This is a genomic window from Hyphomonas sp. (genome assembly GCF_017792385.1).
GTDB lineage: Bacteria > Pseudomonadota > Alphaproteobacteria > Caulobacterales > Hyphomonadaceae > Hyphomonas.
In genome coordinates this window covers 3528401-3759086 of record NZ_CP051230.1, presented here as the reverse complement: position 1 = coordinate 3759086, position 230686 = coordinate 3528401, and the positions used below count along the sequence as shown (strand labels likewise).

Genomic DNA, 230686 nt, shown 5'->3' with positions numbered 1-230686 from the left:
GCGGATTTGATGGCGCTGCGCGAGGCGGCCCGGCATCCGGACCTGGCGCGGACAGAGGAAAACGTGCTGGGCGGACTGGCGGCGCAGGGCGTGGACCTGTCACTGCTGGAATAGGCGTGCCGGTCAGGGCCCGATGTCGTCGACATAGGCCTGCAGCGTGCTGCCCAGCCGGCTGGCGACGATGTCGATATGTTCCGGATCGAGCGAGGACAGGCCGGCGACGCGGCGCAGCATGTCGAAGCCGATGATTTCCGATGCGATCAGCGCCGCGCGCTGTTGCCGGTTCTCGCCCTCCAGCCAGTCGGCAATCGGTGTCACCACACGGTCTTCGAGCGCCTGTTTGAGGTGCGATCCGACGGTCGGGCTGGCGATCGAACGTACGAAGACCAGGGTCTGGTCCAGCGTATCCGGCGCCAGATCCTTGGTGCCCATATAGCGCGCCATGCGTTCCCCGAAGCCGTCCCGGCCTTCATCCAGCAGATGGGTGACGGTCACCTGTTCGATCACGGCCTCCTCGAACAGGGCTTCCTTGGATCCGAAATAGCGGTTGACGAGCGCGACATTGATGCCGACCTCGCCGGCTATGTCGCGGACGCCGGTGGCGTCGAACCCCTTTTCGGTGAACAGCCGACGGGCTGCGGCCAGAATGTCTTCGCGCGTCGAAGCAGCTTCGCGTTTTCGCGAGGGCGTCTGTGTCATGAGGCGAAAGGCTCCCCGAATTCCGCATCGTTTCATTTGACGGCCCATCCGGTCACGAAGTAAACATGCGTTTACTCGATTTGGTATGTCCCCCCGGACGACCTGTCCGATTTGTTACAGGGATTTGTGTCAGATGAGCAAGACCGCACGGATCACCGGCGCCTGAGGGCATCTGTGCCCGGCCTGCTGGCACCAAATGAAATGATCCGAAATTGCAGGAAATCCGATGCTTACCCCGGCAGCTTGTCCGGATTGCGCATGGCGTAGAGCCAGGCGATGCGGCCGTCTGGATCCGGGGCGAGGGTGAGGACGAGATCGATCTTTCCATTCAGCCTGCGGATCAGGGCGGGTGCGCCATTGGCGAGGGCGGGATCCATCGTCCAGTCTTCGCTGTCGCGGACGGATTTCATCATCACGCCCATCAGCACCTGGACAATGTCGGCCGGGCCGCGCAGGGGACGCAGCGCCGCGCGGGCCTTGCGTCCGCCATCGGTATAGGCGGTGGCCTCCGGTGACAGCAGATCGAGCACGGCGGCGTGGTCCTGTGCCGCGGCGGCGGCCATGAAACGCTGGAGCAAATCCGCCACTTCAGACGGGGCGGCGTCAAAGCGCGGGCCGGTTTCCTGCAGGCGCTTGTGGGCGCGGCTGACCAATTGGCGGCAGGCCGCCTCGGACTTGCCCGTGACGGCGGCGATTTCGTCATAGCCCGCATCAAAGGCTTCGCGCAGGATGAAGGCGGCGCGTTCGGTTTCCGACAGACGCTCCATGGCCCAGAGCAGAGCCAGTTCGCATTCCTGAGCGAGGGCGAAGCGATCCTCGACGGTCAGGCTGGGGGAGTCCACAATGGGCTCCGGCAGCCATGGGCCGGGATAGGTTTCGCGGCGGGCGCGGGCCGAGCGGAGCGCGTCAATGGCGATGCGGGCGGCGGTGCGGCGCAGCCAGGCGCGAGGGTTCTCGATGCGCGTGCGGTCTGTCCGCTGCCAGCGCAGCCAGGTGTCCTGCACGGCGTCTTCCGCGCCGGCCCGCTCGCCCAGCATGCGATAGCACAGGGCCGTCAGGCCGGGGCGTTCGGCCTCGAAGATGGCGGTGTCGGCGCTCATGCGGCGAGTGTCACAATCGTATCGCCAAAGTCCAGCCTCTGGCAGGCTTGCCCGTAGCCCATGCCGCGTTTCAGCACCGGATAGATGCGGCCGGACGCAGCGGCGAAGGCGCAGGACAGGGCGCATGTTTCGCCGAACTCGCTGATGATCTCGCTGCGGAGCTTGTCGGCGACCGGATCAGCCCTGATGGCGGCCTCGGCAAAGCGGAAGCCGAGCCCCATCGCGCCGGCCGTGTCGGCCCGGCCCTGGGCGCACAGGCGCAGGGATTCACGGTCTGCGCCGGCCGCCAGCGCCATGTCGATGACCAGCTGCGCGCACGGCCCGCAATCCCCCTCCAGCGTCGAGGCCAGCAGCGCGCCGGTCCACACCGTCTGGCCCAGCGCCGGGCCGCGATAGCGATAGAAGTCCGGCAGCTTCAGCAGGCGGTAGACCGCGCCGGGCGAGACGGCGCAGATTTCGTGCATGTAGCTGGTGTCATAATTGAAGCGCCGCCCGAACTTGCGGATCTGGGCATTGAGAAAGGAACGGATCATGGACGTGTCTCCTGCAGGGTTCAGAGACAGGACGAGACAGGGGCTGGTTTTGTGACATGGGGCGCGTTGAAGGGCCCTCACCTCCCATCGCCTCAGGCGTGGGAGGTGAGGGTAGTCAGGAGCCTGCTGCTTCCAGTTTTTCCGAGGCGTCCAGCCAGTCCAGTTCGGCGGCTTCGGCGATGTCGGCGTGTTTCGCGCGGTCTTTCAGGAGTTTCTCCAGTTCGTCCGCTGGCGGATTGCCTCCTGCGAGTTTGGCGTCGATTTTCGCGATGGCGGCGTTTGCCTTTTCCAGTCGCTCCTCGGCGTCACGCGCTGTCTTCTTCAGGGCGCTGAGGCGTTTCCTGTCTTCCTGGGAAGGCGCAGGCTTGGGCTCGGTCCTGGCGGGCTTGGCGGCTTTGGTGTCATCGCGGTCAGCCTTCATGACGAGGGCGCGATAGTCGGCCAGGTCGCCCTCATAGGGCGCGGCGCGGCCATTGTTGACGAGCCAGAGCCGGTCGGCGGTGGCTTCGGCCAGATAGACATCGTGGGTGATCAGCAGGACCGCGCCGGGAAAGTCGTTGAGCGCGTAGATCAGTGCTTCGCGGCTGTCGATATCGAGGTGAGAGGTTGGTTCGTCAAGGATCAGGATGTGCGGCGCGGCCGAGGACATCAGGCCGAGCAGGAGGCGCACTTTCTCGCCGCCGGACAGTTTCTCGACATTTGTCTCGACCTTTTCGTGGCTGAATCCCATCGCGGCGGCAGCGGCGCGCACCTTGGCCGGGGGTGTGCCGGGCGGCATGATGCGCTGGACGTGCAGCAGGACGCTGTCGCCTTCGGAGAGTTCATCCAGCTGGTCCTGGGAGAAATAGCCGATGCGTACGGCCTTTGGCACGACACGCTCCCCACCCAGAAGGGAGAGTCGCTCGCCAATGGATTTGACCAGCGTTGTCTTGCCCTGTCCGTTGGCGCCGACAATGGCGATCCGGTCATCCGGGTCCAGACGGAGATTCACCTTGTCGAGGATGACCGCGTCCTCGCCATAGCCGAGCGTCGCATTGCGCAGTTCCAGCATGGGCGGGGCGAGCTTGTCCTTTGGCGGGGCGAAATGGAACGGCGTGGTGCGGTCTTCCACCGGGATGGAGATGTCCTGCATCTTTTCCAGCATCTTGATGCGGGACTGGGCCTGGCGCGCCTTCGAAGCCTTGGCGCGGAACCGGTCGACAAATGCCTGCAGGTGCTGGCGGTCCTTGTCCTGCTTGGCTTTCTGGGATTCGAGTTGGGCAAGTTTGGCGGCGCGCAGTTTCAGCCAGTCATCATAGCCGCCCGGCGTAATGGAGAGCTTGCGGTGCTCCAGCGCCATTGTGTGCGTGACGCAGCGGTTCAGCAATTCCCGATCATGGCTGACAATCAGGACCGTATACGGATACTTCTTGATATAGGATTCCAGCCAGGCGGCGCCTTCAAGGTCCAGATAGTTGGTCGGCTCGTCCAGCAGCAGGAAGTCAGGCTGCGAGAACAGGACGCCCGCAATGGCCGCGCGCATGCGCCAGCCGCCGGAGAATTCCTTTGTTGCGCGGCCAAGGTCTTCGGTGGTGAAGCCGAGCCCGTTGAGCACTTCAGCGGCGCGCGCTTCGGCGGTCCAGGCGTCGATGTCGAGCAGACGCTCATGGATTTCTCCGATCCGGTCCGGGTCGGTCGCGGTCTCGGATTCCTGCATCAGCGCGTGGCGCTCCGTGTCTGCGGCTAGGACCACGTCCAGAATGGTGTCGTCTGTCGCGGCGACTTCCTGCGCCACCCAGCCGAGCCGGGCGCCGGAATTCAGGCGGATGGCGCTGTCTGCGCGGGGATTTTCGACGTCCTCACGGATCAGGCGCAGCAGCGTTGACTTGCCGGTGCCGTTGCGGCCGACCAGGCCGACCTTCCAGCCTGCAGAGATTTGCGCCGTGGCAGATTCGAACAGCGGCCGGGCTTCGATCTGGAAGTCGAGATTTGAAATCGTGAGCATGCGCGGCGGTCTACTAGAGACCACCGCGAACGCAAGGGGGTGGGTGCGCGCTACCGGATGACGATGTGGATCAGGGCGAAATCCGCGCCGTGCGCGTGCCCATGGGGGCGTGCGGTCCGGTGGTAATAGCCGTGATGGCCAACATGAATGGTACGGGGGCCCGTATACACCATCTTGCGCGGCACGCGCTCGCCGCGGCTGGGCACATAGGTCCAGGCCGAGGCGGGACAACTGACCTGGCGCATGTCGCGGATGTCCTCGCGCCGGTCTGCGCGGCCATAATCAACGCGCCGGTCGATCCGGTCTTCACGCAAGTCCGGGCAGCGGGCCGGGTCGAGCCGCCATTCACCCGCTGAGGCGGTGCCGGCTGCGGCGAGGGCCAGGGCGCCCAACAGGGCGATGCGGACGGGAGACAGGGCAGGCATGGTGTTTCTCCTCTGTTGGTCTGTCAGGGGTGAAACGGACGCGGCGCGAAAATCCGTCGGTGTTTCGAAAGTTTCATGCAGCGATTGGTCAGCAGCTGGCAGGTGCGGGCGAGGGTGAAGGCGCACCTTCGAACAGGGCGTAGAGCGAGGCCCCTGCATGGGTGCGGGGCTCGGTGCTGCAGGCGAGGAACTGCTGGAAGGCGGGAGAGAAGGCGACATAGCGGTTCGGCCACCAGCCGTCTTTCACGCCCGGGCTATGGTAGAAGCGCAGGATCGAGCTTTCCCAGCCCTTCCACTGGTCGCCATCCAGCGCGTCGGCCTGATGCTGGTACCAGGCCTGCTCACAGAGCTTGAAGAAGGAAAACAGGAAATAGTGGGCAAGGATGCGCTCGTCCCGGGTGGCGGTGGACCAGTCCCGGCAGGCTGATGCAAGGGCCAGGCCCATGTCGGGCGCGGCCATGCCCGGCACGTTTATCGCGGCAATGGCTGCGGTCAGCGACTGGACCGATGCAGTGCGCTGGGCCCGCGTGTTCTGGCGAATGGAGATGATCACCGCGATCAGCGACAGGATGACGGCGACCGAGGCAATGATCTGGGAGACGAGATAGGCGTCATTCAGGGTCATGAGGGCCCCGCCCGGCCTGCGGGTGGCCGGTGCCCGAAACCATGTGACGGGCTTGACGGACAGAACACGGACAGCCTCGCGCCAAGGGATGACGGCGCAGATTATCATGTCGGCGCAGCGAAGTCTCGCAGATGTTGTGGCGGGGGCGGTCGGGGAGTGCCCGTCATGCCATCAGTAGGGGGGACTGTTGAATGGCATGACGGGCGGTTCGTTGTGTGCCTGGGTTGGGGGGACGGTGCACACAGCGAACGGGTGTCTCTTCGACACCGAGGATGTAGGTATGCAGCGAGCCGGGGCAACGGGCTTCACGCCTTCGTGAAGGATGTCAGATTGGTAATGTGGCTGGGGACGTGGGAGGCACGTGGCGGTGCAGAGACCCTGTTGCTGCCCCAAATGCAGATTCTACCGGGTCTGGTCCTCCGCCCCGGCAAGGTTCTTCAGGATAATCGACCAGTGATCGAGCCCGCCATAGAAGCTCGCGACGGGCAGGCGTTCGTTCAGGCCATGGGCGAATGTGTCGTTCTGTTTCGCAGCGGCCGCCGAAATGCCGACCGTGTCATAGCCGAGATTGCGATAATGCATTCCGTCTGTGCCGCCCGATGACATGTGTGGCAGGATCGGCACATCGACACCACGCTCTGCAAGCGAGGCCTTGATTGCGTTGGTCACGTCTTCGCGCAGAATGGATTCCGGGCTTTCAACAAGGTCGGAGATCAATTTGAACTTCACGCCTTCATTGTCGATGACGTCTTTTAATGTGGCCTCGGTCGCCTCGATGCCGACCCCCGGGAAGATGCGGCAGTTGACGGTGACGGTGGCGGATTGCGGTAGTGCGTTTTCGGCATGTCCACCGCGCAGCATGGTCGCCACGCATGTGGTGCCGATGGTCCCGACGGTTGCCGGGTTGGCGCGCAGAATCGCTATCGCGTCTTCATTGGACGGGTCGTCGGCAAAGTCCCGCATTGCCTGGCCGAGCTTGTCGAGCCGCTGGCGCCCGCCGATGCGGAGCGATGCGCGTGTCAGTTCGCTCGACATGACCGGGAAAGTGTGGTCCCGAATTTTCAGGATCGCTTCGGAAAGCTCATAGATTGCATTGTCCGCGCGCGGAGCAGAGGAGTGGCCTCCCGGATTAGTCACGGTCAGTTCCCAGGTTGCGTAGGTCTTTTCAGCGCCCTGCACACCGTAATAAAGTGGCTGGCCATTTGGTCCGAGCGCCAGACCGCCCGCATCGGCGTTCAGCACGAATTCCGGCTTGATATGCTCATGGACATATTGGGCCTGGCCGCGGGTCGAGACCATGCCAGTCTCTTCGTCACCGGACAGCACCATGACGATGTCACGGTTCGGCTTCCAGCCTTCGTTTTTCAGGCGAATGAAGGTCTGCACAAGATTGGTCACGCCATACTTGTTGTCAGCCGTTCCGCGCCCGAAGAAATAGCCGTCTTCCTCGATCAGTTCATAAGGTGCCCGAACCCAATCCTCGGCCAGCGCGTCGACCACATCCGCATGGGCGAGCAGGACGATGGGCGCCTTCACCGGGTCTTCGGCCCGGTACCAGACCATGAGGCCCTGCGTGGCCTCGCCATTGTTTTCGTAGTCCGTGATCTTCATGTCTTCGTCGGCAAACCCGGCGGCAGACAGTTCGCTCATCAGGTATTCGAAGACTTCCGGCACATTTTCCTGTCCACGGGCAGATCGGATCGAGACGACCTTGGCATAGATCTCGCGCGCTTTCAGCTCGTCTGCAGTACGCTCCTGCGCGGCCGCGACGGGGGTCAGGCAGCTTGCTCCCAGCAGTGCAGAAAGGGCGAAAAGCGATTGTCTCGTGGTCATGGTCACTCCTTGGTGTCGAGGCGCGGGCAGTCCGCGGATTCAGTTTTGTTCGTACCTTAGTCATATGCTGACGGGAGTCAGTAGCGATATCGGGCAATGTCGGGTCAGCATCCGTTCGGATCGGCGTTGGAGGATCATCGCGTTGCCTCCAGATCAGACACCAGCGACGCGGCTTGTCGATCAAGGTAATCAAGAAATGACGGCAGCCAGGCAAGTTTGCTCAGCTGGAAATTCAGCTGCAATCGGAGCGCCTCGGACTCCCGGAGATTTTCGGCTGAGTGCGAGACGAGAGAAAAATCTTCTGGCGGCGGACAGTTTTCGTAGAATGAATCCGGATTTGCACCCGGTTGGCTGGGTTCGGGACTGGCTGCCGAGGAGAGACAGTCACCAATGACCATACCGACGCGGCCTTCGATCAATTGGCGCGACAGGTCGCGATACCCCGACTGGAATATCGTCAGCGTTTCAATCTCGTTGACCGAGTCTTCATAATAGTCGCGCAGTCGGCGCTGCATCGATCCGCTGGCAATGAGGTCGAGATCACCAGAATTCTGAAGTTCCCTGTAAATCTGCGCCGACGGCTCGAACGGCCATTCGCCGCCGGCAATCCAGCTGTCCAGGACAAATCCCCACGTTTCGTCAATCGTTTCGGGCGGATCGGACCGCAGCGCCTCATCCACGCGCAGAGCGGCTTCCTGGACCTCCGCGTACCATTGCCGACGAACCGCAAAGGCATCCAGATCAGCATGGAGATCCGCAATCAGTCGCTCACGCGAGGTCTCGGCCTCAAGACGATCCTTCCGCGCCTCGTTCCAGTTGTTCACCTGCAGACCGATGAAGACGCCGAAAACGACAATCAGCGTTTCGATCACCACGGTGACCCAGTCCTGCTTGCGGATGGAGGTGGCGAGGCGCTGGAGGATCACTGGCGGCGCTCCAGTTCGGCTTCGATTACTTCCAGGGCGATTTCTGCTGTCTGGTTCTGGACTATGAGATCAGCTGGAGTAGCGGTGTGGAGGCCGACCCATTCAGTGAGAAGGAGCGGGATGTCAGGCGTGTCGGCAATTCTTCCGACAGCGCGCTCGGCGGCTTTGTCGCTGATGCCTTTCGCGCAATCGAGAATGTAGGTCTCGGCACCGTCGTTCAGGATGTAACAGTTATCCCAGTAGAATTCCTGTGCGTCGAACGGGATGAGCTGGCGTACGCGGGAGCGATAGGCAGGCAGCTCGTTGGTGATTGACAGGGTGGCATTCTGGGCAAGGTAGCCTTCGACCACGTCAACGATGTCGCGAGAGCGAGGAAAGCCCTGCCGGCGCATTTCGTCATAGGTGGACCGGTCGACCTCGATAGATTGCCACTGCGAGGCGTGAAAGAAATCGACCAGCACAATCCAGCACCCATCACCGCAGCTTTCGTCTGACTCAAGGAAATCAAGCGAGCGCTTGCCGGCAGCGACCACCTGCTGGATGGCATCGACTTTCTGATCGGTGAGGCGGATGGATGTCTCGATTTCCTGATGCAGTGCGCGGAGGAGTTCGGTTTCCTGCGCCCGCTCGGCGCGAGCCTCGTTCCAGTTGCCGAGCTGGAGGCCGAGGAACACGCCGAGCACGACGATCAGTGTCTCGATGAAGACAGTGAACCAGTCCTGTTTGCGGATGGAGGTGGCGAGGCGCTGGAGGATCATGGGGCGACCCCATCATTGCTACCCTCCGGGGCAGCACCAAGTAATTCCAGGGCCGAGCTGACAAGCGAGGAGTTCCCCTGCAGATTGTTGACCGCAGTCGTTGCTTCGGCAAATTGTAACCTCAGATGCTCACGAATAGCAGGGTCGGCCCGGATGGCATCGGCGACGGCCTGCAGGGTTTCAGGGTCCGCCTCAATCCCGCATTCCTCCTTGAAACCCAGCAAAATACTCTGTTCATCCAGCAGGTCGCTGCATCCCACCCGAATGGCTTGCTGAACCGGTATCGGGATTTTCGACCGCAAGGCCCTGCGATACGGCGTTTGTTCGAGGGCGTCATAACTCACCTTCATCGCATCGAATGCATAATATGTGGAAAGTCCGCCTTCGACAGCCCCTTCGGGCAACAATCCAAGATGCCCGGAAGAGACGATCTGGTCCCATGTTGCGCGCTCCGGTGGCAGCTGGTTTATCTCCGTCGCCCGATAAGCCATCTGGATCAGTTCTTTTGCATCGGGGGCATCGGCGGACAGCAGCTCGCCTGTTCTCACAACAGCGGCCAATACCTGCTCATGGTATTCTGTCAGCAGACGTGAATTGGCGAGGTCTGTGCGAAGGTCCGTTTCGAGACGTTTGACATAGTCCTTTGCCAGCTGACGCTCCACCCGCGCCTCGTTCCAGTTGTTCACCTGCAGACCGATGAACACGCCAAAGACGACGATCAGCGTCTCAATCACGACGGTGAACCAGTCCTGTTTGCGCAGCGCGGTGGTGAGGCGGCGGAGGATCATTGTGCCGCCTCCAACGCCTCAAGCACCTCGCGCACGGCGGCGAGGTCTTTCTGGTGGCGGTCCAGCGCCTGAAAAAAGTTGATCGCGACCAGCGCCAGAGCCGGTCGCGCCTCTTTCAGCGCTTCCCAGTCATAATCGACCGTCTCCACCGGATCAGAAACCTCCATGAAGCCGCCTCGCAAAACGATCGCCTCGACCAGCGGCGAGGTCGGGTCCCGGACCGCTTGCGAGCGACCTTCGACATAGCTCCACAGCGCATTTGTCTGCCCATACCGGGCGAGTGCATCCCGCACGGCAAGATCGCTCAGCTGGGAGAACCCGCCTGACGCAGCCAGCTCTTCATAGCTCGCTGGCGGGGCCTCACGGGAGCTTGCGCCGAACACTTCCACGATCAGGGCCTTCACGCGCGAGCGGTCTTCCGGCTCTTCTCCGGCGATGATGAGATTCTGCAGGTCGTTGACGAACCCAATGTTCGCCTGCGTCATCTCGATCCGGTCCAGCAGTATCGCTTCCTGTTTTTTAAAATCCTCACTGAGGCGCTCGATTGTGCGCGCCTCGTCTGCCCTCGCCTGCCTGGCGTCATTCCAATTGCCGAGCTGCAGACCAAGAAAAACACCGAACACGACGATCAGCGTTTCGATGACGACCGTGAACCAGTCCTGTTTACGGATGGAGGTGGTCAGGCGGCGAAGGATCATGCTCAGTCTACTCCACAGCCTGCAACTGGTCCCACAGATCAATCGGGGGCACGTCTTGCACCATGCCGTCGACCATGTCCGCGAACCCGGTATTGAAATAGCCCCGGCAGAGCTGCCACAGGGCGCGGCCGCGTGGCGTGCCGAGGACGAAGTAGATCACGCCCCGATAGGTTTCCCACGACTCTTTCGTGATCGCGCCGTTCTGGTATTGCAGCCACTCATACTCGCGCGCCCGCATCTGGCCGATCATCCAGAAAAACAGCTTGGTCTTCTCCTCAAAGCTCGGCGTTTCGGTCTGCGAGAAGATGCGGCCCAGTTCCGGGAAATCGACGAATTTGTAGACGCCGGTCTGGTCATAGGTGAGCTGCGCCTGGCGGCTTTCGGAGCGCATCTGCTGCGCGCCCTGATGCACTTGCAGGGCGAGATAGATGAGCGTCGCCGCCACGACGACGACGCCGATGATCTGTGCAATGAGGGCGGCTTGTTCGAGGGTCATTGTGGCATCTCCGGGTCTGGGGTCCGTTGCTCGGAGGCGGACAGTTTCAGTTTGTCGAGATAGTCGGCGAGGAAGCTTTCATCGACCACTTCCATCATCGGCGTGCCTTTCCCGCCGAGGGTCAGCCAGCGATTGAGCCGCTCCAGCGGGGCGGGTCGGGGCGTGGCGGGTGGCATGGTGGGGGATGTCGCGACGGGCGGTGGGGACTGTGTATCAACACGCGCCGGTTTGCGCCGCAGACGGGACAAGACAGATGGAGGTTTCACGAGGCGTCTGGCCTCGTACAATTCGCCCAAAGATGATCAGACGCCTCGTCTGCCAGCATATTTTCGTCCCCCAACTGGGCACTTTAGGCCGGGAATGGGGGGTGACAAGCATTTTCCGAAAAGCTTAGCGCCCGACATAGATCAGCGTGCCCTGGGGGACGAGGGTCATGAAGGTGTCGAGGTCGGCGCTGGAGACCGCGATGCAGCCCAGAGAGCGGCCGAGCTTGCCCTGGGCCCGTATCATCGAGGGTTCGGCATAGGCGGCGGCGTGGATGACAATGGCGCGGCGGCGGGCATTGGCATTGGTCGGGTCCAGCCCGTCAAGGCGCAGGGACCGGCCATGCTTGCCGTAGTATTCCTCCGCCGTGAGATAGGCGCCCCTAGGGCTGGCCCCGGAGCCGGGCACATCCGAGAAGCGGTCGAGATACCCGTCATGATCCCGGTCGGAGCCCCGGCCATGAGTCGTGCGGTAGGCGCTGACCTGGCCCGTCTCCAGATTGACGACGAAGAGGCGCTTTTTCGAGGAGTGGAGGCTGTAGTCCACCACGACCAGGTGGTGGGGATTGGCATGGGCGGCATGCCGGCTCATCGCCTTCACCGCCTTGCCCAGCAATTCAGGCCGGATCAGGCGATCCGGATCGATCTCTGCGGCGTGTGACAGGTGCGGCAGGCAGAAGAGGTAGAGCAGGGTCAGGAAGCGGCGCATGGACAATCGGGCTTTCGAGTGTGCGGACCGTGTACCGGGAAGCCGGGCGGCCGGACCGGTCAAGGACGCGTTTCAGATATCGGAGCCCCGGAACGAGTTCCCGCACAAGCACGACGTTCAGCACGGCGATGAGGGTGAGCAGCGCTATCGTCAGATAGGCAAGGGTTCGGGCAAGGGTCTCCATGTTTCGCACGATGCGAACCTTTCTTTCCAAGTGGCGGATGCGGACGTCGCGGAAGGCCTTGGCGTCGCGTAAGCCGTGAGTATGGTGTGGCAGGAAAAATTGTAGAAAAGAGGGCGAAAAATGGCCGAGGGAGAAACCGCTGCGGAAATGTTCACAGGCACCAAGCCTGTCGCGGACACTCACAAGTTCGATGAGGCAAAGCTCGCCGCCTGGATGGAAGCGAATGTCGAAGGCTATCAGGGGCCGCTCGAAGTGCGCCAGTTCAAGGGTGGCCAGTCCAACCCGACCTATCAGCTGGTGACGCCGAACAAGAAATACGTCATGCGCCGCAAGCCGCCCGGCAAGCTGTTGCCCAGCGCCCACGCGGTCGACCGGGAATATCGCGTGATTTCCGCGCTCTACCCGCTCGGCTATCCGGTGGCGCGGCCCTATGGCCTGTGCACCGATGAGAGTGTGGTCGGCACGATGTTCTATGTCATGGACATGGTGGAAGGCCGCATCCTGTGGGATGGCACGCTGCCGGATTACGAGCCGGCCGAGCGCCGCGCGATCTATGAGGCGAAGGTGAAGACCTTTGCGGACCTGCACAATGTTGACTGGCGCGCGGCGGGCCTCGAAGGCTTCGGCAAGGAGGGCGACTATGTGGCCCGCCAGATTCATCGCTGGACGAAACAGTACAAGGCCTCCGAGACCCAGCACATCCCGGAGATGGAACAGCTGATCGAATGGCTGCCCAACAACATTCCGCCGGGCGACAAGACCACCATCGTGCACGGCGACTATCGCCTGGACAATATGGTGCTGCACCCGACCGAGCCGCGCGTGATCGCCGTGCTGGACTGGGAGCTCTGCACGCTGGGCGACCCGCTGGCGGACTTCTCCTATCATTTGATGAACTGGGTGATGCCGCCGGGCGATTCCTCGCGTGGATCGATCATGGCGATTGACGACCTCAAGGCCTGGGGCATTCCGACGATGGACGAATATGTCGATCTCTATTGCAAGCATACGGGCCGCGATGGCCTGCCGGAGCTCGACTATTACTTCGCCTACAATGGCTTCCGTCTTGCGGGCATCCTGCAGGGCATTATCGGCCGGGTGCGTGATGGCACGGCCAACAGCGCGAATGCCGAATCGAATGCAGCGCGCGTCGTGCCGCTGGCGAAGTTTGCCGCCGAATATGCGCGCCGAGCCGGGATGCCCGGGTGAGCTCTGCGCCGCCCGGCCCGCCGGGCAGCGAGGCCGAGTACCGAGCATTGAGCGGCCGCGATCTGTGGCTGCTGACGCTTGCCTGCGCGGTGGTGACGGCAAATGCCTACTACATCCACCCGATCATCGCGCTGGTGGCGGATGATTTCGGCGTATCGGCCTCGGAGATCGGGCTTGTCCCGGCGCTGAACCAGATTGCGCTGGCCCTTGGCATCTTCCTGCTGCTGCCTCTGGGGGACCGGTTCAGCAACCGGACGCTGGCGACGGTGTTTGCCGCAGGCCAGTTCCTGGGCATGGCGATGATGGCGTTTGCGACCGATTTCCGGGTCTTCGTGGCGGGATCCACCTTTCTCGGATTCTCGACCATCACGCCCTATCTGCTGCCGGCCTATGCGTCGAAACGCGTGTCGCTGGCGCGGCTGGGGCATACCACGGCCACGCTGACGACGGGCGTGATCAGCGGGATCCTCGTCGCGCGCGTGGGCGGCGGCTGGCTGGGCGAGCATTATGGCTGGCGCAGCGTGTACTATGTTGCCACGGCGCTGATGGCGGCCGTGACCCTGTTGCTGCCCCGGATCATGGATGCACGCCAGACGCGCGGCGGCGCGGGCGAACGCCAGGGCTATGTCTCTCTGATCCTGTCCCTGTTCCCGGTCGTGCGGCGGCACCCCGAAGTGGTGCTGTCCGGCATGATGCAGGGGCTGGCCTTCGGCATCTTCCTGGCTGTCTGGCTGGGTCTGGGCCTGTACCTGACGAGTCCGGAAATGGGCTATGGCGCCGATGTGGTCGGCTATCTGGCGGCGCTGGGCCTGATCAACATGTTCACGACTCCCATCCTTGGCAGATGGGCGGACCGGATCGGGCCCCGCAGATTGCGGGCGATCGTTGCGCTGGTGCAGTTTACCGGCGTCTGTCTGCTGGGCGTTGCGGGCCAGAATGTCTGGACGCTGCTTGTCCCGCTGATGCTGATGAATGTCGTGGGGCCGCTGATCGATGTGACGGGGCGGATGACCTTTCTCAACCAGCCGCCGGATGTGCGCACCCGCCTGATGACGGCCTATATCATCCTCATGTTCATCGGCGGCGGACTGGGCAGCTGGCTGGGCACGAGCGTCTACGAGATCTGGGGCTGGACCGGCACGGCCAGCATGGCGCTGGGTATGTCTGCCGCGCTGCTCGTTCTGGCGATCATCGCAACGCGTCTGGACCCGAAACGGAGATCGACGCAAAGGGAGACCAATGATGGCTGACGGCGATCACGCACCGGGCGCATTCTGGGTGCCCACTCAATCGGCGACGGACCGGGACAGGTTCACCTATACGGTGCCGCAGGCGGCGTGTGTCGGCCCCTATGAGAGCCAGTTCCTGATGGGCGGCGTGTCCATGGCGGCCTGTATCCATGCGCTGGAGACAGCAACCGGATTGCCGCTTCTCTGGGCGACCGTGCAGTTTGCGGGCGCCACGGGGCTGGGCTCCGACCTGGACATTGCCGTCACACGGCTGGCGGAAGGCCGGTCCGCGACGCAGGCGGTGGCGGACCTGACGGCCGGGACGCGCGTGGTTGTGCACATGGCGGCCGCGTTGGGCGGCGTTCCGGAGGCAGAAGGTCACCAGTTTGCGCAGATGCCGGACGTGCCCGCACCGATGGAGTGCGCGCCGAGCCACGACATTCCCTTTGCCCGGCCCGACAATCTGGCTGGACGCATTGAACGGCGCGAAGCGTATCAGAATGACGAAACCGGCGAGGAGCATGTCTGGGTGCGGGTGAGGGATGCCGGCATTCCGGACGCGCCCTTGCTGGCGCTGATGTCGGATTTCTTCCTGGGCGCGCATTCCAAGACGCGCGGCGGCCGCAGCCTGGACAATACGGTGCGCATGCATGCCCCGGCAGGCTCGGACTGGGTGCTGAATGTCACCCGCATGTCGGGCTTTTCGTCCGGTGTGGCGCACGGAACGCTGCATCAGTTCGACCAGAACGGAACCCTGCTGACCACGGCCAGCCAGACCGGGTTCATGGCACGCCCGCACACCTTGCCCGCAGGCACGAGATAAGAGACGATGAAAACCGGAGGAAACATGACAGAGACGATCAAGGGGCCGTTGCGCGCGCCCGCACAGATGCTGCAGGACCAGTCCTATGACGGGCACAAGAGCCTGCATGATGACAGCGAGGCCGAACGCCTGGGCATCAAGGCCGGACCGATTGAAGGGCCGACGCATTTCTCGCAATTCGTGCCTTATCTCGTCGAAATCTGGGGAGATGCCTGGCTGGAGCGGGGCTGTTTTTCCAGCCACTTCCTGAACATGGTGTTCGAAGGCGAGAAGGTACGGGTCGAGGTCGACCGTCCGGAGGCGGGCGCGACACGGACGATGTGCCGGGCGTTCAAGGAGGACGGCACACCGGTGCTGGAGGCGAGCGCATCGATCGGGCCCGATCATGGCGAGACCCTGCTGGAAGGGCGGATGGCGAAACTGCGGCCGGCAGGGGATTTGGTCATCCTGGCGGATCTGCATGTCGGCATGACGGGCGCGGCCGATGAAGTGGTCACAATGGGGCCGGACCAGCATATGGGTAATCTCTATCCCTTCTCGCTGGCGGACAAGCTGAAGGTGATCACCGAGCCGATGGACATCTATCATGATGCAGCGGCGTCGAAATGGGGCAAGCCGGTCGTGCCGCTGGAAATGGTCAGTGTGCTGGGCAATTATTCCAACCGGAATTCGAAGTTTCCGGTCAAGCAACCGGCCATCGGACTGTTCGCCGATCTGGAAATCCGCATGATCGACGGACCGCTCCTGGTGGGAGAAACCTATATGCTGCGCCGTGAAGTCGTGGCGCTGTCGGAAAGCCGCCGGGTGGAAAATTACTGGATCCGCACGCGCTTCCTTGATGCAGCGGGCGAGAAACAGGTGGCCGAGATGCTGTTGAATCACGGGGTGATGAAAGCGAGTTATCCGCATTATCCTGCCGACCGCCTGCCGGCCTGAGGAGACGCATCATGAAGGGATTGCTGTATCAGGGGACGCGCGACATTGCCTATGGCGATGCGCCGGAGCTGAAACCGGAAGACACGCGCAGCGCGATTGTGAAAGTGACCGCTTGCGGCATCTGCGGATCGGATCTGCACATCTATCAGGGGCATGGCTTCAGCGAGGAGACCGGCTATTGCGTCGGGCATGAAGCCGTTGGCGAAGTGGTTGAGACCGGTAGCGGCGTGTCGCGCTTCAAGGCGGGCGACAAGGTGATGATCTCGGCCGCCGTGGGATGTGGCAGCTGCGTGCCGTGCATGTCCGGCAACATGAATGCGTGCGCGAACCATGCGGGCCGCTGCTATGGTCTGGGGCCGGGCCTGCAGGGTGTTCAGGCCGAATATGCGATGGTGCCGGTGGCTGATTTCGGGCTGGCGCACATACCGGACGGTATCAGTGATGACCAGGCCGTTCTGCTGACGGACAATCTGCCGACGGCCTGGCACGGGCTGAAAGGCGCGGACATCCACCCCGGCGCGACCGTGGCCATAGTGGGCTGTGGCCCGATTGGCCTGATGGCGGTGGAAGGCGCGTACCTGATGGGCGCGGCGAAAGTCTATGCCGTTGACCTGGTGCCGGAGCGGCGCGCCATGGCTGAGGCGCTTGGCGCAACCGCGCTGGATGCGGGCGAGGCCGCAGCGATCATTCAGGAACAGACCAAGGGGCGCATGTGCGACAGCGTGGTGGAATGCGTTGGTGCGGACCCGGCGATCCATCTGTCCCTGAAACTGGCCAAGGCGGCGGGCACGGTGTCCTGTATTGGCGTGAACCAGACGATGGATTTCAAATTCCCGATGGCGCTGGCCTTCATCAAGAATCTGACCTTCCGGACGGGGACCTGCTCTGTGCCCGAGCACTGGCCGGAATTGATTCCGCTGGTTCAGGCAGGCAAGCTGACCCCCGAGACGACGATTTCGCATCATATGCCCCTGTCAGAAGGGGCGGAGGCCTATCGCATGTTTGACGCGCGCGAAAATGGCGCGATGAAGATGATCCTGACACCCTGACGGAGACCGATCCCATGACAAAGACGATGACGAGACTCGCTGCCGGTGCAGCCCTGGCGGGGCTGATGGCCGCTCCCGCGCTGGCAGAGACCAAGGTGATTCATGCCGGGCATGTGCTGGCGGAACCGGGCGAGGGATATTTGACGCGTCAGACCATCACCGTGGAGGACGGCAAGATCGTGTCCGTTGAGGCGGGCTATAAGCGCGCCCCGCGCGGGGCGGAGCTGATCGACCTGAAAGACGCCTATGTGCTGCCCGGCCTGATCGACAGCCATGTGCACATTACCGGCGAGAATGGGCCGAATGAGCGGATCACGGCCTTCGAGGAAACGGATGTGGATGCGGCCTTTGACGGTGCGGGTTTCGCTTATGTCACGCTGTTGTCCGGTTTCACGACGGTTCAGGATGTTGGCGCGTCGAACAATGCGATTTTCGGCCTGCGCGATGCCATTGCAAAGGGCAATGTCCCGGGGCCGCGAATCCGGGCGTCCGGTCAGGCGATCAGCGTGACGGGCGGGCATGGCGACATCAACGGCTATTCGCCCGAAGTCATGGCCATGTTCACCGGAAAGAATATCTGCAATGGCGCGGATGATTGCCGCCGGGCCGTGCGCCAGCAGATCAAGGAAGGGGCCGACGTCATCAAGATTACCGCGACAGGCGGCGTGCTGTCGAATACGCGCGCGGGCCTGGAACAACAGTTCACGGATGATGAGCTGGCGGCAATTGTCGAGACGGCGCATTCCATGGGACGCAAGGTGACCGCGCACGCCCATGGCAAGGGCGGTATCGTGGCAGCGTTGAAGGCGGGCATCGATTCCATCGAACACGGCACCTATACCGATGAAGAGACCGTGGCCCTTTTCAAGGAGCATGGCGCTGTGCTTGTGCCGACCGTTCTGGCGGGGGCGACGGTGACCGGATGGGTGGATGAGCCATGGCTGCCGGCCCCGAGCCGGGAAAAGGCCGCCATTATCGGACCGATGATGATCGAAACCCTGCGCCGGGCGCGCGAGGGCGGCGTGACCGTGGCCTTCGGCACCGATACGGGCGTTTCCAAGCATGGGGACAATGCCGGCGAGTTCGATCTGATGGTTGAGGCCGGGTACACGCCCGAAGAGGCCATCCGCACGGCCACAGTGGTCGCATCGGAACATGTGGAAATGGCCGACATGATCGGCACCATCACGGCCGGAAAGCATGCCGATATCATTGCCGTGACCGGTGATCCGCTGAAAGATATCGGTGAATTGCACGATATCGACTTCGTGATGAAGGGTGGGACGGTCTACAAGCAGGCGCAGTAGGGGCTGCGGACTTCGCCTCTGCCGCGAAGCATTTTGACAATCCGGGGCATTCGCCCGAGACTTGGCGGATTGGTTGAGTGCGCGGCTGGTGGGCCGCGAATGAGAGGGATGGCCGGATGAGACCTGAGCGTTTGCTGGCAGTTGGCATGGCGGGCGCGGCGTTGCTGGGGATGGCGGCGTGCGGCAGCACAAAGGAAGAGGCGCCGGCCGAGGCCGCCGCGACCGGATCGGTTCAGTGTGTGCCGCTGGCGGAGGGCCAGTATTACTGGGACGGCACCGCCTTTGTGGTGGCGAGCAGCCGCCCCGTTCCCGCCCCCGCTCCTGAGCCGGAACCGGACATGGATGCTGCGGACCAGCCCGAACCGGTTGCGACGACCTGGGTGAGCGCTCTGGAGCGGACCTTTCCCGATGCGGGCTATCCTTGGATGGGCCTGCATGTGAACGGACCCGTGGCCGTGCTGACCGGCCTGGCCCCGGACCCGGCTGCCAAGGAACAGGGGTTTGCCGCAGGACAGGCAGCGCTGGAGGACAATCCGGAATATGCGTCCGGCATCACGCTGGTGGTGGATGGCATTTCCGTTGAAGGCGGCGATCGCGGCGCCGGGGAGGCCCTGGCCCAACTGGCCGATGGCGAACCGAGCCTGCGCCGGTGTCAGACTGCATTCGACATGACGATGCAGGAGCGGTCGATCCTGTTCCAGAGCAATCTGGCGATTGTGTCGGCGACGAGCCACCGGCTTCTGGATGCGCTGACCGGCGTGGCGCTGCTGTGCGATTCCCATGCGATCGAGATCGGCGCCCATACCGATTCCCGCGGCTCCAACGAGTATAATGAAGTCATCTCGCAGCAGCGTTCAGATGCCGTGCGGGACTACATGACCGAACGCGGCGTGGATGCGTCAGCGCTGACGCCGGTGGGTTATGGCGAATCCCGTCCGATTGACCGGGCGGAGAATTACGATGCCTGGGCGAAGAACCGGCGGATGGAGTTCAAGGTCTCGGAGCGCCAATAGAGCGCTTCAGGTGTGCGACCTGCCCCCGCTGTTTGGCCGCAGCGGGGGCTTTTGTCATATGCCGTCAGAGTGACAGGATCAGGCCTTCCGACGGGCTGACCCTGGCGTCGACCGTCTTGTCCCATGCTTTCGTGATGGCGCTGGCGCCCTTGGCATGTTTCGGTGTCACGAAGGATTTCGAGGCCGTGTAGAAACTCTTCAGGGCGGCGCCGAGGCGGCGATTGATTTCCGCTCCTCCCAGCGTGGCAGCCCGTTCGGCTGCATAGGTTGGCACGAAGAAGAATTCGGGCTGGGGGTCGGGCAGGGCCACGGGCGTGCGGTCGCCTTCCCAATCGGTTGCACCGATGATGAGGCTGCGGATCAACCGGTCCTTCAGGGCGTTGTGTACATCCGATGTCAGGGTGGGCCGACCCAGAAAATCGACGAAGGCGGTCAGCCCGCGCGCGTGCAATTCATCAGCCTCGTCATAGGTCTGGATTCGGCCATACAGGCCGGTCTTCTTCAGGAAGCCGACATTGCCGGGCGAGGTCAGGGCCACCGTGTCGACACCACCGCGCAGTTTCAGGCAATGTGCCAGCGCCATGGCCGTCTTGGAGGAGGCCGACGAGATGACCACGGTTTCCGGCACCGGGTCGCCCGTCTCCATCAGGCAGTCATCAATCATCCAGCCTGTGGTGAACAGCGGCCGGAACAGCATCTGCTGGTCTTCCAGTTCAGCATCATAGGACGGGTCGCCCTCTGTGTTGATATAGGTGTTGTAGATCGGCGCGAGGCCCTGGCGATGCGCGGCGCCATCGAGGAAGCCATGCTTGCCGACATTGACCGGCTGGACATCGAAATATTCGGAAATCGGCAGGTACCCATAAAAGCGGTCGCCGGTTTTCACATGTTCGGCCTTTGACTCGACGACGTCGGCAAAGCCCCAGACTGGCACACGACCGTCGGCCGGATCGGCCGTGGGGAAGAAATCCCAATACTTCATCGCCTCGCCAAACGTGGCGTAGGTGACATTGTTGGCGGTCAGGGCGAACCTGTCGACTTTCAGACGGACGGCGCCTTCCGGCAGGGTGGGCAGGTCAGCCGGCGCCCAGCGTGTTGCGCGCAGATCGTCCCGGCGGATCAGGAAATCACTCATGTCTTCGCTTTCTTGCTCCTGTTCGTGAAGGCCGCGATCCGGTCCTGCATGTCCGGACCGGTGCCTTCACAATTGAGTACCTCCCATTGCAGGCCGCTGTCCATGTCACGTGCATCGGTGGCGTCGAGCAGGCGCTTGTTGGCGGCATGGGAAAAGGGCGAGTTTTCAAGAATGCGGCGGGCGAGATGCTGGCAGGCCGCGTCGAAGTCTGCGTCCGCGACCACCTGCTCGACCAGGCCGATCCTAAACGCCTCATCCGCGCCGATCATGTCGGCGGTGAACATCAGACGCTTGGCCGTTGCCACACCGACGCGGCGCGGCAGGCGCTGGCTCATCCCCCAGATCGGTGTCAGCGCCCATTTGGCATGCGTGTCGCCGAACCGGGCGCTTTCGGCGGCGATGATGAAGTCTGCCGCAAGCGCGACTTCCAGCGCGCCCGTATAGCAATGGCCATGCACGGCGGCGATCACCGGTTTGGGCAACCGCTCCATCAGGCGAAGGGTTTCGGAATGCCAGCCCGGCGACGGGACGCTCTCGCCTTCGGCGATATCGCCAAGGTCATGCCCGGCAGAGAAACATTTTCCGGCGCCTCTCAGAATGACGCACCCAATCGACTCGTCGGCCTGGAGGTCCAGCACGTGTCGGCGCAGGTCGCGAAACATGCCGACAGTCAGCGAATTCAGCTTGTCCGGCCGGTTGAGTGTCAGCAGGGCGAGTCCGTCCTGGTCCTGACGGGTGACGAGCGGCGTGGTCATGTGCCGAGGTCCACCATCAGGCTGGAAATGGCGTGCACGAAATTGCTGGGGGCAAGGGTTTGCTCACCTGTCCAGCGGATATCCGGATACCGGCGCAGAATGTTACGATAGGCGGTTTCCAGCTGCATGTTGGCGACGCGCTGGCCGAGGCAGACATGCGGCCCGTGACCGAAGGCGAGATGTTCCTTGGCGTTTGCGCGGGTGATGTCGAACTGGTGCGGGTCCGGGAATTTGTCCGGGTCGCGATTGGCGGCGGCATAGTACATGACCACCTTGTCGCCCTCGGCGATCTGCTGCGCGCCAAGCTGCGTGTCCGTCGTGGCGGTGCGGCGCATATAGGTGACCGGGCTGACCATACGGATGGATTCGTGCACGAAGTTCGGAAACAGCGTGTCATCCGCCAACAGCCTTGCCTTCTGGTCCGGGAATTCGGTCAGCAGGCGCATCGTGCCGGACAGGGAATTGCGGGTCGTGTCATTGCCGGCGAAGACGATCAGCAGCCAGGATCCATCGAGGAATTCCGGGCTGAGCGGCTGGCCGTCGATTTCCACATTGGCGATGGCGGAGAGGAGGTCTTCCTTGGGATCCGCGCGCCGTTTCGCCAGCATGTGACGGCCGTATTCGAACATGGCCTGGATCTCGGACATGAAGGTCATGACCTGTTCCTGGGTGACATTGCCGAGGCCTTCCTGCTGGGCCTGGTATTGCGAGTTCTCGAGGAAGTGCATCCAGTGGACGAGCTTGGGCCGGTCCTCTGCCGGTACGCCGAGAATTTCACACAGGGTGAAGAGCGGCAGTTCTGCCGAGAAGCTCTCCACCATATCGACGACCGGTCCCTGTTTCTCCATGTCGTCGAGGAGGGCATTGACCTGGACGTCGACACGTTTTCTGAGTTCGGCGACATAGCCTGGGCGGAAGAACTGCATGTGCTCCATGCGGAGCGTGGTGTGATAGGGGCGGTCAAGATTGATCAGGCTGTTCAGGCTGGAGGCATGGAGCAGCGGGTGGCGCGGTGTGTCCGGCAGGCCATAGCTCATCAGGATGCCGCCGCGCTGGGAGGAATAGGTCACCGGGTCCAGTTCGACCTGCTTGACGAGGTCATAGGAGGTCACGGCCCAGAAGCCCGCACCGACCTGTTCGGGATGCCACATGACCGGCGCCTGTTCGCGCATCCGGGTGAAGGCATCATGCGTGTAGCCGCCACGGGATGAGAAGACGCTCGGGTCCGTGAGGTCGACCGGCGGGACGAGGTCCTGAGCCGGTTTGTACTTCGGTGCGTGGGGCGGGGTTTCGACCTGATAGGTCTCGGTCACATTGCGGAGTGGCATGGAAAGTCCTCACAGCGTCTGTTCGATGGGGCGGATGGTGATCTCGTTGACCGCCATGTTGCGCGGGCTGGCGATGGCGAAGTGGACGGCTTCGGCGATGTCGCCGGCGGCGAGCGGCGTGTAGTTGAACCGGTCGCGCAGGCCGGCCAACACGTCCGGATCCCTGATCGACTGCCCCAGTTCGGTGGCGACCGCGCCGGGATAAATGGTGGTGACACGGATTTTTCCGGCCGTCTCCTTGCGCAGGCCCTCGGAAATCGCCTTCACTGCATGCTTGGTGCCGCTATAGACTGCGGATGTCGGATTGGTGACGAGACCGGCGACGGACGAGACATTGAGGACATGCCCCTCACCGCGCTCCAGCATGTGGGCGAGCACGGCGTCGATGCCGTAGAGGACGCCCTTGATGTTGACGTCAATCATCTGGTCCCATTCCGCGACGCGGCGATTGGCCAGCGGAGACAGGGGCATGATGCCGGCATTGTTGACGATGGCATCGACCTGTCCAAAGGCGGCAATCGTATCTTCGCCGAGCTTCAGCATGTCGGCATGGTCCGTCACGTCGGTGACCCGGTACCGGACCTTGGGGCCGAGTTCTTCTGTCAGGGCTTTCAGGCGATCTTCGCGCCGGGCGGCCAGCATGAGATTCGCGCCGGCATCGGCGAGACGCCGGGCCGTGGCCGCGCCGATCCCGCTGGAGGCGCCGGTGATGATGACGGTTTTTCCTTCGGCTGACATGCAGGTCTCCTAGAATTTGTACCTCACGGGAATGGATTTCGGGCCGCCGACAAAATTCGCCTTGATGAAGCTCGGCTCTCCGGCAAGTTCGATCGATTTCAGGCGGGAGAAAAGCTCTTCATAGATTGCCTGCATTTCGAGCCGGGCCAGATGCATGCCGAGGCACATGTGGCCGCCATGTCCGAACGAGATCAGCTTGTTGGGAGATCTTGTGATGTCGAACGTGAACGGATCATCGAAAACGTCTTCGTCGCGATTACCCGACGGGTAGCACAATAGCAGGCTTTCGCCGGCCAGGATCTTGCGGCCGCGCAATTCGTAGTCCTCATGGGCCGTGCGCATGAAATGCTTGACCGGCGTCGTCCAGCGAATGGCCTCATCGGTTGCCGTGCGCGAGACGGCGCGCGGATCGGCCATCATTTTCCTGAGTTCGCCCGGATTCTGGAGCATGCCCAGTACGCCGCCGCCGGTTGAGGCGCTGGTCGTGTCATGCCCGGCCGCTGCCACGATGATGTAATAACTCATTGCTTCGAGCTGTCCGATCGGATCACCATCCACCGTGCCGTTTGCGATGACCGTCGAGACGTCATCGCGTGGGGTTGCCCGGCGGTCTGCCGTCATGCTGGTGAAATACATGAAGAATTCGGCAAGTGTGGCATTAATCGAGGCCAGCCCCTTTTCGACATCACCGTCTTCGGTGACCGACTTGTCCCGCATCAGGTCTTCATCCTGCGCGCCAAAGATTTCCTGCGTCAGCTTCAGCATCATGGGCTCGTCGGATTCCGGCACGCCGAGAATCTGCATGATGACGCGCAGTGGATAATAGAGGGCGACATCGCGCTGAAAGTCGCACTCGCCGCCCAGATCCTCCATCCGGTCGACATATTCCTTCGCAATCTGACGGATCGCGTCTTCCCGCTTCTTCACATTCTGCGGCATGAACCATTCCTGGGTCAGATGGCGCAGCTTGTAGTGAAGCGGATCGTCAAGCTGGACGAGCGTTTTCAGGAGGTGCGGGCCACCGGTCTGGGCGTACACGCGCTTTTCCGTCTCCGTATAGGACAGCATTTCCCGTTCGCCATTGGTGAACAGCTTGTTCTGGCGGCTGACTTCCATGATGTCCGCGTGCCGGGTCACGGCCCAGAAGGGGCGGAACCCGTTCGGTTCGCACCACGCGACCGGGTCTTCGGCGCGCAACCTCGCAAAGGCGGCGTCCAGCTGTGCCTGATCGGCATAGACATTGGGATCGGTAATGAGGTTGCTGGTCGCGGCCGCCGCCTCACTCATCCTCCGCCCCGGGTCCATCTTGGTCTCGGGCGGCGCAGTCAGGGCGGCTTCGGCCATGATCCTCTCCGTGTTTTATTTTTTGTTTTTGCGTTTCCTCACGGGGACTCTAGCCGATGACGGGCCCTTGCCAAGGCGTGACTTCGGGGCAGGCCGCTTGCCTGACGGCGGCGGAGTGTCAGTCTTGATGGCGTGTTCGGTGTTCATCAGGTGGCCAATGGCCTGTTGCAGCAGGTCGGCCGGCACTTCCTCGACGGCGCCAGGACGCAGATCGTCCAACAGGAAGGGGCCATACTGGACCCGGATCAGGCGATTGACCTTCAGATCAAGGGATTCCAGCGCACGACGCACCTCGCGTTTCTTGCCTTCGGACAGGGTCACGGTAAGCCAGTTGTTCGCCCCGGTCTCGCGGTCCAGAACGGCCGTGATCGGCTTGTAGTCGATCCCGTCCACCGTGATGCCCTTGGCGAGTTCGGCAATCTTTTCCGGGGTCACGGTGCCGTGCGCACGCACGCGATAGGTCCGTTCAAGCTCATTCTTCGGAAGTTCCAGGGCACGGGCGAGGGCGCCGTCATTGGTCAGCAGGAGCAGGCCCTCCGTGGTCAGGTCGAGCCGGCCAACCGTCACCACCCGGGGAAGCGATTTCGGCAGTTCCTCGAACACGGTGCGCCGACCTTCAGGGTCCTGCGTCGTGGTGATCAGGCCGGACGGCTTATGATAGCGCCACAGGCGGGTGACGTCCGGCGCCTGGACAGTCTTGCGACCGACCCGGATCTGCTCGCGGCCGGTCACCTTGAAGGCCGGGGAGGTCAGCTTCACGCCGTCCACCGTGACCTTGCCTTCCTCGATCATGCGCTCGACTTCGCGGCGCGAGGCGATGCCGGCACGGGCGAGGTATTTGGCGATACGCTCACCTTCGCTCCAGTCCTTATCGGGCGCTGGCTTGCGGGATTTGGGGGCAGGGCGCGGCTTGCGCGGTCCGGAAGGTTTCCGGCGCGAGCGGCCCGTCTCTCGACGCTCCGTCATGGGATGTTCTTTCGTTTGGCTCTAGAAGAGGGATTGGATGAAGGGCGCGGCAATGGCAAGGCCGAAGATGAGTTCGAAGGCGATCCAGACCGGGATCATGCCGGGCTCGCGATTCTTGCGCCGGTCTGCAATGCGCGACATCAGGCGGCCGACCCCGGCGCCGACCCAGCCTGCAGCCAGTGGCAGAACCACCAGAGAAGTCAGGATTTCCGGGTCTGAATTGCCGAGATTGACGACAAGTATCGCCGTCATCAGGTGGGAAAACAGGAACAGGCCGCCATAGGTGGCGCGGAATTCGGAGTATCCACCCGGCCGCAGCGGGTCCGGGTCCTCGACAAGGCGCACGATGCGGCTCGCCCATGCTGGTGAGAACATTGCAGAAAGGCCGAGAACAGCCCCGGCCAGCAGCGTGATGAGGGATATGATTTCACCGACAGTCATGAAAGGCAGTCTCCTGGATGATCCCTAACATCTAGGCTGCTTCGCCGGAAAAAACAGCCGGTCGGGCAGTCAGGAGGCCTCGCTGAACAGGTCCAGGGTCCGGACGATTTGCGGGGCAGGCCGCCCGAGCAGATAGCCCTGGCCCCGGCGGACACCGAGCAGTTTCAGCGTGTCGAGTTCCGCTTCGGTCTCGATGCCTTCGGCGATGATGTGGGCTGAGGTCTCGCGAGTGTAGAACAGGAGCGCGCCGATCAGGGCCCGTCGGGCCAGGTCGGAATCGACATTACGGGTCAGGCTCATGTCGACCTTCACATAATCCGGATTGAGCTGGACGATGTGGCGGAGCGAGGAATGGCCTGCGCCGGCATCATCAACCGCCAGCCGGAGGCCGGCATGGCGCAACGGGCGCAGCACCTTGGTAAAGGCGTCATAATCGTCAATCACGGCATGCTCGGTGATCTCGAGCAGGATGCGGTCGAGCGGCAGGGACAGAAAGCTCTGTGCAAACTGGTCGCTCATCACGGTCGAGGGGGACGCATTGACCGAAATATACTGGTCCGGTCCGATTTCCGGGATGCGGCGAACGGCCTGGCGGATCGAGGCCAGTTCCAGTTCGACCGACAGACCGACGGCTGCCGCCTCATCGAACCAGACATCCGGAGAGCGATAGGGCTCGGCCGAGAAGCGGCAGAGCGCCTCATAGCCGGACGGACGCATCTGGCCGAGATCGACAATGGGCTGATAGGCGATGGCGAACGCGCTGGTGTCGAGCGTGTCGAGGATGCGGGCACGCATTTCCTGCAGACGCCGCCGCTGCTCATGATCCTTGTCGATATGCTGGGCCGCCAGATTGGCGAACAGGCGCATGGTCTCGAGATCGCGCTCATTCAGGCTGGTGTTCGGCTCCGGCCCGAGGCAGCAGAACATGCCATACGGCGTTCCATCCTCCAGATGGATCGGAATGCTCATATGGGCGCCGATGGGAATTTCCCGCGTAATGGGCATCGCAAGCGCCAGAGGGTTTTGCGACGTATCCGGAATGAGTTCCGGGAGGCGTCCTTCAAGGATGTGCAGGCAATAGACTTCCGTCAGGTCGCGGCTGTCACCGGGCTTGATGAGATGTTCGAGCCCCGGCGCATCGACATAGCGGAATACCGAATCCCCATCCACGAATTCGGAAACGTAGGCGATCGGCATGCCGAGATGCTGTCGAATGGCGCTGAGGGCAGAGTTGATCGCCTGCCGCGAGGACTCCGCGTGCTTGTCCAGTATGGATGTGGGGAGTGAGAATCCCGTCATGACTTAGGCCCCTGAACCCGCATTTCCCGGCCAGTTGGAGTGCGGCCGCAGCATGCCACCCTAACGGCTTGTTCCTGCAAGACCGTTCCCATCATTGATGAAGCCGCACAGGCTTTCTTCGGACTTTCGTAATAAATGCTGCACAAGTCGCGCCTGGGTTGCGGGGGTGGCGGGCAGCGACAATTTTACCGCTTTTCGCCTTGTGGGACGCGGGTGTAGGCAAGCGGGGCGAGTGCAGGAGTGGCGCGGGCGCGTCAGGGCGCGGATGACACCGAAGATACTCACCACATTGCAAACCTATTCCGGGCCGCTCTTCCTGGCCGATCTGTTTGCCGGCGTAACTGTTGCCCTGGTGGCCATTCCGCTTAGCCTGGCGATTGCCATAGCCTCCGGGGCTGATCCGGCGGCCGGTCTCGTGACGGCCATCATCGCAGGTTTCCTGATCTCTGCGCTGGGCGGTAGCCGGGTGCAGATCGGCGGGCCGACGGGCGCCTTCATCGTGGTCGTGTTCGGCGTGATCGCCGCGCACGGGTATGATGGGCTTGTGCTGGCCACGTTCATGGCAGGGATCATCCTTGTGCTGGCGGGCCTGATGCGGGCCGGCAATCTGATCAGCTTCGTTCCGGAAGCCGTGGTGAACGGATTCACCATTGGCATTGCCATCATCATCGCGGCGAGTCAGGTGCGGGACCTGTTCGGGCTGCAGGTGGAACACCTGCCCGCCGAATTCGTGGGCAAGGTCGAAGCCCTGTGGGCGGCGCGGTCGAGTGTCAATTGGCACGCTCTGGGCATCGGCGCGGCGACCATGGCCCTGATTGCCGGACTGCGCCGGATCGCGCCCAGATTTCCAGGACTGATCGTGGCGGTGGGCCTGACATCAGCAGCCGTGGCGTTACTAGACCTGCCGGTCGAGACGATCGGCAGCCGGTTTGGCGCCTTGCCGAGTCAGCTGCCGGCCCCCCGTCTGCCGGGGGTGGGGCTGGACCGGATCGTGGAATTGCTGCCCTCGGCCTTCGTGATTGCTTTTCTGGCCGGGGTGGAGTCCCTGTTGTCGGCGATGGTGGCGGACCGGATGACCGGCGGGCAATACCGGCGTAATGCGGAAGTGATGGCGCAGGGGGCGGCCAATATCGGATCGGCGCTGTTTGGTGGCCTGCCTGCCACCGGTGCAATCGCCCGGACGGCGACCAATGTGCGCGCCGGTGGCAAGACCCCGATTGCCGGCATTGTCCACGCATTCACCATTTTGCTGGCCGTGCTGTTTGCAGCCCCGCTTGCCGGATACCTGGCCATGCCGGCCCTGGCAGGCCTGCTGATGCTGACCGCCTGGAACATGAGCGAACCGCACAAATGGCGCGGCTATCTGAGTGAAGAGGCAGCGAATATTGTCCTGCTGCTGATCACGCTTGTGCTGACGGTCGTCGCGGACCTGACCATTGCGATTGGGGTGGGCGTTTCCCTTGGCCTGGCCATCCGGCTGCGCCGGCGCCATGTGCCGCCTGCGGACTGGAACACGCCGGACCGCTAGGCCGAATTTCAGGAAATGCCGGCCGCCTTCCAGGCCTCCTTGGGCCAGCGGCGATGTTGCCAGAACCACTGGCCGGGATTGGCGCGTATCTGTGCCTCTATGAAATCCGTGATGCGCTGAACGCTGCGGCGGATATCGGCGGTTTCGTCACCGGTTGTTTCCGGCACGAACGGCTCGTGAAAGGTGATGCGGAAGCGGGCCGGTCCGGTGCGGACGGTGGAGACCGGGACGATGGGAACGCCATATTTCATGGCGAGCCGGGTCGGGCCGGGCGCAGTCATGGCTTCGTGGCCGAAGAACGGGACGGCAATCCCCTCATTGAATTTCTGGTCGTTCATCAGCGCGATGGGGTGGCCTTTGGAAAGGGCGCGCATGAGTTCGCGCGTGCCGATGCCCTTGGGCGCGTTGACCTGTGTGCCATAGGCGGCGCGCAGATCCGAGATGCGCCGGTCGATATGGGGGTTGTTGAGCGCACGATAGGTCATGACGGCTTCGGGCAGGCGCTGGGTGATCGTGGCCGGCATGATCTCCCAATTTGCGAAATGGCCGGAAATGAACACCGCGCCTGCATCGCTGCTCTTGATGCGATCGAGGATGTCGAGGCCGATGATCTCTACCCGTCCCGATGTGTACGGATCGATGGAGGGCAGGTGTGGCAGTTCACCCGCCACACGGCCGGCGCTTTCCCAGGCGGCCAGGGCCGTCTCATCGATCCGGGCCTCAGACCAGTCCGGGAAGGCGAGTTTGAGATTGCGCTTGACGGTTTTGTGCTGGGACAGCCGGGGGCCGATCTTCTTCATCAGCCAGCCGCCGAAATCCGACGCACGATCCGGCCCGAGCAGTTTCATCGGTCCCCAATAGATGAAATCCCAGGCCACGGTCTCCAGCCGCCACTGGACGCGCTGCCAGAAGCTGGCGCGGTTATCGATATCCTTGGGGCGGACGTATTTCGGCGCGGTCTGGGTCATGAGTCCTGCGGATAGAGGATCGGGTTGAGCAAGGCGTCAAGCTGGTGGCTGTCTTCGAATTCGGCCTTGACGGGGAAATGCAGAATGTCCGCGCGATCGCCGGGCTGCAGCCTGACATGGTCCTTGCTGGTGGTGATCAGCCGGGCGCCATGATCTTCGGCGAGGCGCCGCAGGTGGGTGAGGTCCCCCTTGGAGAAGACATGATGATCGGGAAAGTCGACGGTGTCCCGCACATCGCCGCCACTGGCCGCGAGACTGTCAAAGAATTTCTGCGGCCGGCCGATGCCGGCAAACGCCACAAGCGGGCCTTCCGGCGGCGGCGCGGCGGGCACGATCCGCGCACGCAGGACAGGCAGCCCGCTGCGCCGGACATGCTGGGGCACGTCACCTTCGCCCATCAGGATCACTGCATCGGCCCGGGCCAGGCCGTCTGTGACGGGCTCTCTCAGCGGGCCTTTTGGCAGGACGTGGCCATTGCCGAAGGGCGCGGCCGCATCAATGACGACCAGTGACAGATCCTTGTGCACGCCGGGATTCTGGTGGCCATCATCCATGACCACCACATCAACGCCATTTGAGGACATGAGCTGGACCCCGGCAAACCGGTCCCGGCCGATCCAGCTTTCGCCCGTCTGCGCGAGAAGCAGGGGTTCGTCGCCGCACATATCTGCCGTATGCCAGTCCGGATAGACTTTCTGGGGACTGATCTCGGAGCCGCCATAGCCGCGCGACAGGCTGGCGGCCTGCAGGTCTTTCTCGTCGATATGTTGCCGAAGGGCTTGCACAATGGGGGTCTTGCCGACGCCGCCGACCGTCAGGTTGCCGACACAGATGACCGGAATTGAGGCGCGCGGCGGTTCGGCCCGCGCCAGCTTGAGCCGGATCCCCCAAGTGTAGAGGGCGGCCAGCGGCGTGAGCAGGGCGCGGGTCAGGGGGGCGGCTTCCCGTGATCTCGGATCAAGTCCGGCGGACCAGAAATAGGGTGGCTTCATTGCAGCAGGCCCGGTTCGGGCAGAAGCGGCAGTAATGCCTCGAGCGTCAGCGTCATTGGCGCGTCCGCTTCCTGTGCCAGTGCAGACAGCGCATCTTCCGTCGGCGCCGCCATGGTCATCAGCGCCTTGCCGATCGCCTTTGGCGTCTTGAGCCGGCGGATCAGGCCCTGTTTTTCCAGACTGTCCATCATTGTGGCGAAGTTGAAGACGTCCGGACCGGTCACGACAGGACGGCCGAGCCGGACCGGCTCGAGCGGATTGTGACCGCCGACACCCGGCGTGTGGCCGCCGCCAAGGAAAACGGAATCGGCGAGCCGGTACCAGAGGCCCATCTCCCCCATCGTGTCTGCCAGCAGGACCCGTGTGCGTGGCGTCGGCACTTCACCGCGCGAGCGACGCGCGAAGGGCAGGCCACGGGCGCGCAACAGGGCTTCGACGTCATCCCCCCGATCCGGATGGCGGGGAGCGATGATCAGCGCCGTGTCGTCCGCGCCCTTTAGGGCGTCGAGGAAGAGGGCTTCTTCGCCTGCGTGCGTGGATGCCGCCAGGATGCAGCGCCGATCCCCCAGAAAGCCTTCCCGCAGGCGGCGGGTTTCGACTTCGCTGGCCGAAGGGGGCGGCAGGGCCGATTTCATGTTGCCGGTCGATGGCACCGGTCGTCCGAGCAGGGATTCCAGCCGGCGGGCGGTGTCTGTATCCGCAGCGAGAACGACATCGAAGCGTCCGACCAGGCGCTGGAACGCGCCGCTCAGTTTCTGCCAGCCTGTCGCGGAGGAATCGGTCATGCGGCCATTGACCAAGGCGCGCCGCGCGCCTGCCCGCTCTGCTTCCAGGATCAGATTGGGCCAGAATTCGCCCTCCCCGAAGATGCAGAGGTCCGGCTGCCAGTGTCGGATGAACCGGCGCGCAATGCCCGGCGTATCGAGCGGGGCCATCAGATGAATGGCGCGATCCGGCAGGGCCGGCCCGATCAGGCGGGCCGAAGTCTGGGTCTGGCTGGTGAACAGAAGCAGGAGGTCGGGACGAATGTCCAGAAGACGCTGACCAAGTTCGAGCAGCAACTGGCTTTCACCGACACTGGCCCCATGCAGCCAGACCAGCGTGCCGCCCGGCATGCGGCGCGGCAGGTTGCGGGCGAGGCGCTCATTGATGCGGCCATAGTCTTCCTTGCCGGCGCGGGCACGGTGCTTCAGCACGCCTCCCAGAAAGGGAGCGGCTGCCCGCGTGAGATTGCGATAGAGATGGATCGCTGCAGTCATTGCCGTGTGGTGTCCGTCATCGTCCCGGAATCATAGCCTGCCAGCATGTCGGCCCTGGCTGTGGCCGCATCAAGCCGTTTTTGCAATTCCGCCTGCAAGTCCACCGGATCGAGGTCGCGTCTGGTCTCGAGCGGCGGACCGAAGACGATGGCGCCGCGGGTGAAGGGCCAGGGGAAGATCAACCGGTCCCAGGTCGACAGGCGTGTGGCCGATTTGACCGACAAGGCATAGGGCAGGATCGGCACGCTGGCCCGCTGGGCGATCATGATGGCGCCGGGACTGACAATCTCTGCGGGCCCGCGCGGACCGTCGGGCGTGATGCAGACGGCAGTGCCGGATTTGAGCAGGCGCACAGCTTCGGCAATGGCGCGCACGCCGCCCTTGTCCTTCTTGCCCTTCTTCTTGTTGGCGGCAGACCCCCGGACCGGGTGCAGGCCGAGATGACCGATGGCGCGGGTCACGGCTTCGCCGTCCGGAGACAGGGATACCAGCATGGCCCCGCCCTCGATCCGGCCGGGCCAGCGTCTCATCAGACGGTGCCAGCCGCTCGGCAGGACCATGATGCGGGAATGCCAGGCTGCCACCACCATGCCGGAATGGCGGGCCCATTCGGCCTGGGCAGCCTCATCCCCCTCCACCGTCCACCGGACCGTGCGGGCAATCAGCGCCATCCAGCTCCAGATCAGGAGGCCAAGCAGGATGGTCATGGGTTTGGAGCGGAACAGGGATTTCATCGCACAGTCTTATACTGCGGTTCGGGAATGGAACCATGGTTAAGATGCTGCTGGCGTGGGCTGTGCTGTCCGGAAACGGGAATGGTGGGCGATAGTGGGTTCGAACCACTGACCCCTGCCGTGTGAAGGCAGTGCTCTACCACTGAGCTAATCGCCCGATTCAAGGAAGCCGATCCCGTAATCCGGGTGCGAGTCGAGGTCAAGAGGGGATGTCTGTTGGAGGTGATTCTCCCGAATCCCGCGAAAATTGTCATGCAAAAAAGCATTCCTAGCATGCGATACAATCGTTTGCGCATGCATCCTTGACGGGAAGAAGCTGCGAAATTTCAGCCCGAAACGGGTTTGTACCCAAATCGGGTTACAAGTATTTAGGGGTTATTTGAGTTTTTTCTAACTTTGGCGGGAATTTCCTTGCGCGTGACACGAATATGAACAGATGTTCAGTATGAACAACTGTTCATCGAAAAACCTTACACTAGTTTCATTCGAAATTAGCCTTGAGAAAACCGCAAAAGGCCGTCATGTTCCGGTCACACAAGGACGGCCCGGCCAACGGGCTGCGTGTAGTAAATAAGAAGGACAGGCGGGGGCCAAAGGCCTCAATAACAGTAAAGCCTGGAGAGAGAGAAAACATGAAAGACTGGTGTGACGAAGAAGGCGCAAAGCGCCTGCGTGAGAAGATTAGTGCCTACTGGGCCGAGCGTGGCTATGAAGTGGATGTCGACCTGATCGACGCCGGTTTCGTTCCCGCCATGCGCTCTGCCCGCACTGATGTGCGCAGCAATATGGTGAACGGCATGCCCCGCCGCCGCATTGCAAACGAGTCGGGCTCTGCCCGTCCGAGCTACCGTCCGCGCGAACAGCGCGAAGCGACGGCTTAGCTGACCCAATCTTCCAGTACGGAAACAAGCTCTGAATAGTGCGTCAGCACGACATCCGGCTTGAGCTGATCTGGAGATTCCTCCTCGTACCCGAACGGGACGAAAATGAAGGGCAGTCCGGCATTCCGGGCTGCCCTTTCGTCTGTCCGGGAGTCCCCGATCATGACAGTTCGGGCTGGCTCGCCGCCCGCCGCCCGCACCGTGCGCAGGATATGGTCCCCATCCGGCTTGCGGCGCGGCACGCTGTCGGCGCCGACAATCGTGGCGAAATGGTGGGAGAGGCCAAGCGCCTGGAGCAGCCGGTCGGTCAGGGCCTGGGTCTTGTTGGTGCAGACGGCCAGGATTGCCCCTTTCGCTGCGAGCGCCTCGAGCGCCGGCACCGCCTCGTCAAAGGGGTGGGAATTGTCCGCGAGATGGTCTGCATAATAGGCGATGAACTGATCAAAGAAGGCGTCCAGATCGGCGTCTGACGGTATGATACCGTGGGTCTGCAGCCCCTGGACGATCATTGCGCGCGCGCCCCGGCCGATCATGGTCTCGATTGTGTCGAGTGTCACCGGAGACAGGTCGGCATGGGCCAGGACATGGTTCAACGCGTCCAGCAGGTCCGGTGCGGTGTTCACCAGGGTGCCGTCGAGATCAAAGACAATGGTCCATCCGTTCAGGGTTTTCGACATGCCCGCCACACTTCCTTTTCGGTCTCGCCTTTGATCGGCCTTTGGTCTAGGCGAAAGGAAACGCGAAATCGAGAGGGCAAGACCTGTGGACACACCGACCAGACAGCGCGCCGCCGTAATCCTCGCCGCGGGCAAGGGCACGCGGATGAAGTCGAGCCTGCCGAAGGTGATGCACAAGGTGGCCGGACGTCCCATGATCGACTGGTCGGTTGACCTGGCCCGGGGCGTTGGGTGCTCTCGCATCGTGGTGGTCGGCCATCCTTCACAGGATGTGCTGATCGAACATGTCAGCAGCACGCTTGGCGAAGGCAGCCTTGCCTATCAGGACCCGCCAATGGGCACGGGCCATGCTGTCCGGTGCGCCGAGGACGCGCTGGACGGTTTCGAAGGCGATCTCGTCGTGTTGTATGGCGACAGCCCGCTGGTGCCAGCTTCTGCCATCGAGCACTTGTTCGAAAGCCTGGCCGAAGGCGCCGCCATTGGCGTGCTGGGCTTCGACGCGGCAGAGCCCGGTCTCTACGGTCGGCTGATCACGTCGGGCGCAGGTGATCTGGAAGCCATTGTGGAAGCCAGGGAAGCGACCCCGGAACAGCTTGACGTGACGCTGTGCAATTCCGGCGTCATGGCTGGCGAGGCGGCCACCATGTTCCGCCTCCTGCGGAACGTGACCAATGACAATGCCAAGGGCGAATACTATCTGACCGACCTTGTCGCGCTGGCGCGGTCAGAAGATCTGACGTGCAGGGCGGTCCGTTGCGATGAGGACGATCTGATCGGGTGCGATTCAAAGGCGGATCTGGCCGAAGCCGAGGCCATCTTCCAGAGTCGGCGCCGGTCGGCCGCGATGGCCGACGGGGTCTCCCTGATTGCGCCGGAGACGGTCTGGTTCTCTCACGATACCGTGGTCGAGGCAGACGTCGTGATCGAGCCGAATGTCGTATTCGGCCCCGGCGTGACGGTGCGCACAGGCGCGATGATCCGGGCATTCAGTCATCTGGAAGGGGCCGAAATCGGGACCGGCTGTTCGGTCGGCCCGTTTGCGCGGCTGCGGCCTGGAACGGTGATGGCGAAAGATGCCTTTGTCGGGAATTTCGTTGAAGTGAAGAATACGCGGATGGGTGAAGGCGCCAAGGCGAGCCACCTGTCCTATCTGGGCGATGGCGAGATCGGCGCGGACGTGAACATCGGGGCCGGGACGATCTTCTGCAATTATGATGGCTTTCTGAAATACGAGACGAAGATTGGCGACGGGGCCTTCATCGGGTCCAACAGCGCCCTGGTGGCTCCGGTCTCGATTGGACGCGGGGCGATTATCGGCTCCGGCAGTGTGATCACGAAGCCGGTGGACGAGGATGCCCTGGCTGTGGCGCGGGGGCGGCAAAAGCAGATGGATGGATGGGCAAAGGGCTTCCGGGACCGCAAGGCCGCGGAAAAGGCAGACGGGAAAAAGGGCTGAGGTGATGGCGAACGAACACGAGAAGGAAAACGCGGCGATCGCAGCGATGGAATATGTCGAGGACGGCATGACCATCGGGCTCGGCACCGGATCGACGGCGAAATACTTTGTCGAATTGCTGGCCGAGGAGGTTGCCGATGGCCTGGTCGTGCGGTGCATCGAGACCAGTGAACAGACCCGCCGCCTGGCGAGCAGCCTGGGCGTTCCACTGATCCCGTTCGAGCAGGTGGAGCGCATTCACCTGACCGTGGACGGGGCCGATGAAGTCGACCCCCAGGGACAGCTGATCAAGGGCGGCGGGGCCGCGCTGTTGCGAGAAAAGATCATCGCCAATGCCAGCGATCACATGGTCGTGATTGCCGATCCGTCGAAACAGGTGGAGCGACTGGGCAAGTTTCCGCTGCCGGTGGAGGTTACGCCGTTCGGCTACACGATCACTGCCAAGCTGGTGTACGACGTGCTGGCGGCCTCGGGGATTGACCGGCCGCGGGTTGAATTGCGGTCACTTTCCAATGGCGAACTGGTCGTGACAGATGGCGGCAATCACATTCTCGATTGCCATTGCGGACGGATCCCCGATGCCGAGGCGCTGGCGGCGCGCCTGTCCAATGTGCCGGGAGTTGTCGAGCATGGCTTGTTCATCGGTCTGGCGCGGACCGTGATCATCGGCAATGAGAATGGGGCCACGGTGTTTGAATTCTCATGATCGCGCCTCATATGGGGGTGCGAAACCTGTAGAGATCCAAGGACCCTCCCATGACTGATGTGACCTATGACTTCGACCTATTCGTGATTGGCGGAGGGTCGGGCGGAGTCCGGGCCGGGCGTCTGGCGGCGCTCTCGGGCGCGAAAGTGGGTCTGGCGGAAGAGTACCGGATGGGCGGCACCTGCGTGATCCGTGGCTGCGTTCCGAAGAAGTTCATGGTCTATGCCAGCCGATACGGCAAGGACATCAGGAAGGCGGATGGCTATGGCTGGTCGACAGGAGACGTGTCCTACGATCACGCGAAGTTCGCGACGGCGATGCATGCCGAAGTCGATCGCCTTTCCGGCATCTATTTCCGAAACCTGAAGAATGCCGGAGTCGAGATTTTCGAGGACCGGGCCGAGTTTGTCGACCGGCATACGCTGCGCCTGAAAAACAGTGGCAAGACGATTACCGCCAGGAAGATCCTTGTCGCCGTGGGTGGTCGCCCGTGGCGCCCATCGGAACAGGAATTGCCGGGCGTGGAACATACGATCACGTCTGACGAAATCTTCCATCTCGACGGCTTGCCGAAACATCTGGTCATCGCCGGGGGCGGATACATTGCCGTTGAGTTCGCGCATGTCTTTGCCGGGCTGGGCGTGCCGACCTGCCTTGTCTATCGCGGCGAGGAAGTCCTGCGCGGGTTTGATGCCGATGTGCGGACGGAAGTTCATGAGGGCCTGAAAGAGGCGGGGGTGCAGGTGATCACCGGCACAGTGTTCGAGACAATCGAGAAACGCGACGGGGCGGACCTGCCCCTGCGCCTGACCCTGAAGAACGGCCACAGCCTGGACTGTGATGTGGTCATGATGGGGGTGGGGCGCCGTCCGAATACGGAAGGACTTGGCTGCGAGAATGCAGGCATCACGCTTGACGGGAAGGGCGCGATTCCAGTGGATGAATGGTCCCGGACAGAAGTCGACAATATCTGGGCCGTGGGAGATGTCACGGACCGCGTGGCGCTGACGCCGGTCGCGATCCGGGAGGGGCATGCCTTCGCGGAGACCGAATTCTATGACAAGCCCTGGCACTTCGATCACAGCGACATCCCGACCGCCGTTTTCACGCAGCCCGAAGTCGGCACAGTCGGCATGACGGAAGCGGATGCGCGCAAGGAATTCGGCGAGATCGATATCTACAAGACAAGGTTCCGGCCGATGAAGAACGCATTGAATGGCGATCAGTCCCGCACGCTGATGAAGCTCGTTGTCCGGGCATCCGACGAACGTGTTCTCGGCGTGCACATTGTCGGCGACGATGCGGCCGAGATGATCCAGATTGCCGGCATCGCGGTGAAGATGGGCGCCACCAAGCCGGACTTTGACCGGACCTGTGCGCTGCACCCTTCATCCGCCGAGGAGCTGGTCACCATGCGACAGAAATGGGTGCCCGACGTTCAGGCCGTTTAGGGGGTCAGGGACGCCCTCCGGTGGCCTCGTTCCCGAGCGGAAGATAGGCGCCGGAGGCCGCATCATAGGCATGGACCTCATCTGAATCGCAAACCAGCAGAGATAGCCCGTCCTTGCGGGCCGCCAGGATGCCTAGGCGCTTGCAGGATGTGTCCACGGGTATTGCCGTATTCGTGCCGGTGAGGGTCACCTCGCATGCTGTCAGACGGCCCCAGCGGGACCAGAACGCGCAGGAAAGCGTGTCGGCGGTGCCATCATCATCGATATCGAACTGGATCGACTGGACGGCGTCGGCGCCTGCATCCGCGTCGAACATGCTGGAGCGCAATTCCGCCAGGGCGGTCGCTTCCCGTTTGAAGGTTTTCAGTACGAGTTCAGGCGTATCGCCTTTCAGGGCGTAGAGATGGATGTCCTGTTTGTAGTCATCCGTGTTCATGCCTTCATTGGCAGAGACAAATCTCGCCACCCAGCGCCCTTCGTGGAGTTCGGCCGTTGGCGGATCCCAGGCGTGAATGTCCTCGATCTTGCTGACCAGGAAATGGCCATTGCCCATATCAGCAACGAAATAATAGTCCGCCGGGCAGCAATTCCCGCCACCATGCAGTGAAACCACAGCATCGAGTGTGCCGTCGGAATTGAAATCCTTCAGCAATTCGACCTTCGGGGCGCCATATCCGAATTCGAGAATGGTGTATTCCAGTCCGTTCACCGTTGCCTTCAGCACGGCATTTTCCTGAAACAGCGAAAACTCCGTATCTTCCGTGAACCAGTAGTCAGCCTTGCGCGCCGGTTCCGGGGGTTCAGCCGGCTGGGCAGATCCGGTGGAGCAGCCGGCAAAGCACAGGCCGCGGGGAAGTTTTCCGGGGGCCATGAAGGGGCGGCTGGAGGCCTTGCGTTTGTCGGAAACCTCGGCGAGCGCCTGATAGAAGGCGACGACGGCATCCTGGCCCGGTCGCCGGATTTCCTCTGCAAGTGTGGCCGCGAACAATCCGTCATCCGGCGTCGTCTCGCCGGCAGCGGTTGCGAAAGCAACCAGCATGCCCGGGCGCTGGGACACGCGGGTCATGCCCTTTTCGGCCACCGATTTCGAGAAGGCGAATTTCAGTTCGTTCCGGCACGCATCGGACACGACGAAGACGGCCTTGGCCTGCGTCGCCTGAAGGCTGGCCAGCACGTCTTCCAGTTCGACGCCCTTGCGGAAAATCTGGCTGGCCGACCTGATCGTCTCGCGGGCCGGGATCAGGAAGTTGCGCGCCTCGCGGTCATCATAGGCGGCGGCACCGTGTCCGGAATAATAAAAGAAGGCGACAACATCATGCCCGGCATCAGCCTGCTCCGTGATGCGCATCTCGAAGGCGTCAAACGCATCTTCCATGCCGTCTTCATCCAGGTCGAAATGAGGCAGGGTCTCGAAGCCGACATCGCGCAGGGCCGCTTCCATGGTCCGCACATCCCGGTGCGTGTTCGACAGCGCGCCAACTTCTGCCGGATAGTCCTGATTGCCGATGAGCAGGGCGATCCGCCTCTCCTCAGCGCGGACCGCGGAGGCGATTGCCAGCGAGAGTGCCAGAAGCAGAATGTACCGGAAGGCTGCCATGCCGAACGTCCCCTTGTTCCACATCGGGAATACTAGGGCGCAGGCGGAGTGTTGTCATTACCCGTCAGGATTCGACCAGTGTTTTCAATTCGAGGGCGACCGTCTTCAGGCTTTCCCGCATGTGCTTGAGGCCGCCGCCACGACCCGAATGGATCAGCAATTGTTTCCAGGCGGGTTCGCCTTCCTGCGGCGCGCGGACCTGGAGATGGCCGGAGCGGGGCAGGGCGGAGCGCAGCAGGGCCGAGGCCAGATCAAACCCCGCAGCCGCATTGTAGGTGCCATTGCGGGCATCGGCCTCGAAAGTGGACTGTTCCGAGCGGGCCACGAAATTGAACAGGACGGACAGGTCGGGCCGGCTGTCGGCCGCGATCTGGTCGCGGATGACCTGGTTCAGCAAGCGCACACCGCGCAGGGAATAGATATCTGCCTGCATCGGCGCCAGCACGCGGTCGGCCGCCTCGAGCGCACACCGTGTCAGGAAGGTGGCGTTCGGATTGGTGTCGAAGACAATCAGGTCATAGTCGCTGCGATAGCGCTCAATGGACTGGAGAAAATGCTCCTTGATCAGGTCCAGAGACCGGGCGTCGGATGCGAATGCGTATTTCGAGATTTCGAACTGGCCGGTAATCAGGTCCAGCCGCCCGCCCGGGCTGGCTTCCCCCATCAACTCGTGCACGATCTTTTCCTTCGGCACGGGCGCGAACGGATCGGTCGACAGGCTCAGCCAGGATTCTGCAGGGCTGGTCGCGTCGCGGGCGTGGATGCGTGATTTCTCGAACAGGGATATGACTGATCGGTCGGCCCCGGCGCTGGCATCGGCCAAATCCATTTCGAAGAAGGTCTGGGTCAGATTGTACTGGGGATCGAGATCCACGAGCAGGATCCGCCCGCCAAGCGCGCCTTGCCAGGCGCCGAACACCTGGCTGGAGACGGTGGTTTTCCCCACACCCCCTTTCAGGTTCATGACGGCCAGGACGGGGCATTTGCGCTTGTAGGCCTGACGGGTTTCGGCCACGAGCTGCTGCAGGCCGTCCGGCGTGGTCGAGGACAGGCGCAGATGCGGCAGGACTTCGTGCTTGAAGAAGCCGTTCAGGCGGGCCTTGTCGATCTGGTAGGGGATCAGCTTCAACCCACGGGCCCTGGCCCGCTCGACATCCTGGCGGACCGCCTTCGAGCGGACCGAGGCCGCCGAGACGAGCACGATCATGGCAAAGGCATCATCGATCGACTGATTGGCCATGTCGCGGGACGCACCGTCATTCGGAACGTACCAGTCCGGGATCGAGGCGGCCCGGAGCGCTTCATGCAGCTCCAGCAGGGCGTCGAAGTCTTTCGCGGAGTGGCTGATATAGACGTGCGACATGATGGGTCGGGCGATCCTGTGGTGACGACAAGCCTGAAGGATTACTAAAGGGCCAAATCATGATTCCGCCAGCAATCTGCTGTGAAATTATGGTGAAACTTGAGCGTCTGCCTGCCATGTGATTAATGCGGCTCATAATTGGAGTGACCGAAATGACCTGGACCCCCTCAGACTGGCGCCAACTGCCGGCAATGCATATTCCGGAAGACTATCCGGATTCTGCTGCGCTCGCTGCAGTGGAGGAAAAGCTGAAGAGCTTTCCGCCGCTGGTGTTTGCTGGGGAAGCCCGCCGCCTGAAGCAGCGCCTGGGTGAAGTGGCAGCCGGGGAGGCCTTCCTGCTGCAGGGCGGCGACTGTGCCGAAAGCTTCAAGGAGTTCCACCCGGACAATATCCGGGACACGTTCCGCGTGATCCTGCAGATGGCGGTCGTCCTGACATTCGCCGCTGCAAAACCGGTGGTGAAAGTCGGCCGGATCGCTGGACAGTTCGGCAAACCGCGGTCCTCGCCGGTCGAAACCATCGATGGCGTGACGCTGCCATCCTATCGCGGCGACAACATCAATGGCATGGATTTCACGCCGGAGAGCCGCTTGCCGGATCCCGAGCGCCTGACGCAGGCCTATTCGCAATCCGCGGCGACGCTGAACCTTCTGCGGGCCTTCAGTCAGGGCGGCTACGCCAACCTGTCCAATGTGCATCGCTGGATGCTGGGTTTTGTCGATCGCAGTCCACAAGGCGAGCGGTATGAGCAACTTGCTGACCAGATTTCGAAATCCCTGGACTTCATGAAGGCTTGCGGGGTCACGCCGGACAGCGTGCCGCAAATGTCCCAGGTGGAGTTCTATACCAGCCATGAAGCGCTTCTGCTGGGATATGAGGAAGCCCTGACCCGCATCGATTCCACGTCTGGCGAATGGTACGACACCTCCGCCCACATGTTGTGGATTGGCCACCGCACCCGTCAGCTCGACCATGCGCATGTCAATTTCTGCAAGGGTGTCCGCAATCCGATTGGCGTGAAATGCGGCCCTGGCCTGGAGGCCGAGGAATTGCTGCGCCTGATCGACACGCTGAACCCGAATGACGAACCAGGCCGGATCACGCTGATCTCGCGCTTTGGCTCCGATGGCGTCGCGAAGGGCCTGCCACCTCTGGCGCGGGCCGTGAAGAAGAGTGGACGTACCGTTGTCTGGTCATGCGACCCGATGCACGGCAACACGCTGAAGACCGAGAGTGGCTTCAAGACTCGTCCGGTGGACCGGATCCTGTCGGAAGTGCGCCAGTTCGTGGATGTGTTGTCGGCCGAGGGCTGCTATCCGGGCGGCGTGCATTTCGAAATGACCGGGCAGAATGTCACCGAGTGCATCGGCGGCGCGCAGGCCATTTCCGAAGAGGACCTGTCATCGCGATACCACACCCATTGCGATCCTCGCCTCAATGGCGAACAGGCCCTTGAACTGGCCTTCCTGATCGCCGAGAAGCTCCAGTCCGTCGGAGCCTCCGGCGCTGCCGCCCTGAAAGCGGGCTAAGAAAGACAGTTCCATGCGCACGCATCGCCTGGGCTGGACCGCCTGGGCGCGGCCAGCCGACATCGCAGACCTGTTGCGGCTATCTGTGCCGATTGCGTTTTCGCGCATGTCGCAGATGCTGATGGCTGTCACGGACGCCATTGTGCTCGGCCAGCACGCGCCGGGCGAGCTGCCCTATATCCTGAATTCCTGGCTGCCCATGGGCGTGTCGCTTGGCCTCGGCCTTGGTGTCTTGCTGGGTGTTCAGGTGCTGACCTCGGAATTGCTCGGTGTCGGCCGGGAGCACGAGAGCGGCCGCATCTTCCGGCGCGGCCTGCGCACCAGCATCTGGCTGGGTTTCTTGCTGATGGCCGTGGTCTATTTCTCGGCCGATGCCTTGTTCAGCTGGCTTTTTGTCGAGATCGCCCCCCCGGCTGATGTGGTCGATCAGGTGTCGCCGGAAGCCGTTGCGGCTTCGGTGGCCGATGTGACCCAGGTCCTGTCCTTTGGTCTGGTCGGATTCATGATTTCCACAGTTTGCGGATACTATCTGGAGGCCCTGCGGCGGCCGTTGCTTGTGTCCTGTGTGATGTATCTGGGCGTGTTCGTGAATGCCGGCATCGACCTTGCCTTGGTCGGCGGCTATTGGGGTTTCGAGCGCATGGGCGCTGAGGGCGTCGCCTGGGCGACGACCGGTTCGCGCTGGTTTATCACATTGCTCTTGCTCGGCGCGGTCCTGTTGCTGACACCGGCCCTGAAGAATGCACCGGCTGGCCCTGCCGATGAGGCCGGGCGGCAATTGTCCGTCGGGACGGGAACCGCGATCAGCAATGTGGCCGAGTGGGGCGGGTTCAACCTGACCTTTGTGATCGCCACCTGGATCAGCCTCGCGGCCAATTCGGTCTATGGCTATGCCATCCAGATCATGGGGCTTTGCTTCATGTTCTATCTGGGCATCGCCACGGCGACGAGCGTGCGCGTGGCGGAAGCGTTCGGACGCCGAAATCTCGAGGAAATGCGCGACGCGGGCCGTCTGGGCGTGGCGGCGACCATCTTGATGGGCGTGGGCCTCGGCATTGTCCTGATCGTGTTCAACGACACGCTGGCCGGGTTCCTCGTCAAGGAAGACGCCGTGATCAATGGGGTGCACCTCGCATCCGGCATCGCGGCTCTCCTGGTCATGGCATCTGTGGTCACGGTGTTTGACGGACTACAGGCCACGGCATCCTTCGCCCTGAGGGCGCAGGAGATTGTCTGGTCGCCGAGCCTGATCCATATCGGATCCTTCTTCCTGGTGATGCTGCCGGCCTGCTACTGGCTCGGCATTGTGGAAAGCCGGGGCGCGCGGGGCATGATGGAAGGCGTGTTTATCGGCGTGTTTACCGCCGGTGTGTTGCAGACGGTTCTGCTGGAATGGAAAACGGCGCGTCAGCCGAGCCGACGCGCCGTCTGAATTCCGGGATCAGGACCAACGGTCCTGACGGAATCCTAGAGGTCTTTCAGAGCCGAAGCCGGCTTGAAAGCAGCCGATGTCTTTTCCGGGATCTTGATTTCTTCGCCCGTGGCCGGGTTGCGGCCCGTACGCGCATTCCGGGTCTTGGCCGAGAATGTGCCGAAGCCGGCGATCGCCACTTGCTGGCGGTCTTTCACGGCGCCTGCAATTGCGTCGAAAACAGCGTCAACGGCCTTGCCGGCATCGCTTTGCGACAGTCCGGATTCGGCTGCGACAGCCTTCGTAAGTTCGCCCTTATTCATAGGGGTTCTCCTCTAAAGTTAAACGGCGATCCCCCGCCGTTGCAGCGACTTACCCACGATTCGTATGGCGTGAATATGTCGAAACCCCAATAAAGACGGGCTATGCGCCCAGAATCCAGCCCTCTTCTGACTGAATTTGCGATATTTTTCCCTCGTCAAGGGAGTTATTTGTGGAAATTCCCCCCTTGAGCAGGCCTTTTTCGTCAAGGTCCGAATAGTAACGGGCGATTTCACGGACCTGCGCGGCGTCCGGAATCTCGCCTTTTTCCGGTTTTGCCTTGACCAGAGACGGGTAGATTTCGGCGAAAACGACCTGCACGCCTTCCAGGCTCTCCTCGGTCATGTCGCCTGCCTCGAACTCGAATGGCCAGACGCGCGAGGCCGGCAGAGCCTGGCGCAGGGCGTGCACGTGCGGAATGCCGGTCAGCGACTGGCTGCCGACACTGCCGGTATAGGCCAGTTGCCAGACGGATTTCGGCTGGGCCCGGCCGGATTCACGTAGATGCATTTCCGCGAGACGGTATTCGGCGAGATCCCGGCCTTCGAAATCCGGCTTCTTGTCGGACAGCGTCGACACGACATCCCGGGCCGGGGCGCCCCAGAACGGAAACGGCCCCTTCGAGATCGCGTAATTCATTCCTGCAGCGATGGCGTAACGCGGATTGGAGTTGTCCGCCCTGTCCTTCATTTTCGAGGCCAGATGCGCGTGCATGGCCTGCCACGGCGCCATGCCGTCGCGTTTGAGGCCCAGCGCATCTGCTGTCCCGGCCGGATAGCCGAGAGAAAAATCGAAACCGATCAGGACGCGGTCGCCGCGCCCTGTCAGTTTCGCGATGATGCCTTCCAGGAAGGTGCGTGCCTTCAGCCGCGTCTCGATGTTGACGGACTGGTATTGCAGCTTCAGCCGGGCATCCTTGGCCAGGATTCCGATCCAGATGGAGTTCTTCCCCGTCACAGGCTTGGACGCGGCACTCCAGTCCACCATCACATAGGCATCAAACAGGCGCGACATGACTAGCCCAGCTTGACCAGCATCTTGCCGGTATTGGCGCCTTCGAACAGTCCGAGAAAGGCTTCCGGTGCCTTGTCGATCCCGTCCTTGACGGTTTCCTCATATTTCATCTGGCCGGACGAAATCCATTTCGCCATGTCCTGGAAGAAGGCTGGCTGCATGTCAGCATGGCTGGACACGATGAAGCCCTGGATCTTGAGCTGCTTGCCGACGACCTGAATGATATTGTGCGGACCGACCGGCGTGCCGGTTTCATTGTACTGGGCAATCATCCCGCATTCCGCAAAGCGCGCCATCGGGCGGGCGCATTCGATTGCTGCGGCCAGATGATCTCCGCCCACATTGTCGAAATAGACATCAATGCCTTTGGGTGCCGCCGACTTCAGCGCCTTGACCAGGCCTTCAAACCCGCCGGCGGCCTTGTAGTCGATCACATGGTCTGCGCCGAGGGATTTCACGAAGTCGCACTTCTCCGCGCCACCCGCCGAGCCGATGACCGTGCAATTGTTGATCTTGGCGATCTGGACGACGGTGGAACCGACCGCGCCAGCGGCGCCGGAAACGAAGACCGTGTCGCCTTCCTTCAGTTCGGCAACGCGCAGGATTCCGGCATAGGCGGTCAGGCCTGGCATGCCGGCCACGCCCAGAAAGGCGCTTTCCGGAAGGCCGACATCCGGAAGCTTCTGCGCCATGGCCATTTCCGGTTTCCCGACCCAGGCGGTGCGCCAGCCGGCCATGGACGAGACGAGATCGCCTTCCTTGTAGTCCGGATGATTGGAAACGGTGACGCGGCCTACCGCGCCGCCCTGCATGGTCTCGCCGATCTGGAAGGGCGGGACATAGCTTTCACGGTCATACATGCGGCCTCGCATGTAGGGGTCCACTGACATCCACTCATTCTTCACCTGGATTTCCCCGGCCCCGGGCGGGGCAATGTCGACGGTCTTCTTCTGGAAATCGGATAGTTTCGGCATGCCCACCGGGCGAGCGGCCAGGGCCCATTCGGTTGAAACAAGTGCAGTCATGGCGGTTCCTTCCTCTGATTTGTTGAGGGTTAAGTGGACCTGCGGACCTCGGGTGTGAAGGGGGCCGCGGCAAGAATCTGCAAAACTCTTTGTCAGTCCGGTCTGACCGCAAGACTTGCAGCAGACGGCGATGCGGTGTCTTTAGAGTGGCAAGAGGGCCAATCTGTTATGACTACACTGAAAGTCGGCGTGGCAGGCGCCGGGGTTTTTGGAAACTACCACGCCCAGAAGGCGGCCGCCTCCGTGCGCACAGAGCTCGTCGGAATCTATGACATCGACCTCGAACGCGCCTCTCGGATTGCCTCCCAGTTCGGTGCGAAGGGCTATGATGATTACGAGGCATTCCTGCGGGATTGTGATGCCGTCGTCATTGCGGTTCCGGCAGTCTGGCACGAGACACTGGCCCGGCAGGCCATCGAGGCACATTGCCATGTTCTTGTCGAGAAGCCGCTGGCCCTGACCGGAAAGGCTGCGCGCGACCTGGCCGATGAAGCTGCCGCGCGCGGGCGCATCCTGCAGGTTGGCCATCAGGAGCGGTTTGTTGCGCGCGCCATGGGTGTGCTTGCGATTGAAGAGACACCCTTGCTGATCGAATCCGTTCGGGCCGGGCCACCCGCGCCGGACAATCGGGCCGGGGACGTGTCAGTGATCTGGGATTTGATGATCCACGATCTCGACCTGGCGGCCATGATGATGGGCAATGAGTTCACAGGTGTCATGGCCAGCGGCAAGCGCGTGCATTCGGATCATATCGATGAGGCCAGCGCCCAGTTCACCTATGCCAGCGGCGGCGTTGCCAGGCTGATGGCCAGCCGCGCGGCCGAGGCCCGGCAGCGCACCATGCATGTCGTGTATCCGTCCGGCGAGATCTCCATCGACTTCCTGACGCGCCAGCTGGAGAATACGACGCCGTATGAGGTGCGCGTCGACATTGCCGCCGACCTGCCGGATCCGTTGGGGGCAGCAGACGAAGGGTTCTACGCGGCCTGTCTGGGGCTTGCCCGCAGCCCTGTGCCCGCCCATGGCACGGTCGGGGCGGTTGCGATGGCCGAGGCGGCCGAGAAGGCCGTGCTTGCCAAGCTGGACGCCTAGCGCGCCTGTTTCGGATCGTGCTTCGGCGCCGGCGCGAGACGCATCACTTCTGTCTGGAAACGCTCGTCATTGCCTTCGGCCAGAAATGGCAGGGCGTCCGAAATGGCCCGGCTCAGAGGATCGAACCAGTCATGGTCTGCCTTTGAAAAGTCCGACAGGACATAGGGCATCACGCGCGATTTGTCGCCAGGATGGCCGACCCCGATGCGCACGCGGCGGATGTTCTCGCCCAGATGGGCGATCATCGACCGGATGCCATTGTTCCCGGAATGCCCGCCGCCCTGCTTGACCCGCAGGCGTCCGGGCGCAAGGTCAATCTCGTCGTGCAGGACGACGACGTCTTCCGGGGCCAGTTTGTAGAACTGGGCGACCTTGGAGAGGGCGCGGCCGGTTTCATTGTAGAAGGTCTGCGGCTTGACCAGCAGTGTCTTGATCCGGTTCGGGCCGACAAAGCCCTCCGCGATCTCACTTTCGAATTTTGAGCGCCAGGGCTGGAATCCGTGCGCGGCATGGATCTCGTCCAGAACAAGAAAACCGGCATTGTGCCGGTTCTTTGCGTATTTCTCGCCTGGATTTCCCTGACCGGAAAGAATGAGCACGATGTGGCCTCCCTCTTCCGGCATGGCAGGGTTTGGCTGTGTGCCCAGCCCCAAAAGGCTGGACACACGAGACCAGAAAGTTCCGATCAGTCTTCCGACTCGGCTTCGGCGGCTTCGCCTTCGTCACCTTCTTCCTCGTCGGCGTCGGCGGCCGGTTCGGCAGCGGCGGTACGGCCGGCAATGGTTGCGATGGTGAAGTCACGATCGGTGATGGTCGGCTCGGCATCGCCCGGCAGGGAGATGTCGGAGATTTTCACATTGTCGCCGATTTCCAGCGTGGAGACGTCGGCATCGAGCGATTCCGGAATGTTGCCGGCCGGCACGAGCAGTTCCACCGTGTGGCGCACCACGTTGAGCGTGCCGCCCTTCTTCAGGCCCGGAGACACTTCCTCGCCCTTGAAGTGAACCTGGACTTCCACCTTGATCTTCTGGTCGCGGCTGACGCGGAACAGGTCGACATGCATCGGCTGATCGGTGACCGGGTGCATCTGGATTGCCTGCGGGATGACGAGCTGCTTTTCACCCTTGTGGACGAGCGTCGCGGTCGAGGACAGGAAGTGGCCGGTTTCAATGGCCTTCTGCACTTCATTGCGCTTCAGCGAGATCGCGACCGGATCTTCACCACCGCCATACAGGACGCCGGGCACGAAGCCGTCGCGGCGCGCTGCGCGTGAACCACCGGTGCCGGTGCGCTCGCGCAATTCGACATTGAACGTAATCTGGGATTTGGACATCTTGTTTCCTTTCGCCCTCGACTCCGCCTCTCATGTTTGCCTGGAGAGGTAAGAAGCTGACACGTACGGCCTTGCGCCGCCGTTTCTGAAGGCGCGCGGATACCCCATCCCGCCAGCCATGGCAAGGGTATGGCGGCAGGCCCGCCTACGACCAAAGTCCACCCTGTCAGCCAGGCGCAGTGGGTGTATGCTCGGTCATGGAGGAATCTGCCCGTGAAACATCACATCATGCTGGCGCTCGGCATTCTGTTGGGGCTCGTGTTTGCGGTCCGGCTGGCCGTGGCCATTCTTGAGCCCGGGCTTGGGTTTCATGAACTCTATCTTGTCGGCGGACTGGCGCTGGCAGCCTGGCTGATGCTGGGCGGATTGGCGGAGTGGCGTCATGCCCGCGCCATCGGCAAGGCGGCCCCCTCCCGGGAAGACTGAGACCTTTGCGCCAGTCCCTGCGCATGTCCGCCTTAGACCAAAGTTCATCTTTTCCATTCCGCCTGCTTCCGGCAGCCTGCAAGCTGCGGAACCCCGCACAGACAAAAATGTCAGGGAGGAAAAAGTGTCGGAACCAAGCAAGGAAATTGATGCGAAAGGGTATTGGCGAGACGTGATCCGCTTGACTCTGAGCCTGCTCGTCATCTGGTTTGCAGTGTCATACGGGGCGGGCATCCTGTTCCGCGACCTGCTGGACAATCTCTCGATTGGCGGTGCGCCGCTCGGCTTCTGGTTTGCGCAGAATGGATCGATCTATGTCTTCGTCGGACTGATCTTCTACTACTGCCGCGCCATGAATCGTCTCGAGAAGAAATACGGCGTGGAGGCCTGAGACGATGGGACAGGAATTCTGGACATATTTCTGGGTCGTCGGCACGTTCGGCACCTATATCGCGATTGCGCTCTGGGCGCGGGCCTCGTCTACGGATGATTTCTATGTGGCCGGCCATGATGTGCACCCCACGGTCAACGGCATGGCCACGGCAGCGGACTGGATGTCGGCGGCGTCGTTTCTGTCGATGGCAGGTCTGATTGCGTTCTTGGGCTATGGCGGCTCGGTCTATCTCATGGGCTGGACCGGCGGCTATGTGCTGCTTGCGCTTCTGCTGGCACCATTCCTGCGGGAATTCGGCAAGTTTACGGTGCCGGATTTCGTAGGCGACCGGTACTATTCGACCACGGCCCGCCTGATTGCCGTGATCTGCGCCCTGTTTGTCTCGTTTACCTATATCGCCGGCCAGATGAAGGGCGTCGGCGTGGCCTTCTCCGGCTTTCTGGGCGTCGAGTTCAATACGGGCATCATGGTGGGCATGGGGATCGTCTTCGTCTATGCGGTCCTGGGCGGCATGAAGGGCATCACCTACACCCAGGTGGCGCAGTATTGCGTGCTGATCTTTGCCTACACCGTTCCGGCAATCTTCATTTCACTGATCATTACCGGAAATCCGATCCCGCAGCTCGGCTTCATCTCGAATGTGCGCGGCGAGGATGTGGCAATGCTCGAAAAGCTGAACACGGTCGTGCAGGATCTGGGCTTCCTGGAATACACACAGACCAACAAGTCCATGTTTGACGTGTTCGCGATCACCGGTGCGCTGATGTTCGGTACGGCAGGGCTGCCGCACGTGATCATCCGCTTCTTCACCGTGTCGAGCCCGGGCGCCGCCCGTGTGTCGGCGGGCTGGGCGCTGGTCTTCATCGCATTGCTCTACACAACGGCACCCGCGGTGGCCTCCTTCGCCCGACTGAACTTCATCGATACGGTGAACGAGTCGACCTATATCGCAGACGATGCGGACTATGATGCCGAGGCTGCGGCGATCCTTGCTGCAGGTGGCAAGCCGACTCCCAAATGGTTCAAGGACTGGGAGAAGACCGGCCTGCTTGGCGTCGAGGACAAGAATGGCGACGGCATCATCCAGTATCGTGCTGGTGACGAGAATGAAGTCACCAAGCTGGACCGGGACATCTTCGTGATGGCCAATCCGTCGATTGCCAATCTGCCGGCCTGGGTGATCGGGCTTGTGGTGGCAGGCGGGCTCGCGGCTGCGCTTTCCACAGCGGCGGGTTTGCTGATGGTGATCTCGTCTTCCATCTCTCACGACCTCTGCCGGCGAACCTTCTTTACCGGCATGTCCGACAAGGACGAATTGCGAGTCGCCCGGGCCTCGGCCGCCGGAGCTGTGATCCTGGCCGGGATCATGGGGATGAACACCGCCAAGCTCGGCTTCGTGGCACAGGTCGTGGCCTTTGCCTTTGGTCTGGCGGCGGCGTCGCTGTTCCCCGTGATCGTTCTGGGCATCTTCTGGAAACGGATGAACCGGGAAGGCGCGATTGCGTCCATGTTGACCGGTCTCGTCTCGACTTTCAGCTACATCTACTACTTCAAGTTCGTGGATACCGATCCTGCGAACTGGTGGTTCGGCGTGTCGCCTGAAGGCATCGGCTTCCTGTTCATGTTCCTGTCCCTGGCTGTGGGGATCGTGGTGGCCCTTGTCACGGCCCCGCCACCGCAGGACATCCAGGACCTGGTCGAGGACATCCGTGTTCCCGGACAGCGCTCGCCGCATGGCATCGCCGATCAGGACATGGCGCCGATCCCGGCAGAGTAGCGCGCCACTTCCCGGTGATTGCTGCGGGCGGCCTCCCTCTCCGGGCCGCCCGCTTTTTCATGCCCGCAGCGGAGGCTTTAGACAAAGGGCGCATTTGCCGGGGCGTCAGGACGTGTATGCTGGGGGAAGACGCATAGAGAGGTGTTCATGCCGGTCTGGCTGATCCTGGGCGCAACGACGCTCTACATGCTTGGATTGTTCCTGATCGCCTGGCAGGGCGACCGGCAAGCCACGCGGCCGGGCTTTGTCCAGCATCCGCTCGTCTATGCGCTGGCATTGGCCGTCTACTGTACCTCCTGGACGTATTTCGGCGCGGTTGGCACTGCGGCGCAAAGCGGATGGGACTATCTGACCATCTATCTTGGCCCGACGCTCGTCTTTGTGGCGTTTCCCGGCATTGTGCGGCGGATCGGAGATGTCACACAGCGCGAAGGCATATCCTCCCTGTCCGATTTCCTGTCGGCCCGGTACGGAAAGAGCCGCGCGGTCGCTGCTGCCGCGACGCTCGCCGCCGTGGCAGGAAGTCTGCCCTATATCGCGCTGCAGCTGAAATCCATCGGAATGAGCTTTCAGGCGCTTGCCTATGGCGCCGACGGCACGATCAGCACGCCGGCCAATGAAACGGTTCTTCTGACGGCCATTGCGCTCGCGATTTTCGCCATTCTGTTCGGCACACGACAATCGGATGCCACACGGCATAATTCCGGGCTCATGCGTGTCCTGGCACTGGAAGCCGTGCTGAAGCTGGCTGCGCTTGTGGCCGTTGCGGTCCTGTCCGTCTTTCTCCTGGCGCAGGGCGGCGTGCCGGAAGGCGGCGTGGCCACCCGGCCTTTCGAGCACTTTTCCATTTCGGAACGCTTCCTGACCATGACCCTGTTGTCGGCGGCGGCCATCATCTGTCTGCCCCGCCAGTTTCATGTCGCCATGATCGAGCGTCAGGCGCAGAAGGATCTCGATACGGCCAGATGGGTATTTCCCCTCTACATGCTGCTGACGAGCCTGGTTGTGGTTCCCATCACAATGGCTGGCCTCAGCCTGTTCGGTGCCGCTGCGCAGCCGGACCTGTTCGTTCTCGACCTACCTCTGGAACAGGGGAACGGGCTTCTGGCGACGCTCGTTTTCCTGGGCGGATTTTCAGCGGCGACCGGCATGGTGATCATCTCGACGGTTGCGTTGTCCACCATGGTCACGAATGATCTGGTGGTGCCGGCCATCATGCAATCGGGACGGTTTGCCAGTCTCAGCGGCGATGCCGGCTCGCGCATCGTGTCGGCCCGCCGCATCGTCATCGTGGTCCTGCTGCTGCTGGCCTATGCCTATTACCGGGAAGCCGGAACGGGGGCGCTGGCCCAGATCGGCCTGTTGTCCTTCGCTGCGGCAGCACAATTTTCCCCGGCGCTGATTGGGGCGGTTACCTGGCGCGGGGGGCGCCGTTCCGGCGTGCTGGCGGGCCTGATCGCCGGCATGGGGCTCTGGGTCTATACGCTCTTCCTGCCTGCAATTTTCGGCTATGAGGCAATGGCCGCGCTTGTGCCGACAATCCTGGATCCGCACGCGCTGTTCGGCCTGCGGATAGAGGACAGCCTGACACATGGCGTCCTGTGGAGCCTTGGAACCAATCTGGCGCTGTTCGTGATCTTTTCGGTGCGGACGCGGGAGCGGTTGCGGGACCGTGTGCAGGCATCCGCCTTTGTCAGCGGCGATGAAGTGATCGAGATCGCGGAAGGCGCCGTGGACAGCCATGCCTTCCAGGTGTCGCCCAATGGACTGAAGACCCTGGCGTCGCGCTTTCTCACACCGGAAGCGGTTGATCATGCGTTTCATCAGTTCGAGGCGGAAACCGGCATTGTCGCGACCGGTGATGCGCCCGCAGACTGGCGGCTGGTTCAGCGCACGGAAAAATTGCTGGCCAGTGCCCTCGGATCCTCCTCGGCGAGGGTCGTGCTGTCCTCGGCCATTGGCGGCAGCGATGTGGCCCTGCCAGACGTTCTGTCCATGCTGGATCACAAGACCCAGGCCGCCCGGTTCGAGCGGCACATGCTGCAATCCATGCTTGAAAACATCCCGCAGGGGATCAGCGTGGTGGATTCCGATCAGAGGCTTGTGGCGTGGAACACGGCCTATGTGGAATTATTCGACTATCCGGCGGAAATGGTCGGCGTCGGTGTGCCTGTGGCCGATCTGATCGAGCACAATATCCGCACCGGCTGGATCGATGGAGATCCGGTTGAGGAAGCGCGCCGGCGCGTCGGTCATATGCGGTCGGGAAGTCCTTACACATATGAACGCCGAAACCCGGACGGGCGGTTCCTGCGCATCAGTGGCAATCCCATGCCGGGCGGTGGCTATGTCACCACATTTGCCGATATCACGGACGACAAATTGCGGGAGCGTGCCCTCGTCGAGGCCAATGAATTGCTCGAAAGCCGCGTCAAGACGCGAACCAGAGAGCTTGAGCAGATGGCTGATGATCTCACCCTTGCCCGCAAGGAAGCTGAAGGTGCCAACGCCTCCAAGACGCGCTTTCTCGCGGCAGCCAGTCATGACTTGTTGCAGCCGCTGAATGCCGCGCGTCTTTATCTTGGCTCTCTGATGAGCAGAGATGCCGAAAGTGACCTGGCCGCGCGGGCCGACCGATCCATTCAGTCTGCAGATGAACTGCTCAAGGGATTGCTGGACATCTCCCGTCTCGATCACAGCCAGGTCGAAGCGGTTCCCGTGCGTCTGCCGCTTGGACCATTGCTGGAAGACCTGGTCGATGAAGCCCTTCCGATGTCCCAGGCTGCGGGATTGGCGCTGAGGCTCGCGCCGACACGGCTTGCCGTTTACGCAGACCCGGATTTCCTGAAGAGCATCCTGCGCAACTTCATTTCCAATGCCCGCCGATACACGCAGTCCGGCGGGGTCCTTGTCGGAGCGCGGCGGCGCGGGGATGCCGTCAGGATCGAGGTGCACGATACAGGCCCCGGCATACCGGCAGACCGTCTGGAACTGATCTTCGAGGAGTTCCGGCGATATGCGGATTCCGACAATGCCGGCATTCGCGGGGCAGGGCTGGGCCTGTCAGTCGTGCGGCGTCTGGCCGGGTTGATGGGGGCGGCCATTGACGTGCGGTCCACACCCGGTCGGGGCAGCGTGTTTTCCGTCACCTTACCCATGGCGGAACTCCATCAACGCCCGCGCCCGAAGCCACCGATACCGTTGGAGCCGGAAGACCGGGACCTGGTGGGCCTGCGTGTCCTGTTCGTGGATGACGAGCCGGCCATTGTGGACGGGATGAGCCGGTTGCTGGAAGGATGGGGGTGTCGGGCGCATTGTGTGAGAACCCCGAACGAGGCTCTGGCCGCGATGCGCTCTGCACAGTTTGACGCCGTGATCGCAGATCTCAATCTCGGCGAAGGGCAGAACGGACTGGACCTGCTCCTGACGCTTCGCAAGCGCCTGACCCATGACGGCAATGTATTGTTGCTGACCGCTGCCACATCGGCTGAGGACTTGTCGCCGGCCAGGACCGCCGGCGTGACCATCCTGCACAAGCCGAGCAATCCGTCGGATATTCGTCAATTCCTGAAGGCATGTGCGATGGCCGGGAGTGCGCAAGAGATGGCTCAGTCGGCGAGCGACGTTGCTTCCTGATAGACGAGCAGGGCCTGTGTGCGATTGTTCGCCCCGAGCTTGCGGAAGATCGCCGTCATGTGCGCCTTCACTGTTGCCACCGAAATATCCATCTCGAAGGCGATCTGCTTGTTGAGAAGGCCGTCGGACAAACCGGCAAGCACGCGCCGCTGGGCGGGAGTGAGACTGGCGATCCGTTCGGCGGCGCTGTTGGACGGCAGCGCCTTGCCGACACATTCCGGGAACCAATGGCCGCCATCCAGTGTCGTGGCGAGCGCGGCGGACAGATCGTCAAGCGACATGCTCTTGGGAAGGTATCCTGCAGCGCCGAGCGTCCGGGCCGTTTCGAAGGCCTGCGGTGTTTCCGTTGCCGACACGACGACGATGGGGCAATCCGGCTTTGCGGCCTTCAGCCGGGTAAGACCCTCGAATTCTGCTGAATCGCCGAGATTGAGGTCCAGCAGGACCAGATCCACAGTATCGGACTGCAGGCCGTTCAGGGCATCGGAAAGGCTTGACGCATGCAAAGCCGTTGCGCCGGCGGGATAGGCGCATACGAGTGCGGTTTCCAGCGCGTCGCGAAACAATGGATGGTCATCCACGATCAGCACGCGCGGTGCCTGTGTCACCTTATTCCTCCCCGAATCCGTGCCGCTTTTGCAGTCTGTGGATGTAACCAGAACCCGGCCAATATGCCATGGATCGGACCGCAGCGCACTACGACTTTTGTCGTAGCACCAATGGCTAATGGCGGCCTGGCCGGATGCGGCGGATACTTCCTCACATAATCGAAAATGAGGGAGGAATGCATGTCTCGTACTTTCAAGGCCCTGCTGTTGTCTTCGGCGGCACTTACGATCAGCCTCGGTGCAGTTGCGGAAACGGACGATCTCGAGGCACGCATTGCTGCGCTCGAGGCCATGGTCTCCGACCTGAAGTCCGAATTGGCCGCTACGCGCGCTGAACAGGAAGAGATCGTCCGCATCCAGCCGGCCGCCGCCCAGCCAGAGGCCGCGCCTCCTCCTCCGGCAGATGGGTTCAGGGTTGGTGACACGACCCTGAAATTCGGCGGCTTTGTGGATGCGGACGTGCATGTCACCTCACTGAGTGATGGTGCCATCGCCGGCAGTTCGATTGCGCGGGACTTCTACATCCCCGGCGCCACGCCCATCGGCGGGGACAGCATGACGTTCACGGACTTCACGGCCGAGTCCTCCCGCTTCTTCCTGGCCGCCTCGCGGCCGGTCGGCGACAAGACGCTGAGCGCGCATATAGAGATGGACTTCCTTGGCTCGGGCCAGGGCAATGAACTGGTCTCGAATTCCTATTCGCCACGCCTGCGCCGGGCCTTCATGAAGTACGGAAACTGGCTGGTCGGGCAGGAATGGTCGACCTTCCAGAACACGTCTGCCATTCCCGAAAGCGCCAGCTTCCTGATCCTGTCCGACGGCATGGTGTTCGTGCGCCAGCCGCAGATACGCTACACGCATGGCAACTGGATGTTTGCGGTCGAGAACCCGAACACGACGACCCTGAACTCGGGATCACGCGACGAAAACATCATTCCGGACGTTGTGGCCCGCTACAATATGAGCGGCGAGTTCGGCAATGTCTCGATTGCGGGCATCGCGCGCCAACTGCGCGCCGATTTCGGCACCGCCGAAGACGAGGCGTTCGGATATGGCCTCAGCGTTTCAGGCCGATTGAATGTCGGTGAAAAGGACGATGTCCGCTTCAATCTGGTGGGGGGTGAGGGCATTGGACGCTATGTCGGCCTTGCTGCCAGCCGGTCGACAGCGCTTGACCCGAACGGGGATCTGGAAGCCGTGCCGTCCTATGGCGGTTTGATTGCCTGGCGACATCCCTTCGGGGAAACCGCGCGTTTCAGCGGCGGCTATTCCGGCCTCTTCATCGATAATCCGGATTACCTCCCCGACACGGTGACCTCGTCGGTCCAGTCGGTGTTCGGGGCCATTCTGTGGGACGTTGCGCCGAATGTGACGCTGGGGACCGAGTTGATGCATGGCATCCGCGAGATCGAAAGTGGAGCTGATGGCTCGATCACCCGGTTCACCTTCTCGACAAAGTATGCATTCTGAAATGAGGACGGAAACATGCCAGATGGAGAGTCATTGATGACCGAGACAGCCAAGACCTATCCGGTTCCGGCGGATTTTGCGGCGAAGGCGAATCTCACCCCGGAAAAATATCGTGAAATGTATGCGGCCTCGATCGCAGACCCTGAAGCGTTCTGGGGCGAGCAGGGACAGCGGCTGGACTGGATCACCCCCTATACAGTGGTGAAGGACGTGTCCTGGGAAACCGGGGACCTGCACGTCAAATGGTATTCCGATGGCGTCCTCAATGTTTCTGCCAATTGCATTGACCGTCACCTGGAGTCGCGCGGCGACAAGGTGGCCCTGATCTGGGAAGGTGACGAACCCGGCCAGTCGCACAAGCTGACCTATCGTGAATTGCACACGGCCGTGTGCAAGTTCGCCAATGTCCTCAAACAGCTGGGCGTAAAGAAGGGGGACCGGGTCACCATCTACATGCCGATGATCCTGGAAGCCGCCTATGCGATGCTGGCCTGCGCGCGGATCGGGGCGGTGCATTCGGTCGTGTTTGGCGGGTTCAGCCCGGAAGCCCTTGCCGGACGTATCACCGATTGCGAGTCGAAATTCCTCATCACGGCAGACGAGGGTGTTCGCGGTGGCCGGAAAGTGCCCTTGAAGGTGAATGCAGACAGAGCAGCTGACATTGCCGGCGGCATGGTTGAAAAGATGCTGGTGGTGAAGCGTACCGGTGCGGACATCTCCATGCAGGACGGCCGGGACCACTGGCTGCATGAGGCGGCCGAAGGTATTTCCGCCGACTGCCCGCCCGAGCCAATGAATGCCGAGGATCCGCTGTTCATCCTTTACACGTCCGGGTCGACCGGCAAGCCGAAAGGCGTGCTGCACACGACCGGCGGGTATCTCGTCTGGGCGTCCATGACGCACGAATATGTCTTCGACCTGAAAGATGATGATGTGTTCTGGTGCTCGGCAGATGTCGGCTGGGTCACCGGGCATACATATATCGTGTACGGACCTTTGGCGAATGGCGCCACCAGCCTCATGTTCGAGGGCGTTCCGACCTATCCGGATGCCTCGCGTTTCTGGAAAGTGTGCGACGAACACCTGGTGACCATCTTCTACACGGCGCCCACCGCGATCCGGGCGCTGATGCGGGAAGGTGAGGGGCCGGTCAATCAGGCATCCCGCAAGTCGATCCGGCTGCTCGGCACGGTGGGAGAACCGATCAATCCGGAGGCCTGGGAATGGTATTTCCACGTCGTCGGCGAAGGCCGGTGTCCCATTGTCGACACCTGGTGGCAGACTGAGACCGGGGGCACAATGATCGTGCCCCTGCCGGGCACCACGGAAATGAAGCCGGGCGCGGGAAGCCATCCCTTCTTCGGCATCAAGCCGGTCCTGGTGGATGCCGACGGCAATGAACTGGATGGGGCGACCGAAGGCAATTTGCTGATCACCGACAGCTGGCCCGGCCAGATGCGGACGGTGTATGGCGACCATCAGCGCTTCGTCGAGACCTATTTCACGGCCTATCCGGGCAACTACTTTACCGGCGACGGCTGCCGCCGCGACGAGGACGGATTTTACTGGATCACCGGCCGGGTGGATGACGTGATCAACGTCTCCGGTCACCGCATGGGGACGGCAGAGGTCGAGAGCGCCCTGGTCAGTCATGACGCCGTCGCCGAAGCGGCCGTGGTCGGCTATCCGCATGATGTGAAAGGGCAGGGCATCTATGCCTATGTCACTCTGCGTCAGGGAGTCGATGTGGATGACGCTCTGGTCAAGAACCTTGTCCAGCACGTGCGTCAGGAGATCGGGCCGATTGCCAGCCCGGACCTGATCCAGATTGCCCCCGGCCTGCCCAAGACGCGGTCCGGCAAGATCATGCGCCGGATCTTGCGCAAGATCGCCGAAAACGAGTATTCGAATCTTGGCGACACTTCCACATTGGCCGAGCCGGAAGTGGTCAATGACTTGATCGAGAACCGCCAGAACCGCTGACACAAAATCACGGCTTTCGTCCTTCCGATTCAGAAGCCGCGCCCTTCTTCGGCGCGGCTTTTTTATCGTGCTCGTTGATTGGTCGCCGCCGGTTTCTCGCCCACGGGGACTGTGATTGACGTTTTTCACCGGTGTTTTAAGGCGGTATGCGTAGAAGTACGGGTGAAGCAGGCAGCGTTTGGTGCTGTCTCGCCGGACAATCGGGGAGGTCTTGCATGACCAGGTACGGAATGATGCTGTTGATGGCGCTGAGTGTCGCACTGCCGGCAAGTGCCTATATCGGACCGGGTGTGGGACTGGGCACGATCGCCATCATTGTGGCCATCGGCGTAGCCGTTGTGTTGTTGCTGGTGGGATTTGTCTGGTACCCGCTGAAGCGCCTGATGCGCCGCGGCAAAGACCAGGACTGACGTGACCGCCGACGCAGCGGCTCTTCTCGTCAGCATTGGCTGCGTCGCTGCCTTTGCGATCGCGTTTCTGCTGCTGAGAATCATGCCGGCAGCGAATGCGGCCATCGGGGTCACCACCGAAGGCGTGGCTGCGCTGACCAGCAAGACCCTGTCCGAACGTGAAAAGGAAGCCGCGGTCCAGAAGGCCGGCCTGCGCCTGATTGCCCACGCTTTTGGCCTGTTCCTCAGATTTGCAGGCTGTGCGGCCGCCGCTGCCGTTCCGGCCTATCTGGCAGACCGCTCCGGCTTTGTGCCGGCCTCCGCCACGATTGCGCGCCTGTCAGATCCCGTTTTCCTGATCGTCACCACTGTTGTGGCCCTTGCCCTTGTCTGGCTTGTATCGAAGCTGCGTGGACGCGGAAAGGCGGGCGGGGCCAACTCGCAGGCTGAGCAGATCGTGCACATGGTTGCATTCGTGCCCTCCATTCAGAAAGTCCTGTTTACCTTCGACAATGCCATGCACCGACTGTTTGGTCGCAAGCCGGGAACGGTGCAGCATGTTTTCATCACATCCCTTGCGCGGGGTGGCACAACTGCCTGTCTGAATGCGATCTACAGCCAGGACGGGATTGCCACCAACACCTATCGTGACATGCCCTTCATCACGGCGCCCGTGGTCTGGAACGGCGTTTCCGGCGTCATGGCCCGCAAGACGGAGCGGCATGAGCGGGCACATGGGGATGGCATGGAAATCGATCTCGACAGCCCGGAAGCCTTCGACGAGGTCTATTGGAAGCTGTGGTGGCCCGGCAAGTACACGGATGCCGGAATCGCCCTGTGGGGCGCTGGCGACCGGACCGCGAAACAGGCCCGCAATCTGGGCAAGGCCTATGAGAAGATCGTGGCCGTGCGGGGCGGACATGCCCGTGTCTATGTCTCGAAGAACAATGCAAACATTGCGCGCTTGCCGCTGTTGAAGGACATGTTTCCTGACAGCGTGATCCTCGTGCCGCTGAGACGACCGGCGCCCCATGCGGCCTCCCTGCTGCGTCAGCACCGCAATTTCGTTCGCCAGCAAACGGAAGACCGATTCGTCGAACGCTACATGCGCGACATCGGCCATTACGAATTCGGCCTTGCGCACAAGCCGATACGGTTCCCGGGATTTGATCCGGAGCGGTATGACCCGGACAGTCCGGACTATTGGCTGCATTACTGGATATGCGCCTTCGAGGAAGTGCAGCGCAATGCAGGAACAGTTGACCTTGTGTTGCAGGACGATTTGCGCGTCTCGCCTGACGCCGTGATGAAGGCCGTACTGCAGCGGCACGACATCCCGCATGATCCGGCGGCGGATTTCTCGGCGTTCTTCCGCCAGGCAGAGGATATCACTGACGAGACGGTGTTTGATCCAGCACTTCTGGCGCAGGCGAACCGGCTCTACGACGCGCTGAGATCAGGGCAGGGAGAAGGCTGACCATCAACTGGTCGGGACCAGTCGGGACCTATTCGGTTGCAGCACAGGTCGGAATTTCCGTCAGGAAATCGTCCGGATACCATTTTGCATTGGCGACATCCTCATTCCATTGAGGGTCTTTGGCCAGGACATTGTTGATTTCCAGAACTACGTCGCCATCACGGGTCAGTTCGAAGATCTGGCCCTGCTCGGGAATGGTCAGCAGCATGTTGCCATTGGGCAGGTGCTCATGCTTGCCGCGGAACTCCGATTTGAACGGGAAGTCCTGACGGTTCAGATAGGGTGATATCTCGCCGGTAGCCGGATCGATGGCGAGAATCTCGGAATGATCGCGGCGGAAAGCATTGTTGTAGATCGTGATCGTGCCATCCGGATGAAAATCCGGATCGTGCTGTTTCAGCCAGGGGCCGAACCGGGCCCATTTCACGGTGCCGTCCTGACCCAGCACGGCAACCATGCTGAGGGTCCTCAGCGAGATCAGCAGGTCGCCGGTCTCGAACATCGGAAATGCGTCGGCCTTGTCCGAGGTCAGCTCTTCCAGATCGTTCGGGTGGAACACGTCATGCGGACCTTCCTCGAAGGTCCGGAAATCCGCATCCTGCCAGTAGGCAAAATAGCTGGCATTTTCCTTCGACGTGCGGATCACGTCCTCGATCAGGCCTATACGCTTGGTTTCCTTGCCCGTTTCGGGATCGAATTTCACCATGTACTGGTATTCGACAACGGATGATCCTTCGCCATACCAGGTCCAGATGCCTCCATCTTCTGCCGGCGCGAGGGAGTGATGGTAGAAGCCATCCTGAATCCAGATCGGCTCACCACATGCGTCCAGTCGCGCCATGAAGCCCAATTGGTCATAGGTGATGATAACGGAGCCGTCCGGCAGCATCTCCATGCCGTGCGGGCCCTGCGATTTCGCGTTCCCGGAATTCTTCAGGCGGTTCCCGTCAACATTGCGTGCATTCAGCAGATTGCCGTCGGAATCCAGCACCCAGACGGCAAAGCCGTCAAAATCCTCGCTATAGCCGGATATGGCATAATATCCCGATCCGACGGTCTTTTCGGGCGCGTGAACATGAGTGCGTTTCCGCACGGCGCCGTCCGGCGGCATGTGGCGGCGGCCCTCCGGAATGACTTCGCCATAAGTGGCGAGGGTCGAGAAGACGGTCTTGATCTCCTTGCCATAGCCCGTGCGCCAGGTGTGACTTTCGCCCACGGCGATGCCCAATGTCAGGATCGCCCCACCCGCAAGCAGCAGGGCGGACAGCTGGAAGATTTGCTTCTCAGACAGTTTGATCATGTTTTGCCTTGTTGAAGTCACACCACACCGCTGGACTATAGGTCCGTCCAGTACCGCTACAAACAATTATTATACCACAACGCAGTATTAGCTGCAGATGACTACATTTTTATGCAGATGAGCACATGTTGGATGTTTGGTCATATGTGCGGCATCTGAAATGTATATTGCAGAAAGCAAATCTGTTCCGTTAGATCGCGGGAAGGTCCACAATGAAGCGCGCACCCCCTTCTGCGCGATTTTCCGCCCAGACTTTCCCCCGATGCGTGCTGACGATCTGTTGCACGATGGACAATCCCAGTCCGGAATTGTTTCCAAAGGCCGTCCCGGACGGGCGATCCGTGTAGAAGCGGCTGAAGATCTTTTCCAGCTTGTCTTCCGGGATGCCGGGTCCGTGATCCTCCACCATGATACGGGCGATGGTCTGCGGTCCGTCATTTGACTGGTCGATGATCACGTCCACCCGTCCCCCCTGAGGCGAGAAGGAACGCGCATTGTCTATCAGGTTCCGGACCACCTGGCCGAGCGGGCCATCGCGGCCGCGTACCAGAAGCCGCGCGCCCATAGTGTCGTCGCGAAACCCGACCTGTACCGCGCCCTCTTCCCGGCTGAAGGCCTCATAGGTCTGCACCACATCGCTGACGAAGCTGGCAATGTCCATCTGTTCGGTTGGCACGCGCGTCATTTCCGCTTCCAGACGGGACGCATTCGAAATGTCCGTGATGAGACGGTCCAGCCGCTTGACGTCCTGTGCGATCAGCTCGCGCAGCCGGTTGCTGGCGACGGGATCATTCTGTACCCGCTCTGCAGTTTCGACGGCTGAGCGGATGGAGGTCAGGGGGTTCTTCAGTTCGTGCGCGACATCTGCCGCGAATTGTTCATTTGCCTGGATGCGGTCCAGCAGGGCTTCGGTCATGCTCTGCATGGAGACGGCCAGGTCGCCGATCTCGTCCTTGCGATGGGTCAGTGCCGGAATGTCCAGCCGGTCGGATGTGCCGGCGCGTATCCTGTCTGCCGCAACGGACAGGCGCCGCAACGGGCGGGCGATGCCAAGGGTCAGGAGTACCGAGGTGACAAAAGCCACCAGGACGGCAACGCCGATGAAGGGAACCAGCGCGGCCCGCTCTGCGCGGATGATCTCGTCGATATCGTTCGATTCGAGGGTCAGAACGCCGACAACTGCGGAAACCCGCTGCACCGGCATGGAGACCGATATGACTCGCTGCCCGCGGTCGGAGAAGCGCTGGCTGGCCGCTTCCTGTCCGCGTACGGCAATTTCGAACTCTTCCTCGAAGCTCTGGGCCACCAACGCGTCGGAACTGCGCCGCGGCATGATGGGGCCAAGGGTCCGGCTGGCCCATTCCGACAGGCTCGCGCCGAGGCGGGCAAAGCTGCTCGGTTCCTGCAGGGGCGGCAGGGCGTCAATGTCGACGCGTTCCGACAGATAGAAGCTGTCGCCGACCAGGTCGCCATCGGGAAGATAGATGCGGGCGCGCACACGTTCCGGCAGGTTCAGGCGGACAATGGTCTGGCGCGCGGCTTCCTCGTCCAGGCGTGGCTCGGGCGTTGTCGCATCATCGCCCAGAAGGCTGGTGAAGATCTGGGCCTGTGCAACAAGGTCCTGCTTCTTTGAGACCACAAAACCGGCGCGCATCTCGTTCAGGACCATGGCGCCGATGATGAGAATGGCCAGGCCGGCAAGGTTGGACGCAAAGATCAGTCGGGCGATGCGCGAGCCGAATATCTTCGACCCGTGCCGCGTGAATGCTTTTCGCCTGATCTTGTGGTCTGACATGCTGGCCTGGCTATGTGCCGCCGATCAGGCGTCGGCAGCCACTTTCATGCTGACAATGCGGTCGGGATTGCGCGGCGGTTCTCCCTTGGCCAGCTGGTCCACCACATCCATGCCCTCGGTCACCTGGCCCCAGACCGTGTATTGCCGGTCGAGGAAGCGGGCATCGTCGAAACAGATGAAGAACTGGCTGTTGGCCGAGTGCGGCGCCGAAGTGCGGGCCATCGAGCAGGTGCCGCGCACGTGCGGTTCGGCATTGAACTCGGCCTTCAGGTCCGGCTTGGACGAGCCGCCCATGCCGGTACCCTGCGGGCAGCCGACCTGCGCCATGAAGCCGTCAATCACGCGATGGAAGACGATGCCGTCATAAAACCCTTCGCGGGCGAGTTCCTTGATGCGGTCGACATGTCCCGGCGCCAGGTCCGGGCGCAGTTCGATCGTGACCGACCCCTTCGAGGTTTCGAGAAGCAGCGTGTTTTCCGGATCTGCCATGAAGTTTTCCTATTCCTTGTGCTAGTCTTGTGTCTGGCTATTGAATGATGGCGAAAACAGCAAGTGGGCGGTGCATTTTCGCTGGCCGCCCGGCTGCCGGAGTGAAGTCATGATTGCGCAGATCATATCTCCCATCCTGGTAAGCGTCCTCGTGATCGTGGGCGGATTGTACACGCTCTGGGCGTTTGGCAGCCATTTTCCCTGTGCCAATGAACAGGCGCTGGCGCGGGCCGTGATCGGCCGGCGGGGCATCACCCGGATGCCGTCCCTGCGGTCCTGCCTGCTGAACGCCTTCTGGCTGTTTGCTGCGGCGGTTCTGGCGGCCTGGCTGGGCGGATATTTCACGCTGCCTCTGCCGGATTTTCCGCGAAAGGTGCTGATGGCCCTGATGGGGTTTGCCGCCGGTATCGCATTTCTGGGGCGCGGCATCATCGGTGTGCTCCCGGCCTTCGAGCGCGCGACTCCCGAATTGCCCTTCCTGACGCTCAATCGCCGGGTGTATTCACCGCTCAGCTTCCTGGTCGGGCTCGGGTTCATCCTGCTCGTCCTCAGCCTGCCAAACTGGTCCTGGCGGCTGGGCCTGGCCTGACCTGTCCGATCCGGTCGATGAGATCCGCCGCGGACACGCCGTCCTCGCCGGGCATGTGCATCATCTGGGCGAAGGCGAAATGATTGAGGTCCACAATGATCCGCATATCGGCCCCGGACAGGCGCCGGTGCAGCGTGCCGCCAACCCATTGGCCCATATCCTTGATCCGGTCCGACCGGTTGGGCAGGCGCGGCCGGGCATCGACATGGATGATCCGCGCGGCATTTCTTGGCGCCGGAGGCGGGTTGAGGCGTGATTTCGGCACCGGGTCCACACAGACAAGTAGATCGACCGGGCGCGGATGCAGCGCCCGCAATACACGCAGCGCCGTATCCCCACCCCAGCTGTGCCCGGTCAGCACGATCAGGTGCCCCATGTCTGCCCGCTGGCGGGCGAGACGCAGAATGCGGCGTGGTGCGTAATGCGGAAAATACCGGGCGTCGCGAAACGCATCCTGCGCGAACCGGCGCTGGCGTTCCTCTGCATAGGTGGCGACGAGGCGGGTTTTTGTATCGGCCGCCCCGCCGACATAGATTTCCGTGACGTGTTGTCTATTCGGTGTAGCGATAGCCGACACCATACAGCGTCTCGATTGCGTCGAATTCATCCGTCACTTCGCGGAACTTCTTGCGAAGCCGCTTGATGTGGCTGTCGATGGTGCGATCGTCGACATAGATCTGGTCGTCATAGGCGGCGTCCATCAGCTGGTCGCGGCTCTTCACATAGCCAGGGCGTTGCGCCAAGGCCTGCAGGATCAGGAATTCGGTCACGGTCAGCCTGACCGGATGGCCATCCCAGGTGCAGGCATGGCGGTTCGGGTCGAGCGTCAGCTTGCCGCGCACGATCGGCTTCTGGTCGCCTTCCTCTGTCCCGGAGGCGCCGCCACGGGCGCGGCGCAGCACGGCCTTGACGCGTTCCGCCAGCAGGCGATTGGAACAGGGTTTCCGCACGAAATCATCCGCGCCGATATTGAAGCCGATGACTTCGTCGATCTCTTCGTCCTTGGACGTCAGGAAGATGACCGGCAGTTCCGATGTCTGGCGCAACCGGCGCAGCAATTCCATGCCGTCCATCCGGGGCATCTTCACATCCAGGATGGCAATGTCCGGCGGGGTTTCGGTCAGGGCGGGCAGGGCGGCTTCACCATCATGATAGGTGCGCACATTGTAGCCTTCAGCCTCGAAGAAGATCTTCAGGGACGCCACGATGTTCTCGTCATCATCCACCAGTGCCAAAGTCGTCATCGCTCTATCCTTTTCAGCCACAGCATATCCGTGCACGGGATCCGGCCGCCTTGTCATACGGTGTTCAAACATGGTTCGCGTCACGGCAAAAGCCCTCCTTCATCGCAATTGCAATGAAATCAAGGGATCAAGGCACCCGCACGCTCACATTACGGCAATTTAAGGGAGATTGGCGGCAGCCTGCTCAATCTGCAAACACGTGCTCTTCGCCCCATGCCTTCAGGGCGTTCAGGATGGGGCGCAGCGTCTGGCCCTTCTCGGTCAGGCTGTATTCGACCTTTGGCGGGACCACGGGATAGACCTCACGGTGCACCAAGCCAGCCTCTTCCAGTTCGCGCAATTGCTTGGTCAGCATGCGCTGGGTGACGTTGCCGACATCGCGTTGCAATTCATTGAAGCGCTTCACGCCGTCCATCAAATGGAACAGCGTGACGCCCTTCCACTTTCCGCCGATCACTTCCAGGGCCGCCTCCACGGGGCAGCCAGCGGAACAGTCATATTTCTCGAAGCGGGTCATGTCTTACAGTATACTTTCTGTGCGTATAGGCCAAAATTGTGCGTACTTGTGCATTCAGTTTGTATGAATAAATCGGGGGGCGTCAACTGATGGAACCCATCTGGCGTGCCGTACGCCAAGATCAACCCGCCCCATGGAAGGATTACTCATGCCGCTGAACTCATTCGCTTCATTCAGAGATGCCGTCTCAGGATTTGGTTGCGCAGCGGTGCTCGCCGCGATGATGGGGGCATGCGCCACTGCCCAGCAGGTTCAGGATGGGCCTTCGCCCTCCAAAATCGTTCCGGCCTCGGATGTGGACTGGGGCCCTCTCAATCCCGCAAGGGGAGATGCGAGCCCGAGAGCCGGAACGCTTTGGGGAGATCGTGCAGCCGCCGGGGCTTCCGGATTTCTGGTTCAGTTCAAGCAAGGGTTTTCCTCGCCACCCCACATTCACAATGTGACCTACCGAGGTGTCGTGATCGAGGGACGGATTCACAATGACGATCCGGCTGCGGCCAATATGTGGCTGCCAGCGGGGTCGTTCTGGACCCAGCCCGCTGGAGAAGCTCACATCACGTCCGCTGAGGGTGAATTCAACATGGCCTATATCGAGATCGATGAAGGCCCGTATCTCGTTCAGCCAACCGAAAACGCATTCGACAATGGCGAACGTCCGGTAAATCTGGACCGGTCAAACCTTGTCTGGCTCGACGCGTCCGACATCGCCTGGATCGAGCGGGACGGCGGCGCTGAAGTCGCATTTCTCTGGGGCGGTGAAGCCGATACCGGTGCGCGCGGCACCTTGGTGAAACTACCCGCCGGACAATCTGTTCGTCTTTCCGGTGACCGGGCCGACCTGAAGATCGTCTCGATCTCCGGAGAGCCCGAAGTCCAACTGGGCGGCGCAAATGCAAAGCACGTGCTCATGCCCGGCAGTTTTGTGGCAAGCGCGCCGAACGCTGCAGATGTGTTCGTTTGCAACGTGAAAACAGATTGCCTGCTCTATGTCCGCAGCGAAGGACATTTCGAGATCACCTCCACCCGGAACTGATCCAGACTTCCCGCAACTTCCTCCAATTAATATCCTTGAAAGGACTATCTCATGGAACATGATATCACTTACTATGCCAAGAAACGCCATACGACCAAGGCGTATGACCCGAACCGTCGCATTCCGGACGAAACGGTCGATAAGCTGAAAGAATTGCTACGCTTCAGCCCGTCCAGCACAAACATCCAGCCTTGGCATTTTGTCATCGCCTCCACGCAGGAGGGCAAGGAGCGGGTTGCCAAGGCGACGGAGAAGTATCCGTTCAATCGTCCATCCATTCTCAACGCCTCGCATGTCGTGGTGTTCGCCAGCCGACTTGCCGTGGATGAAGACTATCTGCAGCACGTGCTGGAGCAGGAAGACAAGGATGGCCGCTTCGATACGGACAGGGAAACCCACAAGCCGGCCATGCATGGCGGGCGCTCCCTTTTCGTGAATTTGCACAAGCAGGATTTCAAGGATGTCCAGCACTGGATGGACAAGCAGGTCTATCTCAACCTCGGACAATTCCTTCTGGGCGCCGCCGCGCTCGGTGTGGACGCAACGCCCATGGAAGGGATCGAGATACCGGTTCTGGATGCAGAGTTCGGCCTGCGCGAGAAAGGCTATTCCGCCCTGTTCGTTGTACCGCTCGGCTATCACGATCCGGAGCAGGACTATAACGCCTCCCTCCCGAAATCCCGCCTTCCGTATTCAGACATCCTGACGGAAGTTTAGTCCAGTAGCCGTCCCGGCCACTCGTCTGCGCCGGGGCGGCCCCTAAACTTTCTGGGCTAGTGCGCTTCGGCCCAATTGCTGGCGGCGCGCGCGTCGACCACCAGAGGCACGGAAAGCTGAAGCGCCGGACCGGCGGCACCCTGCATGGTTGTCTTGACCGTGTCGATCAGCGCGTCGGCCTCCTTTTCCGGACACTCGAAGACCAGTTCGTCGTGGACCTGCAACAGCATGCGCGCCGACAGCCCGGCCCTGGCAAGCGCGTCCGGCATGCGGATCATGGCGCGTTTGATGATGTCGGCGGCAGAGCCCTGGATCGGCGCGTTGATGGCCTGACGTTCCGCGAAGGAGCGTTGAGGGCCCTTTGACTTGATACCGGACAAATTGATCTTCCGTCCGTAGGCGGTCGTCACAAAGCCATTCTCCTTCGCGAAGGCCTTGGTTTCGTCCATATAGGCGCGGATGCCGGGAAAGCGTTTGAAATAGGTCTTGATGTACTCGCTGGCTTCGCTCTGCGGGATGCCCAGCTGGCGTGCCAGGCCAAACCCGGAAATGCCATATATGATGCCGAAATTGATGGCCTTGGCCTGACGGCGCACCATCGGGTCCATGCCCTCGATCGGCACCCCGAACATTTCGCTGGCCGTCATGGCATGAATGTCGAGCCCGTCCCGGAAGGCGGTCTTCAGCGCGTCGATGTCGGCAATGTGCGCCAGGATGCGCAGCTCGATCTGGCTATAGTCTGCGCTGACCAGGACATTGCCCTTGTCGGCCACGAAGGCCTCGCGGATCTTGCGGCCTTCCTCGGTGCGGACCGGTATGTTCTGAAGGTTGGGGTCGGTCGAGGACAGGCGGCCTGTCTGGGCCACCGCCATCGAGAAGCTGGTATGCACGCGGCCTGTCTTCGGATTGATCGCCGCCTGCAGCGCCTCGGTATAGGTCGAGCGCAGTTTCGACAGGGCCCGCCAGTCGACAATGGTGCGGGGCAGGGCATGGCCCTCTGCGGCAAGCCCTTCCAGCACATCGGCGTCGGTTTGCCACGCGCCGGTCTTGGTTTTCTTGCCGCCTTCAAGCGCCATCTCGTCAAACAGGATTTCGCCCAGCTGTTTCGGGCTGCCGATATTGAATTCGCGGCCGGCCTGCTCATAAGCATCTGCTTCGAGCGCGGCCATGCGTTGAGAGAAGTCGGAAGACAGTCGAGACAGGTGATCGCGGTCTACCTTGATCCCTTCCTGTTCCATGCGCGCAAGCACCGGGACGAGCGGTCGTTCCAAAGTCTCGTAGACTGTCGTCACTTTCTCGGTCCGTAGCTGCGGCTTGAAGACCTGCCACAGGCGCAGCGTGATATCGGCATCTTCGGCGGCGTACTCGGTTGCCTTGTCCAGGGCAATCTGGTCGAACGTCTTCTGCGATTTGCCGGTTCCGGCAATCTCCTTGAACGGAATGGTCTTGTGCTCGAGATACCGTTCGGACAGCGTATCCATGCCGTGATTGTGTTTGCCGGCATTCAGCACATAAGACAGCAGCATCGTGTCATCGATGGGGCCGACCTTGATCTTGTGCGTCGCGAAGATCGACAGATCATACTTAATGTTCTGCCCGATCTTGAGCACGGCCGGGTCTTCCAGCATCGGCTTCAGCGCGCGCAGGGCATCTTCCATGCGGATCTGCCGCGGCGGGTCGGCGCCGAACATGTCGCCGTCGCCGGCATTGTCCGGGTCCACATGGGCCAGCGGAACATAGCAGGCCTCATTCGGGGACAGCGCCAGCGATACGCCCACCAGGTTCGCCGCAATGGAATCGAGACTGTCGGTTTCCGTATCGACCGCGACAAAGCCCTGCATCGTGGCGCGGGCGACCCATTCTTCCAGCTCTCCGAAGTCGCGGATGCAGATATATTTGCTCCGGTCGATCGGATCGGCGGCCGGCTGGGCCGTTTCGATCGCGCCTTCCAGTTCCATCATTTCGCGCACGCGGCGCGTGATGGTGCGAAACTCCATCTCTTCCAGGAAATTGATCAGTGTCTCTGGATCCGGGTCCTGTACGGCCAGGTCTTCCAGCGGCACGTCCAGCGGCACATCATCCTTCAGCGTGACAAGCTGTTTCGAGATACGGATCAGGTCCGCATTGTCGATCAGGGTCTGGCGGCGCTTGGGCTGCTTGATCTCCTCGGCCCGCTCCAGCAGGGTTTCGAGGTCGCCATAGGTCTCCAGCAATTGCGCGGCGGTCTTCACGCCAATGCCGGGCGCGCCGGGCACATTGTCGACGCTGTCCCCGGCCAGGGACTGGATATCGACGACCTTTTCCGGGCCGACGCCGAACTTCTCGAACACGGCATCGCGCCCCAGCGTCCTGTTCTTCATCGTGTCCAGCATCACGACTTGGTCGGACACCAATTGCATCAGATCCTTGTCGGACGAGACAATCGTCACGCGCGCGCCCCTGGCTTCGGCCTGGCGGGCATAGGTGGCGATCAGGTCATCTGCCTCGAAACCTTCCTTCTCGATGGCATGAGCGGCAAAGGCTTCGGCCGCACGGCGCACTAGGGGAAATTGCGGCCGCAACTCTTCCGGCGGCTCGGACCGGTTCGCCTTGTACTGGTCGTAGAGGTCATTGCGGAAGGTGATGGAGGATTTGTCGAAGATGCAGGCGAAATGCGTCGGGCGTTCGTCCCCTTTCAGATCTTCCAGCAGCTTGAACAGCATGTTGCAGAATCCGCTGACAGCGCCGATGGGCAGGTCGTCGCTGGCCCGGGTCAGCGGAGGCAGGGCGTGGAAGGCGCGGAAGATATAGGCGCTCGCATCCACCAGATAGAGATGACTGTCATTGTCGACGGGGGCTGTGGCCATGAGACGGGAATCCTTTTCTGGCCAATTGTGTAGCCCGCCTTCAGGGCGGCGTCACCCATTGAGCGCGTAGGATTGCAGGCGCATGGGCGCGGAATTGCCCAGTGGCGCTACGCCGCGTAAACTCGTGCGATAATCCTGGGAGGGAAGCATGAACGAGACACTGAAAACGCAATCAGTCGGTACGCCCTGGCACCTTTGGGTGGTGGGAGTAATGGCCACTATTTGGAATGGTTTTGGCGCGTTTGATTTCACAGCAACGGTGACACGCTGGGCGCCTTACATGTCAAATTACACCGAAGAGCAGCAAGCCTTTTTCTACTCATTCCCGGCCTGGCAATACGTCATCTGGGCGCTTGGAGTCTGGGGCGCTCTGATTGGGTCGATACTTCTGCTGATGCGCAGCCGATACGCGGTTTGGGCATTTGCTGTCTCGCTGGCCGGGGCAGCGATATCCATGATCTACAGCCTATCCCTGAAAGACGTCCCCGAAAGCGCGTCAAACCCTGCATTTGCAGCTTTCATCATTCTGATAGCCGTCCTGCTGTTGATTTATGCGTGGCGGATGACGCGGCGGGGCATCTTGCGCTAGCGCGGTTTTGGCCTAGCCTTCTTTTCAAAGCATGGGAGGAAAGAATGGCCGAAGTGAATAAAAGCTGGATCCTGCGCCAGCGCCCGGTGGGCGATCTGAAGGAGGGGGACCTCGAACTCGTCGAGTCGCCGCTGGAGCCCCTCAAGGACGGCGAGGTCCGCACCCGCCTGATCTATCTCTCGCTGGACCCGACCAACCGGATCTGGATGAGCGATGTGGATGGCTACCTGCCGCCGGTCGGGATCGGCGATGCGATGCGGGGAGGTGGCCTCGCGGAAGTGGTCGAGAGCCGTTGCGACGGATTGAAACCCGGTGACATCGTCAATACCGGCCTTGCCACCTGGTCGCTCTATTCGAACCTGCCGGGCGAGGCGCTGAACGCGCTGCCGCGCCTGCCGGGCGTACCGTTGACCGCCTTCATGGGGCCCCTCGGGGCAACTGGCATGACCGCCTATTTCGGCCTGATGGACATCGCCAAGCCGAAAGCGGGCGAGACCGTCGTGGTCTCTGCCGCCGCCGGCGCTGTCGGATCGATGGTCGGCCAGATCGCCAAGATCCAGGGCTGCCGCGTCGTCGGAATCGCCGGCAGCGACGAGAAGTGCCGATGGCTCACCGAAACGGCCGGGTTCGACGCCGCGATCAATTACAAGTCGGAAGACGTCGGCGCCGCGCTGGACAGGCACTGCCCGGACGGCATCGACATCAATTTCGAGAATGTCGGCGGCAAGATCATGGATCAGGTGATCGCCCGCCTGAACGATTTCTCCCGCATGCCGCTCTGCGGCCTGATCAGCACCTACAACGCGACAGAGCCGGTGCCGGGCCCCTACAATTTCTCCAATCTGCTGATGCGCCGCACCCTGCTCAAGGGCTTCATCGTTATCGACTATTTCCCGCGTTTCCCGGAAGGCATCCAGCAGATGGCCCAATGGCTGATGGCCGGCAAGATCAAGTTCGAAGCCGATATTGTCGATGGGCTCGAAAATGCGCCGGCGAGCCTGTCCCGCCTGTTCGAAGGCAAGAATCTCGGCAAGCTCATGGTCAAGGTCAGCGAACCGCCTGCGGCCTGAATTAACCTAAGTTCAGGTGGCGTTCAGCTTGGTCCTGTATGCCTGAGTGCAGACGGGGCTGGGTGAGGGACGCAGCTTGCCGACAGTGGAGGAATTTGGCGCCGTGTTGCGCCGGGTTCCTCTACAGCACCATCGGCGCGATCCAGTATCCGATCGCCGCGATGATCACGATCCCTGCCAGATTGATGAAAAAGCCCTTCCGGATCATTTGCTGGATGGTCACATGACCGGACCCGTAGACAATGGCATTGGGCGCCGTCGCCACCGGCAACATGAATGCGCAGGACGCAGCCACCGCTGCCGGGGCCAGCAGGCTCTCGGGCGCTGCGCCAAGGGCGATGGCGAGTGACCCCAGCACAGGGGCCAGCGTGGTCATTGTGGCTACGTTCGATGTGACTTCCGTCAGGAAAATGACCAGCGCCACCACGATCAGGATGAACACCAACGCCGGCAATACGTCGAGAACGCGCAGGCTTTCCCCGATCCATTCCGACAGGCCGGTCCGGGAAATGGCCTTGCCCATGGCAATGCCGCCACCAAACAACAGCAGGACGCCCCACGGGATCCGCTCGGCTTCCGGCCAGTCGAGCAGGCCGCGATGATGCCCGCCGCCGGCCGGCACAAGGAACATGAGCAGGGCGCCGAAAATCGCGATCATCATGTCGATTTCCGCGCCGCCATACTTTGCCAGAAGATCGATCCCCGCCGATTCCAGGCCCAGTTCCAACGGCAGGCGCAACAACCACAGGCCCGCCGTGATGCCGAACACGATGGCCACGCGGGTTTCCTGAACACTCATCTTCCCGATATCCGCCAGCTGTGTGCGCACATGCTGCGAGACGATCTCGGCATTTTCGGATTTCACCGGCATGCCGCGCGTGACATTCCACCAGGCCACAGGCAGCAGCAGCGCCATGGCGGGCAGGCCGAAGGCCATCCATTGCGCAAACCCGATATGGGCACCGGCCTCTGTCTGCAGCCAGCTGATGGCGATCAGATTGGTCGGCGTGCCGATCGGCGTGGCCACGCCGCCAATCGAGGCCGCATAGCAGATGCCCAGCATGAGGGCGGTGGTGAAATGCCGGGAGACATTGCCCAGAACGGCGCTGGCAGACAGGGCGATGGGCACCATCATCAGCGTGGAGGCGGTGTTGGAAATCCACATCGACAAAACGGCAGTTGCCAGCATGAATCCAAACACAAGCGCGCCGGGCGATGTACCCACGCGGCTGATGACATTCAGGGCAATGCGCTTGTGCAGGTCCCATCGCTCTATGCCGATGGCCACAATGAATCCGCCCAGCAACAGGATCACGATGTGATTGGCATAATCGCTGCCGGTCTGTGCGGGGGAGCCCGCACCAAACAGCGGCAGGAATACCAGCGGCATCAGCGACGTGGCCGGAATGGGGATCGCTTCCGTGGCCCACCAGACCGCCATCAGCACCATCAGGGCGGCCGTGCCCCAGGCTGCGTCACTCAATCCTTCGGGCGCCCCGGCGAACAGTATCAGTCCCGCCAGGGCAGGCCCCAATACAAGGCCGATGCGGCGCGCGTCAGGTTTCACCTATCCAGCTCCCATCGCCGCAAAGCCGGCATCGAGATCGGCAATCAAATCATCCACATCTTCCAGTCCGACATGAATGCGCAGCAGCGGACCGTCCTTGTCTTCGCTCCAATGGCCCTTCATCCGCTTCAATTGCGGATCGCAGGGAATAACCAGGCTTTCAAAGCCGCCCCAGGAAAAGCCCATCGAGAACAGGTCGAGGGCCTCGAAAAAGCGCGCCAAGGCTGCGGTTGGCGTTTCGCGCAGGATGAAGGAAAACAGGCCGTTCGACCCGCGGAAATCCCGTTTCCACAAAGCGTGATCGGGATGCTGCGGCAGTGCCGGATGCAGCACCCGGGAAACTTCGTCGCGTCCGTCCAGCCAGTTTGCGATGGTCAGACCGGCCCGCTCATGCGCGGCCATGCGTGTCTGCAGGCTGCGCAGGCCGCGCAGGGCCGTATAGGCATCATCCGGCGCGAGGCTGATGCCCCAGTCATCGCCGCAATCTGCCACGTCCTGTGCTACCCATTTCTCGCGGCACATGACGGCGCCGCCAAATATGTCGGCATGGCCCACCACATATTTGGTCAGCGCCTGAACCGATATGTCGACGCCCAGGTCAAGCGGCCTGTGGAGCAGGCCGACGCCCCAGGTATTGTCCATGATGGTGCGGATGTTCCGCTGCTTCGCAACATCGACAATGGCCGGCGTGTCACTGATCTCGAAGGTCAGGGACCCGGGGGATTCCAGATAGATAACGCGTGTATTGGGGCGAACCAGGTCTGCGATCCCGGCACCCACCCGTGGATCGAAACGGGTGGCCTCGACCCCCATCATGGCAAGCCGTCGCTCCAGGTAGCGGGCCGTTGGTCCGTAGGCGGAGTCCGTGAACAGGACATGGTCTCCGGTTTTCACCTGGCTGCCGATTGCCAGGGCGCAGGCCTGCAGCCCGTTCGCAGCCAGCTTGGCATGGCTGGCGTTTTCCAGCGTGCAGAGCGCGGCTTCGAGTTCCCGGTGAACCGACAGGCCCATGCGGCCATAGCCGGGCGAGGCCCCATACAGATCAGACGATGTGTCGAACAGAACGGTGGATGCGCGCTCGATGGGGGGATTGACCGTATTCTGATCCATACGGCGTCCACGCGTGTGGATCAGGCGCGTTGAGGTCTTTCTTGTCATGCCTTGCCCGTGGCGATCGGCCGGGACGGGTCGGAGGCCCATTCGGTCCACGATCCGTCATAGACGGCGACGTCCCAGTTCCCGAGACGTGCAAGGGCCAGTGCGGTCACAGCGGCGGAGACCCCCGAACCGCAGGTCGTGATGGTCGGAGCGCTGGGATTGTCGAACAGTTTCGCGAGGTCCTCGGCGGATTTCATTCTTCCATCGGCGGTGCGGAGTTCAGACGAAGGAAGGCAAACGCTTCCCGGAATGTGTCCGGACATCAGGCCCTCCCGAGGTTCGGGAGCCTCTCCCGAAAACCGCTCGGCCGAGCGGGAGTCGATGATTGTGTGCGTGCCGCCTTGTGACGCGGTCAGCACCTGGCTGGCATCCTTCAGCAGGTCGGAGCGGACCCGGGCGGTGAAATGCCGTTCCACGGGGACGGGCGGCAAGTCTTCCGTCTCGCCGCCTGCTTCAATCCAGGCCTGCAGGCCGCCATCCAGAACCTTCACGTCTTTCTGGCCCATCACGCGCAACATCCACCAGACGCGGGCAGATGCGAAGAAATTGAACTGGTCGTAGACAATGATCCGGTTGCCGTCCCCAAGCCCCAGCTTGCGGGCCCGCGACGAAAACATCACGGGATCAGGCAGCATGTGGGGCAGGTCGGTGCCGCCGGCCTTGATGGCGTCAATGTCAAAATAGACAGACCCCGGAATATGGCTTTCGGCCCAGGCCTGACGGCCCGTCCGCTCCATGTTCAGGAAGGGCGGGAACCAGGTGGCATCCACAACGCGGACATCCGGCGCCGATACATGTTCCTTCAGCCATTCAGCGGTGACGAGCGGGTCTCCGGACTCCATGTTCAGGCCTCCATCCAGCTGGGGACCGGCAGGTCCTTGGATCTCAGGAAATCGGGATTGTACAGTTTGGACTGGTAGCGATTGCCATAGTCGCACAGCATGGTCACGATCGTGTGGCCGGGGCCGAGATCGCGCGCCATCTGGACGGCCCCTGCGATATTGATCCCGGCGGACCCGCCAAGGCAAAGGCCTTCATTCTGGACAAGGTCGAACAGGATGTTCAAAGCCTCTTCATCGCTGCAGCGATAGGCGCGGTCCACTTCGATGCCTTCCAGATTGGCGGTGATCCGCCCCTGGCCGATGCCTTCCGTGATGGAGGTGCCTTCGGATTTGAGTTCGCCGGACGTATAGTATTCGTAGAGGGCCGCACCACCGGGATCGGCAATGCCGATCTGAACGTCGCTGTTCTTCTCCTTCAACGCCATGGAGACGCCCCCCAATGTGCCGCCGGACCCTACGGCGCAGATGAACGCGTCCAGCTTGCCGCCGGTCTGCGTCCAGATTTCCTGCCCGGTCGTGTCATAGTGCGCCTTCCTGTTCGAGACATTGTCAAACTGGTTGGCCCAGATGGCGCCATTCGGTTCGCTCTTGGCAAGATCCTCGGCCAGGCGACGGGAGAAGTGCTGGTAATTGTTCGGATTCTTGTAAGGCACCGCGTCCACTTCGATCAGCTCGGCGCCGAGCAGGCGGATCGCGTCCTTCTTCTCCTGGCTCTGGGTACGCGGCATCACGATGACAACCCGGTATCCCAGTGCCGCGCCGACAAGCGCCAGCCCGATGCCGGTGTTTCCGGCGGTACCTTCCACAATCGTGCCACCGGGCTTCAGTTCACCCGCCGCTTCGGCGTCCCGGACAATGCCAAGGGCCGGACGGTCTTTCACCGACTGTCCGGGATTCAGGAATTCGCACTTGCCGAGAATTTCGCAGCCCGTTTCGTCGGAGACGCGGTTGAGGCGGAGCAGGGGGGTGTTGCCGATAAGGTCGATCACCGAGCGATGAAATTTCATCAATTTGGGTCCGATTCTGGTCGTTCTTCGTTGCTGCGAAGCTAGTGCGGCGAGCCGGTTTTCACAACCGCTGTGCGCGGCCTGCCGGGCGCAGTGATCCAGAGGCGCACATGCCTCGTAGACACGATGACACCAAACTATCCACCGGACGACCCGATTGACCCTTTCTGACACCTATATCGCGTTCATGATGGACCACGCTGCGGGGAACCACCCGGACTCCTTTGCGCTGGCTGCGGACCTGCACGTTTCACTCAGCCCGGACGGTGCCGAGACGGCCAGTCTCTGGTCAATGATTGGCGGCGTTCTGCTGGAGGAAAGCCTGCCCGCTCCCCGCCCGGCCGCGACGCGGCGTGCCTGGAATCGTACCGGCAACAGGCCGCACGTATCGGCCAGCGAGTTGCTGGCGCGGGCAGAAGGTCCCCTCAGCTGGCGCCGGGGGCTTTCCGGGGTCCACTATGCCCCAGCCGGCGCGCCGGGCACCAAATTCATGAAACTGGAAGCCGGGCAAAGTGCACCGATGCACGGCCATGGCGGTCTGGAAGCAACTGTTGTGCTTTCCGGGCGTTTCTCGGACGGGCACGGCACCTATTGCCGCGGCGATCTCGTACTCGGGGAACCCGGCATGCGCCACAAACCGGCTGCGGTTGGCGATGAGAGCTGTGTCTGTTTCGTGGCCCACAGGCCGAACAGGTTCTGGAGATACTTCAAATGACCCGGATGATTGCGCTCTCGCTCATGACTGCCACCCTGCTGGCAACCCCTGCTCAGGCCAAGACGGAAAACTCGCAATGGTCGCCCAGGCCCGGAGACGTGATCGCCTTCGACGTGTTGCGCAAGGGCAAGCCCTTCGGGTCCCATACCGTGACTTTCGGGCAGGATGATAATGGTCGTCTGACCGCTCGCACCGATGTCAGCCTCAAGGCAGGCCTCGGGCCGATCACTGTCTTCAAGTACGAATTGTCGGCAACGGAAACCTGGCAGGACGGGCAACTGGTTGCCCTGAATGGATCCGTCAATGATGACGGCAAGAAAGGGCAGGTCCAGGCCACGCGCCGGGGCGCGGAACTCGCTGTCGATGGCTCTGAATTCGAGGGCACGGTGCCGGCATCGATCATTCCGTCAAGCCATTGGAATGCAGCTGCGACGGAGGCCTCCCGGCTGCTCTCCACGGAAGATGGCGAAGTTCTCGACGTCGCTGTGTCTGAACAGGGGCAGGAAACGATTGTCGCCGCCGGAAAGGAAGTGGAAGCCACGCGGTTCCTGCTGGACTCCGATATCGACGTCACTCTCTGGTATGATGATGCCGGACGGTGGCTGAAACTGGCCTTCGAGGCTCGCGGCCAGGACATCGAATACGTGCTCGCCAAGCCTTACTGACCCTGTGGCAGTCCTGCGACTCATACTCGGCGACCAGTTGTCGCCCGCGATGTCGTCCCTGACCGATATCGACCGGTCTGAAGATGTCGTGCTGATGGCCGAAGTGATGGAAGAGGCCTCCTATGTGGGCCATCACAAGAAGAAGCTGGCCTTTGTCTTTTCCGCAATGCGCCATTTTGCCGATGAGCTTCGCGAAGACGGTGTGACCGTCCGCTATGTCGCGCTGGACGAGTCCGGCAATCAGGGCTCCCTGCGTGCGGAAGTCTCCCGGGCGCTGGATGAGTGCGGTCCATTTGACCGGGTCGTCGTGACGAAACCGGGAGAATGGCGGCTCCTGTCCGACATGGAAGACTGGGCCAACCTGTTCGGCGTGCCGGTCGACCTGCGAGATGATGACCGGTTCATTGCCAGTCTCGAAGAGTTCTCCGACTGGGCCGAGGGACGAAAGCAGTTGCGGATGGAATATTTCTACCGCGAGATGCGCCGCAAGACCGGCCTGCTGATGGAGGGAGATGACCCGGCGGGCGGTGAGTGGAACTATGATCAGGAAAACCGCAAACGCCTGCCGAAATCAAAACAGACTCCGCAGAGATGGTTTTGCGAACCGGATGAAACCACACGAGACGTTCTGAAACTGGTTGAAACCCGTTTTGCGGACAATTTCGGTGATCTGAGGCCGTTTGAATTCGGCGTAACGCGACAGCACGCCGAGGCGGCGCGGGACGCATTCCTGCAGGACATCCTTCCGGGCTTCGGCGATTATCAGGACGCCATGGCCCGGGATGAACCCTGGATGTGGCACTCGATCCTGTCGCTGTATCTGAATGTAGGCCTGCTGGACCCGCTCGACCTGTGCGCGCGCGCCGAAACGGCGTGGAAGGCGGGTCAGGCGCCCTTGAACGCCGTCGAAGGGTTCATCCGCCAGATCCTCGGCTGGCGGGAGTATGTGCGCGGCCTGTACTGGTGGAAGGGCCCGGAATACGGCCGCAGCAATTTCCTCGACGCGCACAGGCCCCTGCCGGAATTCTACTGGACAGGCGACACCGACATGGCCTGCCTCGCCGATGCGATCGGCCAGACCATCCGGCACGCCTATGCACATCACATCCAGCGCCTGATGATCTCCGGAAATTTCGCCTTGTTGGCCGGCCTCTCGCCCGACGAGGTGAATGACTGGTACATGCGGGTCTATGCCGACGCCTATGAATGGGTCGAACTGCCAAACACGCACGGCATGGCCCTGTTTGCCGATGGTGGGGTGATCGCCTCGAAACCCTATGCGGCCAGCGCAAACTATATCAACAAGATGTCGGACTATTGCGGGGGTTGCCGGTATGATCCGAAGACGCGAACCGGCGAGGACAGCTGTCCGTTCAACGCCCTCTATTGGGATTTCATCTTCCGCAACGAAGCCAGGCTGAAAGACAATTCCCGCATGTCGCTGGTGTTCCGGAATGCCGAGCGGATAGACGGCACGGAGCGCGAGGCCATCCAGGACCGGGCACAGGAAATCCTGTCGAACCTGTAGCAGCTTTCAGTTCCGGATCCGGTCTGGTTGACACTTCGTAAGCGAAATCCTTCGTTTTTTCTGGTTTCGCTACACCGGCTTTCATCTTCTTGACGTATCAGTTTCACCCACAGCGGTTCTGGGGAATCGGAGGGAAACCGGGGTGGACGCATGAATTTGGCGTGCTTGAAGACGGGTGAGATACAGCCGGCGGACGGTCAGGCTGACGCGTTCAGCCTGACGGAGAAAACCGAGTCGGCCTGGCGGACCCGTCAGCTGAAAATCATCAGCGCGATGATCGGACCGCTCATCCTGTCGAACCTTGTCAATGCCTGTGTAATCTGGCTGTCGTTCCGGGACACAGCGGCATCCGGCCCCCTGTTGATCTGGCTCGGCGCGATTTGCCTGGTTTGCCTGACAGGATACGTGGCCAGCAAGCGGCCCGCAAAGCGGACCCGCAATCCCGTCGTGCTGACCAAGCGGATAGAGGTGTTCACCTGGGGGGTGGCAGCCGCAGGTGCACTCTGGGCGATTGCACCGCTGTTGGTGCTGAATGTCGCGGACAGTTACGGACAGCTGATTATCGGCGTGATCCTGACGGGCGTCATGTTTACAGGCGCCTTTCTCATGTCCCGAATTCCGCGGGCGGCGCTCGCCTTTATCGTGCCCATCGCTGTCGGGCTGGTACTCGAAATGCAGCTTCAGCAGGATCCGAAGCACGTGTATGCGTCGATCCTCACAGCCGTCTACGTATTCATTCTGGCCTTCGCGGTGAGATGGTCACACACCCAATTCGTCAAGCAGATCCTCAATGAATCGGCCGTCAGGGAGCAGTCCCAGCTGATCGGGTTGCTGTTGCGCGATTTCGAGGAGAGTACGTCCGACTGGCTCTGGCAGACCGACGCGCAAGGTGTGCTCGTCGACATTCCTGCCGTGTTCGAAGGGGCCGAGCACCAGCCGGGAGATTTCGAAGTGGGCGAGACCCTTGTGGGTCAGTTCGAGGTGAACGATGCCGCCAAGGTTCTCAAGACCAGCATGATGCGGCGTCAGAGTTTTCGCGATCTGTCAATGAAGCTCGCGAATGGCACGGAGGACCGCTGGTTGTCCCTGACCGGCAAGCCGATCTTCGAGGACCGCGTGTTCAAGGGCTTCCGCGGCGTTGCATCTGATATCACCCAATCGAAGGAGATCGAGGATCGCATCGCATTCATGGCCCACTATGACGGCCTGACCGGACTGCCGAACCGGATGAACATGCAGGAGCACCTTGAAAAGGCCCTTCGCCAGCCGGTGCAGGAGCCGGAAGCGCGCGCGCTGGTCTGGCTCGATCTGGACAATTTCAAATGGGTCAATGACACGCTTGGACATCCGGCCGGCGATGAATTGCTGCAGCATGTGGCTGGGCGCCTGAACGAATCCAGCGCCGAGAAGGACACGGTGGCCCGCATCAGCGGAGATGAGTTCGCGATGATCGTGCAACGAGACTCGCTCTCCGACCTCGAGCTATTTCTGGATGAACTGACCGAACGCCTCAGCATTCCATACGATCTGCGCGGCTCGACGGCGAATTGCTCCGCTTCCGTCGGTGTGCGGCTGTTCGATGCAGAGACACGCGATGCCCGTACCATGCTCAAACATGCGGATCTTGCCCTGTATCAGGCCAAGAAGCTCGGCAAGTCCACATGGTGCATGTTCACGCCGGCTCTGGACGAGCGGGCCCGGGCCCAGTTGCAGATCGAGGCTGACCTGCAGTCGGCGCTCGAGCGCAACGAGTTTCGACTTCACTTCCAGCCTCAGGTCGATGCTCACAGCCATGAAATGGTGGGATGCGAGGCCCTGCTTCGCTGGATGCATCCCGAACGCGGACTGGTGTATCCCGGTGACTTCATCGAGCATGCCGAAGACAATGGCCTGATCACGCGTATCGGCGACTGGGTGATCCGCGCGGCGCTTGCCGAAGCCCGTCGCCTGCCCGAGCATGTGAAAGTGTCGGTGAACATTTCGCCGCTCCAGATCCATTCTGCCAATCTGATGTCGACCATCGTCAATGCGATTGCGGCCAACAATATTGATCCTCGCCGGCTGGAACTGGAGATCACGGAATCGGTTCTGATGTCCGATACGCACTTCACACTGAAGCGGCTGCACAAGCTGAAACAGATCGGCGTCGGGATCGCGCTGGACGATTTCGGTACCGGCTATTCTTCACTGTCCTACCTGCGGAGTTTTCCGTTCGACAAGATCAAGATCGACAAGAGCTTCGTCCGCGACATCGAGAGCCGTTCAGACAGCCGGGCGATCACACAGGCGACAATTTCCCTGGCCCATTCCCTGGGCATGCGCTGCACCGCAGAAGGGGTCGAGACCCAATTCCAGGCCGAATTCCTGCGAGATATCGGCTGTCAGGAATTGCAGGGCTTCTTCATCAGCCGCGCCAAACCCCTGGATGACCTGACTCATGTTGTGAACCTTCGTCCGCGCGAAGACGTCCAGCCGAAGGCCGAAATCGTACGCGCCGCACGGGCTGAAGCCGAGGCGCCGGAGCCGTCACTTGCCAAGTCGGCACAGGCCTGACCTCTACCGGATCAGTTATCTCCCGACGGTTTGTCCTCTTTCTTGCGGGTGCCGAGCAGGCCGCCCAATGCATTGATCGCAGTCTCCTCGGCTGAGGGGGCTTGCGTCGCTTCGCCTGTTTCATCTTCCGGCTCTGCCGGGCGCTCAATACCCAGCAGGCCTCCGATGACGTCTTCGGCGCTGCCGGATCCGCTCGCGCTTGAGCCGCCGAGTTCGTTGAGAAGGCGTGTCCCGAGTTCTGCCTTCAGCGCTGACGTGACACCGCTCATGTCCGGTGTGACTTTCGGCTTGCTCCAGGGCCCCGAAATGCGCACCGGCACCGGAATGCCGTTCAGCTGCACGACACTGCCCTGACCCTGGGCCGCCTTGTCGATGCTCGTGGCGAGGCGTAAATCCATGGACTGTCCGGCCAGGTTGATCTTCCCGGACCCGTCCACCCCCACCACCGGGCTGAGCAGCTTCATCAAATCGACGTTTGCCACACCGTCATTGATGGTCAGGACCGTGTTGAAGCTCGAGAAATCCGTCTCAGCATTTTCCGACAGGGCTTCGCTGAAGTTCAGATTTTCCAGCGAGCCGGTGGCCACGGCTTGTTTCAGGGTCGACGCGCTGCGCACCAGCGCGGCGACATTCAAGCCCCGAATGATGCCATCGGAAAGGTCCGTGGATACGGTGCCGTCGAGCGCCTGCATGATGTCGTCCAGGCTGGCGCCGCTGGAACTCGCCGACACCTTGAAATTGCCTGTGCCCGTCAGGCTGTCAAAGCCCGCAAGTGTGCCAAGGAGATTCGCGATCGCCACCTGCTGGCCCTGCATGTCGAAGCCGACCTTTGGCGTAGCGGTCCGCGCATCGACCGACAGCTTGCCCTGCCAGGTGCCGTTGAAGGCGTTGAAACGCGTCAGGTCCGCCGTCAATACGCCGCCGGTCAGGTTCACGGCGGTCACGGTATCGGTCAGCACAACATCACCCACAACCAGCCGGGCAACATCGAGGTCGAGCTGCGCGTTGACGGCTTTCAATCCGGCGAGGTCCAGCGGCTCCTTGCTCCAGGGCTGGATGCCTTGGGATGCACTGGAGCCTTCGTCTGCCGGTTCTCCCATGAAGGCGGTCAGGTCGAGTTCCGGCATCGCCATGTCACCGACAATGCGCGGCGTGGCTGCGGACAGGTCCAGACCGGCTTGACCGGTTGCCGAGAGGTCGTCGAGTTTCAGGGTCAGCCCATTCAGCATGACCGACTTGAAGGATCCGTCAGCCTGACCGGTTGCGGAAAACGTCTGCAGCGTTTCGCCCGGTGCCAGTGCCACGTTGGCGGTGGCCAGCAGATCGCGCATCCGGTCGCTGGCAACCGAGACATTGCCATTCAGTTTCCCGTCGCCGCCGAGCGAGACATCTCCCGCATAGGAGGCCGTGAGCAGGGCGCTGTCATGGGAGGCCTCCAGACCGGTCAGCGCGAGCGCGTCCAGCGGACCCTTCGCTGTGCCTTTCGCGCGCACGCGCCCGAGGGCTGCCGAGGCAGGCAGGGTGAGATCGAACTGGCGTGCCAGAGCTGGTGTGTCCGGAATGTTCGCCGTGAAGGCACCGTCGAAAACGGGCGAGCCCGAGAGCTGCAGCGAGCCGGTATAGTCGAGGCTGGCGAGATCGGATGACAGGTCGAGTTCAAGTCCTGCCGGCTGATTTCCGGTCAGGGCGGCGGGCGTGTCGACTTTCAGGGACATGTTGAAGGCCTGGCTCTGAAACTTGCCGGCGGCTTCCGCGACCAGCGGCTGGTCCATGCCGCGCATCGAGGCCCGCAGGTCCAGTTCCGTCAGTTCATAGGAGGTGCCGGCGACATCGTCCCGGAAGGTCAGGGATGCGTTTTCCAGCACGGCCGACTCGATGCCGGCTTCAAACCCGCCGGAGGCGCCGCCCTCGTTTTCTGCGGGCGCAGGATCGGCCTCGGCGAACTCCCAATTGGTGCGCCCATCCTCGCGTTTCTGCAGCAGCACTTGCGCATCGATGAAGGCGAGTTCCTGAACGTCCACGCGCTGCGACAGCAGAGGCATCCATTTGACCGATCCGCGCAATTCGCCAGCCTCGATCATGTTTGGCGTTGCAAAGCCTTCGGGATTGGCAACGCTCACCTGCCTGACCGTCGCCGAAATGCGCGGAAACACAGAGATGTCGACCTCGCCTGCCAGAGTGACATCGCGCTGCAGCGCATTGGTCGCCGCCTTCTCGATTTGCGCCTTGTAGACCGATTTGGGAATGAAGAACGGCACGGACAGTGCGGCGATGACCAGCAACGCAAGAATGCCTGTACCGATGAGAAGAAAGCGTTTCATGGGAGCCCCTCGAATCTGGATTTCCATACTTGTTCGCGAATATGGCCGGGGAATGACAGTTTAATACAGAAAAGTGCAAATTCGCGTGAAGTTCCCCGCTTGACCGGCCATCCGGGGTCTAATAGAGAAGCGGCTCGCCGAGTTTCGGCAAGGAAATGCGCGGGTGTAGCTCAGCTGGTTAGAGTGCCGGCCTGTCACGCCGGAGGTCGCGGGTTCGAGCCCCGTCACTCGCGCCATTTCTCTCGAAATGGTCTCCGCTTAAAGGGTTGAAAGCAAACGGAATTTTCGGTTCCGTTTGCATCGCCTTGCATAGAATGGCCGGAATCTGTGGACCAAATTGGGACCAGATTGTGGACCAATGGTCGGCGTCATGAAGCGCGTCGACGACAACTCCTACCTCGAACAGCGAGGCCGCGTCTGGTGGTACAACCGACGTGTGCCGAGCAAGTTCGCTCACCTTGATTGCCGCAAGCGCATCAAGGAATCGCTCGGCACGACGTCGATTGACCAGGCCCGCTACAAGCGTGACCTGCTGGCCGAAGCCGACGACCATTACTGGGCCTCGCTCAAGATCGCCGAAGAGGCCCACCCCTCGTCCAATCGGGAAACCTCTGAGGCGGTTCGCCGTCGCTACCGCATGGCGACGGTCAAGGCGCTGGCGAGTGGTTTCACCTATCAGCCAATCGATCATCTCGCGACGGTCGCCCCCCTTGAGGAAGCCTTGGCCAGATTGCTGGCGGTTCATCAGAACGCAGGGCCTGCCGAAATCCCCAGGGAGCGAGATGCCGAAGCGCTGCTTGGCGGGGCGCCGAAGCCGACCATCAGCGTCTCCGAAGCCTTCGAGGTCTATGTCGGCGAGATCGCGTACAACGCGCAGCTCTACAAATCACCGAACCAGCGCGCTTCCTGGGAGAAGACCAAGCGGACCTCGATCCAGTATTTCATCGACTTCGCCGGCGACATTGCGCTTGAGGAGATCACCCGCGAACTTGCCCTCGACTATCAGAAACACTGGGCAAAGCAGGTCAAACCGAAGGACGAGACGACGACGCCGATCGCGCCAAACACCGCCAACCGGCACATCGGCAATATCCGCTCCCTTTACGCAGACTATTTCAAGCATATCGGCGAGGAGGAGCGACCGAACCCGTTCCGCAACATGCACTTCAAGGCGAAGGCCCGGACTGAGGTGCCGCCCTTCTCATCCGACTGGGTACGAGAGAAAATTCTGGCGCCCGGCGCGACACGCAAATGGCGGCCGGAATTGCAGCTCATCACGTTGATGCTGATCGAATCAGGGTGCCGCCCGAGCGAGATCATAAATCTTCGTGTCGATGATTTTCATATCGATGAACCGGTGCCCTACATCTCGATCCGCGCGCGGACTGACCGCGAAGTGAAGACCGACACCTCCGAGCGGGACATTCCGCTGGTCGGCATCGCACTCGAAGCGGCAAAGCGCGCTGCACCGCGCGCTTTCGCCCATTATTACGACAAGGGTGAGCTCTTCTCCGCAAACATGATGAAGAACTTTCGCAATCGCGGCCTCTTGGAGTCGCCGGACCACAAGATCTACTCATTCCGACACGCCTTCGAGAAGCGCATGCAGGAAGCCAATATCGATTACGGCCTGCGCTGCCTGCTCATGGGCCACAAGACGACAAGACCCGTCTATGGCGACGGCGGCTCACTCGAATATCGGCGCGAAGAGCTGTTGAAGATCGCGCATCCTTTTGATGCGCGGATCATGGAGCTGTTTGATCGGGAGAATCCGGAATGGGCGGCTTAGTTTGCAAAGGGCGCAAAATCAACAAGACGGGCAATTCCGGTCAGAATAGTGCCGGAGGACCTTTTTTTTGGCTATTCATCTGCATCCGTAAGGGGCTCGCCATAGTCGAGCCGTCGCAGAGCGATCTCTTCCTGAGCACGCCGGTTTTCCGCAGCCACTCTACGTTCCAGAGAGCGGATTTCCTTTTCGGCAAACGCCCTGACGCGCCCAGAAGCGTCATCAAGCCACGACCTGATCGAATCCGCCTTCGCCTGATAGGTCTCTGCCGCGCCAAACTCTCCGGTCATCATTCCGGTTTCTTGAAAGACAAGCGAAACTGTCTTTTCGATGTCGTCGGTCGCCGCATCGGAAGCGAGGATAGCGCGCAGGATCGGCAGCAGCGTTTCGCGTCCTTCAAATCCCTCCAGGAGCGATATGACAAAGGCCAGCGTATCGCCATCAGCACCGTTGATCAGCGCGGTGAGCGTTTCCGGCAGAGGCGATTCAAATTCTGGATAGACCCGGCTCAGAAAATGCGACAGCTGCCACCGCGCGTTGACGCCGTCCGCATCGTTCCAGCGGCGCAGAGCATTGAGCACGTCTTTCGGGTGAGACTGAAGCGCCTTGTTGACCTCGTGAAAGGAGAAGGGAACGGCGTCGAAGAGTTCACGACCTTCTTCCTCCGCGCTGGCGATCCGCCGGCCGAAATACTCCAGAACGGCGATATGATCCTGACGGGCGAGAGGGAGGAGAATGGCTTCAGCGTGATAGTCGATTGTCGGCGCGTCCGCCATGGCGTCAAGCAGGGCCGCGCGCTGCGCGGCGCTGAGGTCCGCAAACAACGAATCTCCCTGAGCCGAAAACCATGTGTAATCGATCCATCGGTGGTTTCCCGCAGCATGAAGCGTGGAGAGGCACGGAAAGAAAACCTTGTCTCGCCAAAACGCCTTGTCATCGACGAAACGGCGGGTTGCCGCTTCCAGCAGCATGACGCAGGCGTGTTGGTCCGTCTTGTCTCTTGAGATTTCCACAACGCGCAGGACGAGCTCGCGATCAACCGTCTTAGTGAACCTCGCCGTCGATGCGATCTCCGGCAGGAACTCACCTTTTTCTGCCCAGGCGAGCAACGCGGCCTTCGCGTCCACACGCGCGTCAGTTTCTAAGAGTGCGACCGCCAGAGGGGCAAGGGTCCAGTATGGGAGCAAATCACGATCATTTAGCAGGTTCATGCCGAAGGTAGGGTGGCGCCTCGCGATCTGTTCAAAAAACCGGACTAGAGGCGGAAAGGTTGCGAGATCATTCGACTGGACCGCTGCGGCGCGACCCAGACGCTGCTTCCAGTTTCCCCAAGTCTCCTCCGATATGCTGTCGAGCAGTTCATCCTGGCGCTGATCGCGTATGCGCTGATCCTTTCTGAAATCGAATCCGTTATCCTCCCACATATGTGGAAACACAGATCTGAAACCGACGAGAGTTTTGAAGATAACAAACTCCTCGTCTACATTGAGCGCATCGCGTAGCGCAAAAATGGTGTCGATCAATTGCGTCCGCGCCTTGGCGACTTTCGCGTCGCGCATAAGGTCGTCCGACAACGAACGATAACGCCGCCACAAATGCAAGATTCGCTGTTCGTAATCCTGTCGCACATCCATGGGCTTTTGTGTCAGGATCGGTTGAAGCGCGTGCAGCAGATGGGCGCTGTCGTCCAAGATCATCGCCATCACGTCATTGCTGTAGGCCCCGTGTTGCGGGCCGGAGCCGGCGATAAACAGATTGGAGATGGCGAGGCGCTGATCGTCTTCCGATGGGGCGGCCACCGCCAATAGAATGAGCACGTCGAGGGCGTTGCGGCGAGCGGCCGCAAGGGCATCGCTATAGATGATCGCGCCGGTGTGAAACGTGACCGTGTTGGAGCTTGAGGACGTCCCGGTGATGTCCGGCTTCAGAATTTCGCCGCAAATCGTTGCTGCAATCGGCGCCATGGCATCAAGATTCTCTTCCGCCTTGAGAGCGTTGGCGAGGCGCGTTTGCGCGATCGGTCCATATTTTTCCCAGACCTGCAATGTGTGTGCAGACAGCTTTTCCGCGAGACCTATCAAATGCTTGCGAGAGTCTGGATTGTTCGTTTGAACAAACAAGTCGCGGATTGCAGCGTAAGTCGCTTCAGGATCGAGATATCGATATCGTTCGAGAATATCGGCAATGACTTTTGCAACGTCATGTGGCTCTGCGCCGGGATAATTCCCAAATGGGGTTTCACGGGATTTCGTGGCGGTGTCGTGAGCCGCTAGCCAAGCCTGTTTCAGTTTTTCCCTTATGTCCGGAAACTCGGTCTGCGGATCGTCATAGTAGGGCAGAATATCGTCGCGCAGACGTTCGGCCGCATCCTTGCGTTCATTATTGTCGGGCGCGCTCAAGATCGCATCCACCGCGCCGAGATCGAACAGCGCTTTCCCTTCCATGAGTCGTTGAACATCGCTTGCGATTTTCTGAAAGACATAGCCCGCCGGCAGAAGGTGATTGCGCATAACCTCGCCGAGTCGGCGCTCAATCATTGCAAAATCACGGTCGCCGAACCCTTTGATCTCTGGCCGTTTGTAGATGATGTCGTGGGCCATTTCCGCCCAGGCGTGATTCAGCGTCGTTTGAACCTGGACTTCGCACCAGAGGCCTTTGAACCGGTCATATTCTACGAGCGTCGTGCGGTCGTCTTTTAGCCGGACGACATAATTGTAAGACTGAAAGAGCTTTTCGGCGTCCTCAGCGCCCGGTCCGGGTTGATGGAATTTCGAGCGATCCCAATCGATCTCGAAGAGGTCTCCCAAAAGGCCCGAGGTTGCGAAGCGATTGACGTCATTGTTAGTGTAAAAAACAATACGGCACCCGGCTAGGTCTTTGCGTACAGTTTCGATTTCCTCTGACTCAATTGCACCTGCCTGCTTGAGCCTTGCCCGCAAAGATATCGGATCCTTTGCACGGGACTGAATTTGTTGAAGTCTGAACCCTTGAGCATTCTGAATTGCGCGATCCAGCAATTCCGCAACGACGTCGCAAAGCTCTGCGTAGAGTGCTCGTCCGCTCGATTCATACTCGTCAATATTCATTGGTTCGACGGAACCTCCCAATCGATAGTCCGCATTCGCGCATCGGCATCCCAGGAAGTGGCTGGTATGCTGAATTTCTCTCCCCGAAATTCGCAGATCGCATGCACGCCCGCCTTGTTGAACCAGAGCCGCCAGGTCTGGTTCTGAGTGGGGGCATTGGCGGCGAAGGCGGCGCAGGTGAGGATGGCGGAGTTGGGCCGGTGCTGAGGGTCGCGGACAGAGGCATAGCGGATCAGCTGGATGCTTTCGGTACGCGCGACTTCTTCGAGTTGCTGGCACGCTTCGTAGTCGTTGGGATGCATCCAGAGGTCGGCAGCGTCGCTGAACGGCTTTGACATAAGATCGATCGCGGCATCGGTGCGGACCGGCACGTCGAATGCGGTGTGCTCGCTAGGGCGAGCTGGAAATGGCGTGCCCGGAGAGTCCGCATAGAAGATCAGTAGATGAAACGCGGTTTCGATGATCGCGGTCGCCGGTTCTTCGGACACATAGTAGACGCCGGGCGTCGGTCCGGCACGGCGGAACCGCGAACCGTTCGGATAGAGGCCGTAGCGGAACGGCGTCATGTAGAGATAGTGAAGACCCGCGCAGTCGGGCGGCACCGGCGGCTTGGTTGCTTCGAGCATGTCTTCGAGCAGGCGCTGCTCATCCAGCGTATCAACAAGCTGAAGCGTGGAGACGATGTGTTGCGCCTCCACGCAGCGCCAGAAGACGCGGGAAACGCTTTTCCGTTCAGAGCGGAGCGCGTCTGGAATCCAGATAGGCAAGGCCATGGGTCAGTCCTGATATCGTCTTGATCTGATCGAGTGGACGACCGCCAAGCGCCCGGTTTTCATTGCGCAGCCAGGCATTGGCCACCTTGCCGTCGCCGCCGGTGATCGCATCAAGCGACCGAAACAGGCGAACAAACAGGGCGCCGAGTTCGAACGGCTTGGTGCCTTCTTCCAGCCGGTACTCGTCCTTGCGCATCCGGGAGACGGTCGGTTCCGAAACTCCCAGAATCAGGGCCATGTCCTTGCCAGAAAGGCCAAGCTTTTCCCCAGCCCGGACCACGGCCATGGTCATCACCCGCGCCCGTTCCTGAGCATCTATCGCTGCCGTTTGAGACATGTCGGTATCCTTTCCTTGGAAACAATACATATCAATCCTTTCTGTAGAAATCAAGGGCGACGTCTCTTTCCGGGCTTGGCAGGGGTTTCGCCACCGAGCGCGGCCTCGATCCGGTCAACAGCCGAGGCGCGTTCCCTGACTTCCCGGTCGAACCTGTCGAACAGGGGAAAATACTTCTCGCCGCAATGGCGCACGACGAGCGCCGCGATGCGGCGGCCTTTCTCCAGATCGTTCAGGCTCAGGCTCATCGGAGGTTCTGCTTTCCCGATCAGCCGGCTTTCGCCCGGTTCCACACCATGACGCCTGTGCCGTCCTTCTCGTTCTCGAAGAAGGCCGCGCGCATGGGGCTGGCAAAGCTCGGATCATCGAGCTTCACGGCGAGATACGGGGTTTCGCCGTCCTTGCTTTCCTGACGCCAGGCCGCGCCGAGTTCGGCGCCGCCGGCATAGAGCCGGAAGTCTGGCGCGCCGTCTGAGACCTTGTCCGCATTGGGAACAAGCTGGGCTTTGACATTGATGGTCATGGTGCGGATGGTGCCGGTATAGCTGCCATCTTTCAGGGTGAACGTGCCGATCTGTGCCATTGTAAGGTTACCTTTCGTTGCTGGCATTGGCGTGAAGGGCGCGGCGCGCCCGCTTGAACCCGGCGTCGGACGCCAGGAAGCTTTCGATCATGGCGGGGATGAGCGCTTCGGGCTTTTCCTCCGCGCCATAGGTCTGTCGGTAGATTTCGGCATAGTCGCTGAGCGCGCTGGCGAGGTCGGGATCGACCGAAAGGCTCATTCGCACCGGCGTGCGGTCAGGTAATTGTCCAAGACGAAGGGTCATCGTGTGGCTCCTTGGGGGTGGGGTCTGAGAATGAGGTCGCGGGTGACGACCACGCGCACGGGCCAGCCGGGCCGCACGCGGATGGTTGGCTGGATGCCAAGATTACGCTCGACGACGCGCTGACCGGCCTGGTTGACCGTGTCCGTCGTGCCGCGGCGGATAGCGCGCTCAAGGTCGCCGTCACCGTCCGCGCCAAGCTCGGCCCCGACGCCCAGAATGGTCGCCAATCCGGCTGCCACGAACACACGGTCCCAGTGATGGTCGGTGCGGTCAGACAGACCCGCAAAGCCCTGGGCATCAGCACCCGGCGCGGAGATGACGATGGAGGATCCGTCCGGGAAGATGATCCTGTCCCAGGTCACGAGCGCGCGGTCCTGACCGAACGAGACTTCCGACTGGTAGCGCCCGATCAGCCGCGAGCCTTGCGGGATAAGCAAATACTGCCCGGTGACCGTGTCATAGACGGGCTGGGTGACCTGCGCGACGATCGTGCCGGGGAGGTCCGAGTTGATGCCGGTGACCAGCGAGGCCGGGATCAGCGTGCCCGCCATGACCTGATAAGGTGAGGCCGGGTCCTCGACGCCGTGCGGATTGTAGATCTCGCTTTCCATACCTTCCGCGGCAAAGGCGAGCTTGCGCGACTGGAGATTGGTATCGTTTGGCTGACCGAACGCGGACGGCGCGCCTTGCGGCAGGGCGGCGAGCGCGAGCAGTTCCGAACCAAGATCAAGCGCGGGGTCGCGATAGGCTGGGCGCGTGTCGGTGGCGCTTGCCGTGCCGCTCTGAGAATCGAGCCGGAAGAAGACCGGTGCGCGGGCCGCTTCATCGGCAAGCGCCGCCTCGCGCATGCGTCTTGCGCGTTCGGCCTCATCGGCGGGGTTCGGGCGGAAATCGTCCTCGAACCGGGTGACGTATTCCGGTTCGATCCCCAGTTCGCGTTCAGCCCGCAGCATGGTCGCGCCGAGATCGCCGGAGAGTGGCGGGCCAAGGCGCGCAATGCGATCCTCCAATGGCGCGATGTCGCTATAGCTTGCCGGAAGCGTGGAGAGGCCTTCGGGCTTGCGCGTGTTGGTCGTGTTGTAGAGCTCGCGCCGGGAGTCCGGATCGACGGCTGTCGGCGGTTTGAGCGCAATGCTCATCGCCGCGAACAGGGCGAGCACGCCAAGGCCTGCGCCGACCATCAGGACCTTGCGGTTGACCCGCGTGACCGGCTTCGGGCTGGAGCGGATCTTCAGCCGCTCGGCATGCTCGTCAAAGGGAATGGGCTCGGACATCTTCCTCAGTCCCCGAAGATCGCGGCCAGCGGCGAGCGGCGCTCATTGCGCGAGATGCGGACAACCGTCTGGTTCCGCTCGCCGAGGCGCAGTTCCGCCGCGCGGAACAGCCGGTCGACGACATAATAATTGCCGCGCACCCGGTAGTTCACGAGTTCGGCGTCGCCGTCCGCGCCCAGCACGAACAGAGGCGGCATGTCGGTGGTGGCAATGTCCTCAGGCATCTGGATGAACACCTGCCGTCCATCATCGAAGACGCGCACCGGCTTCCAGTCGGGGCTGTCGCCGGAGAGTCGGTAGTCGAAGTTGAGGCCCTCAAGTGTCAGGCCGCGCTCAATGCTGCCCGCGTCTCTGGCGATGGCGCGTTCGTTGCGGGCGGTCAGGCCTGCCAGTTCATCGGCCGGGTAGCGCCAGGAGAGCGCGGCCATATAACCGCCGTCGGTGCTTTCGAGTTCGAGGTGATAGGTACGCCGGTCAGTGGCGATCATCAGGTTTGTGCGGATGCCGGAGCTGATCGGCTTGACCAGCACATGCGCGCGGGCCGTTGCGCCCGATCCTGAAATCGTGTCGCCGACGACCCAGCGGACCGTGTCGCCCGCCGAAACCGAGACCAGTTCCTCTCCGGGCTGCAGGGCAATGTCCGATACCTGGCCGGGGCTCGCATAGAGCCGGTAGAGCGCGCCCTCGGTATAGGGATAGACTTGGATCGCGTTCACATAGCCATCGACCGAAGGCTCAATGAGAGCGCTGGTGCGGCCCTGCTGGATGGCTTCGGCGGGGGAGACCGATGGAGCGCTGACGGTTCTCGTATAAGTCCGTGTCACGCTGCCATCGGGAGAGGTGGTGACCCGCGCGCCGACCGGCATCATCTGGCCGGGCAGCGGAAGCGCCACGGCGGTCTCTACGATTTCGACCGGATAGTCGGCGCGATCTTCGACCGGCGTCGCGGCGACAAAGGCGCTGGCGTCGATGGGCTCAAGCTCAGTCGTGGCGCAGGCTGACAATAGCGCCATGGCGGAAGCGGCGGTGAGGATACGAAGCATGGGGATCATTCTCCTGTAACGAGGTCCTGACCCCAGTTCAGGGCATGGACATAAAGGCCGAGCGGATTGGCGCGCAGGGTCTCGGCGTCCGTCGGCGGCTGGGTGATGAGGGTGAAATTGCCGGTGAACCGCTGGGCGCGGACCAGCGCGCCATTCTCATAGGTCTTCTCGATCCAGCGGGCCTGGAAACTGTCATCGGACACGCGCACGACGCTGACCACATCCACGGTGCGGGATTTGCGGCCGACATCGGCAAAGGGATCGTTGGCCGAAGCGTATTCGTTGAGCGTGGTCGCAGCACGGTCTGTCACGAAATCATAGGCCCTCAGCCAGTTCTCGCGAACGACGACAGGGTCAACGGAAAGGCCCCGCACATGGGTGATGAAGTTGGCCAGGTGATGGGCGATCTGGGCGTCTGTCGGGGTGTAGCGCTCCGTTGCCGGAGCAATGGCTCTTGCCGCGCCTGTCTCATCGACTTCCACGACATAGGGCGTGACGGTCGATTGCATACTCCGCCAGACCAGCGCGCCGGAGGTGACAAAACAAAGCCCGAGACAGCCGAGCGCCATGAGCCGCCAGTTCTTCGCCTGCACGCGGGCGGAACCGATACGCTCGTCCCAGATTTGACCCGCCTTCTGGTAAGGCGTTTCGGGGAACGGGCTTGGCCCATAGCTTGCGGAGGATCGCTTGAAAGCCATCGTCTAGTCGTCCTTGTCTTTGAGGGTGGGGTTCGCGCCGGAAGCGCCGCGATCACCGTCGCGGATCGAATGGGCGGCCATCTGGCCTGCCTGACCCATGCGCTGGCTGGTCTGCATGCGCCGCGCCCAGCCGGGGCTTTGGGATGAGGATGATCCGGAGGCAGAGTTTTGCATGGACGCGGTCTCAGACCCGCCGGTGGCGCGCCAGGCCCCCTGACTGCCGCGTTGGTAGGCCTCGCGCATCGACTGCGCGGGACGGCTTGCGGCGCGGCGCATGGCGTCGCCGCCTGCACGGGCGACACCGGCAAGGCCGGCCGCGACGCCCGCTGCGCCTGATGCGCCAGAGGCGACCGATCCCAGAGTGTAGGAGGTGCGCGCCGCGCCCGCCATGCTGGCGCCGGCCTTGACGGCGCTTGAAGCGCCGCCTGCCACAGCGCCAACAGCAGCGCGGCCGCCCATACCGGCGACATAGGTCCCGGCGGCGACACCGGCCGCCGCGCCTGCGGCAGAGCCTGCACCGAGCTGCGGCGCACCGGTGATGAGGCCGCTTGCAATGCCGGGCGCAAAGATGCCCATCCAGAAGAAGACGATCGCGGCGAGCACCGTGCCCATGACCTGGGCGAGCGTCACATCATCCCCGGTGCGGAACGCGTCGGTCACCGACGAGAACAGCGTCGAGCCAATGCCAATAATGACGGCGAGCACCATGAGCTTGATGCCCGAGGTGATGACATTGCCGAGCACGCGTTCGGCCAGGAACGTCGTCTTGTTCCAGAGGGCGAAGGGCACGAGCACGAACCCGGCGAGCGTCGTCAGCTTGAACTCCAGGATGGTGATGAAGAGCTGCACGGCCAGCACGAAGAAGGCGACCATGATGATCGCCCAGGCGACGAACATGACGGCGATCATGATGAAGTTGTGGAAGAACGAAATCGGCCCCAGCATGTCGCCGATCTCTTCGAGCAGCGGCTGACCGGCATCGAGGCCGACGCTGGCGATGAAGCCGGGGCGGAGCAGGTCATCAGCCGTCATCGCGCCGCCGCCAGCGGTCACACCCAGCTGCGCGAAACTGTCAAAGACGATCCCGGCGAGCAGCGAGAAATTGCCGATGAGATAAGCGAAGAAGCCGACATAGAGCACCTTCTTGAGGAGCCCGGCGATGACGTCCGTATTCTGGCTGAGCGCCCAGAACAGGCCCGCCAGCGTGATGTCGATGGCGATGAGCGTGGTCGACAAATAGGCGACATCGCCCGCCAGCAGGCCGAACCCGCTGTCAATGTAGGCGATAAAGGTCGCGAGAAATGTGTCGATCACGTCCATGGCCCGCTACTCTCCGAGAAAGGCCCGGGTGCGGGCGCGGCCACGTTCGGCCTCGGCGAGCTGGCGGGCGCGCTCCAGTGCTTCGGCGCGGTAATGGGCCGCCATCATGGCTTCCATCTGCATGAGCTGCTCGGTCTGCAGCGCCGCGATCTGGTTGCCGGCCTGCGCCACCTGGAGATTGCCCACGGCGGACTGGCTGTCCGCGATCAGCCGGTCGAGGCTGTCACTGTCAGCCCGCGCTGTGGAGACGACCTGCGCTGTGACGGTCAGGCTCTCGCGATAAGCCGTGCGAGACTGGCGCCAGCGGGCGCGGGCCTCTTCGACGAGCACGGCCTGTCGCGGCGGTTCACTGCCATAGTCTTCCGGGTAGATCTCTTCATAGTCGCGCTCGATCTCCTCGACGCGGTAGCCGATGCCTTCGGCCTCGCGCATCAGGTCTTCGATGCGGCGCATACGGCGCAATATGTCGTCGGCAATGCTATCGGGCAGTGCTTCGAGATCGCGCGCCATATTCTCCAGCATTTCGATCTCATGGGTGAGCTGCTGGATTTGCTGGTTCACTTCCTGAAGAGAGCGGATGGCCTGGTAGATGTTCTGGATGTGGTTGGCCGGGTCATAGACCGTCCATTGGGCGGCGGCGGGCGGCACGATGAGGATGGAAAGCGGCGCGGCGCAGATCAGGGCGGAGGCAAGGAAACGTTTCATCGGGGGCTCCTATTCGGCGGCAAGGAATTGGGCGGGATGGAAGGAAGTGTGCGCTTCGGACTCCGGCGCATGGCCGGGCCAGCGGGTCAGAAGTTCCGCCGCCCAGGGCAGACCCTTTTCGATGAGCCAGCAGGCCGCGAACCCGTCCCCTTCCGTCTCGGCCCAGATACGATCCAGGCGGGCCTGATCTTCCGGCGAGGATGCGCCGCAGACTGAGAGGGCGATCGGCCCGAGGCCGAGATCGAACACGCGGGCGCCCAGCGGCGACTGGTAGTAATAGTCACGCTTCGGTGTCGCCCGGCTGATCAGTTCGATCTGGCGGGCGTTAAGCCCGAACCGCTGATAGGTCTCGCGGGACTGCGGTTCCTGTGCGCGCTCATTCGGCAGGAATATCCGTGTGGGGCAGGACTCGACGAGGGCTGGCGCAATGCTTGAGTTCGCAATGTCGGCAAGGCTTTGCGTCGCGAACACGACAGACACGTTCTTCTTGCGCAAGGTCTTGAGCCATTCGCGAATGCGTGCCGCGAACATGGGATCATCAAGGAACAGCCAGGCCTCATCGAGGATCAGGAGTGTTGGCTTGCCGTCAAACCGCGCTTCAAGCCGGTGGAACAGGCAAGTGATGACCGGGGCCACCGCGCCCTTTACGTGCATCAGCTCTTCCATCTCGAAGGTGGCGGTGTCCGCGAGGCTGAGGCTTTCATGATCGGCATCGAGAAGCCGCCCATGCGGACCTTCGAGCGTGAACGGATGCAGCGCCGATTTGAGCGTGTCGTCCTGCAGCATCAGGCTGAGGCCTGTCAGCGTGCGCTCGGGTTCAGGCGCTGAGCTAAGAGACTGGATCGCTTCCCACAGCCGGGCCTTGAGGTCCGGCGTCATCGCGACGCCTTCATTGGTGCAGAGGCCTGCCAGCCAGTCTGCGGCAAAGCTCGCGCCGTGTTCGGTGTCGATGTCTTTCAGCGGCTGGAGGCTCGGAGCATGACTGCCGCCGAGATCAATATGCGCGCCGCCCATGCAAAGCGTCGCCGCGCGGGCCGAGCGCCCCTTGTCGAAGATAAAGACCTGCGCCCCCTTATAGCGCTTCCATTGCAGCGCGAGCAGCGAGAGCAGCACGGACTTGCCCGCGCCGGTCGGGCCGACGACCAGCGTATGCCCGACATCACCGATATGCAGGTTCAGGCGGAACGGCGTCGTGCCATCGGTCTGCGCCTGAATGAGCGCGGGGGCTTGCAATTGGTGATTGGTTTCTTTGCCGGCCCAGACCGCCGAGAGCGGCACCATATGGGCAAGGTTCAGCGTGTGCAGGATCGGCTGGCGGACATTGGCATAGGGGTGACCGGGCAGGCTTCCAAGCCAGGCATCGACGGCGTTCAGCGTCTCGCGGATCGCGGTGAAGCCGCGCCCATTCACGATGCGCTCGGCCACGCTGATATGTTCGTCCACGGTGCGCCTGTCCGGATCAGCAACCGTAATCGTGGTTGTGACGTATCCGTAGGACACAAGATCACTGCCAAGCTCCTGCAGGGCGGCATCGGCATCGACGGCCTTGTTGTCGGCATCATTGTCGACGAGCGCCGCCTGTTCATTGAACATGGTCTCGCGCAGGACCGCGCCGATGGATTTGCGCTTGGCGAACCAGTGCCGGCGCTTCTTGCCGAGGACCTTTTCGGCCTCGGCCTTGTCCATGGCAATGAACCGCGTCGCCCAGCGATAGGCAAAGCCCTGCCGGTTGAGCTCATCAAGGATGCCGGGCAGGGTCGAGGCCGGAAACCCGAGAATGGTCAGGGTGCGGAGGTGCGCCGCCCCGATCATGGGTTCCAGACCGCCCGCGAAGGGCTCATCAGCCAGCACCGCGTCGAGGAAGACGGGGAGCTCGGGCGTGACGACCGGATGGCGCTTCGTCGAGATGGTCGAGTGTAGGTAGGTCAGCGTCTCATCGTCTGAGAGCTTTGCGATCTCCGCGAGGCAGGTGGAGAGGAGGTCGAAGACGCGGCCTGCGTGCTGCTCGAACGTTTCCAGCCGGTGACGCCAGGTCGCGGCGTCTTCGGTTTCGGCACGTTGGATCAGAGCTTTCTCGGCGCGGCCCGTGGCATCGGCGGGCGGCAGCCAGAGCAGGGTCAGATAATAGGCACTCTCGAAGCGGGCGCTGGCTTCCTCCGCTTGCAGCGCGCGTTCCTGATCGACGAGCCAGGACAGCGCATCGGAAAAGTCCGTCTCCGGGTAGTCATGCACTTCATGGCGCTGCGCTTCGAAGAAGAGCGCCCAGCCGGATCCGAACCGGCGCAGCACATTATTGACCCGAGCCGTGACCGAAACGAGTTCTTCCTCGGTGGAGCTTTCGAGGTCAGGGCCGCGATATTTGAATGTCGTCTGGAAACTGCCATCCTTGTTGAGGACGACGCCCGGCGCGACGAGACAGGCCCATGGGAGATAGTCGGCCAGCAAGACTGGTGTTTCTGCATATTCTCTGAGGTTCAACATGTCAGATGCTCCTTGTGGCGCGTCGAGCGGCCTGCGACGGCCATGAAATCCGGATCGCTTCTGGCCATGAACACAGCCGCCGAATGCCCCACCGCCCAGAGGACGAGGCCCGGTATCCAGAGCTGGAGGCCGAGGCCGACAGCAGCCGCGAGCGTGCCGATGGCGATAGCGGCCGTGCGCGGCGCGCCCGCCATCAGGATCGGCTCGGTCAGGGACCGGTGGAGGGGGATTTCATAGCCGTCGGCCATCAGACGAGCGCTCCGCCGCCGAATGAGAAGAAGGTCAGGAAAAACGAGGTCGCGGCGAAGGCGATGGAGAGGCCGAACACGATCTGGATCAGCTTGCGCATGCCGCCGCTTGTCTCACCAAAGGCCAGCGTGAGCCCCGTAATGGTGATGATGATGACCGCGACGATGCGCGCGACCGGGCCTTCAATCGAGGTCAGGATCTGGTCGAGCGGGCCTTCCCACGGCATGCCGGAGCCGGCCGCATGGGCGGGCCCTGCGATAAGAATGCCGATGCCGATACAGGCCGCGACCTGGACCGTTCGGTTCACGGTCTGGAGGTGATTGCAGAGCGTCATTGGGTTTCTCCATGTTGGACGAGGGACAAGGAACGGGAGACGAGCGGGGCGGTCTGATACCCCTCGCTGTCAAAGCCGGTGACGCGCAGCGCTTCTTCAACGCGGCGCTGACCGCCGGCGCGGCTCATGAAAACGACGACATCGATCGCCTCAGCGATGAGATCGAAGGGTGCGCGGGGCGTGGCCTCCAGCGTCAACTGTTCAAGCCGGGTGAGCGCGCCGTGGGCGGAGTTCGCATGGAGCGTCGTGATCCCGCCGGGATGGCCCGTGTTCCAGGCCTTCAACAGATCGAGGGCTTCAGCCCCGCGTACCTCGCCGACAATGATCCGGTCAGGACGCATACGGAGCGTTGATCGCACGAGATCCTGAAGGGTCGCGGCCTCGCGATGGGTTCGCAACTGGACGACATTGGGTGCAGCGCATCTCAGCTCGCGTGTGTCTTCGAGAATGACGATGCGGTCGTCGTGAAGTGAGGACTCTGCCAGCAGCGCATTCGTGAAGGTCGTCTTGCCCGAGGATGTTCCGCCGGCAATCAGGATGTTTGTGCGCGCTGCAATTGAGTGTTTGAGTGCCGCTGCGAGCGCCGGTGCCAGCGCGCCCTGAGCAACATAATCGCCGAGTTGAAAGGGTGTCGACGCGGGTTTGCGGATGGCGAAACATGGCGCTGTCGAAACAGGTGGGAGAAGCCCTTCGAACCGCTCGCCGCTGCCGGGGAGTTCTGCAGAGACGATCGGGGAGGTGCGGCCTGCAGCCTCTCCCACCCCGGAGGCGACCAGGCGGATGACGCGCTCGCGGTCTGAAGGGGCAAGTGTGTGTTTGGAAACGATTAGACCGATGCCGGCCTTCTCGATCCACACCGAACCGTCCGGATTGGCCATGATCTCGATCGTATCAGGCGCTTCCAAGGCCTCGCGCACCACCGGGCAGAATGCCGTGCGCAGCATCGCTGTGCGACGGGTTTCTGTCTCCAGTTGGTGCGGTGAAGGTGACATGGAACGGGGCCTTTCGTGGACCCTTCAATCATCCCAGCAACACCGCCGTCGCATCAGTTCGAATGCGGGCCAATGAAAGCAAAATGCAGCAAGCCGCCGCAAACCCCTGCAAAGCGCGTCGTAAATGGACGCGCAAATGCTGAGCTCATCCAGAGCGAATACAGTCCGATTGGATAAGCGGTTATCCTTAAGTTGGGCGCGCGCCGAATGAATCGCGCAAAAGTGGAACGAATTTTGCTCTCTCCTCTGCAAGTGGAGGAGAGAGCATGAAGACCTTTGCGCTTGAAACCAATGCGGAAACAGCCGCTTACGACTATCTCTCGCGTCTTTCATCGGACCGCTGGGCCTGGGAATATGTGCGTCGCAATGACGACTTTCGCGACGATGCGGCAAGTCGCACAGACGACGACATTTCCGAAAAGAAAGCCGATTGCGCCGACATCCGCATCCTGCGTTCGCGCGTGCCTCAGACCCTGGCTGAGCGCTGGGGCCTTGTTTTCATGCCCGATCCGGACCTGAACGGCTTCGACGCGGACGCCGTGTGGAGCCACTATGTCTTCCCCGACCAGGTCGAGGTGAACTGCACGCCGCGCAAGCCGGGCCAGAGCTGCGATATCTGGGATCGCACCGTGCCCCATTGCAGCATCACGCACATCACGGACCGCTCCGCCCGCGAATATCTTCTGCTACGCGGCAATGATTGTGTCGTGCAGGTGCACTGCACGGGCCAGACGTTGCTGGGACTGGAACCCGTGCGTATGAAGCTGCAAATTTCGGATATGAAGGCCTATGAGCGCAAGCTGAAGCTCCAGAAGGAAGCCTTCCGGCTTTATGGAAAGGGGCCGAACACATCGGCAGCGCGCTGGACGAAGACCACGCAAATCCTGCGCAATGGCGTCATCGCGCTTGATTGCCTGAAGGCCGGGATGAGCCAGAGAGAAATCGCTTCACTGCTCCACGGGCCGAAAACGGTCGCCGAGGAATGGGGCGTCGATGGCAGTTCGCTGCGGGCATCCATCCGCTATGTCATCTCCAAAGCCGAAGGCCTGCGCGATGGCGGCTATCTCGTGGAGCTCCTGGGAGCGCGCCTCGGCGGAGATCGTCAGGCAGCCTGAGTCCTTTGCGGCCTGCCCACGCCAAAGGCGCGGGGCTGTTCGCCCGGCTGGATGGGCCGTTGAGAGGCATCATGGCGGTCCTGGGTGATCGCCGACCTTCGCCCGGCGCTCGCCCCGGAGCCGCGAGAGCCATCCTGCGCCGACCGGCCCGGCGAGGCTCAATGAGGGTCCGGTTGTTTGTTCGAAAATCGTGGCTCTGGGTCTCGCCGGCTGGCCGCGCGCCCGCGCTTCCCACTGGCCTGACGGCCAGAGGGGTCGCGGGCGCTAAGGGACGGCGTCACAACACATCAAATTTGCCGCTCGGCCATGAGCTCCGCTTGCCGGATGACCAATTGGGTTGCAGCTTCCTGCGCATCCGGAGGATATCCATACTTCGCCAGTAGTCGCCGGACCGTGCGTCTCATGTCAGCCCGAACGGCATCGCGCTGCGTCCAGTCAAGCGTTGCCTTGCGCTTGATGCTTTCTGCGAGCTCTCTCGCGATCAGCTTGAGCGTTTCATCCTGCATTACGTCCTTGGCCGACGCATTGTCAGCGAGCGCTTGATAGAAGGCCACCTCATCTTCCCCGAGGCCGGTTTCTTCGCCTTCGGCAATTGCTGTGGATATTGTTTTTGCAAGGCCGATCAGCTCTTCAATGACCTGAGCTGTAGAGATTGCCCGGTTCGAATATCGGACAAGCACGCTTTCCAGCGACTCCCGGAAACCTCGGGATTGGACGATGTTAATCCTCTCTCGCGTGCGAATCTGATCGCCGAGCAGTTTCTTCAGCGTTTCCAGCGCGAGGTTCTTTTGTGGCAAGGCAGCGAGGCGATCCAGGAAGTCGTTTGAGAGGATGCCTACATTTGTGTCAGGTATACCGGCGACTTCGAAGAGGTCTATGACGCCATCTGTGCGGATCGCGCCGGAAATGACCTGCTTTACGGCCGACGATGTCGTGTTTGAAGACTTTCCATTGCCATCATCGAAGCGCTTTTTGATCGCGGCACGGACGTTCTGGTAGAATGACAGGTGATCGCGGACATTATGCGTTTCCGGCCTCGGAACCGATAATGCGAATGCCCTTGAGAGACTGGCCGTCATATCGTTGAAGCGCTTCTTGCCGTTCTCCTGTTTAAGCACAAAATTCGCGCCGTCGATGATTGCGCCCAGCTGATCTGCTTCGGTGCCCTGAACCAGTGCCATGTAGTCAAACTCGCCGAAGAAGGTGGCGAGTTCCTCTGCGTGACGCATCATGAGCGGCACAGCCTGATCCTGAATCCGCTCGACAGGTTTCCCTTCGCCGCCTGCCTGTGTATACGTCTGGATCGCGTCGCGGAGCTGGTCCGCGATACCGAGATAGTCGACCACAACCCCGCCGGGCTTGTCGCCGAACACGCGGTTAACCCTAGCAATCGCCTGCATGAGATTGTGCCCGGCCAAAGGCTTGTCCAAATACATCGTATGCAGCGACGGGCAGTCGAAACCTGTCAGCCACATGTCGCAAACGATCACCAGTCGAAGCGGGTCGGCATTGTCTTTAATGCGGGCTGCAAGTTTTTCACGGCGAACCTTCGTTCGTCCGTGATATTTCGTTCGTTCTTTTCGCGCCTCGAAGGCCTCTTTGGTTTCACCTTTTCGCGGCGTCTTGCCGACATTGGCGTCCATAACAACCTTGATCGCGCCCGCGTCATCCGCGTCCGCGTGCCAGTTCGGACGCAGGGCGGTGATCTCGTCATAGAGGTCCATGCAGATGTCGCGGCTCATGCAGACGATCATCGCCTTGCCGTCGATCACCTCTGAGCGGTTCTCATAGTGTGAGACGATATTCGCCGCGAGGGTTTCCAGCCGCGCCTTTGCGCCTGCGAGCTCTTCCAATGGGACGGCAATATCACTTTCCTCAGCCGTTCCAGCATCTTCCGCGTCCGCCGCCTCAGAGATCAAACGCTCAGCTTCTGCGATGCCGGCATCGTCGGGCAGCAATTTGATGAGCTGCATCTCATAGAAGATCGGGACGGTCGCATTGTCGTCGATCGCCTGCTTGATGTCGTAGATATCAACATCGGAGCCAAAGACGCCGCGCGTTGAGCGGTCATCGCCCTCAACGGGCGTCCCCGTAAAGCCAACAAAAGTCGCGTTCGGCAGGTTTTCGCGCATCCAGCGCGCGCCGCCTTTGAGGAAGCCATACTGGCTGCGATGGGCTTCATCGGCGAGGACGACAATGTTGCTGCGCTCGCTGATCGGGTCGTTGCGCTCTTCGAATTTCTGGATCGTGGTAAAGATCACGCCGCCGGACGCGCGGGTGAGTTTGGCGGTCAGGTCATCGCGGTCTTCGGCTTGCTCAGGGTCCTGACGCAGCAAGGCGCGCCCTTCCGCAAAGGTGGCAAACAGCTGGCCGTCAAGGTCGTTGCGGTCGGTCACAACGATGATGGTCGGGTTCTCCAGCGCCGCGTCAGCCACCAAAGCGCCGGACAGCATCAGCATGGTCAGGCTCTTGCCGGAGCCTTGCGTGTGCCAGACGACGCCGCCTCTGCCGTCGCCTGCTGGCTTCAGGGCAGATTTCACACGCTCGCGGGCTTTGCGCACGGCGCGGAACTGATGATAGCCGCCAATCTTCTTGATGATGCGCCCGGTGCGCTCGTCTTCCTCGAACACGACGCAGTGGGCGAGATAGTCAACAAGCGCCCGAGGCCAGAACAGGCCGGTGATGACATTTTCCAGCGTCGGTTCGCCGGGATAGCGGTCATCCTTGATGGAGCGCCAGGGCGTGAACCGGTCCTGATCGGCGGTCAGTGAGCCGACGCGCGACTGGTCGCCATCGCTGATGACCATGATTTCGTTGTAGGCGAACAGAGCTGGGATGGCTGCCTTATAGTCCTGCAACTGATCATAAGCCGTCCAGAGCGTTGCATCCTCATTACTCGGATCTTTCAGCTCGATCACCGCGACCGGAAGGCCGTTTAGGAAGACAGTGAGGTCCGGGCGGCGGCGGGTTTCACCGTTGACCACGGTCAGCTGGTAGACCACGAGAAAGTCGTTCAAGGATGGATCGCGCCAGTTAAACAACCGCGCCTTGTCGCCGCGTGTTTCGCCAGCGGCGTTTCGATACTCGACATCGACGCCATCAGTCAGCAGGCGATGGAACCAGCGATTATTCTGCTCCAGTGTCGGTTCTGGCGGGCGGGAAACCGTCGTGGCCGCCGCGTGGATGGCGTCTTCGTCAAAATCGGGATTGAGCCGCCGCAGCGCCGCCATCAGGCGCGGCATCAGGACGACATTTTCGTAACTATCGCGCAACGGCCTGTCTCCGCCGGGGGAAATATCCGCGCCGCGCGCCACGTCATAGCCTTGGGCCTCAAACCAGCCGAGGGCGGCCTTTTCGACAATGTCTTCGTTCATGCGTCGGCCTCCCTTGTTTCTGTGTCGGCTGTTTCGGCTTCAAGAATTTTTTGCTCTTCGATAAACGCGTTAAAGGCGGTTTGATAACCAGTTGGATCTTGTTCGAATAGTGCTTTGCTTAAGAGCACAGGTGTATCGATGATTGCGATTGTGTTTCTGCCTATATCAACCCACGCTTCCAAGTTTTCATCGATCCACGTATTCAAATCTAAATAGTCGCTATACCTCAAACGTGATAATTGTTTTCCCCGCGACGAATTTAGATGAGACTTGAATAACAGCCCAACTACAGCGTCCGTGGCGCGGGCTAGGATTTCGGCGTAGCGTGCATCCAGCATAGGCGCATAAGCATCTGAGCCATGTGCTGCCGTTCCATGAGCGTTTCGAATCTCGACAATGCCATCGATGATTGAATTGACCCCGCGAACCAGTTTTTCTGAGCCACTTTTCAGTTTGGCATCTGTGTGCCCGTTATCATGAACGCCGAGATGCAGGAATTTGGTTGTTTCCGAGATCAGCTTCGGCGCTTCCCATGCATCGTCGGGCGTTTGCCCCCGGTCAATCAGGATCGTTTTGCAGGTCGTTTCAATCAGCGTCCGGCAAAAGGAAACAGCGATGCCCGGCCTGTCAGGCATCGCTTCTTCGAGGGCTTCGACCTGCTGTCGCAGCACAAGCGACTCCGGATGGCTGTCCATCAGCTCCCGGCAGGCGGTCAGGCGGAAGGCGTAGGTCTCATCCGCCATCGCTTGCCTCCACTGGTTCGGTGGGGGTCAGGCCGAGGGCTTCAAGGTCCGGGGCGGGCAGTTCGCCGGAAATGAGCTTGGGGAGCAGTGTGTCGCGCAGGTCGGCTAGCACGGCCATCTCGTCGCGATTGGCCGAAATGCGATAGAATAACGGCGCGGCCATTCGCCCAAAGCTATTCAGAAAATCCGCAGGCGGCTTCGCTAATCCATAGCTGGATATGGACTCGTGGCTAACGCGTTGCCGACCACTGGTGCCCGTCATGTTTTTGATTGCGTACTCGCGAAATTTTTCGTTGCGCGCCAGACAATAGATGAACTCTTTGGTCGTCGCATTTTTCGGACCAAGGACCATAAACTCCGTCGATCCCCAGCCGACCTCTCGGTCAGCCAGAAAATCAACAAGAGCGGTTTTGCCGTTTTCAAGGCAGGGCGTAATGCGGGCGAGCAGGGTGTCGCCGTTTTGGAAGCGCATGCCCGATGTGAAGTCTCTAAGCGCCCAACTCTCTGCCGTGGGGCCAGAAGTCGGAACGTCGGACATGCCGAGATAAGTAGACGTGGTGCCCTTCTTGAGTGATCTCGTCGGGTTTACATCTATGAGTTCTGATAGCTCTCCCACCGTCCACCCGGTCGGGATGTCGCCGAGGTCGGAGGGGGTGAAGCTGTCGGGGAGCTGGTCGAAGAGGGCTTGCGGCATGCCGCGGAAGCTGGTCGCGCCAGCGGCCTTGGCGCGGACGGGCTCGAAATCGACAAACCACGCCCGGAACACCGCCCGCGCGATCTCCTCCAGCGTGCGGTTCATCTCCCGCAAGAGATCGATCTTCTTATCGAATGCCGAAGAAACAATGCCGCGCGCTACTTGCTCGTAAAAATCAATGTCAGGGAACGGAAGGTTTCTCAAAAAATCTGTATCAAACTTTCCAGCCCCGATACCTGTTGTCCCAATGTTTTCGTTGAAATCCTGCCGAAGAGACTCGATCCAGAAATGGAGAAAAGTAGGGTCGATGCCCTTCTTGGGTACGAGCGCCTTAACATCTTGATTGAAGGCGACATCCTTCTGGGCGAAGCAGATCGGTACAAAATTGAATAGTCCGCTTCCACGGACCAGTATCAATGTCGAGCCTGCAGGAGCAATTCTCGATCCCGAATTTAGCCCCTCAGGTGTAATTGTAACGTCGGTGTCTCCGAGATATCGGGAGTCCATATTTGAGGCGGAATACCAAGGAATACTCCCGCCCCAATAAACTGGATTGGATTTTCTTGGCGTGCCTCCCGAGAGAAAATCAGCTGCGTCATCAAGAGTTTTCATAGCCAAACTCCTTGAGGACTTCAGCGATGAGGCTATCGAGCTTGGTTGCCCTTTGCACCTGTCTGCGATGATCCTTGGCAAGCCGCTCCATCTTGTCCTCGAACGGCTCATCATCGGCCTTGCGCGCGGCGCTGCCGACATAGGTACCGGGGGTGAGGACGTGATTATACTTGGCGATCTCCGCCAGCGTTGCGGCCTTGCAGAAGCCTTTGACGTCTTCGTAGTCGCCCGCATCGGCTTCGCCGCGCCAGGCATGATAGGTGCGCACAATGCGGCCAATTTCCGTATCGGCTGGCGGCGGGGAAAGCTTGCTGTCGCGCCCGGTGAGGAAGCGCAGGGTGCGCGAGCCATCCTCCATCTGGCCGAAATCGCGGGCATCGATGAACAGCGTCTCGCCGGAACGGTTGCGCGCATTGCGCTTGGTTCCGTCCGGCCCGCGATCAATATATTTTCCGCTCTTGTCGCGCGTGACAAACCAGAGGCAGACCGGAATACCCGTCGTCAAGAACAGCTGCGGCGGCATGGCGATGATGCAGTCCACAAGGTCGGCCTCGATAATCGCCTTGCGGATATCGCCTTCGCCACCCGTGGTCGTAGAGAGCGACCCGTTCGCCATGACGAAGGCCGCAATACCGCCGCCCTTGCCATTGGGCGGGGAGAGGTGGTGGATGAAATGTTGTATCCACGCATAATTGGCATTGCCGACGGGCGGCGGGCCGTATTTCCAGCGCGTATCCTTTCGAAGCAACTCGCCCGACCAGTCGGAGATGTTGAAGGGCGGGTTGGCGAGGATGTAATCGGCTTTCAGGTCCGGGTGCAGGTCGCGCGTGAAACTGTCGGCGGGCTGCTCGCCAAGGTTCGCCTCGATCCCGCGAATGGCGAGGTTCATATGCGCCAGCCGCCAAGTGGTGGGGTTGGATTCCTGCCCGAAGACGGAAAGGTCACGCCGTGAGCCACCATGGGCTTCCGCGAAGCGTTCGGACTGCACGAACATGCCGCCTGAACCACACGCCGGGTCATAGACGCGCCCTTCATAGGGCTCGATCATTTCGACTGGTCTGCCCCCACGAAAGTGGTCCATTATTTGAGTTAGTTCCGGCTTCAGATATGGAGCTGAGACATGGGCAAGAGATCAACGCCTGAAGAGATCATAGCGAAGCTGCGGGAGGTGGAGGTCCGCCTCGCGCGGGGTGAGACGACGGGTCAGGCCGTGCGTTCGATCGGGGTGACGGAACAGACATACTATCGGTGGCGCAAGGAGTATGGCGGGCTGCAGGTTGGCCAGGCCAAACGGCTGAAGGAGATCGAGAAGGAGAATGCGCGGCTGCGTCGCGCCATTTCTGATCTGACCCTCGACAACCAGATCCTGCAGGAAGTCATCAAGGGAAAGTTCTGAGCCTTTCACGCAAGCGCGAGGCGGTCGATCATGTGGTGGAGACACTCGGCGCAACCGAGCGCCGGGCCTGCCGCGTGATCGGCCAGCACCGTTCCACCCAGCGCAAGCCGCGTGTGCCACGCCAGGACGAGGATGTGCTGACAGCGGCCATCATCGCCCTGGCTGAACGGTTCGGCCGGTATGGCTACCGCCGGATCACGGCCCTGCTGAGACGGGATGGCTGGCATGTGAACGAGAAGCGGGTGTATCGCATCTGGCGGCGTGAAGGGCTGAAAGTGCCAATGAAACAACCAAAGAGAGGCCGTCTCTGGCTGAATGACGGCTCCTGCATCCGGCTGAGGCCGATGCACAAGGGCCATGTCTGGTCCTATGACTTCGTTCAGGACCGCACGCATGACGGCAAGGTGTTCCGCATGCTGTGTGTGATTGATGAGTTCACTCGCGAATGCCTCGCCATTCGTGTCGAACGCAAGCTCAACTCCCGCGATGTCCTAGACACGCTGGGCGAACTGTTCGTGCATCATGGCCCGCCGGAGCATATCCGTTCCGACAATGGCCCCGAGTTCATCGCCACGGCCCTGCGCGAGTGGCTTGGCCGGATCGGCGTGAAGACGCTCTATATCGAACCCGGTTCGCCTTGGGAGAATGGATACTGCGAGAGCTTCAACTCCAAGCTCAGAGACGAGTTGTTGGCGAGGGAAATCTTCTATGATCTCAGGGAGGCGAAAGTCCTGATCGAGACCTGGCGGTGGCATTACAACACCGCGCGTCCGCACTCTTCTCTGGGCTACCGACCGCCCGCGCCACAAGCCATCTTGCCCGCGGCGTTCATACCGCCTTACTGTGGGGAGGTAGCGGCATGAACGCCGCTACGTGGAAACCGCCGGGCTAATAAATCTGGTGGACCACTCCGGTGGGGCAGACCAAGTTTCGCGCCCAAGGAATTCACCCGAACGAAGATCTCTGTGACTTCCTCATAGGATTTATCGCGCTCGAGCACATGAACCCGATATCCGTAGTCGCGAATAGCGCGCAGTTGCTTCAGGCGCGATGTGTATTTGTCATAGCGCGGATCGTCCATTGAGGTGACGCCGGCGGCTTTTAAGAAAGGTGTATCGCTGCTTTCCTTAAACACGCCTGTTACTGAGACCCAATGCGGCTTTGCCGCGAGTTTTTTGGAATGAACAACGAAGGCCATTTTGTCGAAGCGCTGGAGGAGTTCGTCTTCCGACGCGTCGGCTGAGTCCTCGGTGTCATCGTCATCTGTATCGTCGTTTTCATTGACTTCTGTGATGAATTGAAGATCGTCCGGGTGGTCCAGATTGAAGAGAATATCTATAGGACGCTTCCTTCCGCGAACATGGACAGGTTGTCCTCGCAGGATTGCCGATAGGGACGTCAGACGCTGTTGACCATCGAGCAACAATTGAAACCGACCCGTATCGGTAGTGGCCTGATCAACTGCAAACTCACGCGTCGCGACACCTTCATCAGTTTCCCAGGTCAAGATCGTACCTGACGGATAGCCCCTATAAAGAGAATCCAGCAGGTCTCGGACGCGAGTAGATTGCCAAACATATTGACGCTGCATTTCCGGCAAACGGATTTCGCCTCGCTCAATCTTTGCGACGAGCTCCTTTATTGGAATGTCCTGCTGCGCCATTTGCTCCCCATTTAGCTTTCTTTACCCGAGGATTTCTGGCCCTCGATCCACTCATCAATCTCACCCTTGCGGAACCGCCAGGAGCCGCCGACCTTGAAGCCCGGTATCTTGCGCTCGGAGGCCAGCCGGTAGGCGGTTTTCTCCGTAATGCGCAGATATTCCGCCACTTCCTTGATGGTCAGAATGTCGGTTTCCATGACCGCCCCTTGAGCCGAAATCAGCCTGTTTGAGAAAATTAGGCAGAATCGGGAAATAGCACAACCGGGAAACGGCGTTGGGGTGTCGCTCGCGTTCAGCATGCTCGCCCGACCACTCCAGCCTCCCTCCGCCTCAATATCTCTCCCATCAGTCAGGTGGGCGGACGGTGCGTCTGCCAGAGCGCGGTCGCCGCGCAAGGGGGCGGGTCCTTGTGATCTATGATCGTCTTTAGGCGTCCTACCTACAGCTTCCCCTTGCGCGCCGCCCTGGTGCGCTCCGGCTGAGCACCTCCTCGCCGCCCACCCGACTGTCGGGAAAAGAACGCGGGCGGGAGAGGAGACTGACATGACTGACCAGATTTGCACCCACGCGCACGCGGCAACGCCTGCACCCGCGCGAACCGACAGACCGCGCATCTATGTGGCTTGCCTTGCAGCCTACAATTCCGGCTGCCTGCATGGCCGATGGATCGACGCGACCACCCCAGACGAGATTTGGGAACAGGTTCGCGCCATGCTGGCGGACTCGCCGGAGTCCGACGCCGAGGAATGGGCGATCCACGATTATGAAGGCTTCGAGGGCGCGAACCTGTCGGAATATGCGAGCTTCGAGACGGTTTGCGAGCTTGCCGATTTTATCGAGGAGCATGGCGAGCTAGGCGGCAAGGTGTTGAGCCATTTCGGCGACGACCTCGCCGAGGCGCGCGCCGCCTTCGAGGACTATGCGGGCGAATATCGCAGCGCGGCGGACTTTGCCGAGAGCCTGCACGAGGACACCGGAACGCAGATACCGGAGAGCCTTCGCTATTACATCGACTGGCAGGCCCTTGCCCGCGACATGGCGCTGAATGGCGAGATCATGGTGTTCCAGACGGGCTTCGATGAAGTCCATATCTTCTGGTCGCGGTAAGGGAGGGCTTTGACATGACTCCCGAAACCACCCGCTATCGTTTCACGCTCGAAGAATTGCAGCAGGCTGACGACTGGTCAGAAGGCTTCTGCCTTGCCTGCCGTGCCCCACGCGAGTGCTGCGAACCCGATGCGAGCGCCTACCGTTGCGATGAATGCGGCGAACATGCCGTGTACGGCCCGCACTGGATCGCGATTGCAGGCCTCTTTTCGGAGGGCGCGGCATGACGTTCACGCAGCGCTTTCAGACCTTCGTTTGGGAGGGCGACAGCATCTCTTGCGAGGTTGCAGGCATCGAAATCACTGCGCGGATTGTGCGCGATGATTGCCCCGATGCACCGGATGAGCGCCAGGACGGATTCTGGCCTTCGCTCTACAAGGACGCGCCGGGATTTATCGGCCCCGGACCAAACCACCGACAGCGCTTCGCCGAGGCGCAGGCCAAGGCCGAAGCGGTCATGGAGGCATGGCGCAGGGACGAATGGTTCTATTGCGGGATCGTCCTGTCCGTGGCGCTGGAAGGCGTCACTTTGGACGCCCATGCGGCGAGCCTTTGGGGCATCGAGGCGAACTATCCCGGCAGCGACAACGCTTATCTGACGCAGGTCGCGCAGGAGCTTCTATCCGAGGCGCTGGACGCAGGCCGCGCCGCCGCCCGCCGCCTTTGTGCGGCGCTGGAAATCAGCGGGGCGCGCGCCTGACGGCGCGCCCCCAATCTCAAAACCCCTCAATCAAAAAGGAGCCAGATCATGGCCCAGCCCATTCTCAAAATCATCCCCCTGTCCGAGCTTCGGATTTCAAAACTCAATATGCGCCACAGCCGCAAGAAGCCGGACGTGTCCGACATCCTGCCATCCATCCGCGAGAGCGGAATCCGGCAGACTTTGCTGGTCCGCAAGGAAGGCGATCACTATGGCGTTGTCGCCGGACGGCGGCGTTATTTTGCCCTGAAAGAGATCGAGAAGGAGACGGGGCAGACGCCTCATGTCCCCTGCGCGATCATGAAGGAGGAGGATGCCGCGAGCGCCATTGCCGCCTCCGTCATCGAGAATGTCGGACGCCTGCCAGCATCTGAAATGGAGCAGTACACCGCCTTCAAACGCCTGCACGATGAGGGGCGAGGCGTGGACGATATCGCAGGTTTCTTTGGCGTCACCGAGCTTCTGGTGCGCCGCGTTCTGGCGCTGGCCTCGCTCGCTGAACCGATCCGAAAACTCTATGCCGAGGACGAGATCGACCGCGAGACGATCCGCGCCCTGACGCTCGCCACGCCAGACCAGCAGGCCGAATGGCTGCGGCTCTATGAAAGCGAGGATGAACGGGCCCCGCGAGGGCGCAACTGCAAGGCATGGATCACCGGCGGCGCGATCATCACCACCGACAAAGCGCTGTTCGACATCGCCGACTATGATGGCCAGATCACAGCCGACCTTTTCGGCGAGCATGGCGTGTTCGCCGATACCGAAGCCTTCTGGACGGCGCAGTCCGCCGCCGTGGCGCAGCGCATCGAGGCTTACATTGCAGAAGGCTGGAAGGACGTTGTCTGCCTTGAACGAGGGGCGTTCTTCCATCGCTGGGACCATCAGACCCGCACGAAGAAGCAAGGCGGAAAGGTGTGCGTCGAGCTACGCCATGACGGCACCGTGACCTTCCATGAGGGCTACATCTCGCAGGCGGAGGCGCGGCGGGAGCAAACGGCGAAGGCTGGCAAGGACGATGTGCCTGCCGCGCCCGTCAAACCGGAAATGTCCGGCCCGCTGGCCGAATACATTCTCCTGCATCGCCATGGCGCAGCGTCGGCAAGCCTTGCGGGCCAGCCTGCCATCGCGCTGCGTCTGATGGTCGCCCATGCCATGACCGGCAGCGCCTTGTGGCAGGTTCGCGCCCATGAATGCACAAGCCGCAAGGAGGAGACGCGCGCCAGCCTTGAAGGCTCGAAAGCCGCCGCCGAGATAGAGGAAAAGCGCGCCCGCATCGCTTCCCTGTTTGAGACGCTGAGCGTGTCCGCTGAGGCGCGGCGCAATACTGATGCCTACCGGCTCTGCGAAATCTTCGCCGCCTTGCTCGCCATGTCGGACGAGGAAGTCATGGAGGTTCTGGCCTTCACCATGGCGCAGACACTCGAAGCAGGCGGGCCGGTCGTTGAGGCCGTGTTGCATGTCTGCGAGACAGATTTGCCTGCGTACTGGAAGCCGAACGCGGCCTTCTTCGACCTGTTGCGAGACAAGCGCGCGATCAACGCGATGGTCGCCGAAATCGCATCGAAATCGCTGGCGGACGGCTGCGCTTGCGACACCGCCAAGGTCCAGAAACAGATCATCGGCAACCGGATCATGGGCCATGGATGCGAGCCCCATCCTGACTGGCGGCCCGCATGGATGCAGGTGCCGCCCGCCCGCCTTGTCGAGGGTGCAGGTTCCCCGCCCGCCGATGCATGGGCGCGAATTGCGGGGCTGTTCGAGGGACGTGAAGACACCGATGCGCCCGACGCCGAAGCCTTCGATCAACCACACGCCGCCTGACCTTTCAGTCTCCTCGTCAGGCGGATGACGGAGCCGCCCGGTGACAGTCGCCGGGCGGTTTTTCGCGCGCTGATGGATGCAGTCTGTGCGCAGGCAGAGGGTTCATTGATTGAACCGCGCCAAAAAAAATCGCCCCGTCTTTGGGTCTCGCTTGGCTTTCCGAAATGTCGGCTAACGTGGGTTCATCTGTTTCCAACCGATGCGCTCCGAACCCCTTGTTCCCGTCTCATGCCGTGTGACCTGGACGACGCCTGTCGGGCCTTGAAACCGGCCCATGCGAAGAATTTTCCCCGCCGCTTTGCGGCTCCTCGCGGATCAAAATTCTTCTTCGGGCCGGTGCTCCGCTGCGCTACGCCCGCGAGCGGTTCAGACCCGTCCGGCCCCGTCCTTTCGGTCCGGCGTCGACGGGGACAAGGGGTCCCCGGGACGACATGGAAACGAAAGGAACCAAACCATGGCCAACGCACTCGGATACGTCAGCGAAACCAAGACCGGCTTCGAAGGCGCTCTTGCAATGATGAACCTCTCGGCTGCCATCCGCATCGAGAAGAATGCGGAGAAAGCCGCCGACGGACAGCCCGACTACCGCATCTTCGCCGGAGAAACCTCGACTGAAATCGGCGGTGGATGGCTTCGCAAAGCCAAGGCATCGGGGCGCGAATATGTCTCGATCACCCTCGCTGACCCGCAGATCGGCCCGCGCAAGATCTACGCGAACCTCGCCCCCGTGAAAGGCAAAAAGGGGCGTCACGTCATCCTCTGGAACCCGCGGGACTAGGGGGCCGATCCATCGCCAATGAGCCGCTCCGGAGATCGTCTTCGGAGCGGCTTTTTTGTGCTCAGGAAGGGGGGAGAAAATGCGCGGGCGCGATTTTATCCCTCCAGACCGGCGCAGTTCGCGGCAAGTCTTTGCCAAGCCTGCAGGAAGAAAAGGAGCGGCTGCAATGACACGAAACAGACGACATGACGATGACTGGCCGGAGCTTCTCACCGTGACCGAGGCGGCAGAATTCCTGCGCCTGACACGCTCCACACTCGATCATTATCGCTGCGAAGGACGGGGGCCCATCTATCGCAAACATGGCGCACGGGTCTTCTATCCGAAACCCGATCTCATCGCCTGGTCGGAGCGCAACGCCTATGCCTCCACGTCCGAGAAGATCAGGAACACCAAATGAAACGCCGCGCGCTTTTGATGACGGGCGCGGGCATCGGCCTTGCTCTGTTCGGCCTGATCTTCTCCCCCATGGACAGGCTGATCTGGAACCGGACCGGCAGCGCGCCGCAAGGGCTGTACTGGCTGAGCGACGAGCCATTCACCCCTGGCCGATGGGTCGTCGTCTCAGCCAGGAGCGTTGAAGCGCAGTGGGCTGAAGACCACGGATTTGTTGGCCGGAACTGGCCGCTCTTGAAGCAGATTGCGGGGCTTCCCGGCGATGAAATCTGCCGATCTGGTGTTGACGTTTCGATCAATGGAAAGCCCGTCGCGACGGCCAGGGAAGGCGATTCCATGGGCCGCGCCTTGCCGGTCTGGCAGGGCTGCGTGCGCCTGAATGAAGGGCAGGTCTTCCTTCTTTCGCCGCATCCGGACTCTCTCGACGGGCGCTATTTCGGGGCCATGCAGCGCTCCGATCTCGTCGGCGTGGCGCGCCCGCTCATGACTTCGCAATAGTGACGGGACTGCAAGCAGATGCAAAGCGATGCAAGGCGGTGCAGCGAACAGATAAGCGAACCCGGTAGGGCAAGATTGAAGCTATGGCACCACATGGCGCCTAACCCCTTGTCTGCACATCTGTTTTTTGGCGCCCTTTGCACAGCATTGTGGTGCATGCGTTTCTCGAAACGCGTTGAAATTACTGAATATTCCTTGGTGCACGGATTGAGTGACCTCCGATGAGCGAGGAAAGACCCTTCACGCCGCGGCTCGGACGTATACGCGATCAAGGCGCGCCCGCAGGCAAGCGCTTGTCACGCCAGCTGAATAAGGCCGGAGCGAGACTTTCCAAAGCCTCTCGCAAGTCTGCCTTTACAGGCGCGCGTTATGGCACGGGCGGCGCGGCCCGAACCGGTGGTTCTCGCCATAGGCATTTGTCTCGCCAACACATGCGCCGCGTCATTGTCAAAGTGCATATCGCAAGAGCGCGCGGCGCAGGTCCCGGACTCTTTCGCGCCCATGTCAGCTATCTGCAGCGCGACGGTGTCGATCGCGAGGGAGAAGGAGGCATTCTTTATGATCGCGATCAGGAGGGGATCAGCCCCCGCGAATTTCTGGAGCGTAGCGAGCATGACCTCCACCAGTTTCGGATCATCGTCTCGCCGGAAGATGGCGCACGTATGGGGGACCTCAAACAGGCCACGCGCGAACTGATGGCGAGAATGGAAAGGGATGTCGGGCGGCGTCTCGATTGGGTCGCCGTTGATCACCACAATACAGGCCATCCGCATACCCATATTGTTGTGCGGGGTCGCGACGCCCGGATGAAGGATGTCGTCATCGCGCGGGACTATCTCACAAAGGGCCTCCGAGAAGCTGCCGAAGAACTCGCCACGCAACGGCTCGGACCGAGGCGAACATTGGAGATCGCGGGTGCGCGTCAGAAGCAGGTGGATCAGGACCGCTGGACAGGGCTCGATTCCGAGATCGAAACGCGATTGGAGAACGGCGCATTCAGGCTAGGTGATGCAAGCTCGAGCAAAGAGCGGTTTGATCGGTCCTTGCGCTTCGCGCGCATCAGGCACCTTGAATCTCTTGGCCTGGCTGAACAGGACGGCACGCTCTCCTGGCGAATGAAACAGGACTGGCAAGAGCAGCTAAAACGCAGAGCACGGCGCGGCGATATCATCCGCACACTTGCCGCTGAATTCGGCGAACGAGAGTCCGACATTCGATTTGTTCAGGACCGCGCGAAAGACGCCGCCCCCATTCGCGGGGTCGTGAAGGCTTATGGCCCGGAGGATGAACTTCGCGATACGCGCTATCTGCTTATTGAAGATTTTGACGGTGGCATCTGGCATGTGCCTTCTGCAGCGGTCGATGTTCACGCCCGCCCGCCGCAAGGCGCAGTGGTGGAGCTCTCCCGCGCGCGAGCCGTGGCGCGTTCCTCGGACAAGGCCATTGCTGAGGTCGCAGAGCAAACCGGCGATATCTGGTCGGAAGCCCTGCACGCCCGCCACGATCCCGGATCAAAACCAGCCTATCATCTGACACTGAAGCGGCGGCTCGAAGCTTTGCGGCGTGTGGGTATTGGGGAGCGCCTTGCGACCGGTGAATGGCACATTGGCGAAGACTTTCTGGAGCGCGCAGCGGCATATGAGGCGGGCCGATCCGGCGGCGTCAAATTGAGTGTCCTGTCCTGGCTTTCACCGAAGATGCAGATCGACCGCCTCGGCGAAACATGGATCGACGACCTGTCAGAGGATGCAGCAGCGCAGCAGCAAACCTTGAAGGACTTGAAAGCAAGTCGGCAGATCTGGCTCCGCGAACAAGGCTATCTGGGTGCGGGCCAATCAGAACTCATGGAAGAGCAGAAAAGCAAGCTGCGCGCTCTGGAACTGAAGCGTGAGCGGGACACCATCGCAGTCGCTTCAGGCCGAACCTCTGTTCAGCTGGCGAAAGGGGATCGGTTTGAGGGCAAGCTCGAAGGGCATGTCGACCTTGCAGCCGGGCGTATGGCGATCATTGGCAACGCAAAGGAATTCGCGCTGGTGCCATGGCGTGGCAGTCTTGGTCGGCAAATGGGACGAGAACTGACCATAAAACGCACCGCGTCGGGTATTGGCTGGAGCATGGATATGGGGCGTTCCAGAGGGCTGTCTCGCTAGACGGCTTGGATGGCTTTGCAAGGCGCTGCGGGAATTGGCGCAGAATCCCGCTGGTCCAAGACCAGTCTCAGCAATCATTCTTGGGAGACGACAAATTGCTCTTTCAAGGAGGCACGCCATGACCGGCACAAAGATACTCATTGGCCAGATCATGGTGGTGTTCGCGCTGATCATCGGAGCGGTCTGGCTCGCCACACAAATGACCGCTGACGCGCTTGGCCATCAGGCAGCGCTTGGCGCGCCCTGGTTCATCGCAGGCGAAACACCAATCTATAAACCGTGGCGGCTGTTCCAATGGTGGTACGCCTATGAAGCCTATGCGCCGGAAGTGTTCGCACGTGGCGGGCTGATCGCGGTCTCCGGTTCGGCGCTCGGCTTTCTGGCGGCGATCATTGGTTCTGTCTTGCGCAGTCGCCACGAGCGCCATGTCACCACTTACGGCTCGGCGCGATGGGCCAGCGCACCCGATTTGAAACGCGCCGGATTGTTTGCGGATAAAGGCGTGTTCCTGGGGCGTTGGCAAAAGCGCTATCTGCGTCATGACGGCCCTGAACATGTCATGGCGTTTGCACCAACGCGTTCAGGCAAGGGCGTGGGGCTGGTTGTACCAACCCTGTTGTCCTGGACCGGCAGCGCCGTCATCCACGACATCAAGGGCGAGAATTGGGAGCTCACGTCTGGCTGGCGATCCGGATTTTCCCGATGCGTGCGGTTTGATCCAACCGACCGGCGATCCCCGAAATATAATCCACTTATGGGCGTGCGCCGCGGCGAGCATGAAGTACGCGATGTTCAGAACATCGCTGACATACTGGTTGACCCTGAAGGCTCGCTGGAGCGCCGAAACCACTGGGAGAAGACCGGACATGCCTTGCTCGTCGGTGTCATCCTGCACGTGCTTTATGCAGAAGCAGACAAGACACTCAGCGGCTGCGTGCGGTTCCTGTCCGATCCGAAACGCTCCTTCGCCGTCACACTCCGTATCATGATGACAACGCCTCATCTGGGGGAGAGAGGGGTGCATCCGATAGTTGCGCAGGCCGCTCGAGAACTTCTCAACAAATCAGAGAATGAGCGCTCCGGGGTTCTGTCCACGGCTATGAGTTTCCTGTCGCTTTATCGTGACCCCGTGATCGCAGAAATCACCAGCCGGTCGGACTGGCGCATCGAGGACCTGGTTGAAGGGGAGAGCCCGCTTTCGCTCTATCTGGTCGTCCCGCCATCCGACCTGTCTCGGACGAAGCCGCTGATCCGGCTGATCCTTAACCAGATTGGACGCAGGCTGACGGAAGATTTGCCCGAAAAGAACCGCCGGAAACTGCTCTTCATGCTGGATGAGTTTCCTGCGCTCGGGCGGCTGGACTTCTTTGAAAGTGCACTCGCCTTCATGGCAGGCTATGGCATCCGCGCCTATCTGATCGCTCAATCCCTGAACCAGATCGAAAAGGCTTACGGGCCCAATAATTCGATCCTGGATAATTGTCATGTGCGCATTGCTTTCGCGACCAATGATGAACGCACCGCCAAGCGCGTCTCTGATGCGCTCGGAACAACAACGGAACTCCGCTCGCAGAAGAACTATACCGGTCACCGGCTTGCGCCCTGGCTCTCTCACTTGATGGTTTCACGCCAGGAAACTCAGCGCGCGCTTATAACGCCCGGCGAGGTCATGCAACTTTCTGCCAGTGATGAAATTATCATGGTGTCCGGAGCGCCGCCCGTGCTCGCCAGGAAGCTTTGTTATTTCAAAGACGCAAATTTTACGAAACGAGTCTTGTCACCAGCGCCCGTCGAATGGAGCGGCCAAGCATGTGACGCCGAATGGACATCCATTGTTGCGGCCCCGCCGTTCCAGGAGCCGGAGGCTAAGAAAGATATCGGACAACCCGATAGTGTGTCACTGAAACGGACGAGAGAACCTGAGTACACGAATGATGATACGCGTGAAAAATGCGTACGCGAGCCAAGTGCTGACGCCAACATAGACGATGAGATTGATCCGACCAGCGATCAAAATCTGGAAACCGTAAGACGCGCCGTAGCGGCAGATCGCGGCGATCCTGACGTCCTTCCGGGGTTCTGAGTGGATGGGAAAGCCGCGCGTCAACATACGGATTTCGACAAAGCTCTATGCGCAACTGTGTGAGGCAGCTGACAAGCCAGGGGTGACAAAAACGGCGATCGTTGAAGACGCACTGAGAGCATGGTTCGATCCAGAAGCGCGTTCAGTGCTGGAAGAGCGTTTGCTCGCCCGCATGGACGCCTTCGATCAGCATCAGGCGGATATGGAAAAGGACCTGGCCTACACTTACGCCACGCTGTCGCACTTTGTGTACTATTGGCTTACGCGGACCGAACCTATTCCTGAGGGGGAGCGTGATATCGCGCATGCGCTGGGGCAGAGGCGATTGGAGTATTTCAATGAGCAGGTGAGCAGCAAAATGTCTGCCGCGCCTGAGCCGGCCGCCTAGACGGGAGAAATGGACCCATCATAATTCTCGGTTCAGAAGTCTTGATTCGGAAGTATGGATACATTTCACACGAGCAGGCGCTGGCTCGATGGTTTCGTTGCGGTGCGAGTTCCGTACATGCCCACCAACCGAGACAACAATATTACCGTATACAGAACACCAATGACCGCCTCGAACGCGGCGGCGGCTTGAGGGTAATGCCCTTGAGGGGTGATATCGCCATATCCGAGTGACCTAGCCCCCTGAACTGCAGCCATGTTTTAGTTATAGAACTAGGCTGTTCAGGGGGCTAGGTCATCTGGTCGGACGATCGCGGATGTCGGGCATGGAAGGATTTGAGCAGGATAAGGCCCTCTCGTATCGCGGAATGACGATCTGTTGGCGTGAACTGGTATGACTCTAACAGAGCCATCTTTCACCAGAGTTCATAATCTACTTTCGCGTCCTTGTGCATCATAGCGGGAACGGAAACACGGAGCACAAAAGGGCTCTTGGGAGGATATATATGAACCAGAAGTTTAGACTCAATTTGAGCGGCGCAGCAATTTTGCCGATCGCCATTGCCCTTGCCACGCCGGCCTATGGGCAAGTGGCAGATGTCCCTGCCGAAACAGAAGCGGAGCGGGAAGCAAGACTGACAACAGTGACTGTTACGGCACGTAAACGGGACGAGACGCTGATCAATGCGCCGGTGGCCGTGACCGCCGTTTCCGGAGCAGAGCTGGAAGCGCAAGGGGTCACGAACCTTGAGCAGATTTCCGCGCGCGTGCCGGGCCTGCAGGTCGGTCGGGGAGCGCAAACCTCGAACATCTTTATCCGAGGTGTCGGATCTGGTATCAACAAGGGATTCGAGCAATCGGTTGGCCTTTATGTGGATGGCGTTTATCAGCCGCGCAGCCGCCAATTCTCACAGTCCCAGTTCGACCTGCAGCAAGTCGAGGTTCTGCGTGGGCCCCAAGGCGTTCTATTCGGTAAGAACACGGTTGCTGGCGCGATCAAGCTTGAAACGGCCTCGCCAGAAGTCGGAGAGGAACTCAATGGTTGGGTCGGTGTCACCTGGGAACCAGAATTCAATACGCAAAGCTACTCGGGCGTCTTTTCCGCGGGCTTGGCGGATAATTTGGCAGGCCGGTTGGCAATTCGTTATACGACAACTGACGGATATGTTGAGAACCGTGTCTTTGATCGCGACGAAGCCGAGCGCGAAGACATGTTCGCCCGGGCGACGCTCGCCTGGCAACCAACGGAGAGTTTAAACGTTGAGACGAAACTGAGCTATCTTGAAATGGACGGGGTCGGTAAGGAGCTTACCATTAATGCGATTGATGATCGCCTGCCGACGCCTAGCACGATAGCGCTCTCACAAATGCTTCATCCAGACTTTGGAGTTTCTACTGGCGATACCGCTTATGTCAGCTTCAGCGGCAATCCCGCATTCCGTGTCGGCGATCCTCCAATCTCCGACACGGAGACAACCGAATCATTGAGCGGATCTGTGAAGGCAGAATGGGAGTTCGATAACTTTACCCTCACTTCGATTACTGGCTACTCCTCTTTCGATTTCGCTCAACATCACGATGTGGATTTTCTGCCTGTCAGCTTCATTCAAAATCTTGATGAAGAAGAACTGGACATGTTTAGCCAGGAACTTCGCATTGCCACAGACTGGGATGGGCGCATAAATTTCTTGGGCGGGCTGTATTATGAAAACCAGGATGCTTATATTGAAGAGACAACGGCGTTCAATGGCACATTTGGCGTTTTGCCAACATCGATTTTGCCCGGCGGTATTGTTAACGTTGCTCAACGCACTTTCTTCGATCAACAAGCCGAAACGATTGCGCTTTTTGGCGAGCTTGGCATTGACCTGACCGACAGCGTCACACTTGAACTAGGTTTGCGTTACTCCGAAGATGAGAAGAGCATCGATAAGAGTGTTGTTGTTGGAGCCGGCACACCCCGAGACTTCGTTGGCCTTGTCACACCCGCAGACACGATCGGGTCTGCCGATCTAACCGAATATCTAACCGCCGCCGCTACTGTTGGGGGTGCAGATGGATTGAACTCTGCAGCGACTTTTGCCGCATTGCTCAACCGCTTTGCTGCTGACCTCAACGATACGCGAACAGAAGATCATCTTGATCCATCTGTAAAACTGCGCTGGCAGTATGCTGACAACGGGTCGGCCTATATTTCCTATTCCACTGGCTATAAATCTGGTGGTTACAATTTCAGTCCTGACACGGCGGAACCGGATGGGAGCCCGCGTCCGGGTCATGAATTTGAGGATGAGAAAGTCACGGCTTGGGAAGCTGGTATCAAGCACCAGTTCATGGGTGACCGTGCTCGCATCGGGGCAATCATTTTCCGAAGCGAGTTAGAAGACCTGCAGGTAACCTCGTGGAGTGGGACAAGCTTCGTGGTTGGGAACGCGGCTGAACTTCAAGTGCAGGGGCTGGAACTTGATGGCCAGTTCCTTCTCAGCGACGAAATCGAGATTGGCGGTGCGTTCGCCTATCTCGATCACGAATTCCAGTCCTTCCCAGGGGCAGGGTGTTCAGTGATCGAAACGGGCTTGGGCACATGCCCGGATTCTGCAGGTGTGGGTACCAAGGACCTTGCCGGCGAACGCGGGGCCTTTGCGCCCGAGTTCAGTGGTAACGTCTATCTCGCCTTCAATCGCAGTTTCGAGAATTTCGATCTGAATGCCCGGATTGGAGCCAACTTCAAGGACGAGATGTTCCTGGATGGCGACCTCGACCCGAACGCGTTTCAGGAAGGATATACGAAATTCGATGCTCATGTCGGGGTGGAGTTTGGCCGCTACGAATTCCGTGTATTCGGTCGCAACCTAACCGATGAAGCCACCTATACCGCCTCGGTCGACGCGCCACTCAGCCCGGGCGTGTATGTTGGCTGGATCGAAGAGCCGCGCGTGATTGGTGCCGAAGGCCGTATAAATTTCTGATCGTCTTGTAGCAGCCTCCTTTCCATCGAAGGGAGGCTGCTCCAGACTTGAGCAGTTGAAAGCTGACAATAGCAGGTCAGGAGCTTGCGAACATGAAACTCGATGGAAAAGTCGCTGTGGTTACAGGTGGTGCCTCTGGACTAGGCGCTGCTGCGGCGCGCAGTTTTGTTGAGCAGGGCGCACGCGTCGCGCTCTTCGATCTGAGCGAAGTCGCAGGAAACGCGCTCTGTGGCGAACTTGGAAACAAGGTCTGCCAGTTCTTCAAGGTCGATGTGACCGATGATCAATCGGTTGCGGATGCGGTGACAAATACCGTCGAGAAATTCGGGGCCATTCAGATTGCTGTCAACGCGGCAGGCATTCCGGCACCGACCAAAATTCTCGACCGGGACGGCAACCCTTGTCAGCTCGACAAGTTCACCAAGGTGATCATGGTCAACCTCGTCGGCACGTTCAACGTCATGAGTAAATGCGTCGCCGTCATGGCGAGGAACGCACCAGACGATCTGGGCGAGCGGGGAGTCGTTATCAATGTGTCATCCGGTGCCGCCTATGAAGGGCAAATAGGTCAGGCCGGCTATTCAGCGTCCAAGGCGGGTGTGATCGGTATGAACATGCCGGCGGCGCGGGAACTCGGAGCCGTCGGCGTCCGTGTCAACGCGATCGCACCGGGGCTGTTTTTGACACAGATGGTGAAGAGTCTGGGTGAGAAGGTGGTCGTTTCACTGGTCGACACTGTCGAGGCGCCACGCCGCGCCGGAGACCCCATGGAATTTGCACACGCATGCCAGTTCATCGTCGAGAATGGATACTTGAATGGTGAAACAATTCGCCTCGATGCGGCAACACGTTTGAGGGCGAGATAGTGGGGATTGAAACCGGCATCACCGAGCTTGAGAGGATATTCACCCTGCAGCGTTCCCTCACGCGAGAGCAGGTGTCCTGCAGCTATGAAACCCGGATGGACCTGCTGGCTCGTCTTGGGAAAATGTTCGAGACGCATGAAGACGAACTCATTAACGCGGTTACGGCTGATTTCGGAATACGCAGCCGGTATGAAACCATCCTGACAGACATCATGCTGGTTCTGTCGGATGTGAAATTTGCACGGCGCCATTTAAAACACTGGATGAAGCCGCGCAGTGTCAAAACTGACACGTTTGGATTGCCGGGATCTTCGCGGCTAATTCCGCAACCCCTTGGTGTCGTCGGCATTCTCGGAACCTGGAACTATCCCTATGGCACAGTATTCGCCGGTGCGGCGGGTGCGTTGGCGGCTGGCAACCGGATTATTGCCAAGCCAAGTGAAATTTCGGCTCATTCAGCTGAAATTTCGCAGCGTCTTGTTCGCAAGTATTTTTCAGAAGAAGAGATGGCAGTGGTAATCGGCGGCCCGGATGTCGCGCAGCAGATGACGTCTCTTCCATTCGATCATATTCTCTTCACCGGTTCGCCCAATACAGGTAAAAAAGTCGCCCAGTCGGCCGCAGCCAATTTGACACCAGTGACGCTTGAGCTTGGCGGCAAGTGCCCCATTATCATTGATAAAAGTGCTCATTTTCCAGAAGTCGCGCAGAGCCTTGTTTTCGGCAAGCTCCTCAACGCAGGACAAACGTGCATCGGTGTCGACTACGCATTCGTTCCAGAAGGGAGTGTAGAAGACTTTGTGTCAGCGCTCGCCAGGCAGGTGCACAAGTGTTTTGGCGAGATCGAAGCCAATCAGGACTATACAAGCATTATAAATCACCGGCAGTTTGACCGTTTGCGGGGACTGGTTGAAGACGCCCGCGCAAAAGGTGCCGGAGTGACCAATCTCGCAGGCAGTGGCGATGGCATGTTCGAGGCTGCTCATCGAATAGCCCCGCTGGCTGTGACCAATGTTGCAAGCGATATGGGGCTGATGCAGGAAGAGATTTTCGGGCCGATTCTGCCGATCCTGACCTATCGTACGGAAGACGAAGTAATCGAGTACATCAATGCTGGCGAGCGGCCACTGGCACTTTACTATTTCGGTAAAGACAGTGCAGGTCGACGAAAAATCCTTGGCGAAACCCATGCTGGCGGCGTGACCCTGAACGGCACGGTGATGCACGTCTTCCAGCGCCGTCTTCCATTTGGCGGCATCGGGCAAAGCGGGATCGGATCCTATTTGGGGCCGGGAAGTTTCGAGCGGTTCAGTCATTTGAAGCCGGTGTTCTCACAATCGAAGATCAGTGTGCTTAGCCAATTGCTGCCTCCCTATTCTTCGAAGACGGGCTGGTTGCTGAATCTATTTAAAAAGCTGCTTTAAATCGATCCTGTACGCAGCAATCTTAGGGTGGTGTAGACAAAAGGGAGGACAGTCTCTGTGTTCGGAATTTTCTCAAAAAAGCGCAATGACCGTGAACTGATGCCTGTTGACGTCGCTCCAAGTTCTGCTGCAGCATTGGTTTCGACAGAAGGCGGGCGGGTAAATTACAGCCGTGTCATGCAAGGGCTCGCGGAATCCTTCGGAGATCGTGAGGCGATTGTGAATCTTGAGCGTGGCCGCCGGCTGAGTTTTCGTGACTATCACATCATAACCAATCAGATTGCACATATTCTCAATGGAAACCTGAATCTCGGCGCGGGCGACCGATATGTCTGTATGCTGCAAAATGACAATCTCTCCCTGTTCCATTGGGGGTCAGCTGCAAAAGCTTATGCAACATGTTGTCATGCCAACTACCTCGACAGCCTGGAAACGCATCTTGGCCAGATCGACATCGTCAAGCCCAAAGTCGCGTTCATCGAGAATGACCTCCTAGCCTCCCATGCTGGCCCGCTTACCGAACGCGGCATTCAGATTGTTGTGATGGATGCTCTGGTCAAGCCATATTCAGGCGTGTTGGCCCTTCCCGATCTTTTGGCGAACGCGTCGACAGAGAACACAGATATTGAAATCGATGATCGAACGCACGTCGTGCTCATGCGCTTTACAGGAGGCACGACTGGTGACAGCAAGTGCGCGAAGTATTCAATCGACAACATTCTGGGGTGCCGCGATAGTTTCCTGACACTTCCAGACCCGGATTTCTTCGATGGCTGCCGCATGCTGCATATAGCTCCCATTAGCCATGGCAGCGGTATGATGCTTTTGCCGGTTCTGTTCAGCGGTGGTTGCACGGTCACAATGAACGAGCCCAGTCTGGAGAACTGGTGCCGCTATATCCAGCAAGAGAAGATTTCTCACGCCTTCATCGTACCGACTCTGGCGTACCGCCTTTTGGAAATGCCCGAAGCACGAGAGTATGACCTATCCTCATTGCGCACGGTGTTGTATGGCGCGGCCCCCATGAGCCCGGCCAAGGCCAAGCTCCTGGTTGAGCGATTCGGTTCAATATTCACACAAGTGTACGGCTCCACGGAACATCTGGCGGCAACCCTCTGCCTGAGCAAGAAAGATCATATCGTGGACGCCGAGACTGAAGGCCGACTCGCGTCCGCGGGTCGACGCTCAACCGGGATCGAACTGTCGGTTTGCGATGATGACGGTAATCCAGTTCCTGTAGGCGAACTCGGCGAGTTCTATTTGCGATCGCGCTCAACCTGTCTTGGCTATGAAGGCAATCCAGAGAAGACGAAGGAGGAATTCGTCAACGGATACTGGAAGTCAGGGGATATCGGATATACGGACGAAAACGGATATTGCTACCTGGTTGATCGGAAGAAGGACATGATCATCACGGGTGGTTTCAATGTCTATGCGACTGAGGTTGAGGCCGCAGTCAACTCCCATCCTGGCGTTTTGATGTCAGCGGTTGTCGGTGTTCCCCACGAAGAATGGGGCGAGGCTGTACATGCGGAAGTCATCCTTAACGACTCTGTTGAGGTGGCCGAATCTGACCTGATTGCCTATGTAAAAGAGCAGATCGGATCTTTCAAAACACCAAAATCCGTGTTGTTCGTGGAGGAACTGCCTCTGAGCGTCGTTGGTAAGGTGTTGCGAAAGGATGTACGTAAGAAATACTGGGGCGGCCAGGTCCGCAGTATTGGCTGAAGCGTGTACAATCCTGTTCAAAAATTGGACAAACCGTCATGAACCGATAAAGCTTGTCATCGAAGACGGTCGTACAGGACAATCGATATTTGAACCACACATCATCAGGTAAGGCGCAACCAGAATTGAGTGAGACGCGGTCAGTCATTGCATCCTGGCTCATACAGATTGTGGCCATATTGGACGAATTTGACTTTTCCATTGATGTACCAGATCTACTGCGGCGTGCGGAAGTTGATCCTGATATTCTCCAGGACCCGAATGCCAGGGTGCGGTCTAGACGATTCAGTCGCTTCATTGAGCTCATCGTAGAGGCGACAGGTGATGAGACGATCGGGCTGAAGCTGGCCGAGCGAAATACGCCCGGCTCAATGCATGCGCTTGGGTATTCATTGTTCTCAAGCCGAACGCTGGAAACATTCTTCCACCGGTTTGATCGTTTTTTCAGGCTAATTTCTCATTCTGCTGAGACAAGGTCTGAAATCAGGAAGGGGTGCCTCATTCATTCCATTGAACTCAAGGAAGACGTGCCGCCGGTCCGCCAGGATGTTTTTTTGGCGACGGTGCTTCGCTTCGTCAGAATGGTTTACCGAGCGGACTATTCTCCTGTTTTGGTAAGAATGCGTCGTCCGAAACCTGGTAAGGTCGCGATGGATGAATTTGATGCCTTTTTCTGTTGTCCGATCGAATATGGTCACGACAGTCTAGAGCTGCATGTGGCCGAGAAGGACTATACGCGCGTGCTGCGCGGCGCGAATTCCGACATTGTTCGAAGGAATGACCAGATTGCGATGGAATACATTGCCCGGTTCGATGAACAACAAATTATTCCGCGGATCCGGGCGGCGATTGTCGAAATGCTACCGGATGGAGCTGTCTCCCTGGAGTCGGTTTCAAGAGAGCTAAATACAAGTAACCGAAGTCTTCAGCGCCAATTGCAGGATGAGGGCACAACCTTCAACACCGTGCTCGACGATGTTCGCCAGCATCTCGCTATCGGCTATTTGCGGACAGGTCGTCGGTCCATCAAGGAGATATCGTATCTGTTGGGATACAAGGACCCCAGCAATTTCTCCCGTGCGTTTCGCCGGTTAACGGGGCAGTCCCCGCAGGAATTCCTCGAGAATGAGCGCCAGCTGGACGATAGCTGACATCGCTAGAGCTCTGCATTGCCTTGGGCGGCTCGACTGACGACGCTTTGGCGCACGGTGACATGCGTCTGATGTTCAATAAGTTTTCTGGCCCGATAAAGTGAAGCCTCATCTGGAACGGGCCAAGTTTTGGAGCGAACGCGGCCCAATGCTTGGAATTGGACAATTGTCGTTTGAAACCCTGAAATTTGAGGCGGAAGATTCGTGTGCACGAATTACCCTGACGCGTCCGAGCAGCATGAATGCACTGTCCGCTCTAATGGTGAATGAACTTGCGCAATGTGTGAAAGATGTTGCCGAGCGCGATGAGATTCGAGTGCTGACTATCACTGGGAGCGGGCGCGCCTTTTGCTGCGGTGCTGACCTGAAGGGCGTTTTGGGGGAAGTTCAGGCTGGTGACAATACCGGGTTTCTTGGCTTCCTTCGCGACATTCAGAACGTGTTTTTGGCTATTCGTGCTTTGCCGAAGCCGACAATTGCAGCGCTCAATGGATTGACTTTGGCCGGCGGACTGGAGCTAGCCATGACCTGCGATGTCGTGATGGCGGCGCGCAGTGCGCGGCTGGGCGACGCCCATTCCAATTTTGGTGTTCTGCCGGGCGGCGGGGGATCTCTCTTGCCGAGGTATGTTGGCGAAAAGAAAGCGAATTATCTCCTATTCTCCGGCGATCATTGGTCGGCGGAAGCGTTTCGTGAAGCCGGATTTGTAAGCCAAGTTGTTGAGGATGACGACTTGTCATCGGTTGCAGAGGCGCTTGCTGCAAAGCTGGCGGAGAAAAGCCCGCTTGTACTTCAGCGTATGAAGGAGATGGTTGCCGGAAGCGCACACTTGTCCGCGCGCGAAGCCATCGCGTTGGAAATGCGCCATCTCGAAGCGCATGCAAAATCCGCTGACTTCCTCGAAGGGCTTTCAGCCTTCAGTGAGAAACGAACACCGAAATATTCAGGCCAGTAGCTGCCATCTGTAGATGGGGAGAGAGTCTTGTCGGATAGTAAGATTTATATTGTAGGCGTCGGCATGACGCATTTCGGGCGGCATCTGGAAGCAAGTATTTCTGAATTGCTGGACACCGCCATTTTGCGTGCGGCGGATGATGCAGGCTGCACCAAGGCCGCCGTGGAGGCAGTTTACCATTCCAGTGCGACCCAAGGGTTCTTGCAGGGACAAACCTTTGTTCCTGGCCAGGTTGCGCTCAGCAAGATCGGGCTGACAGGTATTCCCGCATTCAATATTGAAAACGCCTGTGCGTCCAGTTCATCCTCCTTTCACCTTGCTGTTCAGGCGCTTAAGGCTGGTATGCAGGACGTTGTCCTGGCGGCGGGTGTCGAGAAAATGAACGTGCCTGACAAGGCGAGGATGTTCGCTGTGTTCGATGGCGGTTGGGATGTTGAGACACCTGAGGAGAATGCCAAAAGGCTTCTCCAGTTGGGCGAAGGTGTTGCCGAACCGGAGGGATCGGAATCTGAACGCCCTTATAGCGTATTCATGAAAATCTACGCAGCGTTCGGCCGGAACCATATGAAGCGCTATGGCACGACTCAGCGCCAGATTGCTGCGATAGCCGCGAAAAATCATCAGCATTCAGAGCACAATGAGTATTCGCAATACCGTCAGCCTTACACGATTGATGAAATTCTTTCAGCACCTCCCATCACTTACCCTTTGACGCTGCCAATGTGCTCACCGATCTCGGATGGTGCTGCAGCGGTCATCCTTTGCAATGAGGAAGGCTTGAGGAAGATTGGTGCCACTACGTCACGAGCCGTCCAGGTTATGGCCAGCGCCGTTGCAAGTGGAAACCCCGCGCGCAGCGCCGATGCACCGGAACGCCATGTTGCGCGAATTGCCGCTGAGAGGGCGTATGAAATGGCCTGCCTTTCACCAGAAGACATGGACGTTGCCGAGGTGCACGATGCAACCGCGATTGGTGAGTTGATGCACGCCGAGAACTTGATGTTAGTTCCGATCGGTGAAGCAGGCCCGGCAGCGGAACGCGGGGACTTCACGATTGGCGGCTCAATCCCGATCAATCCGTCTGGCGGGCTGGAGTCCAAAGGCCACCCCATCGGCGCAACCGGGCTGGGGCAAATTCATGAGCTTGTCACCCAATTACGCGGCGAAGCTGGAAAGCGCCAGGTTGATGGTGCCCGACACGCTATCCACGAAAACAGCGGCGGCCTAATTGGCATTGAGGAGGGTGTTGCTGTGGTCAACATTTTCAAGAGGGCAAATGCATGATTGGGGGATTAGATATTTTCTTTGACAAGGCTGAGCTCGCCGCAATCGAAAGCCTGCGTCGCTATCTTGATGAGCAGCTGGAGCCGGAACTGGCTGCGCATGGGGAAGACTTCGTTCCAAAGGACAAAATGCAAAGCTGGACGCAAAAGCTGGCAGAATTTGGTCTCGTCAACGCCCCACAGCCGGAATCTGCCGGCGGGCTGGGGTTGTCCTGGAAGCTGCACGTTCAACTAATTGAAGAGCTTGCCTATAGTTCGGGAGACTTGGCGATAGCCGCACTTGTTAATGGCAGCGCAGCGTCGATGCTGGTCAAACTCGCGCCGGAGCACATCAAGACACGTTACCTGCCTAGATTGTTGGCGGGGGAACTTTTTGCGTCTGTCGGCATTTCCGAGCCGGATGTCGGTTCGGATGTCGCGGCGGCGAAAACCAGGGCTGTGCGAGATGGTGACCATTGGGTGATTTCTGGTGAGAAAACATGGATCACCAATGGTGAGTACTCAGATTTTTTCATCTGCACCTGCCGAACTGGCGAGAACGAACTGACCCATATCCTGCTCGATCGCAATGAGCATCCTTATGAAGTCCGCGGTATTCCAAAGATCGCGCTCAATCGACAATCAACATCACAGGTTTTTCTCGATGATGTGCGCGTTCCGGTCGAGAATACTATCGGTGAAATAGGCTCGGGTCTGAAGAACACGCTCACCCTGTTCGAACGCGCGCGAGTTCACGTCGGGTCGTGGGGCTATGGCATGGCGCGGCGCGCGCTTGATGAGTCAATAAAATATGCAATCGACCGTTCGCAGCATGGCAAACCAATTGCCGGCCACCAGCTCATTGCAGAAAAGTTAGCTGTAATGGCCACAGAGATCGATGCAGCGCGCCTGTTGTCTTTGCGCGCAGCGGGCATGATTGACGCCGGACAGCGCTGCGACAAGGAGTGCGCAATGGCAAAATGGTACGGTACCGAAATCGCTGTCAGTGCAACGCGCCAGGCAGTACAGATTCACGGCGGTAATGGCGTCACGAAGGAGTTCATTGTCGAGCGCCTCGCCCGCGAAGCGATGATCGCACCCATTCCGGATGGAACGACTGAGATCCAGAAACTCCTTATCGGGCGGAGCCTGACGGGCGTCTCGGCGTTCAGGTGACGTCCCGTGTCTAAAGGGCCTCTGCAGGGCATTCGGATTGTCGAAATCGAGGGCATTGGGCCGGCGCCCTTTTGTGGCATGCATCTGGCCGATCTGGGCGCGGATGTCGTTCTCATAGAGCGAAAGACCAAGGGCTCCGATCCGGGATCGACTTTGCCTGTCGGCATTCTGAAAAGAGGCAAGCGCTCGATCGCTCTGGACCTGAAAGACTCTGAAGACCGCGCGGTCGCGCTGGATCTGATTGCGACGGCGGACGCCCTGATCGAGGGCATGCGGCCGGGAGTGATGGAACGCCTGGGCCTTGGTCCGGAAGTTTGTCTGGGGCGGAACCCACAGCTTGTCTTTGGTCGCATGACGGGCTGGGGGCAGGCGGGACCGCTCGCCCAGGCGGCTGGACATGATATCAATTATGTATCCGTCAGTTCAGCTGCCTGGTTTGCAAGCCCAACTGGAACGCGATCACTGCCGCCACCAGGCTTGGTCGGGGACATTGGCGGCGGTGCGAACTATCTGACGATTGGCATTCTCGCGGGCATTCTAAAGGCCAGAGCCACCGGTGAGGGCGATGTGATTGATGCAGCGATTGTCGATGGGTCGGCGCATATGATGAACCTCATCTTCGATTTGCTGCCCAGCGGCATGATGCAAGCCGAGCGCGGGCGCGGCTTTCTGGATGATTCCCCTTGGTACAGTTCCTATCGCTGTGCAGACGGGCGTGACATCACGCTTGGCGCGCTAGAACCGAAATTTTACGCAGAACTTCTACAGCGCCTCGGTCTTACAGGCGATCCCGACTTCGAAGACCAGTATGATCGTGATAGCTGGTCGAAGCAGTCAGAGAAGTTTCGTGCTCTTTTCGCAACCGAACCATCTGCATACTGGCAAGACTTACTAGAGGGGACCGATGCATGCTTTGGCCTTGTGGAAAGTCCGATCAGTGCACCTTTGCACCCTCATAATCTGGCGCGCGGAATCTTTGAAAACAGCCAGGGTTATGTTCAGGCTGTTCCGGCCCCGCGTTTCCAATCGAACGTGCAGGCAATCCCCGGTCCAGCACCTGAGCATGGTCAGCACCAGCAAGAGCTGCTCAAGGAGTTGAAAACCCGCAACTAGATCCGTTGCAAGTAGGTGTCCCAGGCTTTGTCGCTGGCACAAAATGACGGAACATTGGCGTTGCGCGGGGCTTGAGAAACTTCGCCGTTCCAGTGCAATCTTGCTTGGTATGAGAAAAAATCCAGAACCTCATCCACTGGGGTGTCCGGGAGGACAAAATGAACGGCAAAAAAATGCCCGCTACAGCGCTGAAAGTCATTCTGACGGGCGCTACGATCGGTCTTCTGGCTGCCTGTGGAGGGGCGGTCGACTCTGGCGACGCTTCCACACAAGCCTCCCAGGGGATCAATGAGGAACGTTTGCTCAATGCCGCAGGCGAACCACATAACTGGCTTACTCATGGTGGCACGTTTTCAGAAACGCGGTTTAGCGCGCTTGACGCCATTAATCTGGAAACAATCGACCAGCTGGATCTTGCCTGGGCGGCACCGCTTGGCAGCTATCGTGGCGTAGAGGCAACCCCGATCATTGTTGATGGTGTCATGTACACTACGGGTTCGTGGAGCGAAGTGCTGGCGCTTAATGCTGCCACAGGAGAAATTCTTTGGCGCTACGATCCGGAGGTTCCCCGATCAAAGGGCGCACATGCTTGTTGCGATGTCGTCAATCGCGGCGTGGCTGTCTATAACGACAAGGTCATATTCGGGTCGCTGGATGGTCGTCTGATCGCTCTTGATTCAAAGTCAGGCGAACAGATCTGGGAGACCCGTACTGTACCGCTCGAAGAACCCTATACGATCACAGGGGCGCCTCGCATTGTGAAAGGCAAGGTCATCATCGGAAATGGCGGTGGTGAGTTCGGCGTTCGCGGATTTGTTGCAGCCTATGATGCTGAAACAGGTGAACAGGCCTGGAAGTTCTACACTGTGCCGGGAAATCCGGATAATGGATTCGAAAACGAAGCCATCGAGATGGCTGCTGAGACCTGGACAGGCGAATGGTGGAAGCTGGGCGGTGGCGGGACTGTCTGGGACAGCATGGCATTCGATCCTGAACTGGACCTCCTCTATATCGGCGTTGGAAACGGCTCGCCCTGGAATCAGAAAGTACGAAGCCCGGACGGCGGCGACAATCTGTTCCTGTCATCAATCGTCGCGTTACGTCCAGACACAGGAGAATATGTCTGGCACTATCAGACGACGCCGGGCGAAACTTGGGACTACACAGCTACGCAGAATATCATTCTAGCTGATCTTGAGATCGAGGGAGAGCTTCGTCAGGTGCTGATGCAAGCGCCGAAAAACGGCTTCTTTTATGTCATCGACCGAATAAGCGGCGAACTTATTTCCGCAGAGCCATTTGTTCCCATTAACTGGGCCACACATATCGATATGGAGACCGGGCGTCCTGTTGAAAACCCCGAGGCGCGCTATCTGTCTGGTGGACCTGCGCTCGTCAAACCCAGCCCATTTGGTGCCCACAACTGGCACCCCATGTCATTCAATCCGGAAACAGGGCTGGTATATATTCCCGCACAAGATGTTCCTTTCCTCTATTCCGATCAGATCGAGGGCGAGATTGCCCGCTTTGACCGAGACGCATTCAATATCGGTGTCAGCCTGACAGACGCATTACCGGAAACAGAAGAAGCACGTCGCACACTTCTGCGCCAACTTGTCCAAGCACATCTTGCTGCCTGGGATCCGGTAGCTCAGAAAGAAGTCTGGCGTGTTCAGCATGAGCGAATGTGGAATGGAGGTACGCTGACAACGTCTGGAGATCTGGTATTCCAAGGCACGACGAGCGGCGTTTTCAATGCTTACAACGCCAAAACAGGCGAAGAACTGTGGTCGTATCCGGTTGGTGTCGCAATGGTCGGTGGACCTGTGGCGTATGAGGTCAATGGCGAGCAGTATGTTGCTGTATCAGCTGGTTGGGGCAGTGGTGCCAATTTGCTCGCCGGCTTCTATGTCGGGCAGACAGGAGGCCCGGTTGAAGGCCATGTACTTGCCTTCAAACTTGGCGGAGAGGGCGAGCTAAACGTCGCCGCGCTTCCGCAGAAGGCAACGCCTGAGCCAGCGCGACAGCCGCATTCGGCTGAAGCGGTTGTACGGGGCACAGACCTCTACGGTCGATTCTGCGGTGTCTGCCATGGCGGCGCGGCCATTTCGTCCGGAACGCTCCCCGATCTGAGGCAGTCAGCGACTCTCGGGATAGACACTTTTGATGCTTTCCTCCTTCAAGGGGCCGGCGAAGCGATTGGCATGCCCAACTTCGCCGGCCGCCTAAGCCAACAGGAAGTCGATGATATTGAGGATTTCATCCTCTCTCGAGCCTGGATGGCGTTTCAAGACGAGCAACAGTCGACGTCTCAAGCTGAATAGTATTCTGACAATTCGCTAAACCAGTACAAATCTGTCACTCTGGGAGACAACAAATGAAACCTCATATCGCTGCTGCTGCAGTCGCAATCGTAGCCGTGCTTGGTGCATGCTCCACTATCCCAGTCTTTGATGCGTCGGGTCCGGAGTTTCCTCCAATGAACCCAAATCTGGTGGACAGCGAGCTTGCCACCACGCATTTTAATCCGGCTCAACAGGATTCCCTTCCGTTTGCTGGGCCGGTCGGTATTCACGAGATTGATGATGAGGGTATTCAAAGGGTCCCGGCAGGGTTGGTGAACCTCACGCTTATGCAATTACCAACTTATCCTTCAGGTGAGCAGGTGGCCATCTCCGCCAACAATAATCGTATCTCCAAAATCCTGATTAGCGATGGCAAGTTTCAACTGATCAATGCTCTGCCTGTGGAAGGTCAACCCTTCATGTCTGTCGAGGATGCTGAACGTATCGCCGTCGAAATGGATAGTACGGCCTCAGAAGCTGAACTGCTTGGCTATCTCAATCGGAACTATCCACGTTATGTTGAGCGGGTCGTCGCCAGAGCAGCAATCTATAATGTCGTCGACCGCAATGGTGACTTCTACACTGTCGTCAACAACGATGTCGTCGTTTATGGTGATGCCGAACCCGGCAATCCGCTGTCACCACTGGTGGAAAAGCGCCGCTTTCAGCTGCCGCGCGAATATTTCAATCCAACACTGGAAGACCCTGATGCTGTGTTCGGATTGAATCTGACTTATGATGGCATGCTGGCGCTGGTGACGATGGGCGGCGTTGTCGTCATCGTAGACCGAAATTTTGAACAGGCACCGATCATTCATGAGTTGGCTGACGATGAGCAGGTTACGAACTCGATCGCCATTGATGAGGGTGGTGGCATTTATGTTCTCTCAAATAGGAGGCTCCATAAACTGGTTTGGGACGGGGAAACACTTCACTCTAGAGGGTATGGCGCGTGGTCATCAGAATACGATTCCTTCACCGGCAAACTTGGCGGCGTGAGTCTCGGCAACGGATCAGGCTCTACGCCCTCACTTATGGGCTTCGGAGACGAGGAAGACAAACTTGTTGTCATCACGGACGGAGAGTTGATTATGAATGTCGTCGCCTTCTGGCGCGACGATATTCCAGAGGATTTCGTCCAGAAGCCAGGGACCAAATCGCGTCGAATTGCCGACCAGATTCAGGTTAGTTTCGGAAAGTCTGACCTTGAGCGCGCCCAGTCTGAGCAATCCGTTGCGGTATATGGCTACGGTGCCTTGGTGGTAAACAACACATTGCCATCGCCATTGCCAACAATGCTGGAGAATGTTGTCATGTCTGGTAGACTACGCAAAGGACCGACGGGTGCTGAAAAGTTTGAATGGGACGTTGAAGCTGACCGCTGGGTGCGTGCCTGGGCAAATCCCACTGTATCGAGCCCATCAACCGTCCCCATGATTTCTGGCGGCGCCCAACAGGTCTATGTCAATGGTTTCGTAGACGGAAAATGGGAGGTCACAGGTCTTGATTGGGAGACGGGTGAAGCCGTTACACGGCTTCGCCTTGGTGATAGCCACATTTACAATGGCGCTTACTCTGTCATTCACCTCCTGCCGGGCGGCGATATCGTTCTTGGAGGATTGCTGGGCATGATGCGGATATCGGTCGAGCGCTAGGTGTTGACTTTAGTATGATGTGTTGAGTTTCGGCGCTCTGTGCATTGTAGTTAGCGGTGAAATCTAGTTCTATAGATCAAGCTTGATTTGGCAGGGAGTACAATCCGCGTTAACTATGGCTATCGGTGCCGGTGAGCGGCGTCGAACTCAAGCGGTCTACAAAACTGTGGACCAAAATCAGACCGAGCTGAGGACCAAGAATCGATTACACTTCCCGTAAGTGATTGAAAAATATGGATAAAAAATATGGAATGTGGCACGTCACTCGCGCCATTTCTCTTCAGATCGGCTCTGCCAAACCCCTGAAAACCTGCAGGAAATGTGACCGCGCAGCGGGGCATGCTCGCGCATCGCGACAAGCGCATGCCGCACCATGTGCGTACAAATGCACCGCCCTTCAGAACCATCCGGAATAAATGGAACAGCGCGGTCCGGGCCGGACGGCGCTGTTCATCTGGTCTCAACGGTGTTCAGATCGTTTCAGGCGGGCCCAGCTGCAGGGGGGCTGTGATCTCACGGCGTCTCGCCAGTGCGCGCACAGCTCCCGCTTCGTGCCGGACCCTAGAACGGCTTCACCGCGCCAAAGAATGCGGTCATCAGAATGCCGAACCAGTAGAGATAGGCCACACCGCGTCCCAGCCGGATCGAGCGCTTCAGCTTTTCCTCGACTTCGGTATTGGGGCCCTGGGCGAGAATCGGGAACAGGTGCCGCCATTCATGCATGATCAGCCTGAGGATCACCCCGATGATCAACAGGAGCCCGAACGTCAGCAGTTTTGCCGAATACCAGCGTTGCCCCTCGCCGGCTTCAAAAGGGCCATGGCCCAGAAGGGATGAAATCGAGACGATGATGAGCGTGGGGATCAGGATGTAGCGGGACCAGTCCTCGATCAGGGACAGGGTTTCTCCCAGACGGGTGCCGCGATTGGCAAAAGCCCCCCAGGTGACGGCCATCCACACCGCCCAGACAATCCACATGGCAACCAGCCACATCCCGCCGAGCGGCTGCAAGCCCCAGAGATGGCCCATATGCAATCCGAGCGGCAGCAGCGAGATGATCCCGGTCCGCGCCATGATGTCGATGCGATAGGCGGTGTCCATGTGACGGCCGCGCTCCTCCAGGGACAGGGCTGGGTTCACCACCTTGTAGGACGTCTGGAACACGCCCCATTCCCCGCCGAGCCAGTAGACCATGGCGACAATGTGCAACCATCTGAGGATCGCCAGTTCGTGCATTGCCAGAAAATCGAGCATCTCATCCCTCCCGAGCGCTATCATTCATAAAAGATATATCATTTAAGCGGGCGCGGGATGTCAAATGCAAAAATGTCGCTGGCATCGTGCGCCGCAGACGGGTGCGGCTTAGAGGCGGGGAGGCCGGTGAAGGCGTTCTTGTGGGTGCGCTACTTCCCGAGAGCGATGAGGCGGCCATTCAGGCTTGTTCCGGCTCAAGCAATGGAGCCGGTCCTTCAGCCTCGATCAGCGACCATCGCCGAGGCGTCTATAGAGCGATAGCGGGTTATGCCAGGGCGGCCTGAATTGTCGGCAGGCCGTGTATCCGGCATGCCAGACCTCCGTTCCTGCTACTCGACCGGAAAGGAAAGGCCGACAAAGGCTTTCACTGGTGTCTCACGTCTCGCACGGCTTCCCTGGAAGCAATTCCGACGTATTCCAAGACGCCGGGCCGCCAGGCGTGCCTCGATGTCTCACAAGGTCCGCATACCACCGAATTGGTCTGCCGCGAGAATCGAATTGATGAAAGAAAATGAACGGTTCGTTAGGCCGTTCGGTTGAGCCTTTCACGAACATTGTTGGAAAAGGAAATCTGGAATGTCAAACAAACTGAAACTCGGTGTCGCTGCTCTGGCTGCGACGGTCGCCCTTGGCTTTTCTGCTCCGGCCTCGGCTGAGGATTATGGAAGCATTGAAGTGAAAAACTGCGGCAAGGTCTCTCTGGACATCGCGCTGCTCCAGCCGTCCGACCCCCTGTCCGGAACGCTGATACCGGAGGAAATCAAGGCCGGAGAATCGTTCAAGGCGAAACTGACTGTGCCGCATCATCCGCTTTTCGTCGGCGTCTCTCATGTGAAGCCGCGGATGTTCCGCGGTGTCGAGGCAGGTACCTATGGTGCCGCAGCCGGAGAAGTGGATGGCAAGTGGCGCATCGGTCTGGAAAAGTCTGAAGACGGATCTTGCCCGGAATTCAAGAAGAAAGATCACGAGAAGCCGACGAAGTAATCGGCGGAGAACAGTCGGGCTGAATAGCAATTCCGTCTGGATACTTGTTGCCCGCTCACGCTGGTTGTGGGCGGGCAATTTTCAAACTGTCCGCGACTTGCGGTTGTGACTTGAAGACGGTGAAGCGCGATCATCTGTGCCGGCAGGGATGCAAGTGTTCGAGCACATTCCGTGCGGGGTCTTGTTAATCAGTGAAATAGGGATTGGAGTATCTGCATGTTCAGGCTGACCAAGGTCTCATGGGTTCTGTTTGTAGCAGTATTGTTGTCGCAGGCATCGGTAGCGTCCGCGTGTGTCAGCGTCAAAGTCAAGAATGAATCGCGCGTCAGCGTTACGGCGTTCTGGGGGGCGCTGGGCTGTGCCGGCGCCTACGACAAGCAGATGCCCTACCTCTACGAGTTGTGTACCCATCATGAATTGTCGCCTGGCAGTGAGAGAACCTATGACTACAAATGGGGCACGACCGCGCTCACCGTGTGGCTGACGTTTAACGTCAATACAGACTACGGAGGTTTCCGGCAGGCGCGGAGGTCCATCTATCGGCATGGTGGGTTCCAGTACAATGACACCTCCATTCCGGGAACTCCCTCAAGCTGTCACAGGCACTATTCCGTGACGTTCACCCAAGCTGATTTCGAAGAGGATTCATCCCAATGAGATTCTGGAAGGTGGTTGGCATCGGCCTGGTTGCCTGGGGCGGCGCGGCAGGAAGCGCGCATGCGTGTTACCAAGTGGCATTGAGCAATGAGTCAAACCGGACGGTTGAGGTCATCTGGGCTGCGCTGGGATGCGCCAAAGTTTACTCAAAGACGGATTACTCCTTCAATCTCGTGTGTGGCCACAAGAGTGTGGCAGCCGGAAGCGGCGCACGCCTCATATATTCCTGGGGAACAACGCTTCCATATTTGAATGTTCTCGTGAAATCGGATTCCGGGAAGTACGAAACCGTTGAGTATCTTTATCACGATCACAAGTTCAGGCAGATGGACACGCATCCTGAAACGGTCCCCTATTGCGGGAAGCACTATACGGTGACGTTCACCCAGAGTGATCTCGACAAGCTTCTGTAGTCCGGACCCTTCCTCGCATTCCTCCGGTTTGTGTATCGAAGCCGGCCCTCGGCAGAGTCCGGTGCGGTGTGATATCAAGCGCACATGAGCGACTCGATTCCGGCCATCGACGCGGCTTCAGGATTCGCGGGCGAAATTGCAGATACATGATCATGGATGAATAATGTGATTTATCCGGCCTGTAGCGTGTCACTTGTGTGAAGTTTATTCGTCATCCAACGGAATATAAACCTTTGCTTCCGAACAGGCCTGCGTTGCAAGGAGTTGGCGCCTCATTTCCATTCAGCGGGCAAGCCTGCTCTGGTTCCCCGGGGGATACAGTCAAATCCGAGTTCGGGTTTCGGCTTCGCCGCAAAAACCATCAATGTTTTCAAAGATAAATCAGGATTTTTCCGAGCGCCTTTAAAAGGGACGTATGCGGTTTAAGTCCTGGCGGCATGCGATTTGGGGTAGGGGTATTTGCATGTTGCCCTGTCTGATCGTCTGACTGCACTGACCAATTCGTCAGGACCGGCGAGCCTGTCGGCCGGGGCCCGGATTTGGTGTGTCATTCGCGTGTTACAATTCAGGTCTAGAGGCGGCCCCGATTGCAGGATTTGCGATCTACGCGTTTTGCACACCAATTAAGGGGTTGGATTATGAGATTGAAACTTGCCGCGAGCGCCCTGGCGCTTGCCCTCGCTGCGTGTTCACAGGGAGGCGACATTGCATCGCCGGGGACGACCACGCCAACCACCCCTCCGGGTGGCGGAAGCGGTGGCGGCAATGGCGGCGGCGGATCGGGGTCCGCTGAATGCCCGGCCAGCTTCACCGAAGGAACCGCTGTTGCTGGTCTGACGACCTGTAATGTCTCCGGCACGTATCTCGCCAATGTCACCCTCGAAGCGATTGACGGTCTGGCCTATCGTCTGGATGGCCGCGTCGACATCGGCTCCGACACGGGTGCAGACGGCAATCTCGCAGGCGGGCAGTCCGTCACGCTGACGATCGAGCCGGGTGTCACGATCTTTGGTGAATCAGGCTCCGACTATCTTGTTGTGAACCGTGGTTCCCAGATTGTTGCTGACGGCGAACTGGCCGCGCCGATCGTCATGACCAGCGCCGACGACCTCGAGCGTCAGGCCGACACGGACCCGTCGAATGATGATGGCGGCGACAATATCTCCGAATGGGGCGGCCTTGTGATTCTCGGCCAGGCGCCGATCAACCGCTGCCGCGATGCTGCAACCCCCGGCACGGCAGACTGTGAGAACATCGTTGAAGGTGTGACCAATCCGGAAGCCGTCTATGGTGGCGCCGACGCCAACGACAATAGCGGCATCCTGCGCTACCTGCAGGTTCGCTTCGCTGGCTTTGCGATCAACACGCAGGGCAATGAACTGAACGGCATCACCTTCGCCGGCGTGGGCAATGGCACGACCGTTGACTATGTGCAGGTCCACAACAATTCCGATGATGGCGTGGAATTCTTCGGCGGCAACGTCAATGTCCGCCACCTGGTCCTGACCGGCAATGATGATGACTCCATCGACACCGACAATGGCTACCAGGGTTCCATCCAGTACGCCCTCGTCACTCAGCGCGAGAATGGCGGTGACAACATTGTGGAAGCGTCCAGCGCCGGCAATGGCGTGACGCCGCTGTCCAATGCGTACATCTCGAACTTCACCTTCGTCGGAAACCGCACGAACGCCTTCCGCCTGAACACGGGTACGGTGGGCCGCTATGTGAATGGTGTCGTGAATTACGGCAAGGAATGCATGCGCTGGCAGGACAGTGCAGGTGACGGTACGGCCGGCTTCACCGCCGGAGCCGACCCGGCCTTCGATTCGGTCCTGTTCGACTGTGATCTCGGCCTGACCACTGCCAATTCCGAAACCGCCACGGCAGAGGCCTCTGTGGCAGCCGGCACCAACAACTCCACGGACGTGTCCGACTCGCTGGCATCGCAATTCTTTCCGGGACCGAACGAACTGGCCGTCACGCCGTTCGACCCGACATCTCTGTCGAGCTTCTTCGAGCCGGTTACCTATATCGGAGCCTTCGGTCCCGATGAGTCGGTGACGGAGAACTGGGCGGCTGGCTGGTCCTTCGCCGTGTTCCCGGATCCGGAATGCCCGGTCGGCACGACCGATAGCGGCTTCGATCTCGACGGTCAGAATGTCTGTCAGCTGTCCGGCACGATCACCGAGAATGTGCGCCTCAGCCGGGGCAACATCTACGAAATCGTTGGCCGCATCGATGTGGGCGTTGATGTTGGCGCAGACGGTACGGACGCTGCTGGCGATCCGGCTTCCCTGACCATTGAATCGGGCGTGACGCTGTTCGGTGACGAAGGCGAAGACTATATCGTCGTGAACCGCGGTTCGCAGATCTTCTCCAACGGTACGGCCGAAAACCCGGTCATCATGACATCTGAAGCCGACCTCACGGACAGCCAGATCGATCCGGACAACGCCATTGGCGAGTGGGGCGGTGTGGTCATCCTCGGCCGCGCGCCGATCAATCGGTGCCGTGACGCGGCGACGCCGGGTACGGTCGATTGTGAAAACATCGTTGAAGGCGTCACCAATCCGGAAGCCGTTTATGGCGGTGACGTGTCCGACGATGACAGCGGCGCAATCCGCTACACCCAAGTCCGCCACGCCGGCTTTGCGATCAACACGCAGGGCAACGAGCTGAACGGCATCACCTTCGCAGGTGTCGGGTCCGGCACCGAAGTCGAGTACATCCAGGTGCACAACAATGCGGATGACGGCGTCGAGTTCTTCGGCGGCAGCGTCAATGTGAAGTACCTGGTCCTGACCGGAAACGATGACGACTCCATCGACACCGACAATGGCTATAGCGGCTCGATCCAGTACGCCATTGTGGTTCAGCGTGAAGATGGCGGCGACAACATTGTGGAAGCGTCCAGCGCCGGCAATGGCGTGACGCCGCTGTCCGATGCCAAGATCTCCAACTTCACCTTTGTGGGGAACCGCACCAATGCCTTCCGCCTGAACACGGGCACGGTCGGTCACTACGTCAACGGTGTTGTGAACTACGGCAAGGAGTGCATGCGCTGGGAAGACAGTGCGGGTGACGGCACGGCCGGATACACGGCTGCGGCAGATCCGTCCTTCGACTCGATCCTGTTCGACTGCGACCTTGGCCTGACCACGTCGAATTCCGACACGGCCACTGCCGAAGCCGCGGTCTCCGGCGGTACCAACAACTCCACGACGACCGCATCGACGCTGTCCTCCACCTTCGTCAACGGTTCGGCAGAATCCGCTGTCACGCCGTTCGATGTGACGACGATCTCCTCCGATCTCGATCCGGTGGACTATGTCGGCGCCGTCAAGGACAGCTCCGACACCTGGTGGCAGGGCTGGTCCTGCGGACTGGAAGCCGGCGACGCCTGCTAGTCGCTGCAACAGGCCGGGTGCGGGCGATGAGGGTCGTCCGCACCCGGCACCTATTTCAGCTTTGATTTCCCGACGGTTCGAGGGGCGCTTCAGCGGCGAACGATTGGGTAGAAATTCACAAGGACAGTCTCATGAGACACCAATTGCTAAGAGGGACCTTGCTGCTCGGGACAGCAATCGCCCTGGCCACTTCACTTCCCGCGATCGCACAGGACGCCTCTGTCGAGCAGGAAACTGCCGAAGAGGCTCGTGAGCTTGAAACGGTTGTTGTGCGCGGCGAGTACATTCCGGCTCCGCAGCGCGAAACCTCACAGGTTGCCTCCTTCCTCGCGCCGGAGGATCTCGCGCGCCAGGGCGACTCCAACGCTGCTTTGGCGCTGACCCGCCTGTCGGGCCTCAGCATCGTGTCCGACCGTTTTGCCTATGTCCGCGGCCTCGGTGACCGGTATTCCGCCGCGCTGCTCAACGGGTCACCATTGCCGAGCCCGGAGCCGCTGCGCCGGACCGTGCCGCTGGACCTTTTTCCGTCCAACGCCCTTGATGGCGCTACGGTGCAGAAGACGTTCTCCGTGAATTATCCGGGCGAGTTCGGGGGCGGCATCATCGACCTGCGCACGCTGCGCCAGCCCAGCGAGAATTTCTTCAATCTGAAGATCGGCGCCAGCGCCAACACGGTCACGACGTTCGACCGCGGCATTTTCGTGCGCGGGTCCGACACGGATGCCACCGGCTATGATGACGGGCTGCGTGACCTTCCGCAGCCGCTCGGCCTGGTGCTCAGCCTCGACCAGAGCCTCAACAGCCTGGATGACGACGCCATCGAAGCGGTTGGCGAGAGCCTTGTGAACACGCCGCTCAGCGTGATCCAGGAAGAAGACCTTGCGCCGAACTATAATGGTTCTGTGGAATTCGGCCGGATTGTCGAAGGCAAGGATTTCGATGTCGGAATCATCGGCATTGCCGGCTTCGACTCCGGCTGGTCGACAAAGAACGCCACGCGCCAGTTTGTGCAGGGCAACGTGCTGGGAAATGACCTGCGCACGTTCGAAACCACCTATGAGGCCACGGTCAACGCGCTCGGCTCGGCGACCATCAACTGGTATTCCGGACATGAAGTCCAAGCGACGGTCTTCTATGTCCACGACACGTCCAAGGAAGCCCAGATCGATACCGGTACGGACTTCAACGCCCAGGGCAGCTCGGGCGAAATCTTCGACGAGTCGACCGGCTGGTATGAGCGCGGCCTGCTCTTCGGTCAGCTGCGCGGCGAACACGAGTTCGACCAGCTTGTCCTGTCCTGGCGTGGCTCGCTCGCACAGTCGACCCGCGATGCGCCCTATGAGCGTTCGCTGCGCCGTTTCATCAATGATGATGGCGTGCCGGCCTATCTTGTGGCCAACAGCTACGACATCCGCTTTTCCGACCTGACCGACGACATTGCCGGCTTCGGAGGAGACGCGGAATACACGTTCGAACTGAATGATACGCGCGAAGCCGTGCTGTCTGCCGGCTTCGACGTGTCGTCCACGGATCGCGAGTACAATTTCTATGCGTTCCGGTTTGCCGGCGGCAACTCGATCTCGGAAGACATCCAGATCCAGCGTCCGGATTTCCTGTTCAGCCCGGACAATATCGATCCGGCCCGCTTCGTGCTTCAGGAGGTCACCACCCCGAACGATTCCTATGAAGGGCAGCTGGACGTGTATGCCGCCTATGTTGAAGGCGACATCGAATGGACCGACTTCATCCAGACCACTGCCGGTCTGCGCTATGAGGAAGCCGAACAGAAGGTTCGCACCTTTGACCGGTTCGGGAATGAGGGCGCCGGCGCCGTCAATCTCGAGAATGACTATCTCCTGCCGTCGCTGACCTTCACCTGGAACTTCGCGGAAGACCTCCAGCTTCGCCTGGGTTATTCGCAGACCATTGCACGGCCGCAGTTCCGCGAACTGGCCCTGTCGAACTATTTCGATCCGGAAAGCGAGCGCTCCTATCGGGGCAATAATGGCCTCGTCGACACCGAACTGACCAATTATGATGCGCGCCTTGAATACTATCTGGACCCGAACGAATTCATCACGCTGGCCGGCTTCTACAAGGAACTCGAAAACCCGATCGAGGAAGTGCAGTTCTCCACCTCGACCTTCGTGTTCGAGTCCACTTTCATCAACTCGCCGAAGGCCGAGCTGTTCGGGGGCGAATTCGAATATCGCACTCTGTTCGACATTCCGCTCGACACTGCCTTCTTCAATGACCGCGATGGCCGGTTCTCGATCAACTACACCTACACGTCTTCCGAAGTTCAGGCGGATGAAGGCGACCAGGTGTTCGACCCGATCTCGCGCACGCTGCGGGATGCCAGCTTCTTCGGTCTTGATGGGTCCGACCTGCAGGGCACGCCTGAGAACATCCTCAACGTCCAACTGGGCTGGGAATCGGATGTCGAGCAGCTGACCCTGCTGTTCGGCTGGGTCGACGAGCGCATTCTTCAGCGCGGCATCGACCAGCCGGGATCTGCCCTGCCGGACATTATCGAGGATCCGGGCATGCAGCTTGACCTCGTCTATAACCGCGACTTCCTGGTCAGCGGCCGTGAGTTCACCCTGGGCCTCAGCGGGCGCAACCTGCTGGATGAGGCGCACGAGGAATTCCAGCTGAATGAGGGCGAGCTCGGCCGGACTGAGTTCAACACTTATGATCGCGGCCAGAGCTTCTCGGTCAGCCTGACAGCAAAGTTCTAGAACAGAACCAGCTCTTCTCGTCCCGCACCCCGTCTGTTCGATACAGGCAGGGGTGCGGGATATTTTTTACGCGACGCATCCGGTCCGCGCCGTCGGTGGGATGGGCTGCGGTGATCGCGCTCACAATCAGTGAGTGTCCGGTCATTTTGCAATCTCGGGTAATCGAAAGAATCTCGACAGGATGCAGTGGACGCGACTTCGAATCCTCGCCTATAGTTTTATGTATGATCGGTGATGATGGCCGTGTGGGGCATGGGTGGTCGGTCCGACAACTTTCCGGAGCCGTGAGGCGATGAACCGGAAGCGTGGCGAAATCAGGAGCGGGTGTCGGCGTGTCCGAACTGGGGCCGGGCGATTCCCGGCGGAATTCACAGCGGCCTCTTGCGGGGACACTGCTGGACCGGCTCTACCGGGACCACTCGGTGTCGCTGGTCGCCTGGTTGCGCCGCCGGTTCGGTGAAGGTCCTCCGGAGCCCGAAGACATTGCGCAGGCGGCTTTCACGAAGTTTTCAAGCCTTGATTCCGTGGAAGACATTCAGAACCATCGTGCGTTTCTGTTCACGATTGCGTCGAACTTGGCGGTATCGGCCATTCGGTCGAATGTTCGTGCAAGAGCATTTCTTGACGCGGAAATGGCAGAATCTGCAAATGGAACTGAAAATATTACACCCCTGCGCGTCTATGAAGCGAAGGAAGATGTTGCGCGCCTCAATAAGCTCTTTGAAAAGCTGACCGCGCGACAGAAGGAGATCGTGGTGCGCAGCCGGCTGCTCGGACAGACATATACCCAGATCAAGGCCGACAAGGGGTGGAGTCTCGGGACGATTGCATCGGACATGAAAGCTGCGCTGCTCGTGCTGGCTGAAGTGAATGAGGATGAGGGAGGTGGATCCCGATGACCGATGACATCGACATGCTCGCTCCCCCGGTAGCGGATGGCTCCCTGCCACCTGCGGAGATTGCAGCGGAATGGATCGCCTATCTGAATTCCGGCCTCGCGACCGATGCGGATTTCGCTCAGCTGGAGGCGTGGTTGGCGCAGTCGCCGGACCACAAGGCCGCCTTCCGGAAGATGGCCGACGTCTGGGGCGGCGTGGCGCTTCCGGCGATGCAGGCAGAACTTGATGGCCTTGAAGCGGAAAACCAGGCAGATACGCGTCGCGGCGCGGAAATTCACGTTCTGCGGCCGGTCCGGCGCTGGGTAACTGGCGCCGCGATTGCGGCCAGCTTCGTGTTTGCCGGGCTTGTCGGAATCTGGACCCTGCAGCCACCCGCCGCGACGGAATTCCACTATACGACGTCTGTCGGGCAAAGCCGCACCGTCCAGCTCGCTGACGGGTCCGAGGTCACGCTGGGCGGGGCCAGCACGCTGAGCGGGCGGTTTACCCGGAAGGCTCGCAATGTGACCTTGGATCGCGGACGTGCCTATTTCGATGTGACCCATGATGAGGCGCGCCCCTTCGAAGTCGCTGCGCATACTGCCAGGGTTCGCGTCGTGGGAACAGCGTTTGACGTCCTGCACCGTCCCGACGACATCCTGATCTCTGTAGCACGGGGACAGGTGGACGTGCGCGCGGGCGAGGACGTTGACAGCGGTCCGGCCGTTCGGCTGGAAAAATCCATGCAGGTAAGTGCCTCGCACACCGGTGAGATATCGGAACCGGTGGCATTTGATACGGATGCCCTGTCTTGGCGGGAGGGGCAGTTGGCTTATGTCGATGCGCGCCTGATCGACGTGATTTCGGAGATCAATCGCTATCGGACGCGCAAGATTACCCTGTCTGATCCGGCTCTCCACGAGTTGCGGGTGAGCTTCAGTGTGCCTTCCGGGCAGACCGATGCGCTATTGACCGGACTGGAGGCAACCCTGCCGGTTCAAGTCATCCGGTCAACCACAGGGTACGAGATTATCCCCACGTCAAACGAGTAGGGGCTTGTCCTGATCGTTCAAGCAGGCCACTCTTTGCGCGATTGAGGAACGTATCGATTTCATTGAGAGACTGTCGTCACCCGATCCTGTTGGTCGGAGTTGGGGGGCTTGTGAGCCTTGTTGGGAGAGGGCGCGCGGACTTTTGCTGAATTCGTGGCAGATTTAGGGGATTTGCCGTGTCAGACGAAGAAGAACGGGGTGGCCGTGCAAGCTTGCGCGCCCGGCTTTCAAGACGTGTTTGTGTAACCGTTTTCATCGGGGGGATTGTTGCCTCGGCACCGCACGCCGTTGCGCAAGATTCCCTGAGAACGTCACAGGCTATCTCGATCGAGAGCACGTCGTTGAGCGCGGCGATCGTCGAATTGTCACGAGAGACGGGCGTGCCGATTTTTGCGGCGTCACGCCTGACGGACGGTAGGGACATTGAGCCTTTCAGCGGCACATATACGGTGCGGGATGCCTTGCAGATCCTGCTCGAGGGCACAGGCCTCACTGTGCGTCGGGACGGAAATGGTCATCTGGTCGTTACCGAACCAGAAAGCGTACCCGACAAGTCGCCCGGCTCCGTCTTCGTCTCCCGAACAGACCACAATAAATCGGACCGCCCTCGAGCTGAAGCGCAGGAGACTGCACCATGGATCGTGGATAAGGTTCAGGTAACCGGTATCCGTGGAGCCTTGGGAGATGCCCTTCAAAGCAAGCGGCAAGCCGATGTCATTTCGGATGTCATCTCCTCTCAGGATTTGGGCAAGTTTCCGGATCAGAACATCGCGGAGGGATTGCAACGCGTTCCCGGGGTGACGATTACGCGAGTGGCCGGGGAAGGCCAGCAGGTCATCCTGAGGGGGCTGGGGCCAGAATATGTAAGCGTCACCGTAAACGGTGTTGCTGCCCCTTCAGCAAACACCGGACGGGAATTCGATTTCGACGTCTTCGCATCCGAGTTGTTCAGTCAGGCCACGATCATCAAAACCGCGTCTGCTGACCGGGTCGAGAATGGCATCGCGGGCTCGATAAATCTGAGAACGGCCCGCCCCTTTGACCATGACGGATTTCGCCTGACCGGCGGCGTTCAATCGGTCTGGACGCCGCGTGCCAATGCGCAGGACCCACGCACTCACTTTGCCATCAGCAACACGTTTGGCGACACCTTCGGCGTGTTGTTCGCCATGTCCTACTCCGAGAGCTCGGAACGGTCTGACGGCATCCGCGCGATTGGGTGGCAATCCAGAAATTTTGACGTTAACCGGGACGGAACGGCAGACTATCTGAACGTTGCTTATCCCCGCATACCCGTCCCAATCTCGGATACATATGAACGTCAGCGACTAGGCATGTCTGGCAGTCTTCAGTATCGGCCTTCTGCGCTGACCGAAGTGAATCTTGATATGCTCTATGGAGAGTATGACCGGGAAAGAGACAGAATTTCGTTGAATGCCTGGCCGATCGGGCGCGACTACAACTTCGTGGCACTGACGGTAGATGAGGGCGGTGCGATCGCAACAGGCGAAGTCCGGGACGTGCGCACTTCCAGCCTGGCGCGACAGACTGTGAACGAGCAGGAATTCTTCCAGGCTTCTCTCGAAGGCAAACACCAGGTCGGCCAGTGGACTGCGACGGCGCTGGCAAGCTTCTCCAGAGCGGTTGATGACGAAGTCCGTGATGTCGAATTCACGCTTGCGAACGAGGGACGGATCCTGCTGGATTTTACAGATCCATCCATCTTTCCAGAGATGGATTACGGGTTCGACCTGCTTGATCCGGATGCCTATCGATTCGGGAGAGTTGTCAACACACCTGCCAAGATTCACAATGACGGGTATTCCGTGCACTTGGACGTATCGCGACCGATTGCGGGTCCTTTGTGGTCTGCGGTAAGCTTGGGGGCGCGTTTCGAAGATCGTGAACATACATCGTCGGGGAGCTTGCTGGCGACGGAGGCCTATAGGGGCCGCGTGGACGTGGCATCGATCGCCAGACCGCTTGTCAGTGACTTCGCCGTTGATCTCGACGCGCCAGCAGGATTTCCCGACTCGTGGCTCGTACCGGACCTTGAACTCACCCTTGCCAATCTTCCGGGAGGGTTGATGCAGGGACAGCAGGACTTCGGGAACACTTATGCCGTCCGCGAAAAGACATCCGCGGCCTACATCCGCGTGGACCTGGATTCGGACGTGTTTGGCATTCCATTCAGTGGGAATGCTGGCGTGCGAGCCGTTCACACGGAACAGGAATCGACGGGGTTCCAGTTTCTGGGGACGGAAGGGAATACTGTGCAGTATTCGCAGAACTATTCGGATGTGCTGCCGTCGGCCAATGTCGAGTTTCAGTTAACGGATGAACTGCTCCTGCGGCTGTCAGCCGCGAAGGTGCTTACGCGTCCTGACCCGGATGATGTGTCGCCATATTGGCTGGTTCAGCCGAGAGAGCGGCGCATACGGCTGGGTAACCCGGAATTGGGGCCTTTCACCGCAACCCAGATCGACGCGTCGCTGGAATGGTATTTCGCAAAGGATGCGCTTTTGTTTCTGGCAGCGTTCCGCAAGGAAGCAGACTCGTTTGTCGCGCCCCTGGATACCATGGCTACGCTTGCAGACCTCGATCCGGCTGTGCCTCCGCAAGGTGCCCCCGGGGAGATGTACAGTGTGACCACATTCAGGAATGGTCTCGGTGTCACGGTGGATGGCATTGAGCTTGGGTACCAGCAGCCGTTTACATTTCTTCCAGAGCCTTTCGATGGTCTGGGCGTGCTCGCGAACTACACTTATCTGGATTCCGAAGGCGTGTTGATGCAGGGCGGAGTGGAGCGCTATCTCCCATTGCTCCAGCAATCGAAGCATTCCTACAACATCGTCGGATATTATGAGCGCGACGGGGTCTCCCTCCGGGCGGCATATAATTGGCGTGATGCCTTTCTCATCAGGCCGATCGACAGAGGAAACGATCAGGTGTTCCGGGATGAAGAGGCATATCTCGACCTGTTCGCAAGTTACGACATATCGGATCACGTAACTCTGACCTTCGAGGCATTGAACGTCACCGACACCGATGTGTACGAGTACGCGGATATCAAGGACCGTTTCACCTATTTCGAAGCAACGGGACCTCGTTTCTTTGCCGGGGTCACGTTCCGCTTCTGACATTCTTCAGTGGTAAGTCCCATGGGGGCAATCGTTTCGGCGCAGGATGGGGCCGTATGTCGGCACGACTTGTATCGCTGCCAGCGCGTGAGACGCCCATGAAAGGGTCGGGGCCAGAATTCAAGTTTTGGTTAAGCCGCTTTCGACCATAATCAGCAGATGAATCAAGGGCGAGTCTGACATTCTCGTTATACGGAGGATGTTGTGCGATGCTGACGTCGTGAGGACGCGGCTTTTCTCGCTGGCTTGCTTGGTCAGAAGAAGCGGGCTGGGTGGTCCGGTACTCCGGGAAGGGGCAGGTTGGTGTTGACCGGTCGTCATGCGAGATTTGTCAGGGGCGGATTGGCCTTTATTGTCTTGCTGGTCGCCTTCGGCCCTGCGGCGCACGCCTGCTATCGGGTGCATTTGAACAATGAGTCCAATCACAAGGTGGAGGTGATCTGGACCGCGTGGGGATGTGCAGGAATGACCACCGGCAAGACCCGCGTGTGCCATTCAACTTCGGCAGATCCAGGGCAAAGTGTGTCCTACAGCTTCGGTTGGTCCAAGCTCGGGCCAACCGTCACGGTGCGCGACCATGACAAGCCGTATCACGGAAAGACGTATGCGGATTGGGTGTTCACCCACCATGGCAGCAAGTTCAAACATTCCGAAGCTGCTTCCTCCTCTCCGAAGAATTGCTCGAAGAAGGACTACTACATTTCTTTCAGGGAAGAGCACTGGAACCAGAAATGACGAATATCTCGAATACAGGCTGGGCTGGGGGTCGTTTCATGACGTCGCAAGCTGGAGTGAATGGCGAGCTTCTGCCGAAGATATGCCGGTTGAAGTTCACCGAAGGCGATTTCAGTCCCTGGCGGGGTCCGAAGGAAATTTCGACCGACGATAAATTGTGACTAACCTCAAGGAGAATTTGCTATGCGTAGTATCATCGTCGCCGCGGCCCTGTGTCTTGCTGCATCGCCCGCATGGGCCTGCTACACAGTGAAGGTCAACAACACATCTGGCCAGAATATCACCGTCGTCTGGAAGGCGCTGGGCTGTGGTGGAATATTTCACAAGACTGAACTGGTTACCTGTGCGCACTCCGATGTCGCCAACAACAGCACGGCCTCCTATGATTATGATTGGGGGCACACCGCTCCGTCCGTGTATGTCTGGCTGAAGAATGAGGACACCGGGAAGTACCTGAAGTTCAAGACTCCCTACGTTCTGCATGGAGGCAGCTTCACCCGTCGCAAGGAGAGCGACTGGATTCCCGCATCGCCGAGCGGCTGCCACAAGCACTACACGATCACCTATGACAAGTACACGTATGAGGATGATTACTGGTCCTATACGAACTAGCCAGGTGCAGGCGCGGTCTACAGGTTCGAGGCCGCGTCATACTCCCGCTTGAAACGGGCAATGATGTCGGCGGCGGGCTCGATCCGCCGCACGCTGCCGACACCATGACCGGCGGACCATACGTCCCGCCAGGCCTTGATCTTGCTGTCCGAATTTGACAGGTCCATGGATCCGGCCTTGGCCGGGCCGCCATAGTCCACGCCCATCTTGTCCAGGCTCTGGCGCAGGTAGTTGGCATAGGCGCCCGTCAGGGAATTGCTCAGCACCAGATCATTGTATGTCGCTGCCACGAGCATGTCCCGGTATTCCGGCGTGGCGAGGCTTTCCTCTGCGGCGATGAAGCTGGTGCCGATATAGCTGAGGTCTGCGCCGAGCACTTCTGCCGCGCGCACGGCCCGGCCCGTGCCGATGGACCCGGCAAGGATCACGATTCCGTCAAAGAATTCCCGTACGGCCGGCACGAAGGCGAACCCGGCCATCGCGCCCGTATGGCCGCCGGCCCCGGCCGAGACGAGCGCCATGCCGTCGACGCCTTTCTCTGCCGCCTTGCGGGCATGGTCGAGGCTGTTCACATCCGCGATCACCCGCCCGCCATATTCCTGCACCACATCGAGCACCGGATCGGGTCCGCCCAGCGCCGTGATCACGATTTTCGGCTTGTGGTTCCGGATCAGGTCGATCTCGTCGGCCAGCCGGTCATAGGAGCGATGGGTGGTGAGGTTCACCGCATAGGGCACGGCCTGACTGTCGGCGCCCAGTGTGCGGCCGAGGTCATCCAGCCAGGCATCCAGTGTCGCAATTGTCCGCGCATTGGGGAAGGGGAACGCCCCGATCACGCCATTGCGGCAGGTCGCTTTCACCAGTTCCGGACCCGATACCAGGAACATGGGCGCGGAGATCGCGGGGATCGCGAGCCTGTCCTTGATGCCGGCAAGAGCCTCTGACGCGGGACGTACCATCGCGGCCACCTTTCTTTCCAGATGAATGTCGGGCGGGTGGGCCTATTCGGCCGTTCCGATCACGAAGGAGCAATTGGTCGTGCCGGATCCGCCGACATTGAAGGTCGCCATGGTACGTGCGCCTTCGACCTGGGTGTCGCCTGCCTGATCCGTCACCTGACGATAGGAATCCAGCATCATGCGGACGCCGGTCGCCCCGACCGGGTGACCAAGACCGATCAGGCCGCCCGACGGATTGACCGGAATGGAGCCGTCCATGGCGATGCGACCATCCTCGATGGCTTTCCAGGCTTCGCCCGGGGCCGTGATCCCGAAATGCTCGATGGCCATGTATTCCGTGATCGAGAAACAATCATGCGTTTCGATCGCATCGACCTCCTCCACGCCGGATATGCCGGCGCGGGCATAGGCGTCCGTAATGGCCTTGCGCGTCCAGGGCAGCACATAGTCCTGGTCGCGGCTTTCTTCCAGCTTGGTGTCCATCATCAGCGGCGCGGTCGTGTGCCCCCAGCCACGGATGACAGCAAGCTGCTCGATATCGATGTCGCGTTCCCTGGCGTACTGCCGGGCGCGCGCTTCCGAAGCGAGGAATATGACGGCGGCGCCATCGGTGACCTGTCCGCAATCCTGGCGGCGCATCCAGCCATCGATCACGGGATTGGCGTCGTCATCTGCCGTGAAACTCTTGTCCGTGAACTTCCAGTTCCGGGCCTGCGAGTTCGGGTTGCGACGGCCATTCTCGAAATTGATTTTCGAAATGCCCATCAGGTGATCATAGTTCAGGCCGTAGCGGCGCTCATATTCATCGCAGAGATCGGAGAACATGGCGGGCCAGAGATATTTCCGGCCCTGTGCCTCGCGCCCAACCCAGGCTGCCGCGCCCAGATTCTTGGCGGCCTGATCACCATGCACGTTCCGCATCAGCTCAATACCGGCAACGCAGGCAAGGTCGTAGCGCCCGCTCTGGATATCTGCCATCGCTGCCAGAATGGCGAGCGAGCCAGAGGCGCAGGCGCCTTCATGACGGGAGGCCGGCATGCCCGAAAAGTCCGGATGGACATGGCCGAAATAGCCGCCCAGCATGCCTTGCCCCGTGAAAAGCTCGGCGACGAAATTGCCGACATGGCCGACTTCGACATCCTTTGGCTCGAGGCCTGTCTTGTCCAGCGCGCTCAGAACGGTGTCGGAGAACAGGTCGAACAGGCTCTTGTTGTCGCGGGTCCAGTTCAGAGAGAAATCGCTCTGCGTTCCGCCGAGAATGTAGACTGGTGCCGTCATGGGGTCGTTTCCTCTAGTGTGCGTCAGCGCGAGGCTGCTTCCTTGTATCGTGCCTTATACCGTGACCAGTTCATCCCGGTTTGCCCAGGTCGCATGCGTTCCGCTCGAGATGCGGTGCGGCAGGATGATGCGGCAGACCGGGCCGGCTGAAACCTTCTGCGCATCTACGAGAATGCATTCCGACCGGTCATTCACGGTGTCGATGATGAAGGAGACGAGATACCCGTCATCCTCGGATTTTGCATTGATGCGCGGGACAAAGGGCGACTCGCTGGCATAGCGGCCATCTTCCAGCATGTAGGAATCGGAATCTCCGGTCTCCATGTCGTGCTTGACGAGGCCATTGAACAGGAACCAGCCAGGTTTTGTGGTCGTCGAATAGAGATAGCGTGACTTGATGCCGGCATAGTGCTGGTTGAAGGAGCCGAATTCCAGGATCCGGTCGTCGAGGCGTTCCTCCGTTGTCTTCCCGGTGTCGAGATTGAACCGCCAGCGGTGCAGTTTCGGCTTGAACGAATGCTCGTCGATATTGGCGAGGATCTTGCCGAATTTCTTGTCCAGGCCGGGCACATCGAGCGGGGCCGGGTCAGGGTCATCCTGGAAATAGCCGTCGAGGACGATCTCATTGCCTTCTTCCCAGGCGTTCATCCAGTGCAGCACATAGGTCGGCGCGGCTTCAAACCACCGGATTTCGCTCGGATTGCCGAAACGTGGCACAATCGCGAACCGGGTCGGCATGTCCGGATAATACTGGTTGGCGTGAATGCCCTGCTTCAGCAGGTTCGGCTCCCAGAACAGCGGCAGGTCGACCAGGATCGAGTAATTCTTCGTGAAGGCCATGTCGTGCGGCAGGCGCGCGCCCGGCAGTTCGATGGGAATGTAGTGCTTTAGCGTCTGGTCTGCTCCGACCACGCCATAATGCATGTACGGTGCTTCCTTGCCATAATTGAAGAAGAGCAGGTCTCCGGTGGCAAGGTCGACTTTCGGGTGAGCCGATATGCCTTCCTTCGGCACCCAGTGAGCGGTGCCGGTGGTGTCCAGTGTTTCCGGGTCGAGGATGTATCCTTCACCACACATGTAGAAGGTGGACAGGATGTTGCCGCCATGAACCACGACATCCGTCGAGGAGGCATCCTTCATGCGGCCTCGGGCGCCCCAGCCTTCGCGTTCGGATTTTGCAGGGTTGGCAGCGATACCGGCCCAAAGGGCATGCCCGGCCTCGGTCTCTGCCTGCAGGCCTTTGGTCCGAACGAACCGGTTGGAGTATTTCGCCTGCCCATTGTGGAAGGACATGGCGTGAACCATGCCGTCCCCGTCGAAAGGATGGTAGATCCCGATGGCTTCATGGACAGGGTTTTCGGTATTGCGGACATAGATGCCGGAAATATCCTTCGGAATCTCTCCGATGACTTCCATGTCAACTGCGTCCACTTCCTCGCGGCACGGGGTCCAGGCGCCATTGAGATAGGGATGCTCGTTCGGCGGAATTCTGAAATCGATCTCGTTCTTGTAAAGAATTGTCATGGGAGGATTCCGGTCTGGGGTCTATTGGGCGACGCGCTGCGCCATGGATTCGGCCAGGCCATGAGGGTCCCGGGCCAGGAAGGCGCGAACCGATACGGCGTGCGGATCGGTATCATGTTCGTTGATGTTGTTTTCCACGGCGAAGATGCCTGCCTTGCCGATATCGCGGGGCAGGGCCTGCTTCATGTTCTTGATGTGAGCGGCCATGCGTGTCTTGACCGATCCCACGATCAGGGCTGCCACATGAATATTCCGATGGCGGAGCTCTGCGCGCATGCAGTCGGACGCCGCCCGCATCGCAAACTTTGACGGACTGTATCCGCCCATGTTCGGAACCGCGACAATGCCGCCGGCAGAGAGAACGTTCACGATCGCGCCCCCGCCATTCTGCTCGATGATTGGCGCGAACGCCCGGCACATCGACATTGTGCCGAAGAAGTTCACCTCCATTTCGGATCGCATGTCGTCCATGGTTGGTGCCGTCATCAGCGTAGTCATGTTGAACACGCCGGCATTGTTCACCAGCAGGGTAACGTCCTGAGCCTTCGCAGCTGCAGCGGCCACCTGGTCCGGATTGCTGATGTCCAGCTGAAGCACTTCGATCTTGTCACCATAGTCGGCATAGGTGTCCGGAATATCGTCGGGATTGCGTGATCCGACATAGACCTTGCGGGCGCCGGCATCGACAAGCTCTTCGACAAAGCCTTGCCCGATGCCGCGATTTCCGCCGGTGACCAGGGCCGTGCAGCCTTCAACCTTCATTGCGTTTCCTTTCTCATCTCGCCAGCGTCACGCTCATGGGCGTTGGCTGTCTTGGCGATTTCCGACGCCATTGCAGGAGCGGCGTCTGTTCCCTGTTGACTTTGATTGGATCAGACCGTCCTGTTATAGTCAATTGTAAAAACATACTCAGTAGTGAGATTCAAGCGGAGGACCCATGTTGACCACGAGTAAACCAGCCAGTCCGGCCTTTCGAAAAGTGCCTTTCCCCAAGGTCGACCTGGATGTGGAGCGGCGCGACGATGGCAGCCTGCTCGTGTCCACGCGGGCCGAACTGGAACTGATCGCTCCGAATGTTCCGGCGGGCCTGATGCAGGCGGCGGCGACATGGCCGGACCGGGTCGCCATGGCCGAACGCGATGCAAACGGAGTGTGGCTCCGGAAATCCTATGCCGAGTTTGTCCGCGATGTGCGGGGCTGCGCACAATGGCTTCTGGATGCAGGCGCGACAACGGACACACCGCTGATGATCGTGTCTGGAAACTCCATCGCGCACGCCACGATGCGATTCGCTGCCCTATTCGCGGGGATCCCGATTGCGCCGGTCAGTGAAAATTATGCGCTCTTGGGGGCGAGCAATGATTATGCGCGCTTGCGGCACGCTGCCGGAATCGTGCGCCCCGGTTTCGTGTTCGCCGAAGGGAGTGTGCATTTGGAGGCGGCGCGGGTCTGCTTGCCGGACGCCAGGATCGTTTCCCGCAAGGCATCGGACAGCGAAGGTGTGGCTGCCGCCTTCGAAGACATCTGCACCACGCCGGTGACAGATGCGGTCGATGCCGCAATCGACACCATTCGGCCTGAGACCCATGCGGCCTACATGCTGACATCCGGGTCGACCGGCATGCCAAAGGCCGTGATCCAGACCCATGAGATGATGATGGTCTGTGTCTCACAAAGCTGGTGGGCCATGAAGGACACCGGGACGTGGGACAGGACGATCCTTGAATGGCTGCCCTGGAGCCATGTATCCGGACTGTACGTCTCAATCGCCGCGGCTTTGGTAGGGGGATCCTATCATGTGGACGAAGGGCGCCCCATGCCGGGGCGTTTCGAAGCGACACTGCGGAACATCCGAGATCTGGAACTGACCACATTTACCAGCGTTCCCGTCGGCTATGCCATGCTGGTGGAGGCGATGGAGCAGGACGAAGCCCTGCGGGATCATTTCTTTGCGAACATGCAGGTGCTGGTCTTCGGCGGCGCGGGGCTGCCACAGCCGATTCATGACCGGTTGCAGGCGCTGGCCATCGCGGCAACCGGGAATCGAATTTTGATTTCTTCAGGATACGGCGCAACAGAGACCACTTCCGGCTGCATGTTCATCTATTTTGAAACCGACCGGGTGGGCATAGGGTTGCCGCTCTCGGGCGTGACCCTGAAGCTCGTGCCGATGGGTGACCGGTACGAGTTGCGCATGAAGGGGCCTTGTGTGATGCAGGGATATCTGCGCCAGCCGGATGCCGCAGCCAAGTCATTCGATGAGAAAGGATTTTACAGCATCGGAGACGCTGCCGAACTTGCGGATCCGGATGATCTGACAAAGGGCCTGCTGTTTGGTGGCCGCCTGTCCGAGGACTTCAAGCTGAGCACCGGCACCTGGGTGACGGGTGGTTCGCTGCGCGCAAACTTCGTCAGGGATCTGGCTCCCTACGTGGCCGACGCGCTTGTTTGCGGCGAGGGATATGACCGGATCGGCATTCTTGCCTGGCCAAGTGCGGAAGGCCTGAAGGCGTCACCGGAAGACCTCGCTGCCGCCATCAGCCGCCACAATGCCTCGGCCAAGGGATCCAGCGAGAAAGTCTGCCGCTTTGCTTTCCTGACGGATCCGCCGGACATGGCTGCGGGGGAGGTGTCGGACAAGGGATCGATCAATCAGTCGCTTGCCATTCGGCGGCGCAAGGAAACTGTGGAGTGGCTCTATTCGGACCCTGTGCCGGAAGGCGTGCTCAGCTTCTGAACGTACCGGGACCGGTCGGGCTGACCGGTCCCGTTTTCTCAGCGTGCAGGCGGCCGGGGAAGAAAGCCGCTGACCCTCCGCTTGTAATCCTCATAGTCCGGATAGCGACGCGACATTGAGCGCTCCAGCAAGGCCTTCCCGGACAGGTTATAGAGGAAATGGATCATCAACAGCGGGCTGAGAATTGTCAGCACGCCCCATTGGCTTTCCAGCGCGATCAGCGTCAGTCCGGTCCACACGGCAGCGTCTCCGAAATAGTTGGGATGACGCGTCCATGCCCAGAGGCCACGATCCATGAGCTTGCCCTTGTTGGTCGGGTCAGCCTTGAACCGGCGAAGTTGCTGGTCACCCACGGCCTCAAACATCAGGCCAATGACAAAGATGGCGACGCCCAGCCAGGCAAGGAAGCCAAGGGCGCCATCCGGAAAGACAAGCCAGGGTGATGTGCCGAATTGGCCGACCTGCACGGGCAGTGAAACAAAGAAAGAGATGCAGCATTGCATAATGAACACATGGGTCAGGCTGTGCATGACGAAGGGCTTGTCGCCCCCGGCCTTCTCCCGCATGCGCACATAGCGGAAATCCTCGCCATGGCCGACATTGCGAATGCCGAGATACAGGCCGAGCCGGGCGCCCCAAAGCAGCACCAGGCCTGTGAGGAGGGTCGCGCGTAGGGAATGTGTCTCCATTTGCAACCAGGTTGTCAGGGCAGGCAGGGCGCAGGCGGGGCCCCAGAAGATGTCCACAATGCTCGCATTGCGGATCTTCACACTCACTGCCCAGAGGCTGATGAAGGCGAGCAATGATATGGCGAAATTGATGAGTATGATCTGGAACATGGACGTTTCCCCTCCTGCACGTATCTTGTTGTTTTCCGGCTATCAGTCTCCGCGATTTCTAGGGGACAGAAAATAGACTTGCAATAAAAAACCAACCCTTTGTGATCCTCACGTATGGGTTGCGCATTCAGTCGGAAAGTCGAACTTGGCGGTTGAAAACTGTGCTTCTCCTGCGCTATCGGTATCAATAAGCAAGTTAATGGCGGGTCGTGGTCGGCGACGCGGCCACGCGGAGACAGTGATGACCGAATCCTACATTTTCGAAGCGGTGCGCACACCCCGTGCCAAGGGGCGGCCGGATGGCGGTCTGCACGCATTCGCCCCGGAAGATCTCGTCGCGCTCCTCATTGACGAGATCGCTTCCCGCACCGGCGCGGACCTGTCCTCGCTGGTAACCCGCATGGTGCTTGGCTGTGTCGGGCAGGTTGGAGCCCAGGGCGGACACATGGCGCATCTCGCCAAGGCGCGCGCGGGCCTGCTGGGGGACGTTGCGACGCGTACACTGAACAATTACTGCGTTTCCGGCCTGTCCGCCATTGGCGACACATCGCTCGCGATCAGGGCGGGAGAGGGCGGCCTGATGCTGGCGGGCGGTGTCGAGATGTTGTCGAAGGTTGCGTTTCTGGCGGATGCGGCACCGGTCTATACCGATGCGGAAATCGCGCGCCGCCTCGGCTGGCTGGCGCCGATTCTCGGGGCCGAATTGCTCGCCTCCCGGAAGGGGTTTTCGAAAGCGGACCTCGACGCCGTGACGCTTCGCTCTCACCAGCGGGCGGCGGCCGCCTGGTCGGATGGACGGTATGATACGGGCGTTGTTGCGGTCCGCGTGAAACAGGATGACACGATTTGCGCACGCGATGAATGGATACGAGACGATCTGACGCTGGCTGATCTCGAGCGGCGACGGCCGGCATTTCGCGAGCTGGGGCGTGGTGCGGCCGATGAAATGATGCTCGCCCGGCACCCGGATCTGGACGGCATCGACTATGTGCACTCTGTCTCCAACACGCCGGGCATGTCCGATGGGGCGGCCCTTGTCTTGTTGGGGAATGCGGCGGCAGGCGCGGCAGCGGGCCTGGTTCCACGGGCTCGAATCCGCGCCTTTGCCGAGGCCACTTGCCACCCGGTCGACCAGTTCGAGGCCGGCAGTCTGGCGATGGAGAAATGCCTGCAGACAGCCGGCCTGACGATCGGGGATCTGGACCTCATCGAGTATATGGAAGCCTTTGCGGCCCCCCCGCTCGCATTCGAGCGGGACTATGCGCCCGACATGGACAAGGTGAACGTCAATGGCGGCCATCTGGCCATGGGTCATCCCATGGGGGCGACGGGTGCGATCCTGACGACCACGCTCCTGCACGAACTGGAACGCCGAGACGGTCAATTCGGGCTGGTCGTCACGCTGGCCGGCGGCGGCATTGGCAGCGCTATGATCATTGAGCGGGTCCAGGGCGCAGACAGAAACAAGGGAGGTGCGCCGGCATGAGTGATGCGCGGGTCGTTTTGATCACCGGGGCAGGCAAGGGGCTGGGACGTGCATTCGCCATGGACCTTGCCCGGCGCGGGGTGCGGGTTGTCGTGAACAATCGGATCCGGGACGGGCAACCCGATTCCGCGCGGGACGTAGTATCGGCCATTGAATCTGCCGGTGGAGTAGCCATTGCCGAAACCAGTGATGTGACCGCGCCGGAAGCGGCAGGCGCCATGGTCTCCGCCGCGCTGGACGCGTATGGACGGCTGGATGGTGTCGTTTTCAATGCTGGCATCACAGGCGACGCCAAACGCTTCGAGGAGATGTCGCCCGAGAATTTTGCTGCTGTCATGTCGACCAATTTCGAATCCGTGGTCCGGTTGACCCGCGCGGCGCTGCCCGCCATCCGGCAATCGGACGCGGGCCGGCTGGTTTATGTCTCGTCCAGTGCGGGCCTGTATGGCGTACGTGGGCGTTCGCCCTATGCCGCCTCGAAAGGGGCCGTCCAGGCGTTCGCGTTGAACATGGCGATCGAGGAGGCCCGGCATGGCTGCACCAGCAATCTCGTGCTGCCGTATGCGCTCACGCAAATGACAAAGGGGGCTGGCGGTGAGCAGGGCGACGACATGCTCGCGCCGGAAACGGTTGCGCCGTTCGTGAGCTGGCTGTGCAGCGAGGGCTGCGACCTGAACGGCACGTCGTGGATGACGGGGGGCGGCATGGTCCGGCAGGTGCGCGTGCTGGAATCCTGCGGGGCCCTGCTGCCGGACGATGGAAATGTCCGGGACTGGTTTGCGGAAAAGCGGGCCCAGCTGGAGACGTTCGACCCTGAAGCCGACCGAATTCGCCATGCGGAACAGGCGTTTGCGGACTTCGTGCAGGAATTGTCCTGCGCGCGGTAACCGCCCATAAGGTATTGATATGATAGTCACCACGGCTTAGGTGTGAACCTGAGCCCCTGCTGCCGGCATGCGGATGGTCCGGCGGGGCGTCGAGAAGACTGGTTGAAGGCTGGCGCATGTCAGTCGGAAAGGCGCTGACGATCGCTGACATGATTGCCGAAAGTTCCAGGGCGGAAAAACCACGCCCCATGATCCGGACCTGTTCGATCTGGCGGGCGCTGGAGGTCGTGGGTGACACGCCCACCTTGCTGATCCTCGAGGCGATCTGGTTCGGACAACGCCGGTTTGACAGCATCCGCAAGAATTCCGGCCTGCAGAAGGCCCTGATCTCAAATCGTCTCAAACGCCTCACGGAGGCTGGCCTGCTGCGCAAGCAGGCCTATACGGACTCGCCGCCGCGTTTCAATTATGTCCTGACGGACAAGGGTCTCGGCCTGTACTGGACATCCCTGATGCTGTTGCGCTGGGAGAAGCGTTGGGCGACCGGGAAAAAGGCGGTGGAGCCCCGCCTGACCCACAAGACCTGCGGGCATGTGATGACGCCCGAACCGCTGTGCGGGCATTGCAAGGAAGTGATCAGCGCCCGGGACGTGCTGTGGGAAGAAGGGCCGGGTGTCGGTCTGATGGCGCCAATCTACAGCCGGCGCCGTCAACGTCGCGATGCCGACCAGCCAGCGCGGGAATCCCTTTTGTTCACGGAAGCGGCCGAACTGATGGGAGATCGCTGGGCCGGCCTGATCCTGCGCTCCATCTTCACGCATCTGCGCAAGTTCGATGAAATCCTGAAGGATACGGCCATTGCATCCAACATCCTGTCGGACCGTCTCGGATGGCTTGTGGAAACCGGCATCCTGACGCCGCGCATATATCAGACCAATCCTGAGCGGTTCGAATATCTGCTGACGGAGAAGGGGCTCGATTACTACCCTGTTCTGGTCATGTTGCAGAAATGGGGCGATACCTATTATGCGTCGCCTGAGGGCGCCCCCGTCATCCTGCGGCACAAATTGTGTGGTCATCCATTGGATGCCTATACGGGGTGTTCCGAATGCAAGGAGCCGCTCATGCCTCAGGACGTCTCGTACGAACTTGTCGAAAATTCCGATGCCTGATGGCGGCTTTCTTCGGGATAGCCTATAGACTTTCATAACAAAACCGACAATCTTGCGGCCTGGTCTTTTGTATGACCAGGCAACAGGGAAGTGGGTTTGCATGAGAGAGCGTCAAAAGCCGATCCGGGTCATTCAATGGGCAACAGGGGCAATGGGAAAATCCTGCCTGCGTGCCGTCATCGACAGGGACGATCTCGAACTCGCGGGTCTCTTCGTCTACAGCTCGGACAAGTCTGGCCGCGATGCCGGCAGCATCGCCAACCGTCCCGAGACAGGCGTACTCGCGACGAACAGCATCGAGGATATTCTGGCGATTGATGCGGATGTCGTGATACATGCGGCCCGCCTTGGCGCGACCCATGACAGCCATGACGACGACATCGCGCGGCTTCTCGCATCCGGGAAGAATGTGCTGAGCATCAATGGCAACACGTTTTCCCCGAACTGGCCCGGCGCACGCCGCGACAAACTGGAAGCTGCGTGCCGTGCCGGCAACAGCAGTTTCGGCGGCACTGGACTGAATCCGGGCTTTGCCGCAGAGCGGCTGCTCGTGCTTGCGACCAGTGTGTGTTCGCAGGTCGATCATGTCTCACTCAGCGAAGTTGTCCTGACGGATCAGATTGCGAGCCCCGAATACGTGTTCGATCTGCTCGGCTTCGGCAAGGAAGTCGGTTCCGTGGACATGAACAGCGATGCCTGGGCGCCGGCCCAGACTCTCAATGCCATGTTCGAGGATGTTGTCGCGTCAGTGGCGCATTCACTGGGCTGGAAACTCGACGAGATCCGCCGCATGCACCGCATGCTGCCATCGGGACGGGACCTCGATATCCGGGCCGGGACGATCGCCAGCGGAACAGCAAATCACATAGACTGGCGTTGGAGAGGCATGTCAGGCGGCCGGGAGCGTGTGGCGCTCTCGATTGCATGGGCCATGAATGACGAGCACGTGGCTGAGGGCGACAAGGAATTGTGGCGGTTGAAAGTCTCCGGTGTTCCGGATGTGTCCGTCAGCTTTGGCGTGGAGCGGCCGGAGGGACTGCCGGGACGCACAAGCGCTGAACAATTGGCTGTCGCCGGAAGTGTTGTGAACGCCGTTTCCGCGCTTGTCGATGCAGCGCCCGGATTGATGGTCGCGCCGCTCGCGACGCCGTTTCGAGCCAGCATCGCGGAGTAGCTGTGCACCTGATTGCCAAGCGGTCTGATCCGGAATATAAACTTGCAAAAGCATACTCAGATATGCGTCCACGACAGGGAGAACCAGCATGCAGATCACGCCCCAGGCGCGTCTTGACGATTATCGGGCCAGAGGCTGGTGGGGAGACCGCACCATTGATGATCTGTTGCGAGTGGCGGTTGCCGAATCCGGCGATGAACTGGCGCTGGTCGACCCCTCAAATCGTGAAGCGCTGCTGGGCGATACACCGCAAAGGCTGACATTTTCCGAAGTCGATGCGCGGGTCGACGCCATGGCGCGCGTTTTCACGCATGCCGGAGTTGGTCGCGACGATGTTGTGCTCACGCAGCTTCCGAACATTGTCGAGGGAGTTCTTGCCTTTCTCGCCTGTGCCCGCATCGGGGCCATTCTCAGCCCTGTCGCGATGGCGTTCCGCACGCACGAGTTAACATCCGTTGTTGAACAGCTGCAGCCCGCCCTGATCCTGACAGTGCGCGACTTCCATGGGTGCAACCACGCCCAACTGATGTCGGAATTGTCTGAACGCGGCGTGTATTCCGGGCCTGTGCTTTGTATCGGGGAAGGGCAGCCCTATCCCTCTCTTGCGATGGCCGAAGCCGATGCTGCCGAGGTGGCTTTGCAGACACCTGATCTGCATTCGGGCGAGGTTGCCACGATCTGCTGGACATCCGGAACGGAAGCGGCGCCCAAAGGCGTCCCGCGCCATCATGCGCATTGGGTATTCAATGGCGAGTGCATGGTCGAGGCGGCGATGCTGGAAGCCGGCGACCGAATCCTCAATCCGTTTCCGCTGATCAACATCGCCGCATTCGGTGGCATGGTCATTCCGTGGCTGCTTTGCCGTGGATGCCTGGTCCAGCACCATCCGTTTGATCTGGTCGTTTTCCTGCAGCAATTCCAGGCGGAGAAGATCAACTATACCGTTGCGCCACCCGCCATTCTCACCATGCTGCTCAAAAAGCCCGAGCTGCTCGAAGGCATCGATTTCGGCCAGGTCAAGTGTATCGCGTCCGGGTCCGCTCCCTTGCCGCCTTTCATGGTCAAGGCCTGGCAGGACACATACGGCGTCGCGATCATGAACGTATTCGGGTCGAATGAGGGATGCTCGTTGATTTCGACGCCGGTGGTTGTGGAAGATCCGGAAATGCGGGCAGCGCTTTTCCCGAGGTTCGGTGCCCCCGGACTGAATTGGGCGCTGAACTTTCCGAGCCGCATGCGGACCCGGATCGTGGACCTTGATACAAATGAAGAGATCACGTCTCCCGGTCGCGCAGGAGAACTGCGCATCGACGGTGCGATGGTCTTCGACGGGTATTGGCGCAATCCGGATTTGACGGAAGGCGCATTTGACAGAGACGGTTTCTTTCGGACCGGTGACCTGTTCGAGATTGCCGAAGAGGAGGACGGGCGGTTCTACCGCTTTGTCGGACGGTGCAAGGAAATCATCATTCGTGGGGGTGTGAACATTTCACCCGCGGAACTCGACAGTCTGATTGAGAGCCATCCTGCGGTTCGCGAAGCAGCGTGTGCCGCCTATCCGGATGAGCGTCTGGGGGAGCGTGTCTGCGCCGTCGTTGCCACCCAGCCTGAAGCCGAATTGACGCTGGAGGAACTCGTCGCATTCCTCAAGTCAAAGGATATATCCGTCTACAAATTACCGGAGAAGCTTGTGGTCGTTCCGGGACTGCCGCGCAATCCGCTGGGCAAGGTGGTCCGGCGCGACTTGTCGGGAATCGCTGCCGCCTGATCCATCATGGATTTGCCCGAGAGTTTAACACGTTGGTTTTGTTGAACAATTATTCGGGATGCTAGCAGGGGCAATTAAAACTGATTAAAATCAAAGATATCCATAAAAACTAGTCACTTGCATTGACAAACTAACTAGGCGGGTCTAGCAATTTCTTACGGTCGTTACCGGTCACCAAGACACTGGAACAGGCTGGCAAGGAAATCCCGGAAACTCGGGGTGTGCAATGGGAGGAAGACGGCGATGCGTCGCTTTGGATTGATGAAGACAAGCGCCATCGCGCTTGCCGTGGCAGCGGCGGGGATCGCTGCAAACGCTCAGGAAACAGATGCAGGTACGACGCCGGACGATGGCGCGCAATCGTCTCGAACGCTCGACACGGTGGTGATCACGTCGCAGCGGCGTGAATCCAGCCTGCAGGATGCAGCTGTTGCTGTGTCAGCGGTCACCGGAGAGTCGCTCGAAAAAGACCGGGTGCTGAGCTATTCGGACCTGGCGCGCAGCATCAGCTCGCTCAGCTATACGGAGAACTCTCCGCTCGATCAGGAATTTAATATCCGCGGCATCACCAATACCCGCCTTGATTCCCCCTCTGCCGACCAATCGATCGGTATCTTCATAGACGATGTGTATGTCGGACGTTCCGGTTTGCTGAACTCCGATTTCTTTGATGTTGAGCGCGTCGAGGTCGTCCGCGGTCCTCAAGGCGTGCTGCTCGGGCGGAACGTCGTCGGCGGGGCCATTTCCATCTACACGGCCAAACCGGAGGAAGAATTCGGGGGCGCCTTCAATGCCGAGTTCGGCAATTATGACTCGCGTCTGTTCAACGGACACGTGACCGGCACAATCGCGCAGGATGTCACTGCACGCCTTTCTTTCCAGTCGCGCCAGCATGACGGGTACAACAAGGACCTGACCAACAACCGGGATCTTGACAATCTCGACTCGTTCCAGGCGCGAGCCCAGCTCATGTGGGAACCGTCCGGTGCTGACCTCACGGTCCGAGCAGTCGTGGATTATTCCGACGATGAATCCAATGGTGTCCACCGCGTCGCGATTGATGACCCGGGCGCGCCGGGGCAGGGCCCGTGGAGCACCACACGTGATGCCATCTCCGCCATCCTTCCGGGCGGACTGGATATTCGCGAGAGCCTGCCGCAGAATTATCGCTATAGCGGGGACAATTTCGACCAGGGCCAGGAATTGCGCCGGGAATCCATTGGCTTCACCCTGGACATTGAAAAGGGGCTCGGGGATTTCGCTACGTTCCGGTCGATCACCGGCTATCGGACCGCCAAGGCCTTCAGCATGTATGACCAGACCGGTATCGGCTATCGGAACGGGTTTGGCGTGACACCAACCCCGCTCGCCTTTTCTTTCCCGGTTCTCGAAGATGAAGAGATCGACCAGCTCACCCAGGAGTTCCGTCTCCTGTCAACGGGGGATGGTCCGCTGAACTGGTTGGTCGGTGCCTACCTCCAGGAAGACGATGTCGACAAATTCGACCGCTATCTGGCAGAAGTGCCCCTGACCGTGCTCGGCACATTGTCCGGGGAGTCCCACTGGATCAACAATGGCGAAACGAGCAGCCGGGCCGTGTTCGGACAGGTCGGGTATGAATTCACCGACCAGCTGCGCGGCACGGTCGGCGTCCGCTGGTCCCAGGACAAGAAAACCGGATCGGTGTCCGGCCTGCAGATTCGCACAGGCGACATCTACAATCCGACAGACACAGTCCCGCTGTCGCCGCTGATCACGCCGTTCAATGACGTGGCCTATTCGCAGACCACGGAAGAAGTAACACCTCAGGCGACACTGGAATGGGAGCCGAACGATTCGGTGCTGACATACATCACCTATTCCCATGGCTACAAGGGAGGTGGATTCGAGGATACGCCGGCCAATCCGGCAGCTGCCACCACACCTTATGATCCGGAAACGGTGGAGAATATCGAACTCGGGCTGAAGTTGGACCTGCTGGATGGGCGTGCGCGGCTGAATACCGCCGTGTTCAACATGAAGTACAAGGATCTTCAGGTGACGCAAACCGATGATGGCTGCCTGTGCAACATCACGGACAATGCTGCGGATGCCAAGATCACCGGCATCGAGTCGGAACTTCAATGGGTCGTGACCGATGATTTGCTCGTGTTCGGCGCCGTGACTCTGCTCGAGACCGAGTATGAAGATTTCGTCGACTCCAACGGGCTCGACAATTCCGGCAACGAATTGCAGCGCACGCCGAACTACCAGTTCAATGTCGGCGGTGAATACACGTCGGACTTCATGGGCCATACGGATGCCCTGACCTTGCGCCTGACCTACTCGCATCAGGGCAAGCTCTACTGGTTGCCGGATAATTTCCAGCACGAGGATGCCTATGGCCTGCTCGATGGCCGGATCACGTTTGCGCCTCAGGATGCGGACTGGTCGGTGTCACTGTGGGGCAAGAACATCGCTGACGAGTTCTATCGGACCAATATCGTCGCGTTCCTGGGCGATGAGGTGTCTACGCTTGGTGCGCCCCGCACCTATGGCATCTCGCTCGGCTACAAATTCTAGCGTCCCGGGTCCGGACAGCCCCTTTTGTTCGGACCAGCGGCCCGTGCTCTCCCGCGCGGGCCGCCCTCCCATCCCGCAGACCTGAAAGGACTCGGTATATGAATACCTTCGTCAAACTGGCATTGGCAGGCGCATTGAACGTGTCAGGCTGCCAGAGCACTCATCAAACTATGGAGACACATGTGGCAGCTGAACTGACGCAGGAAGAAGAGAGCATCGCCGTCGCCCAGGAAATGGTGACGGCGTGGAATGAACTGGACGTCGACCGGATCGCGAATCTGTTCGCCCCGGACGCCGTTCTGCATTCCATGATGATCGAACCGATCCACGGACGGGAAACCCTGCGCGAACATCTCGGCAAGCTGCTGGAGCATGCAACCCGGCTGGAGCTGCAATTGAAGACCGTCGCGGCCACGGGCAACACGGTATTCCTTGAGCGCGTCGACGATTTCGACGTCAATGGGCAGCACGGATCGGTGCCGGTCACCGGCGTTCTCGTGATCGAGAACGGCATGGTCTCCGAATGGCGTGAATACTATGACCGCAACGAATTGCTCACGGAAATGGGCGTGATCCAGCCGGAGCAGGATTTGATGGCGGTCGTCACTCAGATCATGGACTCATGGAAGGCGGGCAATATCGATGGCGTGCTGGAACATGTTGCCAATGATGTCCAATACTACTATCGCGTCGGGTCTGCGCCCCTGAACGGGCCGGACGAAATCCGCGCATTCCTTGAAAAATTCGGGTCCGGCATGAGCGACATTCGCTGGCGGATCACGCGCCACGCGCAGGACGGCAACCTGCTCATGGTCGAAGGCGCCGACGACTTTGTCGATGCCAATGGCAATCGTGTACAGATTCCCTATATGGGCATGTTCGAATTCGAGAATGGGAAGATCCGTCTGTGGCGGGACTATTTCAACCCGGCCATCGGCGACATGACCCGCAAGGGAGAGCCTGTGCCGGATCACGTTCAGGCCCTGCTGTCCGAATAGGCGGCAATATCAGGTGTGCCCCGTACCGGCGTGCAAGGCACACACATCCATTCCAGCGTCAGGAGACACCATATGAGCGCGCTCGATCTCGCCAACACATTCAAGAGCCATCTCGAAGCCGGAGACGAGCCAGGTGCGCGCGCCTGTTTCAAGCCCGATGCCGGCATCTGGCACAATTATGACCGGAAGACCCAAACGGTCGACCAGAACATGTCCACTTTCAAGAACATCATCTCGAAGACCCGCAGCCGGACCTATGACATCCAGCGCATGGTGGAGATTCCGGGTGGCTGGATGCAACAGCACATCCTTCGGGTTGAGACCCTTGATGGAAAGACAATCGAGGCCGACGCCATCGCGGTCGTGCTGGTCGAAGACGGCAAGATCGCACGGATCGAGGAATATCTTGATCCGACTCCGCTTGCGTCCCTGCGCTGATATCCGAACCGATGGATCAGTCGCTCGCCGCGCCACGGGAAAGCCGGGGATACGCCAATGGTGTCCTCGTCATCCTGTTCCTCGTTTATGTTCTGAACTTTCTGGATCGGCAGATCCTCGCGATTCTGGCGGAGGACATCAAGGCCGATCTGGGCGTCTCGGATGCGGATCTTGGCTTTCTCTACGGCACGGCCTTCGCCGTGTTCTATGCCACATTCGGCATTCCGCTGGGCCGTCTCGCTGACGCATGGAACCGGACGCAGCTGATCTCGATCGGTCTCGGCTTCTGGAGCCTGATGACCGCCCTGTCCGGCACGGCGCGCGGCTTTGCCTCGCTGGCTGCCTGTCGGTTCGGGGTAGGCATCGGTGAATCCAGCGCCTCTCCCGCCGCGATTTCCCTCCTCTATGACTATTACCCGCCGCATCTGCGAACCACCGTCGTCGCGATATATGCAGGTGGGGTCTATATCGGTCTGGGCTGCGGTCTGTTCTTGGGCGGCTCCATTCTGGATGCCTGGGCTGCGTGGTATCCGGATACCAGCCTTGCCCCGCTTGGCCTGAAGGGCTGGCAGGTGGCCTTCATGGCCGTAGGCCTGCCCGGCATTCTGCTGGCTCTGGTTGTCGCTCGTATTCGGGAGCCGGAACGCGGCCGGTATGATGGCGGCAGCGAGGCCGTCAAAGGATCTCCGTTCAAGGAGGTCTTGGTCTCTCTCGGCAGCATGCTGCCCGTCATCAATCTCGCGCTGCTCCATCGCAACGGCGCCTCCCTGACCCTGATTTTGGTCAATGTTGCCGCGGCCCTCCTGCTTGCCCTTGCCTGCTGGGGGCTGGTGGCGATCACGGGAGATGTGACCCAATGGGTCGCCTTGTCGATTGGCGTGTTCGCGGCGTTTTCCTGGAGTCAGTCCTTCCTGCTCAGGGATCCGGAAGTTTTTCACCTCCTGTTCCGCTCTACCGCGATGATCTGCCTGACAATCTCTGCGGCGGGCATCGTTTTCGTAGGCGTCGCTTTTGCGTTCTGGAGCGTGCCGCTGATCCAGCGCTCCTATGATGTGGCCAGCAGTCAGGTCGGAATGGTGGTCGGCCTGTCTAGTGCCGTATCCGGCTTCTGCGGGATCACGTTTGGCGGGGTACTGGCCGATAGGCTTAGGCGCAAATGGATTCGCGGAAAATTGGTCGTGTATCTCGTCGCTGCGGTTGGCGCGATCCTGTTGTCGACTCTGTTCCTGACATCACATTCGCTCACCATGTCCTATGCGAGCCTGGCTTCCCTGTTTTTCTTCACGGCCATGGCAACGGGACCGGCAATGGCGACGATCAATGATTTGAACGTGCCGCGCGGGCGGGCAACATCCTACGCCTTCTTCACCATGGTCACGACGCTGATCGGCACGGCCATCGGTCCGTACCTGATCGGCCAGATCAGTGACGTCTACACGGCAGCCGGAAACTCGCCGGCGGAAGCCTTGCGACTGGCCATGACATGGTGTCTCATGTTGCCAGTGGCTGGCTTTCTCTTCGGCATTGTCGCCTACATCGTGCTGCCAAGGGACGAAGCGCGCGTTCAGTCTCGCATGCAGGTACGGGCGGCGTGATCGTTCTTTGATCGATAGTCAGCTGGAAGCTTGTGCAGCAGGTGAGGGCCAAGCTCGTCTATCGCGCTCACGCCCATCAGCGTCATGGCCGTCTGCATTTCCATGCGAAACAGGCTGATCAGGTTCGCAACGGCCGATTGCCCGCCAGCGGCGAGGGCATAGATGTATGCCCTGCCGATCATGGCGGCGTCTGCGCCCAGACACAGGGCGCGCACAATGTCCAGCCCGCTGCGTATGCCGGAATCGATCAGAACCTTTGCGCGGCCATCCGCCTTGGCTACAATACCGGGCAGGGCACGTATGCTCGACGGGACGCCGTCCAGCTGCCGACCGCCGTGATTGGAAACGACCAGCCCGTCGGCGCCAAGTCGAATGACGTCGTCCACATCGTCCGGATCCAGAATGCCCTTGATCACCAGTGTTCCTGGCCAGGCGTCCCGGATCCATTCCAAATCGCGCCACGACACTTCCGGATCGAAATTCTTGTTAATCCATCCGATATAATCAGACAGGCTGGTCCGCCTTCCCCGATAGGCCGAGATGTTTCCCAGATCATGGGGCCTCCCGAACAAACCCACCGACACAGCCCATTCCGGATGGGCGATGCTTTGGGCAAATCGCCGGATTGCGGCATGAGGTCCACTCATTCCGGAATGCGCATCGCGATACCGGGCGCCTGGTACCGGCATGTCGACGGTGAAAACCAGGGTTTTCACTCCGGCGGCTTGCGCCCGTTCCAGAGCTGACCGCATGAATTCCCTGTCCTTCAGCACATAGAGCTGGAACCAGATGGGTCGGTTGGTGCCTGCAGACACGTCTTCAAGCGACTTCACGGAAACAGTCGACAGGCTGAAAGGAATGCCTGCTTCTTGCGCCGCGCGTGCGGCCTGCAATTCTCCATGCCTTGCATACAGTCCGGCGAGCCCGACGGGGCACAGGGCGAGCGGCAAGGACAAAGCCTCCCCGAACAGGGTCGCGCCAAGTTTTGGAGCGGTCGTCCCTCTCAGAACGCGCTGTCTCAACTGGATCGACCGGAAGTCCTCCATGTTCCGGCGAAGCGTATGTTCGGCATTTGCGCCACCATCAATGTAATCGAACAGAAAGCGGGGCAGCTTGCGCCGGGCCGCATTTCGGTAGTCGTCCGGAGACGAAATGATCATGACCCAAACCCTCTTGCCCGACGCGACATATGGGCGCGTGCCGCACGATCCTATTATGATCGGTGGCGGTCGGGAAAGGTCTGTCAGGCGAACGTTCCCATCTTTCGGTGGGTTTGGAATACGAGCCTATTTGAAGGCGGGTCCGTCCCGAACACCCATGGCCTTGAAGATCATGGCAGCGGGACAGAACCCGGTGAATGCTGCCTGGAACATGTTCACTCCGGCAAAGGCCGTCAGAAGAAACCAGTAGGGGGACACCCAGTAGCCGAGCGCGAGGCTGGCCAGGACAATGAGCCCGGCGAAGGCAAGTACGGCGCGATCAAGATTCATGGTACAGATCCTTGTGTTGAGTTGGTTCAGGCTGTGGACATGCCGGCACGAACACCGTCTATCCATTGCACGAGCATGGTGGCCTGCATGGCGCCGGACTTGTGATCCAGCTGCTGACCCTGTCTGAAAATGAAAAGGGAGGGGATGCCTCGAATGCGCAAGCGGGCGGCAGAGTCCGGATTGTCTTCAGAGTTCAGTTTGAGGAATCGGAGCTTGCCCTGATAATGTGCGGCGGCAGCTTCGTAGTCTGGTGCCATCATGCGGCAGGGGCCACACCACGGGGCCCACACGTCCAGGACAAAGGCGCCCTCGTCCCTCGCCAGCAGCCGGTCCAGAACCTTGTCCGAAATATCGACTGGCGTGTCGCTGGCCAGCGGAGACTTGCAGGCTCCGCATTGGCCCTCATGCAACTGCTTGTCCGTTGGCACACGGTTCACAGCCGCGCAATGGATGCACACGATATGTCGGGTCGGTGTTGTGGTCATGATTCAGCCTTCAGCTTGTGGGTCTTCAGCAGGCTCAATGCGGCATTCTCGTAAAAGGTTTCCGCCCGTCCCGTGCGCAGCTTGTGCAGGAAATACTTCTCAAAGCCCGCCTTCGCCATGTGCACCCATCCGCCCGAGGCAGACCAGTTGACATTGCGCGGCGGAATTTGCGGCTGGGCTACGAAAGCGACGCCACCATCGCCAAAATCAGCGAGACAGATCGCATTCCAACTGGCCTTGTGCGTTGGGGTTTCTCCCTTGATGAGCTGTGCAATGTTTCGCGCAGTGGCTTCCACCATGGATTCGATCATGAATCCCGTTTTCGGCACACCCACCGGCACAGGCGTTTTTCCCATTGGTGGTATGGCAATGCACACGCCAATGCCGAAGATGTCCGGCCAGGCTGTATTGCGCTGGAATTCGTTGGTCAGAATGAATCCCTTCGGGTTGACCAGGCCCTCGATATCGCGAACCGCTTTCACCCCCCGGAAAGGCGGCAGGAACATGGAGTATTTCGAGGGCAGTTCGACTGACTGCTTTACTGTCCCGTCGTCATTCACTTCCTCGACATGAACCTTGTCAGCCTCGATCCTGGTGACGCGGGCATTCGTGATCCACTTGATGTGACGGTTGCGCATTTCGCTCTCGAGCAATCCCTTCGTGTCGCCGACACCATCCAGCCCGAGATGGCCGATATAGGGCTCCGGCGTGACGAACGTGATGGGCACCCTGTCCCGAATCTTGCGCTTGCGCAGCTCGGTTTCAAGGATCATTGCGGTTTCATAGGCCGGCCCGAAGCAGGAGGCTCCCTGAACGGCGCCAACCACGATCGGTCCGGGATCCAGGCAGAACGCCTCGAATGCGGCAGCTCCCTTTGTTGCATGATCAATGTGGCATACTGAATGTGTGTGACCGTCAGGGCCAAACCCCTCGATTTCGTCGAAGGCGAGTTCGGGGCCCGTGGCGATCACCAGATAGTCATAGTCGACCTGTGTTCCATCAGGCATGCGCACGCATTTTGCGGCTGGATCGACCTTTTCAGCCGTACCGACAATCAGTTCAATGCCACGCTTCTTGAGGGGCTTTGCCAGATCAATCGTGATTTCCTGGCGGTCGCGCCACCCGACCAGAACCCAGGGGTTTGAGGGGACAAACTGGTAGTAGTCTGTCTCGTTGATGATCGAAACCTTGTGCTGGCGGCCCAGCGTCTTATTGATCTCGTAGGCGGCGACCAGGCCGCCAAGCCCTGCGCCAAGTATCACGACATGTGCCATTGCAGTTCCTCCCTCGAATTCTATTGACTATATATTAGAACTTTCGCAAATACGCAATATCACCTATATAGGCGGGGCTGTCGTTGCGCTAAATCAAATCCCCGAGGAAGCGGACACGGCAGGCTGGCAAAGGAGGCTCTTCATGGCAGACAAATACGACCTGACCCCCACGGCAATTCTGGATGATCTGAAAGCGGGCAGGATCCTGCTCGTCGACGTGCGTGAACCGGCGGAATTCGCCAATGAACGCATTCACGGCGCCCTGTTGCACCCGTTGTCGACCTTCGAGCCGAAATCGTTCCCTGTGGACGGCAGTCGGCGCGTGGTGTTCCAGTGCGGCTCCGGCAAGCGGTCGCGCAAGGCGCTCGAAACTTTCCTGAAGGCGACAGGCGCTGACGCCGCCCATATGGCTGGCGGCATCGCGGCGTGGAAGTCGTCTGGCCTGCCCTGCATTCGGCTCGACCCGGCCACAGGGTCTATCGTCGACAATGGAGCCTACTGACATGTTCACGCGCATGCTCGCTGGCCTTGCTGTGGCGGCCGGTCTCGCTGGTATGGGGTCAGCCCAGACGCTGGCCGTACAGGAATCGATCATCACCGACTATCGGCCGGTGGTTGGTCGTATCGAGGCCAGCGACACAGCAATGGCCCGCGCGCGATTGCAGGGCGTGGTGACGCAGCTGACCGTGGATGAGGGGCAGATTGTCAGCGAAGGGGAGGTGATTGCCTTTGTCAGCGACGACACACTGGCGCCTCAAATTAATGCGCTGACGTCCCGGATAGAAGGCCTGTCGGCGCAGGTCCGCCAACAGGAAGAGGATCTGGCCCGCGCGGCAAAACTGCTGGCGGACGGATTTTACCCAAAGGCGCGCTACGATCAGGAAAAGGCTGCGCTCGACGTGGTCCGGGCCAATCGTGTGTCCGCAGAGGAGGAGCGCCGCAGTCTGATGGCTCGCCGTGCAGAGGGAGACATCCGTGCGCCGGTCGATGCGCGCGTGACCGATGTCCTGGTGGTGGAAGGCAGCGTTGTTTCGCCCGGTCAGGTTGTGGCCAATCTGGCAACCCTGGACGGTTTGGTGCGCCTGTCCATGCCGGAGCGACATCTCAGCTTTCTCGAAGAGGGCCGCGAAGTATCGATCCGCCTGCCGGCACGTGACAATGATGTGCGCACCGCGCGGATCGAGAAAGTGTACCCGGCCCTGCGCGACGGTGCGGTGGTGGCAGATGCCGTTGTGGAAGGCGGCCTGAATGCGCTGGTCGGGGAGCGTGCCGACGTTCTTGCCCCTGTGGGCGACCGGCGTGCGATCATCGTGCCGGAAGAATACGTAACCACGCGATACGGTGTGGACTTTGTCCGGGTGAAAGTCGGAGAACGATTCATCGAGGCGCCGGTCGTGCTGGCTGAGCCGCTTGTGTCCACTGGCGTGTACGAAGTCCTGTCCGGCCTGCGCCCGGGCGACATCATCGAATTGCCCGGGGACGAAAACTCATGAAAGCCGACATCTCCGGTGCGATCACTCGGGCCACCATCCGCTCGCCGCTGACGCCGCTTCTCCTGCTGGCCGCCCTGGCGGTTGGCCTTGTGGCCTTGCTGACCATTCCGCGCGAGGAAGAGCCCCAGATTTCGGTGCCCATGGTCGACATTCTCGTCCAGGCGCCCGGCCTGCGGGCCGCCGATGCGGTGGAACAGGTTACCGAGCCGCTGGAGGAAATCGTCAAGGCGATCCCCGACGTCGAGCACGTCTACAGCCAGAGCCGGGATGACGGTGTCATCGTTACGGCACGCTTCATGGTCGGAACAGATTCGGACGACGCGATCCTGCGCATCCACGAAAAGATCCGGGCCAATATCGACCGGATCCCGCCCGAAGTGGAGATGCCACAAGTGATCGGGCGCGGCATTGATGATGTGCCCATCGTGACGCTGACCTTCTCGCCGGAACCCTGGACCGGAGAAGTCTGGAACGACACCAGCCTGCGCATGCTGGCCGATGAAGTCCTGAAGGAACTCGTCAAGGTGGGAGATGTCGGCCTCACCGATGTCATAGGCGGCCGCTCGCTCGAATTGCGGATCGAGCCGGACATTGAGGCGCTGTCGGCCTATGGCGTGTCGCTGCAGTCGCTGGTCAGCGCCACCGCGCAAGCCGTCCAGGCCCGACCCATCGGAACGGCGCGCGGCTCAGGAGATTCCATCATCATTCAGGCCGGGGACCGGATCGAGGGAATCGGAGATCTCGAACGGCTTGAGATCCAGGCTCCCGATGGCCGCAAGGTCTATCTGTCTGACCTTGCACGGGTTCGCGTCGCAGGCATTGAAACCGAAGCCCGCGCCTGGACGCTTGAGCGGCGCCAGGGCCGCGATGGCTTCGAGACCCTGCCTGCCGTGACCCTGTCACTCGCAAAGCGCCCGGGTGCCAATGCCGTGGTCGTCGCCGACCAGATCCTGGAACGGCTGGAGCTTCTGGAACGGGAACTGATCCCCGAAGGCGTCCATATCGCCGTGACGCGCAATTATGGCGAGACAGCCAATCACAAGGCCAATGAACTCCTGTTCCATCTCGGACTTGCGACCGTCTCCATTGTCATTCTGATTGCGTTCGCCATTGGATGGCGAGAAGCCCTGGTCACTCTGATTGTCATCCCCACCACAATCCTGTTGACTTTGTTTGCCTCTCTCATGATGGGCTACACCATCAACCGAGTCAGCCTGTTTGCCCTGATCTTCTCGATCGGTATCCTGGTCGACGACGCGATTGTCATCATCGAGAACATTGCGCGCCATTGGGCGATGCGCGATGGCCGTCCGCGCGTACAGGCCGCCATCGAAGCGGTTGCCGAAGTGGGCAATCCGACCATCGTGGCCACCTTGACGGTCATCGCCGCCCTGTTGCCCATGATGTTCGTGTCCGGCCTGATGGGCCCCTATATGGCGCCCATTCCGGCAAATGCGTCCGCGGCCATGCTGTTCTCCTTCTTCGTCGCTGTCGGGATTGCGCCCTGGCTGCTCATGAAGATCGCCGGCAAGGCGCCCATGCACGAACATGCTGCAGACGAGGAGACGCGCCTCGGGCGGTTCTACCGGTCCATGGCCGGGCCCATCGTCGAGAGCCGGCGGAATGCGTGGATTTTCCTCGCCATCGTTGGCGTCGCGACACTGGCGTCGCTCACCCTGTTCGCCACCAAATCGGTTACAGTGAAACTGCTGCCCTTCGACAACAAGTCGGAAATCCAGATCGTGCTGGACATGCCGGAAGGCACCGCGCTTGAAGAAACCGAACGTACGCTCTTCGCTCTCGCAGCGGCGATGGACTCAGTCGAGGAAGTGGAATCGATCCAGGCCTATGCAGGTACAGCCGCGCCATTCAACTTCAACGGCCTGGTGCGCCACTATTTCCTGCGGGCGGCGCCGGAGCTTGGCGATCTCCAGGTCAATCTTCTGGAAAAGAGCCATCGCAATCGATCCAGCCACGACATCGCGCTGGCCCTGCGACACCTCCTTTCAGGTGTTCCGTTGCCGGAGGGCGCGAGCGTCAAAGTGGTGGAGGTTCCCCCCGGGCCTCCGGTCCTGTCGACACTCCTGGCCGAGATCTACGGACCGGATGCGGAAAGCCGACGCAAGACTGCTGACATAGTCGAGCAATTGTTCCGCGAAACCGAGTTCATTGTTGATGTCGACAATTCCTTTGGTGGCCCGCAACCGCGCATGGTGCTTTCGGTCAACGAGGCGCTCGCGGCGGACCAGGGCGTGGCTGAACAGGATGTGCTGGATTCGCTGGCGCTGATCTATTCGGGCCAGATCGTGGGCGTCACGCCGCGTGGGGCCGGGCGGGACCCGCTGCCTGTGTCGGTGCGTCTGCCGAAATCGGCGCAAGTCTGGTCGGAACGGACCGCCAGCCTTCCGGTGCCCCGTCAGTCCGGTGCAGGGGCACAGCCCGTCGAGTTGGGAACGCTGGTCAATACCCGCATGGAATCCGGTTCTGCGGTGATCTTTCGTCGTGATGGCTATTTCGCCGACATGGTCATGGGCGAACTGGCGGGCCGGTTCGAGGCCCCGATCTACGGGATGATGGAAATCCAGGATCGGGTCGAGGCGTTCGATTGGGCCGCTGCAGGGCTGGAGCAACCGGCCATCCGCCTGTACGGCCAGCCGGCAGACGAAACGGTGCCGTCCCTGTTGTGGGATGGAGAATGGGAAATCACCTATGTCACCTTCCGGGACATGGGCATGGCGTTCGGGGTTGCCCTCATCGCGATCTATATTCTCGTCGTCGCGCAATTCGGCACATTCCGCACGCCGCTGGTCATCCTGACGCCGGTGCCGCTTACCCTGATTGGCATCATGATCGGTCATTGGCTGTTTGGTGCCGCCTTCACCGCGACATCCATGATCGGCTTCATCGCCCTGGCAGGTATTATTGTACGAAACTCCATCCTTCTGGTGGACTTCGTGCGGCACGGCCAATTCGCCGACCAGCCCCTGAAGGAGGTCCTGCTGGAGGCGGGAGCGATCCGCTTCAAGCCAATTCTGCTGACGGCGTTGGCCGCGATGATCGGTGCTGCCGTGATCCTGACTGATCCGATCTTCCAGGGACTCGCCATTTCCCTCCTGTTCGGTCTGGCCTCATCAACAGCGCTCACCGTTCTGGTCATTCCTGCCATCTATGTGGCGCTGAAGGGGCCGGACTGGCGCGCAGCGCCTGTTGGGGAGGCGGAGGGCGCCACCGAAATGTCGGCTGAAGCCATGCAGACATGAACAAGTCGCGCGCCCGTTCCGCCTCCGGCCGACCTTTTCTTGCCCTGTCCGGCAAGATGGAGACGGCGTGCGACACGCTGCGGGCGATGTCTCATGAGACGCGGCTCAAGATTTTGTGCCTGCTGGACGAGGGAGAAATGCCGGTGAACCGGATAGCCGATGCGGTGGATCAGTCCGTGTCGACCGTATCCCAGCATCTATCCAAACTGCGCAGTGCCGATCTGGTGACCTCCCGCAGGGACGGGCAGACGATCCTGTACGCGTCGTCCCGCGGCATCGGCTCCGCCGTGATCCAGACCTTGTGCGGGTACTACAAATTGCCTGCGCGCGACGATTGATCGCCAACAGTGCGACTTGCTGTGAGGTCTGCTCAGTGAGCGGACCGGCTGGCGAGCGCCAGCTTTTCGAGCACTTCCTGCGGGTCGGAAGACTTCTCGACAACATCGAGAAAGCCCGCTTCAATCGCCCTGTCCCTAAGTGTCGGGGAGTAATAGCCCGTGATCAGCACGGCGGGTGTGTGGTCTCCAGCCAAGCGCATCTTCTCCAGCAATTCGACGCCGTTGAAGCGGGGCAGTTTGTAGTCGATCAAGAGGCAGTCGACCTGAAGGGCTGGCTGGTTGGTGAGGATTTCCATGCCGTTTCGGTAGGAGTCGACCGAGAACCCTCGCGACCGCAACAGCATCATGAGTGAGTAGCGCACCTCTTCATCATCTTCGACGAGGGCAACCCTCAGCATGCTGGGCTGGGGAACGGGTTCACGCATGTATCGACTATCCTGAGATTGGGCCAACCTCACCTCTACGCGTCCGCCCCCAAGGCGTCCCTACGTAGACTTACCTAGGCAGTCGTGTTGCGGCCGCGCTCGGCTTCGAACGCAATGCGAAGCGCGGCAGACAGGCTGTCGGCTTCCAGCTTTTCCATCAGGTTCGCGCGGTGAATTTCCACCGTTCGCGGGGAAATCGACAGGGCATCGGCAATCGCCTTGTTGGTCATCCCCTCGACCAGGCAATCCAGAACTTCGGTCTCGCGCGATGTCAGGCGGGTCAGCTTCGCGATGGCGTCGTTCTTCAGGCCGGTTTGCGCCTCAGCATCCGCCAGGCGACTGAAACCGGTTTCGATGGCTTCCAGCAATGCTTTCTTTTCATAGGGCTTTTCCAGGAATTCGATCGCGCCATTCTTCATGGCCTGGACTGCTACAGAGACGTCGCCATGTCCGGTCAGCACGATGATCGGCATTGTGTTGCCGCGTTCCTGAAGGGCGGTCTGCACCGCCAGTCCGTCCATCACCGGCATGCGCACATCCAGCAGGATACAGGCAGAATCGTTTGGCGCATATTCGTCCAGAAAGGTCACGCCGTCCGGGAAGGTTTTGACGGTATATCCCGCATGGCGCAGCATGAAACTGGCGGAATGCCGAATGGCATCATCATCATCTACGAGAAAGACGGTCTTGGTCATCTGCTTGCTCACTCCGTCACTTCTATGGCGGTTCTCAGCGTAAACGTAAAGGCGGCGCCGGCGCCCGGTTGGGAACTGACCTCGATGGTGCTGCCATGGGCTTCGATGATGGTCTGGCAGATCGACAGGCCCAGTCCCATGCCGTTTGCTTTCGTGGTCTGGAAGGCGTCGAACGGGGAATGAATCAATTCCTCCGACAGGCCCGGCCCATTGTCCCGTACCTGAATGGCGGTTTCGCCATCAGCGTGCCGTGTGTGAATCCAGATTTGCGGCGTTTCGGTCTCCGACAGGGCTTCAATGGCGTTTCGGATCAAGTTGGCAAACACCTGGCGCAATTGCAGGCGATCCGCCAGCACACGCACTTCCGGATCCTCCATCCGGACCACCACGCGGGCCAGTGGGCCGTCAATGCCGACCTTGGCTATTGTGACCGCATCGTCGATCACGGCCTTCAGGTCCACCGGCCGCAGATCCAGTTCCCCGCGCGAGACATAGTCGCGCAGGCGACGCACGATCTGGCCGGCGCGGATGGATTGTTCGGCTGCGGCGGTCAGGGCTTCCTGCACCATAGCCAAATCATCTGCACTCGGCGCGTCCAGCATGTCGCGGGCCGCTTCCAGATAGTTCGCCACGGCGGTCAGGGGCTGGTTCAGTTCGTGTGCCATGGCAGAGGCCATTGTGCCCACAGCGCTCAGCCGGGAAAAATTCCCGATCTCGGCCTGCAACTCGCTGATCCGGTGAATGTTGGCCTGGCGCTCCGTGATGTCCCGGATGAAGCCGGTAAACAGCTTGCGGTCGCCGATGGCGGCTTCCCCGATCTTCAGTTCAACCGGAATGGAGTCGCCATTGGCCAGGCGCGCCTCGACGATTCGGCCAATGCCGATGATCTGGCGTTCGCCGGTGACGAGGTAATTGCGGATATACTGGTCGTGATGAACCCGGTCCGTTTCGGTCATCAGGCAGTTGATATTCTTGCCCACAACGTCTGACGCCTTGTATCCGAACAGTGTCTCCGCAGCCAGGCTGAACGCCATGATCACACCGGAATCGTCGATCACGATCATCGCGTCCGGTACCGACCGGAGAATGGACGTCAGAATCGATTGAAGCGAATCCGAATCCTGAAAATCGGAAGTATCAACGCGCCAGAGGTCGGACAGTGGATCGGCCATGCTCGATCCACTGTAATGGTGGCCGCGCATTTAGGAAAGCCGGATCCGCACGGCCTCTCTCTTCCGGTGAATCTGTTGTGCCAGCAACAGGGTCAGGCCGGCTGAGCCCGCCAGTGCGGCATAACATCCCCAACAGTGCAGCCACGGTGTCGATGCCCCTTCCAGCGGAACTTCGACACTGCCGCCGAGGCAGGTGGGAATCAGCAATACCGATTGCGAGGCGGCCTGCGTCGCCATCTTGGCAAGGCCTGCCACGAGCAGGGCTGCAGAAGCGGAAAGAAACATCAAACGGTTCACGGTCATGACCCTCCAGATTTCGGCACCGGAATAGAGGAGGGGGACGAACTGACCCATAGGGGAAACTCCCTATACGCTGGCGCAGGGGTTCACCGTAATCAGGCCGAAGACGCAAGAACCGCGGACTTTTGCGGAAGGGGCCGAAAGAAATGATACCTAAAACCATCTCAACCAATTCCAGCAGCGGGAGCATTGCCACTGTCTCTGCGCTGGTCGCGATCTTCGGGGTGCTGGCCCTGATCATCGCGGGACGTACCATTGATCCTGCCATGGGCGTACAGGCGATGACCTTTATCGCCATGGTGTCGGCCTTCCTGATCGGAACCGGCATGTGGGCGGGCAATCTCATTGACCGCAACCCATTTGACGAGACGCGCTATGAAGACACGCTGGTCAAGTATGGCGTGTTCGCATCCATGTTCTGGGGCATTGCCGGCCTCCTGGTCGGGGTGGTTATCGCGCTGCAGTTGACCTTCCCCAATCTCTTCTACTTTCCCGAATGGGGCTGGACGAATTTCGGCCGCCTGAGACCGCTGCACACCAGTGCGGTGATCTTTGCGTTCGGGGGCAATGTGCTTCTCGCGACCAGTTTCTATGTCGTGCAGCGCACCTGCCGTACCCGGATCGCTGGTGGCATGTGGCCCTGGTTTGTATTCTGGGGATATCAGATGTTCATCGTGCTCGCCGCGACGGGCTATCTGCTCGGTGTGACGCAGTCGAAGGAATATGCAGAGCCGGAATGGTATGTGGACCTCTGGCTGACCATTGTCTGGGTTGCCTACCTTCTGGTCTTCCTTGGCACGCTGTGGAAGCGCAAGGAGCCGCACATCTATGTGGCCAACTGGTTCTACCTGTCCTTCATCGTCACCATTGCGATGCTCCACATCGTCAACAACCTTTCCATTCCGGTCAGCTGGACCGGGACGAAATCCGTGCAGGTCTTCGCTGGGGTTCAGGATGCGATGACGCAATGGTGGTACGGTCACAACGCCGTGGGCTTCTTCCTGACCACCGGCTTCCTGGCCATCATGTATTATTTCATTCCGAAGCGCGTGAACCGGCCGGTCTATTCCTACCGTCTGTCGATCGTCCACTTCTGGAGCCTGATCTTCATCTATATCTGGGCAGGTCCGCACCACCTCCATTACACGGCCCTGCCGCAATGGGCGCAGACGCTCGGCATGACCTTCTCGGTGATGCTGTGGATGCCCAGCTGGGGCGGCATGATCAATGGCGTCATGACCCTGTCGGGGGCTTGGGACAAGCTGCGCACCGACCCGGTCGTCCGGATGATGGTGGTCTCTCTCGCCTTTTACGGCATGGCGACCTTTGAGGGGCCGCTGATGTCCGTGCGGGCTGTGAACTCGCTGAGCCACTATACCGAATGGGGCATCGGCCACGTCCACTCCGGTGCGCTCGGCTGGGTTGGTTATATCAGCTTCGGCGCGCTCTATTGCCTCGTGCCATGGCTCTACAAGAAGAAGGCGCTGTTCTCTAAATCGCTCGTCGAATGGCACTTCTGGATCTCCACGATCGGCATCCTGTTCTACATGATCTCCATGTGGTTCGCCGGGATCATGGAAGGCCTGATGTGGCGTGCCTACAATGAATACGGCTTCCTCGAATACAGCTTCGTGGAGACCGTCGAGGCCAAGCACATCAGCTACATGATCCGTGCGCTGGGTGGCATGCTCTACTTCAGCGGCGCCCTGATCATGGCCTACAACCTCGTGCGCACAGCGCTGGGCCATGGCGCCGCAGAGCCGGTCGATGCCAAGCCCGACCCCTACGCAACCCCCGAACCGCGCACGACGCTGGTTCCCGCTGAATAGGAGCGTATCCATGAGCATCATGAACAAGCATGGATTGCTGGAGCGGCACTCGCTGCTCCTCACCATCGGCATCCTCGTCGTCGTCTCGATTGGCGGCCTGATCCAGATGGCGCCCCTGGCCTATATGGACAACACGATCGAGAAGGTGGACGGGATGCGTCCCTACACGCCGCTCGAGCTGATGGGCCGGGACATCTATGTCCGCGAGGGCTGCTATGTCTGCCACAGCCAGATGGTCCGCCCGCTGCGGGACGAGGTCGAACGCTATGGCCACTACTCGCTCGCCGCCGAGAGCATGTACGATCACCCCTTCCAGTGGGGGTCGAAACGGACCGGGCCGGACCTGGCCCGTGTTGGCGGCAAGTATTCTGCCGAATGGCAGGTGGACCACCTCAAGGACCCGCGGGCCCTGGTGCCTGAAAGCGTCATGCCGCCTTACGCCTTCCTGGCGGAAAAGAAGCTGAATTTCGACCGGATCGAAGAGCGCCTCCGGACCGAACGCATGCTTGGAGTACCCTATACGGATGAAATGATCGAGAATGCCGAGGGGCATCTCTACGCTCAGGCCGACCCGGACGAGAAGGGGTATGACTATCTCGACAGTCTGCTGGAGCAGTATGACGCTGCCTCCGGCCGCGAGGGCACGGTGGAGTTTCGTGATTATGATGGAGATCCGCGCCGCATCACCGAAATGGATGCCATCGTGGCCTATCTCCAGATGACCGGCACACTGGTCGATTTCTCGACCTATCAGGCCGACGATCTCGACAATCGGCGCTAGGGAGACACGCACATGTATGAAGCACTCTCGAGTTTCGCTCAGACCGGCGGGCTGGTCTATTTTGTCCTGATGTTCCTGGGGGCGCTGGCCTATGCGCTCTGGCCCAGCAATCAGGACACGTTCGACCGCGCCGCACATTCTCCGCTTGAAGACAAGGGGCCATCAAATGACTGATGAGACCAAGGATATCGACCAGCATTCCGGCGTCGAGACGACCGGTCATTCCTGGGACGGGATCAAGGAACTGAACAATCCGCTACCGCGCTGGTGGCTATATGTCTGGTACATGACGATCGCGTGGGCCATCGTCTACATGATCCTCATGCCGGCCATCCCCGCGCTGCCGGGCATGGGCACCAACACCAAGGGTGTTCGGGGCCATTCCGACCGGGCGGAAGTGGCCAAGGCCGTGGCTGACCTCCAGACGGCGCGCGATGCGCAGTCTGTTGTCCTGCTCGATGCCAATCTTGAAACCATCGAGACGGACCGCACCCTGCAGCAATTCGCACTCGCCATGGGAGAGAGTGCCTTCGGCGACAATTGTGCCACATGTCACGGGGCAGGCGGGCGCGGCGCCATTGGTTATCCGGCGCTCGCGGATGATGTCTGGCTCTGGGACGGATCTCTGGACGGGATCGAGTACACCATCCGCCATGGCATCCGTCATGATGCAGATGACGCCACCCGCTTTTCCGCCATGCCGGCCTTTGGCCGCGACGGATTGCTGACTAGCCACCAGGTGGACGATCTCGCGCAATATGTGCTCAACCTGTCGGGCCGCAGTGACGATGCCGAAGCGGTGTCCCGCGCGGCGCCGATCTTCCAGCAGCAATGCGTGACCTGTCATGGCGCGGACGGAACGGGAGATCGCGCCCAGGGCGCTCCGAACCTGACCGATGCCGAATGGCTGTACGGCAGCCGTGAGGAAGACATCCGGGCAACCATCTACAATGCCCGCAATTCGCACATGCCGGCATGGGATGACCGCCTCGACGATGCCACGATCAAGGCCATCGCCGTCTATGTTCACTCTCTCAGCGGAGGCGAATAGCACCGGCCATGGCCAGCACGACCCTCATCGATGCATCCGCCAAGCTCCCCACCCCTCCGGGTGGGGAGCCGCCGCGGCATGAAGACCTTTATGCCAAGCGCAAGCAGATCTATCCGAAACTGGCCCATGGCAAGTTCCGGACGGTCAAATGGATTGTCATGGCGGTCACGCTTGGGGTCTATTACGGATTGCCCTGGCTGCGCTGGAACCGCGGGGAAGGCGTTCCGGATCAGGCCGTCCTGGCCGATTTCGCCAGTGAGAAATTCTACTTCTTCTTCATCGAACTGTGGCCGCAGGACATCCACTTCATGGCCGGGGGGCTCATCCTCGCTGCGCTGCTGCTGTTCCTGGTCACGTCTCTGCTTGGCCGGGTCTGGTGCGGATATACCTGCCCGCAAACGGTGTGGACGGATCTCTATATCTGGGTGGAGCGGGCTTTCGAGGGCGACCGCGCCGCGCGCATGCGTCTCGACAAGGCACCATGGTCCCTCAACAAGCTTTCGCGAAAGCTCGGCAAGCATGTCGTGTGGCTGGTCATCGCCTTCTGGACCGGGGGTGCCTTCATTCTCTACTGGCATGATGCACCGACGGTCGCGGCCGGTTGGTTCAAGGGCGAAGCGCCCCTGACGGCTTACTGGTTCGCCGGCATTCTCACCCTTACGACCTATTTCCTGGCAGGGACGATGCGCGAACAGGTGTGCACCTATATGTGCCCCTGGCCGCGCATCCAGGGCGCGCTGACAGACGAGCAGGCCCTGAACGTCACCTATCGCTATGACCGGGGCGAACCGCGCGGACCCAAGCGCAAATCGGAAAACTGGGACGAACGGGGCGACTGCATCGACTGCAACCAGTGCGTGCAGGTTTGCCCGATGGGAATCGACATTCGTGACGGCGAACAATTGGAGTGTATCCATTGCGCCCTCTGTATCGATGCCTGTGACGAGATGATGGTCAAGATCGGTCGCCCCAAGGGGCTGATTGCCTACGACACTCAACTCGCCGTGGCCGCTCGCAATGCTGGCCAGACACCGCCAAAGCACAAGATCATTCGGGCGCGTACCCTGCTATATGCCGTCGTCATGACGGTTATTGGTGTGCTGATGGTATGGGGGCTGGCGACCAAGTCCACGCTTGAGGCCAATGTGTTGAAGGATCGCTCACCGCCCTATGTCCTCCTGTCGGACGGTCGGATCCAGAACGGTTACACGCTGAAACTCGTCAACAAGGCCAGTGAACCGCGTACCATGCTGCTCGATGTCACCGGTCTTGATGCATTGTCTTTCAAGGTGATCGGGATGGAGCATGATGGCGGTGACACGCTGGAACTGCCGGTCGAGGCCTTCGGTGTGGATCGTTACCGCATCCTTGTGGCTGCCGAAGCGGGCGCGCCCCGCCGCCAGGTGACCTTCACCGTCAAGGATGCCGAAACCGGGGAAGCAGATGTGAATGTGTCGTCCTTCAGAGGAGCTGAACAATGACAGGACAAGTCTTGAACGCGAAGAACGGGCCGGCACGGGGCAGGCTTACAGGCTGGCATGTCCTGTTCATCATGCTCGGCTTCTTTGGCGTCATGTTCGCCGTCAATGGTGTGTTTCTCTATCACGCCATCACCAGCTTTCCGGGTGAGGACGTCAAGAAATCCTATTTGCAGGGGCTGGACTACAATTCCACGCTGCAGGCAAAGGCGGCGCAGCAGGCGCTCGGCTGGCAGGCCGCGGCGGGCGTCGAGGATGACCGTCTCGTCTTCCGCTTGTCGGATGCCACTGGCGAATCCTTGTCGTCCTATCATGTCACCGCCCAGCTCCGCCGGGCTGCCAGCGACACCGGAGACCAGATGCTTGTGCTTCAGCCGTCCGGCGCAGGGGAGTATGTGTCTGATGTTTCCCGGCTCGAGGTCGGCCGCTGGGACGTGAGGTTCGAAGTCCTGGATTCGGAAACGGGCAGTGTGAAATTCATTGCGGACAAGCGGATCACGATCCTGCCATGACAACCGCCGTTTCCACCGCGCCCGGATGTCCGTCCGGGCTGGCGCCGGCATCGGCCAGCCAGTCCAAATCGGGTTTTGCCGGCTTCGTCCGCAAGAGCGGTGACGAAAATGCCCTCGATCTCGTGGTTCGGGGCGCGAAATGCGGAGGATGCCTCAGCAAGATAGAAAAGGCTGTATCCGGATTGCCCGGCGTTACGGCCGCCCGCCTGAACCTCTCCAATGGCCGCATGCGGGTACGCTGGACCGGTCCGTTGTCAGCAGACCGTGTGGCGCAAACCATATCGGATCTCGGTTATGGTGTTGCGGCCCAGGCGGATGATGGGGCTGCCGTTGAAAAGGCACGAGAAGAGCGCGCGCTCCTGATCTCCATGGGCGTGGCGGGTTTTGCCGCTGCGAACATCATGCTCCTGTCGGTTTCGGTTTGGGCGGGACACGGCGAAATGGGAGAGGCGACCCGGAAAACCCTACATGCCCTGTCCGGCGTGATCGCTCTGCCGGTGCTTCTGTTCTCCGGGCGTCACTTCTTCCGCTCCGCCTGGTCAGCGCTTCGCAATGGTCATGCGAATATGGATGTGCCGATCTCGCTGGCGCTTTCCCTGGCGTTCGGGGTCAGTGTGTTCGAAACGCTGCGCGGCGGCGAGCACGCCTATTTCGATGCCGTGGTGATGCTGTGTTTCTTCCTGCTGATCGGGCGGTTTCTCGATGCCCGGCTGAGGCGTCAGGCCCATGCGGCTGCGAATGCGCTGGCGGCGATGCAGACCAGCGCCGTGACACGCCTTGGTGCGTCGGGCGACACACGCTCCGTGGCCGCTAGTGAAATTGTGCCGGGGGACCGGATCCTGCTGGCGCCGGGGGAGCGCGCCATGGTCGATGTTCGCATCGTGTCCGGCATCAGCGATGTGGATGAAAGTCTTGTCACGGGCGAGTCTGTGCCGCGCACCTATTCACCGGGCATGGTGCTGCATGCGGGCGCAATCAATGTGTCCGCGCCGGTGCAGGGAGAGGCCCTGAAGGTCGCAGAAGAATCCCTCTTGTCACAGATCGGCGACATGCTGGAAGCGGGTGAACAGCGGCGCTCCGCCTATCGCCGGATCGCAGACCGGGCCGTGTCGATCTACGTCCCCTTCGTTCATGCGACAGCGGCGCTGGCCTGTATTGGCTGGCTGGTGATGGGCGCCAGCATTCCGGACGCCCTGATGATTGCTGCCGCCACGCTGATCATCACCTGCCCCTGTGCCTTGGCGCTGGCCGCGCCGGTTGCGCAGGTCGTCGCGGCCGGCCGCCTGTTCAGCAATGGGATCTATCTCCGGTCGGGTGATGCATTCGAACGGCTCGCCGAGATCGATCACATCGTGTTCGACAAGACCGGCACACTGACGCTGGGCATTCCCAAGCTCGACCGTATCGAGGTTGACGGACAGTCTGTCCCGCTGGAAAGCGCAGAGGCGCGTGAATGCCTTGCGGACGCTGCGCGCCTCGCCCGGGTCAGCCACCATCCCTTGTCACGCGCCCTTGTCGCGGTTGCCGGGCCGGGCCAGGCGCAGGAAGACGTGCAGGAAGTGGCAGGCCGGGGCCTGGAGGCCGATATTGAGGGGGAGGTCTGGCGGCTCGGCTCTTCGGCCTGGATCGGCGCGGAAAAAGATTCGCCTGTCGGCGGGCCCGTCCTGTGGCTGGCGCGCGGGTCCGCCCCGCATGTCCGGTTCGTGTTTGTGGATGATGTCCAGCCGGGGGCACTGGGCGCGCTGGATACGCTGCGCGCCGGTGGCGTCGACATGGAGATAATGTCGGGCGACCAGGCAGGGGCGGTCGCGCCACTCGCCGGCCGGCTCGCCATCGAGGACTGGACCGCCGGGGCCTCGCCGCAGGAAAAGGTATCCCGGCTTGAAGCGCTGCGCGCGCAGGGCCGGAAAGTGTTGATGGTGGGGGATGGTCTGAATGATGCGGGGGCGCTGTCGCTTGCGCATGCGTCGCTGGCGCCGGGCGCGGCCATCGACATCACACAGTCCGCCAGCGATGCCGTCTATAGCGGCGGACTTGAGGCCATTCCGCTGATCCTGCGCGTTGCCAACAGGACTCGGAACGTGATGCGCCAGAACTTTGCGCTGGCCGCGCTCTACAATGTCATTGCCGTGCCAATCGCCGTCACCGGACACGTCACGCCCCTGGTCGCTGCGATTGCCATGTCGCTTTCATCCATTATCGTGACCTTGAACGCCATACGTCTCCGCATCGAAAGCTAAGCTGCCATGTCGATCATCGTCTATCTCATTCCGGTCGCGCTGGCCCTTGGCCTGCTGGGCCTCGTCGCCTTCATCTGGTCGATCCGGTCCGGACAGTTCGAGGACATGGACGGCCCGGCCTATCGCATTCTGGATGACGACAACGACCATCCCGCCTGAGTAGGCGGGAATCCTTTGCGCAACGGGCCGTCGGCTGGCATGGAGGCACCATGACCAGCATTCTGATCCTCGGCGGCGCGCGCTCCGGTAAAAGCGCCCGCGCGCAAGCGCTTGCAGAAGCCGCCGCACCCCATCGCGTTTACATCGCTACCGCCGAAGCGCTGGATGCGGAAATGGAAGACCGGATCCGCCATCATCAACAGGACCGCGGAGATGACTGGCGCACGCTGGAGGAACCGCTCGATCTGGTCTCCGCCATCACGTCGGGCGCAGGAGCGCAGACAGTTCTACTGGTCGATTGCCTGACACTCTGGCTGTCAAACCTGAAGCATCATGAGCGGGATGTGGACGCCGAAACCGACGCTTTGTGCAAGGCGATTCAATCGTGCTCGTCTGACCTTGTCCTCGTGTCCAATGAGGTCGGTCTCGGCCTCGTGCCGGACACTCCGCTTGGGCGGTCATTCCGGGATGCGCAGGGCCGCCTGAACCAGCGCGTCGCGAATGTCTGTGACCGGGTCGAGTTTGTTGCGGCAGGCCTGCCGCTCCAGCTCAAGGGATAAGCGCCTCTTTCAGCCGGCGCTCTGCCTGCAGCGTCGCCGGCAGGCCGATCCGCAGCATGTGACCAGACCATGCAAAGCGCCGGACATAGAGTCCGGCCTCGGCCAGCAATCGCCAGGTCTCATGTGCGTCGTCGCACGTCACCAGCCGAAACAGATCAGTCCCCTGAATGTATGGGAATCCGGCGCTCAGCAGGATGTTATCCAGTCGCTCCCGCGCTGCCGTCAAATTCAGCCGCGCGCAACTCTGCCACGCATGATCCTCATAGGCATGTGCGCCAAGCTCCAGCGCGGTGCCTGAGACCGGCCATTCGCCCAGCAGGTCGCACAGGGTGGCGCGTATGCGGGCTGGGGCCAGCACGGCGCCCAACCGCACGCCGGCAAGCCCGAAGAATTTCCCGAATGACCGCAGCACGATCAATCCCGCTGCGCCACCTGATCCCGCGACGCTGAGAGACGGGTCGAGATCGGCATAGGCCTCGTCGACGATCAACCAGCCACCGCGCCGGGCCAGCGTCTCGCGTGCCGTTTCCAGCTCCTCCGGCGAAAACTGTCTCCCGTCCGGATTGTTGGGATTGCACAGGACAATTGCATCCACTGTGTCCGCCAGCACCAGGGGCGCGTCCGTCTCGATGACGACCGCGCCCGCGCGCCGCCAGACCTGTGCATGATCACCATAGGTCGGGTTCAGGAGTGCGACACGTTTCGGCGAAATCAATTGCGGCAACAGGCGGATCAGCAACTCGCTGCCTGGCGCCAGAACCAGGCTGTCTTCCGGGGCTCCGAAAGCCTGCGCCATGGCGTGACGGCAGCGATCCCGCGCGGCGCGAGTCGGCAGGTGCTGCAGGCACTCCGGAGACGGTTTAGGGGCCGGATAGGGCCAGGGGTTTATCCCGGTCGACAGATCGATCCAGGGGCGCGGGCTATCGGGAAATGCCGCCTGCATCCGGTCGAGAGCGCCGCCATGCAACAGGTCTCCGGTCATCCCGCCCCCTCCAGCACGGCCAGCGCGGCCAGACAGGCAAGCGCCAGTCCGCACACCCGTTTGTAGATAGTCAGGCCGCGCCGCATATCGGCTGGCAGGGGATCTTCTGCTCCGGCATTCAACCAGGGCTCGGCGCTCTCGCATCCACCATAATTGCGCGGTCCGGACAGGCGCACATTCAGCGCGCCGGCCATCGCCGCCTCCGGCCAACCGGCATTCGGCGAGCGATGATGGCCGGCATCCCGCACCATAAGGCGGGCAGCGCTCAGGCTGGCCGCGGACACCACGATCAGCAGGCCCGACAGGCGCGCCGGAACCAGATTTGCCAGATCGTCCAGGCGCGCGGCAAATCCTCCGAACGCGGCGTAGCGAGGGCTGCGATGCCCGATCATGGAGTCCAGCGTGTTGACGGCCTTGTAAGCAGCGATGCCCGGCAGGCCGAAAGCCAGGCCCCAGACCACAGGTGCGATCACCCCGTCCGACAGATTCTCCGACAGGCTCTCCAGCCCGGCGCGCGCAATGCCGGCTTCGTCCAGGCAGGCCGGATCGCGCCCGACAATCCGTGCCACGGCCTGCCGCGCGGTTTCAAGGTCGCCGGCCATCAGCGGTCGTGCCACATCGGCAACATGCGCATGCAGGCTGCGTGATGCAATCAGGGATGATGCCATCGCCGCCTCGATGACAAATCCCGGCACCGTGTCCGGCAGCGCCCGGGATATTGCCGAGGCCAGTCCAGCAACGCCCGCCACCAGAAGGCAGGTCATGGTCGCCCCCGACATGTACCGCGCGCAATGGGGCCAGGCGGGCCGGTTCAGCAAGGTCTCCAGACGCGCGATGATCCAGCCCAGCCAGCTGACCGGATGACCGATCCGGCGATAGAGCGGCTGCGGCCAGCCGATCACGGCCTCGATGGCCCAGGCGCCAAGCATGAGTGCCGCGGAGCTCATCAGCCCTTCCGGCGCCAGCCGGGCGGTTGTGCGAGCCCCAGCAGCGCTTCGACGTCCACCGCGGCTTCCACGCCATCGGCCAACTCGTCCAGCGCTGTCTCCACGGCGGCATCATAGTCGAGCCCGGACGCACCGGTGATGCCGGCCTGTTCCAGCCAGTCGCGCCGAAACGCATCGCTCGCAAAGGCGCCGTGCAGATAGGTACCGGCAATACGTCCAGTCGCGCTGCGGGCGCCGTCCGTCTCCCGGTCAAAGCGGGCGAAAGGCCGCGCCGTGTCCGCACCGGTCGTGCGCCCGGCATGGATGACGTAGCCTGACAGTGTGCTGCCCAGAAACGACTCTGCCCCTGAAACCGGGCGCACATCCTTGTGCCGTGTCATCACCGTTTCGACGTCCAGCAGACCGAGCCCCGCCGCATCGCCGGGCACGCCATCAGCGCCGTGCGGATCCGACACCCGCCGGCCCAGCATCTGGTAGCCCCCGCAAATGCCCAGCACATGACCGCCCGCGCGGGCATGGGCGAGTATGTCATGGTCCCAGCCCTGCTCTCTCAGAAAGGCGAGATCGCCCAGCGTCGACTTGGTTCCGAACAGGATCACGATGTCCGTGTCCCTCGGTATGGACCGGCCCGGCGCGATCCAGTCGAACTGCACTCCGGGTTCCAGCTTCAACGGGTCGGCATCGTCGAAGTTTGCGATGCGCGACAGCATCGGCGCGGCAATCTTCAAGACGCCGCCTTGTGCGGGGCGCGCAGCCTCCAGCACGACGGCATCCTCGGCCGGGAGTTTCGCGCTTGCCGCCAGCCACGGGATGACTCCCAGGCAGGGCCACTTCGTACGCGCTTCGATCTCGCTCACGCCCGAGTCAAACAAAGCCGGGTCACCCCGGAACTTGTTCACCAGAAAGGCGCGAATCATCGCTGCGTCCTTCTTGTCCAGAACGCTCCGTGTACCAACGAGACTCGCGATAACGCCGCCTTTCTCGATATCCCCGACAAGGCAGACGGGAACTCCGGCTCGCCGCGCGAAGCCCATATTCGCGATATCGCGGTCGCGCAGATTGATCTCCGCCGGGCTGCCGGCACCTTCCACAATGACCAGGTCGTGCGCGGCCGAGAGGCGGTCAAAACTCTCCATCACGGCATCCATCAGGCCGTCGCGGGTCGCCATGTATTCGGCGGCCTCCATGGCCCGGACGGCCTTGCCGTGCACAACCAGTTGCGCCGCCCTGTCGGTTTGCGGCTTCAGCAGGACGGGGTTCATGTCCGTATGCGGGTCCAGTCCTGCTGCGCGCGCCTGCAGCGCCTGCGCTCTACCGATCTCTCCTCCCGCCGGACAGGCCGCAGCATTGTTAGACATGTTCTGTGGCTTGAACGGCGCCACGCTGAGCCCGCGCCGACGGGCAATCCGGCACAGCGCGGCCGTCAGCACGGACTTCCCGACATCCGAGCCGGTGCCCTGCAACATCAGCGCGCGTGACGTCACGCGGCCCCCTCGATATGGACACTGGTTCCGTCGATACGCGCGGCCACGCCGTAAATGTCTCTCATCCGATCTGCCGTCAGCGTTTCTGCCGGGGAGCCGTCCGCCACGATCCGGCCCGCCTTCATCCAGATCATCCGCGAGGCGTAGCGCGCCGCCAGCTGGATATCGTGCAGCACAACCAGGGCGCCGCCGCCTTGCTCCACATAGGCGCGGATCAGGTCGAGAATGCGGAATTGCTGGCGCGGGTCCAGCGCGGCGATGGGCTCGTCCGCTATCAGCAGGGGGGCTTCGGCCGCGAAAGCCCGTGCACAATGCACGCGCGCCAGTTCACCGCCGGACAGCGTATTCGTCTTTCGCTCTGCCAGATCACTCAGGCCGCAGGCCGCAAGGGCTCGGTCGACGGCCTCGGCATCCTGTCCCTTGAGGCGTCCCAGAGCCGCACCATGACCGAACCGTCCGAGTGACACCACGTCCCGTACCGAATTCGGCCAGGCCAGTGGACGGGTCTGGGGAAGATAGGCCAGTTGTCGGGCACGCTCGGCCGGCGTCATCATCCGCACGGGCCGGCCGCCGAGCTGGGCAACGCCATCGCTGGCCGCCTGCAGGCCGATAGCTGCCCGGATCAGGCTCGTCTTGCCTGCACCATTGGGTCCGAGCAGAGCAACGAATTCGCCCGGCGCGAGCGAAAAGCTGGCCGTGTCCACCAAGGACGTCCTGTCTGCCCGGACGCTGAGGCTTTGTACGACAAGCTCACTCATGGCCGGCCCGCCTCTGCATGGCGATCCAGACAAAGGCCGGCGCCCCGATCAGGGCCGCAACCACGCCCAGCTTCAATTCCGAATTGGTCGGAACCAGCCGGATGAAGATGTCGGCCAGAACAAGGATCAGGCCGGACAGCAACGCAGATGGAAGCAGGGAGCGTGCCGGATCATGCCCCACCAGCGGCCTGATTATGTGCGGGGCCACGATGCCGACAAAACCGATAGCCCCAGCCAGGGCCACGGCGCCGCCCGTGGCAAGGCCTGCGCCGACAACCGTCAAGATGCGCTGGCGCTGCAGATCCAGGCCGATCCCGCTGGCGGCTTCCTCGCCCAGTGTCAGCGCCGATAGGCCGCGCCGGGTTGTGAACAGGATCAGGGCACCCGCCAGAATGAAGGGTCCGGCCAACATGATCTCGTCAAAACTCCGATTGGCGACTGAACCGAGCATCCAGTTGATCATGTCCGACAGGGAAAAGGGATTGGGTGCCAGATTCATGAGCAGGCTCATGGCCGCCCCGGCAAAACTGGAAAGGCCCACCCCGATCAGGATCAGGGTTACCACCGATTGGGTCCGCAAGGCAGCGAGCGTGATCACTGCGGTCGCCGACAAGGCGCCAATGATGGCCGCGATCGGCAGGGCCCACGGCGTGATGGAGGCGATCCCGTAATACAGGGAGAATGTGGCCATCAGGGAGGCCGAGGCAGACACGCCCAGCACGCCGGGCTCGGCGAGAGGATTTCGCAACAAGCCCTGAAGCGCCGCCCCGCTGATGCCAAGCGCTGCGCCCACAATATAGGCCGCCAGCGCGCGAGGCAGGCGTATCTGCCAGACCACCAGCCGGTCGCCAGCATCCGCGCCGCCAAACAGTGCTCCCAGCAGGCGGTCGATCGGCAGGGAGGTCGATCCGAGGAAACAGGCAGCAATGATGGCCAGCAGGCTGGCTGCAATCAGGCCGGGCAGAAGGAAGCGCTCCCGGATCATTCGGTCATGCCCTCCGCAAGTGCCTCGACTGCATCCATCAGGAACCAGCCGCTGCAGGATGTCCACGCCCCTTCCAGGGACACGACTTCACTCTTCGTCAGTTGATCGCGCGCGACGGGATGTTTCATCGGGCTCCACGCATCGGGATGATTGGTTCTTGCTCCAAAGAAAGCGGCGGCCACCACGTCCGGGGTCTCATAGGCAAGGGTCTCGAGGGGCAGGGAACGCCACCCTGCATCGGTCTGCATGTTGGTCAGGCCGGCCGTCTCGATCATCTCATGGATAAGGGAGCCGGGACCGGTGGTCACGCCCGCAGGGGTCATGTAGAGCGCGGTGCGCGTCTGCGCGCGCCTTTGCAGCCGGTCCAGACGCGCCTGCATCTCGGCGTTCACGGCGGCGCCGCGCGCCGGCTCACCCAATTCGTCAGCAATGCGCTGCGTGTTCTCCATCACCGCCGGAATGTCCGGTGTCCAGCCAATGTCCACGACGGGGACGCCCGCCTTCTGAAAAAAGGCAGATGCGTTCGGTCCCCCGCCATAGGCGCGTACAACCAGGTCCGGCTTCAGGATCAGCACATCCTCCGCCACGGGCCGTACAGTCGCAACGCCAATGGCCGCATCCCGCATATAGGAGAATTCCCGACCGGCGTCCGGCGACAAAGCCAGAATCCGGTCGCGGTCGATCAGTTTCAGGACATATTGGTCCGCGCAATAGTCGAGACTGACAATCCGCAGGGGGTGGTCAGGCCGCTCAGGCGCAGCCCCCTTCACTTGTCCGCAGGCGGACAGGGTAAGGGCGAGCAGGAGGGAAGTCAGTCTCGACATTCAGGGCCTAGAACCGAAGGCGCAGGCCGAGTGAGCCCGATGTGCCCGGCGTGCCATAGCCGAGGATCTGCTGATAGTCCTCGTCGAACACGTTTTCGATCCGTCCATACAACTCCACCTTGTCATTCAGGTCGTAGCTGCCAGTCAGGTCAAGCCGCGTCCAGCTGTCGAGGTCGGTACCATTCGTGTTGGCTTCCTCGCCATTGTAACGTACCAGCACCGCGCCGGAGATCGGGCCTTCTGGGTCGAATGACACCGTGACATTGGCAGATGTCTCCGGCAGCCGGGCGAGTTCATTGCCATCGCCATCCTCGGCGTCGATATAGGTGTAGTTCGCCGAGACATTCAGCCAGCTCGTGAATGTGTAGGCCCCCACCATTTCCACGCCTTGGGACTCCACGAAGGCAATATTGTCATAGCCTGCGGTGAAGGAGAAATCGATCAGGTTTTCGGTTTCCTGATCGAACAGGGTCGCCCCCAGCATCAGGCGCTGATCGGCAGAGTGCCACTGCACGCCGATATCATAGGCTTCGGAGGTCTCTGGCTTCAGGTTCCGGTTCGGTTCGGTCAGTCCGCAGAAAGAGCAGATATAGGTCGACTGGAAGATGCTCGGCGCCTTGAAGCCCTGAGCCCAGCTTGCGCGCACGACCAGTTGGTCCGTAGCGGTCCAGGCCGCCGCGACCCGTCCGGTCGTTTCAGATCCGAATGTCTCATGGTCATCCATGCGCAGCCCGCCGGTCAGCGTGAGATCGTCAACGGGCTTGAACTCGTACAGGGCAAACAGGCTGTCGACGGAGGTTTCGTCCGAGTTCGCGCTGGTTTCCTCCCGCTCTGCACCAAAGGCCAGCTTGTTGGCCTCGTTGATGTTCAATGTGCCCTGGTAACGGAACAGGGCCCGGTCGCCCTCGGTATGGTAGCTCTGAACGCCATTGGACCTGTTTTCCCGCTCGATGTCGGAGTATCCGACCTGAACGAGATTATCGAGCAGACCGTCAAACAGCGGTGCTTTCAGCGTGATGTTCCCGGATAGGGTTTCCGAATTCGTCACCTCGTCGCCATCGGCGACATTGCCCTGCGCGCCCCCTGAATAACTGTCATACTCCGACTCGGCATTGCTCCACAGAAGGCTGGATTCGAGACGGACGCTGCCGGGCAGGTTCAGGCCTCCCCGCGCAGCAATTGTCTGGGAGTCGTAGGCATCATCTTCCGTGTTGCCATTGTCTTCATCGGCCTTCGAAATGCCGTCGGTCGTCAGGCCGGTCGCTGCAATCCGGAAATCGCCAGCATCATTCGCATTGCTGATTGTCGCGCCGCCGCGCACTGTGTTGAACGACCCATACTCTCCGAAAACAGATCCCGAGAAACCTTCTGTTGGCCGTTTCGTGGTAATGGACACCACCCCGCCAATCGCGTCACTACCCCATAGCGTGGATTGTGGACCTTTCAGCACTTCGATCCGCTCGATATTGTCCGTGTCGAGATAGGCGAAATTGTAGCCGCCGCCCGTTCCGGTCGGGTCGCTGACAGGCACGCCATCGATCAGGACGAGGGTCTGGTCCGAGGATGCGCCCCGGATGCGGACACTTGCGCTGCCGCCAAACGCGCCATTCTGGTTGATCGTCACGCCGGGCGCTGTTGCGACAGCGTCCAGGGCGAAATCGACGCCCAATTCATCCATATCCTCGCTGGTGATCACCGAAACGCTGGAGCCGATCTCGGTCAGCGTCTGGTCGAGGCGCGATCCATCGACGATGATCGTGTCCAGCCTTGTGTCTTCCTGCGGCGTCTCCTGCGCAACAGCCACAAGGGACGTGCCCATGGCGACAGCCCCCAGCAGGGCGGTTTTGTACAACATGTGTTTTCCTCGCATCCCAGCCGCCCGAATGGTGGATGCAGTTCATAACGACAATCTGGCCTCACCGGGGAACGGTGCGGACGGCCAGGCCCAAGGGTTCAGGTGTCGTTACGAAGGAGAGGCATCAGTGCCTTCCCGCCCGCTGAGAACTATTCCCGGCCTCCGGACGAACGACGCGATGGCAGGTCTCCTGGCTCACCGATCCGCGTCTCCGGCCGCCTTCCCAGAGCGATTGCTCCAGTGGCATCTTGGCCTTCAACTCCCGGCTCACAGTTGCGGGTACAGCGCCGAATTCTCATCGGCTTCCCTCTTAGCTTTCCTTGCAGAAAGCACCATCTGACGCTGGTAATGTTGCAAGCCCCTCGGGCTGTCAATACTGACAGCGCGACAGGATGCGCGGCAAATTGCTCAGAAATCGACCCCGCGCTTGGCTTTCAATCCCGCCTTGAAGGGATGCTTGATCTCGACCATCTCGCTGACAAGGTCGGCATAGTCGCAGAGCTCAGGCTTGGCGTCGCGTCCGGTCAGGATCACACTGGTCTGGTCGGCCCGCGCCTTCAGGCCATTCAGAACGGCCTCGGTCGACAGATAGTCATACCGCATGGCGATATTGATCTCGTCCAGCACGACCAGATCATGGGCGCCACTCGCCATCATCTCCGTCGCCCGCGCAAAGGCGGCTTCGACCGCCGCAATGTCGCGCGTCTTGTCCTGTGTGTCCCAGGTGAAGCCTTCGCCCATTGTGTGCCAGTCCAGCTGGTCCGGGAATCTTCTGAAGAATTGCCGCTCGCCGGTGATCCACTTGCCCTTGATGAACTGGACCACGCCGACCTTCTGGCCCCAGCCTAGGGCGCGGGCGATCACGCCGAAGGCAGAACTCGACTTGCCCTTGCCATTGCCGGTGTGCACCAGAACCAGCCCCCGGTCCGGCTCGCTGGCGGCCTCCGTCTTCTTGCGTTGCTCGGCCTGCAGTGCCTTCATCTTTTCGGTATGGTCGGTGTCGTCCGTCATGTCGGGGCATTCCTTTCAGCGTGTTCGAGCAGCGTGACCTGACCGCCATACGAGATCGTGCTGCGATAATGATGGGCTCCTCCCAATGCCGCAAAGATCGCCTTGATCACCCCGGCATGGGTCACCACCAGCGTGTGCTGGTCGGGCGCGTTCCAGTCGGTGATGGCAGAGTGCGTGCGTGCCGTCAGCTCCGCGACGCTTTCCCCGCCATGCGGCCGGGCGTCCAGAAAGTCTGCCGCCCAGGCGTCGAGTTCATGACGGGGCAGGTCTGTCCAGGCCTGCATCTCCCAACGTCCGAAATCCATCTCCACCAGCCGGTCATCATGAATGGGGGACAAGCCCGTCCGTTGTCCGACAAAATCGGCCAGACTCGCGCACCGGCGGAGCGGACTGGAGATGATGCGGTCGACGCCCGGCAATGTGTGCACGACCTGGCGGGCTTCCGCTTCGAAACTGGCGGCCAGTTCGAGATCGGTCCGTCCATAACAGATGCCGGCGGCCACATCGGGCGTTGTATGGCGCAGCAGGGTCAGAGCCATGCGAGCACGCCGAGATAAAAGCCGATCTCGCTCGCCTGCTGCACCGCGCCGAGCGTGTCGCCGGTATAGCCGCCAAGCTTCGGTTCGAACATGAGCCGCATCGCGACATGCATGACACCCATCAGGGCCAGTCCGGAAACCAGTGCAATGGGCTGGCACCAGATGAGACTGATTGAAACGGCTCCGAGCCCAATGACACTGGCCACACCGAGGCTTGCTGATGACAGTCCCTGCGAGACCGGTTTGCCTGTATCTTCCTCCCGCACATAGCGGCTCGTGGCGATGACCAGCACCGCTGACAGGCGCGATGCGCAATGTGCCAGCGGCAGGCTGGCAATGACCCAGAATGGCGGCATTGCGGCCAGGGCTGCCGCCTTCAGCGCCAGCGCCCCGACCAGCGCGGCCGTGCCATAGGTCCCGAGCCTGCTATCTTTCATGATTTCAAGGGATTGGTCGCGCGTCAGGCCGCCGCCAATGCCGTCGAACGTGTCGGCCAGGCCGTCTTCATGGAATGCCCCGGTCAGCAACAGGCCGGCACTGATCGCCACAATCACCGCAACCAGATGCGGCAGCGCCAGTGCCGCCAGCCAGTACGCCCCCGCGCTTGCGACACCGATCAAGAGGCCCACCAGAGGAAAGTAGCGCGGTGCGTCGGCCATCCGCCCGGCCGAGAACAGCCGATCCGTCCGCAGTGGCAGACGCGTCAGGAACTGCGCCGCCAGAACCAATTTGGCCCACTCGCCCTTCATGCCGGTCCGCTGACGCCAGCGCTTTCGAAGCTCGCCATGTCGCGCAGCATGTCGGCAGCTGCTCTCACCAGCGGGAAGGCCAGCAGGGCGCCCGTGCCTTCGCCCAGCCGCATGTCCAGCTGCAACAGGGGGGCGGCGTCCAGCGCTGTCAGCACGCGCCTGTGGCCCGCCTCGGCGGATTGGTGCGCGAAGACCATGTTGGTCCGGCATTCGGGTGCGATCCGGACGGCGGCAAGGGCCGCGACTGATGCGATGAATCCATCGACCAGAACGATCCTGCCGGTCTCCGCGGCGCCCATCATGGCCCCCGCCATCATGACGATCTCGAACCCGCCAAAGTGCTGCAGCGCCGTATGGGCATCCAGATCCGGCCCCGTTCGCGCCGCAGCCTGTTCCAGAAGGGCGCGTTTCCGGTCCAGTCCGGCATCGTCCAGGCCCGTGCCCCGGCCGGTCAGCACGCTCACCGGTACGCCAAGGATCTTGGCCGCCACCAGGCTCGCGGAGGATGTATTCCCGATGCCCATTTCGCCAAAACACGCCACGGCCACCTGACCCTCCCGGCCGAGTGTCATGCCGGCCGACAAGGCGGCGTCACACACGGCAGATGTCATGGCAGGGCCCTCGATGGCATTGGCGGTGCCGTCGCCCATGCGGCGCGAGATCAGGTCGGGATGCTCAATCGGCACACCCGCGACCCCGGCGTCCACGACCTGCACGTCGGCGCCGACGGAGCGTGCGAAGACATTGGCCGCTGCGCCGCCCGTCAGGAAATTGAACACCATCTGCCGGGTCACATCCTGGGGAAACGCCGAGACGCCTGCTCGGGCCATGCCGTGATCGGCCGCAAAGATCGTCAGGCGGCACGTATCGGCCCGCGGCATCAGGGTTCCCTGGATTTGCGCAATCCGGGCGGCCAGCGGCTCAATCGCCCCCAGCGCACCCAAGGGTTTCGTCTTTCCATCAATTGCCGCTGCAATCCGGGTTTCCAGTGTCGCATCGGTCTCTGGGGCTGACAGGGGCGGAGGGGAAGACATGCTGTGTTGGGTCCTGCATCGGGTCGGGTGCGGCAGGTTGTAGGCCGGGGCAGGGCCGCTTGTACAGGTGCGCCTGGACTGGCACGGGTTTTGCGTAATTCCCGCAACAGGACCCGGCCGACCGGCCCTGTCTCGTTCTAGGGAAATCGACACATATGCACGCAGTTGCAAAACGAAAGATTCTGATGGTGGTCCACGGGCCAGGGCGGGGCCGTCATGTGCCAACAGGTGACGTTTTCCTCAAACGCCTCGTCGCCACCAATGATCCCCTGTTCCACGATATCCGCATCCATGCGACCTGCACCGGAACTCCGGATTTTTCAGACATCGGGACGGTGCTCTTCTGGCTTGGCGACCCCCTGAAGCAGAAATACCCGACCTGCTATCTCGATGCCATGGATATCGCGAAGGAAGCCGCCTTCCGGGGGCTCAAGGTGATCAACCATCCGGACGGGCTCAGCAACACGTCCAAGACCAGCCAGGCCCGCATATGGAATGAATGCGGCGTTCCCAGCGCCAATGTGGCTCCGGTCCGGGATATGTCACAGCTGCCGGCAGCGATCGAAGCCATCGGCTATCCCTGCATTGTGCGCGGCGATGAAGAGCACGCGCAGCGGGATGTCGCCATCCTGCGCGCCAAGTCCGATCTCGACAGGATGCCCCCGATCCGGAGCGGCGCTGCTGCAGTGTTGCGCATGCATGACATCCGTCAGGAGTATCGCGACAGCACGGCCAGATGCTCAGACCTCTTCCGGCGCTATCATCACAAGGCGCGCGCCTTCGTCTTCGGCGACCAGGTCATGGCCAGCCACCTGTTTTTCTCTGAGAGTCCGATTGTCGGCCTGTCGAACTGCCTGTTCACGCGCGAAGCCGGGCGGGTCCGTTCGCTGGCGCGGAAGGCTGGATACAATGCGACACTGCTGGATGAACTGATCGCGGTAGACCTGCAATATTTCGCGACCCCTGTATTCGGGCGGGCGGACCTCGTCGCTGCGGTGCGCGCGCTCGGCCTCGATTTTGCTGCTGTAGACTACAGTCTGCGCCCGAACGGGCAGGTAATCATCTGGGAGGCAAATCCCTATTTCTGGCTGCCTGACGGCGTACAGAGCGTATTGTCGGAAGAAAGGCGGGCGGTCGACCGTGTGAACCGCTCCTTCGACTGGATGGCTACCTGCCTGAAGTCTTCCGCGGCACAGCAATCGCCGCTTTCAGTCGTGACCGCAATTCCTGCCTGAGCATGCCCGGATGACCTGACGGAGATATCAAATGTCCACTGACCCGATTGCCTCACAGAATGAGCGTGTCGACTGGGTCGATTATGCCAAGGGTATCTGCATCATCCTCGTCGTGATGATGCATACGGTCTATGGCGTTGAGCATGTGCTGGACGGTCAGGGCTGGATGCACGCGGTCGTTGATTTCGCGCGTCCTTTCCGGATGCCGGATTTCTTTCTCGTCGCCGGTCTGTTCCTCAGCCGCAGCATTCATGGACCCTTGCTGGACTATGTCGACCGCAAAGTGGTGCATTTCATCTATTTCTATGTGCTCTGGCTGGCGCTGCAATTCCCGGTCGTCGAGTACGACACACTGGTGGCCCATCCGGCCTACGCCCTGAAACTCTGGGCATTCAGCTTCGTTGAGCCGTCAAATTCGCTCTGGTTCGTGCACATGCTGGCGATCTTCTACGTCGTCACGCGCCTTGTGCGGCATCTGCCGGTCTGGATGGTGTTTGCCGGCGCCTTCCTGCTGCAGTCCCTCTACCAGTTGGGCTTCATCGATACCGGCTTCAGCGTGATTGACCGGTTCGCCAATCGCTACGTCTATTTCTTCATGGGCTATGCCTTCGCGCCGCAGATCTTCCGGTTCGCCGGTCGGGCCGCACAAGCCCCACTTGCCGGCCTGGTGGGCCTTCTTGTGTGGGGCGGCATGAACTGGTGGGCCGTCACGCTCGGCCTGCAAGAGGAATTCCTGACAAGCTTCCTGCTCGGCATGGCCGGCGCCACAGCGGTGTGCGTGGCCTCGGCCCTGCTGACCCGGTTCCGGATGGCGGATTTCCTGCGCTATTGCGGCCAGTACTCGATCGTTATCTATCTCAGCTTTGTCTTCCCGTTGCTCGCCATCGAGCGGCTCGTCCTGCCGCGCACGGGCGCGCTGTTCGGCGGGATCGGATGGACCAGCGCTCTCACACTTCTGGTGGCGGTCGGCCTGCCGCTGGCCTTCCATGCGTTGATCCGCAACACGCCCCTGCGCATTCTGTACGAGCGTCCGGCATGGGCCAGCCTTGCCGGCAGCCGCCACGCCCGTCAGCGGGCTGCGCTGCCGGCGAAATGATCAGACATTGAAGCGGAACAGCATCACATCGCCATCCTGAACGATGTAGTCCTTGCCTTCCGAACGCATTTTCCCCGCATCCTTTGAACCGGCTTCACCGCCATGAGCGATGTAGTCCGCATAGGCGACGGTTTCGGCGCGAATGAAGCCCTTCTCGAAATCGCCGTGGATGACACCGGCCGCCTTCGGAGCGGTCCAGCCCTTGCGGATTGTCCAGGCGCGGGCCTCTTTCGGGCCTGCCGTGAAATAGGTCTGCAGGCCCAGCAGCGTGTAGCCTGCATGGATCAAGCGCGACAGTCCCGGCTCTTCCAGGCCGAGCGTTTCGAGATATTCGCTGCGATCCGGCTCATCCAGCATCGCCAGTTCGGATTCGATCTGCGCGGAAATCACCACACAGGCTGCGCCTTCTTCTTTGGCGCGGGCCACAACCTGCTCAGAATAGGCATTGCCGGTTGCGGCGCTTTCCTCGTCGACATTGGCCACAAAAAGGACCGGCTTTGACGTCAGCAGCTGCAGCATGTTCCAGGCTTTGAGGTCATCCTTCGGAACATCGGCGCGGCGGGCCGGGCGCCCATTCGTCAGTTCATTGAGGGCCAGATCGATCAGGGCGACCTGGGCCTTGGCTTCCTTGTCGCCGGAATTGGCCTTCTTGATGACGTTGGCCTTGCGCTTTTCCAGGCTCTCCAGGTCCGCCAGCATCAGCTCGGTCTCGACGACTTCGAAATCGGCAATCGGATCCACCTTTCCGCTGACATGTGTGATGTCGTCATTTTCGAAACAGCGGAGTACATACAGGATGGCATCCGTCTCGCGGATGTTGGCCAGGAACTTGTTGCCAAGGCCTTCACCCTGCGAGGCGCCCTCGACCAGTCCGGCAATGTCGACAAAGTTCATGCGAGCCGGAATGATCTCCTTCGACCCTGCCACTTCCGCCAGCTTCTTCAGGCGCGGTTCCGGAACGGCCACTTCGCCGACATTCGGCTCAATGGTGCAGAAGGGATAGTTCGCGGCCTGCGCGGCAGCGGTTTGGGTGAGCGCGTTGAAGAGCGTGGACTTGCCCACATTGGGAAGTCCCACGATGCCGCATTTGAAGCCCATGCCGGTCTCCTCGATAACTGGTTCGCCGCGCAACTAGCCGTATTCTCAGCCGAAAAACAGCCCGATTAGTCGCCTGAAAGCGGAATTGGGTGGAATGTTAAGGGTCTATGAGTATGCTTGGCCGGTTACTTCAAGAGGTGGCGCGCACATGGCGTACGATGTTTTTCTTGTATCTGCGATCGAAGACCGGGACATGGCCAAGCTGGTCGCCCGCCGGTTGCGGTCGCTGAAGTTCAAGGTCTGGTTCGACCAGAAGCAGACCGACACGACCTTCGATGCCAAGGATGCCCGCAATGCCGGAAACTCCAAATACATGCTGGTCATGTGGTCCGAACATGCCGTGAAGAGCGACTGGGTGCGTGCTGCGGCGTCTGTCGGTCATTCCCGGCCGGGCATGCTGGCTCAGGTCAGCCTCGACAAGACCATCCCTTACGAGCCGTTCAAGAGCGACAAGCGATTCTCGATCGAGGGCATGACCTCCCGCAAGATGCCGGAAGGCTTCTACAAGGTGGTCGAGGAACTGGGCGCGCGTGACGGTCGCTCCGATCTGCGCCAGTGGATGGGCTTCGGCTCCAAGGATGAAGAGGCCCGCGAAGACTGGCTCGCCGCGCACCCCGATGACCCACTTGCCATCGATGCGAAGAAAAAGCGTGAGAAGGCGATGGGCATCAAGCCTGCGCCCGCCGCCGAAACGGCCAGCGCCGCCGCGCTGGCGAAGGCTTCAGTCAAGCCCGCCACGACGGCAACCTCGTCCGCCAGCCGTCCCGCCCGTCCCGTCGGCGAACCGGAAAAGCCGGACCTCGGCATGGGATGGGGGACGATCGCGGCGGTTGCTGCGGCCGTGTTCGCCATGTTCCTGCTCAGCTGGATCTTCCGGTCGCAGACCATCACCGCACCGGTTCAGGCGGCTGCGCCGGGCGTCGGCAATGCCTACACGCTGACCGAAGCCTGCCCGGCGGGCGAGGTTCCTGCCTCGCTGCTCCGCGTGCTGGAACCCGGTCCCATCGTCAATGACACGGACACGCCGGCACCGCAGGACTAGGTCAGGCAAAAACGGCAATCGTCTGGCGACCGATCATTACGGGGTCGCCGGACGTGTTCCACAAAGTCATGGCCTGGCTGTTGTAGCCATCCTTGGAGGCCTCCGCGACGTGCCGCGCGAGGAACCAGCCATCCTCGGTCCGGATGTCATCTGTGAGGAACTCGGCCATCCAGGTCATCGAACTGATGCGGGCAGGCTCGCTCAGCATGGCCATTGCAGCAGGAGGTGGCGCGTCGGCCAGCGCCAGCACGGACAGGGCATCCGGCGCCACCGAACCATCCTTGTGACGCATCCAGAGCGACATGTCGGCCTCCGCCGCGCCGGACATGGGCGGTTTTCCCTGGACGAGGCGCATGTTGAAGTTTCGCGTGAATGCCGGCCGTCGCGGCGAGTCGCCGAAGAACGACACGGTTTCCTCTGGTGCCGACACGGCCGGTGCGGGCAGGTGAGCGAAGTTCAGCCGCGACTCCCGATGGGTTCCGAACGCGAAAATGGCTTCCGCCGCGACGCCCGTTTCGCCCATCATGCGCACGCTGGTGAACACGGTGTTCTTGCCTTCGCGCAGCAGGGTGGCCGTGCACTCCACATCGCCGGACACCGGTCCGACAAACGCGATCTGCGCCGAGCGGATCGGGCGTCCGCCGGAGGTCGGCATGGCAGCCTTAAGGCAGAGGGCCGATGTCAGGCCGCCATAAGTGGTGCGCCCCTGCATCCAGGTTTCCGGGACATGAAACGCCATTGCGTGCGCGCCCGTCTGTCTGCCGCCTTGAATGAGCGTTTCGAAATCCATGGCCAACCTCCTTGCGATACTCTGCGCATACATACTCAGTTCCGGAATGGAACCAACTCGTGACGCGAGGTCACGCGACAATAAAAAGCGCCCCGGCCAGAGACCGGGGCGCTGGATGATCTCATTGGGTCAGCCTAGTGCTGGCTCTCCGGCGTGGTGACCTTCAGCCCGTCCAGCTCATCCGAAACGGTGATCTGGCAGGACAGGCGGGAATTGTCCTGAACGTTTTCAGCGAAGTCGAGCATGGATTTCTCCATCTCTTCCTGCTCGCCGACCTTGTCCATGAAGGCCGCGTCCACATAGACATGGCACGTGGCACAGGCGCAGGCGCCGCCGCAATCGGCATCAATTCCGGGAATGGAATTCTTGATCGCCGCTTCCATCACGGTTTCGCCATTCTGGGCCTCAACGACACGTTCCGTGCCTTCGTGGTCGATATAGGTAATTTTCGCCATTTGCGGGTTTCTCTCCTTCACGCTGCCACTGCGTTAGCGGCAATCTCTTTCATGGGTGTTGACGTGTCTGCAAGAATGTCGGCCGAGAGCTTCGCTCCCGCCATGATCAGCTTCTTGGAGGCCAGGAATTCGGGCGGGCTGTTGATCGCGTCCACCGCGATGAGCGTGCCGTTCTTGAGATAGAAGGCTGCGAATTTCCGGTCGTCAGGCGATCCGCGAACCACGATCTCGTCATGGCCTTCGCTCAGCCCGGCAATCTGCAATTTCAGGTCGTACTGGTCAGACCAGAACCACGGGCAATCCTCCACCGGTCGTGGCTTGCCGAGGATGGCCGCTGCGGCCAGCTTGCCCTGTTCGATGGCGTTGTGGACACTTTCCAGCCGGCCCGACCGGCCGAAATGCACGAGCGGGCGGCTGGCACAGTCCCCGGCTGCGAAGATGCGCGGATCGGACGTGCGGGCGTCACGGTCGACCAGAATACCATTCTTGCAGGCAATGCCCGCGTCCCGCGCCAGATCCTCATTCGGCAGGATGCCGATGCCGACCAGAACAATGTCCGCATCGATGCGTGTGCCGTCGCTGAGAATGGCACCGGTCACGGCGCCGTTTTCGCCTTCCAGGCGCGACAGGCTGGTTTCGGTGCGGATATCGACCCCCTGGCGGCGATGCTCCGTTTCGTAGAAGTCGCTCATCAGCGGGCTGGTCACGCGGGCGAGCACGCGCGGAGCCATTTCGAGCACCGTTGCCTTCAATCCCATCTGCTGGGCCACTGCCGCAGCTTCCAGCCCGATATATCCGGCACCGACAATCACAATGGAGCGATCGGCCACCATTTGGGGCCGGATGCGCTCGACATCGGCAAGGCTGCGCAGGGCATAGACATGATCCAGGTCCGCGCCCTCGGTCGGCAGGTCCCGCGGACGCGACCCGGTCGCCAGGATCAGGGCATCATAGTCCAGATGACCGCCATGCTCGATCTCGACGATCCGCCGGGTCCGGTCGATACTCGTGGCCCGGGTAGACAGGACCAAATCCACCTTGTTGTCCTCATACCAGGCAGCGGGCTTGAAATAGAGCCGCTCCTCGGCGAACTCGCCCTTCATGTACGCCTTGGACAGCGGCGGGCGCTGATAGGGCAGGGCGGCTTCTTCGCCCACAAGGGTCAGTTCGCCCGCATAGCCACCCATGCGCAGCGACTGGATGGCCTGGGCTGCGGCCTGTCCGCCGCCGATCACGACGATCTTCTGTGCGTCTGAAAGATCCAAGAGTCCGGGTCCCTGTCCTCGCCCTGCGTCAATTCGTGACGCTAGCGTCATTTTTTGCTGTTTACGGCAGTCTGCCTGCTCCTGCAAGGCATGTCACCACGCGTTTTGCCGCAATTTCGTCAGGAAACGATGGTGTGACTGCACCGTGTCCACTAAGCCTGACCCAATGACCTCCCTTTACCGACTCGATGATGAAACCCGCACACTGGCCTTTGGCGCAGCCATTGCGGCCCTGCTGGCGCCCGGCGATGTGCTGGCACTGCATGGCGGCCTGGGGGTCGGCAAGACCACGTTCGCGCGAGGGCTCATTCAGGCGCTGCTGCCGGATATCGGGGAGGTGCCCAGCCCGACCTACACGCTGGTGCAGGCCTATGAGGGGCCGGGCTTTCCGATCTGGCATTTTGACCTCTACCGGCTGGAATCGCCCGACGAGATGGAGGAAATCGGCTGGCAGGAAACGGCGGACGGTGTGGCGCTGGTGGAATGGCCGGACAAGGCCGGCCCGCATCTTCCCGCATGGCGGCTCGACCTGCTGTTCGGGTTCGAGGGAGACCACCGGACCGTAACGCTGGAACCTCATGGCGAAGACTGGCAAACACGTATCGATGCATTCCGATTCTGATCTTCGCGAACCGGTCATTTCTGCCTTTCTGGCCCGCCATGGCTGGGCTGATGCTGCGCGCCAGTCGCTCGGTCAGGACGCGTCGACACGGCGCTATATCCGGCTGACCCGGCCTGGCGGAGAGACCGCCCTCCTCATGGATGCGCCGCGGATCGAAGCGGACCCGTGTCCGCCCGACGCGGATGACGCGACCCGGAACGCCATGGGGTGGAACGCGCAGACACGGCTTGCGGCCTCGCGGGTCGATGCCTTCGTGCTGATCGCCAATCATCTGCGCGCCCTTGGCTTCGAAGCGCCCGAAATCCATGCGCACGATACCGCCCAGGGGCTCGCCCTGATCGAGGATTTCGGCGATGGACGGGAACTGGCGCGCGCGATCGAACGGACACCGGGCATCGAGGTGCCTGCCTACACGCTGGCGGCCGGCATGCTGGCCCGCCTGCACAAGGCGCCGGCCCCGGACAGCATCACGCATGCAGGCGAAACCTGGCCGATCCTCGAATTCGATCGGCTCGCCCTGGCCACGAATGCAGATCTCTATGCCGACTGGCTGCCCGTAGAGGCTGGTGGGGCCGCACTTTCCGGCGCGCGGCGTTCCCGGTGGGAGGCCGAGCGTGACGCCCTGATCGAACAGGCCATGTCCTTTCCGCGCGACTTCACGCTCAGGGACTATCATGCCGAGAACCTGCTCTGGCTGGGAGACAACCGGATTGCGCTGCTGGATTTCCAGGATGCCGTGCGCGGCTGGGACGCATGGGATATGGCCATGTTGACCCAGGATGCACGCCGTGAAGTGTCCCCGGCGGCCTCGGAGGCCGCGATACGGCACTATCTCGACGAAACCGGGAAAGAGCGTGATGCCTTCGAAGAACGTCTGGCGGTCATTGGCGCCCTGAATGCCCTGCGTATTGCCGGCGTCTTCTCACGGCTTCAGCATCGTGACGGCAAGGCGCGCTATGGCCTGTTCCAGCCGCGTCAGTTGAAACTCCTGGCGCGCAATCTGTCGCATCCGGCACTGGCGCCGATGGCGGCTTTCGTGCGGGAAACCACACCATTTGTGTTTGAGGATAGTTGATGGCGCATGATATTCCGCATACGGCGATGGTGCTTGCGGCGGGACTCGGCACGCGCATGCGGCCACTCACGGAGACGTGTCCGAAACCGCTGATCGAGGTCGGCGGCAAGCGCCTGATGGACCGGATGATCGATCCCCTGATCGAGGCTGGCGTGAAACGGATTGTGGTGAACGTGCACTGGCTGGCTGATCAGGTCGAGGCTCACATGGCCGGTGTTCAGGGGGCGGAGGTCATCGTGTCCGACGAGCGGGGGGAAGTGCTCGAAACGGGCGGAGCCCTTGCCAAGGCGGCGCCGCTGCTCGGCGACGATCCGGTCTTTGTCGTCAATACCGACGCGTTCTGGGGCCGGGGGGATTCTGCTCCCTTCCTGGCACTTGCGGATGCATTTGATCCGCAGCGCATGGATGAACTTCTCCTTCTGGCAGATACTCAGCGTAGTCTGGGGTATGGCGGGGCTGGCGATTTCCTTCGGGCCGACGATGGCCGTCTGACCCGGCGCGGTGACAATCCGGCCGCGCCCTGGGCTTATGCAGGGGTGCGCATCCTGCAACCACAGGCTTTCGCCGGACTTCCCGTGGAACGTTTCTCCGTCGCCTGGCGGATCTGGGGGCCGATGGTCGAGGCAGGACGCCTGCATGGTCTGCCGCTTGATGATTTCTGGCTGCATGTGGGGGATCCCGGCGCGCTGGATGATGCCGAAATGTGGTTGCGCTGCCATGGTGCCTGACCTGCCCCTGTTCGGTCCCCAATCGCCGAAGGTCTGGACCATCCCACCGGGCGAGAATTTCCTGAAATGCCTGGCCGAGGAATTGTCGCGCGCGGTCGGCCTGCCTCAGCATCCGGACGCATTGGCCGACGCCGTCATCTATGTGCCCAACCGGCGGTCTGCCCGGGAGCTGTCGGCGGCCCTGTATCTGGCGGCCGGGGAAACCCCCATCCTGTCGCCCGACATCCGTGCCATGGGCGATCTGGAGAGCGACGAAGCTCCGCCCGTCGCCGAATTTTCAATGACCGACCTGCCGCCCGCCCTGTCGCCGGCGCGCCGGCTCGGGACGCTGGCATCTCTGGTGCAGGCCTATTACCGGCAGACCTCCGGCATGGAGATCCCTCCTTCTTCCGCACTGGCGGCTGCAAACGAGTTGGCCCGGCTTCTGGATCAGGCGCATCTCAGTCCGGATGCGGACTGGTCCGGTCTGCCCGATCTTGCGCGGGATGCTGATCTGGCAGAGCATTGGTCGAACTCCGCCAAATTCCTCGAAATCGTTACCGAGGCCTGGCCGAAATGGTTGGAAGAACAAGGCGTGACGGATCCGTTGCAGCGCCGCTTCCAGGCGGCACAGGCCACGGCTTCTGCATGGCTTGCCAATCCGCCGGACGCGCCGGTGATCATCGCCGGCTCGACGGGGGCAACCCCGGCCGGACGGGAATTGATGAAGGCGGCCCGTCAATTGCCAAAGGGGTTGATCGTCCTGCCAGGTCTGGACCGTGCCGTCCCGGAGGACCAGCAACTCGCCATACGTTCCGAGGTTGGACACCCGCAGAACGCGCTTTTCCACACACTGGAGGCGTTGGGGATCACGCCGGACCAGGTTGTCGAATGGCCCGGCATCACGACCGGCCCCGCGCGGACAGCGCGCCGGCGCATGATTCTGGAGGCTCTCGCACCGGCAGACGCGACGGCCGATTGGCGCGACACGCTGGACCAGCTTGCCGCTGGCGCGGGTGCTGATGTGAAAACGTTTGCCGCTCAGGCTTTGGAGGGGCTGACCCTCCTCGAGGCGGCTGATGAGGCCACAGAGGCCAGCATGATTGCGCTGCTCATGCGCCAAACGCTTGAAACGGAGGGGCGATCGGCTGCCCTTGTCACGCCGGATGCCGGTCTGGCGCGGCGGGTGTCGTCGCAATTGCGGCGATGGAACGTCAGTGTGCCACCCTCTGCCGGGATTCCTGTCGGGCGGACGGCAGCTGGCAGCTTTGTAGGACTGTGCGCCAAATGGGCGGTCGACCCCGGTGATCCAATCTTGATTGCGTCGGTTCTGACACATGAACTGGCCGCCCCCCTTGAAGGTCTGGCGGATCTCGAAATCCACTTTCTGCGAGGGCCGCGCCGCTGGACATCCCTGACGGAATTGGTCGAGAGCATCCGAACTCGCCATACGATCGAGCCTTATCCTCAGTTCACGCCGGAAGATCAGACAGCGGCCATCGACTTGGTCGAGGGGCTTATCCGGCAGTTCGAAGCGGCGGACGCCGATCTCAGCGGTCAAGAGGCTGTGCCGGGAGCCGACGCGATCGAGCGCATCGCCGCGCTGGCAGAAGCGGTCAGCGAAACTCCGATGCCCTGGGCCGGAGAGGATGGCGCAGCCACCAGTCGCCTGCTGGAGTTCATCCGGGAGGTTTCGCAGTCTCTTGGCCCGATGCGGCCTGCCGCCTTGGCCGATCTGGTCAACGCTCAGGCGGCGCAGATGACCGTCAGCTTCGGGGAAGCGGAACATCCATCGCTTTCGATCTGGGGGCCGCTCGAAGCGCGTCTGCAGACGGCGGACCGCGTCATTCTGGCGGGATTGAACGAGGATGTCTGGCCAAAACGTCCGGCGCCGGACGCCTTCTTGCCCCGTCATTTCCGGGCACGGCTTGGTCTGGGGGACCCTGAAGAACGCATGGGGCTGGCTGCCCACGACTTTGCACAGCTGGCCTGCGCCCCGGATGTCACGCTAGTCTATTCTGCCCGGCGCAATGATGCCCCGGCTGTGGCATCACGTTGGGTCTGGCGTCTGAAGACATTGGCGGAAGGTGCACTCGAAGGCGACGCTGCCAAACACTTTGCGCCGGACGTCGTTGATCCGCTCGCCCTGGCCGAGGCCTTGAAGATCAGTAACATGAACGGCGCTCCGGCCGGCTTCAGTGCCGAGCCGACCCCATCGGCGAGACCGGAGGGCTGGCCATCGCGCCTGTCGGCGACACGGGTGGATCTGCTGCAACGCGATCCCTACGCGCTCTGGGCGGAGCAGGTGCTGGGCCTGTCGACACTTGATGCGCTCGGCGACGAACTTGGCCCGGCACCTCGGGGCACCGCAATTCACAAGGCGCTCGAATTGTTTGAAGAGGATGGCGGCGCAAAGACTGCCGAACGCCTGATGGAATTGCTGGCGCAGGAATTGCGCCGCGTTGGCGAGCCTGCCGACGCCTGGGCAGCGCGCGAGGCGGTCTGGGCCCGAACCGTGGACTGGTACCTCAACTGGCGCAGTCTGCGAGACACGTCCGGCGGCCGGTTGAAACAGGAAGTCCGGGGCAAGATCGAATACTCCATCGCAGGCCACCCCTTCACCCTGTCTGCCACGGCAGACCGGATCGAGCGCACCGCGACGGGCGATCTTGTCATCGTGGACTTCAAGACCGGCAATCCCCCAAAGGACAAGGAAGTCGCTACAGGCCTCAGCCAGCAAATGCCCTTGCAGGCGCTGATCGCGCAGAAAGGCGGCTATGACGGCGTGCCTGCGGCGCGGGTGGACCAACTCCACTATGTGGCCTTCAAGGCAAAGCCTGACGCGTTCAGCCTCGGCGGCAAGCACAATCTGCCGGTCGAGCCTGCCGAGATGGCCGATCTTGCCGAGAGCGGCCTGTTACGCCTGGTCGAGGCCTATCGTGATCCCTCGGCCCGCTTCCTGTCGGCGCCGCGTGTGAAATTCGTCAAATACGACAATGGGTACAATCTCCTGGCCCGGCGGGCCGAATGGGCTGGCGACACGGAAGACGGGGAGGGAGCAGATGGTTGATGTGAGCAATCCTGTCATCCCACCGGATACGGAAGAATACCGCCGGGCCAATCTTGCGCAGATCGTATCGGCAGACCCCGCCCGGCCGGTCTTCGTCATGGCCAATGCCGGAAGCGGCAAGACCAAGGTGCTGATCGACCGTGTGGCCCGGCTGCTCCTGCGGCGCGCCGACGGACGGCCCGGGGCCGCGCCCGATTCCATCCTGTGCATCACCTATACAAAGGCGGCCGCCAACGAGATGCTGTCGCGCCTGTTCCGCACGCTCGGCAAATGGTCGATCATGCGGGACGAGAAATTGCGGGAGGAATTGTCCCGTCTCGAGGGGCGCGCGCCGGACTCCTATGCAACCGACGATCTTCGTGCCGCGCGGGCGCTGTTCGCGCGCGCTCTGGAAACGCCCGGCGGTCTGCGGATCGAGACCATCCATGCCTTCTGTGCCCGCATCCTGCGACGCTTCCCGCTGGAAGCCGGAGTCCTGCCGGGATTTTCCGAGATCGAGGAAGACGAAGCCCAGGCGATTTGGGCGACGGTCCGGGCCGACGCGGTGCTGAAGGCGCGTCGGGACGCCCCGGATGCGCTGGCAGTCCTGGCGCTCGAAGGCGGACATGACGGCGCGGATGCCGCGCTCGACGCGATGCGCCATCGTGCCCATGCCTTCCTGGAATTCGCCGCGGCGAACGCCTATGAGCATGATCGGATGCGCGGGGCTCTCATCGAGGAACTCAATGCGCCGGAATCCGGTCCGGCTGACATCATTGAACAGGCCATGGGACCGGACATGCCGGAAGGCGCGCTGCGCGAAGCGCTGATCAGCCTGCGGGCATCCGGCAAGCGGGACGACACTCGCACGGCCAATGCGGTCGAAGCCGCGCTTCATGAAACCGATCCGGAGCGGCGCTGGGACTGCTACAAGGGGGCGTTCTTCGGCGCGCAGGGCAATCCGTACAAATCGCTTTTCAATGCCGAAGCGGGCAAGGATGCGAACGTCGTCGCCCTGTTCGGAACCAAGGACGAAATCGGGTCCGAGGTTCTGCGGGTCCACGATGTGTCGGCCCGCCTGAAGCTTGCCGCAGCGGTCGAACGCACCACGGCGCTGATCCAGGTCGGGTTGGGCGCCCTGATCGCCTATCAGGATGAAAAGCGCCGGCGCGGCGCGCTCGACTTTGACGACCTGATCCGCAAGACACGGGACCTGCTGACTCGGACCGGCATGTCAGACTGGGTGCTCTACAAGCTTGATGGCGGCATCAGTCACATCCTGCTGGACGAGGCCCAGGATACCAGCCCCGAACAATGGCAGTTGATCAATGCGCTGACCGAAGAGTTCTTCTCCGGCGAAGGGGTCGAACGCCAGCAGGATCCGCGCACCCTGTTCGTCGTGGGCGACCAGAAACAGTCCATCTATTCTTTCCAGGGCGCCGAACCCGCACAGCTGCGGGCGCAGGAACAGGCCTATATCGCCAGGGACGAATCCGTCCTCTCGCAGACGATGGAGATGTCGTTCCGCTCGTCGCCACAGATCCTCGATTTCGTCGACACGGTCTGGAACAGCGCGCCTCCGGTCAACATTGCCTCGGGCGACCAGCCTCCGCTGACAGCCGATGCGGTCAAGCATACTGCGCGCCGCGCAAACCAGCCCGGCCTGGTCGAGCTGTGGCCGGTCGACCCGCGCGATGAGGACGAGGATGCCGACGCCTGGTCGCGTCCGGTGAACGCGCTTCGGTCGAGTTCTCCGAAAGCGCAACTGGCTACGCGCCTGGCGAAACATCTTGCTGACAGGGTGAAACAGGGTGACACGGTCTGGGAAGAATTGCCCGACCGCAGCTGGCGTCGCCGTGCCATGCGTCCGGAGGATATCCTGATCCTGGTGCGCAGCCGCACCGGCGGCCTGTTCGAAGCGATGATCTCGGCGCTCAAGGCCGAAGGCTTGCCCGTAGCGGGGGCGGATCGCCTGAAACTGACGGACCATATCGCGGTACAGGATTGCCTCAACCTGATGCGGTTCGCGCTTCTGCCGGAACGGGACCTGACGCTGGCGGAAATCCTGCGGGGGCCGTTTGTTGGTCTGGTAGACGATGACCGGTATCTCTTTCCGCTCGCATCCGGACGCCGCAAGGGCGAAAGCCTCTGGTCGCGGGTCCAGGCAAGCCGCGATCCGGACGTGCGCGCCGCGGCGGCGTTCCTGTCGGGTCTGCGGGACAACCGCCACGCGCCGCCCTATGAGTTCCTGTCTGGCGTGCTGGATGTGCCCGGACCGGACGGCCTGACGGGTTGGGACAGGATCAATGCCCGGCTCGGAACGCCCGCGCATGATCCGGTCGAGGCGCTCCTGTCCCGCGCGCAGGGATTCGATGCGGCCGAGCCCTCTTCGCTGCAGGCCTTTGTCGCAGAGATGGAAGCCAGGCTTGTCGAGATCAAGCGGGACCTTGCCGCCCCCGAAGGCCAGGTGCGCGTGATGACCGTACACGGCGCCAAGGGTCTGCAGGCGCCGGTTGTCGTTCTGCCGGACATGAGCGCAGGCCCGAAGACCGTCTCGTCCACCATGTTTACCGTGAACAATGTGCCGGTCTGGTCACCGCGCAAGGATGCCGACGTACCGGAGACGGAACTCGAACGGGCTGTTGCCAATGCCAAGGCCGAAGAGGAGTTTCGGCGCCTGCTCTATGTAGCCCTGACCCGGGCCCAGGACCGGCTCATTCTGGCCGGTCACTGGCACGGTGCACGCCCACCCGGCTATCATGATCGCAGCTGGTATGCCCTCTGCGAAACCGCCATGAACCGTCTGGCCGTGGAGCCGGACGAGGACGGGATCCGCCGATTCGGTGATCTCCCGCCCAGACTTGTTGCGGCGGCGAGCGGATCGGCGGAGCCCGCTGGATTGCCCGACTGGGTCTTCCGGGCGCCAAACGAGCCGGCGAACCGGCGCCGCTTCGGGGCGCCGTCCAGCCTCCTGGACCGGAAAACCCCCGTGCTGGCACCCTTCAGCGAGGTCCGCCAGGAACGCCTTCGGCGCGGCCGCATCATTCATGCCCTGCTGGAATACCTCCCGGCCTTGCCACTGAATGCGCGTGAAGGCGCGGCCGACCGCTACCTGTCCCGCCTGCCGGATCTGGAGGACCCAGACCGGCAGGAGATGAAGGCGGCGGTCTTCGGCATTCTGGACGCACCGGACATGCAGCGCCTCTTCCAGGCCGGCGGCCGCGCGGAAGCTGCCATTGTCGGCTCAGCGCCGGAACTGCCGGACGGGCTGATCGTGAATGGCCGGGTCGACCGACTGGTGGTGACGCAGGACGAAGTCCTGATCGTGGATTTCAAGACCGACCAGCCCGCCCCGGACAGTCCGGAAGAGGTGGCAGACACCTATCGGGCCCAGATGGCGGCCTATTGGGCCGTGCTCCGCCGGGCCTATCCGGGCCGCACCGTGCGCACCGCCCTGTGCTGGACCGACGGGCCACGCCTCATGTTCCTGCCGGAGGATATGTTGTTAGAAGCCCTAAAGGGTGCGCAGAGGGTGGTTTGACTTCGCCCCAGAGTCCCTATGTATGATCCAACGCAAACAGAAGCATGAAGGAGCCAAGACATGGCTGCGGTAGATGTTACGGATGATGATTTCGATACGGTGATCGGCGAGTCCGATGTGCCGGTCGTGGTGGATTTCTGGGCCGAATGGTGTGGGCCGTGTAAACAGATGTCCCCTCACATTGACGCCGTTTCCGAGGAACTGGCAGGGCAGATCAAGGTTGCCAAGGTCAATGTCGACGAGAACCCGATGGTGCCATCGAAATATGGTGTGCGTGGCATGCCCACGCTGATGATCTTCAAGGACGGCAAGGTCGCCGCCACGCATCTCGGCGCGATGAGCAAGCAGGCCATTTCCGACTGGATCAAGCAGAGCGTCTGAACCCGCACCTGTTTTGGAAACTACAGAAACGCCGGCGTCTCCGCCGGCGTTTTTCGTATCAGGCAGCCTGTGAGGTCAGCGCGATGAAAACGTCCTCGAGGTCCGGCGCCTCGGTCACCAGATCGCCGATGCCGATGCCGTTCGCCCGCACCGTTTCCAGCAGGCGGCCGATTCCGGTTTCGCTGGTGCGGAAGGTGATCGCCAGGTTTCCGTCGGTCCGCAGGGTGGCGTCCAGGCCGGACAGTGCCTCGGGCACCTGGGCCAGCGGCTCTTTCGGCGTGATCACCAGCGTCTTGTAATCAAGGCGCGAGAGCAGGGTCGGTGTCGGTTCGCAGGCGACGATCTCGCCATGGTTCACGATGGCAATCGAATCGCACAGCTCTTCGGCTTCTTCCAGATAATGCGTTGTCAGGATGATGGTGGTGCCATTGTCGTGTAGTTCGCGCACATAGGTCCAGAGGGACCGGCGCAATTCCACATCGACGCCCGCCGTCGGTTCGTCCAGGATCAGGACCGGCGGATTGTGCACAAGGGCCTTGGCCACCATCAGGCGGCGTTTCATCCCCCCGGACAATTGCCGCACATAGGCGTCCTTCTTGTCATCCAGACCCACAGCCGTCAGGATTTCGAGGCTGCGCCGCTCGGATTTCGGCACGCCATAGAAGCCGGCCATCAATTCCAGCATTTCCAGTGGGGTGAAGAAAGGATCGGCCACGATTTCCTGGTTCACGACACCAATTGCGGCGCGGCTCTGCCGGGGATACGCGTCAATGTCGAGGCCCCAGATGCTGGCCGAGCCGGAGGATTTGTTCACCAATCCGGCGAGAATATTGATGAAGGTCGATTTGCCGGCCCCATTCGGTCCCAGCAGCCCGAATATCGATCCACGCGGAATCTGCAGGTTCAGGCCCTTGAGTGCGTGTTTCTCGGGCATCTTGCCCGAGGCGCGGTACGTTTTCTGGAGGTTGGAGACTTCAATGGCGAAGTCTGGGGCAGGTTTGCTGGACGACATGCAGGGGCCTTTTCACTCTGTCCATTCGATCTTGCGCCGGTCGGCGGTGCGATCTAGGTAGGGCCATGGGGCACGGGTAACAACCATGCCGACGAAATTGCAGATGGAATCACAAGCCATGTCTACCAAGCGCGACGTGTTCGACCCGCCGGAAATCTCAATGGTGACGAGCCATAAGGTGTCGTGCAATGGCGGCGGCGGGGCCTTGGGCCATCCGCGCGTCTGGTATGAAATGGGCGATGATGATTTCGTCGAGTGCAAGTATTGTGACCGGCGATTCGTTTTGATCGGCGGCAAGCAAGACCCGTCGCGCGCGCGATGATCTGCGGGGGGTGACGAGCGGGGTGTCCGGATGCGCGTCCTGATAGCAGGCGGAGGCATTGGAGGCCTGACGGCAGCGCTGGCGCTCGAGCATTTCGGACACGACGTTCAGGTTTTTGAACAGGCTGGCATTCTTGATGAGGTCGGGGCCGGTATCCAGCTCAGTCCCAATGGCATGCATGTCCTGTCCCGGCTCGGCGTGTCCGCGCGCGTTCTGAAGGACGCCTTCCGGCCGAAAGCCCTTGAGATGCGGCTTGGTCGCAGCGGTCGGCGCCTGTTTGATATTCCGCTCCGCCGCGCAGCCATCAATCGCTGGGGCGCTGACTATCTTCACGTTCACCGTGCTGACCTTGTTCAGGCGCTGCACGATTCTCTCGTCGCACGGGCCCCCCAGGCGGTAAGTCTCGGCCGGAAGGTGGTTGGCTATGAACAGTCGGAAACGGGTGTAGTCGCGACTCTTGATACGGGGGAGCGCGTTCTCGGCGATGTCTTGCTGGGCGCAGACGGTATTCATTCGGTCGTCCGTGCGCAGATGTTGGGAACGGAGGCGCCACGCTATACCGGCATGACGGCATGGCGCGCCATCGCACCCGTATCGGATCTCGCCAATGGTGCCCCGCCTCCCAATGCAACCGTATGGACCGGCAGCCGCCGACACGCCGTTACCTATCTGCTGAGAGGCGGCAGTCTGGCCAATTTTGTCGGCGTGGTCGAGCGCAAGGCCAAGCATGTCGAATCCTGGACAGAGCAGGGGTCGCGGGAAGATGCGCTGGCCGACTTCCAGCGCTGGCACCCGACTGTGACTGGCATCATCGAAGCGGCGCCCGTGCTGCACCGCTGGGCACTTTATGATCGTGACGAGCTGCCGAAATGGCGGGACGGACGCGTCGTGTTGATGGGAGATGCCTGCCATCCCATGCTGCCTTTTCTGGCTCAGGGGGCGGTGATGGCGATCGAGGACGCCTACGTTCTTGCCCGTGAATTGTCCGAAGCAGCGACAGTTCAGGACGCTCTTGCGAGCTACGAATCGGTTCGCAAGCCGCGCACCAGCCGGGTTCAGGCCGGGGCGCGGGAGAATGCGCGATTGTTCCATCGCAGCAATCCCGTGACGCAAATGTCAACCTATGGCCCAATGTGGGTGGCAGGGCGCATGATGAAGGGGTTCATCCACAGTCGAAATGACTGGCTGTATGGTCATGACGTGACGGTGGCCTGACGGGCGTCTTGCTTGTCACGCCCGATCAAAGCGGGCATCACAAGTTCCAATTGTAACAGTATCGGCCCTGCATGCTTTCCGTTCTTGATCTCTTTCGCGTGGGCATCGGCCCGTCCAGTTCCCATACCGTTGGCCCAATTCGCATTGCCGCACGATTTGTCGAGCAACTGGCAGGTCAGGCCGGGGCGGTCGCGCGCGTCGAAGTGGAGTTGCAGGGGTCGCTGGCACTGACAGGGGAAGGGCATGCCACGCCCAAGGCGGTCATGCTCGGCCTTGCGGGATTCGAGCCGGAAACGCTGGACCCGGATGAGGCGGATGCGGCCATTGCAAGCATCACCCAGTCCGGACGCCTGTCGCTGGGCGGGCGGCATCCGATTGAGTTCAACCCGTCCAGCGATATCATTCTGGCTTATGATGTGATCCCGACGCTCCATCCCAACGGCATGCGGCTGAAGGCATTCGACGAGGGCAAGTCGGTGATCGCCGATGAAACCTGGTACTCCACCGGCGGCGGTTTCATCGCGTCCCAGCGACAGCTCGAAAAGCCGCTGGAAGACGATCTTGTCCCGTCCAGCGTGCAGGTGCCGTATGCCTTCGCGTCTGCAGCCGAACTGATTTCCATGTGTGAATCAGACGGCATCGCGATTGAGGAATTGGTGCTGCGGAATGAAGACGCCTTGCGGTCGCGCGAAGCCACGCTTGCTGCACTCGACCGGATTGCGGACGTGATGCGGGGCTGCATCGATCGGGGCCTTGCACAGACCGGAGTTCTGCCGGGGCGGCTGAAGGTGCGCCGCCGCGCTGCCGCGCTCTGGGAAAAGCTGGCGAAGGATGCCGGGTCGAACGAGCGAGAGCAGCTGTTCGACTGGCTGAATGTCTACGCCATGGCCGTAAACGAGGAAAATGCTGCTGGCGGACGCGTCGTGACCGCGCCGACAAATGGGGCTGCCGGCATCATTCCGGCGGTGATCCGGCACTATTGCTCCGATGCCGAGGACGCCGTGCCCCGCATGCGGCGCTTTCTTCTGACAGCCGGCGCGATCGGAATTCTCTACAAGCAGAGGGCCTCGATTTCCGGGGCCGAGATGGGCTGTCAGGGAGAGGTCGGCGTGGCCTGTTCCATGGCGGCCGGTGGCCTCGCAGCCGTCTGGGGTGCGAGCCCCCAACAGGTTGCCAATGCTGCCGAGATCGGCATGGAGCACAATCTGGGGCTGACCTGTGATCCCGTCGGTGGGCTCGTCCAGATTCCCTGCATTGAACGCAACGCCATTGGCGCCGTGAAGGCCGTCAACGCGGCGCGCCTGGCGCTGCATTCCATGGGGCACACGCATGTGTCTCTCGACCAGGTCATCGAAACCATGCGGCAGACCGGGCTCGACATGTCTTCTAAATACAAGGAGACAAGTCAGGGGGGCTTGGCCGTGAACGTGGTGGAGTGCTGATGAAGACCGTGCACAATCTGGGATCGCTGCTGGACAGCCTTCAGGAAAGCACGTCCGGTGAGAAGGTCAGCGTCGGCGCCATGCTGGACGCCGTGGGCCGCCGCTCCTACGGGCCGCTGCTCCTGCTTCTGGGATTCGTTTCTATCAGCCCGTTGACCATCATTCCCGGCGCAAACTGGCTGGTGGCCCTCATCATCCTGCTGATCGCGGGGCAGATTGTTTTCGGCAAGAAGCACCCCTGGGTGCCAGGCCGCATCCTGCGATTCGAGTTTCCGCGCGGCGCCCTGATGGAGGGTCTGCGACAGGCGCACCCCTATGTCTGCCAGGTCGACCGCTTCCTGAAGCCCCGCCTGACATTCCTGACCGAGCCGCCCTTCGTTCAGCTGGTCGCCATTGTCTGCATCGCAGCGGCGCTCGTGTCCTTCCCTCTGGGGCTGGTCCCGTTCGGACCGGTACTTCCGGGCCTGACCGTGCTCCTGTTCGGGTTGGCGCTGACGGCGCGGGACGGATTCGTCCTGTTCCTTGCCGGACTGGGCCTGATCGGCAGCTGCTTCCTCGTTATCCGTATCTGGGAACGGGTGTTCGGCTAGCCGGACCAGTTTGCGTAAGCGGCCCGAACATCGATACGGCATCGCGCCCGATTCAGTGGGGATTTCGATGGAAGGGAAGGTGGCTCCGCGAGTAGGACTCGAACCTACGACCGGGCGATTAACAGTCGCCTGCTCTACCAACTGAGCTATCGCGGAACAGCTGAAGACGGGTGAATAGCAGACCCGAAAACCCGTTCAAGCCCCCACATGCTGCCGACTGACAAAAACTTGCACTTTTCGCAAAAAAAAGGCGGGAGACTTGAAGCTCCCGCCGAGGCGTTGGGTGATGGTGGGTGTCTCCAAGAGAAGACACGATCACAATCCCCGAAATTGGTTAACGGGCTGTAAACGGTTTGCGAATGCGGGCGTGAAAATTCGCATTTTCCGATTTACCTTTGGGAAATCATGGGGTTGGACAGATCGCGTCCTCGCGGCGGAAGCGCCGCCGACATGGTGAGATGTGCAGGAAAGGGGAAACTGGAGGCTCCGGCCGGAATCGAACCGGCGTACACGGATTTGCAATCCGCTGCGTCACCACTCCGCCACAGAGCCGCTCCAGAAGGCGCGTCACTAGCAACGAACTTCGCCGCTTGCAATCTGTCCTTTTCAGGCAACGTGCGTTTATCGCGCATTGCGCCCCTGAAAACCCATGATAAAGGGCACGCTACAGCCAGAAACAAGCCCGAGAGGGAACCGCGATGAATTTCGACAAAGCCCGTGAGATCATGGTCGACACACAGATTCGGCCGAATGACGTCTCAGACCCGGAAATCGTCTCGGCCTTCCTGAAGACTCCCCGCGAAGCCTTCGTTCCTGCCTCGCGCAAATCGGTGGCCTATTCCGAACTCGAAATCGAGACCTCCGAAGGCCGCGCCCTGTGGACGCCGCGCGATACGGGCAAGCTGGTCAAGCTGGCAGGCATCACCCCCTCCGACATCGTTCTGGTGATCGGGGCCGGTACGGGATACGAGGCCGCGCTGATCAGCCATCTCGCGGAAACCGTTATCGCCTTGGAAGATGACGAATCCCGCGTCGATGCCATGTCGGACCGGTTCACGACGTTAGGCATCGATCAGGCCGTCGCCGTCGCCGGGGATCTGTCAGCCGGCCTGCCGGACCAGGCGCCGTTTGACGTCATCTATGTCTGCGGCATGGTCCAGACGGTTCCCGACGCCTGGAAGGAGCAACTCGCGGAAGCCGGCCGGCTGGCCGTCGTCACCGAGGACGCCGAAGGCATGGGCCGGGGCAAGCTGTTCACCCGCGCCGGTGACACCGTCTCGGCGCGCGAGGGATTCGATGCGGTCCCGCCCAAATTCGCAGCATTCGACCGCAAGAAGGCATTTGTCTTCTGACAAACCGCATCCTGCGACGATTTGTTAAGAGTCCGGAAAAGTGAACGGTGTTCACTGTCGCCGATCCATGCCTTATATTAGGATTTAGGCATATAAGGATCGCACCGGTCCGGAATCTCAGGGGAGCGCCGCATGAACATCCACCGAACTGTTGCCGTCTCGCTGCTGGCGCTGTCCGCTGGCGGCTTGCCGCTCGCACAGGCCGAGACCCTGTCTGACGCCGTCAGCGCGGCGCTGGCCACCAATCCGGGCCTGCAGGCCCAGCGCGTCGAGACCGAAATCGCGGTCGAGACAGTGGAACAGGCCCGCGCACAGGGGCGCACGACGCTCGATCTCTCCGGCAGTGCCGGATACGAATACATAGACTCCAATGCCGCCTTTGCAGACCTGTCGGGAACCAATGGCGACCGGCCGATTGCCAGCGCCCAGATCCAGGCAGCGAAACCGATCTATACCGGCGGACGCATCCGTGCCGGGATCCGTCAGGCGCGGGCCGGCGTCGATGCCGCCGAGTCGCAATATGACGCCGCCGTGCAGGATCTCGTCCTGCAGGTCATCACAGCCTATGTCGATGTGCGCAGCGATCTCGAAGCCGTGGCCATCCGGGAAAACAATGTCGAAGTAACGGGCGAACAGGTCCGGGCTGCTTCGGACCGGTTCGATGTCGGCGTGGTCACGCGAACCGATGTGTCGCTCTCGCAGGCCCGTCTCGAGGGGGCGCGCGCGGCGCTGGCCGGCGCACAGGCCACGCTTGAGGCCGACATTGCCAATTACCAGTTCCTCACCGGCCTGACCCCGACCGACCTGGCTCCGCCGCCACCGCTGCCGCCGCTGCCGGAATCGCTCGAGGCCGCCGTCCAGATTGCGCTCGACACCAATCCGGACCTTGCTGCCGCCCGCCATGCCGAACGGGCCGCCCGCGAAGCCATCGAAGTGGCCCGTGGCCAGTACAAGCCGCAGATCAGCATCGTCGGCACGGCAGCGCGGCAGGAAACCTATAATGATTTCACCCAACGCGATTCCAGCGTATCGGCCGTTGCCCAGGGCACGATTCCGCTGCTCTCGGGCGGACTTATCCAGAGCCAGGTGAAAGCCGCCCGCCTGCAACGGTCTCAGGCCCAACGCCAGATCGACACGCTCCAGCGCAGCATCCGCGCCCAGATCGCACAATCCTGGTTCGGCTACGAAGCCTCACTGCGGTCGATTGCGGCCTCCGAACGACAGGTTGAAGCCGCCCGGATTGCGTATGACGGCGCCAAGGAGGAACTCGCTGTCGGCATCCGCACCACACTGGACGTGCTGGACCAGGAACAGCAATTGTTCGAGGCGCAACTGGCCCTCGTCCAGGCCGAACGTGACTCCTACGTAGCGGCTCACAGCCTGCTGCGGGCCACCGGACAATTGTCGCCGGACATGCTGCTTCTGGATGGCGCTGGCGGGGACTCGCGTTAACAACGATAAAAGCTTGTTAACACAATCCCCGTAGCGGTTAATGCATCGGGATTCGCACGAAAGAGTATCAAGGGGCTGGCCATGGCCAATGAAGCGCACAAGGAACCGACGATGGAGGAAATCCTCGCGTCGATCCGCAAGATCATCTCGGATGATGACACGGCTCCGCAGGCTGCAGAGCCAACGCCGGTCGACACGGTAACGGAGGACGCTGTGGCGGCGGACTCCGCCGATGTCGACGACATCGATGACGTCATGTTCGAGGAAGACGACTCAGCTGATGAAGACGCGTTCGAAGTCGAATTCGAACAGTTCGAGGCCGAGGCCGACGAAGTCAGCGAACCGCCGAGCTTCGAGGAGATGCTTGGGGCTGCTCGCGCCGTTGTCGCGGCACCCAGGGCCGAAGAAGCCGAGGAAATCGTCGAGGAAGTGTTCCCGGAATCCGTGATCGAAGATACGGCGCCGGAACCGGAGCCGGAACCCGAAATCGAGCTTGAACCAGAACCCGCTGCCCCCGCACCTTTGGCAGCATCCGTGGAGGAAGACATGGCCGCAACCGCACGCTACCAGCAAACTGTCCTGACCGACGACCAGACGGCCGATGCGGCCGCCGGCGCACTCGGCAAGCTGATCTCGAAAATGGATCTCGGCAGTGACAACACGCTTGAAGGGCTCGTTCGCGAGATGCTCAAGCCGATGATGAAGGAATGGCTCGACGCCAACCTGCCGAAGATCGTCGATGAGAAGGTCGAGGCCGAGGTACAGCGCATCGCCCGCATGGCGCGCTAGCCTCTCCTGACAAATACGTTATAGGGAAGGGCGCGCCGTCACTGGCGCGCCTTTTCTTTTATAGGGAATACGCCTGAACCAATGCTCGACCAAAGATTTGACCCCGCCGAAGCCGAACCACGCCTCTATCAGGCCTGGGAAGAGAACGGATGCTTCAAACCCTCCGGCGACACGTCTGCGCAGGCCTATTCCATCGTCATTCCGCCGCCGAATGTAACCGGTGTGCTGCACATGGGCCACGCGCTCAACAACACGCTTCAGGATGTGCTGATCCGGTTCGAGCGGATGCGCGGCAAGAACGTCCTCTGGCAGCCAGGTACAGACCATGCCGGCATCGCCACCCAGATGGTGGTTGAGCGCAAGCTGGCCCAGGAAGGCAATCAGGATCGCCGCTCCATGGGGCGTGATGCATTCGTGGACCGCGTCTGGGAATGGAAAGAGGAATCCGGCGGCGCGATTGTCGGCCAGCTGAAGCGCCTTGGCGCGTCCTGCGACTGGTCGAAGGAAGCCTTCACAATGGGCGACCGGAACGACCCGGACAACAGCATGATGCGCGCGGTCACCAAAGTGTTCGTCGAGTTGTACAAGAAGGGCCTGATCTATCGCGACAAGCGGCTGGTGAACTGGGACCCGCACTTCCAGACGGCGATTTCGGACCTCGAAGTCGACCAGCGCGAAGTGCCCGGCCATTACTGGCATTTGCGTTATCCGCTCGCCGATGGCGTCACCTACATGCATCCGGTCAAGGATGAAGACGGCAATGTCGTGGATCAGGAGATGCGCGACTATATCGTCGTCGCCACCTCCCGCCCGGAAACCATGCTGGGCGATACGGGCGTTGCCGTGCACCCGGAAGACCCGCGCTATGCGGGCCTGATCGGCAAGTTTGTCGAGCTGCCCATTGTAGGCCGCCGCATTCCGATCATCGCCGATGAATATGCCGACCCGGACAAGGGCTCCGGTGCCGTGAAGATCACACCCGCCCATGACTTCAACGATTTCGAGGTCGGCAAGCGAGCGGGTCATACGCCGCTGAACATCCTGAACGCTACCGCGCATATCGTGGATGGTGAGGATGCAGACGCCGCCGGCATCCCGGCCGAGTATCGCGGTCTGGACCGCTTCGATGCGCGCAAGAAAGTTGTCGAGGCATTCGAGGCCGCTGAACTCCTGCAAGAGATCGAAAACCTGAAGATCGAACAGCCTTTCGGGGATCGCTCCAACGTCGTCATCGAACCGTGGATGACGGATCAATGGTATGTCGACGCCAAGACGATGGCCGAGCCCGCCATCGCAGCGGTCAAAGAAGGCAAGACCAAATTCATCCCGGAAAATTGGGAAAAGACCTATTTCAACTGGATGGAAAACATCCAGCCCTGGTGTGTCTCCCGCCAGCTCTGGTGGGGGCACCGGATTCCGGCATGGTACGACGAAGACGGCAATGCGTATGTCGCCTTGAGTGAAGAGGACGCGCAAGCTGAAGCCGGTCCGGACAAGAAACTTGTTCAGGACGAAGACGTCCTCGACACATGGTTCTCCTCCGCTCTGTGGCCCTTCTCCACGCAGGGCTGGCCGGACGAGACGCCGGACCTCGACACTTTCTTCCCCACCGCGACTTTGGTCACTGCGTTCGATATCATCTTCTTCTGGGTTGCCCGGATGATGATGATGAGTCTCGAATTCATGGGCGAAGTTCCGTTCAAGGATGTCTACATTCATGCCCTCGTCCTCGACGAGAAGGGGCAGAAGATGTCCAAGTCCAAGGGCAATGCCATGGACCCGCTGGAACTGGTCGACGAATACGGCGCCGACGCGCTGCGCTTCACCATGGGCCGCATGGCCGGGCAGGGGCGCAACATTCGCCTCTCCAAACAGGCCGTTGAAGGCAGTCGCAACTTCGCCACCAAGCTGTGGAACGCGGCACGCTTCGCCGAAATGAATGAATGCGGCGCGCCGGACGAGATCGACTTTTCCAGAATCGAAAGTCCGGTAAACCGCTGGATTCTGTCCGAGCTTACTCAGTGTGCTGCGGACGTGACCAAGGGCATTGAGGACTACAAGTTCAATGAGGCCGCGGGCGCGCTCTACAAATTCATCTGGAACACGCTGTGCGACTGGTATCTGGAGCTCATCAAGCCTCTGCTGGCGGGTATGGACGATTCCGCCAAGCAGGAAACCCGCATGGTCTGCGGATACGTACTCGATGAATCCCTGAAACTGTTGCATCCCTTCATGCCCTTCGTCACCGAGGAGCTCTGGGACCGCCGCGCCGAAGGCCGGGCCACGGAGAAGGGATTTCTGATGCATCAGTCCTGGCCGTCAACGGAGGTGTTCGTCGACGAAGCCGCTGCCCAGGAGATCAACTGGGTGATCGACATGATCACCGAGCTGCGTTCCCTGCGTAACGATCTTGGCGTGCCGGCCGGCTCCAAGCTACCGCTGACGCTGGTCAATGCCGGGCCTGAAATCGAACATCGCGCGATGAGCCATGAAGACGTCCTGAAACGGCTTG

General features: G+C 60.8%; 206 protein-coding genes, 4 tRNA genes, 1 pseudogene and 1 riboswitch (2 of these 212 cut by a window edge). Of the genes and pseudogenes, 109 read left to right on the top strand and 102 right to left on the bottom strand.

Features of this window, described 5'->3' with window-relative positions; all coding sequences use genetic code 11:
* On the top strand, window positions 1-114 hold the 3' portion of the coding sequence (locus tag HF955_RS18125; RefSeq protein WP_291076977.1) for an amidohydrolase family protein. The gene continues 1320 nt to the left of window position 1, outside the view; only the last 114 of its 1434 coding nucleotides appear in the window; the start codon falls outside the window, past its left edge; the stop codon is at window positions 112-114.
* A 9-nt stretch (window positions 115-123) separates the two neighbouring features.
* Here HF955_RS18125 and HF955_RS18120 read toward each other — a convergent pair whose 3' ends face one another.
* From HF955_RS18120 to HF955_RS18055, 14 genes are all read right to left on the bottom strand, one after another.
* Window positions 124-699 (bottom strand): TetR family transcriptional regulator, encoded by a 576-nt coding sequence (locus tag HF955_RS18120; RefSeq protein ID WP_291076976.1) that lies wholly within the window; start codon window positions 697-699, stop codon window positions 124-126.
* 230 nt (window positions 700-929) lie between these two features.
* Entirely contained in the window at window positions 930-1799 is an 870-nt protein-coding gene (gene sigJ / locus HF955_RS18115; protein WP_291076975.1) for an RNA polymerase sigma factor SigJ, read from the bottom strand.
* Window positions 1796-2332, bottom strand: coding sequence for a hypothetical protein (locus HF955_RS18110; RefSeq protein WP_291076974.1), 537 nt, complete (start codon window positions 2330-2332; stop codon window positions 1796-1798). The genes sigJ and HF955_RS18110 overlap by 4 nt, the downstream gene beginning before the upstream one ends.
* Before the next feature lie 115 nt (window positions 2333-2447).
* Complete coding sequence (locus tag HF955_RS18105; RefSeq protein ID WP_291076973.1) at window positions 2448-4316, bottom strand: ABC-F family ATP-binding cassette domain-containing protein; 1869 nt, start codon at window positions 4314-4316, stop codon at window positions 2448-2450.
* Between the two features lie 50 nt (window positions 4317-4366).
* Window positions 4367-4741 carry a hypothetical protein gene (locus tag HF955_RS18100; protein ID WP_291076972.1) on the bottom strand — a complete coding sequence of 125 codons (375 nt, stop codon included), beginning with the start codon at window positions 4739-4741 and terminating at the stop codon, window positions 4367-4369.
* 88 nt (window positions 4742-4829) lie between these two features.
* Window positions 4830-5366 (bottom strand): hypothetical protein, encoded by a 537-nt coding sequence (locus HF955_RS18095; RefSeq protein WP_027836501.1) that lies wholly within the window; start codon window positions 5364-5366, stop codon window positions 4830-4832.
* 402 nt (window positions 5367-5768) lie between these two features.
* On the bottom strand, window positions 5769-7199 hold the full coding sequence (locus HF955_RS18090; RefSeq protein WP_291076971.1) for a M20/M25/M40 family metallo-hydrolase: 1431 nt from the start codon (window positions 7197-7199) through the stop codon (window positions 5769-5771).
* Between the two features lie 134 nt (window positions 7200-7333).
* A complete protein-coding gene (locus tag HF955_RS18085; RefSeq protein ID WP_291076970.1) occupies window positions 7334-8125 on the bottom strand; it encodes a hypothetical protein in 792 nt (263 codons plus the stop codon).
* A complete protein-coding gene (locus HF955_RS18080; protein WP_291076969.1) occupies window positions 8122-8883 on the bottom strand; it encodes a hypothetical protein in 762 nt (253 codons plus the stop codon). Before HF955_RS18080 ends, HF955_RS18085 begins: the two co-directional genes overlap by 4 nt.
* Complete coding sequence (locus HF955_RS18075) at window positions 8880-9671, bottom strand: hypothetical protein (protein ID WP_291076968.1); 792 nt, start codon at window positions 9669-9671, stop codon at window positions 8880-8882. Before HF955_RS18075 ends, HF955_RS18080 begins: the two co-directional genes overlap by 4 nt.
* Window positions 9668-10369 carry a hypothetical protein gene (locus HF955_RS18070; RefSeq protein WP_291076967.1) on the bottom strand — a complete coding sequence of 234 codons (702 nt, stop codon included), beginning with the start codon at window positions 10367-10369 and terminating at the stop codon, window positions 9668-9670. Before HF955_RS18070 ends, HF955_RS18075 begins: the two co-directional genes overlap by 4 nt.
* Before the next feature lie 7 nt (window positions 10370-10376).
* Entirely contained in the window at window positions 10377-10865 is a 489-nt protein-coding gene (locus HF955_RS18065) for a hypothetical protein (protein WP_291076966.1), read from the bottom strand.
* The gene (locus HF955_RS18060; protein ID WP_291076965.1) at window positions 10862-11041 is read right to left on the bottom strand and encodes a hypothetical protein; all 180 of its coding nucleotides are present in this window, start codon (window positions 11039-11041) and stop codon (window positions 10862-10864) included. Before HF955_RS18060 ends, HF955_RS18065 begins: the two co-directional genes overlap by 4 nt.
* Window positions 11042-11255: 214 nt before the next feature.
* Window positions 11256-11837, bottom strand: a complete 582-nt coding sequence (locus HF955_RS18055; RefSeq protein ID WP_291076964.1) for a murein L,D-transpeptidase catalytic domain family protein — start codon at window positions 11835-11837, stop codon at window positions 11256-11258.
* Here HF955_RS18055 and HF955_RS18050 point away from each other — a divergent pair.
* The 8 genes from HF955_RS18050 to HF955_RS18015 all read left to right on the top strand — a co-directional run bounded on the left by HF955_RS18050 (window position 11836) and on the right by HF955_RS18015 (window position 19587).
* Window positions 11836-12093 carry a hypothetical protein gene (locus tag HF955_RS18050; protein ID WP_291076963.1) on the top strand — a complete coding sequence of 86 codons (258 nt, stop codon included), beginning with the start codon at window positions 11836-11838 and terminating at the stop codon, window positions 12091-12093. The genes HF955_RS18055 and HF955_RS18050 overlap by 2 nt on opposite strands.
* 48 nt (window positions 12094-12141) lie before the next feature.
* Window positions 12142-13230, top strand: a complete 1089-nt coding sequence (locus HF955_RS18045) for a phosphotransferase family protein (RefSeq protein WP_291076962.1) — start codon at window positions 12142-12144, stop codon at window positions 13228-13230.
* Window positions 13227-14480, top strand: coding sequence for an MFS transporter (locus tag HF955_RS18040; protein ID WP_291076961.1), 1254 nt, complete (start codon window positions 13227-13229; stop codon window positions 14478-14480). The genes HF955_RS18045 and HF955_RS18040 overlap by 4 nt, the downstream gene beginning before the upstream one ends.
* A complete protein-coding gene (locus HF955_RS18035) occupies window positions 14473-15282 on the top strand; it encodes a thioesterase family protein (RefSeq protein WP_291076960.1) in 810 nt (269 codons plus the stop codon). The genes HF955_RS18040 and HF955_RS18035 overlap by 8 nt, the downstream gene beginning before the upstream one ends.
* Before the next feature lie 24 nt (window positions 15283-15306).
* Window positions 15307-16218: a hypothetical protein gene (locus tag HF955_RS18030; protein WP_291076959.1), complete on the top strand. Its 912-nt coding sequence runs from the start codon at window positions 15307-15309 to the stop codon at window positions 16216-16218.
* Between the two features lie 11 nt (window positions 16219-16229).
* Window positions 16230-17267, top strand: a complete 1038-nt coding sequence (locus tag HF955_RS18025; protein WP_291076958.1) for an alcohol dehydrogenase catalytic domain-containing protein — start codon at window positions 16230-16232, stop codon at window positions 17265-17267.
* 14 nt (window positions 17268-17281) lie between these two features.
* Window positions 17282-18574, top strand: a complete 1293-nt coding sequence (locus HF955_RS18020) for an amidohydrolase family protein (protein ID WP_291076957.1) — start codon at window positions 17282-17284, stop codon at window positions 18572-18574.
* Between the two features lie 116 nt (window positions 18575-18690).
* Entirely contained in the window at window positions 18691-19587 is an 897-nt protein-coding gene (locus tag HF955_RS18015) for an OmpA family protein (protein ID WP_291076956.1), read from the top strand.
* Window positions 19588-19651: 64 nt separating this feature from the next.
* Here the strand turns inward: HF955_RS18015 and HF955_RS18010 are convergent, their stop codons facing one another.
* The 8 genes from HF955_RS18010 to HF955_RS17975 form a co-directional block, all read right to left on the bottom strand.
* Window positions 19652-20722: a DUF2855 family protein gene (locus tag HF955_RS18010; protein ID WP_291076955.1), complete on the bottom strand. Its 1071-nt coding sequence runs from the start codon at window positions 20720-20722 to the stop codon at window positions 19652-19654.
* The gene (locus HF955_RS18005) at window positions 20719-21477 is read right to left on the bottom strand and encodes an enoyl-CoA hydratase/isomerase family protein (RefSeq protein WP_291076954.1); all 759 of its coding nucleotides are present in this window, start codon (window positions 21475-21477) and stop codon (window positions 20719-20721) included. The genes HF955_RS18010 and HF955_RS18005 overlap by 4 nt, the downstream gene beginning before the upstream one ends.
* On the bottom strand, window positions 21474-22805 hold the full coding sequence (locus tag HF955_RS18000) for a cytochrome P450 (RefSeq protein ID WP_291076953.1): 1332 nt from the start codon (window positions 22803-22805) through the stop codon (window positions 21474-21476). Before HF955_RS18000 ends, HF955_RS18005 begins: the two co-directional genes overlap by 4 nt.
* A gap of 9 nt (window positions 22806-22814) precedes the next feature.
* Window positions 22815-23543 (bottom strand): SDR family oxidoreductase, encoded by a 729-nt coding sequence (locus HF955_RS17995; RefSeq protein WP_291076952.1) that lies wholly within the window; start codon window positions 23541-23543, stop codon window positions 22815-22817.
* Between the two features lie 9 nt (window positions 23544-23552).
* Complete coding sequence (locus HF955_RS17990) at window positions 23553-24887, bottom strand: cytochrome P450 (RefSeq protein WP_291076951.1); 1335 nt, start codon at window positions 24885-24887, stop codon at window positions 23553-23555.
* A 15-nt stretch (window positions 24888-24902) separates the two neighbouring features.
* Window positions 24903-25853: a pseudouridine synthase gene (locus tag HF955_RS17985; RefSeq protein ID WP_291076950.1), complete on the bottom strand. Its 951-nt coding sequence runs from the start codon at window positions 25851-25853 to the stop codon at window positions 24903-24905.
* A 21-nt stretch (window positions 25854-25874) separates the two neighbouring features.
* On the bottom strand, window positions 25875-26294 hold the full coding sequence (locus HF955_RS17980; protein WP_027836480.1) for a hypothetical protein: 420 nt from the start codon (window positions 26292-26294) through the stop codon (window positions 25875-25877).
* Window positions 26295-26363: 69 nt separating this feature from the next.
* Window positions 26364-27593, bottom strand: coding sequence for an EAL domain-containing protein (locus HF955_RS17975; RefSeq protein ID WP_291076949.1), 1230 nt, complete (start codon window positions 27591-27593; stop codon window positions 26364-26366).
* A 265-nt stretch (window positions 27594-27858) separates the two neighbouring features.
* On the opposite strand from HF955_RS17975, the gene HF955_RS17970 reads away from it, so the two are divergent.
* On the top strand, window positions 27859-29121 hold the full coding sequence (locus HF955_RS17970; protein ID WP_291076948.1) for a SulP family inorganic anion transporter: 1263 nt from the start codon (window positions 27859-27861) through the stop codon (window positions 29119-29121).
* A gap of 8 nt (window positions 29122-29129) precedes the next feature.
* On the opposite strand, the gene HF955_RS17965 is transcribed toward HF955_RS17970, so the two are convergent.
* From HF955_RS17965 to HF955_RS17945, 5 genes are all read right to left on the bottom strand, one after another.
* Window positions 29130-30089, bottom strand: a complete 960-nt coding sequence (locus HF955_RS17965) for a lysophospholipid acyltransferase family protein (protein ID WP_291076947.1) — start codon at window positions 30087-30089, stop codon at window positions 29130-29132.
* On the bottom strand, window positions 30086-31081 hold the full coding sequence (gene lpxK / locus HF955_RS17960) for a tetraacyldisaccharide 4'-kinase (RefSeq protein ID WP_291076946.1): 996 nt from the start codon (window positions 31079-31081) through the stop codon (window positions 30086-30088). Before lpxK ends, HF955_RS17965 begins: the two co-directional genes overlap by 4 nt.
* Window positions 31078-32340, bottom strand: a complete 1263-nt coding sequence (locus HF955_RS17955) for a glycosyltransferase N-terminal domain-containing protein (protein WP_291076945.1) — start codon at window positions 32338-32340, stop codon at window positions 31078-31080. The genes lpxK and HF955_RS17955 overlap by 4 nt, the downstream gene beginning before the upstream one ends.
* Entirely contained in the window at window positions 32337-33074 is a 738-nt protein-coding gene (locus HF955_RS17950) for a lysophospholipid acyltransferase family protein (protein ID WP_291076944.1), read from the bottom strand. Before HF955_RS17950 ends, HF955_RS17955 begins: the two co-directional genes overlap by 4 nt.
* 82 nt (window positions 33075-33156) lie before the next feature.
* A tRNA-Val gene (locus HF955_RS17945) sits at window positions 33157-33231 on the bottom strand.
* 475 nt (window positions 33232-33706) lie between these two features.
* On the opposite strand from HF955_RS17945, the gene HF955_RS17940 reads away from it, so the two are divergent.
* The gene (locus tag HF955_RS17940) at window positions 33707-33955 is read left to right on the top strand and encodes a hypothetical protein (RefSeq protein ID WP_027836475.1); all 249 of its coding nucleotides are present in this window, start codon (window positions 33707-33709) and stop codon (window positions 33953-33955) included.
* Here HF955_RS17940 and HF955_RS17935 read toward each other — a convergent pair.
* Entirely contained in the window at window positions 33952-34632 is a 681-nt protein-coding gene (locus HF955_RS17935) for an HAD family hydrolase (RefSeq protein ID WP_291076943.1), read from the bottom strand. The genes HF955_RS17940 and HF955_RS17935 overlap by 4 nt on opposite strands.
* 85 nt (window positions 34633-34717) lie before the next feature.
* On the opposite strand from HF955_RS17935, the gene glmU reads away from it, so the two are divergent.
* The 3 genes from glmU to gor are packed head-to-tail and all read left to right on the top strand — an operon-like array spanning window position 34718 to window position 38245.
* Window positions 34718-36088 (top strand): bifunctional UDP-N-acetylglucosamine diphosphorylase/glucosamine-1-phosphate N-acetyltransferase GlmU, encoded by a 1371-nt coding sequence (glmU, locus tag HF955_RS17930; protein WP_291076942.1) that lies wholly within the window; start codon window positions 34718-34720, stop codon window positions 36086-36088.
* Window positions 36089-36092: 4 nt separating this feature from the next.
* Window positions 36093-36794, top strand: coding sequence for a ribose-5-phosphate isomerase RpiA (gene rpiA, locus HF955_RS17925; RefSeq protein WP_027836472.1), 702 nt, complete (start codon window positions 36093-36095; stop codon window positions 36792-36794).
* A 50-nt stretch (window positions 36795-36844) separates the two neighbouring features.
* The gene (gene gor, locus HF955_RS17920; RefSeq protein ID WP_291076941.1) at window positions 36845-38245 is read left to right on the top strand and encodes a glutathione-disulfide reductase; all 1401 of its coding nucleotides are present in this window, start codon (window positions 36845-36847) and stop codon (window positions 38243-38245) included.
* 4 nt (window positions 38246-38249) lie between these two features.
* Here gor and HF955_RS17915 read toward each other — a convergent pair whose 3' ends face one another.
* Together HF955_RS17915 and HF955_RS17910 are read right to left on the bottom strand one after the other, a co-directional pair.
* Complete coding sequence (locus tag HF955_RS17915; RefSeq protein WP_291076940.1) at window positions 38250-39842, bottom strand: caspase family protein; 1593 nt, start codon at window positions 39840-39842, stop codon at window positions 38250-38252.
* Window positions 39843-39906: 64 nt separating this feature from the next.
* Complete coding sequence (locus tag HF955_RS17910; RefSeq protein WP_291076939.1) at window positions 39907-41205, bottom strand: AAA family ATPase; 1299 nt, start codon at window positions 41203-41205, stop codon at window positions 39907-39909.
* Window positions 41206-41357: 152 nt separating this feature from the next.
* On the opposite strand from HF955_RS17910, the gene HF955_RS17905 reads away from it, so the two are divergent.
* Window positions 41358-42734 carry a class II 3-deoxy-7-phosphoheptulonate synthase gene (locus HF955_RS17905; protein ID WP_291076938.1) on the top strand — a complete coding sequence of 459 codons (1377 nt, stop codon included), beginning with the start codon at window positions 41358-41360 and terminating at the stop codon, window positions 42732-42734.
* Window positions 42735-42747: 13 nt separating this feature from the next.
* Window positions 42748-44166 (top strand): MATE family efflux transporter, encoded by a 1419-nt coding sequence (locus HF955_RS17900; RefSeq protein ID WP_291076937.1) that lies wholly within the window; start codon window positions 42748-42750, stop codon window positions 44164-44166.
* Between the two features lie 35 nt (window positions 44167-44201).
* On the opposite strand, the gene HF955_RS17895 is transcribed toward HF955_RS17900, so the two are convergent.
* The 3 genes from HF955_RS17895 to HF955_RS17885 all read right to left on the bottom strand — a co-directional run bounded on the left by HF955_RS17895 (window position 44202) and on the right by HF955_RS17885 (window position 46505).
* Entirely contained in the window at window positions 44202-44468 is a 267-nt protein-coding gene (locus HF955_RS17895) for an HU family DNA-binding protein (protein WP_027836466.1), read from the bottom strand.
* Window positions 44469-44568: 100 nt separating this feature from the next.
* Window positions 44569-45480 (bottom strand): hypothetical protein, encoded by a 912-nt coding sequence (locus tag HF955_RS17890; RefSeq protein WP_291076936.1) that lies wholly within the window; start codon window positions 45478-45480, stop codon window positions 44569-44571.
* Window positions 45481-45482: 2 nt separating this feature from the next.
* On the bottom strand, window positions 45483-46505 hold the full coding sequence (locus HF955_RS17885) for an NADP-dependent oxidoreductase (RefSeq protein WP_027836464.1): 1023 nt from the start codon (window positions 46503-46505) through the stop codon (window positions 45483-45485).
* Window positions 46506-46673: 168 nt separating this feature from the next.
* Between HF955_RS17885 and HF955_RS17880 the strand changes: the two genes are divergently transcribed.
* Window positions 46674-47597 (top strand): Gfo/Idh/MocA family oxidoreductase, encoded by a 924-nt coding sequence (locus HF955_RS17880; protein WP_291076935.1) that lies wholly within the window; start codon window positions 46674-46676, stop codon window positions 47595-47597.
* On the opposite strand, the gene pth is transcribed toward HF955_RS17880, so the two are convergent.
* Both pth and HF955_RS17870 read right to left on the bottom strand, forming a co-directional pair.
* Window positions 47594-48196 (bottom strand): aminoacyl-tRNA hydrolase, encoded by a 603-nt coding sequence (pth, locus tag HF955_RS17875; RefSeq protein ID WP_367279807.1) that lies wholly within the window; start codon window positions 48194-48196, stop codon window positions 47594-47596. The two genes, HF955_RS17880 and pth, sit on opposite strands and share 4 nt — an antisense overlap.
* Before the next feature lie 86 nt (window positions 48197-48282).
* A complete protein-coding gene (locus tag HF955_RS17870; RefSeq protein WP_291076933.1) occupies window positions 48283-48930 on the bottom strand; it encodes a 50S ribosomal protein L25/general stress protein Ctc in 648 nt (215 codons plus the stop codon).
* A gap of 213 nt (window positions 48931-49143) precedes the next feature.
* Between HF955_RS17870 and HF955_RS17865 the strand changes: the two genes are divergently transcribed.
* The 4 genes from HF955_RS17865 to HF955_RS17850 all read left to right on the top strand — a co-directional run bounded on the left by HF955_RS17865 (window position 49144) and on the right by HF955_RS17850 (window position 55163).
* A complete protein-coding gene (locus HF955_RS17865; RefSeq protein ID WP_291076932.1) occupies window positions 49144-49356 on the top strand; it encodes a hypothetical protein in 213 nt (70 codons plus the stop codon).
* 124 nt (window positions 49357-49480) lie between these two features.
* A complete protein-coding gene (locus HF955_RS17860; protein ID WP_027836459.1) occupies window positions 49481-49747 on the top strand; it encodes a DUF4212 domain-containing protein in 267 nt (88 codons plus the stop codon).
* Between the two features lie 4 nt (window positions 49748-49751).
* Window positions 49752-51527 carry a sodium:solute symporter family protein gene (locus HF955_RS17855; protein WP_291076931.1) on the top strand — a complete coding sequence of 592 codons (1776 nt, stop codon included), beginning with the start codon at window positions 49752-49754 and terminating at the stop codon, window positions 51525-51527.
* 147 nt (window positions 51528-51674) lie between these two features.
* Window positions 51675-55163: a PAS-domain containing protein gene (locus HF955_RS17850; protein WP_291076930.1), complete on the top strand. Its 3489-nt coding sequence runs from the start codon at window positions 51675-51677 to the stop codon at window positions 55161-55163.
* Here HF955_RS17850 and HF955_RS17845 read toward each other — a convergent pair.
* Window positions 55136-55771, bottom strand: a complete 636-nt coding sequence (locus tag HF955_RS17845; protein ID WP_291076929.1) for a response regulator — start codon at window positions 55769-55771, stop codon at window positions 55136-55138. The genes HF955_RS17850 and HF955_RS17845 overlap by 28 nt on opposite strands.
* 180 nt (window positions 55772-55951) lie before the next feature.
* Here HF955_RS17845 and HF955_RS17840 point away from each other — a divergent pair, with 180 nt between their 5' ends.
* The 4 genes from HF955_RS17840 (at window position 55952) to HF955_RS17825 (ending at window position 61090) form a co-directional block, all read left to right on the top strand.
* Window positions 55952-57241: a DcaP family trimeric outer membrane transporter gene (locus HF955_RS17840; RefSeq protein WP_291076928.1), complete on the top strand. Its 1290-nt coding sequence runs from the start codon at window positions 55952-55954 to the stop codon at window positions 57239-57241.
* 36 nt (window positions 57242-57277) lie between these two features.
* Complete coding sequence (gene acs, locus HF955_RS17835; RefSeq protein WP_291076927.1) at window positions 57278-59224, top strand: acetate--CoA ligase; 1947 nt, start codon at window positions 57278-57280, stop codon at window positions 59222-59224.
* A 215-nt stretch (window positions 59225-59439) separates the two neighbouring features.
* Complete coding sequence (locus tag HF955_RS17830; protein WP_036260135.1) at window positions 59440-59634, top strand: hypothetical protein; 195 nt, start codon at window positions 59440-59442, stop codon at window positions 59632-59634.
* Between the two features lies 1 nt (window position 59635).
* On the top strand, window positions 59636-61090 hold the full coding sequence (locus HF955_RS17825; RefSeq protein ID WP_291076926.1) for a sulfotransferase: 1455 nt from the start codon (window positions 59636-59638) through the stop codon (window positions 61088-61090).
* A 28-nt stretch (window positions 61091-61118) separates the two neighbouring features.
* On the opposite strand, the gene HF955_RS17820 is transcribed toward HF955_RS17825, so the two are convergent.
* The 3 genes from HF955_RS17820 to HF955_RS17810 form a co-directional block, all read right to left on the bottom strand.
* Window positions 61119-62390 (bottom strand): arylsulfotransferase family protein, encoded by a 1272-nt coding sequence (locus tag HF955_RS17820; protein WP_291076925.1) that lies wholly within the window; start codon window positions 62388-62390, stop codon window positions 61119-61121.
* Window positions 62391-62580: 190 nt separating this feature from the next.
* Complete coding sequence (locus HF955_RS17815) at window positions 62581-64185, bottom strand: stimulus-sensing domain-containing protein (RefSeq protein ID WP_291076924.1); 1605 nt, start codon at window positions 64183-64185, stop codon at window positions 62581-62583.
* Between the two features lie 24 nt (window positions 64186-64209).
* The gene (locus HF955_RS17810) at window positions 64210-64674 is read right to left on the bottom strand and encodes a peptidylprolyl isomerase (protein ID WP_027836452.1); all 465 of its coding nucleotides are present in this window, start codon (window positions 64672-64674) and stop codon (window positions 64210-64212) included.
* Between the two features lie 109 nt (window positions 64675-64783).
* Here HF955_RS17810 and HF955_RS17805 point away from each other — a divergent pair, with 109 nt between their 5' ends.
* Window positions 64784-65263, top strand: coding sequence for a DUF3995 domain-containing protein (locus HF955_RS17805; protein WP_291076923.1), 480 nt, complete (start codon window positions 64784-64786; stop codon window positions 65261-65263).
* Here HF955_RS17805 and HF955_RS17800 read toward each other — a convergent pair.
* The 3 genes from HF955_RS17800 to HF955_RS17790 all read right to left on the bottom strand — a co-directional run bounded on the left by HF955_RS17800 (window position 65223) and on the right by HF955_RS17790 (window position 67024).
* The gene (locus tag HF955_RS17800; protein ID WP_291076922.1) at window positions 65223-65840 is read right to left on the bottom strand and encodes a hypothetical protein; all 618 of its coding nucleotides are present in this window, start codon (window positions 65838-65840) and stop codon (window positions 65223-65225) included. The genes HF955_RS17805 and HF955_RS17800 overlap by 41 nt on opposite strands.
* On the bottom strand, window positions 65815-66507 hold the full coding sequence (locus HF955_RS17795) for a response regulator transcription factor (protein WP_027836449.1): 693 nt from the start codon (window positions 66505-66507) through the stop codon (window positions 65815-65817). Before HF955_RS17795 ends, HF955_RS17800 begins: the two co-directional genes overlap by 26 nt.
* A 184-nt stretch (window positions 66508-66691) precedes the next feature.
* Complete coding sequence (locus tag HF955_RS17790) at window positions 66692-67024, bottom strand: helix-turn-helix domain-containing protein (RefSeq protein ID WP_291076921.1); 333 nt, start codon at window positions 67022-67024, stop codon at window positions 66692-66694.
* A gap of 133 nt (window positions 67025-67157) precedes the next feature.
* Between HF955_RS17790 and HF955_RS17785 the strand changes: the two genes are divergently transcribed.
* The gene (locus HF955_RS17785; protein WP_367279745.1) at window positions 67158-68057 is read left to right on the top strand and encodes a DUF4437 domain-containing protein; all 900 of its coding nucleotides are present in this window, start codon (window positions 67158-67160) and stop codon (window positions 68055-68057) included.
* Window positions 68058-68108: 51 nt separating this feature from the next.
* The gene (gene nfsB, locus HF955_RS17780; RefSeq protein ID WP_291076920.1) at window positions 68109-68774 is read left to right on the top strand and encodes an oxygen-insensitive NAD(P)H nitroreductase; all 666 of its coding nucleotides are present in this window, start codon (window positions 68109-68111) and stop codon (window positions 68772-68774) included.
* Between the two features lie 56 nt (window positions 68775-68830).
* On the opposite strand, the gene polA is transcribed toward nfsB, so the two are convergent.
* Complete coding sequence (gene polA, locus HF955_RS17775) at window positions 68831-71620, bottom strand: DNA polymerase I (RefSeq protein ID WP_291076919.1); 2790 nt, start codon at window positions 71618-71620, stop codon at window positions 68831-68833.
* Window positions 71621-71768: 148 nt separating this feature from the next.
* On the opposite strand from polA, the gene HF955_RS17770 reads away from it, so the two are divergent.
* Complete coding sequence (locus HF955_RS17770; RefSeq protein ID WP_291076918.1) at window positions 71769-72209, top strand: hypothetical protein; 441 nt, start codon at window positions 71769-71771, stop codon at window positions 72207-72209.
* Window positions 72210-72253: 44 nt separating this feature from the next.
* On the top strand, window positions 72254-73279 hold the full coding sequence (locus HF955_RS17765) for an NADP-dependent oxidoreductase (RefSeq protein WP_291076917.1): 1026 nt from the start codon (window positions 72254-72256) through the stop codon (window positions 73277-73279).
* Between the two features lie 121 nt (window positions 73280-73400).
* Here HF955_RS17765 and HF955_RS17760 read toward each other — a convergent pair whose 3' ends face one another.
* Genes HF955_RS17760 through HF955_RS17745 form a run of 4 tightly spaced genes read right to left on the bottom strand, consistent with a single transcriptional unit; the run spans window position 73401 to window position 77853 of the window.
* Complete coding sequence (locus HF955_RS17760) at window positions 73401-74846, bottom strand: DASS family sodium-coupled anion symporter (protein ID WP_291076916.1); 1446 nt, start codon at window positions 74844-74846, stop codon at window positions 73401-73403.
* Window positions 74847-76004 carry a cystathionine beta-lyase gene (gene metC, locus HF955_RS17755; protein ID WP_291076915.1) on the bottom strand — a complete coding sequence of 386 codons (1158 nt, stop codon included), beginning with the start codon at window positions 76002-76004 and terminating at the stop codon, window positions 74847-74849.
* Window positions 76001-76846 carry a sulfurtransferase gene (locus HF955_RS17750; RefSeq protein WP_291076914.1) on the bottom strand — a complete coding sequence of 282 codons (846 nt, stop codon included), beginning with the start codon at window positions 76844-76846 and terminating at the stop codon, window positions 76001-76003. Before HF955_RS17750 ends, metC begins: the two co-directional genes overlap by 4 nt.
* A gap of 2 nt (window positions 76847-76848) precedes the next feature.
* Entirely contained in the window at window positions 76849-77853 is a 1005-nt protein-coding gene (locus tag HF955_RS17745; protein WP_291076913.1) for a cysteine synthase A, read from the bottom strand.
* Between the two features lie 157 nt (window positions 77854-78010).
* Here HF955_RS17745 and HF955_RS17740 point away from each other — a divergent pair, with 157 nt between their 5' ends.
* The 4 genes from HF955_RS17740 (at window position 78011) to HF955_RS17725 (ending at window position 83314) form a co-directional block, all read left to right on the top strand.
* Window positions 78011-78568 carry a cupin domain-containing protein gene (locus HF955_RS17740; protein ID WP_291076912.1) on the top strand — a complete coding sequence of 186 codons (558 nt, stop codon included), beginning with the start codon at window positions 78011-78013 and terminating at the stop codon, window positions 78566-78568.
* A complete protein-coding gene (locus HF955_RS17735) occupies window positions 78565-79233 on the top strand; it encodes a DUF6134 family protein (protein WP_291076911.1) in 669 nt (222 codons plus the stop codon). Before HF955_RS17740 ends, HF955_RS17735 begins: the two co-directional genes overlap by 4 nt.
* A 4-nt stretch (window positions 79234-79237) precedes the next feature.
* Complete coding sequence (locus HF955_RS17730) at window positions 79238-80761, top strand: cryptochrome/photolyase family protein (RefSeq protein ID WP_291076910.1); 1524 nt, start codon at window positions 79238-79240, stop codon at window positions 80759-80761.
* 150 nt (window positions 80762-80911) lie between these two features.
* Window positions 80912-83314, top strand: a complete 2403-nt coding sequence (locus HF955_RS17725; RefSeq protein WP_291076909.1) for a bifunctional diguanylate cyclase/phosphodiesterase — start codon at window positions 80912-80914, stop codon at window positions 83312-83314.
* A gap of 11 nt (window positions 83315-83325) precedes the next feature.
* Here the strand turns inward: HF955_RS17725 and HF955_RS17720 are convergent, their stop codons facing one another.
* Window positions 83326-85635, bottom strand: a complete 2310-nt coding sequence (locus HF955_RS17720; RefSeq protein ID WP_291076908.1) for an AsmA family protein — start codon at window positions 85633-85635, stop codon at window positions 83326-83328.
* 159 nt (window positions 85636-85794) lie between these two features.
* On the opposite strand from HF955_RS17720, the gene HF955_RS17715 reads away from it, so the two are divergent.
* Together HF955_RS17715 and HF955_RS17710 are read left to right on the top strand one after the other, a co-directional pair.
* Window positions 85795-85871, top strand: a tRNA-Asp gene (locus tag HF955_RS17715).
* A gap of 134 nt (window positions 85872-86005) precedes the next feature.
* Entirely contained in the window at window positions 86006-87424 is a 1419-nt protein-coding gene (locus HF955_RS17710) for a DUF6538 domain-containing protein (RefSeq protein WP_273184068.1), read from the top strand.
* Window positions 87425-87495: 71 nt separating this feature from the next.
* On the opposite strand, the gene HF955_RS17705 is transcribed toward HF955_RS17710, so the two are convergent.
* Genes HF955_RS17705 through trbB form a run of 15 tightly spaced genes read right to left on the bottom strand, consistent with a single transcriptional unit; the run spans window position 87496 to window position 101540 of the window.
* Window positions 87496-90507, bottom strand: a complete 3012-nt coding sequence (locus HF955_RS17705) for a RelA/SpoT domain-containing protein (protein ID WP_084396174.1) — start codon at window positions 90505-90507, stop codon at window positions 87496-87498.
* Window positions 90504-91280, bottom strand: coding sequence for an RES family NAD+ phosphorylase (locus tag HF955_RS17700; RefSeq protein ID WP_084396175.1), 777 nt, complete (start codon window positions 91278-91280; stop codon window positions 90504-90506). The genes HF955_RS17705 and HF955_RS17700 overlap by 4 nt, the downstream gene beginning before the upstream one ends.
* Window positions 91240-91617, bottom strand: a complete 378-nt coding sequence (locus HF955_RS17695) for an MbcA/ParS/Xre antitoxin family protein (protein ID WP_084396193.1) — start codon at window positions 91615-91617, stop codon at window positions 91240-91242. Before HF955_RS17695 ends, HF955_RS17700 begins: the two co-directional genes overlap by 41 nt.
* Before the next feature lie 50 nt (window positions 91618-91667).
* Window positions 91668-91865, bottom strand: coding sequence for a hypothetical protein (locus HF955_RS17690; RefSeq protein ID WP_143435261.1), 198 nt, complete (start codon window positions 91863-91865; stop codon window positions 91668-91670).
* Window positions 91866-91885: 20 nt separating this feature from the next.
* Complete coding sequence (locus tag HF955_RS17685; RefSeq protein ID WP_084396177.1) at window positions 91886-92200, bottom strand: DUF736 domain-containing protein; 315 nt, start codon at window positions 92198-92200, stop codon at window positions 91886-91888.
* 7 nt (window positions 92201-92207) lie between these two features.
* The gene (locus HF955_RS17680; RefSeq protein ID WP_084396178.1) at window positions 92208-92444 is read right to left on the bottom strand and encodes a DUF2274 domain-containing protein; all 237 of its coding nucleotides are present in this window, start codon (window positions 92442-92444) and stop codon (window positions 92208-92210) included.
* On the bottom strand, window positions 92441-93718 hold the full coding sequence (locus tag HF955_RS17675) for a TrbI/VirB10 family protein (RefSeq protein WP_084396179.1): 1278 nt from the start codon (window positions 93716-93718) through the stop codon (window positions 92441-92443). The genes HF955_RS17680 and HF955_RS17675 overlap by 4 nt, the downstream gene beginning before the upstream one ends.
* A 5-nt stretch (window positions 93719-93723) precedes the next feature.
* Window positions 93724-94761, bottom strand: coding sequence for a P-type conjugative transfer protein TrbG (trbG, locus tag HF955_RS17670; protein WP_084396194.1), 1038 nt, complete (start codon window positions 94759-94761; stop codon window positions 93724-93726).
* A 5-nt stretch (window positions 94762-94766) separates the two neighbouring features.
* Entirely contained in the window at window positions 94767-95459 is a 693-nt protein-coding gene (trbF, locus tag HF955_RS17665; RefSeq protein WP_084396180.1) for a conjugal transfer protein TrbF, read from the bottom strand.
* Window positions 95460-95462: 3 nt separating this feature from the next.
* Window positions 95463-96779, bottom strand: a complete 1317-nt coding sequence (gene trbL / locus HF955_RS17660; protein ID WP_273184060.1) for a P-type conjugative transfer protein TrbL — start codon at window positions 96777-96779, stop codon at window positions 95463-95465.
* 6 nt (window positions 96780-96785) lie between these two features.
* Window positions 96786-97484, bottom strand: coding sequence for a P-type conjugative transfer protein TrbJ (gene trbJ, locus HF955_RS17655; protein ID WP_084398221.1), 699 nt, complete (start codon window positions 97482-97484; stop codon window positions 96786-96788).
* 9 nt (window positions 97485-97493) lie between these two features.
* Window positions 97494-99965, bottom strand: coding sequence for a conjugal transfer protein TrbE (gene trbE, locus HF955_RS17650; protein ID WP_084398222.1), 2472 nt, complete (start codon window positions 99963-99965; stop codon window positions 97494-97496).
* Window positions 99959-100213, bottom strand: a complete 255-nt coding sequence (locus tag HF955_RS17645; protein ID WP_084146418.1) for a VirB3 family type IV secretion system protein — start codon at window positions 100211-100213, stop codon at window positions 99959-99961. The genes trbE and HF955_RS17645 overlap by 7 nt, the downstream gene beginning before the upstream one ends.
* A complete protein-coding gene (locus HF955_RS17640) occupies window positions 100213-100548 on the bottom strand; it encodes a TrbC/VirB2 family protein (RefSeq protein WP_084398223.1) in 336 nt (111 codons plus the stop codon). The genes HF955_RS17645 and HF955_RS17640 overlap by 1 nt, the downstream gene beginning before the upstream one ends.
* Window positions 100545-101540 carry a P-type conjugative transfer ATPase TrbB gene (trbB, locus tag HF955_RS17635; protein WP_084398224.1) on the bottom strand — a complete coding sequence of 332 codons (996 nt, stop codon included), beginning with the start codon at window positions 101538-101540 and terminating at the stop codon, window positions 100545-100547. The genes HF955_RS17640 and trbB overlap by 4 nt, the downstream gene beginning before the upstream one ends.
* Before the next feature lie 266 nt (window positions 101541-101806).
* On the opposite strand from trbB, the gene HF955_RS17630 reads away from it, so the two are divergent.
* The gene (locus tag HF955_RS17630; RefSeq protein WP_084398225.1) at window positions 101807-102655 is read left to right on the top strand and encodes a DUF2285 domain-containing protein; all 849 of its coding nucleotides are present in this window, start codon (window positions 101807-101809) and stop codon (window positions 102653-102655) included.
* A 287-nt stretch (window positions 102656-102942) separates the two neighbouring features.
* On the opposite strand, the gene HF955_RS17625 is transcribed toward HF955_RS17630, so the two are convergent.
* The 4 genes and pseudogenes from HF955_RS17625 to HF955_RS17610 all read right to left on the bottom strand — a co-directional run.
* Window positions 102943-105969, bottom strand: a complete 3027-nt coding sequence (locus tag HF955_RS17625; RefSeq protein WP_233356030.1) for a type I restriction endonuclease subunit R — start codon at window positions 105967-105969, stop codon at window positions 102943-102945.
* A gap of 56 nt (window positions 105970-106025) precedes the next feature.
* A complete protein-coding gene (locus HF955_RS17620) occupies window positions 106026-106772 on the bottom strand; it encodes an abortive infection family protein (RefSeq protein ID WP_084397387.1) in 747 nt (248 codons plus the stop codon).
* Entirely contained in the window at window positions 106762-108078 is a 1317-nt protein-coding gene (locus HF955_RS17615; RefSeq protein ID WP_084397389.1) for a restriction endonuclease subunit S, read from the bottom strand. The genes HF955_RS17620 and HF955_RS17615 overlap by 11 nt, the downstream gene beginning before the upstream one ends.
* Window positions 108065-109132: pseudogene (locus tag HF955_RS17610) on the bottom strand (N-6 DNA methylase); the annotation flags it as partial. The pseudogene HF955_RS17610 and the gene HF955_RS17615, both read right to left, overlap by 14 nt.
* Before the next feature lie 66 nt (window positions 109133-109198).
* Here HF955_RS17610 and HF955_RS17605 point away from each other — a divergent pair.
* Window positions 109199-110337, top strand: a protein-coding gene (locus HF955_RS17605; RefSeq protein WP_291076907.1) for an IS3 family transposase whose coding sequence is annotated in 2 segments (ribosomal slippage) — window positions 109199-109457 and window positions 109457-110337 — 1140 coding nt in all. Because the reading frame shifts where the segments join, the coding sequence is not laid out codon by codon here.
* On the opposite strand, the gene HF955_RS17600 is transcribed toward HF955_RS17605, so the two are convergent.
* Together HF955_RS17600 and HF955_RS18500 are read right to left on the bottom strand one after the other, a co-directional pair.
* The gene (locus tag HF955_RS17600) at window positions 110313-111137 is read right to left on the bottom strand and encodes a DUF262 domain-containing protein (RefSeq protein WP_084397068.1); all 825 of its coding nucleotides are present in this window, start codon (window positions 111135-111137) and stop codon (window positions 110313-110315) included. The genes HF955_RS17605 and HF955_RS17600 overlap by 25 nt on opposite strands.
* An 11-nt stretch (window positions 111138-111148) precedes the next feature.
* Window positions 111149-111334 carry a helix-turn-helix domain-containing protein gene (locus tag HF955_RS18500; RefSeq protein WP_084397066.1) on the bottom strand — a complete coding sequence of 62 codons (186 nt, stop codon included), beginning with the start codon at window positions 111332-111334 and terminating at the stop codon, window positions 111149-111151.
* A gap of 346 nt (window positions 111335-111680) precedes the next feature.
* Between HF955_RS18500 and HF955_RS17590 the strand changes: the two genes are divergently transcribed.
* From HF955_RS17590 to HF955_RS17545, 10 genes are all read left to right on the top strand, one after another.
* A complete protein-coding gene (locus HF955_RS17590) occupies window positions 111681-112244 on the top strand; it encodes an antirestriction protein ArdA (protein ID WP_158085623.1) in 564 nt (187 codons plus the stop codon).
* Window positions 112245-112258: 14 nt separating this feature from the next.
* The gene (locus HF955_RS17585; protein WP_084397064.1) at window positions 112259-112471 is read left to right on the top strand and encodes a hypothetical protein; all 213 of its coding nucleotides are present in this window, start codon (window positions 112259-112261) and stop codon (window positions 112469-112471) included.
* On the top strand, window positions 112468-112944 hold the full coding sequence (locus HF955_RS17580) for a hypothetical protein (RefSeq protein ID WP_084397062.1): 477 nt from the start codon (window positions 112468-112470) through the stop codon (window positions 112942-112944). Before HF955_RS17585 ends, HF955_RS17580 begins: the two co-directional genes overlap by 4 nt.
* 48 nt (window positions 112945-112992) lie before the next feature.
* A complete protein-coding gene (locus HF955_RS17575; RefSeq protein WP_084397060.1) occupies window positions 112993-114765 on the top strand; it encodes a ParB/RepB/Spo0J family partition protein in 1773 nt (590 codons plus the stop codon).
* A 454-nt stretch (window positions 114766-115219) separates the two neighbouring features.
* Window positions 115220-115543 (top strand): DUF736 domain-containing protein, encoded by a 324-nt coding sequence (locus HF955_RS17570; RefSeq protein ID WP_045694945.1) that lies wholly within the window; start codon window positions 115220-115222, stop codon window positions 115541-115543.
* Between the two features lie 166 nt (window positions 115544-115709).
* A complete protein-coding gene (locus tag HF955_RS17565) occupies window positions 115710-115943 on the top strand; it encodes a helix-turn-helix domain-containing protein (RefSeq protein ID WP_084397058.1) in 234 nt (77 codons plus the stop codon).
* Window positions 115940-116437, top strand: a complete 498-nt coding sequence (locus HF955_RS17560) for a S26 family signal peptidase (RefSeq protein ID WP_084397056.1) — start codon at window positions 115940-115942, stop codon at window positions 116435-116437. The genes HF955_RS17565 and HF955_RS17560 overlap by 4 nt, the downstream gene beginning before the upstream one ends.
* 431 nt (window positions 116438-116868) lie before the next feature.
* Window positions 116869-118587, top strand: coding sequence for a DUF3363 domain-containing protein (locus HF955_RS17555; protein ID WP_175354395.1), 1719 nt, complete (start codon window positions 116869-116871; stop codon window positions 118585-118587).
* Window positions 118588-118705: 118 nt separating this feature from the next.
* Window positions 118706-120670 (top strand): conjugal transfer protein TraG, encoded by a 1965-nt coding sequence (locus HF955_RS17550; RefSeq protein WP_065382681.1) that lies wholly within the window; start codon window positions 118706-118708, stop codon window positions 120668-120670.
* 4 nt (window positions 120671-120674) lie between these two features.
* Window positions 120675-121058 (top strand): hypothetical protein, encoded by a 384-nt coding sequence (locus HF955_RS17545; protein ID WP_035551450.1) that lies wholly within the window; start codon window positions 120675-120677, stop codon window positions 121056-121058.
* Between the two features lie 65 nt (window positions 121059-121123).
* Here the strand turns inward: HF955_RS17545 and HF955_RS18495 are convergent, their stop codons facing one another.
* On the bottom strand, window positions 121124-121315 hold the full coding sequence (locus HF955_RS18495) for an ion channel (RefSeq protein ID WP_081806120.1): 192 nt from the start codon (window positions 121313-121315) through the stop codon (window positions 121124-121126).
* 248 nt (window positions 121316-121563) lie between these two features.
* Between HF955_RS18495 and HF955_RS17540 the strand changes: the two genes are divergently transcribed.
* From HF955_RS17540 to HF955_RS17490, 11 genes are all read left to right on the top strand, one after another.
* A complete protein-coding gene (locus tag HF955_RS17540) occupies window positions 121564-124026 on the top strand; it encodes a TonB-dependent receptor (protein WP_291076905.1) in 2463 nt (820 codons plus the stop codon).
* A 92-nt stretch (window positions 124027-124118) separates the two neighbouring features.
* The gene (locus tag HF955_RS17535; RefSeq protein WP_034763796.1) at window positions 124119-124892 is read left to right on the top strand and encodes an SDR family NAD(P)-dependent oxidoreductase; all 774 of its coding nucleotides are present in this window, start codon (window positions 124119-124121) and stop codon (window positions 124890-124892) included.
* Window positions 124892-126316, top strand: a complete 1425-nt coding sequence (locus tag HF955_RS17530) for an aldehyde dehydrogenase family protein (protein ID WP_233348649.1) — start codon at window positions 124892-124894, stop codon at window positions 126314-126316. Before HF955_RS17535 ends, HF955_RS17530 begins: the two co-directional genes overlap by 1 nt.
* A 57-nt stretch (window positions 126317-126373) precedes the next feature.
* Window positions 126374-128044, top strand: coding sequence for a class I adenylate-forming enzyme family protein (locus HF955_RS17525; protein WP_197020228.1), 1671 nt, complete (start codon window positions 126374-126376; stop codon window positions 128042-128044).
* A gap of 89 nt (window positions 128045-128133) precedes the next feature.
* Complete coding sequence (locus HF955_RS17520) at window positions 128134-129195, top strand: AraC family transcriptional regulator (RefSeq protein WP_175354394.1); 1062 nt, start codon at window positions 128134-128136, stop codon at window positions 129193-129195.
* Window positions 129196-129343: 148 nt separating this feature from the next.
* Entirely contained in the window at window positions 129344-130150 is an 807-nt protein-coding gene (locus HF955_RS17515) for an enoyl-CoA hydratase/isomerase family protein (RefSeq protein WP_083180593.1), read from the top strand.
* Between the two features lie 27 nt (window positions 130151-130177).
* Complete coding sequence (locus HF955_RS17510) at window positions 130178-131434, top strand: thiolase family protein (protein ID WP_233348651.1); 1257 nt, start codon at window positions 130178-130180, stop codon at window positions 131432-131434.
* On the top strand, window positions 131431-132588 hold the full coding sequence (locus HF955_RS17505; RefSeq protein ID WP_051599724.1) for an acyl-CoA dehydrogenase family protein: 1158 nt from the start codon (window positions 131431-131433) through the stop codon (window positions 132586-132588). Before HF955_RS17510 ends, HF955_RS17505 begins: the two co-directional genes overlap by 4 nt.
* A gap of 6 nt (window positions 132589-132594) precedes the next feature.
* Complete coding sequence (locus HF955_RS17500) at window positions 132595-133701, top strand: CaiB/BaiF CoA-transferase family protein (RefSeq protein WP_035551462.1); 1107 nt, start codon at window positions 132595-132597, stop codon at window positions 133699-133701.
* A gap of 158 nt (window positions 133702-133859) precedes the next feature.
* Window positions 133860-136025 (top strand): PQQ-dependent dehydrogenase, methanol/ethanol family, encoded by a 2166-nt coding sequence (locus HF955_RS17495; RefSeq protein WP_233350862.1) that lies wholly within the window; start codon window positions 133860-133862, stop codon window positions 136023-136025.
* Between the two features lie 53 nt (window positions 136026-136078).
* Window positions 136079-137701 carry a hypothetical protein gene (locus HF955_RS17490; protein WP_139068737.1) on the top strand — a complete coding sequence of 541 codons (1623 nt, stop codon included), beginning with the start codon at window positions 136079-136081 and terminating at the stop codon, window positions 137699-137701.
* A gap of 561 nt (window positions 137702-138262) precedes the next feature.
* Here the strand turns inward: HF955_RS17490 and HF955_RS17485 are convergent.
* Window positions 138263-138955, bottom strand: coding sequence for a hypothetical protein (locus HF955_RS17485; RefSeq protein WP_291076904.1), 693 nt, complete (start codon window positions 138953-138955; stop codon window positions 138263-138265).
* 576 nt (window positions 138956-139531) lie between these two features.
* On the opposite strand from HF955_RS17485, the gene HF955_RS17480 reads away from it, so the two are divergent.
* The 10 genes from HF955_RS17480 (at window position 139532) to HF955_RS17435 (ending at window position 153577) form a co-directional block, all read left to right on the top strand.
* The gene (locus HF955_RS17480) at window positions 139532-139939 is read left to right on the top strand and encodes a hypothetical protein (RefSeq protein WP_291076903.1); all 408 of its coding nucleotides are present in this window, start codon (window positions 139532-139534) and stop codon (window positions 139937-139939) included.
* Between the two features lie 216 nt (window positions 139940-140155).
* Window positions 140156-140596, top strand: a complete 441-nt coding sequence (locus HF955_RS17475; protein ID WP_291076902.1) for a hypothetical protein — start codon at window positions 140156-140158, stop codon at window positions 140594-140596.
* Entirely contained in the window at window positions 140593-141009 is a 417-nt protein-coding gene (locus HF955_RS17470) for a hypothetical protein (RefSeq protein ID WP_291076901.1), read from the top strand. Before HF955_RS17475 ends, HF955_RS17470 begins: the two co-directional genes overlap by 4 nt.
* Window positions 141010-141647: 638 nt before the next feature.
* Window positions 141648-144419, top strand: coding sequence for a hypothetical protein (locus tag HF955_RS17465; protein ID WP_291076900.1), 2772 nt, complete (start codon window positions 141648-141650; stop codon window positions 144417-144419).
* A gap of 131 nt (window positions 144420-144550) precedes the next feature.
* Window positions 144551-147160 carry a TonB-dependent receptor gene (locus HF955_RS17460; RefSeq protein WP_291076899.1) on the top strand — a complete coding sequence of 870 codons (2610 nt, stop codon included), beginning with the start codon at window positions 144551-144553 and terminating at the stop codon, window positions 147158-147160.
* 305 nt (window positions 147161-147465) lie between these two features.
* Window positions 147466-148059, top strand: a complete 594-nt coding sequence (locus HF955_RS17455) for an RNA polymerase sigma factor (protein ID WP_367279744.1) — start codon at window positions 147466-147468, stop codon at window positions 148057-148059.
* Window positions 148056-149090, top strand: coding sequence for a FecR domain-containing protein (locus HF955_RS17450; protein WP_291076898.1), 1035 nt, complete (start codon window positions 148056-148058; stop codon window positions 149088-149090). Before HF955_RS17455 ends, HF955_RS17450 begins: the two co-directional genes overlap by 4 nt.
* 176 nt (window positions 149091-149266) lie before the next feature.
* Complete coding sequence (locus HF955_RS17445; RefSeq protein WP_291076897.1) at window positions 149267-152230, top strand: TonB-dependent receptor; 2964 nt, start codon at window positions 149267-149269, stop codon at window positions 152228-152230.
* Between the two features lie 303 nt (window positions 152231-152533).
* Complete coding sequence (locus HF955_RS17440; protein ID WP_291076896.1) at window positions 152534-152965, top strand: hypothetical protein; 432 nt, start codon at window positions 152534-152536, stop codon at window positions 152963-152965.
* A 183-nt stretch (window positions 152966-153148) separates the two neighbouring features.
* Window positions 153149-153577 (top strand): hypothetical protein, encoded by a 429-nt coding sequence (locus tag HF955_RS17435; RefSeq protein ID WP_291076895.1) that lies wholly within the window; start codon window positions 153149-153151, stop codon window positions 153575-153577.
* 17 nt (window positions 153578-153594) lie between these two features.
* On the opposite strand, the gene HF955_RS17430 is transcribed toward HF955_RS17435, so the two are convergent.
* From HF955_RS17430 to HF955_RS17415, 4 genes are read right to left on the bottom strand one after another with little or no spacing between them, the layout of a single operon-like run.
* Window positions 153595-154536: a nitronate monooxygenase family protein gene (locus tag HF955_RS17430; RefSeq protein WP_291076894.1), complete on the bottom strand. Its 942-nt coding sequence runs from the start codon at window positions 154534-154536 to the stop codon at window positions 153595-153597.
* Window positions 154537-154578: 42 nt separating this feature from the next.
* Window positions 154579-155814 carry an acetyl-CoA acetyltransferase gene (locus tag HF955_RS17425; RefSeq protein WP_291076893.1) on the bottom strand — a complete coding sequence of 412 codons (1236 nt, stop codon included), beginning with the start codon at window positions 155812-155814 and terminating at the stop codon, window positions 154579-154581.
* A gap of 54 nt (window positions 155815-155868) precedes the next feature.
* A complete protein-coding gene (locus HF955_RS17420; RefSeq protein WP_291076892.1) occupies window positions 155869-157338 on the bottom strand; it encodes a carotenoid oxygenase family protein in 1470 nt (489 codons plus the stop codon).
* A gap of 21 nt (window positions 157339-157359) precedes the next feature.
* Window positions 157360-158100, bottom strand: coding sequence for an SDR family oxidoreductase (locus HF955_RS17415; protein ID WP_291076891.1), 741 nt, complete (start codon window positions 158098-158100; stop codon window positions 157360-157362).
* Between the two features lie 175 nt (window positions 158101-158275).
* On the opposite strand from HF955_RS17415, the gene HF955_RS17410 reads away from it, so the two are divergent.
* Window positions 158276-160075 carry an AMP-binding protein gene (locus tag HF955_RS17410; protein ID WP_291076890.1) on the top strand — a complete coding sequence of 600 codons (1800 nt, stop codon included), beginning with the start codon at window positions 158276-158278 and terminating at the stop codon, window positions 160073-160075.
* A gap of 38 nt (window positions 160076-160113) precedes the next feature.
* On the opposite strand, the gene HF955_RS17405 is transcribed toward HF955_RS17410, so the two are convergent.
* Window positions 160114-160914, bottom strand: coding sequence for a DUF1295 domain-containing protein (locus HF955_RS17405; RefSeq protein ID WP_291076889.1), 801 nt, complete (start codon window positions 160912-160914; stop codon window positions 160114-160116).
* A gap of 241 nt (window positions 160915-161155) precedes the next feature.
* Between HF955_RS17405 and HF955_RS17400 the strand changes: the two genes are divergently transcribed.
* The 9 genes from HF955_RS17400 to HF955_RS17360 all read left to right on the top strand — a co-directional run bounded on the left by HF955_RS17400 (window position 161156) and on the right by HF955_RS17360 (window position 172934).
* Window positions 161156-162400 carry an acetyl-CoA C-acyltransferase gene (locus tag HF955_RS17400; RefSeq protein ID WP_291076888.1) on the top strand — a complete coding sequence of 415 codons (1245 nt, stop codon included), beginning with the start codon at window positions 161156-161158 and terminating at the stop codon, window positions 162398-162400.
* The gene (locus tag HF955_RS17395; protein ID WP_291076887.1) at window positions 162397-163287 is read left to right on the top strand and encodes an SDR family NAD(P)-dependent oxidoreductase; all 891 of its coding nucleotides are present in this window, start codon (window positions 162397-162399) and stop codon (window positions 163285-163287) included. Before HF955_RS17400 ends, HF955_RS17395 begins: the two co-directional genes overlap by 4 nt.
* 116 nt (window positions 163288-163403) lie before the next feature.
* Window positions 163404-164399, top strand: coding sequence for a helix-turn-helix domain-containing protein (locus tag HF955_RS17390; protein WP_291076886.1), 996 nt, complete (start codon window positions 163404-163406; stop codon window positions 164397-164399).
* A 100-nt stretch (window positions 164400-164499) separates the two neighbouring features.
* Window positions 164500-165573, top strand: coding sequence for a hypothetical protein (locus HF955_RS17385; protein ID WP_291076885.1), 1074 nt, complete (start codon window positions 164500-164502; stop codon window positions 165571-165573).
* 88 nt (window positions 165574-165661) lie between these two features.
* Window positions 165662-167341, top strand: coding sequence for a class I adenylate-forming enzyme family protein (locus HF955_RS17380; protein ID WP_291076884.1), 1680 nt, complete (start codon window positions 165662-165664; stop codon window positions 167339-167341).
* Between the two features lie 243 nt (window positions 167342-167584).
* Complete coding sequence (locus HF955_RS17375; RefSeq protein ID WP_291076883.1) at window positions 167585-169903, top strand: TonB-dependent receptor; 2319 nt, start codon at window positions 167585-167587, stop codon at window positions 169901-169903.
* A gap of 182 nt (window positions 169904-170085) precedes the next feature.
* Complete coding sequence (locus HF955_RS17370; RefSeq protein ID WP_291076882.1) at window positions 170086-170901, top strand: nuclear transport factor 2 family protein; 816 nt, start codon at window positions 170086-170088, stop codon at window positions 170899-170901.
* Window positions 170902-170973: 72 nt separating this feature from the next.
* Window positions 170974-171339 (top strand): nuclear transport factor 2 family protein, encoded by a 366-nt coding sequence (locus tag HF955_RS17365; protein WP_291076881.1) that lies wholly within the window; start codon window positions 170974-170976, stop codon window positions 171337-171339.
* An 11-nt stretch (window positions 171340-171350) separates the two neighbouring features.
* On the top strand, window positions 171351-172934 hold the full coding sequence (locus HF955_RS17360) for an MFS transporter (protein WP_291076880.1): 1584 nt from the start codon (window positions 171351-171353) through the stop codon (window positions 172932-172934).
* On the opposite strand, the gene lldD is transcribed toward HF955_RS17360, so the two are convergent.
* The 4 genes from lldD to HF955_RS17340 all read right to left on the bottom strand — a co-directional run bounded on the left by lldD (window position 172904) and on the right by HF955_RS17340 (window position 176183).
* The gene (lldD, locus tag HF955_RS17355) at window positions 172904-174094 is read right to left on the bottom strand and encodes an FMN-dependent L-lactate dehydrogenase LldD (RefSeq protein ID WP_291076879.1); all 1191 of its coding nucleotides are present in this window, start codon (window positions 174092-174094) and stop codon (window positions 172904-172906) included. The genes HF955_RS17360 and lldD overlap by 31 nt on opposite strands.
* A 126-nt stretch (window positions 174095-174220) precedes the next feature.
* A complete protein-coding gene (locus HF955_RS17350; RefSeq protein WP_027836366.1) occupies window positions 174221-174424 on the bottom strand; it encodes a DUF2892 domain-containing protein in 204 nt (67 codons plus the stop codon).
* Window positions 174425-174450: 26 nt separating this feature from the next.
* Window positions 174451-174909 (bottom strand): thioredoxin TrxC, encoded by a 459-nt coding sequence (trxC, locus tag HF955_RS17345; RefSeq protein WP_253065528.1) that lies wholly within the window; start codon window positions 174907-174909, stop codon window positions 174451-174453.
* A complete protein-coding gene (locus HF955_RS17340) occupies window positions 174906-176183 on the bottom strand; it encodes an FAD/NAD(P)-binding oxidoreductase (protein WP_291076878.1) in 1278 nt (425 codons plus the stop codon). Before HF955_RS17340 ends, trxC begins: the two co-directional genes overlap by 4 nt.
* A gap of 142 nt (window positions 176184-176325) precedes the next feature.
* Between HF955_RS17340 and HF955_RS17335 the strand changes: the two genes are divergently transcribed.
* From HF955_RS17335 to HF955_RS17320, 4 genes are read left to right on the top strand one after another with little or no spacing between them, the layout of a single operon-like run.
* Window positions 176326-176685, top strand: coding sequence for a rhodanese-like domain-containing protein (locus HF955_RS17335; RefSeq protein WP_291076877.1), 360 nt, complete (start codon window positions 176326-176328; stop codon window positions 176683-176685).
* A 1-nt stretch (window position 176686) separates the two neighbouring features.
* Entirely contained in the window at window positions 176687-177676 is a 990-nt protein-coding gene (locus HF955_RS17330; protein ID WP_291076876.1) for an efflux RND transporter periplasmic adaptor subunit, read from the top strand.
* Window positions 177673-180936 carry an efflux RND transporter permease subunit gene (locus tag HF955_RS17325; protein ID WP_291076875.1) on the top strand — a complete coding sequence of 1088 codons (3264 nt, stop codon included), beginning with the start codon at window positions 177673-177675 and terminating at the stop codon, window positions 180934-180936. The genes HF955_RS17330 and HF955_RS17325 overlap by 4 nt, the downstream gene beginning before the upstream one ends.
* Window positions 180933-181274, top strand: coding sequence for a metalloregulator ArsR/SmtB family transcription factor (locus tag HF955_RS17320; protein WP_291076874.1), 342 nt, complete (start codon window positions 180933-180935; stop codon window positions 181272-181274). The genes HF955_RS17325 and HF955_RS17320 overlap by 4 nt, the downstream gene beginning before the upstream one ends.
* A 32-nt stretch (window positions 181275-181306) precedes the next feature.
* Here HF955_RS17320 and HF955_RS17315 read toward each other — a convergent pair whose 3' ends face one another.
* From HF955_RS17315 to HF955_RS17300, 4 genes are all read right to left on the bottom strand, one after another.
* A complete protein-coding gene (locus HF955_RS17315; protein WP_036260097.1) occupies window positions 181307-181699 on the bottom strand; it encodes a response regulator in 393 nt (130 codons plus the stop codon).
* 74 nt (window positions 181700-181773) lie between these two features.
* Window positions 181774-182394 (bottom strand): response regulator, encoded by a 621-nt coding sequence (locus HF955_RS17310; protein WP_036260307.1) that lies wholly within the window; start codon window positions 182392-182394, stop codon window positions 181774-181776.
* 8 nt (window positions 182395-182402) lie between these two features.
* The gene (locus HF955_RS17305) at window positions 182403-183566 is read right to left on the bottom strand and encodes a PAS domain-containing sensor histidine kinase (protein ID WP_291076873.1); all 1164 of its coding nucleotides are present in this window, start codon (window positions 183564-183566) and stop codon (window positions 182403-182405) included.
* A 30-nt stretch (window positions 183567-183596) separates the two neighbouring features.
* Window positions 183597-183920, bottom strand: a complete 324-nt coding sequence (locus HF955_RS17300; RefSeq protein WP_291076872.1) for a hypothetical protein — start codon at window positions 183918-183920, stop codon at window positions 183597-183599.
* Between the two features lie 92 nt (window positions 183921-184012).
* Between HF955_RS17300 and ccoN the strand changes: the two genes are divergently transcribed.
* Genes ccoN through cobU form a run of 9 tightly spaced genes read left to right on the top strand, consistent with a single transcriptional unit; the run spans window position 184013 to window position 192476 of the window.
* The gene (gene ccoN / locus HF955_RS17295) at window positions 184013-185695 is read left to right on the top strand and encodes a cytochrome-c oxidase, cbb3-type subunit I (RefSeq protein ID WP_291076871.1); all 1683 of its coding nucleotides are present in this window, start codon (window positions 184013-184015) and stop codon (window positions 185693-185695) included.
* Window positions 185696-185705: 10 nt separating this feature from the next.
* Window positions 185706-186476, top strand: a complete 771-nt coding sequence (gene ccoO, locus HF955_RS17290) for a cytochrome-c oxidase, cbb3-type subunit II (protein ID WP_291076870.1) — start codon at window positions 185706-185708, stop codon at window positions 186474-186476.
* A 12-nt stretch (window positions 186477-186488) separates the two neighbouring features.
* A complete protein-coding gene (locus HF955_RS17285; RefSeq protein WP_027836355.1) occupies window positions 186489-186650 on the top strand; it encodes a cbb3-type cytochrome c oxidase subunit 3 in 162 nt (53 codons plus the stop codon).
* Window positions 186643-187527, top strand: a complete 885-nt coding sequence (gene ccoP, locus HF955_RS17280) for a cytochrome-c oxidase, cbb3-type subunit III (RefSeq protein WP_291076869.1) — start codon at window positions 186643-186645, stop codon at window positions 187525-187527. The genes HF955_RS17285 and ccoP overlap by 8 nt, the downstream gene beginning before the upstream one ends.
* A gap of 8 nt (window positions 187528-187535) precedes the next feature.
* Window positions 187536-189008 (top strand): cytochrome c oxidase accessory protein CcoG, encoded by a 1473-nt coding sequence (ccoG, locus tag HF955_RS17275; RefSeq protein WP_291076868.1) that lies wholly within the window; start codon window positions 187536-187538, stop codon window positions 189006-189008.
* The gene (locus HF955_RS17270; RefSeq protein ID WP_291076867.1) at window positions 189005-189517 is read left to right on the top strand and encodes a FixH family protein; all 513 of its coding nucleotides are present in this window, start codon (window positions 189005-189007) and stop codon (window positions 189515-189517) included. The genes ccoG and HF955_RS17270 overlap by 4 nt, the downstream gene beginning before the upstream one ends.
* Window positions 189514-191757 (top strand): heavy metal translocating P-type ATPase, encoded by a 2244-nt coding sequence (locus HF955_RS17265; protein WP_291076866.1) that lies wholly within the window; start codon window positions 189514-189516, stop codon window positions 191755-191757. The genes HF955_RS17270 and HF955_RS17265 overlap by 4 nt, the downstream gene beginning before the upstream one ends.
* 6 nt (window positions 191758-191763) lie before the next feature.
* Window positions 191764-191916 carry a cbb3-type cytochrome oxidase assembly protein CcoS gene (ccoS, locus tag HF955_RS17260; RefSeq protein ID WP_291076865.1) on the top strand — a complete coding sequence of 51 codons (153 nt, stop codon included), beginning with the start codon at window positions 191764-191766 and terminating at the stop codon, window positions 191914-191916.
* A gap of 50 nt (window positions 191917-191966) precedes the next feature.
* Window positions 191967-192476 (top strand): bifunctional adenosylcobinamide kinase/adenosylcobinamide-phosphate guanylyltransferase, encoded by a 510-nt coding sequence (gene cobU / locus HF955_RS17255; RefSeq protein WP_291076864.1) that lies wholly within the window; start codon window positions 191967-191969, stop codon window positions 192474-192476.
* Here cobU and cobD read toward each other — a convergent pair.
* The 11 genes from cobD to cobT form a co-directional block, all read right to left on the bottom strand.
* Window positions 192466-193458: a threonine-phosphate decarboxylase CobD gene (gene cobD, locus HF955_RS17250; protein ID WP_291076863.1), complete on the bottom strand. Its 993-nt coding sequence runs from the start codon at window positions 193456-193458 to the stop codon at window positions 192466-192468. The genes cobU and cobD overlap by 11 nt on opposite strands.
* A complete protein-coding gene (gene cbiB, locus HF955_RS17245; RefSeq protein WP_291076862.1) occupies window positions 193455-194405 on the bottom strand; it encodes an adenosylcobinamide-phosphate synthase CbiB in 951 nt (316 codons plus the stop codon). Before cbiB ends, cobD begins: the two co-directional genes overlap by 4 nt.
* Entirely contained in the window at window positions 194405-195889 is a 1485-nt protein-coding gene (locus tag HF955_RS17240) for a cobyric acid synthase (protein ID WP_291076861.1), read from the bottom strand. The genes cbiB and HF955_RS17240 overlap by 1 nt, the downstream gene beginning before the upstream one ends.
* Window positions 195886-196647: an ABC transporter ATP-binding protein gene (locus tag HF955_RS17235; RefSeq protein WP_291076860.1), complete on the bottom strand. Its 762-nt coding sequence runs from the start codon at window positions 196645-196647 to the stop codon at window positions 195886-195888. The genes HF955_RS17240 and HF955_RS17235 overlap by 4 nt, the downstream gene beginning before the upstream one ends.
* Window positions 196640-197632 (bottom strand): iron ABC transporter permease, encoded by a 993-nt coding sequence (locus HF955_RS17230; protein ID WP_291076859.1) that lies wholly within the window; start codon window positions 197630-197632, stop codon window positions 196640-196642. Before HF955_RS17230 ends, HF955_RS17235 begins: the two co-directional genes overlap by 8 nt.
* The gene (locus tag HF955_RS17225; protein ID WP_291076858.1) at window positions 197629-198456 is read right to left on the bottom strand and encodes an ABC transporter substrate-binding protein; all 828 of its coding nucleotides are present in this window, start codon (window positions 198454-198456) and stop codon (window positions 197629-197631) included. The genes HF955_RS17230 and HF955_RS17225 overlap by 4 nt, the downstream gene beginning before the upstream one ends.
* A gap of 7 nt (window positions 198457-198463) precedes the next feature.
* Window positions 198464-200311 (bottom strand): TonB-dependent siderophore receptor, encoded by a 1848-nt coding sequence (locus HF955_RS17220; protein ID WP_291076857.1) that lies wholly within the window; start codon window positions 200309-200311, stop codon window positions 198464-198466.
* Between the two features lie 162 nt (window positions 200312-200473).
* Window positions 200474-200663, bottom strand: a riboswitch (cobalamin riboswitch).
* A 56-nt stretch (window positions 200664-200719) separates the two neighbouring features.
* Window positions 200720-201322 (bottom strand): cob(I)yrinic acid a,c-diamide adenosyltransferase, encoded by a 603-nt coding sequence (cobO, locus tag HF955_RS17215; protein WP_291076856.1) that lies wholly within the window; start codon window positions 201320-201322, stop codon window positions 200720-200722.
* Entirely contained in the window at window positions 201319-201861 is a 543-nt protein-coding gene (gene cobC, locus HF955_RS17210; RefSeq protein WP_291076855.1) for an alpha-ribazole phosphatase, read from the bottom strand. The genes cobO and cobC overlap by 4 nt, the downstream gene beginning before the upstream one ends.
* The gene (gene cobS, locus HF955_RS17205; protein WP_291076854.1) at window positions 201852-202610 is read right to left on the bottom strand and encodes an adenosylcobinamide-GDP ribazoletransferase; all 759 of its coding nucleotides are present in this window, start codon (window positions 202608-202610) and stop codon (window positions 201852-201854) included. Before cobS ends, cobC begins: the two co-directional genes overlap by 10 nt.
* Complete coding sequence (gene cobT / locus HF955_RS17200; protein WP_291076853.1) at window positions 202607-203644, bottom strand: nicotinate-nucleotide--dimethylbenzimidazole phosphoribosyltransferase; 1038 nt, start codon at window positions 203642-203644, stop codon at window positions 202607-202609. Before cobT ends, cobS begins: the two co-directional genes overlap by 4 nt.
* 218 nt (window positions 203645-203862) lie before the next feature.
* On the opposite strand from cobT, the gene HF955_RS17195 reads away from it, so the two are divergent.
* Window positions 203863-204879: a hypothetical protein gene (locus tag HF955_RS17195; protein WP_291076852.1), complete on the top strand. Its 1017-nt coding sequence runs from the start codon at window positions 203863-203865 to the stop codon at window positions 204877-204879.
* Window positions 204880-204910: 31 nt separating this feature from the next.
* Window positions 204911-205975 (top strand): acyltransferase family protein, encoded by a 1065-nt coding sequence (locus HF955_RS17190; RefSeq protein WP_291076851.1) that lies wholly within the window; start codon window positions 204911-204913, stop codon window positions 205973-205975.
* Here the strand turns inward: HF955_RS17190 and ychF are convergent, their stop codons facing one another.
* Complete coding sequence (gene ychF, locus HF955_RS17185; RefSeq protein ID WP_027836337.1) at window positions 205976-207073, bottom strand: redox-regulated ATPase YchF; 1098 nt, start codon at window positions 207071-207073, stop codon at window positions 205976-205978.
* A gap of 148 nt (window positions 207074-207221) precedes the next feature.
* On the opposite strand from ychF, the gene HF955_RS17180 reads away from it, so the two are divergent.
* Window positions 207222-208115 carry a toll/interleukin-1 receptor domain-containing protein gene (locus HF955_RS17180; protein WP_291076850.1) on the top strand — a complete coding sequence of 298 codons (894 nt, stop codon included), beginning with the start codon at window positions 207222-207224 and terminating at the stop codon, window positions 208113-208115.
* Window position 208116: 1 nt separating this feature from the next.
* Here HF955_RS17180 and HF955_RS17175 read toward each other — a convergent pair whose 3' ends face one another.
* The 3 genes from HF955_RS17175 to HF955_RS17165 form a co-directional block, all read right to left on the bottom strand.
* Complete coding sequence (locus HF955_RS17175) at window positions 208117-208905, bottom strand: thioesterase family protein (protein WP_291076849.1); 789 nt, start codon at window positions 208903-208905, stop codon at window positions 208117-208119.
* A 134-nt stretch (window positions 208906-209039) separates the two neighbouring features.
* Complete coding sequence (locus HF955_RS17170) at window positions 209040-209360, bottom strand: 2Fe-2S iron-sulfur cluster-binding protein (RefSeq protein ID WP_291076848.1); 321 nt, start codon at window positions 209358-209360, stop codon at window positions 209040-209042.
* Between the two features lie 17 nt (window positions 209361-209377).
* On the bottom strand, window positions 209378-210625 hold the full coding sequence (locus tag HF955_RS17165; RefSeq protein ID WP_291076847.1) for an FAD-dependent oxidoreductase: 1248 nt from the start codon (window positions 210623-210625) through the stop codon (window positions 209378-209380).
* A 166-nt stretch (window positions 210626-210791) separates the two neighbouring features.
* On the opposite strand from HF955_RS17165, the gene tsaE reads away from it, so the two are divergent.
* The 6 genes from tsaE to trxA are packed head-to-tail and all read left to right on the top strand — an operon-like array spanning window position 210792 to window position 220000.
* Window positions 210792-211247, top strand: coding sequence for a tRNA (adenosine(37)-N6)-threonylcarbamoyltransferase complex ATPase subunit type 1 TsaE (gene tsaE, locus HF955_RS17160; RefSeq protein WP_291076846.1), 456 nt, complete (start codon window positions 210792-210794; stop codon window positions 211245-211247).
* Window positions 211231-212322, top strand: coding sequence for a phosphotransferase (locus HF955_RS17155; protein ID WP_291076845.1), 1092 nt, complete (start codon window positions 211231-211233; stop codon window positions 212320-212322). The genes tsaE and HF955_RS17155 overlap by 17 nt, the downstream gene beginning before the upstream one ends.
* The gene (locus HF955_RS17150) at window positions 212322-213050 is read left to right on the top strand and encodes a nucleotidyltransferase family protein (protein WP_291076844.1); all 729 of its coding nucleotides are present in this window, start codon (window positions 212322-212324) and stop codon (window positions 213048-213050) included. Before HF955_RS17155 ends, HF955_RS17150 begins: the two co-directional genes overlap by 1 nt.
* Complete coding sequence (gene addB / locus HF955_RS17145) at window positions 213040-216099, top strand: double-strand break repair protein AddB (protein WP_291076843.1); 3060 nt, start codon at window positions 213040-213042, stop codon at window positions 216097-216099. Before HF955_RS17150 ends, addB begins: the two co-directional genes overlap by 11 nt.
* On the top strand, window positions 216092-219619 hold the full coding sequence (addA, locus tag HF955_RS17140; protein WP_291076842.1) for a double-strand break repair helicase AddA: 3528 nt from the start codon (window positions 216092-216094) through the stop codon (window positions 219617-219619). The genes addB and addA overlap by 8 nt, the downstream gene beginning before the upstream one ends.
* A gap of 60 nt (window positions 219620-219679) precedes the next feature.
* On the top strand, window positions 219680-220000 hold the full coding sequence (trxA, locus tag HF955_RS17135) for a thioredoxin (protein WP_027836327.1): 321 nt from the start codon (window positions 219680-219682) through the stop codon (window positions 219998-220000).
* Between the two features lie 58 nt (window positions 220001-220058).
* Here trxA and HF955_RS17130 read toward each other — a convergent pair whose 3' ends face one another.
* Window positions 220059-221012 (bottom strand): ABC transporter ATP-binding protein, encoded by a 954-nt coding sequence (locus HF955_RS17130; RefSeq protein ID WP_291076841.1) that lies wholly within the window; start codon window positions 221010-221012, stop codon window positions 220059-220061.
* Between the two features lie 118 nt (window positions 221013-221130).
* On the opposite strand from HF955_RS17130, the gene HF955_RS17125 reads away from it, so the two are divergent.
* The 4 genes from HF955_RS17125 to HF955_RS17110 all read left to right on the top strand — a co-directional run bounded on the left by HF955_RS17125 (window position 221131) and on the right by HF955_RS17110 (window position 224581).
* Window positions 221131-221334: a zinc-finger domain-containing protein gene (locus tag HF955_RS17125; protein ID WP_036260295.1), complete on the top strand. Its 204-nt coding sequence runs from the start codon at window positions 221131-221133 to the stop codon at window positions 221332-221334.
* 30 nt (window positions 221335-221364) lie between these two features.
* Window positions 221365-222549 (top strand): FAD-dependent monooxygenase, encoded by a 1185-nt coding sequence (locus tag HF955_RS17120; protein WP_291076840.1) that lies wholly within the window; start codon window positions 221365-221367, stop codon window positions 222547-222549.
* Between the two features lie 71 nt (window positions 222550-222620).
* Window positions 222621-223991, top strand: coding sequence for an L-serine ammonia-lyase (locus tag HF955_RS17115; RefSeq protein WP_291076839.1), 1371 nt, complete (start codon window positions 222621-222623; stop codon window positions 223989-223991).
* Window positions 223991-224581, top strand: a complete 591-nt coding sequence (locus tag HF955_RS17110) for an exopolysaccharide biosynthesis protein (RefSeq protein WP_027836322.1) — start codon at window positions 223991-223993, stop codon at window positions 224579-224581. Before HF955_RS17115 ends, HF955_RS17110 begins: the two co-directional genes overlap by 1 nt.
* An 80-nt stretch (window positions 224582-224661) precedes the next feature.
* Here the strand turns inward: HF955_RS17110 and HF955_RS17105 are convergent.
* Window positions 224662-224737 (bottom strand) — tRNA-Asn (locus tag HF955_RS17105).
* Window positions 224738-225059: 322 nt separating this feature from the next.
* A tRNA-Cys gene (locus HF955_RS17100) sits at window positions 225060-225133 on the bottom strand.
* Window positions 225134-225279: 146 nt separating this feature from the next.
* On the opposite strand from HF955_RS17100, the gene HF955_RS17095 reads away from it, so the two are divergent.
* The 4 genes from HF955_RS17095 to HF955_RS17080 all read left to right on the top strand — a co-directional run.
* A complete protein-coding gene (locus HF955_RS17095) occupies window positions 225280-225933 on the top strand; it encodes a protein-L-isoaspartate O-methyltransferase (protein ID WP_291076838.1) in 654 nt (217 codons plus the stop codon).
* A 132-nt stretch (window positions 225934-226065) separates the two neighbouring features.
* Window positions 226066-227385 (top strand): TolC family outer membrane protein, encoded by a 1320-nt coding sequence (locus tag HF955_RS17090; protein ID WP_291076837.1) that lies wholly within the window; start codon window positions 226066-226068, stop codon window positions 227383-227385.
* Window positions 227386-227466: 81 nt separating this feature from the next.
* Window positions 227467-228174, top strand: a complete 708-nt coding sequence (locus HF955_RS17085; RefSeq protein WP_291076836.1) for a DUF2497 domain-containing protein — start codon at window positions 227467-227469, stop codon at window positions 228172-228174.
* A gap of 81 nt (window positions 228175-228255) precedes the next feature.
* Window positions 228256-230686: the 5' portion of a valine--tRNA ligase gene (locus HF955_RS17080; protein ID WP_291076835.1), read on the top strand. The gene runs 308 nt beyond the window's last position; 2431 of the gene's 2739 nt are visible here — the first part of the coding sequence; its start codon is at window positions 228256-228258; the stop codon falls past the right edge of the window.

Coding starts and splice junctions, on each gene's coding strand:
- HF955_RS18120 (WP_291076976.1), bottom strand. CDS start 699: ATGACACAGACGCCCTCGCGAAAACGCGAAGCTGCTTCGACGCGCGAA.
- sigJ (WP_291076975.1), bottom strand. CDS start 1,799: ATGAGCGCCGACACCGCCATCTTCGAGGCCGAACGCCCCGGCCTGACG.
- HF955_RS18110 (WP_291076974.1), bottom strand. CDS start 2,332: ATGATCCGTTCCTTTCTCAATGCCCAGATCCGCAAGTTCGGGCGGCGC.
- HF955_RS18105 (WP_291076973.1), bottom strand. CDS start 4,316: ATGCTCACGATTTCAAATCTCGACTTCCAGATCGAAGCCCGGCCGCTG.
- HF955_RS18100 (WP_291076972.1), bottom strand. CDS start 4,741: ATGCCTGCCCTGTCTCCCGTCCGCATCGCCCTGTTGGGCGCCCTGGCC.
- HF955_RS18095 (WP_027836501.1), bottom strand. CDS start 5,366: ATGACCCTGAATGACGCCTATCTCGTCTCCCAGATCATTGCCTCGGTC.
- HF955_RS18090 (WP_291076971.1), bottom strand. CDS start 7,199: ATGACCACGAGACAATCGCTTTTCGCCCTTTCTGCACTGCTGGGAGCA.
- HF955_RS18080 (WP_291076969.1), bottom strand. CDS start 8,883: ATGATCCTCCAGCGCCTCGCCACCTCCATCCGCAAACAGGACTGGTTC.
- HF955_RS18075 (WP_291076968.1), bottom strand. CDS start 9,671: ATGATCCTCCGCCGCCTCACCACCGCGCTGCGCAAACAGGACTGGTTC.
- HF955_RS18070 (WP_291076967.1), bottom strand. CDS start 10,369: ATGATCCTTCGCCGCCTGACCACCTCCATCCGTAAACAGGACTGGTTC.
- HF955_RS18065 (WP_291076966.1), bottom strand. CDS start 10,865: ATGACCCTCGAACAAGCCGCCCTCATTGCACAGATCATCGGCGTCGTC.
- HF955_RS18060 (WP_291076965.1), bottom strand. CDS start 11,041: ATGCCACCCGCCACGCCCCGACCCGCCCCGCTGGAGCGGCTCAATCGC.
- HF955_RS18050 (WP_291076963.1), top strand. CDS start 11,836: ATGGACAATCGGGCTTTCGAGTGTGCGGACCGTGTACCGGGAAGCCGG.
- HF955_RS18055 (WP_291076964.1), bottom strand. CDS start 11,837: ATGCGCCGCTTCCTGACCCTGCTCTACCTCTTCTGCCTGCCGCACCTG.
- HF955_RS18045 (WP_291076962.1), top strand. CDS start 12,142: ATGGCCGAGGGAGAAACCGCTGCGGAAATGTTCACAGGCACCAAGCCT.
- HF955_RS18035 (WP_291076960.1), top strand. CDS start 14,473: ATGGCTGACGGCGATCACGCACCGGGCGCATTCTGGGTGCCCACTCAA.
- HF955_RS18030 (WP_291076959.1), top strand. CDS start 15,307: ATGACAGAGACGATCAAGGGGCCGTTGCGCGCGCCCGCACAGATGCTG.
- HF955_RS18025 (WP_291076958.1), top strand. CDS start 16,230: ATGAAGGGATTGCTGTATCAGGGGACGCGCGACATTGCCTATGGCGAT.
- HF955_RS18020 (WP_291076957.1), top strand. CDS start 17,282: ATGACAAAGACGATGACGAGACTCGCTGCCGGTGCAGCCCTGGCGGGG.
- HF955_RS18015 (WP_291076956.1), top strand. CDS start 18,691: ATGAGACCTGAGCGTTTGCTGGCAGTTGGCATGGCGGGCGCGGCGTTG.
- HF955_RS18010 (WP_291076955.1), bottom strand. CDS start 20,722: ATGAGTGATTTCCTGATCCGCCGGGACGATCTGCGCGCAACACGCTGG.
- HF955_RS18005 (WP_291076954.1), bottom strand. CDS start 21,477: ATGACCACGCCGCTCGTCACCCGTCAGGACCAGGACGGACTCGCCCTG.
- HF955_RS18000 (WP_291076953.1), bottom strand. CDS start 22,805: ATGCCACTCCGCAATGTGACCGAGACCTATCAGGTCGAAACCCCGCCC.
- HF955_RS17995 (WP_291076952.1), bottom strand. CDS start 23,543: ATGTCAGCCGAAGGAAAAACCGTCATCATCACCGGCGCCTCCAGCGGG.
- HF955_RS17990 (WP_291076951.1), bottom strand. CDS start 24,887: ATGGCCGAAGCCGCCCTGACTGCGCCGCCCGAGACCAAGATGGACCCG.
- HF955_RS17985 (WP_291076950.1), bottom strand. CDS start 25,853: ATGACGGAGCGTCGAGAGACGGGCCGCTCGCGCCGGAAACCTTCCGGA.
- HF955_RS17980 (WP_027836480.1), bottom strand. CDS start 26,294: ATGACTGTCGGTGAAATCATATCCCTCATCACGCTGCTGGCCGGGGCT.
- HF955_RS17975 (WP_291076949.1), bottom strand. CDS start 27,593: ATGACGGGATTCTCACTCCCCACATCCATACTGGACAAGCACGCGGAG.
- HF955_RS17970 (WP_291076948.1), top strand. CDS start 27,859: ATGACACCGAAGATACTCACCACATTGCAAACCTATTCCGGGCCGCTC.
- HF955_RS17965 (WP_291076947.1), bottom strand. CDS start 30,089: ATGACCCAGACCGCGCCGAAATACGTCCGCCCCAAGGATATCGATAAC.
- lpxK (WP_291076946.1), bottom strand. CDS start 31,081: ATGAAGCCACCCTATTTCTGGTCCGCCGGACTTGATCCGAGATCACGG.
- HF955_RS17955 (WP_291076945.1), bottom strand. CDS start 32,340: ATGACTGCAGCGATCCATCTCTATCGCAATCTCACGCGGGCAGCCGCT.
- HF955_RS17950 (WP_291076944.1), bottom strand. CDS start 33,074: ATGAAATCCCTGTTCCGCTCCAAACCCATGACCATCCTGCTTGGCCTC.
- HF955_RS17940 (WP_027836475.1), top strand. CDS start 33,707: ATGAAAGACTGGTGTGACGAAGAAGGCGCAAAGCGCCTGCGTGAGAAG.
- HF955_RS17935 (WP_291076943.1), bottom strand. CDS start 34,632: ATGTCGAAAACCCTGAACGGATGGACCATTGTCTTTGATCTCGACGGC.
- rpiA (WP_027836472.1), top strand. CDS start 36,093: ATGGCGAACGAACACGAGAAGGAAAACGCGGCGATCGCAGCGATGGAA.
- gor (WP_291076941.1), top strand. CDS start 36,845: ATGACTGATGTGACCTATGACTTCGACCTATTCGTGATTGGCGGAGGG.
- HF955_RS17915 (WP_291076940.1), bottom strand. CDS start 39,842: ATGGCAGCCTTCCGGTACATTCTGCTTCTGGCACTCTCGCTGGCAATC.
- HF955_RS17910 (WP_291076939.1), bottom strand. CDS start 41,205: ATGTCGCACGTCTATATCAGCCACTCCGCGAAAGACTTCGACGCCCTG.
- HF955_RS17905 (WP_291076938.1), top strand. CDS start 41,358: ATGACCTGGACCCCCTCAGACTGGCGCCAACTGCCGGCAATGCATATT.
- HF955_RS17900 (WP_291076937.1), top strand. CDS start 42,748: ATGCGCACGCATCGCCTGGGCTGGACCGCCTGGGCGCGGCCAGCCGAC.
- HF955_RS17895 (WP_027836466.1), bottom strand. CDS start 44,468: ATGAATAAGGGCGAACTTACGAAGGCTGTCGCAGCCGAATCCGGACTG.
- HF955_RS17890 (WP_291076936.1), bottom strand. CDS start 45,480: ATGTCGCGCCTGTTTGATGCCTATGTGATGGTGGACTGGAGTGCCGCG.
- HF955_RS17885 (WP_027836464.1), bottom strand. CDS start 46,505: ATGACTGCACTTGTTTCAACCGAATGGGCCCTGGCCGCTCGCCCGGTG.
- HF955_RS17880 (WP_291076935.1), top strand. CDS start 46,674: ATGACTACACTGAAAGTCGGCGTGGCAGGCGCCGGGGTTTTTGGAAAC.
- HF955_RS17870 (WP_291076933.1), bottom strand. CDS start 48,930: ATGTCCAAATCCCAGATTACGTTCAATGTCGAATTGCGCGAGCGCACC.
- HF955_RS17855 (WP_291076931.1), top strand. CDS start 49,752: ATGGGACAGGAATTCTGGACATATTTCTGGGTCGTCGGCACGTTCGGC.
- HF955_RS17850 (WP_291076930.1), top strand. CDS start 51,675: ATGCCGGTCTGGCTGATCCTGGGCGCAACGACGCTCTACATGCTTGGA.
- HF955_RS17840 (WP_291076928.1), top strand. CDS start 55,952: ATGTCTCGTACTTTCAAGGCCCTGCTGTTGTCTTCGGCGGCACTTACG.
- acs (WP_291076927.1), top strand. CDS start 57,278: ATGACCGAGACAGCCAAGACCTATCCGGTTCCGGCGGATTTTGCGGCG.
- HF955_RS17830 (WP_036260135.1), top strand. CDS start 59,440: ATGACCAGGTACGGAATGATGCTGTTGATGGCGCTGAGTGTCGCACTG.
- HF955_RS17820 (WP_291076925.1), bottom strand. CDS start 62,390: ATGATCAAACTGTCTGAGAAGCAAATCTTCCAGCTGTCCGCCCTGCTG.
- HF955_RS17815 (WP_291076924.1), bottom strand. CDS start 64,185: ATGTCAGACCACAAGATCAGGCGAAAAGCATTCACGCGGCACGGGTCG.
- HF955_RS17810 (WP_027836452.1), bottom strand. CDS start 64,674: ATGGCAGATCCGGAAAACACGCTGCTTCTCGAAACCTCGAAGGGGTCG.
- HF955_RS17805 (WP_291076923.1), top strand. CDS start 64,784: ATGATTGCGCAGATCATATCTCCCATCCTGGTAAGCGTCCTCGTGATC.
- HF955_RS17795 (WP_027836449.1), bottom strand. CDS start 66,507: ATGACGACTTTGGCACTGGTGGATGATGACGAGAACATCGTGGCGTCC.
- HF955_RS17790 (WP_291076921.1), bottom strand. CDS start 67,024: ATGACCCGCTTCGAGAAATATGACTGTTCCGCTGGCTGCCCCGTGGAG.
- HF955_RS17785 (WP_367279745.1), top strand. CDS start 67,158: ATGGAAGGATTACTCATGCCGCTGAACTCATTCGCTTCATTCAGAGAT.
- nfsB (WP_291076920.1), top strand. CDS start 68,109: ATGGAACATGATATCACTTACTATGCCAAGAAACGCCATACGACCAAG.
- polA (WP_291076919.1), bottom strand. CDS start 71,620: ATGGCCACAGCCCCCGTCGACAATGACAGTCATCTCTATCTGGTGGAT.
- HF955_RS17770 (WP_291076918.1), top strand. CDS start 71,769: ATGAACGAGACACTGAAAACGCAATCAGTCGGTACGCCCTGGCACCTT.
- HF955_RS17765 (WP_291076917.1), top strand. CDS start 72,254: ATGGCCGAAGTGAATAAAAGCTGGATCCTGCGCCAGCGCCCGGTGGGC.
- metC (WP_291076915.1), bottom strand. CDS start 76,004: ATGACAAGAAAGACCTCAACGCGCCTGATCCACACGCGTGGACGCCGT.
- HF955_RS17750 (WP_291076914.1), bottom strand. CDS start 76,846: ATGGAGTCCGGAGACCCGCTCGTCACCGCTGAATGGCTGAAGGAACAT.
- HF955_RS17745 (WP_291076913.1), bottom strand. CDS start 77,853: ATGAAATTTCATCGCTCGGTGATCGACCTTATCGGCAACACCCCCCTG.
- HF955_RS17735 (WP_291076911.1), top strand. CDS start 78,565: ATGACCCGGATGATTGCGCTCTCGCTCATGACTGCCACCCTGCTGGCA.
- HF955_RS17725 (WP_291076909.1), top strand. CDS start 80,912: ATGAATTTGGCGTGCTTGAAGACGGGTGAGATACAGCCGGCGGACGGT.
- HF955_RS17720 (WP_291076908.1), bottom strand. CDS start 85,635: ATGAAACGCTTTCTTCTCATCGGTACAGGCATTCTTGCGTTGCTGGTC.
- HF955_RS17710 (WP_273184068.1), top strand. CDS start 86,006: ATGAAGCGCGTCGACGACAACTCCTACCTCGAACAGCGAGGCCGCGTC.
- HF955_RS17705 (WP_084396174.1), bottom strand. CDS start 90,507: ATGAATATTGACGAGTATGAATCGAGCGGACGAGCACTCTACGCAGAG.
- HF955_RS17700 (WP_084396175.1), bottom strand. CDS start 91,280: ATGGCCTTGCCTATCTGGATTCCAGACGCGCTCCGCTCTGAACGGAAA.
- HF955_RS17695 (WP_084396193.1), bottom strand. CDS start 91,617: ATGTCTCAAACGGCAGCGATAGATGCTCAGGAACGGGCGCGGGTGATG.
- HF955_RS17690 (WP_143435261.1), bottom strand. CDS start 91,865: ATGAGCCTGAGCCTGAACGATCTGGAGAAAGGCCGCCGCATCGCGGCG.
- HF955_RS17685 (WP_084396177.1), bottom strand. CDS start 92,200: ATGGCACAGATCGGCACGTTCACCCTGAAAGATGGCAGCTATACCGGC.
- HF955_RS17680 (WP_084396178.1), bottom strand. CDS start 92,444: ATGACCCTTCGTCTTGGACAATTACCTGACCGCACGCCGGTGCGAATG.
- HF955_RS17675 (WP_084396179.1), bottom strand. CDS start 93,718: ATGTCCGAGCCCATTCCCTTTGACGAGCATGCCGAGCGGCTGAAGATC.
- trbG (WP_084396194.1), bottom strand. CDS start 94,761: ATGCTTCGTATCCTCACCGCCGCTTCCGCCATGGCGCTATTGTCAGCC.
- trbF (WP_084396180.1), bottom strand. CDS start 95,459: ATGGCTTTCAAGCGATCCTCCGCAAGCTATGGGCCAAGCCCGTTCCCC.
- trbL (WP_273184060.1), bottom strand. CDS start 96,779: ATGGACGTGATCGACACATTTCTCGCGACCTTTATCGCCTACATTGAC.
- trbJ (WP_084398221.1), bottom strand. CDS start 97,484: ATGAAACGTTTCCTTGCCTCCGCCCTGATCTGCGCCGCGCCGCTTTCC.
- trbE (WP_084398222.1), bottom strand. CDS start 99,965: ATGTTGAACCTCAGAGAATATGCAGAAACACCAGTCTTGCTGGCCGAC.
- HF955_RS17645 (WP_084146418.1), bottom strand. CDS start 100,213: ATGGCCGACGGCTATGAAATCCCCCTCCACCGGTCCCTGACCGAGCCG.
- HF955_RS17640 (WP_084398223.1), bottom strand. CDS start 100,548: ATGACGCTCTGCAATCACCTCCAGACCGTGAACCGAACGGTCCAGGTC.
- trbB (WP_084398224.1), bottom strand. CDS start 101,540: ATGTCACCTTCACCGCACCAACTGGAGACAGAAACCCGTCGCACAGCG.
- HF955_RS17630 (WP_084398225.1), top strand. CDS start 101,807: ATGAAGACCTTTGCGCTTGAAACCAATGCGGAAACAGCCGCTTACGAC.
- HF955_RS17620 (WP_084397387.1), bottom strand. CDS start 106,772: ATGGCGGATGAGACCTACGCCTTCCGCCTGACCGCCTGCCGGGAGCTG.
- HF955_RS17615 (WP_084397389.1), bottom strand. CDS start 108,078: ATGAAAACTCTTGATGACGCAGCTGATTTTCTCTCGGGAGGCACGCCA.
- HF955_RS17600 (WP_084397068.1), bottom strand. CDS start 111,137: ATGGCGCAGCAGGACATTCCAATAAAGGAGCTCGTCGCAAAGATTGAG.
- HF955_RS18500 (WP_084397066.1), bottom strand. CDS start 111,334: ATGGAAACCGACATTCTGACCATCAAGGAAGTGGCGGAATATCTGCGC.
- HF955_RS17590 (WP_158085623.1), top strand. CDS start 111,681: ATGACTGACCAGATTTGCACCCACGCGCACGCGGCAACGCCTGCACCC.
- HF955_RS17585 (WP_084397064.1), top strand. CDS start 112,259: ATGACTCCCGAAACCACCCGCTATCGTTTCACGCTCGAAGAATTGCAG.
- HF955_RS17580 (WP_084397062.1), top strand. CDS start 112,468: ATGACGTTCACGCAGCGCTTTCAGACCTTCGTTTGGGAGGGCGACAGC.
- HF955_RS17575 (WP_084397060.1), top strand. CDS start 112,993: ATGGCCCAGCCCATTCTCAAAATCATCCCCCTGTCCGAGCTTCGGATT.
- HF955_RS17570 (WP_045694945.1), top strand. CDS start 115,220: ATGGCCAACGCACTCGGATACGTCAGCGAAACCAAGACCGGCTTCGAA.
- HF955_RS17565 (WP_084397058.1), top strand. CDS start 115,710: ATGACACGAAACAGACGACATGACGATGACTGGCCGGAGCTTCTCACC.
- HF955_RS17560 (WP_084397056.1), top strand. CDS start 115,940: ATGAAACGCCGCGCGCTTTTGATGACGGGCGCGGGCATCGGCCTTGCT.
- HF955_RS17555 (WP_175354395.1), top strand. CDS start 116,869: ATGCGCCGCGTCATTGTCAAAGTGCATATCGCAAGAGCGCGCGGCGCA.
- HF955_RS17550 (WP_065382681.1), top strand. CDS start 118,706: ATGACCGGCACAAAGATACTCATTGGCCAGATCATGGTGGTGTTCGCG.
- HF955_RS17545 (WP_035551450.1), top strand. CDS start 120,675: ATGGGAAAGCCGCGCGTCAACATACGGATTTCGACAAAGCTCTATGCG.
- HF955_RS18495 (WP_081806120.1), bottom strand. CDS start 121,315: ATGGCTGCAGTTCAGGGGGCTAGGTCACTCGGATATGGCGATATCACC.
- HF955_RS17540 (WP_291076905.1), top strand. CDS start 121,564: ATGAACCAGAAGTTTAGACTCAATTTGAGCGGCGCAGCAATTTTGCCG.
- HF955_RS17535 (WP_034763796.1), top strand. CDS start 124,119: ATGAAACTCGATGGAAAAGTCGCTGTGGTTACAGGTGGTGCCTCTGGA.
- HF955_RS17515 (WP_083180593.1), top strand. CDS start 129,344: ATGCTTGGAATTGGACAATTGTCGTTTGAAACCCTGAAATTTGAGGCG.
- HF955_RS17505 (WP_051599724.1), top strand. CDS start 131,431: ATGATTGGGGGATTAGATATTTTCTTTGACAAGGCTGAGCTCGCCGCA.
- HF955_RS17495 (WP_233350862.1), top strand. CDS start 133,860: ATGAACGGCAAAAAAATGCCCGCTACAGCGCTGAAAGTCATTCTGACG.
- HF955_RS17490 (WP_139068737.1), top strand. CDS start 136,079: ATGAAACCTCATATCGCTGCTGCTGCAGTCGCAATCGTAGCCGTGCTT.
- HF955_RS17485 (WP_291076904.1), bottom strand. CDS start 138,955: ATGCTCGATTTTCTGGCAATGCACGAACTGGCGATCCTCAGATGGTTG.
- HF955_RS17480 (WP_291076903.1), top strand. CDS start 139,532: ATGTCAAACAAACTGAAACTCGGTGTCGCTGCTCTGGCTGCGACGGTC.
- HF955_RS17475 (WP_291076902.1), top strand. CDS start 140,156: ATGTTCAGGCTGACCAAGGTCTCATGGGTTCTGTTTGTAGCAGTATTG.
- HF955_RS17470 (WP_291076901.1), top strand. CDS start 140,593: ATGAGATTCTGGAAGGTGGTTGGCATCGGCCTGGTTGCCTGGGGCGGC.
- HF955_RS17465 (WP_291076900.1), top strand. CDS start 141,648: ATGAGATTGAAACTTGCCGCGAGCGCCCTGGCGCTTGCCCTCGCTGCG.
- HF955_RS17460 (WP_291076899.1), top strand. CDS start 144,551: ATGAGACACCAATTGCTAAGAGGGACCTTGCTGCTCGGGACAGCAATC.
- HF955_RS17450 (WP_291076898.1), top strand. CDS start 148,056: ATGACCGATGACATCGACATGCTCGCTCCCCCGGTAGCGGATGGCTCC.
- HF955_RS17435 (WP_291076895.1), top strand. CDS start 153,149: ATGCGTAGTATCATCGTCGCCGCGGCCCTGTGTCTTGCTGCATCGCCC.
- HF955_RS17430 (WP_291076894.1), bottom strand. CDS start 154,536: ATGGTACGTCCCGCGTCAGAGGCTCTTGCCGGCATCAAGGACAGGCTC.
- HF955_RS17425 (WP_291076893.1), bottom strand. CDS start 155,814: ATGACGGCACCAGTCTACATTCTCGGCGGAACGCAGAGCGATTTCTCT.
- HF955_RS17420 (WP_291076892.1), bottom strand. CDS start 157,338: ATGACAATTCTTTACAAGAACGAGATCGATTTCAGAATTCCGCCGAAC.
- HF955_RS17415 (WP_291076891.1), bottom strand. CDS start 158,100: ATGAAGGTTGAAGGCTGCACGGCCCTGGTCACCGGCGGAAATCGCGGC.
- HF955_RS17410 (WP_291076890.1), top strand. CDS start 158,276: ATGTTGACCACGAGTAAACCAGCCAGTCCGGCCTTTCGAAAAGTGCCT.
- HF955_RS17405 (WP_291076889.1), bottom strand. CDS start 160,914: ATGTTCCAGATCATACTCATCAATTTCGCCATATCATTGCTCGCCTTC.
- HF955_RS17400 (WP_291076888.1), top strand. CDS start 161,156: ATGACCGAATCCTACATTTTCGAAGCGGTGCGCACACCCCGTGCCAAG.
- HF955_RS17395 (WP_291076887.1), top strand. CDS start 162,397: ATGAGTGATGCGCGGGTCGTTTTGATCACCGGGGCAGGCAAGGGGCTG.
- HF955_RS17390 (WP_291076886.1), top strand. CDS start 163,404: ATGTCAGTCGGAAAGGCGCTGACGATCGCTGACATGATTGCCGAAAGT.
- HF955_RS17385 (WP_291076885.1), top strand. CDS start 164,500: ATGAGAGAGCGTCAAAAGCCGATCCGGGTCATTCAATGGGCAACAGGG.
- HF955_RS17380 (WP_291076884.1), top strand. CDS start 165,662: ATGCAGATCACGCCCCAGGCGCGTCTTGACGATTATCGGGCCAGAGGC.
- HF955_RS17375 (WP_291076883.1), top strand. CDS start 167,585: ATGCGTCGCTTTGGATTGATGAAGACAAGCGCCATCGCGCTTGCCGTG.
- HF955_RS17365 (WP_291076881.1), top strand. CDS start 170,974: ATGAGCGCGCTCGATCTCGCCAACACATTCAAGAGCCATCTCGAAGCC.
- HF955_RS17360 (WP_291076880.1), top strand. CDS start 171,351: ATGGATCAGTCGCTCGCCGCGCCACGGGAAAGCCGGGGATACGCCAAT.
- lldD (WP_291076879.1), bottom strand. CDS start 174,094: ATGATCATTTCGTCTCCGGACGACTACCGAAATGCGGCCCGGCGCAAG.
- HF955_RS17350 (WP_027836366.1), bottom strand. CDS start 174,424: ATGAATCTTGATCGCGCCGTACTTGCCTTCGCCGGGCTCATTGTCCTG.
- trxC (WP_253065528.1), bottom strand. CDS start 174,909: ATGACCACAACACCGACCCGACATATCGTGTGCATCCATTGCGCGGCT.
- HF955_RS17340 (WP_291076878.1), bottom strand. CDS start 176,183: ATGGCACATGTCGTGATACTTGGCGCAGGGCTTGGCGGCCTGGTCGCC.
- HF955_RS17335 (WP_291076877.1), top strand. CDS start 176,326: ATGGCAGACAAATACGACCTGACCCCCACGGCAATTCTGGATGATCTG.
- HF955_RS17330 (WP_291076876.1), top strand. CDS start 176,687: ATGTTCACGCGCATGCTCGCTGGCCTTGCTGTGGCGGCCGGTCTCGCT.
- HF955_RS17325 (WP_291076875.1), top strand. CDS start 177,673: ATGAAAGCCGACATCTCCGGTGCGATCACTCGGGCCACCATCCGCTCG.
- HF955_RS17320 (WP_291076874.1), top strand. CDS start 180,933: ATGAACAAGTCGCGCGCCCGTTCCGCCTCCGGCCGACCTTTTCTTGCC.
- HF955_RS17315 (WP_036260097.1), bottom strand. CDS start 181,699: ATGCGTGAACCCGTTCCCCAGCCCAGCATGCTGAGGGTTGCCCTCGTC.
- HF955_RS17310 (WP_036260307.1), bottom strand. CDS start 182,394: ATGACCAAGACCGTCTTTCTCGTAGATGATGATGATGCCATTCGGCAT.
- HF955_RS17305 (WP_291076873.1), bottom strand. CDS start 183,566: ATGGCCGATCCACTGTCCGACCTCTGGCGCGTTGATACTTCCGATTTT.
- HF955_RS17300 (WP_291076872.1), bottom strand. CDS start 183,920: ATGGGTCAGTTCGTCCCCCTCCTCTATTCCGGTGCCGAAATCTGGAGG.
- ccoN (WP_291076871.1), top strand. CDS start 184,013: ATGATACCTAAAACCATCTCAACCAATTCCAGCAGCGGGAGCATTGCC.
- ccoO (WP_291076870.1), top strand. CDS start 185,706: ATGAGCATCATGAACAAGCATGGATTGCTGGAGCGGCACTCGCTGCTC.
- HF955_RS17285 (WP_027836355.1), top strand. CDS start 186,489: ATGTATGAAGCACTCTCGAGTTTCGCTCAGACCGGCGGGCTGGTCTAT.
- ccoP (WP_291076869.1), top strand. CDS start 186,643: ATGACTGATGAGACCAAGGATATCGACCAGCATTCCGGCGTCGAGACG.
- ccoG (WP_291076868.1), top strand. CDS start 187,536: ATGGCCAGCACGACCCTCATCGATGCATCCGCCAAGCTCCCCACCCCT.
- HF955_RS17270 (WP_291076867.1), top strand. CDS start 189,005: ATGACAGGACAAGTCTTGAACGCGAAGAACGGGCCGGCACGGGGCAGG.
- HF955_RS17265 (WP_291076866.1), top strand. CDS start 189,514: ATGACAACCGCCGTTTCCACCGCGCCCGGATGTCCGTCCGGGCTGGCG.
- ccoS (WP_291076865.1), top strand. CDS start 191,764: ATGTCGATCATCGTCTATCTCATTCCGGTCGCGCTGGCCCTTGGCCTG.
- cobU (WP_291076864.1), top strand. CDS start 191,967: ATGACCAGCATTCTGATCCTCGGCGGCGCGCGCTCCGGTAAAAGCGCC.
- cobD (WP_291076863.1), bottom strand. CDS start 193,458: ATGACCGGAGACCTGTTGCATGGCGGCGCTCTCGACCGGATGCAGGCG.
- cbiB (WP_291076862.1), bottom strand. CDS start 194,405: ATGAGCTCCGCGGCACTCATGCTTGGCGCCTGGGCCATCGAGGCCGTG.
- HF955_RS17235 (WP_291076860.1), bottom strand. CDS start 196,647: ATGAGTGAGCTTGTCGTACAAAGCCTCAGCGTCCGGGCAGACAGGACG.
- HF955_RS17230 (WP_291076859.1), bottom strand. CDS start 197,632: ATGATCCGGGAGCGCTTCCTTCTGCCCGGCCTGATTGCAGCCAGCCTG.
- HF955_RS17225 (WP_291076858.1), bottom strand. CDS start 198,456: ATGTCGAGACTGACTTCCCTCCTGCTCGCCCTTACCCTGTCCGCCTGC.
- HF955_RS17220 (WP_291076857.1), bottom strand. CDS start 200,311: ATGTTGTACAAAACCGCCCTGCTGGGGGCTGTCGCCATGGGCACGTCC.
- cobO (WP_291076856.1), bottom strand. CDS start 201,322: ATGACGGACGACACCGACCATACCGAAAAGATGAAGGCACTGCAGGCC.
- cobC (WP_291076855.1), bottom strand. CDS start 201,861: ATGGCTCTGACCCTGCTGCGCCATACAACGCCCGATGTGGCCGCCGGC.
- cobS (WP_291076854.1), bottom strand. CDS start 202,610: ATGAAGGGCGAGTGGGCCAAATTGGTTCTGGCGGCGCAGTTCCTGACG.
- cobT (WP_291076853.1), bottom strand. CDS start 203,644: ATGTCTTCCCCTCCGCCCCTGTCAGCCCCAGAGACCGATGCGACACTG.
- HF955_RS17190 (WP_291076851.1), top strand. CDS start 204,911: ATGTCCACTGACCCGATTGCCTCACAGAATGAGCGTGTCGACTGGGTC.
- ychF (WP_027836337.1), bottom strand. CDS start 207,073: ATGGGCTTCAAATGCGGCATCGTGGGACTTCCCAATGTGGGCAAGTCC.
- HF955_RS17180 (WP_291076850.1), top strand. CDS start 207,222: ATGGCGTACGATGTTTTTCTTGTATCTGCGATCGAAGACCGGGACATG.
- HF955_RS17175 (WP_291076849.1), bottom strand. CDS start 208,905: ATGGATTTCGAAACGCTCATTCAAGGCGGCAGACAGACGGGCGCGCAC.
- HF955_RS17170 (WP_291076848.1), bottom strand. CDS start 209,360: ATGGCGAAAATTACCTATATCGACCACGAAGGCACGGAACGTGTCGTT.
- tsaE (WP_291076846.1), top strand. CDS start 210,792: ATGACCTCCCTTTACCGACTCGATGATGAAACCCGCACACTGGCCTTT.
- HF955_RS17155 (WP_291076845.1), top strand. CDS start 211,231: ATGCATTCCGATTCTGATCTTCGCGAACCGGTCATTTCTGCCTTTCTG.
- HF955_RS17150 (WP_291076844.1), top strand. CDS start 212,322: ATGGCGCATGATATTCCGCATACGGCGATGGTGCTTGCGGCGGGACTC.
- addB (WP_291076843.1), top strand. CDS start 213,040: ATGGTGCCTGACCTGCCCCTGTTCGGTCCCCAATCGCCGAAGGTCTGG.
- addA (WP_291076842.1), top strand. CDS start 216,092: ATGGTTGATGTGAGCAATCCTGTCATCCCACCGGATACGGAAGAATAC.
- trxA (WP_027836327.1), top strand. CDS start 219,680: ATGGCTGCGGTAGATGTTACGGATGATGATTTCGATACGGTGATCGGC.
- HF955_RS17130 (WP_291076841.1), bottom strand. CDS start 221,012: ATGTCGTCCAGCAAACCTGCCCCAGACTTCGCCATTGAAGTCTCCAAC.
- HF955_RS17125 (WP_036260295.1), top strand. CDS start 221,131: ATGTCTACCAAGCGCGACGTGTTCGACCCGCCGGAAATCTCAATGGTG.
- HF955_RS17120 (WP_291076840.1), top strand. CDS start 221,365: ATGCGCGTCCTGATAGCAGGCGGAGGCATTGGAGGCCTGACGGCAGCG.
- HF955_RS17115 (WP_291076839.1), top strand. CDS start 222,621: ATGCTTTCCGTTCTTGATCTCTTTCGCGTGGGCATCGGCCCGTCCAGT.
- HF955_RS17110 (WP_027836322.1), top strand. CDS start 223,991: ATGAAGACCGTGCACAATCTGGGATCGCTGCTGGACAGCCTTCAGGAA.
- HF955_RS17095 (WP_291076838.1), top strand. CDS start 225,280: ATGAATTTCGACAAAGCCCGTGAGATCATGGTCGACACACAGATTCGG.
- HF955_RS17090 (WP_291076837.1), top strand. CDS start 226,066: ATGAACATCCACCGAACTGTTGCCGTCTCGCTGCTGGCGCTGTCCGCT.
- HF955_RS17085 (WP_291076836.1), top strand. CDS start 227,467: ATGGCCAATGAAGCGCACAAGGAACCGACGATGGAGGAAATCCTCGCG.